Genomic DNA, 227092 nt, shown 5'->3' with positions numbered 1-227092 from the left:
GCCGCGTCGCGTGGAACGACACACGGGCGCTCGCCGATCCGGCGGCGGTGCGGCTCGCGCTCGTGCTGACCGCGCTCGCGATCGCCTTCTTCGCGATCGGCGACCTCGCGACCCGTGCCCGTGTGCGCGCCCCGCGTCCCGAGGCGCGCGCGTCGATCCGCCGGGTCGTGCACGGCATCGTCGTGGCGGCCCTCGTCGTCGTCGGCGTGAACGCGGTGAACGTGCTCGGGCTCAACAGCCTCTTCGCGAGCCGCAACGCCCGGGGTGACGCGCTCGACGCGGCGGGCGGCTCGCTCTCGGACGCCGGCGGGGTCGTCTACGCCCTCTACACGGTGCTCCCGGCGGGCCTCGCGATCGCGGCGGCGCTCCTCGGCGTGTATCGTCTGCAGCTCGCGTGGCGCGGTCTCGCGCACGTCCGCGTGAGCGAGATGGGCCTGCTCCTCGTCGGAGTCGTGGGCATCGCCCTCTTCGCCAACCCGTTCTCGCAGACGCGCTTCATCGCGCTGCTCGCCCTCGGATCGCTCGTGCTCGCCGCGGTGCGCCCGCGGTCGCCGCGCGCCGGCTTCGCGTTCCTCGCGCTGGGGATCGCGGCGACGCTGCTCATCTACCCGCTCGCGAACGTGTTCCGGCGCGGCACGCTCTCGTTCGGGAGCATCACGGCGAACACGTTCGTCTCGCCCGACTTCGACGGGTTCCAGCAGGTCGTGAACACGCTGTCGTACGTGCAGACGCACGGCTTCGCCGGAGGCCACCACCTCGTCTCGGCCGTCCTGTTCTTCGTGCCGCGCTCGGTGTGGGCCGACAAGGCCACGATCGCCTCGGCGGATGTCGCGAAGCACGCCGGCTACTCGTTCACGAACCTCTCGCTCCCGGTCCACGCCGAGCTCTATCTGCAGTTCGGCATCGCGGGCCTCATCGTCGGGATGCTGCTGCTGGGCGTGCTCGCCGCACGGGTCGACTCGGCGTGGCTCCACGCGCCGCTGTCGAAGTGGGCCATGCTCGCGCCGCTCGTGTCGATGGCGATGTTCGGGATCCTCCGCGGGCCGCTCGGCGCGCAGGTGCCGGCGTACCTGCCCGCGATCCTCATCCTGCTCGTCGCGATCCGCTCGAGCCCCCGCACGCGGGCCCTTCCCGATGCCACGGAGCAGCACTCGTACGATCTGCAGCCGGTGGGTGCCCGATGAGCGCGCCGGTCGATGTCGTCGTCACGTGGGTGGACGACACGGATGCCGCGTGGCGCGCGCTGCGCGACCAACACCTCGTGCGCTCAGGCGCCGACCCGTCGGACGTCGCCACGCCCGATCGCTTCCGGGACTGGGACCTGCTGCGCTTCTGGTTCCGCGGCATCGCGGCGAACTGCCCGTGGGTCGGGACGGTGCACCTGGTGACGCAGTCCCCGCCGCCGGAGTGGCTCGACACGGAGCATCCGCGTCTTCGCGTCGTGCGGCACGAGGACTTCATTCCGTCCGAGTACCTCCCGACGTTCAACTCGCGCACGATCGAGCTCAACCTGCACCGCATCGAGGGGCTGTCCGATCGGTTCGTCTCGTTCAACGACGACATGTTCGTGCTGCGCCCGCTCGACGAGACGCACTTCTTCCGCGGCGACCTGCCCGTCGGCTTCGGCGTCATGAACGCGATCTCGCTGGGCGACAACGTCTCGCACGCGATGCTCAACGACGTCCACCTGCTCAACGGCCGGTTCTCGAAGCGCAGGGTGATCGCCCGGTCTCCCCTGCGGTGGTTCAGTCCGCGCTACGGGCGCGGACTCCTGCAGAACCTGGCCCTCGCGCCCTGGCCGCGGTTCACCGGTTTCCTCAACCACCACCTGCCGCTGCCGCTGCGGCGGGCGACCATGATGCGCGTATGGAGCGAGGCGGACGCGGCCCTGGCGCGCACGTGCCGGTCGACGTTCAAGAGCTTCGCCGACCTCAACGTGTTCCTCTTCGCGTGGTGGGCGCTGTGCGAGAACGCGTTCGCACCGGCGAGCCCGCGCCGCTACGGCACATTCATCCAGCTCTCCGACGCGTCGATCGACCGGGCGTGCGAGGTGGTCGCCGGTGCGCGCACTCCCATCGTGTGCCTCAACGACGGCCCGCTGGACTTCGAGACCACCCGAGCCCGCCTCGCAGCGGCGTTCACTTCGCTCCTGCCCGCCCCGTGCGAGTTCGAGCGTCAGGAGGAGGAATCATGACCGAGCGCATCCTGATCACCGGCGGTGCCGGGTTCATCGGAAGCAGGCTCGCCGCGCGCCTCGCGGGCGAGGAACACGGGGTGCGCGTGCTCGACTCCCTGACCGAGCAGGTGCACGGTCGGCGTCCCGTGCACCTGCCCCTCCCGTCCACGGTCGAATTCGTGCGCGGCGACGTCCTGTCGCGCAGCACGCTGAGAGCGGCGCTCGCCGACGTCACGGTGGTCGTGCACCTCGCGGCCGACACCGGAACGGGCCAGTCGATGTACGAGATCGACCGATACGTGCAGACGAACGCCGGCGGCACGGGGCGCCTTCTCGACGTGCTCGCGAACGAGCGGCACTCCGTGCGGCGACTCGTCGTCGCGTCGTCGCGCGCCGTCTACGGCGAGGGGGCCTACCGCACGTCCGACGGCCGTGTCGTCTACCCCGGGCCGCGCAGCGAGGCCGACCTGGTGCGCGGCGACTTCGAGGTGCGCATGCCGGGCGAGACCGAGCTCGTGCCTGCGCCGACGCCCGAGTCCGCGCCACTTCAGCCGTCGAGCGTGTACGGGATCACGAAGCACATGCAGGAGGCGCTCGTGCTCACGGCGGCTCCGGCGGTGGGCATCGAGGCGGTCGCGCTGCGGTACCAGAACGTGTTCGGTCCGGGTCAGTCGCTCACGAACCCGTACACGGGGATCCTCTCGATCTTCTCAGGCATCCTGCGGCGGGGCGGCGAGGTCAACGTCTTCGAGGACGGGCGCGAGAGCCGCGACTTCGTGTTCGTGGACGACGTCGTCGAGGCGACGCGACTGGGGGCCCTGCATCCGGATGCCTCGGGTGTCTACAACGTCGGCTCGGGCACCTCCACGACCGTCGTCGACGTCGTCGTGGCCCTTGCCGCCGCGTTCGGCGCCGAGCCGCGCATGCGGGTGTCGGGCAGCTTCCGGGCGGGCGACATCCGCCACAGCATCGCCGACACGACGCGCCTGCGCGCACTCGGCTGGGCGGCCGCGACGAGCTTCGCGGAGGGCCTGCGGCAGTTCGCGGCCTGGGTCGAGGAGCAGCCGGCGGATGCCGCGGGCTACGAGCGCTCGCTCGCCGAGCTGTCGTCGCGCAGCCTGTTCAAGTGACGAGCGCCTCGCCGCGGGCCGCCGCGGCCAGGAGCGCGAGGACGTCCGGCGTGTACGTCGCGGCGATCTGGCGGTCGTTGCCGCCGCCCTCGTTCGTGCGGTAGAGCCCCGTCGGGCGCGTGCCGGGCACGCCCAGGAACTCGAGTGGCCGTGGTCGCACCTGCACGATCGCCCGGCCCGACCGCACCGCGAGGAAGTGGAGCCACACGTCGTCGGCGCGCGGTGCCCGCTCGACGAAGCCCGTCCCCGCCTCGCGGATCACGTGCGCGAACGTGCGCGGGTACAGCACGCCCGACACGCCCGTCGCGAAGTGGAGCGGTGACGGTGTCGTGCGCCGGCACCGCTTCCACGAGGTGTAGGGGCGGATGCGGGGTGCCTCCCCCATGTCGTCGACGCCGAGGACGTGGGCGCGGAAGCACACGATGGCCTCCGGCATCCGCTCGCCCGCGTCTCGCAGCTCGGCGAGCCACCCGCGCGGATAGAAGACGTCGTCGTCGGCCGTCACGAAGTCGCGGTCGGGCTCCGACTCGACGAGCGGCCAGTACTTCGTGTGCGGGCCGAGGTCGACCGCCTCGCGCACCTCGAGTCCTCGCGCGACGAGACGTCGCAGTGTCGGCGGACGCGGGCGCGCGTGGTCGTCCGGCCCGAGCCACAGGATGAGTCGGCTCGGGCGCACGGCTCCACGGCCGATCGACTCGAGCGCGAGGTGCACGATGTCGAGCCGCGGTCCGTGGGTCGTGAGCGACACGATCGGGCCATCCCCCGTGACGGGAGCCTTCGACACGCGATTGCGCATGTCGAAGCGCACACGCAGCGCGCGGCGCGCGACGCCGTTCCACACACGCCGGGGGATGCTCGTCACGCCCTGCCTCCTGCGCGTGGAAGGAGTGCGGAGACCGCCCGGAGGTCCGCGAACCGGAACGCGTAGAACGACGCCACCGGAATCCCCGACGTGCGGCGGAGGAGGACGAGGTTGAGGTTGCTCGACACGAGGTTGCCGATGAGCGTCGCGACGGCGGCGCCGACCGCGCCCCACACCGGCACGAGCACGAGGAACACCGCGACGTTCACGACGCACGCGATCACGAGGCTGATGCTGCGCAGGCCGGGCCGCCCGCGCGCCGACAGCCCGGTGCCCGCGATCGACCCGGGGTTTCCGAGCACGACGGCGGCGAGGAGCACGAGGAGCGGCACGAGCGCCCCGCGGAAGTCGTCGCCGAACAGCACCGGCAGCCACAGCCACGCCGTCGCCGCGATCGCGAGCGCGACGGCGCCGGTCGCGATGGTCGACATCCGCGATGCGCGCGCGAGGAGCTCGTCGTCGCCCTTCGCGGCGTCGTGTGTGAACACGACGTCCCGCACGGCTGCGTTCACGATGAGCGGCGCCTCGCTGATCGTGACCGCCACCGCGTAGAGCCCGAGCTCGTAGGCGCCGCCCACGGGCACGAACAGGAGCTGGTCGATCCGGATGAGGAGGATGCCCGCGACCGCGCCGATCCATGAGCGCAGGCCGTACCGGAGGAGGTCGGCGGTGCGGGCCGATGCCTCGTCGGCGGCGTCCGCATCGGCTCGGGCGGTCGCCTCACCCGGTCGCAGGCCGAGGTACACGAGCCCGCCCACCACCGGCGCGAAGGCGACGACGATCACGGCCGCCGCGACCGTGAGGGTGCCGGTCGCGAAGAGCACGACGATCGCGATGACCTTGACGGATGCGGCGACCACCCGCTCCGTCGCGATGAGCCGCCAGCGTCCGAGGCCGGCGGCTCCCGCCTGCACGACCGCGACGAGCACCGTCGGCACGATCGCGAGCGCTCCGACGACCATGTAGCCCGCGAGGGTCTCGTCCCCCGCGCTCAGGAGCGTCGCCGCCTGGACGGCGACGACGACCGCGACGAGGCCCGCGAGCAGGGTGAGCACGGCGCCGCGGCGAAGCGCGACGCCGATCAGGCGCGGAGAGCGCGCAACGACGTAGGTGACGGCCGTGGGGATCCCCAGGGGCGCGATCGTGACGGCGAGCAGGAGCGGCGCCGTCGCGGCAGCGAGTTCGCCGCGCCCCGAGACGCCCAGCCCCACCGCGAGCAGCGGTGCAGTCGCGAGCGCGGCGACAGGGGGGAACGCGCGCCCGACGAACATCGTGACGACGCCCCGGCGCAGCGTCTGCGCGGACCCGCGTCCGTCGTGCCGCATGCCCATCCGACTCCCCAGCCGCCACCGCCCGCCGATGGTGGCTGCAAGCCTACGTCGAGGAATTCAGTTTTGCGACAGCCGACGTCAAGGTAAAGTGTGGGCTACTGGGGGCACAGACAATGGGGCTGCGACACGTTGGGGTCGGCCCTCGCGTGCGGTCGAAGGGGATGACCGGGGCGTGGGTCGTCATCGTGGTGCTCGCTGCCGCCGTCATCGCCGGCGCCGCGTGGATCGGCATCCGCGCCGCGCTCGCGCACGGCCACCTCCGGGCGGTGCAGGCGACCGCGCAGGACATGCGGAGTCTGCTCGACGATCCGACCGCGATGGCGAGCACGCTCGCCGAGGCCGCAGACCACACCGCCGCCGCGCGCGCCCTGACCTCCGACCCGATCTGGCGTGCCGCCGAGGGCATCCCGTGGCTCGGCGCGCAACTGGGGGCCGTGGGCGTGCTCACGGGCGCGGTGGACGACGCCGTCGGCGACGCCCTCACTCCGCTGGCCCTGTCGGTGTCGCAACTCGACCTCACGGCCCTCCGCCCGCAGAGCGGACGCATCGACCCGGCACCGCTCGCGGGGCTCGGCGCCGACGCCGGACGGGCCGCCGAACGCCTCCAGGCGGCCCTCGCGACGGTCTCGCAGATCGATCGCGGCGCGCTCATCGGGCCGGTGCGCGACGCCGTCGACCAGGTCGCGGACCTGCTCGCCACCGCGCACGGCGGCGCGGATGCGTTCGCGCGGGCGGGCGACCTCCTCCCGTCGATGCTGGGCGCCGAAGGACCCCGCGACTACCTGCTCCTCTTCCAGAACAACGCCGAATGGCGCTCGCTCGGCGGCATCCCGGGTGCGATGGCGCTCGTGCACGTCGAGGACGGCCGTGTCGAGCTCGTGAGGCAGGAGTCGACGGCCGACTACCGCCGCTACCGCGAGTCGGTGCTCGATCTCGGGCCCGAGGTCCACGGCATCTACGGTGCGAACCCCGGCCGGTGGATCCAGAACATCACGCAGGTGCCCGACTTCGCGGTGTCGGCGTCGCTCGCGCAGGAGATGTGGGCGCGCGAGCACGACGGGCAGCGTGTGGACGGCGTCATCTCGTTCGACCCCGTCGCGCTCTCGTACCTCCTGAAGGCCACGGGCCCCATCACGACGCCCGCAGGAGACCGGCTCACGGCTTCCGACGTCGTCAAGACGCTCCTGCGCGACTCGTACCTGCGGTTCGACCGGCCCGCCGACCAGGACGCGTTCTTCGCGGGTGCGGCCGAAGCGGTCTTCTCGGCCGTCACCGCGGGCCGGCTCGACACCGCGCGCCTCGTCTCGGCGCTCGGCCGCGCCGCCGACGAGCGGCGCCTGCTCGTGTGGAGTGCGCATCCCGACGACCAGGCGATCATCGACGGCACCGCCCTCGCCGGACGATTGCCCGGCAGCGACGATCAGACCGCACGCTTCGGCGTGTACCTCAATGACGGCACCGGCTCCAAGATGGACTTCTATCAAGCGGCGACCCCGTCCGTCCGATGGGTCTCGTGCGAGAGCGGGCCGGACGGAGTCACAGGGGTCGCCGAGGTCTCGGTCACGATCGAGAACAACGCACCCGCGGATGCCGCGGACCTCCCGCGGTACGTGACGTCCGGAGGCGAGTACGGCCTCGAGCCGGGCACGGTGCGCACGGTCGCCTACATCTACCTTCCGCCGGGCTTCGATCTCGTCGACGCGTCTGTGACAGGCGATGTCGGCTTCGGCGGCGGTGTGCACGACGGACGCCGTGTCGTGAGCGTGAGCGTGGACGTGGAGCCCGGGGCATCCGCGACCCTCACGCTCGCCGCGCGTCCCAGCGAACCGTCCGCTCCGCGGCTCGCGCTCGTGTCGACGCCGACCATCGGCGGAGCTTCTGGGCAGGAGGCGACATGCAGGACCTGAATCCATTGACGGAGGCCCCCGCGACGTGGCGGGGGCACGGGGTGGAGATGTGGAACAATTCGGGCTGGGTGCACGAGAATCCGGGCAGGGCGCACGTAGGGGAGGTGCCGGTGAACATCGGCGCGAAGGGGGCGACGGCGGTCGTCATCGAGGACGATGACGTCGTCCGGGAGCTGCTGCTCGACATCTTCGAGTCGGCGGGCTTCCGTGCCTTCGGCGCCTCCAACACCGTCGAGGGCGTCGATGCCGTCGTCGAGCACGACCCCCTCATCACCACCGTCGACATCAACATGCCCGGCATCGACGGCCTCGAAGCGACCCGCCGCGTGCGCGACCGCAGCGCCACCCACATCATCGTCGTCTCGGCGCTGACCGATGAGGCCGATGCCGTGCTGGCACTGTCCGCGGGCGCGGACGACTTCGTCCCGAAGCCCTTCCGGCCGCGCGAGTTCCGCGCGCGCATCGAGGCGGTGCTGCGACGGGCGAAGTCCGACACGCCCGCCGAGGCGGCGCCGGTTCCCGAGAACGGGTCGACCGGCCCGGAGCCGGTGGCCCTCGTGTACGACGACCTCGTGGTCGACCGCTCGACCCGCATCGCGGCACGCGACGGGGTCGACGTCGGGCTGACCCGCACCGAGTTCGACCTGCTCGCGGCCCTCATGGAGACAGGACAGCGGGTCCGCACGAAGGAAGAGCTCGCCCTGGCTGTGCGCAGCCAGCGCGGCGCCTCCGACGCCGAGGTCACGGACGTCGAGATGAGGACGATCGAGACCCACATCGCGAAGCTGCGACGCAAGCTCGACGAGGATCCCACCGACCCCCGCTACATCGAGACGGTGCGAGGCGTCGGCTACCGACTCACGGGAACCGCGACGAGGCGATGACCCCGTCCGGTCGAGGAGCCGCCGTGTCGACCGGTGTCATCCCGCTGATCGACCGCGGCTCCGAAGTCAGGGGAACCGACGCCGACATCCGCAACGTGTGGATGTGGCAGCTGCTCTTCGCCGCCGTCGTCGCGATCATCGTCGCCGTCGGGTACGTCCTGGACCCGGCGGTGCTCCGCATCGCGCCGCTCGTGATCGGCGTGGGCGGCGTCTTCGCCACGACCATCGCCGCGCTCGTCATACCGTGGCGACGCCTGCCCGAGGGCTCCGCCGTGTGGCTGCCGTACCTCGACATCCTGTGGGTCGGCCTGCTGACCTTCAGCACCGAGCTGCGGCTCTCGCACCTGTGGGTCTTCCCCGTGACGTGGCTCGCGTCGCAGTTCCCGCTCTCGCGCCTCGTGGCGGCCCTCGCCGTCGTCGCGGTCATCACCCTCATCGAGGTGCTCGCCAACGAGCCGTCGCCCGCGAGCGCGCTGCGCGTCATCATCGCGGTCCTCGCGCTCGCCTTCGTCGGCATCGCGATCCACGCCACGGCGCGCCAGGGGCGCGCCTTCCGCACCCTCCTGACGCGGCAGTCGCAGCGCATCCGCCATTCGCTCGACACGGTCTCGACCGAGAGGCGCCGCATCAGCGACATGCTCGACGCCATCCATATCGGGCTCGCGCGCGTGAGCTCGTCCGGCGAGCTCCTGTCGACGAACGCGGCGTACCGCTCGCTGTACGCGATCGACGAGTCCGACCCCACCCAGCCTGCCCACTCCGTCGAGTACGACGGCCTGCGCGGCAATGCGCTCCGCGCCGGAGAGCGCACGTTCGACCGCGCGATGCGTGGCGAGGAGTTCGAGGACGAGCGCGTGTGGCTGTACGACTCGGACGGGAGGTGGCACGCGCTGTCGATCACGACGCGGCACCAGACTCCCCGGCCCGGCGAAGAGGACAGCACGATGATCATCGCCGAGGACATCACCGAGCTGATCGCCGCCGACAAGCGACGCCAGGCGCTCGCGGCGCAGGTGTCGCACGAGCTGCGCAACCCGCTCACGGCGATCCTCGGGCACACCGATCGTCTGCTGGAGAGCGACCGGATCGACGATCGCGAGCGCAAGCGGCTGCTCATCATCGAGGAGTCGACCGAGCGGATGATCCAGCTCGTCTCGACGATCCTCTCCGCTCGACCGGACGCGACGACGCGCGCCGACCGGGATCCGCGAGCCGTCTCCGACCTGCGGGCAGTCGTCGAGGCATCCGTGGAATCGTTCGCGGTGACCGCGAACGACCACCGTGTGCGGCTGACCCTCGAACCGGGCGAGCCCCTCATGATCTGGGGCGACGCGTTCCGCCTGCGCCAGCTCGCCGACAACCTCGTGGGCAACGCGCTCAAGTACACGCGCCCGGGCGGGTCGGTCGACGTCAGCGTCCGCCGGGACGGATCGATGGTCGAGCTCGTCGTCGCCGATACGGGCATCGGCATCGCCGAGAGCGACCTGCCCCGCATCTTCGAGCCCTACTTCCGGTCCGAGACCGCCGTCGAGAGCGGCATCCCGGGGACGGGGCTCGGGCTCGGGATCGTCCGCACGATCGTCGAAGCACACGGAGGGACGATCCACATCGACAGCGCACTGGGCGTCGGCACGACCGTGACGACCCGGATACCGGCGGAGGCGACATGACGACAGCGACCGTGGACGGCTCGGTGCTCACAGCCGTCCTGGCCACCCTGACCACGATCCTCATGGTGGGCCTGGGGTTCCTCTATCGACCGTCGCCGGCGACTCTGCTGTGGTCCATCATGTTCCTGGTGCTCATGTTCGCCAGCTACGGCGTGCTCATCGCCGAGGCGAACCGGATGCCGATCCTCGGCGAGCTCTCCGAGGGCATGATGATGAGCGCCCCCGCGTTCGTGTGGTCGGGCCTGCGCGCCGCTCGCGGCGTGCGGCCGCATGGGTGGAGCGGCCCGCTCGTCGCGACGTTCTCGGCGGCCGTGCTCATGGTGAGCGTCGGACACCCGCCTCACTCGCTCGTGTACTCCGTCGCCTACTTCATCGGCGCGATCTGGGCGGGACTCACGGTCATCGAGCTCATCCGCCGGCACGAGCGCGACATGGGCCGCCTCCTGCCGCTGCTGGTCGTCTCGGGTCTCCTCCCGATCATCGGCACCGCGAGCATCGTGGCGGCCGTCGTCGGCTTCCTGTCGGGTAACGAGCAGCATGTGCTGCCCGACCTCAAGTCGATCGGCGTCGTCGCCTACCTCACGTGTGCGCTCATCACGCTGCTCGCGATCGCGCGCAATCCTGACGAGTCCCGCGGCCGTTCGGGGGCCGGTGAGGCGTTCTGGGACACGGCGCGCGACCGTCTCACGCGCGCCGAAGCCGCCGGCGAGACGTCATGGTGCCTCGTCGCGCTGTCTCTGGACGACACCGACGCCCTGCGCGCCGCGGGCGGCGACGACGCGTTCCGTCGCATCGTCGCGCGCCTCGGCTCCGATGTACGCGCGGCGTTCCCGGCCGAGGCCGACATCTTCGGGGACGGCAGCGGCGGCTTCCTCGTGCTCGTGGCACGGCCCGACTCGGCGCTGCGCGACTGCATCCGCGACCTGCTCGATCGCGTCTCCACGGTGCGCGCCGATCAGCCCCTCGCCGTCGAGTTCTCCGCGAGCGTCGGATCCGCGTGCGCGCGTACGCACGGCTACGACCTCGACACCCTCATCGCCGCCGCGCACTCGGCGATGGACAAGGCCCGCGCCGAGGGCGGTCATCAGTGGGCGCGGGCGGGCGCGGTGTGACGTTGCGGATATCGGTCATCGGATGCGGCTACCTCGGCGCCGTGCACTCGGCGGCGCTCGCGTCGATGGGGCACGAGGTCGTCGGCGTGGACATCGACGGCGAACGCATCGCCGCGCTGTCGCAGGGCGTCGCGCCCTTCTTCGAGCCGCGCCTGGAGGAGCTGCTGCGCGAGGGCCTCGACGCCGGCAGGCTGCGCTTCACGACCGACATCGCCGACGTCGCGGGCGCCACGGTGCACTTCGTTTGCGTGGGAACGCCCGAGCGGAAGACGGGTCGCGCGGCCGACCTGACGTTCGTCGAGCAGGCGATCGACGAGCTCGCGCCGCATCTCGAGCGCGGGCAGGTCGTCGCGGCGAAGTCCACGGTCCCCGTCGGCACGGCTGAGCGCCTCTCACCGCGCGTCGAGGCGCGCGGTGCGGCGCTCGTGTGGAATCCTGAGTTCCTGCGCGAGGGGTGGGCGGTACGCGACAGCATCGAACCCGACCGCATCGTCGTCGGAGTCGCCGGCACGCCGGCGGGCGAGGCAGCAGCCGCCGTGCTGCGCGAGGTGTATCGCGACACCGTCGCATCCGGGACCCCGTTCCTCGTCACCGACTGGGCGACCGCGGAGCTCGTCAAAGTCGCCGCCAACGCGTACCTCGCGACGAAGATCTCGTTCATCAACGCGATGGCCGAGATCGCAGAGGTGACGGGCGCCGACGTCACGCTGCTCGCCGACGCGCTCGGCCACGACGGGCGGATCGGGCGCCGCTACCTCGGCTCGGGCATCGGCTTCGGCGGCGGATGCCTCCCGAAGGACATCCGCGCGTTCGTCGCACGCGCGGAGGAGCTGGGGCGCGGGGAGTCCGTGGCGTTCCTGCGCGAGGTGGAGGCGGTCAACCTGCGCCGCCGCGAGCGGGCCGTGCAGCTCACCGTCGACGCCCTCGGCGGACAGGTGTTCGAGAAGCGGATCACGGTGCTCGGCGCGGCATTCAAGCCGCACAGCGACGACATCCGCGACTCCCCGGCGCTCGAGGTCGCGGTGCGGCTCAAGGGCCTCGGCGCCGCCGTCACGGTGACCGATCCCGCGGCCCTCGACAACGCGCGCCTCCGCTACCCGCAACTGCGCTACGTCGACGATCGCGACGAGGCGCTGCGTGGGGCGGACGCCGTGGTCGTCGTCACGGAGTGGGACGAATACCGGCGCCGCCTCACGCCCGAGCACGCGGCGAGCCTCACCGCGGGGCGCGTCATCGTCGACGGGCGCAACTGCCTCGACGCCGCCGCGTGGCGGGCGGCGGGCTGGACCTACCGCGGCATGGGCCGCCCCTGACGGCCCGCCGTCGCGGGCGTGTCGACGCCCGCCGATAGGGTGTGCGCATGGCGCCGCCCCCCGTCTCGACATCGCTCGAGCGCACGTATCGATACCTCCGCATCGGCGTCGCCGGCGCGGTGGTCGTCATCTTCACGGCGGTCGGGGTGGCCGCGGCATCCGTCGGGTGGCTCACATCCGTGAGCGACTATTACTACACGTCTGCGCGAGACGCCTTCGTCGGCGCGCTCGTCGCGGTGGCGCTCGCCCTCGTGGCGCTCTCGGGGCGCGGAGCGGAGCGCTTCCTGCTCGACGCTGCGGCCGTGTTCGCGCCGCTCATCGCGGTGGTGCCGACGACGGTGGTGCCCGGGTCGATCCCGGGTGTGGAGGTCGCGTGCGACGGTCGCTGCTTCCCGAGCGGATACGAGGCGGATGCCGCGACCGGCGTCACGACGTATCTCATCGTCGGCGCGCTCACGGTGCTCGTCGCGCTGCTGCTGGTCGCGCTCAGGCAGACGTCGCTCGCGAGCATCGCGGCGTCGCTCGTCTTCACCGTCGCGGTGCTCGTCGCGGTCGCGCTCACGTGGTCGTTCGCGCGCGGGCTGTTCCTCGACCAGGGCCACTTCATCGTGACGGTCGCCTTCTTCGGACTGTTCGCCGCCGTGACGATCCGCAACGCGTTCCCGCGGCGCGAGGCACCGCCGCCTCCTGTCTTCCGCGTGATCTACACCGCGATCGCGGTCGGGCTGGCACTGCTTCTCGTGCTCTACGTCGTGCTGCTCCCGCAGGCCGACGCGACCGGTGTGCCGGTCGTGCTGATCACCGAGGCCGCCGCGTTGGTGCTGTTCTTCGCGTTCTGGGTGGTGCAAGGGATCGAGAAGTGGCGCGATCCGGATCCGAGACTCGCCGTGGCCGCGCAGACGGAGCGCGCGCGCACACCGTGAGCACTCGCGCCCGACGCCGGCGTCGAGGGGTCCACACCGGCATCTCCAAGAGGGCGAGCGTACCGCGCGGCGCAACGCATGAGGCCGCGACGCGACCGGCGTCGCCGCTGCGGTCCTGGCGCAGCTCCGTGAACTCCGGCTGAGCAGCGACCGCGTCGTCTTCCAGAGCGGCGGGCGACTCGGACGGATGCCCGAGGAGGCATCGGTCCAGGCTCCGCGAGAGGTTGTAGATCGAGACGAGCACAAGGGTGAACATGATCGCCTCGAGGGCTGCGAGGTTGATGATCCCGACGACCATCGCGGCGATCCCGACCGCCAGGACGACGGCCGAGACATCCGCGACACGTCGAACGGCGACCGAGACGCCCTTCAGAGACCAGCGCGAGGCGCCGAGCACGACCGCGAACGAGATGAGCATGCCGTTCGCGCCGCGCTCGTGCAGGAACTCGCTCACCGACAGCGGGATCATGCCGGCGACCGACATGCTGATGCCGAGCCCCGCCACCGCGGCCGGCAGGACGGTCACGGCGTTCGCCCGGCGGACCACGCCGAGACCGACCGCGAACCGCAGCTGAGCGCGCAACGGCTGAGCCCCCAGCGCGATCACGCCGCCGACGACCGTGAGCGTCGCATTGAAGGTGTTGCCCGAGAAGTCGTCGAACATGCCGAGCCTGCTGAAGTGCAGATGCCACCACAGCGGGTCGGTCGTCGTCGCCGCCGCGAGCCCGATGCCAAGCAGAAGGATCGCCGCGGCGATCACGATCGGTGGAACGGGCAGGCCGGTGTATTCGCCTGTCCCGCGCGCACGAGAAACCGGGAAACGTACAGCGTTGAGGATCGTCGGATGCAGAGTCATCGAGCTGCAGGCGTGCTGAGGTCGTTCGCCCCCTCCCCCCGGCGATGGCGCCGGCGAACTCGACGAACGGACGCCGGATGGTCACCCCCCAAAACCAGCGGAGCCGTCATTGATTGGGCACCATGCTACGAGACAAACGCTGATGATCACCCATTCGCGCGCATAAGACGTACGACGCGCCGTATGAAGGTGCTTCTTGAGACTGCGTTGAGCCCGTCTTCAGCGCACGACGGCGGTGACCGTCGCGAGGCGCGCGAGCACCTCCTGGCTGATCGATCCGAGCAGGAACCGAGCGAGCGCACCCCGGCCGTGCGTGCCGATCACGGCGAGCCGCGCGGTGGCCGCGATCTCGTTGATGATGAGCGACGGATACCCGCGTTCGACGCGCGTCACGATCTCCAGATCGGGGTAGTCCTGGCGCGTTCCCGCGAGCGACAGCGCGAGCGATTCCTCCGCGAGCAGCCGCATGTTCTCGAGGTACTCCTCGGGGTACCAGCCGAGGTTGCGAGGTGCCTCGAGCGGGGTCCACACCGTGACCGCGATGAGCGGCTCGCGCAGGCGATCGGCCTCGGCGGCTGCGAACCGGACCGCGGCCTCGGATGCCTCGGAGCCGTCGACGCCCACGACGACGCCCGAGCGCCCCTCGAAGTCGAGGTCGGGCACGACGACCACGGGACACTTGGCACCGGCGGCGATCCGCAGTCCGTGCGCGCCGCGTGCGGGACCCGTGCCCGGCCCTTTGTAGTCGCTGCCGATCACGAGGAGATTCGCATCGGCGGATGCCTCGATGAGCCACGCGACCGGATTGCCCCGGCCGACCCGCGTGGTGACCTGCACGCCGCGCTCCGCGACGCGGGCCGCCTCCTCGGCGAGGAGCGTGCGGGTCTGCTCGACGGCATCGTTGAGCACGGACTCCTCGCCCACCGCGCCGATCGCTCCGCCCACGACCGCGACGAGCTCGACCGTCTGGCCGCGCTCGGCGGCACGCGCCATCGCCCAGTCGACGGCTCGTCGGGCGGCGGGTGCCGCGGTGACTCCAACGATGATGGTGCTGCTCATGAGGCATCCCTTCGCCGGGCTGTGACTCCAGCCTACCGATGGGAGGTCACGCCGCGCCGCGCGCCGCGTCGGCCGACAGCTCGGCCGTCACGAGGATCGGCAGGTGGTCGCTCAGGCCCTGGGGAAGCGTGCGGACGCGCTCGATCGTGAAGCCGACCGAGGTCGCGAAGTCGTAGTGCCCGCGGAAGAAGCGGTACCGCGTGTACGTGCGCGCGTCGCTCAACGACAGCTCGTAGCCCTGCTCACGCACCTTCTGCCCGAGGTTCTCCTTGAACACGGGGTAGTTGAAGTCGCCGACCATGAGGGCCGGAAGACCTTCACCGAGCTGCTCGAGCGCCGTCAGCGCCGTGCGGATCTGGTGCCGCCGCAACGAGTTGAGCGCCGTCAGCGGCGCGGCGTGGAACGAGGCGACGATGAACTCGCGGCCGTCGTCGATGTCGTGCAGCCGCACGCCGAGCATCCGCTCCTCCGCCGGCTTGAGCACGCGGTCGTGCAGAGACTTCTTGAGCGCGAGGGAGCGGACCTCGATCGCACGGAAGGTGTTCTCGCGGTAATAGACGGCGAGGCCGAGGCGGTTGCGCTGCGTCGCCTGCGCGAGCCGCAGCCCCTCGATCATGTCGGGCATGTCGCGCGTGTCGACCTCCTGAAGGCACAGCACGTCGGCGCCGTGCCGATCCACGAGCCCCGCGAGCTCACGGGCGGCGCGGTGCTTGCGCAGGTTGTAGGAGATGACCCTCATGCCGTTCACAGCCTATGCCGTGGGGCTGAACCGATCCTGATCGCGAGGCGATTCGGCCCGCGGAGCCGGTGTGCCGGCCGCGTGTAGCATCGGAGTGCCTCACCATCACATCGAGAACCGCAGCTGGGGTCGGATCTCGACGCATGGCGGGCCTTGAGGAAGGACTGCATGAACGCCCCGGCCGACGAACTCCGTACTGCCGTCATCATCGAGGACGACCCGGAGATCCGCCGCATCCTCTCCCAGGTGCTCGAGGCCGCCGGCTTCGCGACCGTGTCCGCGGAGAACGGGCTCGACGGCGTTCGCGCCGTCGCCGCGCACCAGCCGCTCCTGACGACACTCGACGTGTCGATGCCCGGCATCGACGGTTTCGAGGCCGCGCGGCGGATCCGTGCCCAGTCCGACACGTACATCATCATGCTCACCGCACTCTCCGATGAGGCCGACGTCGTGGCCGGACTCGGAGCCGGAGCCGACGACTATCTGCTCAAGCCCTTCCGCCCGCGCGAGCTGCGCGCGCGCATCGACGCGGCCCTGCGCCGGACGGGCGTGAGGCCGCTGCAGGGCGGAGCGGTGTCTCCGGCGCCCACCAGTGGCACGGGACCTTCATCCGCGGCCGGCCGACCCGGGGCCGCGAGGGCTCCGGTCGCGCCGGCGGGCGCGGCATCCGGCCCCTCCCCCACGCGACCAGGAGATGCCGACGACGAGTGGCTCGTGCACCGCGACATCCGGCTCCACCCCGAACAGCGCGTCGTGAAGCGCGATGGTGAGGAGCTCGATCTCACACGCACCGAGTTCGACCTTCTCGCGACGCTGCTCGAGTCCAAGCGCCGCGTGCGCAGCAAGGCCGACCTCACGCTCGTCCTGCGCGGCGAGTCCTTCGCGAGCGGGTACTACGTGGGCGAGGCCGACAGGCGCGCGGTGGAGGCGCACATGACGAATCTGCGTCGCAAGCTCGGCGACAGCGCCTCCAGCCCGCGCTACATCGAGACGGTGCGCGGCGTCGGCTACCGACTCACGTCGGAATCGTAGGCGGCGCGACCCGCGCGGGGGCTGTGGGGCGGAGGCATCCGCTTCCCCACCGGATGCCTCCGCCTTTCCCCAGATCCAGGACCCCAGCTCCTGGTTTTCTCTTCTTTCCCCGCTCCAGGACCCCCAGGTCCCGGTTTCCCTCCCCCGGTCGCGGGCTCCCATACCCGCTCACGGGGTTCCGACGTGCTCGGGTGACACGTCAGAGCCTCTGCACACAAGCATGCTCCCGACACCTCACGGGTCGGTTCGTCTTCCGCCAACGTCGCCGCAAGGTTCTCGCAAGAGACCCTCAACGGCTGCGCGAGACGTGCCCGTAGAATCGACCGCATGGCTACCGGGGGGAGGGCCGGACCGCGGTGGACCGTGGGCGCGCCCGACGCGAGAACGCGCTCCATCTGGCTGACCCAGCTCGTGCTGGCGGCCAGCGTGGTGGTCATCTGCGTGCTCGTGCTCGCCTTGCAGCCCGACGTGTTCACGCGGTGGAGCTTCACGACGGGGGCCTTCACGATCGTCGTCGTGACGGTGGCGACGCTCGCCGTCCCGTGGACGCGCCTCCCCCACCTCGCCGTCCTGGCCGTGCCGTTCATCGACGCCGTCGCGATCGCCCTCATGGCGAACAAGACCGAGCAGCGCTTCGCGTTCCTGTGGCTCTTCCCGGTCATGTGGGTCGCCATGCATTTCGCGGCGGTGTGGCTCGCGGGCCTGCTGGCGATGATCGGCATGCTGGTGCTCCTCGAGGCGGCGCTGAACCCGAGCGTCAACGCGGCGCTGCGCATCTTCGTCGTGATGCTCTCGCTCACCTTCATCGGAATCACGGCGCACCTCGCTCTGCGCCGCACCAGAGCGCTGCGGCGCCTCCTGCGGCGTCAGGCGCGCAGGCTCACGAACAGCCTGGAGCGCCATTCCGGGCAGGAGAGGCGCACCGTCGAGATCCTCAACGGCATCGACACGGGCATCGTGCGTCTGTCCGCCGGCGGCCGCGTCCTCACGGTGAACGACGCCTACGCGCGCCTGTACGGCCTCGATCCCCTCGATCCCAGTCTCCCGGCGCGCTCGGTCGAATACACGAGTCTGCGGGGAATGCCCGTGCCGCTCTCGGAGCGGCCCTTCAACCGCGCCGCGCGAGGCGAGACCTTCACGGGTGCCTCGGTCTGGCTGTTCACACGCGAGGGCGAGTGGCGGGCACTGTCGATCAGCGCGAAGCGCCTGAGCGGCACCGACGACGAGGAGGAGGGCATCCTCCTGCTCGTCCACGACGTGACCGCCCTCACCCAGGCGCAGCTCGAGCGCGAGCAGCTCGCCGCGATGGCGTCGCATGAGCTGAAGCATCCGCTCACCGTCATGATCGGCAACGCCGAGCTCGCCCTCGAGATGGACGAGCTCACGCCCCGCACCCGCGAGAGGTTCGAGTCGATCCTGGCCGCGAGCGAGCGCATGTTCGAGATGACGAACAGCCTGCTCACCACGACGAGCCCCGGCTTCGCCGACGAGGAGTCCTTGGACGACATCGACCTGAGGCAGATCGTGATCGAGTCCGTCGGCTCGTTCCGCCCGACCGCCGCCGCGCACGACGTCGAGATCGACCTGCGGCTCGACGTGCCGCTGCCCGTCACCGCCGACGGGTTCCGCATGCGCCAGGTCATCGACAACCTCGTGAGCAACGCCATCAAGTACACGCCCGAACAGGGCCGGGTTCGCATCGTGGGCGTCGCCGACGGGTCGGATGTCACGGTGACCGTCTCCGACAACGGGATCGGCATCTCGGCCGAGGACCTGCCGAAGATCGCGACACCGTACTTCCGCGCCGAAGAAGCCAAGCAGACCGCGAGCGGCACCGGTCTCGGCCTCGGCATCACGTCGGCGATCGTCTCCGCGCACGGCGGCACACTCGACATCCAGAGCGAGAAGGGTGTCGGGACGACCGTCGCCCTCCGGCTGCCGCGCTCCGTCGGCGCGACGCCGAGAGTCGACGAGGAGGCACGATCGTGAACGACATGCTCAGCGGAGCGGGCTTCGAGCTCGGCATCGCCCAAGCCGCGATCACCACGCTCGCGACGGCGCTGGCGATCGGCATCGCCTTCCTCACACGGCCCGGGCGCGACACGTTCTACTGGACCGTCGCGTTCGTCCTCGGAATGCTCGCGACGTACGGCGTCATCGCCGGCGAGCTGAACGATGCCGAACCGCTGCGGCGGGCATCGCTGGGGGCGCTCATGGGCGCGCCGGCGTTCCTGTGGTCGGGATTCCGTGCTCTGTGGGGGCTGCGTCCGCACGCGTGGGCGGGCGCGGTCGTCGCGGTCGGCTCCGCCGCGACCCTCGTCGCCGTCGGCGACTCCGGCTGGTACGGTCTCGCCTATCGCGCGGTCTTCCTCGCCGCAGCCCTCTTCGCGGGCGCGCTCGTGCTCGACTGGGGCCGCTCGGCGCAGCGCCGCCGCGATCGGCTCCTGCTCCCCCTCGTCATCGTGTCGATCGCGTTCGTCGTCACCGGTGCGACGGCGTTCGCGGCGGGGCTGCTCTTCGCACCGTCGGGCGGCGACGACTTCGCGCTGCTGCGCCTGTTCTCGTCGCTCGGGATGCTCGTGTACGTCGCGTGCGCTCTCGTCGCGGTGCTCGGGGTGACGCTGCGCAACAGCGCGCTCACACGGTCCGCCGTCGCGTCCAGCGGCTGGCAGCGCTTCATCCAGACGGCGTCCGAGCGACTCGGGCGCGCACGTCGCACGCACGCGCCGTGGTCGCTCGTGCAGCTGCGCATCGACGACGCCGCCGACATCGCCGAGACGGCGGGAGCGACCGCCCTCGCCGAGCTTTCGGCGCGGTTCATGGAGGAGGTGCACGAGGTCTTCCCCGCCGAGTCCGACATCGGCTCGCCCGAGCCGGGGACGGTCGTCGTGCTCGTCCCGCGCGCCGACGCGGTCGTGCGCGACCACCTGCGCACCACCCTCGACCGTGTGTCGCACATCGACGTGCACGGCGCTCTTCCGATCCGCCCCACCGCGAGCGCGGGCTGGGCTCCGGTCTCGGTGGTCGGATACGACCTCGACGCGCTGCTGCTCACGGCGGGTGCGGCCGCGTCGCTCGCGAGCGAAAAGGGCGGGGACCGGTGGGAGCGCGTCGGAGCGGACACCGTGGAGCGGCTCCTGAGCGAGCTGGGGCGGCGCTGAGCGCCTCGGTCGCCCCTTACTCCTGATCGCGCCGTGCGCGCGTCCGCTCCGCCCGGGCCGCGAGCTGGTCGTCGGCCGGGTACCCGACCTCGGTCAGAGTGAGCCCCCGGGCGGCGAGCACGGTGAAGTCGCTCGTCCGCTCCCCCTCGTCGCGGATCGACGCGAGGTCTTCGACGTCGAGCCTCCCCTGACCGACGGCGACGCATCCGCCGACCAGCGCCCGCACCATGCTGTGGCAGAACGCGTCCGCCTTCACGTTCGCGACGAGCACGCCGGCCGCGTCTCGATGCCAGTCGAATTCCAGCAGCGTGCGGATCGTCGTCGCCTCCTCGCGCGGCTTGCAATACGCGGCGAAGTCGTGGAGTCCGATGAGCGAACGGGCGGCGGCGTCCATCGCCTCGACGTCGAGTTCCGAGCGCACCGTCGTCGTGCGGTGCCGTTCGAGGGGGTCGTAGCCGGTCGTCTGATCCGCGATGCGGTACGAGTACCGCCGCCACACGGCCGAGAAGCGCGCGTCGAACCCCTCGGGCGCGATCGTCGTGCGGTGGACGGTCACGTCGGAGTACGCGCCGAGCACACCGCGGATGCGCCCCGCGAGGACCGCCACCGGATCACCTGCGCCGCGGCGGCCCGAACGTGACAGGAGCCGGTGCTCCTGCTCCTCGTCGAGGTCGAGGTGCGCCACCTGACCTGTCGCGTGCACCCCGGCATCCGTCCGCCCCGCAACGACGAGCCGGGGCTGACCGCCCAGCACGCGCGCGATCGCGTCCTCGAGCGTGCCCTGCACCGTCCGCAGGCCGGGCTGGCGCGCCCACCCCCGGAAGTGCGTGCCGTCGTAGGCGAGATCGAGCCGGATGCGCACCGCACCAGCCTAGGCGCACACGCCCGGGTCACCCCAGAACACGACGCGCGAGCGGCAGCCTCTCGCCGACGGCCTGCATCGCCGTCCGCGCCTGCTGCACGCGGTTCTCGCTCTCGCGCACGAACTCGCGCGCGACCACCGGATGCGTGCGCACGATGTCGTCGAGCACCTGAACCGGCAGCACGACGACGTCGACCTCACTCGCAGCGACCGCGCGCGAGATCGTCTGCGTGCGCGAGAGCGCGGTGATGCCGATGGGGTCGCCCGGCCCGAGCTGCGCGACCTGCACGAAGCCGTGCTCCTCGGTCGGGATGCCGAGCGTGACGGTGCCCTCGAGGATGAAGCGCGTCTCGGTCGGGATCATGCCGGGGCGGAGGATCGACTCGCCCGAGCAGTACCGCTCGAGCCGCGCGCGGCCGGCCAGCGCATCCGTCTCGCCCGGTTTGAGACTCAGGGCCGGCGCGATCCGGCGCAGCGCGTCCTGCAGGCGGCCGGGCGTGTGCCACACATCGGTGATGTCGCCGTCGAGGTGCAGGCCGGCCCGGCGAGCGGCGTACCAGACGCGCGTGTTGAACGTGTTGAGCACCGCGAACCGGTCGCCGGGGCTGCGCAGCGGGATGCCGACCTCGTAGCGCGCACCGGGCAGCGCCGCCGCGTACGGCTCTCCGTCCTCCGACACGAGCGGGATGTCGCGCGCCACCTGCACGAGAAGCTCCCGCACGCGACCGGGTGGGTCGTCCGTCGAGAAGAGCAGCTCGGTCGACGCCTCGTACGGCGACGGGCTCCGCGAGAGATTCACGAACGACGTGCCGGCGAGCTCGGACGTCGGGATCACGAGGATCCCGTTCGCGGTGTCCAGGTGCACGGCGCGCCAGTTCACCTCGATGATCTGGCCACGGTCGTCGCCCACCTCGATCCAGTCGCCCAGCTCGAACGGCGACTCGAAGATGAGGAACAGACCCGACACCACCGAGCCGACGGCGTGCTGGAGCGCGAGGCCGACCACGATCGATGTCACGCCGAGCGCGGCGAACACGCCCGCGACATCCGCGTTCCACACCCACCAGAACACCGCGGCGATGCCGAGCACGATGAGCACGAAGCGGATGAGGTCGCTGAAGATCTTCGGGAAGCGGTCGCGCCACGATCCCTTCTCCGCCCTGTGGAACACGAGGTGGTTGATCGCGTTGATCGTCACGACGATCACCAGCAGCCCGAAGATCGTCCAGATGACGCGCGGCCACGTGCCCTCGCCCTCCCACGCGCCGGGCTGGCTGATGAGCACGAGCACGCCCGCGACCGGCACGAGGTAGTTGCGCACCATGAGCACGATGGGTGCGGCACGGCTGTTGCGGCGCGCGAGCGCGTTGTGGATCTCCGTCAGCAGGATGAGCGCGAGCGGCAGCCCCACCGACACGATGACGGCGGGCCAGAACCAGGGCTGCGATGCGATGCCGGCCACGGATGCCTCACCTCACCGCCGCCGACGAGGCGGTCTCGATGCGCCACACGCGCTGCGTGCCGGTCTGCGTCTCGATCTCGCCCGCCGGCTCCAGCGCGATCGCGTCGGGGAGCCGGTCCGCGACGCGCTGCGTGACGTAGATGCCGGGCTCGGATGAGTCGCCCTGCACGCGGAATGCGAGGTTCACCGCGTCGCCCCACATGTCGTACGCGACGCGCGCTCGCCCGATGAGGCCGCTCGTGACCTTGCCGGAGTCGAGGCCCGCGCGCAGCCGCAGGTCGACGCCCTGCTGCGCCGAGTACCGCTCGAGGATCGCGTCGAGCTCGAGCGCGAACTCGACGGCCCGGCGCGCGTTGTCGACGCGCGGGTTCACGAGGCCGCAGCTCGCGAGGTAGCTCTGCCGCGTCGTGCGTACGCGCTCGATGCCGTGCCGCTCGGCGGCGTCGTCGAACGAGCGGATGAGATCGTTGAGGCGCGCGACCGCCTCCTCGGACGACATCGACAGCGAGAGCTCGTCGAACCCCACGATGTCGGCGAAGACGACCGTGACGTCCTCGCTGTCCTGCGTGATCGCCTCGTCGCCCAGCTTGTAGCGATTGGCCATGCCCTCGGGCATGAACGACAGGATGAGCTCCTCGTTCGCGCGTTCCTGCTCCTCGATGAGATGCGACTTGACCTGCAGGCTGCGGCTCATGTTGTTGAAGGCGTCGGCGACGTCGGCGAGCTCGTCGCTGGAACCCGCGTCGACCTGCACGCCCTCGTCGCCCGCGGCGATGCGCTGCGCGGCCACCTTGAGGCGCCGCAGCGGCCGCACGAACACCTGCGCGAGCACGAGTGAGAGCAGGCAGACGAAGATGATCATGCCCGCGGTCGACAGGATGAGGTTCCGCGTGAAGTCCTCGACGGGAACCATCGCCTCCTGCGCGGACTGCTGCGCGACGATCGCCCAGTTGAGTCCGTCGACCCCGAGCGGGGCGTACGCGGTGAGACTCTCGCGGCCCAGGTAGTCACGCTCCAACAGCGTCCCGCGGTCGCCCGCGAACGCGCGCGTGACGGCGTCGCCGGAGATCTGCTGCTGGAGGAGCGTATTGCCGTTCCGCACGCTGAGCGCGGCCGCGGCGGGTGAGAGCCCCGCCGCGACGGCGAGTGACTCGTACTCGCCGGGGTCGTCCTGCAGCTGGCGCGAGATCGAGCGCATGAGCCCGTCGCGTCCGACGAGGTACGTCTCGCCCGTCTGGCCGAGGCCGTTGACGGCGAACTCGCCGTCGACCGTCATGACGCTGTTGACGCGCTCGATCGGAAGCTCGATCGCGAGCGCGCCGATGACCTCGCCGCCGTCGGCGATCGGCGTCACCGCCCATCCGGCGGGGTTGCCGAGGCTCGGGCTGTACGCCGCGAAGTCCGCGATGACCACGTCGCCCACGATGTTGCGCGTCATGACCTCGCGGTACGCGTCGGCGAGGTTCGAGAGCCGGTACGGCCCCGTGAGTAGGTTCGTGCCGAGATCGACGCCCTTGAACGCGGTGTAGATGACGTTGCCCTCGGTGTCGAGCATGAGGACGTCCTCGAAGTCCTGCAGATCCGTCATCTCGCGGTAATAGTCGTGGTACCGCGCGTGCGCCGCCGACCACGCGCTCCCGTCGCCCGCGTCGTCCGTGCGGACAGCGTCTTCCCAACTGTCGTACGGGATGACGTAGTGGTACTGCAGGTACCGTTGCGCCTCACTGCGCGGCGCGAACGCGGAGCCGTCGACCTCTTCGCCGGTCGCGTCGGCGAGGGCGGTCGCGAACGTGTCTCGGTAGTACGAATCGAGCTCCGCGGATGCCTCGGATTCGAGCCGCTGCTGCTCGAGCTCGGCGAACGCGTCGGTGAACGCGCGCGCCGCCTGGCGGCTCGTCTCGTTCAGCGCGCCGAGCCGCACGGTGTTCTCGATCGATCCGAAGAGCTGCGCGACCTCGCGGCTGCGGTTCTCGCGGATCTCGACGAGCTTCTCGTACGCGATCGTGCGAAGCGCCTCGGTGCCGTTGACGTAGCCGATGACCCCCACCACGATGCTCGACAGCACGCTCACCGACAGGAGCATGATCAGCAGCAGCGAGTAGATGGACAGGCCGGCGCGCCTCCTCACCCGCGGCGTGCCCACCCATTCGGCACCCGCGGCGCTCCGACCCGGCTCCGCCATAGTCCGCTCTTCCTCACCGCGCGTCCCGTGCCCGGGTCACCGCGAGAAAACCCCCAGTACCCCGGCAGATTCCGAGGTGCGCCCATGTTACGACGCACGCTCCCCTCCGAGGTAGAGGCGTGTCCGGCGGGGGTGATACCGCGCGGCTCGCGCCGCCCGGAATGACGGGCCCGCACGCACACCCCGTTTACACTGGAGTGATCCCCCGGGTCTGAGTCATGAATACGAGTGCGCGCATCACTTCACGAGCCCGGTACGCCGGGCTCGATGGCTTGCGCGCCGTCGCGGTGGGCCTCGTCCTCGCCTATCACCTGTTCCCCGCCTGGTGGCTGCAGGGCGGCTTCATCGGCGTCGACGTCTTCTTCGTGATCAGCGGATTCCTCATCACGAGCCTCCTGTTGCGCGAGCGCGCGCGGGCCGGCCGCATCCGGCTCGTCGAGTTCTGGCGGCGGCGGGCACGGCGCCTCCTGCCTGCGCTCGCCCTCGTGCTGCTCGTGTGCTCGTCGGTCGCGTGGCTGATCGGCGGCGATGTGCTCGTGCGCCTCGGCGCCCAGATCGTCGGCGCGGCGACCTTCAGCTACAACTGGGTCTCGATCGCCGCCGACGCGAGCTACTTCTCGGCGGCGAACCCCGAGCTGTTCCGAAACGTCTGGTCGCTCGCGATCGAAGAGCAGTTCTACGTGCTGTGGCCGCTCGTGCTGCCGCTGGCACTGCTCATCCCGTGGGCCTGGGCGCGCTCGGCGGCGGCGGTGCTGGTGGCGGCCGCCTCCGCCGGATGGATGGCGGTGGTCGTCGCAAGCGGCGGCGACCTCACTCGCGCGTACTTCGGGCTCGACACGCACGCGTTCGGCATCCTGCTGGGCATCGCGCTCGCGTTCGCGCTCGAGCGCCTGCTCGCCGCACCGCCCGCGTGGACGCTGCGACGCGGTTGGCGCGTGTCGGGAGCCGTCGTGGGAGTCGCGGCCATCGCCGGCCTCGTCGTCGTGGCGGCGATCCCCGCGAGCGACTCGACGGCGACGTTCCCGGGCGCCCTCGCGGCGGCGAGCGTGCTGTCGGCGATCGCGATCACCGCGGCGGTGTGGCCGGGGTCGGTGTTCGGCCCGCGGCTGGACACGCAGCCGCTGCGGTGGGTCGGCGACCGCTCGTACGGCCTCTACCTGTGGCACTGGCCGATCATCGTGCTCCTGCTCGCGGCGACGTCGGGCGGCGGGACGGGGGCGGGCGTCCCGGTCTGGATGGGCGTCTTCGCGCTCGTGCTCACCCTCGTGGCGGCCGAGGCGTCGTACCGCTGGGTGGAGCAGCCGATCCGACGTCTCGGATTCCGCGGGTCGCTCGCGGCGCTCAGCCGTCACCTCACGGCATCGCCCGCCACGCGCTGGCGCGCGATCGGGTCGGTGGCCGCGGCCGTCGTCGTCACGTTCGGGGCATCCGCCGCGGTCGCGGCGGCGCCCGAGGTCACGTCGGGGCAGGCGGCCGTCGAGGCGGGGCTCGAAGCGCTGCACCGCGAGAAGGTGCGCTCGCCGTCGCCCACGCCTTCCCCCACGAGCACGGCCGTCGAGGGCGAAGCCGCCGGCTCGGCATCCGACCGTCCTCGCCCCGGCTCGATGCCGTCGCCGTCGCCGACGCCCGTGACGGGCGCCGAGATCACGGCGGTCGGCGACTCCGTGATGCTCGCTTCGGCGCCCGGACTGCTCGAGCGCTTCCCCGGCATCGACGTCGATGCGAGCGTCTCGCGGTCGATGTGGGCCGCCCCGGGCATCCTGCAGCAGCTGGCGGATGCCGGCCGCCTCCGCCCGTACGTCGTGGTGGCGCTCGGCACGAACGGTCCCGTCGACGCCGGCTCGCTCGAAGAGGTCGCGCGCATCACCGGCCCCGACCGGACGCTCGTGCTCGTGAACGCCTACGCGCCGCGCGACTGGATCCCGGGCGTCAACGCCGACCTCGCGGCCTTCGTGCGGTCGCATCCGGGCACCGTCCTCGCGGACTGGTCGGGCGCGATCGCGCCGCGCACCGACCTGCTCGCCGGAGACCACGTGCATCCGGGCGCCGAAGGCGGGCGCGTGTTCGCCGACACGGTCGCGGCCGCCGTGGAGCGCGCCGAGCACATGCGCGCGCTGAAGCAGTACGAAGTGGAACGACGCGCGTACCTGCGCCTGCACCACGCGGCGGGTCGCACGTTCGAGTGACGCGCGTCGCGTGGCCGGCCGGCGCGGACGCTCAGTACCGCCGGACGAGGGCGACGCTGCGCTCAGTCGCCTCGAAGCCCAGCCGCCCGTAGAGGTTGTTCGCGCCGGTCGGACTCTCGGTGTCGACGTCGAGCACGGCCTTCTCGAGCCCGGCGTCGCGAGCCGCGAGCAGCAGCGCGACGATGACGGCGGGGGCGAGCCGCCTCCCCCGGCGGTCGCGCGTCACCCCGATGAGGTCGATGTACACACTCGAGTAGCCCTGCGTGGCCCAGTCCTCCTCGTTGACCGATCCGAGCGCCAACGCGACGACACGGTCGCCCTCGACGGCCACACGGCTCAGATCCGGGCGCAGGAACGGACCCTCGACGAACGTGTCCCACCGCTCAGGAGGCGTCTCGAGGCTGCCCCAGTGGTCGCGGAAAGCGTCGTTGCGCGCGAGGCGCGTCGCCTCCTTCAGCGCCGGCTCATAGGCGCGCACGACGGCGTCTCCGGATGCCTCGACCTCGGGGATCTCGATCGACAGGTCGCGCACCATCGTCGTGAACCACCGCTCCGCGACCAGGCCGCGCCGCGTGGCGAGGTGCTGCGCGCCGACGTCGCCCTCGTCGGCGTAGACGAAGATCGCGGCAGGCAGCGCGAGATCGAGCTCGGCGAGCGCCTCGAGCGCACGCTCGTGCTCCCACCGCATGACCTCCCGGCCGATCCCGCGTCCGCGCGCCTCCGGATGCACGCGCCCGCTCAGATACATGTGCACCTGCGCGTCGCGAGACGGATGCACCATCACCGCCGCCGACGCGATCAGGCGCCCCGCGGCGTCGAACCCGACGAGCGTGTTGCGCTCCGGGTCGGTCCACGAGACCGTGAAGCTCTCCTCGATCTCCTCGCGCGGGGTGGTCCAGCTGGGGTGGTCGACGAGATCGGACGCACGGAAGAGCTCCGTGAGGGCGTCCACATCGTCGATCGTCGACGGGCGCCACTCGGCGATCCCGGGATGCGCCGGCGGCACGGGCGCGGCGATCGGACCCAGGCGCTGCGAGAGCGGAGCGAGCGGTGCGGTGGGCGTCGTGTCGTCGGTCACCCACCCACTTTACGCGGCGGCTCAGCGGCGGCTGAGCGCGCTGGGCGCTGCTGCGACGCGCGCAGGTCCCGGAGACGACGAGACCCGCGGCCCCGAAGGGCGCGCGGGTCTCGTGCGTTGCTGTGGCAGATGCCTCAGGCCTTCTCGGCCTCCTCGGCCTCGGCTGCGGGAGCCTCGTCGTCGACGACGGCGTCCTCGGCAGCGGCCTCGGCGGCGGCGCCCTCATCGGGCGACTCGGCGCCGGCCTCGGCGGCCTCGTCCTCAGCCGGGGTCTCCTCGGCGGGGGTCTCCTCGGCGGGAGCCTCCTCGTTCGCGGGGGCCTTCTCGGCGGGGGCGGTCGACTTCTTGGTCGACTTCGCCTTCGGCGTCACCGGCTCGAGCACGAGCTCGATCTGGGCCATGGGGGCGTTGTCGCCCTTGCGGTTGCCGAGCTTGGTGATGCGCGTGTAGCCGCCGTCACGGTCCGCCACGAGCGGAGCGATCTCGGTGAACAGCACGTGCACGACTTCCTTGTCGCCGATGACCGACAGCACACGGCGGCGCGCGTGCAGGTCGCCGCGCTTCGCGAACGTGATGAGGCGCTCGGCGAGCGGACGCAGGCGCTTGGCCTTCGTCTCGGTCGTCTTGATCGACTTGTGCGTGAACAGCGCGGCGGCGAGGTTCGCAAGCAGCAGGCGCTCGTGGGCGGGGCCGCCTCCGAGGCGGGGACCCTTGGTGGGCTTGGGCATTTCTCAGTTACTCCAGGATGAGGTTTCGGTCAGGGGATTCGGATGCTCCGACTCGCTGCTGCGGGCGACGCATCCGCATCGGCTCAGACGGTCTCGTCGTCGTAGCCGCCGTAGAAGTGAGCACCGTCGAACCCGGGGACCGAGTCCTTGAGCGACAGGCCCAGCGACGTGAGCTTGTCGCGCACCTCGTCGACCGACTTCTGACCGAAGTTGCGGATGTTCATGAGCTGCGTCTCCGAGAGAGCCACGAGCTCGCTGACCGTGTTGATGCCCTCGCGCTTCAGGCAGTTGTACGAGCGGACCGACAGGTCGAGGTCCTCGATCGGCATCGAGAGCTCGTTCGAGAGGACGGTCTCGACCGGCGCCGGGCCGATCTCGATGCCCTCGGCCTCGACGTTGAGCTCGCGCGCCAGGCCGAACAGCTCGGTGAGCGTGCGACCGGCCGACGCGACGGCGTCGCGCGGGGCGATCGAGGGCTTGGTCTCGACGTCCAGCACGAGCTTGTCGAAGTCGGTGCGCTCGCCGGCACGCGTCGCGTCGACGCGGTAGCTGACCTTGAGCACCGGCGAGTAGATCGAATCGACCGGGATCTGGCCGGCCTCGGCGTACTCGTTGCGGTTCTGCGTGGCCGAGACGTAGCCGCGGCCGCGCTCGATCGTGAGCTCGAGCTCGAACTTCGCGGTGTCGTTCAGGGTCGCGATGACGAGCTCGGGGTTGTGCACCTCGACGCCCGCGGGAGCCGAGATGTCGGCCGCGGTGACCTCACCGGCGCCCGTCTTGCGCAGGTAAGCGGTGATGGGCTCGTCGCGCTCGCTCGAGACGACGAGCTGCTTGATGTTGAGGATGATCTCGGTGACATCCTCCTTGACACCCGGAATGGTGCTGAACTCGTGGAGGACGCCGTCGATGCGGATGCTCGTGACGGCCGCGCCGGGGATCGACGAGAGGAGGCTGCGACGCAGCGCGTTGCCGATCGTGTAGCCGAAGCCGGGCTCGAGCGGCTCGATGACGAAGCGGCTGCGGAACTCCCCGATCTTCTCCTCGGTCAGAGTGGGACGCTGTGCGATGAGCACTATGGGTTCCTTTCGATCACGTGCCCGCTATATGACACGTGCGGTGGATGGGTATTGAGTTGTCCTCGGGGCATCCGTGAAATTCGGATGCCGAAGCGTGCGGTAGCACCCCCACGGTCCCCGAGCTTGTCGAGGGTCGACCTCCGACAGCTCAGGGACCGGGAGTGAACTCAGACGCGGCGGCGCTTGGGGGGACGGCAGCCGTTGTGCGCCTGCGGCGTCACGTCCTGGATCGAGCCCACCTCGAGGCCGGCGGCCTGCAACGAGCGGATCGCCGTCTCGCGGCCCGAGCCCGGGCCCTTCACGAACACGTCGACCTTCTTGACGCCGTGCTCCTGCGCCTGGCGGGCGGCCGACTCCGCGGCCATGCCGGCGGCGTACGGCGTCGACTTGCGCGAGCCCTTGAAGCCCACGCCACCCGACGACGCCCAGCTGATGACGGCGCCCGACGGGTCGGTGATCGAGACGATCGTGTTGTTGAACGTCGACTTGATGTGGGCGTGGCCCAGCGCGATGTTCTTCTTCTCCTTGCGGCGCGGCTTGCGCGCGGCGGACTTGGCCTGTGCCATTGCTTTGCTCTCCTAAACCTTCGGGCCCGCGGTTACTTGCGGCCGGCCTTCTTCTTGCCGGCGACCGTGCGCTTCGGGCCCTTGCGGGTGCGCGCGTTCGTCTTGGTGCGCTGACCGCGCACGGGGAGGCCGCGGCGGTGGCGGAGGCCCTCGTACGAGCCGATCTCGACCTTGCGGCGGATGTCTGCGGCAACCTCGCGGCGTAGGTCACCCTCCACCTTGTAGTTGGCGTCGATGTAGTCGCGAAGGGCGACGAGCTGGTCGTCGTGAAGGTCCTTCACGCGGATGTTCTCATCGATGCCCGTCGCCTTGAGGATCTCGTTCGAGCGGGTACGGCCGATGCCGTAGATGTAGGTCAGGGCGATGACCACGCGCTTGTCGCGCGGGATGTCGACGCCGGCGAGACGTGCCATGCGGCTCTCCTAGGAGTGTCGTGGAGGTGTGGAGCAGGATCGGTGCCCGGGCCTCCGCCCCGAGGTGTCCCCTCCGAAGAGGTTCTGATCCTGCCGGTTGTTCGTATTGAGTTGTGTCGACGGATGCCTCGACCGAGGCATCCGGAAGCCTTATCAGCCCTGGCGCTGCTTGTGACGCGGGTTCGACTTGCAGATGACCATCACGCGACCGTGGCGGCGGATGACCTTGCAGTGGTCGCAGATGGGCTTGACGGAGGGGTTGACCTTCATGGGATTACCTATTCGCTGTCTTCGTACCCAGGGCACACGGGTGCCCCGGGCCGTTACTTCTCGACCGGCCTAGCGGTAGCGGTAGACGATGCGGCCGCGGGTGAGGTCGTAGGGGCTGAGCTCCACGACGACGCGGTCCTCCGGGATGATGCGGATGTAGTTCTGCCGCATCTTTCCGGAGATCGTGGCGAGCACCTTGTGTCCGTTGGTCAGCTCGACGCGGAACATCGCGTTGGGAAGAGCCTCAGACACCGTGCCCTCGATCTCGATGACACCGTCTTTCTTGGCCATAGCCTCGCTTACGCTTGTGCAGACCGGTCGGTCTGCGGTGGATGGGATCGGTGCGATGACACGCCAATAAGGGCGCAACGCACCAAGGGTCAATCATACGCGATCCCGGACGCACCGGCAACTTCGCAGACGCGGCATGCGGCCCCGTCGGGGGGCCTGCGTAGAGGTTTCACTCGAAGAGCGAACGCAGCTCGGCCGGAGGCGGCAGCTCAGAGTTCGCGATGACCTCGCCGTTGACCGCGACCGTCGGCGTCCCGATGCCTGCGGCGCCGGGCTGCACTGGCGTCTGCTCGGTCATGGCCGACACGAAGCCCTCGTAGCGGCCGTCGTTCACGCATGAATCGATGCCGCTCACGCCCACGCTCGACGCGATCGCGAGGATCTGCGCGTTCGTCAGGCCCGGAGTCTGCTCCGCGGGCTGGTTCTCGAACATCGCCTGCATGAACGGGACGGATGCGTCGGCATCCGCCTCCGCGACGCAGTACATCGCGTTCGCGGCGCGCGTCGAGAACTCGGTGCCCTGCGAGTAGCGGTCGAGGATCGAGATCGGGTGGATGTTCAGCGTGATCGTCCCGTCGTCGACGAGCTCCTGGATCGCGGGACCGTACACCTGCTCGAACTGGTTGCAGATCGGGCACATGAAGTCGATGTAGGTGTCGAGCGTGTCTTCGCCGTCGCCCACGGCGATCGCGCCCGTCTCGGCGCTGATGTTCAGCGCATCCGGCGCGTCGCCCGCGTTCGTCGACGGGTTGTTCAGCCACACGACGAGCACCGCGACCACGATGAGGGCGACGACGACGGCGACGCTCACCCAGATCGCGAACCAGTTGACCTTGCGTGCCTGCGCCATGTGTGCCTCCGAGAAACGTGTGGGATCCGGACCGTGCCCGCACTAGGCGATCGGAACCGGGGTGACGCCGAACGGCGCGAGCCCGGCAGCGCCGCCGTCGGGAGCCGTGAGCACCCAGATGCCGCCATCGTGCACGGCGACGCTGTGCTCCCAGTGTGAGCCGGGCGAGCCGTCGACGGTCGAGACGGTCCAGTCGTCGTCCTCGACGAACGTCGTGTGGTCGCCCGCGACGACCATCGGCTCGATCGCGAGCGCGAGGCCGGGACGGATCTCGGGTCCTGGGTCGGCGACGCGGTAGTTGAAGACCGACGGCGATTCGTGCATCTTGCGCCCGATGCCGTGACCGACGTACTCGCGGAGGATGCCGTAGCCACCGTCCGGAGCGTTCGCCTCGATGTAGTCCTGCACGGCCGCGCCGATCTCGGCGAGGTGCTTCGCCGTCGCGAGCGACGCGATGCCCGCCCACAGCGACCCCTCCGTCACCTCGGACAGCCGTTCGCGTTCCGCGACGACATCGGGCCGCGACGGATCCGGCACGATGACCGTGATCGCCGAGTCCCCGTTCCAGCCCTTGTACTCCGCGCCGGCGTCGATCGAGACGATGTCGCCGGGCTCGAGCACGCGGTCGCCCGGGATGCCGTGGACGACCTGCTCGTTGACCGATGCGCAGATCGTGTGACGATAGCCGCGAACCAGCTGGAAGTTCGAGCGCGCCCCGCGACCCGTGATGACGCGCGACGCCGCCGCGTCGAGCTCGAGGGTCGTGACGCCCGGACGGATCAGCTCCCGCACCGCCGCGAGCGCCTCCGCCGTGATCAGCCCAGGCTCGATCATCGCCCGCAGCTGGGCGGGCGACTTGTAGATGGAGCGGCGCAACGACACGTCAGGCGGCGGCCGTGCGGATGAGGCCGCGCGCTTCGAGCGCGCCGATGATGCGGGCGGTCACCTCGTCGAGGGTCCCCGTGCCGTCGATCTCGTCGACAATTCCGCGCGTGCGGTATACGCCGAGGATCGGGGCGGTCTCGCGCTCGTAGATCGCGAGACGGTTCGCGATGACCTCTTCGGTGTCGTCGGTGCGGCCCTGTTCCTTCGCGCGCCGCGTGAGGCGAGCGATGCTCTCCTCTCGCGGCACGCTGAGCTCGATGACGGCGTCGAGGGTCTCGCCGCGTCCTTCGAGGAAGGCGTCGAGGTCGCGCACCTGCGCGATGTTGCGCGGATACCCGTCGAGCAGGAAGCCGCCCGCGGCGTCCTCCTGCTCGAGGCGCTCGCGCACGACCTGGCTCGTCAGCTCGTCGGAGACGAGCTCGCCTGCCTCGATGACGGCCTTCACCTGACGGCCCAGCTCGGAGCCGGCGGCGACGGCGCCGCGGAAGACGTCGCCCGTCGAGATCGCCGGGATGCCGAACGCCTCCGCGATGCGGGCGCCCTGCGTGCCCTTGCCGGACCCCTGGGGGCCGACGATGAGCAGGCGGGTCGCCCGGCGCGCCTCGGACTCGTGGGACTGTGCGGTCATCAGCGGAGAAGCCCTTCGTAGTGGCGCTGCTGCAGCTGCGCGTCGATCTGCTTCACGGTCTCGAGACCGACACCGACGATGATGAGGATCGAAGCGCCGCCGAACGGGAAGTTCTGGTTCGCACCCACGGTCGCGAGGGCCACCAGCGGGAGCAGCGCGATGAGACCGAGGTAGATCGAGCCGGGCAGCGTGATGCGCGTCAGCACGTAGTCGAGATACTCGGCGGTCGGCCGGCCGGCACGGATGCCGGGGATGAAGCCGCCGTACTTCTTCATGTTGTCGGCCACCTCGACGGGGTTGAACGTGATGGCGACGTAGAAGTACGTGAACCCGACGATGAGCAGGAAGTACAGCACCATGTAGATCGGGTGGTCGCCTCGCGTGAGGTAGTTCGTGATCCACACGACCCACCCGGGAGCCTGCTCGCCCGGCTGCGGCTGGTTGAACTGCGCGATGAGCGCTGGGATGTACAGCAGCGATGAGGCGAAGATGACCGGCACGACGCCCGCCATGTTGACCTTGATCGGGATGTACGTGTTCGTGCCGCCGTACGTGCGACGACCCACCATGCGCTTGGCGTACTGCACCGGAATGCGGCGCTGCGACTGCTCGACGAACACGACGAGCGCGACGACCGCGATTCCGACGGCGAGCACGAGGAGGAAGACCTCGAAGCCGCGCGACTGCCAGATCGCCCACATCGAAGCGGGGAACGCCGCGGCGATCGAGGTGAAGATGAGCAGCGACATGCCGTTTCCGATGCCGCGCTCGGTGACGAGCTCGGCGAACCACATGATGAGGCCGGTGCCGGCGGTCATCGTGATGATCATGAGCAGCTGCGCCCACCACGCGACGTTCGTCAGGAGCTGCTCGCACTCGGGGACGCCGGTGACCCCGAAGAGCTGGCCGCTGCGCGCGACGGTGACCAGCGTCGCCGACTGCAGGAGCGCGAGGGCGATCGTCAGGTAGCGCGTGTACTGCGTCAGCCTGGCCTGGCCGGACTGACCCTCCTTGTAGAGGGCCTCGAAGTGCGGGATGACCACGCGGAGCAGCTGCACGATGATCGTCGCGGTGATGTACGGCATGACGCCGAGCGCGAAGATCGACAGCTGCAGGAGCGCACCGCCGGAGAAGAGGTTGACGAGCGACAGGAGCCCCTCGGTGCCCGCGCTCTGCCTGAGACACGACTGCACGTTCGGGAAGTCGACGAACGGTGCCGGCACGTGCGCGCCGAACCGGTACAGGGCGATGATCGCCAGGGTGAATGCGATCTTCCGGCGAAGGTCGGGTGTACGGAAGACCCGCGCGATGGCGCTGAACAAGAGGCTGCCTCCAGAGGGGATGCCGGCGCGCGCGGCGACGCGCCAACGTCCAGGGTAACCCAGTGGGGGCCGGAGCAAGCTCCGGCCCCCACTGCGTGCGTTACTTGACGGTTCCGCCCGCGGCGACGATCTTCTGCTCGGCGGAGCCCGAGACCTTGTCGACCGACACCTCGAGCTTCACCGAGATGTCGCCGGTGCCGAGCACCTTGACCTTCTCGTTCTTGCGAACCGCACCCTTGGCGACGAGGTCGCTGACGGTGACCTGTCCACCCTCGGGGTACAGCTCGGCGAGCTTGTCGAGGTTGACCACCTGGTACTCCACGCGGAACGGGTTCTTGAACCCGCGCAGCTTCGGAGTGCGCATGTGCAGCGGCATCTGGCCGCCCTCGAAGCCCTGACGGACCTGGTAGCGGGCCTTCGTGCCCTTCGTGCCGCGACCGGCGGTCTTGCCCTTCGAGCCCTCACCGCGACCCACGCGGGTCTTCGGGGTGTTGGCGCCGGGGACCGGCCGCAGGTGGTGCACCTTCAGGACGCCGGGGCGCGAGGGCGCGGCATCCGTCTTCTTGTCCGCCTTCTTGGCGTCGGCCTTCTTGGCCGGAGCCTTCTTGGCAGGAGCCTTCTCGGCGGCCGGCTTGGCGTCGGCCGAGGCCTTCGCGGGAGCCTTCTTCGCAGGCGCCTTCTTGGCGGGAGCCTTGGCCTCCGCCTCGGCGGCCTCGTTCTTCTCGGCCTTGTCAGCCATCAGTCGATCTCCTCAACCTTCACGAGGTGGGCGACGGTCTTGACGTAGCCGCGCGTCTGCGCGTCGTCGGGACGGACGACCGAGTCGCCGATCCGCTTGAGACCGAGCGAACGCAGCGTGTCGCGCTGGTTCTGCTTCTCGCTCACCTTGGACTTGATCTGCGTGACCTTGAGACGCGCAGCCATCAGGCACCTACCTTCGATGCGGCAGCGGCCGCGGCCTCTGCCTCAGCACGGACGAGACGGGCCGGCGCGACCTGGTCGAAGTCGAGGCCACGGCGCGCGGCGACCGCACGGGGCTCCTCGAGCTGCTTCAGGGCGTCCACCGTCGCGTGCACGATGTTGATCGTGTTCGACGAGCCCAGCGACTTCGACAGCACGTCGTGGATGCCGGCGCACTCGAGCACCGCACGCACCGGACCACCGGCGATGACACCGGTACCCGCGGCGGCGGGACGAAGCAGCACGACACCGGCAGCGGCCTCACCCTGCACGGGGTGCGGGATGGTCGAGCCGGAGCGCGGCACGCGGAAGAAGTTGCGCTTGGCCTCCTCGACGCCCTTCGAGATCGCCAGCGGCACCTCGCGAGCCTTGCCGTAGCCGACGCCCACGACGCCGTTGCCGTCACCCACGACCACGAGGGCCGTGAAGCTGAAGCGACGACCGCCCTTGACGACCTTCGACACGCGGTTGATCGTGACGACGCGCTCCAGGAACTGACTCTGGTCGCGATCGCGTCCGCCGCGGTCGCGGTTGGGGTTGCGCTCGCGACCGCCTCGGCGGGCCTCGCGGGGCTCGCGCTCGGTGGCAGCCTCGGCCGGAGCCTCAGCGGCAGCCTGCTCGGTCACGTTGTTCTCCTTGTTCTCACTCACAGGTTCAGCCCCCCTTCGCGGGCGCCTTCGGCGATCGCCGCGACACGGCCCGCGTAACGGTTGCCGCCCCGGTCGAACACGACGTCGGACACGCCGATGGCCTTCGCGCGCTCGGCGACCAGCTCGCCGACCTTGCGGGCCTTCGCAGTCTTGTCACCGTCGAACGAGCGCAGGTCGGTCTCGAGGGTCGAGGCCGAGGCGACCGTGTGGCCCTTGCTGTCGTCGACGAGCTGCACGAAGACGTGACGCGACGAGCGGGTGACCACCAGGCGCGGACGCTCGGCGGTGCCGACGACCTTCTTGCGAAGGCGTGCGTGGCGACGCGCGCGGGCGTCGGACTTCGACTTCACAGCCATGGTTACTTACCAGCCTTTCCGGCCTTACGACGGACGACCTCGCCCGCGTAACGCACACCCTTGCCCTTGTACGGCTCGGGCTTGCGGATCTTGCGGATGTTCGCGGCCGCCTCTCCGACGGCCTGCTTGTCGATGCCGCTCACCGTGAGCTTGTTGTTGCCCTCGACGGTGAACGTGATCCCGGCGGGCGGCTCCACGAGCACAGGGTGCGAGAAGCCGAGCGCGAACTCGACCGAGCTGCCCTTCTGCTGGACGCGGTAGCCCGTGCCGACGACCTCGAGGCCCTTCGAGTAGCCCTGGGTGACACCGATGATGTTGTTGTTGATGAGCGTGCGGGTCAGGCCGTGCAGCGAACGCGACTCGCGCTCGTCGTCCGGACGGGTGACGAGCACCTGGTTGTCCTCGACCTTGACCTCGATCGGGCTCGCCACGGTGAGCGTGAGCTCGCCCTTGGGGCCCTTGACAGCGACCTCCTGGCCGTCGACCGTGACGGTCACGCCGGCGGGGATGTCGATGGGAAGACGTCCGATTCGCGACATGTCAGATCACCACACGTAGGCGAGGACTTCCCCACCTACGCCCTTCTGCTCGGCCTGGCGGTCCGTCAGAAGACCGGAGGAGGTGGACAGGATGGCGACGCCCAGGCCGCCGAGGACCTTGGGGATCTCGTTCGACTTCGCGTAGACGCGGAGGCCGGGCTTCGAGACGCGCTTGATGCCGGCGATCGAACGCTCACGGTTGGGGCCGTACTTGAGCGTCATCGTGAGGGTCTGGCCGACGCGGGCGTCCGAGACGGACCAGTCGGCGATGTAGCCCTCCTGCTTGAGGATCTCGGCGATATGGGTCTTGAGCTTCGAGCTCGGAAGCGACACGGAGTCGTGGTGCGCCGAGTTCGCGTTGCGCAGACGGGTCAGCATATCTGCGACCGGGTCTGTCATCGTCATTTCTTGATTCCTTTGTTCATGAGGTTTCGACTGCCGTTACACGACAGCCGACCTTCTATGACTGTGCTGTTCAGTTGTGCGTCGGCCGTTCGACCGGCTCAGAACCGTGGCGGGCCATCGGTCGCCGAGCCTGTCGAGCGTCAGGCCTGAGCGTCGTCCGCCTTGAACGGGAAGCCCAGGTGACGAAGGAGCGCGCGGCCCTCCTCGTCGGTCTTCGCCGTCGTGACGACCGTGATGTCGAAGCCGCGGACGCGGTCGATCTTGTCCTGATTGATCTCGTGGAACACGGATTGCTCCTGGAGACCGAACGTGTAGTTGCCGTGACCGTCGAACTGCTTGGGCGACAGACCGCGGAAGTCGCGGATGCGGGGCAGCGCGAGGTTGACCAGGCGGTCGACGAACTCCCACGCGCGGTCGCCACGGAGGGTGACGTGCGCGCCGATGGGCTGTCCTTCACGCAGCTTGAACTGCGCGATCGACTTGCGGGCCTTGGTCACGACCGGCTTCTGGCCGGTGATCTTGGTGAGGTCGTCGACCGCGCCCTCGATCACCTTGCTGTCGCGAGCTGCCTCGCCGACACCGGTGTTCACCACGACCTTGACCAGGCCGGGGATCTGCATGACGTTCTTGTAGCCGAACTCGTCCTGCAGGGCCTTCTTGATCTCGGTGTTGTACTTCTGCTTCAGGCGGGGCTGGATCTTGCCAGCCTCCACGGCAGTGGCGGTGCTCATATCAGAGGTCCTTGCCTGACTTCTTCGCGTAGCGCACGCGGACGGTGCGCTTCACGCCGTCCTTGACCTGCTCCTCGACACGGTGGCCGACACGGGTCGGCTTCTTGGTCGAGGGGTCGACGAGCGCGACGTTGGAGATGTGGATCGGGGCTTCCATCGTTTCGATGCCGCCCGTCTTGGTGCCGCGCTGGGACTGGCCCACGCGGTTGTGCTTGGTGACGTAGTTCACGCCCTCGACGATCACGCGGTTCTGGTCGGGAAGGACCTCGAGGACCTTGCCCTGCTTGCCGCGGTCGCCGCCCTTGTCCTGCTTCTTGCCAGTGATGACCTGGACGAGGTCACCCTTCTTGATCTTGGCCATTCGGTCAGATCACCTCCGGGGCGAGCGAGACGATCTTCATGAACTTCTTGTCGCGAAGCTCACGGCCGACCGGACCGAAGATGCGGGTGCCGCGCGGCTCCCCGTCGTTCTTCAGGATCACGGCGGCGTTCTCGTCGAACTTGATGTACGAGCCGTCGGAACGGCGGGTCTGCTTGACCGTGCGCACCACGACCGCCTTGACGACATCGCCCTTCTTGACGTTGCCGCCGGGGATGGCGTCCTTCACCGTGGCGACGATGACGTCGCCCAGGCCCGCGTAGCGGCGGTTGGAGCCGCCGAGCACGCGGATGGTGAGCAGCTCCTTGGCGCCCGTGTTGTCGGCGACCTTGAGTCGCGATTCGTTCTGGATCACTTGGCCTTCTCCAGGATCTCCACCAGACGCCAGCGCTTGGTGGCGCTCAGCGGGCGGGTCTCGTTGATGAGGACGAGGTCGCCGATGCCGGCGGAGTTGTTCTCGTCGTGAGCCTTGACCTTCGACGTGCGACGGATGACCTTGCCGTAGAGGGGGTGCTTCACGCGGTCCTCGACCTCGACGACGATCGTCTTGTCCATCTTGTCGCTGACGACGTAGCCGCGACGGGCCTTGCGGTAGCCGCGAGCGCTCGCGTCACGCACGTCGTGCTCGGCGTGCTGCACGTCGGCCGCAGCCTTCTTCGTGGTGGCCATCACTCAGCCTCTTCCTTCTCGGCCTTGTCGGCATCCGCCTTCTTGGCCTTGCTCTTCTTGGCCTTCGTCGCCGTCTCGAGCGGCGCGGGCGTGGCACGGATGCCGAGCTCGCGCTCGCGGATGACGGTGTAGATCCGCGCGATGTCGCGCTTGACCGCACGGATGCGGCCGTGGCTCTCGAGCTGGCCGGTGGCCGACTGGAAGCGCAGGTTGAACAGCTCTTCCTTGGCCTTGCGCAGCTCCTCGACGAGGCGCTGGTCTTCGAACGTGTCGAGCTCGCTCGTCGCGAGCGTCTTGGTGCCGATCGCCATTACGCGTCGCCCTCCTCGCGCTTGATGATGCGTGCCTTCAGGGGCAGCTTGTGGATGGCACGGGTCAGCGCCTCACGAGCGAGCTGCTCGTTCACGCCCGCGACCTCGAAGAGGACGCGACCCGGCTTGACGTTTGCGACCCACCACTCCGGCGAGCCCTTGCCCGAGCCCATGCGGGTCTCGGCGGGCTTCTTGGTGAGCGGACGGTCGGGGTAGATGTTGATCCACACCTTGCCGCCGCGCTTGATGTGACGGGTCATCGCGATACGAGCCGACTCGATCTGACGGTTCGTCACATAAGCGGGCGAAAGGGCCTGGATGCCGAACTCGCCGAAGGTCACCTTCGTGCCGCCGGTCGCCTGACCGGAGCGCTTCGGGTGGTGCTGCTTGCGGTACTTGACTTTGCGGGGGATGAGCATTACGCCGACGCTCCTTCTGCGACAGGGGCCTCGTTGCGCGGGCCGCGACGCGGACGGTCGCCACGCTCACGGGACGGCTTCTGGGCCGCCTGCTCGCGCGCGAGTTCCTTGTTGGTGAGGTCACCCTTGTAGATCCAGACCTTCACGCCGATGCGGCCGAAGGTGGTCTTGGCCTCGTAGAACCCGTAGTCGATGTTCGCGCGCAGCGTGTGCAGCGGCACACGACCCTCGCGGTAGAACTCCGAGCGGCTCATCTCGGCGCCGCCGAGGCGGCCGGAGACCTGGATGCGGACGCCCTTGGCGCCGGCGCGCTGCGCGCCCTGCAGGCCCTTGCGCATCGCGCGGCGGAACGCCACACGAGCCGAGAGCTGCTCGGCGATGCCCTGCGCGACGAGCTGGGCGTCGGCCTCGGGGTTCTTGACCTCGAGGATGTTCAGCTGGATCTGCTTGCCGGTGAGCTTCTCGAGGTCGGCGCGGATGCGCTCGGCCTCGGCGCCGCGGCGGCCGATCACGATGCCCGGGCGAGCCGTGTGGATGTCGACGCGGACGCGGTCACGCGTGCGCTCGATCTCGATGCGGCTGACGCCCGCGCGGTCGAGGTTCGACTGCAGGAGCTTGCGGATCTTGATGTCCTCGGCGACGTAGTCGGCGTAACGCTGGCCGGGCTTGGTCGAGTCCGAGAACCAACGCGACACGTGGTCCGTCGTGATGCCGAGGCGGAAGCCGTACGGGTTTACCTTCTGTCCCATTACTTGCTCGCCTTCTTCGTCTTGGTGCCGGCACCGGTCTCAGCGACCTCGGGGGTCGAGAGCACGACGGTGATGTGGCTCGTGCGCTTCTTGATCTGGAACGCACGACCCTGCGCGCGGGGCTGGAAACGCTTGAGCGTCGTGCCCTCGTCGACGTACGCGTTCTTCACGTACAGGTCCTGCTCGTCCAGGAACTCGCCGTCCTTGTCGGCCTTCACGCGCGCGTTGGCGATCGCCGCCGCCACGAGCTTGTAGATCGGCTCGCTCGCGCCCTGCGGCGCGAACTTCAGGATGGCGAGGGCCTCCTCGGCCTGCTTGCCCTTGATGAGAGCGACGACACGACGAGCCTTCTGAGGGGTCACGCGGATGTGTCGCACGCGTGCGATGGACTCCACCATTTCTCTCTCCTCTTGCGCCCCCGCGTCAGCGGCGGCGGCCCTTCTTGTCGTCCTTCTCGTGGCCGCGGAAGGTGCGGGTGGGCGCGAACTCGCCCAGCTTGTGACCGACCATGGTCTCGGTCACGAACACGGGGATGTGCTTGCGACCGTCGTGCACGGCGATCGTGTGGCCGAGCATGGCCGGGACGATCATCGAGCGACGGGACCAGGTCTTGATGACGTTCTTGGTGCCGGCTTCGTTCTGCGAGACGACCTTGCGAAGCAGGTGCTCGTCGACGAAGGGGCCCTTCTTAAGGCTGCGAGGCATCTTCCTCTACTCCTACTTGCGCTTCTTGCCGGCGGTGCGACGGCGGACGATGTACTTGTCGCTTTCCTTGTTGGCGTGCCGGGTGCGTCCCTCCGGCTGGCCCCAAGGAGTGACCGGGTGGCGTCCACCGGACGTCTTGCCCTCACCACCACCGTGCGGGTGGTCGACCGGGTTCATCGCGACACCGCGGACGGTCGGGCGAACGCCCTTCCAGCGCTTGCGGCCGGCCTTGCCCCAGTTGATGTTCGACTGCTCGGCGTTGCCGACCTCGCCGATCGTCGCGCGGCAGCGCGCGTCGACGTTGCGGATCTCGCCCGAGGGGAGACGCAGCTGGGCGTACGGGCCGTCCTTCGCCACGAGGCGCACCGAGGCGCCGGCCGAGCGCGCGAGCTTCGCGCCGCCGCCGGGGCGGAGCTCGATCGCGTGCACGACGGTACCGGTCGGGATGTTGCGCAGCGGCAGGTTGTTGCCCGGCTTGATGTCGGCGCTCGGGCCCGACTCGACGATGTCGCCCTGCTTCAGCTTCTCAGGCGCGAGGATGTAGCGCTTCTCGCCGTCGAAGTAGTGCAGCAGCGCGATGCGCGCGGTGCGGTTGGGGTCGTACTCGATGTGCGCGACGCGGGCGTTGATGCCGTCCTTGTCGTTGCGACGGAAGTCGATCACGCGGTACTGGCGCTTGTGACCGCCGCCGATGTGGCGGGTCGTGATGCGGCCCTGGTTGTTGCGGCCGCCCGTCTTCGAGAGCGGGCGAAGCAGCGACTTCTCAGGGGTCGATCGCGTGATCTCAGCGAAGTCCGCCACCGACGAGCCGCGGCGACCGGGGGTCGTGGGCTTGTACTTGCGAATAGCCATGTGTCTTCAGTCCTCTATCCCGACCGTCAGCCGACTGCCGTGAAGATGTCGATGGTGCCCGACTTGAGCGTGACGATGGCGCGCTTGGTGTCCTTGCGCTTGCCCACGCCGAAGCGGGTGCGACGGGCCTTGCCGACGCGGTTGATCGTGTTGACCGCGGCCACCTTGACGCCGAAGATCTTCTCGATCGCGAGCTTGATCTCCGTCTTCGAGGCGCGCGGGTCCACGAGGAACGTGTACTTGCCCTCGTCGATGAGCCCGTAGCTCTTCTCGGAGACGACCGGCTTGAGGATGATGTCGCGCGGGTCCTTGTTGGCGGCGATGTTCGTCATGCCGAGACCTCCTCGGTGGCGCCGGTCTTCGCCGCGACGAAGGCGTCGAAGGCGGCCTTGGTGAAGACGATGTCGTCCGAGACGACGACGTCGTAGGCGTTGAGCTGGTCGAACGGCAGCACGTGGACGTACGCGAGGTTGCGCACGCTCAGGATGCTGAGCTCGTCGTCGCGGTCGATGACGACCAGGACGTTCTTGGTCGCGCCGAGGCTCGACAGCACGGCCGCAGCGGCCTTCGTCGAGGGCGCGCCCTCGATGCCGAACGAGTCGACGATGTGCAGACGCTCACCGCGAGCGCGGTCGCTGAGCGCGCCGAGCAAGGCCGCCGCGATCATCTTCTTGGGCGTGCGCTGCGAGTAGTCGCGCGGCTTCGGCCCGTGGACGATGCCACCGCCGGTCATCTGCGGCGCGCGGATCGAGCCCTGGCGGGCGTTGCCCGTGCCCTTCTGCTTGAAGGGCTTGCGGCCGGCGCCCGAGACCTCACCACGACGCTTGGTCGAGTGGGTGCCCTGGCGGGCAGCGGCGAGCTGCGCGACGACGACCTGGTGGATGAGCGGGATGTTCGTCTTGACGTCGAACAGAGCGGCGGGCAGCTCGACCGAGCCGGCCTTCTTGCCGTCTGCCTTCACGACGTCGAGCGCGAGAGTCGAGTCAGCCATGAGATCAGGCACCCTTCACTGCGTTGCGGACGTAGACGATGCGACCGCGCGCGCCGGGGACGGCGCCCTTGACGAGCAGCAGACCCTTCTCGGCGTCGACGGCGTGCACCGTGAGGTTGAGGACGGTCACGCGCTCGCCACCCATACGGCCGGCCATGCGCATGCCCTTGAACACGCGGCTCGGGGTCGACGAGGCGCCGATCGAGCCGGGCTTGCGGTGGTTGCGGTGCGCACCGTGCGAGGCCGAGACGCCCTTGAAGTTGTGGCGCTTCATGACACCCGCGGTGCCCTTGCCCTTGCTGGTGCCGACGACGTCGACCAGCTGGCCCGCCTCGAAGGTGCCGTCGACCGTGAGCTCCTGACCGAGTGAGTAATCAGCAGCGTCCGCGGTGCGGATCTCGGCGAGGTGGCGGCGCGGGGTCACACCGGCGGCCTCGAAGTGGGCCGTGAGCGGCTTGTTGACCTTGCGGGGGTCGATCTGCCCGTAGGCGATCTGAACGGCGCTGTAGCCGTCCTTCTCAGGGGTGCGAACCTGGGTGACCACGTTCGGCGCGATCTCGATGACCGTGACGGGCACGAGCTTGCCGTTCGCGTCCCAGACCTGGGTCATGCCGAGCTTCGTGCCGAGCAGGCCCTTGGAAACCTTTTCGTTGATGTGTGCCATGGTCGTCGTCCTCAGAGCTTGATCTCGATGTTGACGTCGGCCGGCAGGTCAAGGCGCATCAGCGAGTCGACGGCCTTGGGCGTCGGGTCGATGATGTCGATCAGACGCTTGTGGGTGCGCATCTCGAAGTGCTCGCGGCTGTCCTTGTACTTGTGGGGAGATCGGATGACGCACACGACGTTCTTCTCGGTCGGAAGGGGCACGGGGCCCACGACGGTCGCGCCCGCACGGGTCACGGTGTCGACGATCTTGCGCGCCGACGAGTCGAGACCGGCGTGGTCGTACGACTTCAGGCGAATGCGGATCTTCTGTCCCGCCATTGTCTGCTCACTCTCTTTCCGCGTCTTACCCTTGTGGCATTGGACGCACGGTGGCGCTCGCGCGCCTGGCACTTCTCACCCGCATGGACGGGTGCTGCGCACCACTGTTCTGCTGTCAAGCCGGCGCCGAGGCATCCGGCCCGCCGCTCGCCGCACGCACACGTGCGGCCCGGGCTTTCCGGATGATCCGGCACCCGAGCCTTTTCGAGGACGGTTTCTTGTTCTGCTGCCCGCGGCCTAGGACCCTGCGCGTTCGCGCCGCCTATGCACTGCCCTGGCAGTGATCCGGTGCGCGCCGAAAGCGCGCCGGAATGTGGAACCTCAATAGTCTACGGGTCGCCCGGGCGTGTCGCAAACCCGGGCGTGTCGCGCACCCGCTTGCTCGGCACCTTCCCAGGAGAGACGGCTCCCCGGCACGCGGAAGGGCCCGGAGGATCGCTCCCCCGGGCCCTCGCGAACGCGGAGAGCTACTCGTTGCCGATCGCCTTGTCGATGTTGTCGCGGACGCCGTCCACGTGCTGATCGACGCTGTCGGGTGCGACCTTCTTGACGAAGTCGGCGGCGGCGTCGAGGACTTTGTCGCTCACGTCCTCCGCCTGTTCGGACTTGATCGCGTCATTGATCTTGTCCTTGTTCTGCTCCAGGAACTCCTTGCCCTGGTTGACGAGGTCGTCGATGCCCATGTGTCGGCTCCTTCTGCGCCCCGGCGGGGCGGCACGGTGCCATTGTCTCGCGAAGGGCAGGGCCCGGAAAGGGCACACGGATGCCGCGGCATCCGCATCCGCCGCAGACGCGAGAAGCCCCCGGGATCCCTCCCGGGGGCTTCTCGTCAGTGAGTCTCGGTGCGCCTACGGGCGCGAGCTCACTTGAGGATCTTCGTGACCGTACCGGCGCCGACCGTGCGACCGCCCTCGCGGATCGCGAAGCCGAGGCCCTCCTCCATGGCGATCGGCTGGATGAGCTCGACCTTCATGTCGGTGGTGTCGCCGGGCATGACCATCTCGGTGCCCTCAGGCAGCGTGATGACGCCGGTGACGTCGGTGGTGCGGAAGTAGAACTGCGGACGGTAGTTCGTGAAGAACGGGTTGTGACGGCCACCCTCGTCCTTGGACAGGATGTACGCCGTGCCCTCGAACTCCGTGTGCGGGGTCACCGAGCCGGGCTTGGCGACGACCTGGCCGCGCTCGACCTCGTCACGCTTGGTGCCGCGGAGGAGCAGACCACAGTTCTCGCCGGCCCACGCCTCGTCGAGCTGCTTGTGGAACATCTCGATGCCGGTGACGATCGTCTTCTGCGTCGGGCGCAGACCCACGATCTCGACCTCGGAGTTGATCGCGAGCGTGCCGCGCTCGGCGCGGCCCGTGACGACCGTGCCACGGCCCGTGATGGTGAAGACGTCCTCGATCGGCATGAGGAACGGCTTGTCGCGGTCACGCACCGGGTCGGGGATCGACTCGTCGACGGCGTCCATCAGGTCGAGGACCGACTGCACCCACTTCTCGTCGCCCTCGAGAGCCTTCAGGCCCGAGACGCGGACGACCGGCGCGTTGTCGCCGTCGAAGCCCTGCGACGAGAGAAGCTCGCGGACCTCCAGCTCGACGAGCTCGAGGATCTCCTCGTCGTCGACCATGTCGGCCTTGTTGAGCGCGACGAGCAGGTAGGGCACGCCGACCTGCTTGGCGAGCAGCACGTGCTCACGGGTCTGAGCCATCGGGCCGTCGGTGGCGGCGACCACGAGGATCGCGCCGTCCATCTGGGCGGCACCGGTGATCATGTTCTTGATGTAGTCCGCGTGGCCCGGGGCGTCGACGTGCGCGTAGTGACGCTTCGGGGTCTCGTACTCGACGTGCGAGATGTTGATGGTGATACCGCGCTGGCGCTCCTCAGGAGCCGAGTCGATCGACGCGAAGTCGCGCGGAACGTTGACGTTCGACGGGTACTTGTCGGCGAGCACCTTCGAGATCGCCGCGGTGAGCGTCGTCTTGCCGTGGTCGACGTGACCGATCGTTCCGATGTTCACGTGCGGCTTGGTCCGCTCGAACTTGGCCTTAGCCACTGGGTCCTCCTCAGGACGGTCATGTAGAGGTTCCGGGCACTGGTTTGCGACCGGTCGTCTACGGGGATTTCTCTAGCTTAGTAGAGGGGTTTCTGTGAAGTTGTGGGGTTCGGATGCCCCGGCCGCCCTCGACGAGCGCGGGAAGCCGAGGCATCCGCAGAGGTCATTCGCCCTTGTTCTTCTGGACGATCTCCTCGGCGACGTTCTTGGGAACCTCGGCGTAGCTGTCGAACACCATCGAGTAGACGGCGCGACCCGAGGTCTTCGAACGCAGGTCGCCGATGTAGCCGAACATCTCCGACAGCGGCACGAGCGCGCGCACCACCTTGACGCCGGTGACGTCCTCCATCGACTGGATCTGGCCACGACGCGAGTTCAGGTCGCCGATGACGTCGCCCATGTACTCCTCGGGCGTACGCACCTCGACGGCCATGACCGGCTCGAGCAGCACGGGGCTCGCCTTGCGGGCGGCCTCCTTGAAGCCCATCGAAGCGGCGATCTTGAACGCCATCTCGGACGAGTCGACGTCGTGCGCCTGGCCGTCCATGAGGGTCGCCTTGACGCCCACCATGGGGTAGCCGGCGAGCACGCCGACGTTCATCGCGTCCTGGAAGCCGGCGTCGACCGACGGGATGTACTCGCGCGGAACGCGGCCACCGGTGACCTCGTTCACGAACTCGTACGTCTTGTCGCCCGACACCTCGAGCGGCTCCAGCTTGAACTGGATCTTCGCGAACTGGCCCGAGCCACCCGTCTGCTTCTTGTGGGTGTAGTCGTGGCGCTCGACGGTCTTGCGGATCGTCTCGCGGTACGCGACCTGGGGCTTGCCCACGTTGGCCTCGACCTTGAACTCCCGCTTCATGCGGTCGACCATGATGTCGAGGTGCAGCTCGCCCATGCCCTTGATGACGGTCTGGCCGGTCTCGGCGTTCTGCTCGACGCGGAACGTCGGGTCCTCCTCAGCGAGCTTCTGGATCGCGAGACCCAGCTTCTCCTGGTCGGCCTTGGTCTTGGGCTCGATGGCGACCTCGAGCACGGGCTCGGCGAACGTCATCGACTCGAGGACGACGGGCTTGTCGGCGTCCGACAGGGTGTCGCCGGTCGTGGTGTCCTTGAGGCCGATCACCGCGTAGATGTGGCCCGCGGTCACCGAGTCGACCGGGTTCTCCTTGTTGGCGTGCATCTGGAAGATCTTGCCGATGCGCTCCTTCTTGCCCTTGGTCGAGTTGATGACCTGAGCACCGGATGCGAGGTGGCCCGAGTACACGCGGATGTAGGTGAGACGACCGAAGAACGGGTGCGTCACGACCTTGAACGCGAGCGCGGCGAACGGCTCGTCGCGGTCGGCGTGACGCTCGATGATGTTCTCTTCGTTCTTCGGGTCGTGCGCCTCGATCGACGGCACGTCGAGCGGCGACGGCAGGTAGTCCACGACCGCGTCGAGCATCGGCTGCACGCCGCGGTTCTTGAACGCCGAGCCGCAGAGGACCGGGTACAGCTCGCCGGCGACGGTGAGCTTGCGGATCGCACCCTTGATCTCGGCGACCGTGAGCTCCTCACCGCCGAAGTACTTCTCGAGGAGCGCGTCGTCCGACTCGGCGACGGTCTCGAGGAGCTTCTCGCGGTACTCGGCAGCCTTGTCGGCGAGGTCGGCGGGGATCTCCTGGACCTCGTACTTGGCGCCCATCGTGACGTCGCCCTTCGCGTCGCCCGGCCAGACCAGGGCGCGCATCTCGACGAGGTCGATGACGCCGACGAAGTCGCTCTCGACGCCGATCGGCAGCTGGAGCACGAGCGGCTTCGCCTTCAGGCGCGACACGATCGTGTCGACCGTGAAGTAGAAGTCCGCGCCGAGCTTGTCCATCTTGTTGACGAAGCAGATGCGGGGCACGTTGTACTTGTCGGCCTGGCGCCACACCGTCTCGGACTGGGGCTCGACGCCCTCCTTGCCGTCGAAGACGGCGACCGCGCCGTCGAGGACGCGGAGCGAGCGCTCCACCTCGACCGTGAAGTCGACGTGACCGGGCGTGTCGATGATGTTGATCTGGTGGTCGTTCCAGAAGCACGTGACGGCGGCCGACGTGATCGTGATGCCGCGCTCCTGCTCCTGCTCCATCCAGTCGGTCGTCGCCGCACCGTCGTGCGTCTCGCCGATCTTGTGGTTGACGCCCGTGTAGAAGAGGATGCGCTCGGTCGTCGTCGTCTTGCCGGCATCGATGTGCGCCATGATGCCGATGTTGCGGACCTTGGTGAGGTCGGTGAGCACTTCTTGTGCCACGGGGTCTTTTCCTTTTCTGTCCATGTGGATGCGGGGGGGCCGGCCCTTCGACGGGCTCAGGAGCCCGGCCCCCGCATCTCGGAAGCTGTTACCAGCGGTAGTGTGCGAAGGCGCGGTTCGACTCGGCCATCTTGTGGGTGTCTTCGCGGCGCTTGACCGCGGCACCCAGGCCGTTCGACGCGTCCAGGATCTCGTTCTGGAGGCGCTCGGTCATCGTCTTCTCACGACGACCCTTCGCGTAACTCACGAGCCAGCGCAGCGCGAGCGTGTTGGCGCGGTGAGGCTTGACCTCGACCGGCACCTGGTAGGTCGAACCGCCGACGCGGCGGCTCTTGACCTCGAGCGTGGGGCGGACGTTGTCGAGCGCCTTCTTGAGCGTCGCGACGGCGTCCTGGCCGCTCTTGGCCTCGACGCCGCGGAGGGCGCCGTAGACGATCGACTCGGCGAGCGACTTCTTGCCGTCGACGAGGATCTTGTTGACGAGCTGGCTGACGACGGGCGCGCCGTAGACCGGGTCGTTGACGACGGGGCGACGGGGCGCGGGTCCTTTGCGAGGCATGTTCCTTAACCCTTCTTCGCGCCGTAGCGGCTACGGGCCTGCTTGCGGTTCTTCACGGCCTGCGTGTCGAGCGCGCCGCGGACGATCTTGTAGCGGACGCCGGGGAGGTCCTTCACACGGCCGCCGCGGACGAGCACGAGCGAGTGCTCCTGCAGGTTGTGGCCCTCGCCGGGGATGTAAGCCGTGACCTCGGTGCCGTTGCGGAGCTTGACACGGGCGACCTTGCGCATCGCCGAGTTCGGCTTCTTGGGCGTGGTCGTGTAGACGCGGGTGCAGACGCCTGCCTGCTGCGGGTTCGCCTTGAGCGCGGGAGCCTTGGTCTTGGCAGGCTTCGAGGTGCGCCCCTTGCGAACCAACTGCTGAATGGTTGGCACGTTCTCTCTTCTCTGGTTGTGCTGCACGGTGACAGCGGTCGTGTTCTCCTCCCGCGGGACGGATCCTGCGGGTCTCACGTGGATCCACCGGCACGCCAGAGCCTGGCGCAGCGTTCGTTGGTGGATATGCCGTGGGGGTGGCCTGTTCGCAGACCGATCCCTGAGATGTCGTCACCCGGTCGTCCGGTGCCTAGGCACGGCGGACGGCGCGCGTGAGCGCACACCCGATCCATGATACGCCGGAATCACGAGGGCGGCAAACGCGCGAGCCCGCTGGGCGGATGCGGCCCAGGAGGTCAGCCCGTCATCACGAGGACGACGATCGCGACGGCCGCCAGGAGGGTCGTCACGGATGCCGCGGCCACGACCACGACGACGCGGCGACGCGCGTGCGCTCGCAGCCTCGCCTCGGCGACGGCGGTGTCGGCCGGGGTCTGCGGCGGGTGTTCGGCCGGCGGTCGGCGCGGCACCACGACCGGGGCCGCCGCGCGGACGGGGTAGACGGCGTCGGGACCGGGGTGCGGCATCCGCGCGGGCCTTCCCACCACCTCGGGGATCGGAACCGGCTCGGGAACCGACTCGCCTCGTGCCCGACGCCGCGACTCGCGATGCGCGATGACCGTCGAGCCCTCCGTCGGCTCCGCCTGCTCGACCGGCTCGTCGAGGGCGGTGTCCTCGGCGGAGCGGCGGCGGCGCGGCCCGGGCCTGCTCCGGTCGACCACGACCGTCTCATCGACCGTGTCGCGCTCGACTCCCCCGCCCGGTTCTTCCCCGTTCGGATCCCGCCCGGCGGGCGGGCCCCCGGTCGAGTCCGTCACCCGTCGGTCCGGACGAGCCTCAGGTCGGCGTCGCCGAGCAGGATCCGCGTGCCCGCGATCGACTCGACTCCCGGCACCACGTCGATCTCGGCCCCGGCTTCGGTCACGAGCACGACGCCGTTCGTCGAGTCGAGGTCGACGATGATCCACTCTTCGTCGCGCAGCTCGAGCCGCGCGTGGGTCTTCGAGACCGTCGGCTCGTCGATCGGGACGAGCTGGGCGTCGGGGAACTGCGGATCGCTCGAGGGCCGACGGCCGAGGAGGACGACATCGGAGGTGAGCGGCACCGAGCGCCCTGCCGGCATCTGCAGCGTCCACGTCGTGCGGCGTCGGCGCGCCACGATCGTCTCTTCGATCGGCTCCTCGGGGATCTCGGCCTCCGGGTGCTGCGCCGACACCGACGAGCGCGCCGCGCGGGGAGCGCCGGCATCCGGCGCGCCGGCGATCGCCGACACCTCGCCCGACTCGCCGAAGGCGTCGTCGTCGGTCGGTGCCCACGGGTCGCGCGTGGGCACCTCGGGCGCCCGCGGCACGCGCGTGACCGGCGGCGCGGTCGGCGGAGGCGCGGGCGACGCGGCGCTCACGCCGGGGATCGCGGAGATGGGTCCGGGAGCGCCGGAGACGCCGCCCGTCACCTCGCCCGTCACACCGAGCGAAGGTTCGTAGTCGAACATCGCCCACAGATCCTCATCCGACCCCGGGACCGGAGCCGAGCGCGCCGAGCGGCGCAGGCCCGCGCCCGCCTCGACCGGATCGGTGCGTGCGGGGCGATGCTCGGAGTCGAACGTGCGGAACGAGCCCTCGGACGAGGTGGTCGCGGGGTGCGGGACGGCGGACCGCGGCGCCGCGTCGTCGAGGGACGAGCCCGCTGCCGGAACGGCGTCCGCAGCCGGGGCGGCGGGAGCAGGGGGCGCGGGAGGAACGGCCGGCGCGGGGGGCACGGCGGGAGCGGACGAGGCGGCCGGCGCCGTGGTGGTGGGCTGCCACGGTCCGTGCACCTGCGCGGCCTCCGCCGCGGAGGCGCGGGGCACGGGCGGGATGGGGTTCTGCGAGCGCGTCGCCGCCGGACGCGACCCCGCGATCTCGGGGTCGACGACGGTCGGCGGGAGCGGCGGCGCCGGGCGCACCCAGCTCGGCTCGGACGACTCCGCGGCCGGATCGCCCGAGCGCGAGCGCATCGGTCCAGGCGCCGCGTACGTGTGACGGGTCGGCCCGGTGGGCCCCACCGCGCCGCCCGGTCCGGTCGCGGCGCCGGCCGGGAACACGGGGGACAGAGCGCGCGTGTCGTCGAGGGGCCGACGCGCGACCCACCGGTCCGGACCGAATCCCAGCACGGTCGCCCACACCGGGAAGAGCAGTGCCGCGAGCACCGTCATGCCGGGTCCCTTGCCGAACGCGACGTTCACGTGGTGGCATGCGATCACGATGAGGACCCACGCCGCGAGCGTGCCCACGACAGGCACGAACACGACGAGGAAGAGCCACCCCGACAGCCCGCCCAGCCACAGCAGCGTCATGCCGCTGTAGACGGGCACCCACGCCTTCCAGGGCTCCTCCCCCGACTTCCGGAAGACGGCGGCGAGCGCGATCGCGGTCCACACGTACAGGGCTATGGCCAGGACCACCGCGACGGATCCCATTGCGAAGGCGAGGCCTGAGGTGTCGGTCATGACGTGGTGCGCACGGCGCTCGGCCGGCGCGTCCCCCTCTCGACGGTGTGCGGACGTCGCCCGTGCGCGGGCGACGCCTGTCTGACGAACGATTTCAAAGATACGGTCGCGGCGAGCCGACGCCACACGCTTTGACCTTCGGTGAAGGCGCGGCGCTCCTCGTCGACGATGCTCCAGAACGCCGCGACGTCCTCGTCGCCGAGCGTCCCGCGTGAGAACACCGCCCGGTCGGCGGCGGCCGCGAGCTCGGCACCGCGCGGAGTCGCGAAGCGCTCGGCGAGCTCGGCGCGGGTCTCGGATGCCGGCGCGGCGCGGCCGGCGTCGACCGCGGCATCCGTGTATTCGTCCCAGCCGGCCGCGAAGCGGGCGGCCGCGTCGCCGCGGGTGCGGCGACTGTGGCGACGAGACGCCTTCGCGGCGGCGACCACGACGAACGGGCCTGCGATGAGCGCGATCCCGGCGAGGACGAGCCCCGCGACGCGCAGCGCGGGCCACAGCCACGAGAGGTCGATCCCCGCGGCGGCCGGGTCGCCCGGCGGCGCGGTCTCGTCCTCCTGGAACGGCTCGGGCGGCACGACCTCCTCGACCGAGTCCGGGCGCACGTCGGTGGGCAGCTGGGGGTCGCGCTGCCGCGTGAACTCCAGGCTGGGCGAGTTCTCGTGCTGCGGGGTGGCCGCGACCGGAACCCACTGCCCTTCGGCCGACTGCACCTCGACCCACGCCGACAGGTCGCGGGCACGGCACACCCCGGCGTCGCACGTGCGCAGGTCGGGGTCGGAGGCGGACAGGTACGCGCCGACGACGACGCGCGCGGGGAACCCGAGCTCCTGCGCGATGAGGGCGATCGCGACGGCGAACTGCTCGTCGTCGCCCACAGCGGCGACGAAGTCCTCAGGAGCGACCGCGCGCTCGTCGGCCTCGCGTTCGAGCAGGCGGCGGAAGAGTGAGTCGATGCGCGCGATCGAGTGCCCGGATGCGCTCGCCTGGAACGTGTAGTCGCCGAGCTCGAGCACCCACGTGGGCGGGTCCTCCTCGTCGATGTCGAGCGCGTGGCTGAGGAAGCCGCGGTCGCGCAGCAGCCCGGCGAGTCCCGCCAGGGCGGCTCCTCCGGAGCCCTGCCGATGGTTCTCCACCCAGTCACGCAGCGTCTCGGGCGGCTCGACGCGAGCACGCGATCCTCCGGGCGCGGCGATCGACGAGAGGTCGACCGGCTCGGGCTCGACCGCGGTGAGGACGTACCTGTCGCCGGTGCGCAGGCCGCCGCCCGCGGTCTGGACTCCGGCGGCGGCTGTCGGGTTGTAGTAGAAGCCGTCCGCGAGCGCCGCCGAGCGCTCGCCCGTGAACGTCGCCCGCTCGACCTGCCCGACCGTCGGCATCCAGATGTCGTCGAGCCCGTCGATCGTGATGACCACCTCGACCGGCTGGCCCTCGCCCGCATCGAGCGCCGACGGCACGCGCACGAAGCGTCCGGCGACCGCCTCGTTGCCGGCACCGGTGCGGTACACCGCCCCGTCGTACGCGTCGAGCGTCGCGAGACGCACGCGCTCGGGGAGCGGTCCGTCGGAGTCGACCGTGAAGAGGACCTCGTCGGCGCGGTCGGGGTCGAAGAGCGCGCGGTAGGACGCGAGGGGACTGACTGCCTCGGCGAGGTCGAGGTCGGGCCCGACCGCCGATCGGAGCACCTCTCGCGGGGCATCCGCCGCGACCGCCGGAACGACCGCCGTGACGCCGACGACCGCGACCGCCACCATGCCGGCGCCGAGCGCGATGCGGCGACGGTCGGCGGCAGACGGCTTCCGCGGGATGCGCACGCCGCTCGATGCGGCGGCACGACGCAGCGCCCGGATGCGTTCGTCGCCCGTGCGCCACGCGAGCCACACGAGACACGCGAGGAGACCCGCGATGCCGAGCGCCGTCTCGACGGGCGCCTGCAGCCGCACCGGGCCGAGCACGAGCGGCTCGCTCACCGACGTCCGCCCGAAGAAGAGGCCGAACGAGAGCATCCCGATGCCGATCGGCACCGCGGCGTACGCGACGCGCGAGTCGCGCCACGACAGCAGCAGCATCGCGCATGTCCCCACGAGGAAGACGATGAGCGCGGGCACCAGCAGATTGCGGTACGACCCCACCGGAAGATCGACCGTGACGAGATCCTTCCATGCGAGCACCGCACCGCTCGCGACCTCGCCCAGCCCCCGCGCGACCTCGAGCGGCGCTCCGAGCCGCGAGGGCACCGCGAGCGGGACGCCCAGCACGAGGACGGCTGCGGCGACCGCGCCGGCGGTCGCCCAACCGCTCCAGCGGCGCACCCACGAGACCACGGCGATCGCGGCGGCGACGGCGACGGCGACGACGACGAGGAGGATGTACGACGACGAACGGTAGATCGGCCAGGCCGCGAAAGCCGCGAGCGCCGCGATCACGGGGGTGAACAGCGACCCCGCCACGACGCGCGCCGTGAAGAGCCGCCGGTTCGGGCGACGACGTCGTGACGCGCCGGTGCCGCGACGCGCGACGAGCTGCTCGGTCATGACGTCGCCCCCTGGAGCAGGAGCCCGGTGAGGTCGTCGAGCGTGCCCACGGTGAGGACCGTGAGGCCGGGGAGGGCTCGCGTGCGCGGGTGGGCGCGCTCGTCGCAGATGACGGCGACCACCGTGGTCTCCGCGCCGAATCCGAGCGCGGCCTGACGCAGGCGAGTGAGCGGCACGGTCGAGCCGACCACGACGAACGCGATCGAGAGGTGGTCGCTCGACTCCGCCGCGAGTCGCCCCACCTCGGCGACGGGCATCGTGCTCTCGAGCATCTCCACACCGCTGAACGCGTCGAGGAGCGTGCGGCTCGACGTCGCGGGAAGACGCCGGATCGCGCGCAGGCGCCCCCGCACGACGCGCGGGATCTCGGTGCCCACGACGACCTCGACCTCGCGCACGTCGTGCACCGCCCGCAGTCCCAGCGATGCGGCGCAGCTCACGGCGAGCTCGTACTCGTCCTCGTCCGCGAACTCGCCGATCGACGACGCCAGCACGACGGCCATGCGCGATCGGCGCGACTCCTCGTACTGGCGCACCATGAGCTGACCGGTCTTCGCCGTCGACTTCCAGTGGATCTGGCGGCGTGCGTCGCCCGGGGCGTACTCGCGGATCGCGTGGAACGACATGTCGGCGTCGACGAGGCGGCGCGTCGGGCTTCCTTCGAGGTCGCGCACGAGTCCTGTGCTCGTCGACGGGATTCCGACGGTTCGCGGATGCACGTGCAGCACGTGCACGTCCTGGAACGCGTGCTCGCGGCGCAGGAGGCCGAGAGGATCGCTGCGGACCGTCGTCGCGGGGCCGACGTCGTAGACACCGCGGCGCAGGCTCGGGATGTCGAGCGGCTGCGACACGAAATGGCCCGGGCGCAGCAGCGGGACGCCGAACTCCACGAGCCCGTTCCCCACGGGGATGTCGATGCGGCCCGGCAGCGCGAGGCGCGCCCCCGCATTGCGCACGACGACCTCGCCCACGACGCCCTCGCCCGCCACGATCCGCTCTCGCGCGAGCTGCAGGTCGACGTCGTAGAGCCGCGTGCCGAACAGGAACGGCACCGTCATGACGAGCAGCACCACGGCGACCGCGCCGGCGACGATCCACTCGACCCACCCGAACACGAGCCCGAGCACGAGCCCCACCGTCGCCGCGGCGATCACGAGTGCGCCGGCCGGTCGCACCGTGCGCGCCGCCCACGTCCATGCCCGCGCGACCGCCGCGCCGGCGACCCGCATGCCCTCTGAGAACCGCACGACGGCGCGCACGAGCCGGCCGCCTCGACGCGTGGTCGAGGTCACCTGGGTCGTGCGGTCGGAGGTATCGGTCTCGAGGGAGGTCCGGGTCTGCCGCGGGTCGGTCAGCGTCATACGGCCTCTCTGCGGCTGGGCGGCGACACGTCGAGCAGCACCTGGCCGACGACCGCCTCCTGCGTCACGCCGTCGAACTCGGCCTCGGGGTGCAGGATCAGTCGGTGCGACAGGACCGGCACCGCCAGCGCCTTGACGTCGTCGGGCGTCGCGTAGGTGCGTCCCTGCGAAGCCGCGCGCGTGCGCGTCGCACGCGTGAGGGCGAGGGCGCCGCGGATGCTGACCCCCAGCCGCACCTCGTCCGCCGAGCGCGATGCATCGACGAGCCGCGCGATGTAGTCCAGCACGAGCGCGTCGATGTAGACGTCGCGCGCGAGGTCGGCCATGCCCACCAGGGCCTGAGGCGTGATGATGGGGTCGAGCTCGGCGGTCGCGACGGCGGCGCCGTCGAGGATGCGGACGGTCGCCGCGTGGTCGGGGTATCCGAGCGACGCGCGCATCATGAAGCGGTCGAGCTGCGCTTCGGGGAGCCGGTACGTGCCGGCCTGCTCGACCGGGTTCTGCGTCGCGAGCACGAGGAAGGGCACGCCCACCTGCCGCGAGACGCCGTCGATCGTCACGCGCCCCTCCTCCATCACCTCGAGGAGGGCGGCCTGGGTCTTGGGGCTCGCGCGGTTGATCTCGTCGGCGAGCACGATGTTCGCGAAGACCGGACCGGCGTGGAACTCGAACGCCCCGGACTTCTGGTCGTACACGGTGATGCCGGTGATGTCGCCGGGCAGCAGGTCGGGTGTGAACTGGATGCGCGTGTTCGTGCCCTGCACCGACTGGGCCATCGCGCGCGCGAGCGAGGTCTTCCCCGTGCCGGGCACGTCCTCGAGCAGCACATGACCTTCGCTGAGCATCGCGGTGAGCACGAGCTCGACCACGTGGCGCTTGCCGAGCACGGCGCGCTCCACGTTGTCGGCGATCTGGCCGAACGTCTGCGCGAACCAGGTCGCCTGCTCCTGCGTGATGGTCATGCGGGTCGTCCTCCGAGTGTCGGTCATGGCGCGGGCTCAGGGTCTTCGGGCGGAAGGTTGGGGTTGCACGCGGCCGAGAACGTGGTCGTGGCCGGCTGGAGCCCCCAGCCCTGCGCCGACCAGTCGACGCTCACGCCGATGCCCTCGACGCGCACCGCGCCGACGGGCACGGTCCAGTCTCCGGGCGTCGACGCGAGAGGCGCGCCCGCCGCGTCGAAGTATCTCAGTCCGGCGTTCGAGAACGCGATGGCCGCCTTGCCCGCGGGTGTCGAGGACGAGTCCCCTCGCGGCTGAAGCTGGCTGCCGCCCACGCACGAGTCGACCCACCACGTGGCCTGAAGCTGGAACGGCGCGCTGCCCGCGGCCGGCACCACCGTCGCCCACGGCGTCGCGGTCCCCCAGCGCTCGTGCACGTAGCGCACCTGCAGCCCGGGGTCCCGGTCGAACACGGCGGGCGGGATCCCCTGGTTGAACTCGACGCGGTTGCGGTTGGGAATGCGCTCGGGCGAGGTCGGCGTCGCGCGGATGACCCAGTCCGCACGGGTCGCACCCACGTTCGGGATGCCGTCGACGACGAATGTCCACCCGGTCGGAGCGGCACCGGACTGCACGGCACGCACCGACGCCGTCGTCAGCACCCGCCCGTACGACGTGTCGCCGAACCACGACTCGGCACACAGTGTGAAGGCGTACTCCTCGCCGTCGGGGAGGCCGCTGAACACCGCGCTCGCGCCGTCGGGCGTCGCGGTGCAGGGCTGGCCGTCTCGCACGATGCCGAACCGCAGCGTCGATCCGTCGCCGTTGAGCGTCGCGGAGCCGTTCGCCCTCACGATCGACGTGCCGTCGCCCGATGACTGCGACGTGAGCGTGAGGACCGGATCGCGCGGCGCGCCGATGCCGCTCGCCCACACCGTGACCGCCGACCCGGAGGTCGTGCCCCCGAGCCCGGGCGGCAGCTCGAAACGCGAGAAGGGCGTCACCGTGATGGGCGACGTCGAGTTGGACCCGACGCGGTAGGAGGGGATCTCGACGGTGGTCTGGCCGCGGCCCACGGGCACCCGCAGCAACTCGCCCGCGGGGCTCGCGACCTCGAGGCTCGCGGTCTGGCTCGCGTCGACGCCCTCGACCGTGAGCGCGACGACGCCGCCTTCGCCGCCCGTGACGACGGGCCTCGCGCTGACCGACGCGGGTGCGGGCGGCGCGTCGTAGGCCCATGCGGCGGTGCTGACGCGCGTGAGCGATTCGCCGACGGCGTTGACCGCGGATGCCTCGTACACCCGTCGCTCGCCGTTGGGCGCCGAGATCGATGGGCAGATCCCCTGCGCGTCGCACCGCGCGACGACCTCGCCCGCGTACCGGACGACGAAGCCCGACAGCGCCGGGTACGCGAGCGCGGACTCGCCCGGATCGACCCGCAGCGTGAGCGATCCGTTCGCGTACGCCGTCTGACGCAGGCTCGCGGGCGCCTTCGGGTAGCCGAGGAGGTCGAGCAGGAGCTTTCCGTCGCGCTCGGCGTTGGTGCGCCGGTTCTGGGCGTCCTTGACCGAGAACGCCGCGGTGCACGTCGCGCCCGGGGCATCCGCGGTCCACGAAGCCGTGACGGATGTCGCGGATGCCACCTGGAAGGTGACCCCGACGCACGCGCCCGTCGGCTTCACGTCGACGACCTGCAGCGGGGTGCGCGGCAGGGGGTTGACCTCGCCGGTGGCCCCGATGACCTCGATCGTGCACGAGGTGCCGGCCGCCTGGGTGCACTGCTGCGTCACGGATCCGCCGCGCGGCAGCGTCGAGGGCGCGGCGCCGACCCGCAGGATGAGCCGCACCGGCTCGACCCCCGCGTGGCTGGTGACCGACACGATCGAGGCCTCTTCGGTGCCCGGGACGGCCCGGTCGGCGCCGGTCACCGTGACGGTGGAGCCGTCGAGCGAGACGTCGAACGCCGCGCCCTGGTAATCGAGGGCGTACTCGATCCCGTCCCAGTCCGGACGCAGCTGCCATTCGGTCATGGCCTTCAGGTCGAAGGTCGCGGTCTCGCCGGGCCCGACCGTCATCGAGCCCGCCCGCAGCTCGGGCTGCGGGTCGAGCGGCTCGACGCGGATGGGCACCGACAGGTAGGTCCACTCGGTCTGCCCGGCCAGTCGCACGGGGATCTGGCACGCGTCGGCCCACGGCGCCCCCGCGCCGGCGTCGTACCGCACGGTCGTGCCCGTCTCGCGAACGCATGCCGCGCCTTGACGGGCGCCGGATGCCTTGACCCCGTCGCCGACCTCGACGGCCGCGCCGCGCGGGCGGACGACGAGGTCGCTCATGTCGAAGGCCACCGACGCGAGCTCGCGCACGTTGCGCGCGCCCATCCCGGCGCGCAGCGCGAGCGCGAGGTCGCCTTCGCCCGGCACGCGCAGGAACCCGTACGTCGTCACCTCGCCCGACTGGCCCTCGCCGGTGACCGAGAAGGGGATCACGCGGGTCGTCTCGGGCAGCGGTCCGCGGATGCGGCGGGCCTGGGCGGTGACGTCGTCGGGGTCGCCCCACAGCGCGAGCTCGAGGTCGTCGACGTCTCCGGACGGCCACGACACCTTGCCGGTGAGCACGTCGACACCGCGCGGGAAGTCTTCGCGCGATTCTGCGGTGAGCACCGTGTCGGTGACGACCGGGAAGTCGGGGACGCTCTCGCGGACGGCCTTGACGACGATGAGGCCGCGGCCGGTGTTGCCCGACGACGAGACGACGTCGTAGAGGAACGCCATCGTGCCCGGCGTGTTGCCCGCCGAGATGACGACCGTCGTGTCGTCCACCTCGCGCAGACGCGACTCGAGCCGCTCGTATTCGGGGTTCTCGGCGCCGTCGTCGAGCGTGGGCGCGACATCGGGCCGGACGTCGGTGATCGCGAGCTCCCCCATGGTCGGATCGATGTCGTTCGACAGCGGACTCACCCGGATCGTGCTGCTCGCGCCCACCTGCACCTGCACGTAGTCGGTGAACGTGATCGGGCTCGGGTTCGCCTGGCTGTCGAGCACGCCGACGCGTGCGGTCGCCTCGCCCGTCTGCCCGAACGCGTCGACGACTCGGTAGCGGAAGGACACCTGACCGCTGAATCCCGCGACGCTCGTGTACACGAGCGACTCGCCGTCGGGCGAGATCGTGGCGACGCCGTACTCGGGCTGCTGCACGATCTGGTCGAGCCGCACGACATCGCCGTCGGGATCCATGCCGTAGCCGTCGAACTCGATGACCGTCGACTGGCCGCTCAGCACGCGCCCTTCGAGCGTGTGGGGCTGCGGGGCGCGGTTCTCGTCGTTGGGCAGCACGTCGATGCGCACGACCGCGGTGTCGGTGAGCGAGGGAGCTCCCGAGGTGTACACCGAGTACTCGACGCGATACTGGCCCGGCTCCTCGGGCGCGAGGTACCGCAGCGTGTCGCCCGCCGCGAACGCGAGGGCGTCGTCGGTCGACGACCTGATCGATGCGGGGTTGAGGATCGGTCGGCCCCCGGCGGGCGCGATGTCGTTGTCGAGCACCGGGATGTCGATCTGCGCGCCCGCCCGCACGACGAGCGAATCGTCGACCGCGATCGGCGCGAGCTCCGGTGCGAGGGGAAGCAGGTAGACGGTGGCCTCGCCCTGCACGCTCGCCCCTCGGTCGGCGGTGCCGTCGCTGACCGTGTATGTGATGGTGCCGAGGCGCCCGGCTTCGCTCGTCGCAGTCGTGCCCGACACGCGCAGGTAGTTCTGGCCGACGACGTCGACCGACAGAGACGCCCCCGGGTCTGCGGTGGCGACGACGTCGCTCAGCAGCAGCACGCGGCGCGTGGGGTTCTCGACCGCGACGAACACGTCGAGCGTCGCATCCTGCTGCGGATGCACGAACGCGACGACGGGCGCGGTCGCAAGCTGCGGGGGCGCGTCGGACGGGAGCACGGTGATGCGGGCCGTGCCGGTGTCGTCGTTCGTCCCGTCCGTCACGGTGAAGCCCACGCGGTAGGTGCCGGGTGCGCTCGCCGAGAAGTCGAACTCGGTCGAGCCGCGCGCGGCTGTCGCAATCGCGTCGGCGTCGTCCAGGACGCGGACGGATTCGAGCGACAGCGTCCCCGCGGTTCCGGTCACGTGCGGCGCGACGTCGACCGTGATCGCACCGTCGAGGGAGTCGATCACCGCGAACGACTGCACGTGGAGCTCGGGCTCGGGCGTGACCTCCACGACGAGCGTCTTGCTGGCGGTGCGACCCGTCGTGTCGGAGATCGTCACGTCGAGCTCGATCGTCTCGGCGCCGCCCGACCCGTCGTCGCTGTGCTGGTACACGACGTCGCCGTCGGGGGTCGCGGCGACCGATCCCGTGCCCGACAGGTTCCGCACGTCGAGCAGCAGCATCGGGTCGCCCTCGGGGTCGACCCAGCCTGGCAGCACGGGCACCGTGACGGTGCCGCCGCGCGCGACCTCCGGCTCGGGCCACTCCGCGAGGCATCCGTCGACTCCGCACCACACCGGCGCCGAATCGCCCGACGTGATCGTCAGCGTCACCACCGCCGGATCGGACGGGAGCCCGCCTTCGACGGTCCCGTCGGTGACGGCGTACGAGAAGGCCGCCGTCCCCGTCGCGCCCGGTTCGGTGCGCACGGTGATCCGCTGTCCGTCGTCGGTGATCGAGACCGTGCCGAATGCGGGATCGAGGCCCGCGACGGAAGCGGGATCGATGCTGACCACGTCGCCGTTCGGGTCGTGGTCGTTCAGCAGCACGGGCAGCGTCGTGAGGGCGCCCGCGCGTACGCCGAAGGCATCCGGCTCCGCCACCGGCGGTCGCGGGTCGATCACGACCGGGACCTCGACCTCGCTCTCGACGGCGTCGGGCTGGATCTCGTCGTCGAGACTCCAGTCCTGACTCGACTCGACGAGCCGCCCGTCGGGGATCGTCCACACCCACCCGGTGCGGGTCTCGTTGAGGATCATGCCGCCGCCGCCCTTGACGAACACCGGCCGCCGCTCGCCATCCAGCGACTGTCCGCCGTAGTCGAGCTGCTCGAACGCGCCCGTCTCGGAGCTCCACAGCGTGCCGGGGCCCTCGCCCTGCGGCAGCCACGCGGCGTACACGACGCCGTCGCGTGCGACGGGCCGCGCGGGTGTGCCGAGCCCCGCGCCGCCGGTGCCCGGCACCACGGTGGGCGCGGATCCGTCGACGGGCACGCGCACGAGCACGGCGTCGTCGGCGACGTACACCGCGTCACCACGCTCGTCGGCCGCGCTGATGACCGGTGCTCCCGACAGCGGGGCCTCGAACGCGTCCTCGACGCCACGCACCCACACGTCGCCGTCTTCGGCGTCCACGACGACCCAGCGGTTGCCCGCCGCCGAGATCATGGGCTCGGTCAGACCGTCGCCGTCGAGCTCGTCGCGACCGCGCACCTCCGACGCCGGGATGTCGTAGCGCAGCACCGCGCCGTCCGCCGACGAGTAGGAGTAGAGGCGCCCGCGCTCATCCACCGCGATCGCATCGGACGTGTACTGCGGCGCGTCCTCGTCGTCGGACGGATACGGCTCGAGCTCCTTCGGCTCGCCCGTCGACAGCCGCCCGACGTATACCGCTCCGGAGTCGGTCACGTACGCCACGAAGTCCCCCGCGGTGGCGACCTCGACCGTCCCCTGCGGGGTCGTCGGCGACGACCGCAGCACGTCCTCGCCGAGATCGGCGGGCAGCACGGGGTCGACCGGCGTGACCTTGCTGTAGCTGTCGGAGAAGATGTAGGCGCGGTCGCCCGACTGCACGACGTCGTTCGGGTTGCTGACGGCCCGCACCGTGTCGAGCTCGCGCACAGCGGTGTTCACGCGCGCATATCGACGACCGTCGGCGGTCTGCAGGGCCCAGACCGACGTGTCGACGGGAGGCGTCTCCTGCGCGTCGAGACCCGGCCACACGATGCCGATGCCCACGACGAGCGCGGCGACGGCCGTCGTCGACGCGAGCCCGATCGCGGTGCTCCGGCGCATCACGAGCCTCCGGTCAGCAGGAAGTAGACGACGGAGGCGGATACGGCGACCGCTGCCGCCGCGACGCCGACGACGATCCATACGGCGGTGCGGCGCGACACGGCGGCCGAGGCCGCCGGAGCGGCGAAGTCGGTCTCCTCGTCTCGCGCGAGGGCCGCGACGCCGACCGCGACGGGCTGCTTGCGGGCGCTCTCGTGCTCGACCTTGCTGCGCACGGGGCCGCGGGGGGTGGCATCCGTGAAGTCGACCTCGTCGGAGACGGGCGTCCACTCGTCGGAGGGCACCTCGAGCGGCGTCGGCGTGAGGCCCATCGACGCCTGCACGCGGCGCAGGGCCTCGGCGAAGACGAGGGCCGACGGATGCCGCTGCCGCGGGTCGCGCGACATCGCGGTCGCGAGCACCTCCTGCAGCGCGGGGGGCACGTCGGCGCGCGTGATCGGCATGTAGGTGGCCTTCGCGATGCGGCGGCGCAGCTGCTCCTTGCTGTTCTGGCCGCGCTCGCGCCGCTCGAAGGGGCTGTGGCCGGCCAGCAGCGAGTACACGGTCGCACCGAGGCTCCACACCTCGCTCGGGATCGAGCCCGCCGTCTGCTCGGCGATCACCTCGGGCGCGCTCCACGGGATCGACATCGCGAGCACCTCGTCGGCGGTCTGCCGCGCGAGCGACGACGAGATGCCGAAATCGGCGAGCACGGGGGCGCCGAAGGTCGTGACGAGGATGTTGCTCGGCTTGACGTCGCGGTGGACGAGCCCCGCGCGGTGCGCGGACTCGAGCGCGCACGCCATCTTCACGCCGACGCGCAGCACCTCGTCGACCGGGATCCGCTCGATGCGGTACCGCTGCGCGAGGGAGCCGGGGCAGTACTCCATGACGATGTACGGGCGGCCGTCGGCCGAGATCCCGGCCTGGTAGACCGTGACGATCGACGGGTGCGCCGACAGGTGCGCGAGCACATCGGCCTCGGCGTTGAACATGCGGAGCAGGTCGGGGTCGCGCACGTCGCTGGGGAGCACCTTGACCGCGACATCGCGGCGCGGCATGTCCTGCTCGTAGAGGAAGACATCGGCGAAGCCACCCGATCCGAGCGGTCGGATGTAGGACAGCCCCGGCAGAATGGGCGGCGCTGAGGGGAGTCTGGTCGCCACGATCCTCCCTGCTGGACGGAGCCGAGGGTCCCCAACGCCCCTCGTTCGCGCATCCGCTTCGGCCCCGTCATGCTAACAAAGGCCCATGAGAGAGCCGCCTTTATCCACAGCCCTCCCCCGGTCCGGATGCGGCTTCGTCGGGTTCTAGTCCTGCGACCCGTCGAGCGGGTCGAACGGCACGTCGAGCGACTGGGTCAGCTCCTGCAGCATCGCCTCGATCTGCGGCTCGACGTACTGGGCGATCGCGGCCTGGATCCGCAGGCGGTGATGCAGCAGGATCGCGCACACCTCGCGGCCGATCATGTTCGCGTAGTCGTCGGCGAGCCCGACCTCCTGGCGCAGGGCGGCCTTGGCCTCTTCGCTGAGCGGCGGCAGGGCCGGCACGTCGGCATCCGCCTCTTCGGCGAGTCCCGCGATCGTGAAGAGGAACGGCGCCCCGGGAACAGGGTCGGGGTCGAGCGGCAGCCCCTCGAACTCGGGGTCGAGACCCTCCGTGGGACGGTAGCTGCGGGCGCGGTTGCGCGCGGCCTGCTGGTCGAGCTCTGCCTGGAGCATCGGGAGGTTGCGTGCCGTGTACTCGGCGACCGCCTGATCGACGATCGTCTTGATGCGCGTCGAGAGCCCGTGCTGCACGCCGTGCGGCACATCGGTGCCGAGCCCGGCGGCCGACAGCACGGGAGACCCGAAGCAGCGCCGACACGGCGCCACGCGACCGCGGTGCGTCGCGGGCTCCCAGCGCGGCAGCCACTTGAGCCAGGCGTCGACAGCCTGGCTCACGCGGGTCTCGAGCGACCGCTCCATCCTCCTACGGTAGCCCGACCGCGCCGGATCGCGCGCACGAAGATTCCGAGGTCACTCGGCGTTTCCCCTCATTCGCCCTCGTCGTCCTCCCACGGCCAGCGCGGTCGGTGCGCGCGGGTGCGCGTGAGGGCGACGCCGCCCCACGCCGAGACCGCCGCGGCAGCGAGCACGACGACGCCGAACCAGCTCGTGGCGATGCGCCCGGCGACCGACCCCGCGACCGCGAGGTCTGCGCCCGCGAACAGGCAGCCGAACCACGCGCCCGCGACGTAGGCCAGCGCCGTCGCGAGCGCGATCCACGCGGCGCTCCAGTACGACGGAGGAACGGCGCGCAGGGCGAGGGCGAGCCCGGCGGCGAAGACGATCGTCGCGAGCCCGGTGCTCGCGATGGCCGGCCACGGGCCGAGACCGGATGCCGCGACCACATCTTCGTCGAGGAGGAGCGTCGCCATGCCGAGGCCCGCGATCTCGAGCGCGATGAACGCGACCGTCGCGAACGCGAGCGCGTACGACTTGCGGATGGGGCCGCCCTGGGGCGGAGGCTGCGGCGGTCCCTGCTCACCGTCCATCACGGACGGACGATCGTCGGACCCGCCTCGAGCGTGCGCTCGTACTCGTACATCGCGGCGTCGTTCAGCTCGGTCACGCGCTTGCCGCGCGCGGCGGCCCACGCGCCGAACCAGATCGTGAGCTCACGGCCGAAGACGAAGGCGGCGATCGCGAGCGGCGCGAGCAGCTGGCTCTCGACGAGCTGGGCTCCTTCGCTCGCCGTCAGCATCCAGAACGGTGCCTGGAAGAGCTGCCCGAGCAGGTGTCCGCCGTAGGCAGCGAAGCCGACGAGGATGCCCCAGATGACCCAGGCGCCCCAACGTCCGCGGTTGATGATCGCGCCGAGCAGCCAGAAGGCGATGAAGAACACGACCACCGGCACCCACATCGCCCACGTGCCGAGCGCCTCGAGCGCGGTCTCGGCGACGTTGTCGATCGTCACGTCGCCCGCGAGCGCGCCGAACCCGAGCCACGCTCCGAGATACAGCACGGCGAACGCGAGCGCGGCGAGCAGGCCGATCGCGCCGGCGGCGGCGCGGTTCCCCCGCGCGCGCGGCGGCTCGGGGGCCTGCACGAAGATCGGCTGCGGAGAAGCGGCAGCGGCTCCGGCGGCTGCCCCCGTCGTCATGACGGGCTCGCTCGAGGTCACGACGGGAGAGTCGGCCGAGCGCGCGTACTCGTCGTAGGCGGTGGTGGGGGCATCGTGCATCGTGGCGTCTCCGGCATCGGAAGTCGTCGTGTCGTAGGCGGTCGTGGCGTCGGCATCCGCGGCGGCCGACCCGGTCACCGGCTCCTGCTCGGCGACCACCGGCTCCTGCTCGACCACCACCGGCTCCCGCTCGACGGCGGGCTCCTGCTCGACCATCACGGGCTCGGCGCCCGTCGGCGAGGGCTCAGCGGGCGCGGGCTCCCCCACCGCTTCGCGTCCGGCGGCGTCGGCCTCGGCCAAGCTCTCGTTCACGCTGCCGAGAACGCCATCGACGTCACGCGGCTCCTCGGCGGGCTCGCCGGGACGGTTCGTGGGGTCACTCATGCGGGATCGACTCCTCACGCGGGGCGGTTCCCCGCAGGGCGAGGGTAGCGCCCCGCCTCCGCGTGGCCACGGAGGCGTGCCGAGAACACGCGGCGTTTCCCGCCGGCCCCTCGCCTCGTTCGCGGATCGCCCGGGCGTCGCGCGTCGTCGGCGCGCTGCGCGGATATCGTGACCGCATGTCGCATCGACGTGGCCCGGCGGCGGCGGCCGCGGCATCCGTCCTGCTCGCCTTCGCGCTCACCGGCTGTGCGCCCGACGACGCGGCCGCGCCGACGCCGTCCGCCGACGCGCACGGGACGTCGTCACCGACGGCGACCGGATCCCCCGCGCCGACCCCCACCTCGACCGCCGCGATCCCCGAGCTCCCGGACGACTGTCGCACCATCCTGAGCTCGTCGGTGCTCGACCAGCTGCAGGGCGTGCCGCTCAACGACGAGGCCTTCGGGCCGTCGGGGCCGCAGCCGGACGGCAGCCTCATCTGCGTGTGGGCCGACCCCGGCGCCGACACCACGAGTCTCGTCACGACGATCCGGTACATGTCGCGCGGACCTGCGCTCGATCTGCTGAACGAGCTCGCCGACGACGAGGACTTCACGTGCTACACACCCGACCTCGGCACGCGCTGCGAGAAGACGTGGCAGAACGAGCAGTACCCCGTCACCGACGGTCGCACGCTGTTCTGGCGAGACGACATCCTCATCGACACGCGGTACTCGAACCTGGCCCCGTCCGGCTACACCGACTCGATCATCGCCGCGCTCTGGGGGTGATGCGCATCACCCCCAAACGTGCGCGGTAAGACGGTCGGCGAACCCGGGAGGATGCCATCCGCGTTCGGCGATCGAAAGCCACACGCCGTCGCGCAGCACCTGCTGCACGAGGTTGTCGCCCGACGGCTGCCGGCAGATGAGGGCGCCGCCCGCGACCTTGCGGCATAGGAAGCCCTCGGCACGCAGCGACGCCTCGGCGATGGGCGCCGTCTCGTCCGGAATCCGCGCGAGCGATGTGACGAGCTGGCGCCCGTCGGTGCCGCGCCACACGCACGTCACGAGCACCGTCGGGGTGAGCGCCTCGACGAGCGTCGGCGGCATCGTGTCGGGCACGGCGATCGACTGCGCGAGAAGCGCGTCACGGGACCACACGAGCTCGATCCACAGGTCGTCCGGGAAGAGGTCCCGGCAGTCGGGGCGCTCCGCCATCGCGATGGGCGTCGGCGTTTCGCCCGGATCCTTCGGCGTCGTCGCCGCGCGAAGCACCTCGCCCGCCCACGCGACACTGAGCGGAACCATCGGCATCGCGAAATAGGCGAGCGCGACCACGATCGCGGCGCACAGCAACCCTGCCGGCACCGCGATCCACAGATTCCGACCGCCGGTCCGCGCCATGGATTCCTCCGAGACCTCCACGGTAGGCCGCGATGACGGATGCCCCGGCACGGCGCGCAGGAGTCCCGCAGGCTCGCGCGCCCGGGCCCGCGCAGGATACCTCGCGGTTCTCGCAGAAGCGACCCCTTCTGTGCGGTCCGCTGCTCCGGGAGACGGTAGTCGGCCACGGCGGAGCCCACGGAGCCGACCAGCTCCCGGGACCCCCATCCGCCGAAGAGAGTGGAGGACCAGATGTCTGCATACGAAGCGGGCTCATCGACCGGAACGGAATCCAAGAGGGACGAGCTCAAGGAGCGGGCGACCGCTGCCGTCGGCGAAGTCGACGCCGGCGCGAAGCATGTCGCCGGTGTCGCCGGAGACGAGCTCGGCAACGTCGCGCACAAAGCCAAGACGGCCGCGCGGGGCTTCTTCGACGAGACGCGTCACCAGCTGACCGAGCAGGCGTCTCATCAGCAGCGGCGCGCCTCCGGATCCCTGCGCACGACGGGCGATCAGCTCGTCGGGATGGCGCAATCCGCCGAATCGGACGGCGTCGCGACGGGGATCATCCGAACGATCGGGGAGAGGACGCGCGACGCGGCGTCGTGGCTCGACCAGCGCGAGCCGGCCGACCTCGTCCACGAGGTGCGCAGCTTCGCGCGGCGCCACACCGGCGCGTTCCTGCTCATCGCCGTGGGCGTCGGCGTCGTCGCCGGAAGGCTCACGCGCGCCCTCATGTCGAACGGCGACGGGTCGTCGAACGGTTCGTCTCAGCGGTCCACGGGCGCCGGGGGCGGCGGATCCGCCGGATATCCCCTCGCGACGGACGCGACCGGTGAGACGCCGATCGCGGATGCACTCGCGGCCGAGACCGGCGGAGCACCCGGCGTCGACGCAGGCACGCGGCCGCAGGGACTCGTGAACGAAGGCGAGTACGCCCACGACGAGTGGTCGCCGAGCGGCGAGGCGCGACGATGACCGACATGCCCACGCCATCCCAGGAGAAGGCGGCGAACACGTCGCTCGGAGAGCTCGTCGGCGAGGTCACGCGCGACATGTCCGTGCTGATGCGCCAGGAGCTCGAGCTCGCAAAGGCCGAGCTCGCCGAATCGGCGAAACGCGCGGGAATCGGCTCCGGCCTCATGGCGGCGGCAGCCTACGGAGCGGCGATGACGCTCCTGTTCCTGTCGCTCGCGCTGTGGGCGGCGCTGGCCGAAGTGATCGACGACGGGTGGGCGGCCGTCATCGTCGCCGTCATCTGGGCGGCGATCGCCGCCGTGCTGTACGCGGTCGGCATGAGCCGGCTGCGCTCGGTGCGCGGCGCCCCGCGCACCGTCGAGACGGTCAAAGAGATCCCGGACGCGCTCAAGAGGAACGAGGAGAACAGATCATGAGCACCCCCAGCACTTCCACCAACCCCGACCAGCTCCGCGCCGACATCGAGGTGACCCGCGAAGAGCTCGGACGCGACGTCGACGCCTTGGCGGACAAGGTCATGCCGGGCAAGATCGTCGAACGCCAGAAGTCGCGCATGCGGCGCGCGTTCGAAGACGTCAAGCACCGCGTCATGGGCGTGGCCGAGGACGTCGGCCACGCGACATCCGATGCCGCAGGAAGCGCGGCGGAGGGCGTGCGCGAACTGCCCAAGCGCGCCGCCGGCGCGGCGCAGGGGGCGCCCATCGCGGTGGGCCTCGTCGCGCTCGGCCTCGGCTGGCTCGCGGCGTCGCTCGCCCCGCCGTCCCAGGCGGAGCGCCGCATGGCCCGCTCGCTGCGCGCATCCGCACAGCCGATCGTCGACTCGGCGACGGATGCCGCGAAGCAGGTCGCATCGGAGCTCAAGGAGCCCGCGCGCGACGCCTTCGAGCAGGTGAGATCCGAAGCCGTCGACGCCGCCGAGCATGTCAAGGAGGAGGCGCGCGACACGACGGAGCACGTCAAGGAGAGCGTCTCGCCGGAACAGCAGCGTTTCTGAGGCAGCGGCTGCGGCATCCGCCCGCATGAGTGGAGGAAGGCCCCCGGCATCGCGCCGGGGGCCTTCCTCTGTGAGACGTTCGCGGGTCAGTTGTAATTGCCCGAGAAGTCGTCCGTCGAGAAGCTGTCGAAGTCGACGTAGCTCAGGTCGGCGTCGCTGAACGCGCCGTCCGAGGCGAAGATGCGGTTGGGGTACCGCTCGCTCTTGGCCTCCTCCGTCGCCTCCACGATGACGTTGCGGTACTTCGCAAGTCCCGTGCCGGCGGGGATGAGCTTTCCGATGATGACGTTCTCCTTGAGGCCGACGAGCGGGTCGCTCTTGCCTTCCATGGCCGCCTGCGTGAGGACGCGGGTGGTCTCCTGGAAGGACGCGGCCGACAGCCACGACTCCGTCGCGAGCGACGCCTTCGTGATGCCCATCAGCTCCGGACGACCCGACGCGGGGCGCTTGCCCTCCGCCACGGCCTCGCGGTTGATCTGCTGGTAGCGCTTGAAGTCCACCAGCTCACCGGGAAGCAGGCTCGTGTCGCCGTGATCGACGACCGTGACCTTGCGCAGCATCTGGCGCACGATGACCTCGATGTGCTTGTCGTGGATCGGCACACCCTGCGAGCGGTACACGCCCTGGACGCCGTTGACGAGGTACTTCTGCACCTCGCGGGCACCCTGCACGCGCATGACCTCCTTGGGGTCGAGCGTGCCGACCTGCAGCGGCTGGCCGACCGTGACGTGCTGGCCGTCCTCGACCAGCAGCGTCGCGCGCTTGAGCACCGGGTAGACGTGCGGCTCGTCGCCGTTGTCGGGCGTCAGGATGACCTTCTTCGAGCGGTCGGTCTCCTCGATCGTGATGCGGCCGTCGGCCTCGGCGATCGGCGACGCGCCCTTCGGGGTGCGGGCCTCGAAGAGCTCCTGCACGCGCGGCAGACCCTGGGTGATGTCGTCCGCCGACGCCGAACCACCGGTGTGGAACGTACGCATCGTCAGCTGCGTGCCGGGCTCGCCGATCGACTGGGCCGCGATGATGCCCACGGCCTCGCCGATGTCGACCATCTTGCCGGTCGCGAGCGAGCGACCGTAGCAGCGGGCGCAGACGCCGACAGCCGAGTCGCATGTGAGCACCGAACGGACCTTGATGGTCTCGATGCCCGCCTCGACGAGGCGGTCGATGAGCTGGTCGCCGACGTCCTGGCCGGCCTCCGCGAGCACCGTGCCCTGGGCGTCGACCACGTCGGCGGCGAGCGTGCGGGCGAACACCGAGTTCTCGACGTTCGGGTCCTTCACGAGCGTGCCGTCGAACGACGGTGCGGCGATCGGGAGCTCGAGGCCCTTCGTCGTGCCGCAGTCGTCCTCGCGGATGATGACATCCTGCGAGACGTCCACGAGACGACGCGTGAGGTAACCCGAGTCGGCCGTACGGAGGGCCGTGTCGGCCAGACCCTTGCGGGCACCGTGCGTCGCGATGAAGTACTCCGCCACCGACAGACCCTCGCGGTACGAGGAGATGATCGGACGCGGGATGATCTCACCCTTCGGGTTGTTCACGAGACCGCGCATACCCGCGATGTTGCGGATCTGCAGCCAGTTGCCTCGAGCGCCCGACGACACCATGCGGTTGATGGTGTTGTCGGCCGGGAAGTTCTCGCGCATCGCCTTCTGGACCTCGTCGGTCGCCTCGGTCCAGATCTTGATGAGCTCCTGACGACGCTCGGCGTCGGTCGTGAGACCCTTCTCGAACTGAGCCTGGACCTTCGCAGCCTGCTTCTCGTACTGCGCGACGATCTCCTGCTTGTTCGGCGGCGTGAGGATGTCGCTGAGCGCGACCGTCACACCCGAACGCGTGGCCCAGTAGAAGCCGGCGTCCTTGATGCGGTCGAGCGTCGCGGCGACCTCCACCTTCGGGTACTCCTCGGCGAGCTTGTTGACGATCTGCGACAGCTTGCCCTTGTCGGCCTGCTCGCGAACGAACGGGTAGCCCTTGGGGAGCGTGTCGTTGAAGATCGCCTGGCCCAGCGAGGCGTCCACGAGACCGTGGCGCTCGTAGCCCTTGGGGGCCTCGCCCTCGAGGAACGTGAGACCCGGGATGCGGATGCGGACCTTGGCCTGCAGGTCGAGGGTGCCCTCGTCGCGCGCCAGGATCGCCTCGGCGACCGAGCCGAACACGCGGCCCTCGCCGACAGCACCCTCCTTGATCGTCGTCAGGTGGTGCAGACCGATGATCATGTCCTGCGAGGGCAGGGTCACCGGGCGGCCGTCCGACGGCTTGAGGATGTTGTTCGACGCCAGCATCAGGATGCGGGCCTCGGCCTGCGCCTCGACCGACAGCGGCAGGTGCACGGCCATCTGGTCACCGTCGAAGTCCGCGTTGAACGCGGCGCACACGAGCGGGTGCAGCTGGATGGCCTTGCCCTCGACGAGCTGCGGCTCGAAGGCCTGGATGCCGAGGCGGTGCAGCGTGGGCGCACGGTTGAGGAGCACGGGGCGCTCGCGGATGATCTCCTCGAGCACGTCCCACACCTCGGGGCGCGTGCGCTCGACGGCGCGCTTGGCCGCCTTGATGTTCTGCGAGTGACCGAGGTCGATCAGGCGCTTGATGACGAACGGCTTGAACAGCTCGAGCGCCATCTGCTTCGGCAGACCGCACTGGTGCAGCTTGAGCTGCGGACCCACGACGATGACCGAACGGCCCGAGTAGTCCACGCGCTTGCCGAGCAGGTTCTGGCGGAACCGGCCCTGCTTGCCCTTGAGCATGTCGGACAGCGACTTGAGCGCACGGTTGCCCGTGCCCGTGACGGGACGGCCGCGGCGGCCGTTGTCGAACAGCGCGTCGACGGCCTCCTGCAGCATCCGCTTCTCGTTGTTGACGATGATCTCGGGCGCACCGAGGTCGATCAGGCGACGGAGGCGGTTGTTGCGGTTGATGACGCGGCGGTACAGGTCGTTCAGGTCGCTCGTGGCGAAGCGACCGCCGTCGAGCTGGACCATCGGACGCAGCTCCGGCGGGATCACCGGCACGACGTCGAGGACCATCGCGGCCGGGCTCATGCCCGTCGCGAGGAACGAGTTGACCACCTTGAGGCGCTTGATCGCGCGGATCTTGCGCTGGCCCTTGCCCTCGGCGATCTGCTGGTGCAGGCTTTCGGCCTCGCCCTGCAGGTCGAACGACTCGAGGCGACGCTTGATCGCCTCGGCGCCCATGTACGCCTCGAAGTACTGGCCGAACCGGTCCTGCAGCTCGTGGAAGATCTCGTCTTCGCCCTTGAGCTGGCCGACCTCGAGCGTGCGGAAGTCCTCCCACACGCGCTCGAGCTTGGCGATCTGGTCGTCCGCGCTCTTGCGGTACTGCGCCATGTCCTTCTCGGCGGCGTCCTTGGCCTTCTTCTTCTGGTCGGCCTTGGCGCCCTCCTCCTCGAGTGCGGCGAGCTCCTCCTCCAGCTTCTGGAGGCGGTTCGCGATCTTGGCGTCACGGCGGTCGCCGAGCGTCTTGATCTCGAGGCGGATGTTGCTCTCCTGCGTCGCGAGGTCGCGGTGGCGCGCCTCCTCGTCGACGGAGATCACCATGTAGGCGGCGAAGTAGATGACCTTCTCGAGGTCCTTCGGCGCCATGTCGAGCAGGTACCCGAGGCGCGACGGGACGCCCTTGAAGTACCAGATGTGGGTGACGGGCGCGGCGAGCTCGATGTGGCCCATGCGCTCGCGGCGGACGGAGGACTTGGTGACCTCCACGCCGCAGCGCTCGCACACGATGCCCTTGAAGCGGACGCGCTTGTACTTGCCGCACGCACACTCCCAGTCACGGGAGGGTCCGAAGATCTGCTCGCCGAAGAGGCCGTCCTTCTCCGGCTTCAGCGTGCGGTAGTTGATGGTCTCGGGCTTCTTGACCTCACCATACGACCAGCGACGGATGTCGTCGGCGGTGGCCAGGCCGATGCGAAGCTCATCGAAAGTTGTTGCGTCGAGCACTGATTCTCCTGTGTCGGAATTCTTGGGACTCGGTCCCTGAGCTAGTCGAAGGGTCCTGGCCTGGTTCAGATCTCGTCGATCGACGAGGACTCGAACCGGGTGGAGATGTTGATGCCGAGCTCTTCGGCCGCACGGAAGGCGTCGTCGTCGGTGTCGCGGAGGTTGACCGCCGTGCCGTCTGCCGAGAGGACCTCGACGTTCAGGCAGAGCGACTGCATCTCCTTCATGAGCACCTTGAACGACTCGGGGATGCCGGGCTCCTGGATGTTCTCGCCCTTGACGATGGCCTCGTACACCTTGACGCGGCCGAGGATGTCGTCGGACTTGATCGTGAGGAGCTCCTGGAGCGCGTACGCCGCGCCGTAGGCCTCGAGCGCCCACACCTCCATCTCACCGAAGCGCTGACCGCCGAACTGCGCCTTACCACCCAGCGGCTGCTGCGTGATCATCGAGTACGGGCCCGTCGATCGCGCGTGGATCTTGTCGTCCACGAGGTGGTGCAGCTTCAGGATGTACATGTAGCCGACCGAGATCGGAGCCGGGAACGGCTCGCCCGAGCGACCGTCGAACAGGACGGTCTTGCCCGACGAGTCGATGAGACGCTCGCCGTCGCGCGTCGGCAGCGTCGAGTCGAGCAGCCCGACGATCTCGTCCTCGGACGCGCCGTCGAACACGGGGGTCGCGACCTTCGTGCCCGGGGCTGCCTCGCGGGCGGCCTCGGGAAGGCGCATGGCCCACTCGGGCTCGCCCTCGATCTTCCAGCCCTGCTTCGCGATCCACCCGAGGTGGGTCTCGAGCACCTGGCCGAAGTTCATGCGGCCCGGGATGCCCAGCGGGTTCAGGATCACGTCGACCGGCGTGCCGTCCGCGAGGAACGGCATGTCCTCGACGGGGAGGATCTTCGCGATGACGCCCTTGTTGCCGTGGCGGCCCGCGAGCTTGTCGCCCTCGGTGATCTTGCGCTTCTGGGCGATGTAGACCACGACGCGGCGGTTGACGCCCGAGCCGAGCTCGTCGTCGCCCTCCTCGGCGTTGAACTCCTTGACCGCGATGATCGTGCCGGCCTCGCCGTGCGGGACCTTGAGCGACGTGTCGCGCACCTCGCGGCTCTTCTCGTTGAAGATCGCGCGGAGCAGGCGCTCCTCGGCCGAGAGCTCCGTCTCGCCCTTCGGCGTGACCTTGCCGACGAGGATGTCGCCGGGACGCACCTCGGCGCCGATGCGGATGATGCCGCGCTCGTCGAGGTCCTTCAGCAGGTCGGGGCTCACGTTCGGCAGGTCGCGCGTGATCTCCTCCTTGCCGAGCTTCGTGTCGCGGGCGTCCACCTCGTACTCCTCGATGTGGATCGAGGAGAGGGTGTCGTCCTTCACGAGGTTCTGGCTGAGGATGATCGCGTCCTCGAAGTTGTGGCCCTCCCACGTCATGAACGCGACGAGGAGGTTCTTGCCGAGCGCGAGCTCGCCGTTCTCCGTCGCCGGGCCGTCGGCGATGACCTCGCCGGCCTCGACGCGGTCGCCGGCCGAGACGACGACGCGCTGGTTGTACGACGTGCCCTGGTTGGAGCGGTCGAACTTGCGCAGGTAGTAGTCCTGCGTGCCGCCCTCGTCGAGCTGGACCGTCACGACGTCGGCCGAGACCTCGACCACGACGCCCGGACGCTCCGCGATGACGACGTCACCCGCGTCGATCGCCGCGTAGCCCTCCATGCCGGTGCCCACGAGCGGGGCCTCCGAGCGCAGGAGCGGCACAGCCTGACGCTGCATGTTCGCGCCCATGAGCGCGCGGTTCGCGTCGTCGTGCTCGAGGAACGGGATGAGCGAGGTCGCCACCGACACCATCTGGCGCGGCGAGACGTCCATGTAGCCGATCTCCTCGGCCGGGAACAGGTCGACCTCGCCGCCCTTCTTGCGGGCGAGCACGCGGTCGTCGGCGAAGTGGCCGTCGGGCTTCAGTCGCGCGTTGGCCTGGGCGACGATGTAGTCGTCCTCCTCCGACGCGGTGAGGTAGTCGATCTGGTCGGTGACCTTGCCGTTCACGACCTTGCGGTACGGCGTCTCGATGAAGCCGAAGGCGTTGATGCGCGCGAACGACGCGAGCGAGCCGATGAGGCCGATGTTCGGGCCTTCCGGCGTCTCGATCGGGCACATGCGGCCGTAGTGCGACGGGTGGACGTCACGGACCTCGACGCCGGCGCGCTCACGCGACAGACCGCCGGGGCCCAGCGCCGACAGGCGGCGCTTGTGGGTCAGGCCCGCGAGCGGGTTGTTCTGATCCATGAACTGCGACAGCTGCGACGTGCCGAAGAACTCCTTGATCGCGGCCACGACCGGGCGCACGTTGATCAGGGTCTGCGGCGTGATCGCCTCGATGTCCTGCGTGGTCATGCGCTCGCGGACGACGCGCTCCATGCGCGACAGACCGGTGCGGACCTGGTTCTGGATGAGCTCGCCGACCGCGCGGATGCGGCGGTTGCCGAAGTTGTCGATGTCGTCGACGTCGAGGCGGATCTCGGTGAGCTTGCCGTTGCGGTAGCCCTCGAACGTCTCGTCGCCGCGGTGCAGGCGGACGAGGTACTTGATGGTCGCGACGATGTCCTCGACCGTCAGCACCGACTCCGTCAGGTCGGCGCGCAGGCCGAGCTTCTGGTTGATCTTGTAGCGACCCACCTTCGCGAGGTCGTAGCGCTTCGGGTTGAAGTAGAAGTTGTCCAGCAGCGCACGCGCGGCCTCGGCGGCGACCTGCTCGCCCGGACGCAGCTTGCGGTAGATGTCGCGGAGCGCGTCCTCCTTGGTGAGGATCGTGTCCTTCGAGAGGGTCTCCTCGATCGACTCGAAGCCCGCGAACTCCTCCAGGATCTGCTCACTGGTGAGTCCCAGCGCCTTGAGGAAGACGGTCACGGACTGCTTGCGCTTGCGGTCGATGCGGACGCCGACCTGATCGCGCTTGTCGACCTCGAACTCGAGCCACGCGCCGCGGCTCGGGATGATGCGCGCCGAGACGATGTCCTTGTCGGACGTCTTGTCGGGCGTCTTGTCGAAGTACACACCCGGCGAGCGCACGAGCTGCGAGACGACGACGCGCTCGGTGCCGTTGATGATGAACGTGCCCTTGTCGGTCTGGAGCGGGAAGTCGCCCATGAAGACCGTCTGGGTCTTGATCTCACCGGTCTGGTGGTTCATGAACTCGGCCTCGACGTACAGAGGCGCGGCGTAGGTCTTGCCGCGCTCCTTGCACTCCTCGATGGAGTACTTCTCGGGCTCGAGGTAGGGGTTGGTGAACGAGAGCTGCATCGTCTCGCTCAGGTCTTCGATCGGCGAGATCTCCTCGAAGATCTCCTCGAGACCGGAGACCTCGGGGACGTCGGTGCGACCGGCGGCCTTGGCTTCGGCGACGCGCGCCTTCCATGCGTCGTTGCCGACGAGCCAGTCGAAGGACTCGGTCTGCAGGGCGAGCAGGTCAGGGACCGTCAGCGTGTCGGAGATCTTGGCGAACGAGAGGCGGGATGCTCCGCGGCCGTTCTTGGGGGTGGTGGTGGGGTTGGATGCGTTGCGCGCAGCAGCCAAGGGGATTACCTCCGTGGGCCCGGGCGAGGGCTCGTTTCCTTGTCGTGAGTGAAGTGCTCCGGTCCCCGAAGCCCGCGCGACGCACTCTCGCGCGGGAACAGCATTCGCGCAAGGGGCGCACAGGCACAGCCGACCACCATATGAGGGCAGGGGGAATCCAAGAGCGCAACTACCCACTATACACGGCTGGGCGCGCCGTGTCCACTCGCATTCTTGAAAAGTTCCGGATGCTGCGGTATAAGCGCCGCGAGGGCATCCGCCATTCCCATCGATCGGCACTCGAGCGCCGCGACAGCGGCGACGCATTCGCACGAATGATGGCGCGGCGGCCCGTCCAGGGGGATGATGTGCACATGACTGGGGTGGAGCACCCCGTGATCCGCACGCCCGACCAGCGGATCCGGGTGTTCGTTAGTTCTACGTTGCGTGAGCTCGCGGGGGAGCGTCGCGCGGTGCGCGAGGCGGTCGAGCGGATGCGCCTGGCGCCGGTGATGTTCGAGCTGGGGGCGCGGCCGCATCCGCCGCGCAGCCTGTATCGCTCGTACCTCGAGCAGAGCGACGTGTTCGTCGGGATCTACGGGGCCGGTTACGGCTGGGTGGCGCCGGGTGAGGAGGTGTCGGGACTCGAGGACGAGTACAACCTCGCGCCGCGCTCGATGCCGAAGCTCATCTACATCAAGGACGTGCCGGCGCGCGACGAGAAGCTGAAGGAGCTCATCGCGCGCATCCAGGCCGACGACACCGCCGCGTATCTGCACTTCGAGACGGCTGAGGAGCTCGGCGAGCGCGTCGCCGCGGACCTCGCGACGCTCCTCGCGGAACGGTTCGACGAGTCGAGGCCGGATGCCGCGGCATCCGCCGAGCCGGACCTGGCCGCGCGCGTGCCCGCGCCGTACACGACGACGATCGGGCGCGACGGCGAGCTCGCCGAGCTGCGCGCTCTCCTCGCCGGCGGCGAGCACCGCGTCGTGAGCCTCATCGGACCGGGCGGCATCGGCAAGAGCCGGCTCGCGATCGTGGCGGCGCACGCGAACGCCGACCTCTTCCCCGACGGCGTGCACTTCGTCCCGTTGGAGGGGGTGCTCGAAGCGGGGCTGCTGCTGCCGACGATCGCGTACGTGCTCGGCATCCGCGACACCGGCGCAGACTCGCTCGAAGAGCGCATCGCGCAGTCCCTCGACGACCGCCGGGTGCTCATCGTGCTCGACAACTTCGAGCAGATCGTCGACGAGGCGCCCGTGCTCGTGCGGCTCTACACGCTCGCGCCGAACGCGTGCTTCCTCGTGACGAGCCGCACGATCCTGCGCATCCGCGGCGAGCGGGTGTTCGACGTCGACACGCTGGGGCTGCCGCCGGTCGACGCTCCGGCCACCCTCGCGCAGGCGCAGGCCTCGGCCGCGTGCGTGCTGTTCGCCGAGCGCGCGGCGGCCGTGAAACCCGAGTTCGAGCTCACCGAGGCGAACGCGGCGGATGTCATCGAGATCTGCCGTCGCCTCGACGGCCTGCCGCTCGCGATCGAACTCGCCGCCGCGAAGGTGCGGCTGCTTCCGCCCGCCGACATCGCGACGCGCCTCGGGCGCGCACTCCCCCTCCTGTCGGCGCCCGTGCGCGACCTCCCCGACCGCCATCGCACGATGCGCGCGACGATCGACTGGAGCGTCGGCCTGCTCGCCGAGGACCAGCGCGAGATGCTCGAGGACCTCGGCGTCTTCGCGGCGCGCTTCACGCTCGACGCGGTCGAGGCCGTCGGCGCGTCGAGGCCGTGGGGCGACCACGCGATCGAGACGCTCGCCGCGCTCATCGACGCGAGCCTCGTGCGCCAGATGGACCAGGACGGCCGATCCGTGTTCTCGCTGCTGGCGATCGTGCGCGAGTACGCGCTGGAGGCGCTCGAGAAGCGCGGCGACGCGGACGAGCTGAAGATCGCGCACGCCGAGCACTACCTGGGCCTCGTCAAGCGAATCGCGCCGGGGCTGCGCGGCCCGGGGCAGATCGAGGCGGTCACCGAGCTCGGTCTCGAAGTGCCCAACCTCCGCGCAGCGGCGCGCCACCTCGTGCAGACCGGACGCCTCGAGGAGGCCGCCGACTTCGCGTGGTCGCTCATCGTCTACTGGTGGATCTCGGGCTACTTCGCCGACGTGCGGGTGTGGATGCTCGAGCTGCTCGCCTCGGGCCGGCCGATGTCGGATCGGGCACGTGCGATCGCGGCCTTCTTCACGACGTGGGCCGAGATGTGGCAGCAGCCGTCCGTCGAGGTCGTCTCGACGCTCGGTGAGAGCGCTCGCCTGTTCGCCGAGAGCGGCGACGACCACGCCGCCGCGATGGTGCAGACCGCTCGCGCGACGACGCGCCTGCAGTTCCCCGACCTGGATCCGCAGGTCGCGCGTGCCGAGCTCGACGACGCCGTCGTGCGGCTGCGAACGTTCGGCGACCGCTGGTCGGAGTCGCTCGCCGAGGTCGCGCTCGGCCAGCTCGGCGTCGTGTGCCAGGACATCGCCGCCGCCACAGAGCACTTCGATCGCTCCGTGCGGATCGCCGAAGACGCGGATGACGCGTTCACACGCATCGTCGCGGGCAACAACCGCGCCCGGTTCCGCTTCCTCATCGGGATGCGCGACGAGTGCGAGGAGGAGTTCCTCCTCACGCTGCGGCTGTCGATCCAGCTGCGCTTCGTCGACGGCGCGACGTACGGCATCGAGGGCATGTGCGCGCTCGCCGCGGCGCGCGGCGAGGCGTGGCGTGCGGGCGCGCTCGCGGGAGCCGCCGCGACGATCCGTCAGACGACGGGCATCTTCGACATCGAGGAGTTCGCGGTGCATCGCGAGCCGCTCGCGGCGATCCGCGCCGCCGACCCGGACGCGGTCGCGGCCGGCGAGCGCGCGGGGCGCGACATGAGCCTGGCCGAGGCGATCGCGCTCGCGCTCCCCGACGCCGACGCCGAGACACGGCGATCGGCCGCCGCGTGGTGACCGGCGAGCGCGAGCACCCGCGCATCCGCACGCCCGATCAGAAGATCCGCGTCTTCGTCAGCTCGACGCTGCGCGAGCTCGCAGATGAGCGGCGCGCGGCGCGTGCGGCGATCGAGCGGATGCGCCTGGCGCCCGTCATGTTCGAGCTGGGGGCGCGACCGCATCCGCCGCGCAGCCTCTACCGCTCCTATCTCGCGCAGAGCGACATCTTCATCGGCATCTATGGCGACAGCTATGGCTGGGTCGCACCCGACGAGACGGTTTCGGGGCTCGAGGACGAGTACGACCTCGCGCCGAAGAACATGCCCAAGCTCATCTACGTCCGTGCGTCGGAGGGCCGCGACGCGCGGCTCGAGGAGCTGATCGCCCGCATCCGCGAGGACGACACCGCCGCATACCTGCCGTTCCGGAACGCCGCGGAGCTCGAGGACCAGATCGCGAACGACCTCGCGATCCTCCTCGCCGAGCGCTTCGACGAATCGCGTTCCGAGCCCGAGCACGCGGCGCCGGATGCCTCGGCGCTCGCATCCCGCGTGCCGGTGCCGTACACGACGACGATCGGCCGCGAGCGCGACATCGGCGAAGTGCGCGAGCTGCTCGCGCGCGGCACCGATCGCGTCGTGAGCCTCATCGGGCCGGGAGGCATCGGAAAGAGCCGGCTCGCGATCGAGGTCGCGCGTGCGACCGAGGACCTCTTCCCCGACGGCGTCTACTTCGTGCCGCTGGAGGGCGTGCTGGAGTCGGCGCTGCTGCTTCCGACGATCGGGTACATCCTCGGCATCCGCGACAACGGCGAGGCGTCCCTCGAGGAGCGCATCTCGCGCGCGCTCGACGGCCGCAAGGTGCTGCTCGTGCTCGACAACTTCGAGCAGATCATCGATGCCGCCCCCGTGCTCGTGCGGCTGTACACGGTCGCGCCGCTGGCCAGCTTCCTCGTGACGAGCCGCACCATCCTGCGCATCCGCGGCGAGCGCGTATACGAGGTGCAGGGCCTGCGGACGCCCCACGAAGGCCGATCGGCGAGCCTCGATCCGTCGACGCGCACGAGTGCCGTCGCCCTGTTCGTCGACCGCGCGCAGGCCGTGAAGCCGGGCTTCGAGATCACGCCGGACAACGCGGCGGACGTCGCCGACATCTGCCGGCGCCTCGAAGGGCTGCCGCTGGCGATCGAGCTCGCCGCGGCGAAGATGCGCCTGCTGACGCCGCACGGCATCGCGGAGCGCCTGGAACAGCGCCTGCCCCTCCTCACGGCGGGCGTTCGGGACATGCCCGAGCGGCACCAGACGATGCGTGCGACGATCGAGTGGAGCGTGAGCCTGCTGCCCGACCGCGACCGGGAGCTGCTCGAGGACCTCGGCGTCTTCGCGCGGGTGTTCTCGCTCGAGGCGGTCGAGGCGCTCGGCGTGGGACGCTCATGGGACGGCGACGCGATCGACGGCATCGCGTCGCTCGTCGACGCGTCGCTCGTGAAGCAGACCGAGGTCGGCGGGCGGGCCGCGCTGTCGCTGCTCGCGATCGTGCGCGAGTACGCGCTCGGTCGGCTCAAGGAGCGAGGCGAAGCCGACCGCATGCGCGCGGCCCACGCCGACTACTACAGCGCGTTCGTCAAGCGCCTCGCCCCCGGCCTGCGCGGGGCGGACCAGGCGGATGCCGTCGCGCAGCTCGGCCTCGAGCTGCCGAACCTGCGGGCCGCGGTGCGCCACCTCGTCTACACCGACCGCCTCGACGACGCGGGCGACTTCGCGTGGTGCCTCCTCATCTACTGGTGGATCGCCGGCTTCTTCGGCGAGGTGCGCGTGTGGATGCTCGAGCTGCTCGACAAGCCGCAGCCCATCTCCAAGCACACGCGCGCGGTCGCATGGTTCTTCGCGCTGTGGGGCGAGATGTGGCAGCGCCCGAGCGAGCAGGTGGTCGCCGGTCTCGGCGAATGCGTGCGCCTGTTCACCGAGGCAGGCGATGCGGATGCCGCGGCGATGGCCCTCGCGGCGCGCGGCACGGCGCGCGTGCAGCTGTCCGACATCGACGTCGAACGCGCCGAGGCCGAGCTGCTCGAGGCGGTGCGGCGACTGCACGAGCTCGGGAACGGCTGGGCTGAGGCGATCTCGGAGGTCTCGCTCGGGCGCCTGTGCTGGAGGCGCGGTGCGATCGACGAGGCGCTCGCGCACTTCGATCGCGCGAGCGAGGTCGCGCGCGCGGGCGGCGACCTGTTCACGACCTCGGTCGCAGGCAACCTGCGCGCGCGGCTGAACTTCGTGCGGGGCGAGATCGACCTCGCCGAGCCGGAGTTCCTCGAGACCCTCCTGCTGTCGCTGCGGCTGCACTACGACGAGGGCGTCGCCTACGGGCTCGAAGGCGTGTGCGCGGTGGCGGCCGCGCGCGGCGACGCGTGGCGCGCGGCGGCCCTCGCGGTGGCGGCGAGCTCGGTGCGGCACCGGATCGGCGTGTTCGACGTCGAGGCGTTCACGGTGCACACGCCGCACCTCGAGATCCTGCGCGGCCGCGACCCCGAGGCGGTCGCGCGCGGCGAGGCGGCGGGCGAGGAGATGTCGCTCGCCGAGGCGGTGCTGCTCGCGCTCCCCGACGAGGAGCACGACGAGGTGGACGAGATCCTGCAGCACTGGTGATCCCTGCGGCGCGACTGCCGCCGAGATTGCGGGAATCACCGGCGGATGCCGCGGAGCGCCGCCGTTCGTGCGATCTCGACCCCGGTCGGCGGGCTCAGGCGGGAGGCCGGGCGTGGCGGAAGCGCAGCCGCGTGCCGGGCCGCGCCTGCCCGAGGAGGTCGAGCGCGGCATCCGTCGCGACCGCGATCACGGGATAGCCGCCCGTCACGGGGCCGTCCGCGAGGAGGATCGTCGGGCGGCCGCTCGGCGGCACCTGGAGGGCACCCGGCACCATGCCCTCGCTCGGCAGCTCGCCGTCGCGTCTGCGCGTGAGCTCGGGGCCGTCCAGCCGCATGCCGACGCGGTCGGCGGCGCCCGTCACGGTCCAGGTCTCGTCGAACAGGAGGCTCAGCGCGGACGGCGCGAACCAGTCGGCACGGGGTCCCGGCGCGAGCTCGATCTCGAGCTCGTCGTCGTGCGGGGCTCCCCACGGCGCGGGCGGTGCGACGGGGATCGGTCCCGCGACGTCGTCGCCCACGGCGATGGCCGAGCCCGCGACCAGCGGCGCCGGGCCGATTCCCGCGAGGCGATCCGTCGCGCGTGCTCCGAGCACGACCGGCGCGTCCACTCCCCCGCGCACCGCGACGTACCCCCGCGCGCCGTGCGCGAACCAGTCGAGGTGCAGCTCCTCGCCCGCTCGCCACACGTGCGCCGTGTACGGGTCGGCCTCGTGGCCGCCGAGCCGTATGGGCCCCCACGCACCGGTGACGGCGACCCACACGTCGCGCTCCGCGACGGCACGGAAGCCGCCCATCGTCACCTCGATGCCGGCGGCGTCGTCGCGGTTGCCCACGAGCCGGTTCGCGACGCCGAGCGCCGTGCGGTCGAGGGCGCCCGAGCGTGAGACGCCGAGCGACGCGGCGCCCTCGCGCCCGCGGTCCTGGATCGTCGCGAGCAGCCCGGGTTCGATGACCCGGATGCCCCGGATCTCGGCATCCGCCGCACGCGGCACAGCCGACGACGCCGCGACCGCCGAGGCCCGCTCGACCGGGCGGAACCGCACATGAGAGCCCGGCCGGAGCAGCGCGGGGGATGCGGCATCCGGCGACCACAGCGGTGCCGACGTCGTGCCGATGAGCCGCCAGCCGCCCGGACTCTCGCGCGGATACGTGCCGGAGAACACCCCCGCGAGGCCGACCGCTCCGGCAGGCACGCGCGTGCGAGGCGACGCGAGGCGTGGGACGTCGAACGTCCAGTCGCGGCTCACGAGGTAGGCGAAGCCGGGGGCGAAGCCCGTGAAGGCGACGGTCCACTCGGCGGCGGCGTGCCGGCGCACGAGCTCGTCAGCGCCCACGCCGAGCAGGTGCGCGGTCTCGGCGAGGTCCTCTCCGTCGTACACGACGTCGAGCTGGATGAGCGAGACGGATGCCGCGACCGCGGGTGCGGCATCCGTCTCGGCGCCCGCGACCCACGCCTGCGCCGCGCCCACCGACAGCACCGCAGGATCCACGCGAACGAGCACCGTCCGCGCACCGGGCACGAGGTCGACGACGCCTTCGGGCCGCGACGCCTCGAGCCGGTCGCGCAGTTCGAGCACCTCGTCGAGGGAGGCGACCTCGACGAGGAGCGCGCGGTCTCCCATCGGCAGGATCCGGACTGCGGATTCCTCGCGGCCGAGCGTCACCACGGCGCCCGCACCTCGACCCCGGCCTCGTCGAGCGCCGCCCGCACGGTGCGTGCCATCGCGATCGAGCCGGGCGAGTCGCCGTGCACGCACAGCGATGCGGCGCCCACCGCGACGACCTCTCCGTCGACGGATTCGACGACGCGCTCGCGTGCGAGGAGCACCGCTCGCTCGGCGACGGCTTCGGGATCGGTGAGCAGCGCCCCGGGCTCACCGCGCGGCACGAGCGTGCCGTCTGCGCGGTAGCCGCGGTCGAGGAACGCCTCCTGCACGAACGGCAGACCACGCTCGGCCGCTGTCGCGGCGCCCGCTCCCCCGAGCCCGAGGAGCGGGATCGCACGCCCGAGCCGCTCAGACAGCGCAGCGACCGCATCGGCGACCGCTTCCGCCTGCTCGCGGTCGGCGACGATGCGGTTGTAGAGCGCGCCGTGCGGCTTGACGAACCGGATGTCGGCGCCCGCCGCCGACAGCGCCTCCAGCTGGTCGGCGATCACGAGGGTGAGCGCTTCGCGCCCGATGTCGATGCCCACGCGGCCGAAGCCCGCGCGATCGGGGTACGACGGGTGGGCGCCGACGGCGACGCCGAGCCGCACCGCGCGCGCCGCCGAGACGCGCATCGTCTCCTCGTCGCCCGCGTGTCCGCCGCACGCGATGCTCGCGCTCGAGATGACGGCGAACATGGCCTCGTCGTCGGCGGTGGGAACCCCGCCGACCGTCTCGCCGAGGTCGGCGTTGAGGTCGATCGACGTCATTCCTCCACGGTATCGCCGCGCGGCCCGCGGGAGTCCGGCCCGCGCCCCGACGTTTCCACGGCGTGCTCGACGATGAGCGATGCGGCGGGCTGCGCGGTGCGGATCATCGCCTCGTGACCGCGGTCGGGGACCTCGCGAAGCACGCCGCGGGGCACGAGCCGCGCGACCTCGCGGGCCCAATCGCGCGGGCTCACCCTGTCGACCTCGCCCCGCACCACGAGCGTGTCGGCGTCGAGCAGAGGGAGCACGTCCTCGATGCGGTGGTCGACCATGCGGCGCAGAGTCTTGGCGTACCAGATCGGCCCGGCCTTCACGTAGTGGATCGCCCCGAGGGCGAGCACCTTGGGACTCTCGATCGCGATGTCCTGCAGCAGCCGCAGACCCTGGACGACCGCACTCCGCTCCGCCGGGTTGACGGTCGGCGACACGAGCACGGCGCGACCGCGAAGGTGCGGATGCCGCACGAGCGTCTCGGCCACGACCTGCGCCCCCATCGAATGCCCCACGAGCACCGCATCGCGCACGCCGAGCTCGTCGAGCAGCGCCGCGACGACGTCTCCGCATGCGGGCATGTCGAGCGGCCGGCGAGGCTTCGGCGAGTCGCCGAAGCCGGGGAGGTCGAGCGCGATCACGTCGCCCTCGCGGCTCAGCTCTTCGACGAGATCCCCGAACACGCCGCGGCCCATCCCGATGCCGTGCACGAGTACGAACACCGGCCCGTCCGTGCGGCCGGACCGCGTGTAGACGATGACGTCATCGCCTCGCTGGAAGGTGTACACGGGAAGGTCGGCCATGCCAGCACGCTAGACCAGGCGCCCACGCCCACGGGTAGCGTTGACATATGGCGCGGGCTCGGGTCGAGGCATCCGGACCTTCGGCGCGCCTGTCGGACGGATCCATCGCGAGCATCGTCCGATCGGGGTTCGTGAACGGGTGGGAGCTCGAGGTCGCCGGCACCCCGCAGTCGCACGTCGACCTCGACGATCCGACGCACCTGCACTTCGAATACGTCGCGCGCATGGGCGCCGTGATCGACAGACTGCGGATGCCCGGACAACCGCTCACCGCCGTGCACCTCGGCGCCGGCGCCCTCACGCTCCCGCGGTACATCGAGGCGACGCGGCCGGGTTCGCGGCAGCAGGTCATCGAGCTCGAGCCCGAGCTCGTGAACCTCGTGCGGGAGCATCTCCCGTTCCCGCGCGGTGCGTCGATCCGCGTGCGCATCGGCGACGCGCGCGAAGGCCTCGCCCGTCTGCCCGCGGGGCTCGAGGGCAACGTCGATCTGCTCGTGTCGGACGTGTACTCCGGCTCGCAGACGCCCGCGCACCTCACGACGATCGAGTTCTACACGGCCGCGATGCGGCTCCTCGCGCCGGACGGCGTGCTGCTCGTGAACGTCGCCGACGGCAAGGGCCTCGCCTTCGCGCGGCGCCAGGTCGCGACCGTGCGCGCGGTCCTTCCCGAGGTCATCGTGCTCGCCGAGGTTCAGACGCTCAAGGGGCGCCGGTTCGGCAACCTCGTGATCGCCGCGTCGCCCGTGCCGCTCCCGACCGAATGGCTTCCGCGGCTCATGGCCGCCGGTCCCCACCCGGCGAAGGTCGCGCAGGGCGCCGAGCTCGACGAGTTCGTGCGCGGAGCGCGGGTCGCGACGGACGCCGACGCGACGCCGTCGCCCCGACCCGCGGCATCCGTCTTCGAACGCTGACGCCACGCCCGACAAGTCGCATTCCTCGGCGTGCCCGCACGGGCGCCGCACGAGCGCGGGGCACACTGGAGTGGCGAACGACGAGCGGAAGGGAGTCGACGGTGAGCTACATCCACGGGTACGACCCCGACACGCTGCGCGAGAAGATCGATCCGCGCCAGTGCAAGGAGCGCCTGGACGAGATCGGCGAACAGCGCAGCCTGCCGGCACTGCTCGAGCGGGTGTGGCTTCTGAAGGTGCTCGGTCGACTCGAGGACGCCCTCGTCATCTCGGAGCAGTCGGTACGCGTCGCGCGCATGGCGGGCACCCGCAAGGATCTTCTTCGCGCCCGGATCCTCCATGCGAGCGTGCAGCAGTACCGCGGAGCGTTCGCCGCCGCCGAGCAGGAGCTCACGATGTGCGCCGAAGAGGCCGAGGGCCAGGGGTGGTCGGCGATCGCGGCGTTCGCCTACCAGCACCGCGGCAAGACCCATTACGACGCGGGCGACTTCGACCAGGCGCGCGACGACTTCAAGCGCGCGCTGTTCCTGCGTCAGGAGTCCGGCGCCCCGGACGACCAGCTCGAGTCCATGCTCCTCGCGATCGAAGCCGCCGACCGGCGTCGCGCCGACGCGGCGCTCGCGGGATGACGCCGCGGGCCACGGCGAGTGTCGTAGGTACGTTCTAATCTCGCCGCCATGTCGGAACTCCATCGAGTGCGCCACTGGGCCGAGGCGCTCATCGCCCTGCACCTCGACGACACATGGTCGTTCGCGTTCGACAACGCCAAGCGCCGAGCGGGTCTGTGCGACTACACGCGCAAGCGCATCAGCGTCTCGCGCTACCTTGCGGCGCGCTACGACGACGACGCGAACCACCAGACGCTCCTCCACGAGGTGGCGCACGCGCTCGCGGGTCCGTCCGCAGGGCACGGCCCGACATGGAAGCGCATCGCACGCGAGATCGGCTACGTCGGCGGCACGACGCACCACGGCGAGACGGCGACCGAGCTCGCCCCGTGGGTCGGCGTATGCCCCGCCGGCCACATCGCCCACCGGCACCGCCGCCCGACGCGGGCGACCTCGTGCGCGCAGTGCGCTCCCCGCTACGACGAACGCTTCGCGTTCACGTGGACGCGCCGCGAGATCACGCCGGCCGCACGACTCGCGGCACTGACCCCGCGCTGACGTCGAGCGCGCGGAACGCTCCGTCGACGAGCACCGGCGCCGTCGCATCCGCGTCGATCTCCGCCGCCGCGAGCACCTCGTCGCGCGCGTCGCGCTCGAGCAGCTCCTGGCCCGAGCCGCTCGCGGTGAGGAGGTGACGCACGGCTCGGCGGAGTCCGCGGAACGCCTCGCACGCTGCGGCCGCCTCGGGCGATGTGTGATCGATGCCGAGCGACGCAAGCGCGTCGACGACCGCTCCCGCTCCGAGCTGATCCTCGACCGCGACGCGCACCGGAGCACCCTGCTCGCGACCGTTCAGCTCGCCCGCCGCGATGACCGCGACGCTCGTGCGAGCTGCTCGTGCGGTCTGCTCGGCGAGAACGGCGGATGCCACGGCCGACGCATTGCGCAGGCATCCGGCCATGACCGTCGCTCCCGCCTCGGCGGCCGCGGCCGCGATCGCGGCGCCGTTGATCGACACCGCGTGCGCGGACTCGTCGAGCGGCGCCGACCGGCCCGCGGCCACCTCGCGCGAGACGGTCGACGAGAAGCGCAGCACGTCGACGACCACGACGATGTCGGAGGGGGCGAGCCGGCGCAGGCCGTCGGCGCCCCACTCGAGGCGCACCTGGTAGCGGGACTGGTCGAACGGGGGCACGTCCTCAGCCTACGGGCCGCCACGGCCCGCCCCTTGCGTCACACGAGGATCGGGAACGTCACGAGGATCACGATGCCGACGATCGCGACGGCGATCCCCAGCCCGAGCAGGAACCACCCGCTCCAGTGCATGCGGCTGCGCTCCGACACGGCGACGAAGAAGAGCACGAGCGCGAACAGCACCGTGAGGATCGCATAGTCGTCACCCCGCTGGTTGCTCTCGAGGGCTTTCGCGAGCAGCGCGTCGGCGCGATCGGACGCGCGCTGGGCCTCGACGGCGCCCTCCGGCACATAGGACGGCTCTTTGAAGGGCGACCGCGCAGACTCGCCGCCCTGCTGCCAGTCCTCGAACGCGATCGCGAACTCGGGAGTGAACCGCGCCTCGACGTACTCGGCGAGCGCGGTGTCGCCGGTCGCCCGCGCCTGCACCCACAGCTCGTAGATCGACAGGTCGACGGCCCGGTTGTCGCGGGCGGTGCTCGCGGCATCCGCTGCCTCGATACGGGCCCCGGATGCCTGACTGAACTCGATCGACATCATGCCGCCCCACTTCGACGACTCGAACCCGCACCACGCGGTGAGGATCGCGGTCACCGAGAGCACGACGACGGCGAGCACCTCGCGCACGCTCTCCGCACGCTCCCGCCCGTCTCGTGCGGGAGTGACGTGGTCGGAGGGCGCGTCGGTCACGTCGAATCAGGCTTCGGCGGCACGGCGTACGCGATGTGCACGCGGTCGATGCGTCCGTCGAACGCGAACGGCATGCGGTCGACGTACGCGCGCGAGACGGCACCTCCGTAGGCGCGACCGATGTCGAGGCAGTCGTTCGCCGAGAACAGCAGCGCCGCGCTCACCGGCACCGTCCCCGAGGCGAGCTCGGCGCCGTCGACCCGCAGCACGACGCGCAGGGGCCCGCCGGGCCGGGGTTCGACAGAACTCGTCTCGATCTCGATGGTGTGATCGCCGGCGGCGAGCGGTTCCGGGGACGCGATGATCGTGCGCTGGACGAGGAAGAGGTTGTACTCGTACGTGAGCACACCGTCCATCACGAAGCACGTCAGCCCGCCGCCGGCGCCCCCGAGCTTGTAGAGCACGCCGTTGGCGCGATCGCCCACGTTCACCTCGATCGTGACGAGGTTCGGCCGGTTGCCGAGCGCCGGTGCGCAGAACTCGGGAACACGGGTGGTGTCGCCCGACATCACCCACTCCTCGTACGGCGGCGCGATGCGCAGCTCCGGATGCAGCGGAGCGATCCACAGACCCCCGCCGATGGGCAGCACCTTGTTCTTGGCGGCCTCGATGGCGAACAGCTCCTTGAGGGCCGCGAGCTTCTTCGGATGCTGATCGGCGACGTCGCGCGCCTGGCTCCAGTCCTCGTCGAGGTTGTACAGCTCCCAGCGGTCGTCGTCCGGAGTCCAGGTCGCCATCCCCGGCGGAACGCCCGGCACCCACGGCAGGCGCGGACCGGTGGTGGACGCCATCCAGCCGTCCTCGAAGATGGCGCGGCTGGCCATCACCTCGAAGTACTGCACGCGGTGTCGGCCCTCGGCGGCTCTGTCGTCGATCGAGTACGCGAAGCTCGTGCCGTCGATGGGGTCCTGGTGGATGCCGTTGACCTCTTCGGGAGCCGAGATGCCGAGGATCTCGTACAGCGTCGGCGCGACGTCGATGACGTGGTGGAACTGCGTGCGCGGCTCCGGATCGTGGGCGATGCGGCCAGGCCATCGGATGAACATCGGGTTGCGCGTGCCGCCGAGGTGCGAGGCCATGAGCTTCATGCCCTGATAAGGCGTCGAGCCCGCCCACGCCCACGCGGCGTGGTACTGGTTGTCGGTCGCCGGCGTCCCCAGCGCGTCGAGGCCGCCGAGCTCGTCGAGGGCGGCGATGTGCTGGTCGATCGTGGTCGGGATCATGTTCTGTGCGAGCAGCTCGCTGATCGTGCCGTTCTGCCCCTCGCCCGACGAGCCGTTGTCGCCCCATATGTAGATGACGATCGTGTTGTCGCGGTAGCCGAGGCGCTCGAGCTCGTCGACGACGCGTCCTGCCTGCACGTCGGCGTGCTCGCCGAACCCCGCGCACACCTCCATGAGTCGCGCCTGGAACGGCTTCTGATGATCGGGGATGTCGTCCCAGCCCTGCAGCGACTCCGGCCGCGGCGTCAGCTCGGCGTCCTCCGGCACCCACCCGGCGGCCTTCGCGCCTGCGAGCGCCTCCTCGCGGTAGACGTCCCACCCGCTGTCGAACATGCCCTTGTACTTGTCGGACCATTCCTTGTGCACGTGGTGCGGGCCGTGGATCGCTCCGGTCGCCCAGTACATGAAGAACGGCTTGTCGGGTGAGAGCGCCTTGTGATCGCGCAGCCACGCGATCGCGTCGTCGGCGATGTCCTCGCTGAGGTGGTAGCCCTCCTCGGCCGTCTTCGGCGGGAGGACGCTGGTGGTGTTGCGCACAAGGTTGGGCTCGTACTGCGACGCCTCTCCGGCGAGGAAGCCGTAGAAGTACTCGAAGCCGTTGCCGGTCGGCCAGTTGTCGTACGGCCCGGCCTTCGTCGTCTCCTCGGCGGGGGTGTTGTGCCACTTGCCCCATGCCGCGGTGGCATACCCGTAGTTGCGCAGCACCTCGGCGATCGTCGCGCTGCTCTTCGGGATATGCCCCGAATAGCCGTCCCAGTCGTTCGCGAGCTCCGCGATCTGCCCGGCGCCGACACGGTGGTGGTTGCGGCCCGTCAACAGCGACGCGCGCGTGGGCGAGCACATCGACGTGGTGTGGAAGCGGTTGTACCCGATCCCCTCCGACCGGATCCGCTCGAGTGTCGGAGTGTTCACCTTGCCGCCGAGCGGCGCCGGCAGGGCGGGACCGGCGTCGTCGATCAGCACGATCAGGACGTTCGGCGCGCCCTCGCCGAGATGCCTCTCGGGCGGCAGCGGCGAGTACGTCGACTCCGCGAGCGTGCGGCCGGCGTAGCTGCCGGACGGCTTGGGCGGGAAGGGAAGCGTCCGCGCCGGGGGCAGCGGGGTGCCGATGACACTCTTCTTGTCGTTCACGACGTCTCCTCACGCCGCTCGCTCACGCGAGCAGCTTCGCCTTGGCCGCTTGGAACTCCGCGTCGCTGAGGACGCCCTGCGCTCTGAGGTCCGCGAGGCGCTGGAGCTCGCCGACCATGTCCGTCGCGGCCGGCGCGGCCGGTGGGGTGGGCCCGGGCGGTGCGGGCGGTGGGGCGGATGCCATCATGGCCGCCTCCTGCTGCACCTCGTACTGGTGCTCGGCGTCTCTCTCCTCGGCCCGCTCGTACTGGCGGCGGGCGACGTGCCCGCTCACGGCAGTCGCGGTTCCCGCGATGACGGCAGTCCGCGCGGCCATGCCGAGGAGCCCCGGCCGCCCCATTCTGCGCAGCATGTCAGCTCACTCCCTGTGCTCCGGCCGCCGCCAGGGCGACCTCGTTGACGACGGGCGCCGGGATGCGGACCGAATCGACCACGTAGCCGCCAGCCCGCATCACGCGCGAGGCGAGCTGCGTCGCGTACAGCAGCTCCACGACGAGAAGCACGGCAGAGGTCCCCGGTGCGAGCAGCTCCCCCAGCTCGGTGACGTCCTCGTGCGAGGCGAGCCCCGCTGCGACGAGGTCCACCGCACCGTTCCGGATGCCGCTCTCGTCGACCTCCCGGTAGGTGACTTCGCCGTCGGCGGAGCGCGAGACATGGACCAGGTCGATCACACGGATCGTGCCGGCCTCGGCGAGTTCCGCGAGCGCGTCGAAGACACCCGGGTCCGGCTCATCGCCCTCGAAAGCCGCGAGTATCAGCTCCACGGGTCCGTACTCGAGGTCGTCCATGCTCCATCACCTCTTCGCCTCGGGCTTGCGCCGGCCTCGCGGGTCGCCGGAGGGGCGCCCCATTCCGCGAGGCTAGAAGCGGTGTTTTCGACAGGCATCACGCAGATCGCATGAACCGGATGAGGGCCCGAAGGGATTGACTTGTCGCCAGGCGACCAACCCTGAAACGCGGGAGCGTGGACCGTGGACCACCTCGACCACCTGCGCCGACTCAGCATCGACGGAGACGAGCACCCGGGCGAACATCCCGATGCGACCGTCGATCTGGACGCCAAGACGCGATCGCTCGTTCGCATCGGAGCGCTCGTCGCGGTGTCGGCATCCGCCGCGTCGATGCGCAAAGAGGTCGACGACGCCGTGAGCTCGGGCGCACGGCCCGCTGAGATCGCGGGCGTGCTCGACGCGATCATGCCCCATGTCGGACGGCCTCGCGTGGTCAAGGCGGCACCGAAGGTGCTCCTCGCGCTCGGCGTGGAGCTCGACCTGCTCACCGACGAGTCCTGACCCCGCGACCAGGTTCAGCCGCCGAGCAGCCCCATCTCGATCGCGCGCTCGACCGCGGCACCGCGAGTCGTCACCCCGAGCTTGCGGTAGATCGATCCGACCTCCGAGCTGACGGTGTTGCGCGATATGAAGAGGCGCTGTCCGATCTCGGCGATCGTCAGATGCGTCTGGAGGTAGGGCAGCAGGCGCAGCTCCGCGGGCGTGAGCGGGATGCTGGCACGGCTCATCGCGGCGTCATCGAGCCGCGACCGGAAGCGCGCGATCTCGTCCGCCAAGGTCCCCATGTCGGGGTAGCGGGCGAGGAGGTCGTCGATCTCGCGGAGCATGTGCCTGGCCGCGGTGCGATCGCCGAGGCCCACCAGGACGCCGGCGATCTGCAGGCGCGTGCGCATCGCGAGGAACGGAAGGACGTGGGTGCAGTGCACGCGCGCTCGCATCGCGCGCACGAGGAACCGATCGGTCGCCGCCGCGTCGCCGCGGCGCTGGGCCAGCCGAGCGCTCACCGCGAGCGCGAGCGCCGTCGTCGGGTACCCCTCCATGTGGTTGTCGTCGACGGCGCGCACGGCCGCGTGCGCATGGGCGTCGGCGGCGGACCAGTCGCCGTCGTCCATCGAGAGGATCGCGAGCTCCGCCTCGCTGAGGAGGACCGAGTCCGCGTTGCCCGCCTGCGCTCCACTCTCCGACGCCTCGACGAAGGCATCGCGTGCACCCGCCCTGTCCCCCGCGAGCAGCAAGCCCGACCCGAGCAGGTGCAGCGCCTGGTCGCGCCACGGACTCCACGCGGGCTCGTAGGCGGCCGCCAGCCGCGCATCCGCCAGCGCGCTCTCCCACCCCTGAGCGCACATCGCGGCGCGCACCATCGCTCGAGCGGACTCGAACGCGGCCCGATCCTCTTCGGGCGCTCCCTCGAGATCGAAGCGGTCGAGGGCCGCCGCCCATCGCTCCGACGCCGGCGACTTGCCCTGCAGGATCGCCGCCCACGCCGCGATGACCGCGAGCGCGGGCGACGCCTCGATGACCGCGTCGCCGAGCCCGTCGAGCCACCTCTCGACGACGGCGACCTCGCCGCGCTGGTACGTCGGCAGGGCCAGCTCCGCGACGAGCTCGCCCGCGCGCTCCACCTCGCCCGCGGCGAGCAGGTGCTCGACCGCGGGGTCGAGCATGCGCTCGCCCTCGAGCCATTCCGCCGCCCGCACGTGCAGGCCGCTGACGATGCCGTGCTCCCGAAGGCGCAGATCGGCGAGCAGGAACTCCCGGAACAGCGCGTGATAGCGGAACCACAGCTCGCGCCGGTCGAGCGGGATAAGAAAGAGGTTGAGCGCCTCGATGCGACGCAGCAGCTCGCCGGAGTCGTCCCGGTCGAGCATCGCGTCGCACAGCTCGGCCGAAAGCTCGTCGAGCACCGCGGTGCGACGCAGGAAGTCCTGCAGCTCGGGCGGGAGCCCGGCGAGGCACTCGTGATAGAGATACTCCGCGACGAAGCGCTCGTCCCCGCCGACGGTGAGGACGTCTGCGCCCGCCTTCACCGCGAGCGCGTACAGGACGAGTCCGGTCGGCCACCCCTCGCACCGTTCGACCGCGACGCCTACGCCGTCGTCGTCGACCTCGACGTCGTGCTCGGCGAAGATCACGCGGGCCGCGTCGCCATCCAGCCGGAGCTCGTCCGTTCCGATCTCGAGAGTGGGGACGTCGATGCGCAAGCGGGCGAAGTACGGCTGCTCCGCCCTGCTCGCGAGGACCACCTGCGATCCGCTCGGCACGCCGGCGAGGACCACTTCGAGCGCGTCGTGGCACTCGTCCGACGCCGCCGAGTGGATGTCGTCGATGACGAGCAGGAACGGTTCGGACGCGCGTGAGAGAGCCGCGGCGAGCATCGGCGCGGAGCGACCGAGGACGGTTGTCGCGAGGCCCCGCATCTCGGAGGCGACGATCCCCGCCGACGGCGAGAACTCCGCGGATGCCGTCGCGAGCAGCGTCAGGAGGGCTGCCGGGTCGTCGTCGAAGCGGTCGATCGTCGCCCACGCGATCATCCGGTCGTCGACGGCCGCCCACTCCGACAGGAGGGTGGACTTGCCGAAGCCGGCCGGCGCGGTCACCCCGACGACGCGCGCATCGCTCGCGCGGGCGCGCTCGATGAGCGCGCGACGACTGACGGCACCCCTTCGGACCGGCCTGATCGCGAGCTTTCCTTCGAGGAGGGTCCCGCTGAGGCTTCTCGACTCCCGATCCGCCTCTCGGGTGGGCTCGGCCACGCCTGCATCCTAGAGCCGCTCCGGGCAGCCCTCAATCGGTCGGTGCGCGACGACCGGGCATCGACGATCTGCGAGAGACTGGACGCGTGCGCGTACTGCAGAAGCTCGTGATCGACATCGACGCGGATGCCGCGTGGCGGGCCCTGCACTCGCCCCGCGCGGTGGCCGAGCTCTACGGCCCGCTCATGATGCTCGAGCCGCTCGAGCCCGATGGCCTGCCCACGAGCTGGGAGCCGGGCGGCGACGTCGGCGTGCAGCTGCGCCTCGGCGGGATCGTTCCGATGGGCAGGCAGCTCATCCACGTCAGCGACCGCGTCGTCGCCGATCCGGCCCCGGGATCGGGCGGCGGCCCCGTGCGGATCTTCCGCGACAGCGGGATCCCGGTGTCGGGGCCCCTCGCTGGGCTCGACGTGTGGGACCACCAGATCGCCGTCTCCCCCGCCCCCGGAGACCCGTCGAAGACTCTGTGGCGCGACCGGCTCGTCATCGGAGGGCCGACCGCCGTCCTGCTGTGGCCCGTGCTGTGGACGATGTGGGAGTGGCGCGCGGCGCGGCTGCGCGCGCTCGCACCGTCGTGGGCGCACGACTTCGCGCCCGACGAGACGCCCGATCAGCCCGAATAGACGGATGCCCCGGCCGAAGCCCGAGGCCGGGGCATCCGTCTCCCTCGCTTACTCCGCGAGCGCCTCGACCGGCGCGACGCGGGTCGCGAGCCGCGTGGGAACGACCGCGGCCACGAGGGTGAGCACGATCGTCCCGACGACGATCGTGAGGACCGGCCACAGCGGTATGGCCGGAGCCACGAAGTTGGCGATGCGCGGAACGTCCGGGTCGACCGGAACCGAGCCGAGCAGCGACTGCGCACCGGCCCAGCCGTAGACGATCCCGAGCACGAGCCCCGTCACGAGAGCGGTGATCGTGAGGTGGGCGGCCTCGAGCAGCACGACGCGGCGCACCTGGCCGTTCGAGAGCCCGAGCGCGCGCAGGAGGCCGAGTTCGCGTCGGCGCTGCACGATGCCGAGGGTCAGCAGGTTCACGAGGCCGACCGCGGCGATGACCGCCGACACCGCGACGATCGCCATCATCACCGCGGCGAACGAGTCGATGATCGTCGTCATCTCGGAGGGCAGCTCGCCGCCCGCGGACTTCGTGAGGACCGCCTTCACGCTCTCGAGCGCCACCGCGAACATCGTCACGAGGGTCACGCCCATGACCACGCCGATCGCCATGCGGCTCGAGCGCTCGGGGTAGCGCAGCGCGTTTTCGGCTGCGAGGCGCGCGACCGCGGTGCGGCCGAACGCGCGGCCGACCAGCCGCAGCGCCGGCGGCATCACGAGCGTCGCGCCGAGCGCGATGCCGGTGAACGACAGGATCCCGCCGACGAACGCGATGAGGATGCCGAAGATCGACACGAGGCCCGCCGCGATGCCGAGCGCGAGCAGCCCGCCCCCGATGATCACGAGCACGAGCGCGACGACGTTGCGCCCGCTGCGCTTCGCGATGCGCTCGTGCGTCGCCTCGACCGACCCTCCGAGCGCCTGCAGCGGCGTCACCGTGAGCACACGACGCGAGCCGGCCCACGCGGCGGCCCACGTCGTGAGGGCGACGACAGCCGCGGGCACGAGGAGCACCGCCTGGACGACGTTGTACTCGACGCCCGACAGCCCGAGGAGCTGCGTCATGATCGCGACGCCGGCCGCCGACAGCGCGGTGCCGGCCACGAGTCCCGCGAACGCTCCGATGATCCCCACCACGAGCCCCTGGCGCGCGATCTCGGCGCGCTGCGAGCGTGCCGACGCGCCGATGAGGCGCAGCAGCGCGATGCGTCGCGTGCGGCCGGCCACGACGGTCGAGAAGGTGTTCGCCGTGACGATCGACGCGACGTAGACCGCGACCGCGACGAGCAGCACCGCGAGCATCGCGATGACGGCCGCGAGCGTGCCGCTGCCGCCGATGTACGGGTCCGCCTGCAGCATCGCGCCGATGAAGCCCGTCGCCGAGATGAGCACGACGCCGAACGCCGTGGAGATCGCCGACACGAGGATGCTCGCACCCATGCCGCGGTCGCGCAGCCACGAGAGCGACCCGGATGCCGCGGCCTGCGGCATCCGCTGCGCGACGTCGGCGGTGGCGACGGCGGTCACGCGCCCACCTCCTCGACGAGCGGCGCCGAAGCGGTCGTGCCGAGCTCGGACGCGAGCATGTAGGCCGAGATCTCCTCGGCCGTCTGACGCGGCTTGTCGGCGACGATGCGCCCGTCGCCGAGGAACAGCACACGATCGGCGTGCGCCGCCGCGACCGGGTCGTGCGTCACCATCGCGATCGACTGGCCGTGCTCGCGGCTCGCCTGCGCGAGGAGCGCGAGCACCTCGCGCCCCGAGCGCGAGTCGAGGTTGCCGGTCGGCTCGTCGGCGAACACGAGGTCGGGCGCGGTCGCGAGGGCCCGCGCGATCGCGACGCGCTGCTGCTGGCCGCCGCTCATCTCGTGCGGGCGGTGGTTCAGCCGCGGGCGCAGCCCGAGCGAGTCGATGAGCCCGTCGATGCGCGCCCGCTCGAGCGCCGACGGCGTGCGGCCGTCGAGGTCGAACGGCAGCAGGATGTTGCCCAGGGCGTCGAGCGTCGGCACGAGGTTGAACGACTGGAACACGAACCCGACGCGCCGGCGGCGGAGGATCGTGAGCTCGAGGTCGGAGAGGCCGGTGATGTCGGTGTCGCCGATCCACGCGCGACCGCTCGTCGGGGCGTCGAGGCCCGCCATGAGGTGCATGAGGGTGGACTTTCCCGAACCGGACGGACCCATGATGGCGGTGAACTCGCCGCGACGGATGCCGACGCTCACGTCGTCCAGGGCGCGCACCGCGCCCGCGCCCGAGCCGTAGGTCTTGGTGACGTTCTGCACCCGGGCGGCGAGGCCCAGGTCTGTCGAGGTGATGTGCATGTCTGCGACGCTACGGATGCCGGTGGGGCGGCCGCGTCGGCCCGGAGAGGCATCCGCGTACATCGGAAGGATGATCTCTGATCCACCCGGACGCTGAGCGAGCGCGCAGCGAGGCGAAGCGCTACGCGAGCCCGTGCTCGTACGCGAAGACGACGAGCTGCACACGGTCGCGCAGTCCGAGCTTCGTGAGGATGCGGCTGATGTGCGTCTTGACCGTCGCCTCCGACAGGAACTCGCGTGCCGCGATCTCGGCGTTCGACAGCCCCCGCGCCGCGAGCGCGAAGATCTCGCGCTCGCGCTCGGTGAGGTCGGTGTACTCCCGCGGGGGCGCGCTCTGCGCGGGTGCCGAGAAGTGCGCGAAGAGCTCGCGCGTGGCCGACGCGGCGATGACCGCCGACCCCGAGTGCACGGTGCGGATCGCCGCGAGCAGGAACTCCGGTTCGGCGTCCTTGAGGAGGAACCCGCTCGCCCCCTCGCGGATCGCGCGCGCGGCCGCTTCGTCGAGGTCGAACGTCGTGAGCATCACGATGCGCGGCGGGTCGGGGTCGCGCAGCAGCTCGGCGGTGGCCGCGAGGCCGTCCATGACCGGCATCCGGATGTCCATCAGCACGACGTCGGGTCGTGTCGCCCGCACGACCGAGAGCGCCTCGCGCCCGTCGGACGCCTCGCCCACGATCTCGAGGTCGGGCTGCGAGTCGATGAGCATGCGGATGCCGGCGCGGAACAGCGCCTGGTCGTCGACGAGCACCACCCGGATCGTGTTCTCGGCGCTCACGTCGCACCTCCGATCGGCAGCCGCGCGCGCACGACGAAGGCGCCGGCCTCCTCGCCCGCTTCGAGGCTTCCGCCGACGAGCTGCGCACGCTCCCGCATGCCGATGAGCCCATGGCGTCCGCCCGGCGGCGCGTCGGCCGGGACGGTCGCGGCGAGGGGGTTGCGCACGGCGAGGTCGACACGATCCGGATGCCACGACAGCCGCACGTCGACGGGCCCCGTGCCGTGGCGGAGGGCGTTCGTGAGCGCCTCCTGCAGGATGCGGTACACCGCGAGCTGAAGCGCCGCGGGCGGTGCGGCCACGGGCGCGGGATCGACGTCGACGCGCAGCTCGAGGCCCGCCGCGCGCACCTGCGCGTAGAGCTCCTCGAGGTCGGCGAGCGTCGGCTGCGGTCCGTCCGCCTGCGAGTGACGCAGCTGCGTGAGCAGCAGTCGCACGTCGGCGAGGGCCGAGCGCGCGGTGGTGGAGATCGTGCCGAGGGCGGCGGTCGCGGCATCCGGATCGGCCTTCGCGGCGTATCGAGCGCCGTCGGCCTGTGCGATCACGACCGCGAGCGAGTGCGCGACGACGTCGTGCATGTCGCGCGCGATGCGCACGCGCTCCTGCTCCGCGATGGCGTCCGCCTCCGCCCGCTGCTGCGCGAGTCGGTTCTCTCGCGCGCGGATCGCGGTTCGCACGAGCGCGCCGGCGGTCCACGAGAGCATGAGCGCGAACGTGGCGGCGATGTACACGGCGATCGCGACGCTGATGGTCTCCCAGCTGAATCCGCCGCTGCCCGGGCCCGCGTAGAGGTACACGGTCGCCACGAGCGCGCCGCCGAGCGCCGACGCGAGACCGAGCCAGAAGACGCGGTCGGAGCCGTACGCCGCCGCCGCGTACAGCACCGCGAAGACGGCGAAGTCGACGAAGCCCGGGGCCCCGCCCGACCCCATCTGCACGATCGCGGCGGCCCACGCGACGCCGAGCGCGAGCGCGGGCGAGAGGCGTCGCACCGCGAGAGCCGCGGCGAACAGCACGACCACGATCCCGCCCACGACGAGCGACAGCGCGCCGCCCGGCAGCGGCGCGCCCGAGGCGCGCATCGACGAGATCTCGAAGGGCAGCGCGAGCGAGAGGAAGACCAGCGCGATCGCGACGTCGACGATGAGCTGGTACGTCTTCAGCGGGCGGAGCACCATCTCACGCTACGTGAGGCCGCGTGTCGCGGCATCCGCCTCGAGATGTATCCGCACGCGGTCCGGTGCACCTCTTGTCCCGCGACGATGCAGGCTCTACGGTCCACACAAGCGGAGAGAGGAAACACGATGACGACGGTACGTGCGGCGATCTCGCAGACGACCTGGACGGGCGACAAGGAGTCGATGCTCGACAAGCACGAGGGGTTCGCTCGCGACGCCGCGGCGCAGGGGGCTGCGGTCGTGTGCTTCCAGGAGCTGTTCTACGGCCCCTACTTCGGCATCACGCAGGACAAGAAGTACTACCGCTTCGCCGAGCCCGCCGACGGGCCGATCGTGCAGCGGTTCGCTTCCGTCGCGAAGGAGCTCGGGGTCGTCATGGTGCTGCCGATCTACGAGGAGGCGCAGACCGGCGTGTACTACAACACGTCCGTGCTCGTCGATGCCGACGGCGCGATCCTCGGGAAGTACCGCAAGAACCACCTGCCGCACCTCGAGAAGTTCTGGGAGAAGTTCTACTTCCGGCCCGGCAACCTCGGATACCCCGTGTTCGACACCGCCGTCGGCAAGGTCGGGATGTACATCTGCTACGACCGGCACTTCCCCGAAGGGTGGCGCGCGCTCGGCCTCAACGGCGCGCACATCGTGTTCAACCCGAACGCGACCAAGCCCGGACTCTCGAACCGCCTGTGGGAGGTCGAGGGGCCCGCCGCCGCGGTCGCGAACGGCTACTTCGTGCTGCAGCCGAACCGCGTCGGCCGCGAGGACAACGAGTACGGCGACGACGCCGTCGACTTCTACGGCACGAGCCAGGTCATCGACCCGCGCGGCGACTTCGTCGGTGAGCGCGGCTCGAGCGAGCACGAAGAGCTCCTCGTGCGCGATCTGGACATGGACATGGTCCAGGAGATGCGAGACGACTGGCAGTTCTATCGCGACCGCCGCCCCGACACCTACGGCGAGCTCGTCGCCCCATGACATCACCACCGAACGCGGGCCGGATGCTCGTCCCCGCAGCCTGCACCCGCCTCCGCGACAAGCGGAGCGGTGTCAGGGTCGCGGACGCTGGCATCGGGTTCGGCGGGAGCCGACCGAAGGCCGGCGGGGAATGCGTCCGCGACCCTGACACCGCGCAGCAGACGCAACCGACCTAGGAGGAGGACCCACATGCCCACAACACTCATCAAAGGCGGCACCGTCGTCTCCGCCACGGGCCGCAGCGAAGCGGACGTGCTCATCGACGGCGAGACCGTCGCGGCGGTGCTCGCGCCGGGCTCGCAGCTTCTGGGGACGGATGTCGCGGCATCCGTCGACACCGTCGTCGACGCGACCGGCAAGTACGTGATCCCGGGCGGAATCGACGCTCACACGCACATGGAGCTGCCGTTCGGCGGCACCAACGCGTCCGACACGTTCGAGACGGGGACGCGGGCGGCCGCGTGGGGGGGAACGACGACGATCATCGACTTCGCGGTGCAGCGCTACGGCGAACGCGTCGAGGACGGCCTGGCCGCATGGCACGAGAAGGCGCGCGGCAACTGCGCGATCGACTACGGATTCCACCAGATCATCGGCGGGGTGGACGAGGATTCGCTGCGCGCGATGGACTCGCTCATCGACGAGGGTGTCACGAGCTTCAAGCTGTTCATGGCGTATCCGGGCGTCTTCTATTCGGATGACGCGCAGGTGCTCAAGGCGATGCAGAAGTCCGCCGAGACCGGTCTGCTCACGATGATGCACGCCGAGAACGGTCCCGCGATCGACGTGCTCGCGGAGCAGCTCGCCGAGGCGGGCAAGAAGGCGCCGTACTACCACGGCATCGCACGCGCGTGGCAGATGGAGGAGGAGGCGACGCATCGCGCGATCATGCTCGCGAACCTCACGGGCGCGCCGCTGTACGTCGTGCACGTGTCGGCGAAGCAGGCGGTCGAGCAGCTCGCATGGGCGCGCGACCAGGGGCAGAACGTGTTCGGCGAGACCTGTCCGCAATACCTGTACCTGTCGCTCGAGGAGCAGCTCGGCGCGTTCAGCGACGAATGGGGCCAGTTCGAGGGCGCGAAGTGGGTCTGCTCGACGCCGCTGCGCAGCCGCGCCGAGGGCCACCAGGACCACATGTGGCAGGCACTGCGCACGAACGACCTCCAGATGGTCTCCACCGACCACTGCCCGTTCTGCATGAAGGATCAGAAGGAGCTCGGCAAGGACGACTTCCGCGCGATCCCGAACGGCATCGGCGGGGTCGAGCACCGCATGGACCTCATGTACCAGGGCGTCGTCACCGGCAGGATCACGCTCGAGCGCTGGGTCGAGCTCACCTCGACGACACCGGCCCGCATGTTCGGCCTCCACGGCAGGAAGGGCGTCATCCAGCCCGGCGCCGACGCCGACGTCGTCGTGTACGACCCGAACGGCCACACGTCGATCGGGTACGGCAAGACCCACCACATGAACATGGACCACTCCGCGTGGGAGGGCTTCGAGATCGACGGGCACGTCGACACGGTGCTCTCACGCGGCAAGGTCATCGTCGACGGCGGCGAGTATCTCGGACGCGCCGGCGACGGGCAGTTCCTCAAGCGCGGCCTGAGCCAGTACCTGACATGAGCAGCCGGTCGCTGAGCGGCGGAACGGAAGGAGTTCGCTGATGGACTTCGGAGTCGTCCTGCAGACGAACCCGCCCGCGGCGCGCACGGTGCAGTTGGCCAAGCTCGCCGAGGCGCACGGGTTCTCGCACGTGTGGACGTTCGACTCGCACCTGCTGTGGGAGGAGCCGTACGTCATCCACTCGGCGATCCTCGCCGAGACCAACCGCGTCACGGTGGGGCCGTTCGTGACGAACCCCGCGACGCGGGACTGGACGGTGACGGCATCCGTGTTCGCCACCCTCAATGAGATGTACGGCAATCGCACGATCTGCGGCATCGGCCGCGGCGACTCGGCCGTGCGCGTGACGAACGGCAAGCCGACGTCGATGGCCGAGCTGCGCGAATCGATCCACGTGATCCGCGAGCTCGCGAACTCGCGGTCGGTCGAGTACAACGGCGCAACGCTGCAGTTCCCGTGGAGTCGCGGCTCGAAGCTCGAGGTGTGGGTCGCGGCATACGGGCCGATGGCGCTCAAAGCCGCCGGCGAAGCGGGCGACGGCTACATCCTGCAGCTGGCCGACGTCGACATCGCCGCGTGGATGATCAAGACGGTGAAGGATGCCGCCGCGAACGCGGGCCGCGACCCCGACTCGCTCGCCTTCTGCGTCGCCGCGCCGATGTACATCGGCGACGATCTCGCCCACCAGCGCGAGCAGTGCCGGTGGTTCGGGGGGATGGTCGGCAACCACGTCGCCGACATCGTCGCGAAGTACGGCCATCACGGGATCATCCCCGATGCCCTCACCGAGTACATCGATGGCCGCAAGGGCTACGACTACAACACGCACGGGCGCGCTGAGAACGACCACGTCGACTTCGTACCCGACGAGATCGTCGACCGCTTCTGCATCCTCGGCACGGCGGACGAGCACATCGCGAAGCTCAAGGCCCTGTCCGAGCTCGGCGTCACGCAGTTCGCCGGCTACCTGCAGCACGACAACAAAGAGGAGACGCTGCGGGTCTACGGCGAGACGGTGATCCCGGCGCTCACGGAGCACGTGCGGGCCAAGAAGTGACGGAGTACCGGTCGATCGGCGGATGAGAACGGCCTCGACAGGTGCGGGGACCGGCGGGAGGATCGAGACATGAGCACCGAATCCGACACCGCCGTCGACCTGGATGCCGAGGCCCGCCGCATCGACCGCGAGCACGTGTTCCACTCGTGGTCCGCGCAGGCGCATCTCGACCTGCCCGTCATCGCGGGAGGTCAGGGCACGACGGTGTGGGACCACGCAGGCAACCGGATGCTCGACTTCGCGAGTCAGCTCGTGAACGTGAACATCGGGCACCAGCATCCGGCCGTCGTGAAGGCCATCCAGGAGCAGGCGGGCCGGCTCGCGACCATCGGCCCCGCCACGTCGAACCTCACGCGCGGGCGCGCGGCCGAGCGCATCCTCGCGAAGGCCCCCGAAGGCTTCGAGAAGGTCTTCTTCACGAACGGCGGGGCGGATGCCGTCGAGAACGCCATCCGCATGGCGCGGCTGCACACAGGCCGCGACACGGTGCTGTCGACCTACCGCTCGTACCACGGCAACACGGGTGCCGCGATCGTCGCGACGGGCGATTGGCGACGGATGCCGAATCAGTACGCGCGCGGGCACGTGCACTTCTTCGGGCCGTACCTCTACCGCTCGGAGTTCTGGGCGACGACGCCGGAGGAGGAGTCGGAGCGCGCGCTCCACCACCTCGAACGGGTCATCCAGTCCGAGGGACCCCAGACGATCGCCGCCCTGCTGCTCGAATCGGTGCCGGGCACGGCGGGGATCCTCGTGCCGCCGCCCGGGTATCTCGCCGGGGTGCGGGCGCTCGCCGACAAGTACGACATCGTGCTCATCCTCGATGAGGTGATGGCGGGCTTCGGCCGTACGGGCAGGTGGTTCGCCTTCCAGGGGTACGACGTCGTCCCCGACCTCATCACGTTCGCGAAGGGCGTCAACTCCGGATACGTGCCGGTGGGCGGCGTCATCATCTCGGAGCCCATCGCGAAGACGTTCGACGAGCGCGTGTTCCCCGGCGGGCTCACGTACTCGGGGCATCCGCTCGCCGCCGCCTCCATCATCGGCGCCCTCGACGCGATGGAGAGCGAGGGCATCGTCGACAACGCGCGCCGCGTCGGCGCCGACGCGATCGGCCCGGGCCTTCGGGAGCTGCAGGCGAAGCATCCGCTGATCGGCGAGGTGCGCGGCGAGGGGGTCTTCTGGGCGATGGAGCTCGTGCGCGATCGTGAGACGCGCGAACCTGTCGGCGCCGACGTCATCGGACGGCTCAAGAAGGAGCTCGTCGCGAGGGGACTGCTCCCCTTCGCCGCCGAGAACCGCATCCACGTGGTCCCGCCCTGCGTCGTGACCCCCGAAGAGGTCGCCCAGGCGATGTCGATCTACGATGAGGCTCTGGGCGTCGTCGAAGCGGACGAGCTCTGAAGTCCCCACGAGGGCAGTTTCAAGGAGGAGACCATGACCGACACCACGACTCTGGAGCGGACCGCCGAGTCCGCGACCACGATCCTCGACCACTGGGTCGGGGGGTCCACCTGGACCGGTGAGTCCGAGCGTACGGGGCCCGTGTTCAACCCGGCGCAGGGCCGCGTGCAGAAGGAGGTGCGCCTCGCCTCGTCCGCCGACGTCGATGCGGCTGTCGCCGTCGCCACCGGCGCGTGGACCCAGTGGCGCGACACCTCGATCGCGAAGCGCCAGGCGGTCATGTTCCAGTTCCGCGAGCTGCTCAACGCCCGCAAGAACGAGCTCGCCGAGATCCTCACCGCGGAGCACGGCAAGGTGCTCTCCGATGCGCTCGGAGAGATCGCGCGCGGCATGGAGGTCGTCGAGTTCGCGTGCGGCCTCGGCCACCTCACGAAGGGCGCGTACTCCGAGAACGTCTCGACGGGCATCGACGTCTACACCCTGCGCCAGCCGCTCGGCGTCGTGGGCATCATCAGCCCCTTCAACTTCCCGGCCATGGTGCCGCTGTGGTTCTTCTCGATCGCGCTCGCGGCGGGCAACGCCGTCGTGTTGAAGCCCTCTGAGAAGGACCCGACCGCCGCGAACTGGATGGCCGCTCTCCTCAAGGAGGCGGGGCTCCCCGACGGCGTGCTCAACGTCGTGCACGGAGACAAGGAGGCCGTGGACCGCCTGCTCGAGCATCCCGACGTGAAGGCGATATCGTTCGTCGGCTCGACGCCTATCGCGAAGTACGTGTACGAGAACGCGACGCGCAACGGCAAGCGCGTGCAGGCGCTCGGCGGCGCGAAGAACCACATGCTCGTGCTGCCGGACGCAGACCTCGACCTCGCCGCCGACGCGGCCGTCAACGCGGGCTTCGGCTCGGCCGGCGAGCGCTGCATGGCGATCTCGGTCGTGCTCGCGGTCGACACGATCGCCGACGAGCTCGTCGAGAAGATCTCGCAGCGCATGGCGACGCTCAAGATCGGCGACGGCATGCGCTCGTGCGACATGGGTCCGCTCATCACCGGCCAGCACCGCGACAAGGTCGCGTCGTACATCGACGTGGCGAAGCAGGACGGCGCATCCGTCGTCGTCGACGGCCGCGGCGTCGACGTCGACGGCGACCCCGACGGCTTCTGGCTGGGCCCGACCCTCATCGACAAGGTGCCCACGGAATCGTCGGTGTACAGGGACGAGATCTTCGGCCCCGTGCTGTCGGTCGTGCGGGTCGAGGGCTACGAGGACGGCCTCGACATCATCAACTCGAGCCCGTACGGCAACGGCACGGCGATCTTCACGAACGACGGCGGCGCGGCACGCCGCTTCCAGCGCGAGGCGACCGTCGGCATGATCGGCATCAACGTGCCGATCCCCGTGCCGGTCGCGTACCACTCGTTCGGCGGCTGGAAGGCTTCGCTCTTCGGCGACGCGAAGGCGTACGGCCCCCACGGGTTCGAGTTCTTCACGGCCGAGAAGGCCGTCACGTCGCGCTGGCTGGACCCGTCGCACGGCGGCCTGAACCTGGGCTTCCCGCAGCACGACTGACAGCGAGGACGATGTGCCGGATGCCGCGGCCGCGCGCGCCGCGTCGCACGCGGCATCCGGGACATTCGTCCTGCCCGATCGAGGATCGACGGCTCTGCCGCCTCGCCTGAGCCGGCCGTAGCGTCGAGCGCATGTTCACTCGTCGCCGAATCATCCGTCTGCTGACCATCCCCGCCGCGGCGGTCGCGGCCCTCATCGTGTGGCTCATCGAGGTGCCCGTGCTGGGCATCGAGCTCGAAGCCATGACCGGCGCGGGCTCCCCCATGACGGTCGGCGCCGTCGTGGCCGCGGGCGTCGCCGGCTTCGCGGCGGTCCCCGCGTGGCTCGTGCTCGCGGCGTTCGAGAAGTGGACGCGGCATCCGGGGCGCTGGTTCGTCATCACGGCCGCCGCGTTCCTCGTCGTCTCGCTCGCCGGTCCCCTCGGCGGCACGTCGCCGGCCGCGGTCGCCGGCCTCGCCGCCCTGCACATCGTCACCGCGGTCACGATCACGGGCGGGCTGCTCGGTTCGCGGACCGTAGGCCCCGTTGGCGACGTGGGCGCCGCGGGCGACGCCGCCGCGACTCCGGCCGAGGGCGCGGTAGCCTACGGCGACGGGAGGTGATCGCGATCGGCGCAGGCGCGGACGACTTCCGACTGCGGGCGTTCCGCTGGATGGCGCGGCACCGCTGGGGGTGGATCGTCTCGATCTGGACGCCCGTGCTCATGATCGGGCCGCTCATCGCGACGGTCCAGGATCCGTCTCCCGTGGGCATCATCGCGCTCGTCGCGATCCCCGCGCTGTTCGCCGGCTTCGTGTGGCTCGCGATCGAGACGTCGGCGTGGACGCTGCGCGTCATCCGTCCCGTGACCCTCACCGCCCTCGTCGGCGCGTGCGCGGCGGTGGTACCGGCGGAGGGCGACGGCTGGATCTCGGCGTGGGGCTTCACAGGCGTCGCGGCCGCGATCGGCTTCCCCGCGCTCGGCAGCGCCATCACGCTCGTCTCCGCGGCGGTCGTCGCGGGTGTGACGACCGCGCTGGCGGCGTCGCATGCGATCGTGGCGGCGAGCGCGACGGTGCTGTTCACCGGCGTGGGTGCGTTCGTCATCCAGCAGCTCGCCGTGAGCAACGCCGAGCTCGAGCGAACACGGCGACTGCTCGCGCGCTCCGCCGTCGAGGAGGAGCGCCTGCGCTTCGCGCGGGACCTGCACGACGTGGCGGGCCACACGCTGTCGGTCATCGTCGTGAAAGCCGAGACGGCCAGACGACTGGCGCCGACGGACCCGGATGCCGCAGCCGAGCACGCCGCCGACATCGAGCGCCTCGGGCGCGACGCTCTGCGGGAGCTGCGCACGGCGGTCGCAGGCTACCGGCGGTCGTCGCTCGACGCCGAGCTCGAGAGGGCCCGCACGTCGCTCGCATCGCGGGGCGTGGACCTCGCCGTGCGCAAGGACGCCGGCGGCCTGGACGCCGAGATCGACGCGCTGTTCGGGTCGGTCGTGCTCGAGGCGTCGACGAACCTCCTGCGTCACGCGCAGCGCGCGACGGTGTGCCGCGTGACCGTGGTGGCGGAGCCGTCTCGGGCCTCGATCGAGGTCGAGGACGACGGTGTGGCACCCGCGCCCGTGCGGGAGGGCACAGGCCTCACCGGCTTGCGCGAGCGCGTGCGGCGGCTCGGCGGCGACCTCGTCGTCGAGGCGGACGGCGGCTTCCGCGTGCGAGCGGAGGTGCCCGCGTGAGGGTCCTCATCGCCGAGGACCAGGCGTTGCTGCGCACCGCCCTCGCGACGCTCCTCGAGCTCGAGGGCGACATCGAGATCGTCGCGCAGGTCGAGCGCGGCGACGACATCCTGCCGACGGCGGAACGCACGCGACCCGACATGGCGCTCCTCGACATCGAGCTGCCCGGCCGGAGCGGGCTCGACGTCATCCCCGATCTGCGGCGCGCAGCGCCCGATTGCCATGTCGTCGTGCTCACGACGTTCGCGCGGCCGGGCTACCTCCAGCGCGCGCTGCAACTCGGTGCTCGCGGCTTCCTGCTCAAAGACGCCCCCGCGACGCACCTCGCCGCGCAGCTGCGGTCCGTCGCCGCGGGCTCGATCGTCGTGGACCCGGACTTCGCGACGACCGCGCTGCGCGCCGAGCCGAACCCGCTCACCGAGCGCGAACGCGAAGTGCTGCGCGCGTGCGAGGGCGGGGCGTCGATCGCGTCCATCGCGTCGCTGCTGCACCTGTCGCGAAGCACGGTGCGCAACCACCTCTCCGCCGCGATCGGCAAGACCGGCACAGCGAACCGGATCGAGGCCGCCGTGCTCGCGCGCGAGCGGGGGTGGCTGTGAGGCGCCGAGTCGGCCCTTCGTCTCGTCGCTGCGCTCCTCGCTCAGGGTCCTGGTGCCTCACCGCGGTCGCTGAGCGAGCGGCTGCCTCACCCCGGTCGCTGGGCGAGCGCAGCGAGACGAAGCGCCGCACCGCGCCGGCGGCGCACCGCCCTCCGGCGCGTAGACCGTGACGGCGCGCGGCACGACGACGCAGCGCAGTCGGAAGCCGCCCTCGGTCTGCTCCTCCAGCTCCCCGTCGTGCACGAAGACCGACGGGCGTCCCGGCTCTGTGCGCACCGTCATGGCGAACTCGGGCACGACGAGCCGCTCGACATCTGATCGGGGCGGCATGAGTTTCAGCGCGCGCAGGACGGCGGCGGTGCGCTTGCCGAAGGCGAGCGACGCGACCGCCCGCATCCGTGTTCCCCGTGCGTGGTGGATGCGCACGTCGAGCGTCGGGTCGTCCAGATCCTCGCGCTGCATCGTCGCGACCCGCTTCGGGTCGCTCCGCCCCGCACCGACGAACACCGACCACACGCGCGCCCGACGGCCCTCTCGCACGATCGTGAGCGGCTCCGCACTGCGCAGGGCGACCCACGCCGCCACGATGCCGCCGAGCCACTTGCCGAGGTGTGCGCGCCGGCGGTCGCGCTCGTCGATGAGCTCGGGATACGCGCCGATCGAGACGGCGTTGAGCGCGAGAATCGGGGGTGCCTCATCGGCGGTGACCTCGACCGCGCTCACTTCGACGGTCGATACTCTCTCGAGCGCGTCGATCGCGGTCGCGACGTCGACGATCCCCGCGGAGCGCGCGAAGTGGTTGAACGTGCCGCCGGGCATCGCGAGGAGCGGGCGGTCGTGCTTGCGCGCGAGCTCCGCCATGCGCGACACGGATCCGTCGCCGCCGTACACGCCGAGGACCGCGGGCGGCGCATCCGCCCTCATCGCCTCGTCGACGATCTCCGCCATGTCGTCTCCCTCGCCGAGCTCGCGCACGTCGGCGTCGGCGAGCCGCTCGGCGATGAGCTCACCGGGATCGGCGCGGATGACCGCTGTGCCGGATTGTGTGTTGCGCACGATCAGCACCGCGCGGCCGCGAGCAACGGCGGACGGCTCCGGAACGGCAGCGGCCATGAGGCGAGGCTACCGGCCGCTCACGCGGGCAGGATCGGGCGGTTCTCGAAGAAGGTCTGCAGGACGACGGTCGTGCGCGTGTTGACGGAGGCGGCCTGCCGGATCTCGCGGATGAGCCCCTCGAGGTGCCGCGGCGTGGCGACCCGCACGAACAGGATGTAGCTCGCATCGCCCGCGATCGAGTGGCAGGCCTCGATCTCGGGGAGGTGCTCGAGCAGCTCCGGCGCGTTGTCGGGCTGGGCGGGGTCGAGCGGCGTGATCTCGATGAACGCCGACAGCGGCTTGCCGACCGCCTCGGCGTCGACGACAGCCCGGTATCCGGCGATGACGCCGTTGCCCTCGAGCCGCTTCAGTCGGGCCTGCACAGCCGACACCGACAGGCCGACGCGCTCGGAGAGCTGGGCCAGTGTCGCGCGCGCGTCGCGAGACACCTCGGTGATGATCGCCAGATCGACAGGGTCGTCCACGCATGGAAGAATACCGGTTGAGTCCAGCACTCGCCGGAATTCTTACGTCAACGTGTCCTCAGGATCGGAGGTTCCCAGTGTCAACGACAGCGCACAACGCGAAGTCCATCATCGGAGAGCCCGAGGTCGTCGAGGACGCGGCAGGTGTCGAGCGGTCCGCCGCCTGGCTGCGCCTGAAGGACGCGGCCACCGCGTTGCAGGGAATCCAGGCGCAGGACGGCTCCGTCCCGAACGAGTCCGACCACGCCGAGGCACGCACGTTCGTCGAGACGATCGTCGAGGCGATCCGCGAACTCGCCCCGCGCTTCCCCCACGACGCCGAGTATCTCGCCGCGTCGATGCACGACTTCGAGCGGTGGGCCGACAGCGGGTTCGGTGTGCCCGACTTCTACGACTCCCTCGTGGCCTTCCAGCCTCAGCGACACCGGGTCGACGGCATCCGCCATCTCGTCGTGTTCCCGATGTACACCCAGAACGGGTCGCGCAACCGGTACGTCGAGGCCGTCCTCGTCGAGGTGATCTGGCCCGACTTCATCGCGGAGCTCGAGGCCGGCGACTACGGCAACAAGCTGTTCGTTTCGCTGCGGCTCATCGACTTCACGCCGGGCTACGACACGAACTCGGCCGTGCTCTTCCCCGAGACGGTCGCGATGCGCGAGATCCCGACGTTCACGTGGGGCGCGATCTTCCAAGATCGCGAGGCCGCCCGCTACCGCCGCGTCGTCCGCGCGGCCGCCGAGATCACGAAGCTCGACCTGCCCGCCGAGGCCGCGCGCATGCTCGACGACCAGACGCTCGCCGAGAAGACGTTCGTGATGTGGGACATCATCCACGACCGCACGCACATGCGGGGGGACCTGCCGTTCGACCCGTTCATGATCAAGCAGCGGATGCCGTACTTCCTGTACTCGCTCGAAGAGCTGCGCTGCGACCTGACGGCGTTCCGCGAATGCGTCGCGATCGAGAAGCGCCTCTCGACGAGCGACGACCTCACGCCGACCGAGGCGGAGATGCTCGAGCACGCGAAGCTCGTGCAGTACGCGGTCATCTTCGACCGCATCTTCCGGTTCGCGATCACCGGTTCGCGCGTGCGGAATTACGACGGTCTCGGTGGCCAGCTGCTGTTCGCCTGGCTGCACCAGCGCCGCGTGCTGCACTGGACCGACACGGCGCTCGCGTTCGACTGGGACGAGGTCCCCGCGGCCGTCGTAGCCCTCGGCGACGAGATCGACGAGCTGTACTGGCGCTCGATCGACCGCCCCAAGACGGCGCACTGGCTGGCGGCCTACGACCTGGTGCGGTCGGTGCTCGAGCCGAACCCCGCATCGCAATGGGCGCGCGGGCTGCCCGACGAGATCCTCGCCGGCCCGCCGAAGGGCTACACCGACGCGGTGCTCGACGACGAGTTCCCCCTTTCGATGTTCTACGAGGCGCTCGAGAAGAAGATGCGCCCCGTGATCGAGTCGACGTCGGGCATCAGGGGAACCGATGCCTGACACCGGGCGACTGGTGCTCATCGCCGGGGCGACGAGTGCCAGCGGTCTCGCGGCCGCCCGCGCCGTGACGGGGGCGGGTGCGCGGGCGGTCGCGGTCGGCCGCGATGCCGAGAAGCTCGCGCGGCTCGCCGACGCGGTTCCCGGCGTGCGCACCGAGGTGTGCGATCTGACGGATGCCGCGGCCGTCCAGTCCCTCGCCGAGCGCGTGCACGAGGCCGAAGGTCGAATCGACGGCCTGTTCCACCTCGTCGGCGGATGGCGCGGCGGCGGCGGTCTCGCGGGGCAGACCGAGGAGGACTACCGATTCCTCGAGGCATCGTTCACGGCGCTTCGGCACGTGACCCGCGCGTTCGACGACGACCTGCGGGCGTCCGACGCGGGACGCCTCGCGATCGTGTCGTCGACCGCGGTCGCCCGGCCCCTCGCCGGCGGCGCGAACTACGCGGCGGTCAAGGCCGCGAGCGAGGCGTGGACACGTGCCGTCGCGCACGGATTCGCGAAGGCGGCTCGTGATGCCGAGGAGCCGTTGCGTGCAGCGGCCGTGATCTTCCGTGTGAAAGCGCTCGACGGGCTCGAAGACACGGTCGCCGATGCCTTCGTGAAGCTGTGGGACGCCGAGGCGTCGTCGATCAACGACACGGTCATCACGCTGCCGCAGGGCTGAGCGCTGCGCCACGCGGCCTTTCCGCGCTCGACGGCATCCTGGCCGGGCTACGCGCGGCGCTGACCGTCGACCACGCCTCCGATGACGTCCTTCGTCGAGGGCGGACCCACGTCGATCGGCGCGGCGGGAGTGCCGTTGGGCGAGGCATCCGCTTCGCTCTCGGTTGCGGGGTGACCCTCGTCGCCCCCGCCGCCGTCGGATGGCACACTCGTCTCGGCATCGCCGCCGCCCTCTTTCTCCGCCTCGCTCTCAGCGACGCCCTGCTGGTACTCCTCGGAGAGGATGCGGTACGAGGGTGTGAGGAACGCGAGGATCCCGACGGCCACGAGGATGAGCCCCGCGAACAGGAAGACGAGCGCGATGCCGCGGGCCTCGCCCTCACCGAGGATCCAGCCCCACGTCGCACGACCGCTGTCGGAGTCCATGTACGGGATGATGAGGAACTCCGCGATCGGTGCGATGAGGAACGCCGTGATGGGCGCCGTGGCTGACTCGATCGCGGCCGCGAAGCCGAACACCCGGCCCTGCCGACGGAACGGGACGACCTTCTGGATGACGGTCTGCTCGGCCGCCTCGGCAGCCGGGATGATCGCCATGTAGATGTAGATGCCCACGATGTACAGCCACGACCACTCCCGGATCGTGAAGAGCGCGCCGAGCACGCCCATCGTGATGACGACGAGCAGCAGCGTGCGGATCGGGTTCTTGCCCAGACCCCACTTGGCGACGACGAGACCGCCCACGATGAAGCCCGTCGCGGTGATGCCGAGGACGACGCCCCACCACTGCACCGTGAACAGCGTCAGGCCGTACGGGTCCATGAGGGCGATGTACGCGCCGCCGATGAAGTTGTTGAAGATCGAGAACAGGATCAGGGCGAACAGCCCCTTGACCGCGCGGACCGCACGGATGCTGCCGCGGAAGTCGAACGCCTTGGCGCGGTTCTCGCTGGGATCGGGCTGCTCTTCGGGGATGCGGAACGTCAGCAGGTGCAGGAACGCGATCGCCGTGGCCACGAGCGCGATGACGAGCGTCCCGCCCATGCCGAGAAAGCCCACGGAGAGCCCGGAGAACACGCTCGTCACGACGAACGCGACGCCCTGGACGGTGCCGACCATGCCGTTCGCGTTCGCGTGGCGCTCGACGGGCACGAGCAGCGTCACCGTCGTCGAGAGCGCGATGTTGCGCAGGTTCTCGATCACCGCGCCGAACAGGATGATGCCTGTGAACAGCCAGAACCACGGACCGGTGATGTCGACGAGCACCGACTCGGGCTGGGCGAGGTACAGCGCGCCGGCCACGAGGAACGACGCGAGCGTGACGAGGCTCGAGAGGATCATGACGCGCTGCTTGCGGTGGCGGTCGACGAGCGTGCCGAACACCATCGAGAACACCGCCACGAGCAGCATGTAGCTGCCGCCGACGATGCCGGTGGCGAGCACCGACCTCGTCTCGAGGTACACCCAGAACGTCAGCGCGAACCACAGGAAGCTCGTCGTGACGTTCGCCGCGGCGGTGTTGACGAGCACTTGGAAGAACGTGCGCATGCCGTTCGGCGGCGGCACGATCGTTCGCTGTAGACCGGTGGAGAGGCCGGGGGTCTCGGAAGACATGGCGACGAACCTACGCCGCACCTCCGACAGAGGAAACCCCGAGCCCTGCGTCGACTAGATTGGGACCCCGTGACTCCGATCCACGACCCGAGCATCCGCGGCTTCGCCTCCGACAACTACTCCGGCATCCACCCCGAGGTGCTCGCGGCGATCGCCGCCGCGAACGACGGCCATCAGGTCGCGTACGGCGAAGACGTCTACACGGAGCGCCTGCAGGAGGTGTTCGCACACCACTTCGGCGAGGGCGTCGAGGCGTTCCCGGTCTTCAACGGCACGGGCGCCAACGTCACGGGGCTCCAGTCGATGCTCCCGCGGTGGGGCGCGGTCGTGGCGGCCTCGACGGCGCACATCAACGTCGACGAGGGCGGTGCGCCCGAGCGGGTCGCGGGCATCAAGATCCTCAACGTCCCGACCGAGGACGGCAAGCTCACACCGGAGCTCATCGACCGCGAGGCGTGGGGCTGGGGCGACGAGCATCGCGCGCAGCCGCTCGTCGTCTCGATCACGCAGTCGACCGAGCTGGGCACGCTCTACACGCCCGACGAGATCCGCGCGATCGCCGACCACATCCACCCGCTCGGCATGCACCTCCACGTCGACGGCGCGCGCATCGCGAACGCGGCGGCGTCCCTCGACCTCCCGCTGCGCGCGTTCACGCGCGACGTCGGCGTCGACGTCCTGAGCTTCGGCGGCACCAAGAACGGCGCGATGGGCGCCGAGGCGATCGTCGTGCTGAACCCCGAGGCATCCGCCGGCCTCACCTACCTGCGCAAGCTCAACATGCAGCTCTCGTCGAAGATGCGCTTCGTCTCGGCGCAGCTCATCGCACTGCTCGAGGGCGACCTGTGGCTGCGCAACGCCCGTCACTCCAACGCGATGGCGCAGCGCCTGCGCGCCGGCATCGAGGCCGGCCTCGCCGACGGATCGATCCGCGGCGTCGGCTTCACGCAGAAGACGCAGGCCAACGGGGTGTTCGCGACGCTGCCCGACGGGGTCGCCGACCGCCTGCGCGAGTCCTTCCGGTTCTACGACTGGGACGCGTCGCGCAACGAAGTGCGCTGGATGTGCTCGTTCGACACGACCGAGGACGACATCGACGCGTTCCTCGCCGCGATCGCGCGCGAGACCGCGTCGGCGGCCTGAGTCCGTAGGACGACGGATGCCGCGGCCCTCTGGGCGCGCGGCATCCGGTTCGTCCGCTCGAGTGTCGGTCAGGCCGCCGTCTCGTCGCGGTCGCCTTCGTCGGCCTCGCCGGCCTCGTGGTGGTCGTCGGGCTGCTCGCCGTCGGCGGGCTCGTCCTCAGGGTGCACGAGCTGCGCGACCTCGGCGACCTCGACCTCGGACTGCTCCTCGGAGCCCTCCGCGACCTCGCCCTCGGGGTCCTGCTCCTCGGCGGCGGGATCGTCGGCGGACTGCTCCTCGGTCGCGTCGTCCTGCGGCGCGTCGCCCTCGGGCTCGCCGTCGACCGGGGACTCGTCCTGAGGCGCCTCCGCGTGCTCCTCCGCCGCCGCCTCGCCGACGGTCGGCTCCGCCTCGCTCGATCCGTCGTCGGGCTGCCCGAGGTCGCCGAACTCGGCGATGTCGGCGTCGCCGATCGGCATGTCGGGACGGATGAGCTCCTTGACCTCGGCCATGAAGCTCATGAGCTGGTGCTGCTGCCAGCGGAGCTGGCGCGTGCGGTCCTCGGCGTCGCGCAGCACGGCCTGGGAGTGCGCCGTCACGGTCTCGATGATGCGCTCGGCCTTGGCGCGCGCACGGTCGAGCACCTCTCGGGCGCGCAGGTTCGCGTCGGCCTCGAGCTGCTGGGCCTGGGCGCGCATGAGCCGGTCGAAGTCGTCGGCCTTGGCTGCGACGCGCTGCGCGTGCTCGAGCGAAGCGGCCACCTGCTCGTTCGCGTCCTGCGTGATGCGCTCGGCGTGGGCGACGGCCTGGTTGTGGAGCATGAGGAACTCCTGCTGTGCGTCGTCCTGGCGCCGCGTGAGCGACTCCTCGAACTCGAGCGCGCGCATCCGGAGCTCGCGCACCGCCTCCTCGGCCTCGGCGCGCATCTGCGACGTCTCGCGCGCGACCATCGAGCGCAGCGCGGCCGCGCCCTTCTCGGCCTCGCTGCGGATCGCCGCGGCCTCCTGCTCGGCCTGCGACACCTTCTCGGCCGCGTGCGCCGCCTCGCGCTCGAGGCGCGCCTGGTGCGCCATGAGCTCGGTCTCGATGCGCAGTCGCGCCTGCTGGGCGTCGCTCTCGGCCTGCGCACGGATGCCGTCGGCCTCGGCCTGCACTTCGCGACGGCGGTTGACGACCTCCTCGCGCGCGGCCTCGAGCAGGCGGTCGGCCTGGACGCTCGCGTTGCGGATGATCTGGCTGGCCTGCTCCTCGGCGACGCGCAGGATCTCTTCGAACTGCGGGCGGTCGGTCCCCTGGCCGTGCTCGACGAGCTCCTCGGTGAGCGTCGCGACGCGCTGCTCCGCCTTCGCGGCACGGGCGTTCGCGGCGGTGAGCTCGGCCTCGAGGCGCTGGATCGTCTCGCGCGTCTCGTTCGTCGCGCTCGCGACCTCGGTCTGCAGGCGCTGCTCGGCCCTCGCCGCCCGCGCGTTCGCAGCGGTGAGAGCGGCCTTCATCTTCTCGAGCGCGTCGCGCGCGCGATCCTCGGCCTCTTCGAGACGCGCCTCGTACTCCGCCTCGAGCTTCTCGACGGCCTCGCGACTCTGCGAGTTCGCCGCCTCGGTCACCCGGCGGTAGCGCTCCTCGAGGAACGCGATCTCATCGCCTCCGGCGCGAAGACGCGCCGTGAGCCGGGCGATCGCGGCATCGACCTCGTCCTTGTCGTAGCCTCGGAACACCGTCGTGAACGACGTTCCCGTGGCGGGCACGGTGTCACCGCCGATGAGCTCGTCGAACGGGCTCGCCTCGTCGTCGCCTGCCTCGCGGCCCGGCACCTGCTGATCCGACATGTGACTCTCGCTTCTGTTCTGCTGTGGGGGGGGATGAGCGGCGCGCGCCGAGCACGGACGCGCCCACCGCTCGTGGCGCCCAGTGGGTGACGGTGGCCGCGAGCGCGGCGGGAGGCGTCGCGTGGACGTGCGACGACACCGGGTTCGGCGCGGTGTGCGCCTCGGGTTTGTGGGGAATCATACCCGTCGCGGCGATGCGGTCCAGACCCCTCGGGGAAGGATGACGTCGGCCATCGCCGCGCGGCGGTCGCGGCATCCGCCTCTCGTCGTCAGCGGAGCGCGCCGACGCTCGCCAGAGCGAGCCTCACCAACGTGCCCCTACCGCCCTCCATCTCGGCGGCGAGAGCGTCGGACGACGCCTCTTCGGGGGTCAGCCACGTGACCTCGAGGGCGTCCTGGCGCGGCTCGCACGTGCCCGTGACGGGCACCACGAACGCGAGCGACACGGCGTGCTGCCGGTCGTCGTGGAAGGGGCTCACGCCGGGCAGCGGGAAGTACTCGGCGACGGTGAACGGAACCGGCTGCGGGGGCAGCAGCGGGAAGGCCATCGGGCCGAGGTCGTTCTCGAGGTGGCGGAAGAGCGCGTCGCGGATCGTCTCGCCGTAGCGGACGCGCCCCGAGACGATCGTGCGCACGATCTCGCCGACGGGCGTCGCCCGCAGGAGGATGCCGACCTCGACGACCTGCCCCATGCCGTCCGTGCGCACGGGGACGGCTTCGACGTACAGCATCGGAAGCCGCCGACGGGCCTCGGCGAGCTCGATCTCGCTCAGCCACGCCGGGTTCGAGACGTTCCCCTTGGGCGGTCCGAACGGGTCTTCGCCCGCGGGCTCGGGGTCGGGGGTTCGCACGGCCATGTCTCCTGTATACCCCTTCGCCCCTCGCATCGCCCGTCGCGCGAACGGTCGCCGTGTCGACGCCCGGTGGCAGGATGAGGGGCATGCCGGAGTCGCTCATCCTCGACGCAGATGCGGCGCTGTGGTCCGTCGAGCCCGCCGACGTGGCGGGCCGGCACCTGCTGCTGCTCCTCCACGGGTACGGGGCCGACGAGCACGACCTCTACGGGCTTCGCGAGTACCTGCCCGACACGCTCGCCGTCGTCAGCCTCGCCGCACCCCTCACCCCGCCGTGGCCCATGCCGGGGCGGTCGTGGTATCCGATCGACGGACTCGACGGACGCGACCCGTCGCACGTGACGGCCGCGGCCCAGGCGGTGATCGAGTGGGTCGACGCGCATGCGCCGGGCGCGGCATCCGTCGGTCTCCTCGGCTTCTCGCAGGGCGGTGCGGTGTCGCTCCAGGCCCTGCGCCTCGACCCGCGGCGCTTCGCGTACGCGGTGAACCTCAGCGGCTATGCGGCGCCGGGCGACCTGCCGCACGACGCCGAGCTCGCCGAGATCAGACCGCCCGTGTTCTGGGGACGCGGCACGCACGATGACGTGATCCCGGCGGCGCTCGTCGAGCACACGACGCAGTGGCTCCCCGATCACGTCGACCTGAGCGGGCGCGTCTACCCCGGCCTGACCCACAGCGTGTCGGAGCAGGAGCTGGCCGACGTGCGGGTCTTCATCGAGAAGAGACTGGCGGATGCGGCCGCCCCTTCCGCTCCCGCAGGACCGCCCGCTCCCGGAGGACCGGCGTCTCGCTGAGGCCCGGGCGGCCGCGGCTGATGTCACGCCGCGGGCAGCTGTGCTTCGAGCTCGGCGACCGCTTCGGCGGCGCAAAGCCCCGTCGCCGGGAGCGCGGCCGTCGCCGAGCCCGCCGCAACCGCAGTGCGGAACGCCTCGCGCGGCGTGCGCCCTTCGGCGAGGCGCAGCACGAACGCGCCGAGGAAGCTGTCTCCCGCCCCCACCGTGCTCTGCACGGCGACCTTCGGTGAGGGCAGACGCCACGTGTCGTCGGCGGTCACGAGCACGGCGCCCGCGCCGCCGAGCGTCAGCGCGACGATCTCGGTGCGCCCGTCGGCGATGAGCGTGCGCGCCGCCGCCTCCAGCTGCGCGTCGTCCTCTACGGGTGCGCCCACGAGCTCGGCGAGCTCGTGACGGCTGGGCTTCACGAGGAAGACCCTCTCGTCGAGCGCCGCGTTCAGCGCGGCATCCGATGCGTCGACGATGCACCGCGATCCGCGGTCGCGCGCGATGCGGGCAAGTCGCCCGTAGAAGTCGACGGGGACGCCGGGCGGGAGGCTGCCGCTCGCGACGAGGTACCCGCCGACGGGCAGGTCGTCGACGACCGCGGACAGGAATGCGCGCCACTCGGGCTCCGACAGGTGCGGCCCCTGCAGGACGAAGCGGAACTGCTCGCCCGTCGAGGTCTCGTCCACCGTGAAGCTCTCGCGCGTGCTGCCCTTGATGCGGACGACGCGCCCCATGATCCCCTCTCGTTCGAGGAGCTCGCGGTACGCATGGCCCGTCGGTCCGCCCGCGGTGTAGAGGGCCGTGGAGCGCCCGCCGAGGTTGCGCACGACGCGCGACACGTTGATGCCGCCGCCGCCCGGATCCAGGCGCGTCGGCCCGCAGCGCAGCTTCTCCTCGGGGATGACCCGCGGGATGGACGTGCTCACGTCCAGCGCCGGGTTGGGTGTCACCGTCAGGATCGGATCGTGGGCTCGCACGGGGTCGGCCATGCGCTCATGCTAGGACGGGGCGCACGCGACTCACAGACCATCGGACGCGGATGTCCGCTATGCTGGCCCGCGTCCTTGTCCCGAGTGTGAGGAAAAGACAGTGACAGAGATCGTCGCGACCGCGCAGTGATTCCGCGCTGATCCGTCGATCCTTCGACACGCAGCCTTCGGCTGCTGTTCAGGAACCGGATGGCAACTCCGCAGCCATCCTGACGTGTCGGCGCCGCTGAAAAGCCGCACCGCGCTGACCGTCGATCTCCCGCCCTCCGCCGGGCTTCTGCATGCCCGGCATCCGTGGGCCCTCATGGACTCCGACGTCAGCGCCTGACTGACGAAGGAGACCTCATGTCCACCAACACCCTCACACCCTCTGTCGTGCTCGACCGCGTGTCGTTCACGTGGCCCGACGGCACGGCCGCACTCACCGATGTCTCGGGAGCGTTCGGCTCTCGGCGGACGGGCCTGGTCGGCCGCAACGGCGCCGGCAAGTCCACGCTGCTCCGGCTCATCGCCGGCGAGATCGCGCCCACCTCGGGTCGAATCGAGTCGGGGGCGGATGCCGCCTACCTGCCGCAGCGCCTGACGCTCGACGTCGATCGACCGGTGTTCGACGTGCTCGGAATCGGCGATGCGCTGCGCGCGCTGCGCGCGATCGAGTCCGGAGACGCCGACCCGCGCCACTTCGACACGGTCGGAACCGACTGGGACATCGAGGCGCGGGCGCACGCGGCCCTCGCCGAGGCGGGGCTCGCGCCCGAGATGCTCGACCGTCGTGTCGGCGAACTGTCGGGCGGCGAGGCCGTGCTCACGGCGATCGCGGGCATCCGCGTGCGGTCTGCCGGCGAACGCGCACCCATCGCGCTGCTCGACGAGCCGACGAACAACCTCGACCGCAACGCGCGCGCACGTCTGTACGACATGGTGCGCTCGTGGCGGGGCACGCTGATCGTGGTGAGTCACGACGTCGCGCTGCTCGACCTCATGGACGAGACCGCGGAGCTCTACGCGAACGAGCTCTCGGTGTTCGGCGGCCCGTACTCCGAATGGAGAGCGTGGCTCGAGACCGAGCAGGACGCCGCCCGCCAGGCCGAGCGCGCCGCCGCCCAGGCGCTGCGGCGCGAGAAGCGTCAGCGCATCGAGGCCGAGACCACGATCTCCCGCCGCAGGCAGATGGGTCAGAAGGCGTATGACGAGAAGCGCGTGCCGAAGATCGTCATGAACGCCCGCAAGCGCGCCGCCCAGGTATCGGCGGGCCGGCTCCGCGGCGAGAAGGCCGATCGCGAGGCGACCGCCCGTGAGGCGCTCGACGCCGCCGAGCGTCGCGTGCGCGACGACGCGATCGTCAAGATCGACCTGCCCGACCCGGGAGTGCCCTCGGGTCGCCGCATCGCGACGATCAGCGACGCCCACCATTCCTGGATCGTCCAGGGGCCGGAGCGCGTCGCGCTGATCGGGCCGAACGGCGTCGGCAAGACGACTCTGCTGGAGCGTCTGGTCGGCAGCGCGGTGAATCCGCCGGGCTCGATCGGCTCGGCGGGGGCTGTGGGACGGGCTGGGGGCCGTTTCGGCCCGGCGCTTTCACGCGCGGTCGCTCACACCGACCGCATCGGCTACCTGCCGCAGCGCATCGACGGGCTCGACGACGGGGCATCCGTGCTCGAGAACGTCGCGGCCGTCGCGCAGAGCATCGGCACGGTCGAGTTGCGCAACCGCCTCGCGCGGTTCCTCATCAGGGGCGCCACGGTCGAGAGGCCGGTCGGCACGCTGTCGGGCGGCGAGCGGTTCCGCGTCGCTCTGGCCCGGCTGCTGCTGGCCGACCCGCCTCCGCAGCTGCTCGTGCTCGACGAGCCGACGAACAACCTCGACCTCGACACGGTCGACCAGCTCGTCGGCGCGCTGGCCTCCTATCGCGGAGCCGTCCTCGTGGTGAGCCACGACGATGTGTTCCTCGAACGGCTCGGGGTCGATCTCGTGCTCGAGCTCGACGCCGACGGGATGCTCACCGAGAGGTGACACAGCGCGGCATCCGGATCCGTGCGATCCGGATGCCGCGTCGTCGAGCCTCAGCCGAACGGATGCGTCTCGAGGATCGTCACCGTGAGCGATGCGCCCGAGGGCGCCGTGTAGGTGACCGTGTCGCCGACGTGCCGGCCGCTGATCGCGGCGCCGAGCGGGGACGTGGGCGAGTAGACGTCGAGATCCACTCCGCGGTCGTTGCGCACGAGCTCGCGGCTGCCGAGCAGGAACTTCTCGACCGACCCGTCCGACTCGAAGCGGACCGACACGATCATGCCGGGCTCGACCAGCCCGTCGTCGGGCTTGGGGCCGACCTCGGCGCGGCGGATGAGCTCGCGCAGCTCGATGACGCGGGCCTGGTCGGCGTCGGGCTGCGCGACGAGCTCGGCGAGCTCCTCTTCGAGCGACGCCAGCGTCGCGGGGGTCATCCAGACGGGTTCCGTCACGTTGCTCATCGTCGACTCCTCCTCCTTGGCCGGAAGCGGCAAAGAACCTCCTAGCCTAGTCCCACTCCGTGAGAAAGGCCAGCGCAGCCGTGCGGTCTACTTCTCCGGCACGGGGTCGTCTCCGCGCGACCACGCGATCGCGATGAGCCGCCGCAGGACGTCGACGTCGACGTCGTCGAGCTTCTTGACGTACACGCACCCGGCGCCCTCGGTGTAGGTCCCGAGCTTCGGCAGCAGAGCGGCGCCCTCGGGCAGATCCTTGAGCCCGTACAGCGACAGCTGCGCCTTGCGCGGCGAGAACGCCGCCTTCGGCCAGTCGCCGCGCGTACGCGGGTCGGTAGGCGACACGTAGCGGTAGGTGCCGTACCCCACCATCGACGGACCCCACATCACGGGGTCCTCGCCCGTCACCTCGCGAAAAATAGCGGCGAGCGCCAGCCCGTCCTCTCGCCGCTTCGCGGGGGTCACTCCTTCGAGGAACTCGCGGACGTCGGCATCCGTGGGCTTGGTCTTGATCTCGGCCATGCCCCATTGTCGGCCCGGCGGGGCCGGGATGGCCAGAACCGGATGCCGCGGCGCGGCGCGGCCGCGCCCTGGGATCCCGCTGGGCATCGCGCAACCCCTGCCCCGATGTCGCCGGGGGCGACGAAGATGGATGCGTGGGCGACGTGCTCGAACGGTTCGGTCCTGCCACGCAGGACTGGTTCCGCGGCGCCTTCGCGCGGCCCACCGACGCCCAGGTGGGCGCGTGGAAGGCGATCTCGGCCGGCAAGCACGCGCTCGTCGTCGCACCGACCGGGTCGGGCAAGACGCTCTCGGCATTCCTGTGGGCGATCGACCGCATCTTCCACGAGAAGCAGGCGACGCCCGCGCACGAGCCCAAGGGCCGGGGGCGCGTCCGCAGCACGGATCCGGCCACGCGGGTCCTGTACATCTCCCCGCTCAAGGCCCTGGGCGTCGACGTCGAGCGCAACCTGCGCTCCCCTCTCGTCGGCATCGGCCAATCGGCGCGGCGCTTGGGGATCGCCGTGCCGGATGTCTCGGTCGGCGTGCGCTCGGGCGACACGACGTCGAGCGACCGGCGCAAGCTCGTCGCGGATCCGCCCGACATCCTCATCACGACGCCCGAGTCGCTGTACCTCATGCTCACGAGCCAGGCGGGCGACACCCTGCGCGGCGTTCACACGGTCATCGTCGACGAGGTGCACGCGGTCGCAGCCACCAAGCGCGGCGCGCACCTCGCGGTCAGCCTCGAGCGGCTCGACGACCTGCGGCGCGGGTTCGCCGAGTCGGCGGGGCTCGCGGACTTCGCACCCGTGCAGCGCATCGGGCTCTCGGCGACGGTCCGCCCCATCGACGAGGTCGCGCGGTTCCTGGGTGGGGCGCAGCCGGTCGAGATCGTCGCGCCGCGCGCGACGAAGGCGTTCGACCTGCGGGTCGTCGTGCCGATCGACGATCTGAGCAACCCGCCGCCTCCGCCGGGTGTCGATGCGGATGCGTGGGCGCCGGCCGGGTCGGATGGCGACGGTGCCCCACCCCCGGACGCCGAGCGAGCACGCGAAGAGCCCGAGACCAAGTCGAGCGACCCCGAGCCCGAGGACTGGTTCTCGGACGGGTCCTCCTCGCGCGCGCCTTCGGCGACCGAGATCACGGGCTCCGTGTGGCCGCATGTCGAAGAGGCGATCGTCGACCGCATCCTGCAGCATCGGTCCACGATCGTGTTCGCGAACTCGCGACGCCTCGCGGAGCGGTTGACGGGACGCCTCAACGAGATCTACGCGGAGCGCCTCGGCCTCTCTTCTGCGGGCTCAGGGACCGAGTCGAGGCAGCCTCCGCCCGCCGCCATGATGGCGCAGGCCGGTGCGACCGCCGGCGCACCTCCCGTACTCGCGAAGGCGCACCACGGATCGGTGTCGAAGGAGCAGCGGGCGATCGTCGAGGACGAGCTCAAGTCCGGAGTGCTCAAGTGCGTCGTCGCCACGAGCAGCCTCGAGCTCGGCATCGACATGGGCGCGGTCGACCTCGTGATCCAGGTCGAGGCGCCGCCGTCGGCGGCATCCGGTCTGCAGCGAGTGGGCCGAGCCGGCCATCAGGTCGGCGAGGTGAGTCGCGCCGCGCTCTTCCCGAAGCACCGCGGAGACGTGCTCCACACCGCGATCGTCACCGAGCGCATGCTCGCGGGGCAGATCGAGGCGATCGCGGTTCCGCAGAACCCGCTCGACATCCTCGCGCAGCAGACGGTCGCCGCATCCGCCGTCGCGCCGCTCGACGTCGAGGGCTGGTACGAGACGGTGAAGCGCAGCGCGCCGTTCCGCACGCTGCCGCGGTCGGCGTACGAGGCCACGCTCGACCTGCTCGCGGGGCGCTTCCCGTCGGATGAGTTCGCAGAGCTCCGCCCCCGCGTCGTGTGGGATCGCGACCAGGGCGTGCTCCTCGGCCGGCCCGGTGCGCAGCGGATCGCAGTGACGAGCGGCGGCACGATCCCCGACCGCGGTCTGTTCGGCGTGTACGTCGCCGGCGAGAGCCGCAACGCGCGCGTCGGCGAGCTCGACGAGGAGATGGTGTACGAGTCGCGCGTCAACGACGTGTTCACGCTCGGCACGACGAGCTGGCGCATCGTCGAGATCACGCACGATCGGGTGAACGTCGTGCCCGCGTTCGGCCAGCCGGGCAAGGTGCCGTTCTGGCACGGCGACGGCATCGGACGCCCCGCGGAGCTGGGCGAGGCACTCGGGAAGTTCTCGCGCGAAGTGTCGTCGGCGCCTCCCGAGAAGGCGATCGAACGGCTGCGCGAGTCCGGCCTCGACGAGAACGCGATCAGCAACCTCCTCTCCTACCTCGCCGAGCAGCGCGAGGCGACGGGCACTCTCCCGACCGACCGCACCCTGACGATCGAGCGCGGCCGCGACGAGGTCGGCGACTGGCGCGTGATCCTGCATTCCCCGTACGGCATGCAGGTCCATGCCCCCTGGGCACTCGCCGTCAACGCGCGGATCCGCGAGCGGCTCGGAGTCGAAGGATCCGCGGTCGCGAGCGACGACGGCATCATCGCGAGGGTTCCGGATGCCACGGCCGAACCGCCCGGCGCCGAGCTGTTCGTCTTCGAACCCGACGAGCTCGAGCAGATCGTCACCGACGAGGTCGGCGGTTCGGCGCTGTTCGCCTCGAGGTTCCGCGAGTGCGCCGCGCGGGCGCTGCTGCTCCCCCGCACGAACCCCAACCGCCGCAGTCCGCTGTGGCAGCAGCGGCAGCGCTCTGCTCAGCTGCTCGAGGTCGCGCGGCGGTATCCGACGTTCCCGATCATCCTCGAGACCCTGCGTGAGGTGCTGCAGGACGTCTACGACGTGCCGTCGCTGCTGCGCATCGCGCGCGAGATCGGGGACCGGCGCATCCGGCTCATCGAGGTGACGACGGCGCAGCCGTCGCCGTACGCGCGCGATCTGCTCTTCGGGTACGTCGGCGCGTTCATGTACGAGGGCGATTCGCCGCTCGCGGAACGGCGGGCCGCGGCGCTCTCGGTCGATCCGGCCCTGCTGAGCGAGCTGCTCGGCAAGGTCGAGATGCGCGAGCTGCTCGACCCCGACGTGATCGCCCAGTTCGAGCGCGAGGCTCAGCGTCTTGCGCCGGATCGGCGCGTGCGCGGCGTCGAGGGCGTCGCCGACCTGCTGCGGATGCTGGGGCCGCTGGACGCGGCCGAGGTGGCCGCGCGACTGCAGGCGGAGTCTCCCGACGGGGAGTTCGCGGAACGGGGAGAGACTGACCTCCGCGCGGAAGGATCGCCTGACGGGCAGCCGGACGTCGGCGAGGAGACGGACCTCGATTCGTCGCCCGCGGCTGCTCGATCGGCGACGGAAGCACCGTCGGCGACGGAGGCCGAGGCATCCGCCCACCTCGACGCCCTCGTGCAGAGCAAGCGTGCGATCGCCGTCACGATCGCCGGCGTCCACCGGTATGCGGCGATCGAAGACGCGGGGCGCCTGCGCGACGCGCTCGGCGCCGCGCTGCCGGTCGGCGTGCCCACCGCGTTCGTCGAACCGGTCGCCGATCCGCTGGGCGACCTCGTCGCACGCTTCGCGCGCACGCACGGCCCGTTCACGGCGACCGCCGTCGCGGACCGCCTGGGGATCGGGGTCGCGGTCGCGCGGCAGACGCTCCAGCGGCTCGAGTCGCAGGGGCGCATCGCGAGCGGTTTCTTCCTGCCCGAGCCGACGACGGCCCCCTCGCAGGACGGCACCGCCGATGAGACGGAGTGGTGCGACTCCGAGGTGCTTCGCCGCCTGCGCATGCGTTCGCTCGCGGCGATCCGGGGCAGCGTCGAGCCCGTGCCGCCCGACGCGTTCGCGCGGTTCCTGCCGGTGTGGCAGCACGTGACGCGTCCCCTCGAGGGCATCGACGGCGTGGCCGCGGTCATCGAGCAGCTCGCGGGAGTGCCGATCCCGGCGAGCGCGTGGGAGTCTCTCATCCTCCCGTCGCGCGTCTCCGACTACTCCCCCGCGTACCTCGACGAGCTCACGGCGAGCGGCGAGGTCATCTGGTCGGGTCACGGTGCCCTGCCCGGACGGGACGGCTGGATCGCGCTGCACCCCGCCGACGCCGTCACTCTCACGATCGCGCCGCCCGACGACGAGCTCGCCCCCGCGGCGGGAAGCCTCGAGGAGCGCATCATCGAGGTGCTGAGCGCGGGCGGCGCATACTTCGCCGCGCAGCTCCGACAGCTGGCGGATGCCGAGAACGAGCAGTCCGTCGTCGAGGCGCTGTGGAGCCTCACGTGGTCGGGTCGCGTCACGAACGACACGTTCGCGCCGGTCCGCACGCTCATCGGCCAGGGCTCGCAGGCCCACCGGGTCTCGCGACGCACACCGCGCGGGCGCATGTATCGCGGCGCGACGCTCGCCCGAGTGAGCGCGAGCACGCCGCCGCGACCGCCGTCGATCGGCGGGCGCTGGTCGCTGCTCCCCGATGCCGAGCCGGATGCCGCGCTCCGCGCGACCGCCGCCGGGAGCCTGCTCCTCGACCGGTACGGCGTCGTCACGCGCGGGTCCGTCCAGTCGGAGGGCATCCCGGGCGGCTTCGCGCAGGTGTACCGCGTGCTCGCCGGCTTCGAGGAGGCGGGGCATTGCCGCCGCGGGTACCTCATCGAGAAGCTCGGGGCGGCGCAGTTCGCGGCATCCGCCACCATCGACCGCCTCCGTGAGTTCGCGGCGGTTCCCGACCCGCCTCCCCTCGACGCGATCACCCTGGCGGCCACCGACCCCGCCAACCCGTACGGCGCGGCGCTCCCCTGGCCGGCGCTCGAAGGCGTGTCGCACCGCCCCGGGCGGAAGGCGGGCGGCCTCGTCGTGCTCGTCGACGGCGTCCTCACGCTCTACCTCGAACGCGGCGGCAAGTCCGCGCTGGCGTTCACCGACGACGAGGCGCGGCTGCAGGCGGCGGCGAAGAGCCTCGCCGACACCGCGCGACGCCGCGGGCTCGACACCCTCACGATCGAGCAGGTCAACGGCGCGTTCGTCTACGGCACGGCCGTCGGCCGCGCGCTGCGCGACGCGGGGTTCGTCGAATCGCCGCGCGGACTCACGCTGCGACGCGAAAGGGCGTCGGCGATGACCGGAGTGCGGACGGGTGCCTGAGGGCGACACCGTCCATCGCACCGCGCGGCGCCTCGACGACGCCCTCGCGGGCGGCACCGTGACCCGGTTCGAGCTGCGCGTACCGCGCGTCGCGGCCGCCGACCTGCGCGGCGAGACGGTCCATGACGTGGTCGCGCGCGGCAAGCACCTGCTGCACCGAATCGGGGAGTGGACGCTGCACACGCACCTCAAGATGGAGGGCGAGTGGCACGTGTACCGCCCAGGCGAACGATGGCGGAAGCCCGCGTTCAAGGCACGCGCCGTCGTCTCCGCCGAAGGACCCCGCGGCGGCGCCGAGACCGTGGGATTCGACCTGGCCGAGATCGCGCTCGTGCCGACAGCCGAAGAGGAGACCCTCGTCGGCCACCTCGGCCCCGACCCGCTCTCCGCCGACTGGGACCCCGCCGAAGCCGCGCGGCGCATCGCCGCCGATGCGCGCGCGATGCACGTCGCCCTGCAAGACCAGCGCAACGTCGCCGGATTCGGCAACGAGTACGTCAACGAGATCCTCTTCGTGCGCGGCATCCGCCCCGACACACCGGCGAACGAGACGGATGCCGCAGCCGCGGTGGACCTCGGGGCCCGCATGATCCGCGCGAATCGCGACCGCCGCGATCGCACGTTCACCGGCGACACGCGCCCCGGTCGCACGACGTGGGTGTACGGCCGCGACGGACGCCCGTGCCGCCGTTGCGGGACCCTCATCCGCCGCGGCTCGCTCGGCGCGGATCCCACTCGCGAGCGCAACGTCTTCTGGTGCCCGCGCTGCCAACCGTAAGACCCGGATCAGCGCGGAAATCTGCGCATCGAATCGTTGCGAGGGAATGAATCCGGCCGGCGTTCCGTTATCTCCCACGTGGCATCGAATGGTGCCGCAGGAGGGGAATGTGGGCAAGAACTACGTCGACATCGAGAACGACCGCGGTGAGGTCCTGCGGTATCGCAAGCATGTCAACGGTCGTGGCTTGATCGCGAACGGAGCCAAGGTGCACCCGAGCGCCGTGGTCGAGGCCGGAGCGTACGTCGAGCCCGGTGTGCACATCGCCGCCGGGGCGCACGTCGGACGCGGGGCCTGGGTCGAGATGGATGCCGTCATCGGCCCCGACGCGCAGATCGCCCCCCACGCGCACATCGGTCCCGGTGCCGCTATCGGCGCCGGCGCGAAGATCGGTGTCCGCACTCACGTCGGAAGCGGCGCACGCGTCGCCGTCGGTTCACTCATCGGCGACGACGAGACGATCGCCGACGGCGAGAGGGTCGCCACCGACCGTCGCGGTCTGCGACTGGCCGCCTGACGTCCGCCGCTTCGTCTCACTTCGCTCGCTCAGCGACCGGCCCGGGAGGGCCGAATGCTGGGCGGGCCTTTCGTCGTGCCTGCGGCTCGCTCGCCGATCCCCCGCGCGTCACGCGAACAGGATCAGCACGAATCCGATGAGCGGCAGCGTGCCCTGGACGAGTGCCGCCCGCATGTATTTCGCCCCCGTCGTGACGAGCACCAGCGCGGCCGCGGCCATCGAGCCGAGGCTGAACAGCACGAGCGTGCGACCGGCGATGCCGGCGACGGTGCCGGCGTCTCCGGTCCAGAACAGCACGATGCCGATGATCGCGCCGATCGCGAGGAACAGGTTGTAGAAGCCCTGGTTGTACGCCATCGGCTTGGTCGCGTCCGCCGTCGCCTGGTCGGGTACGCCGAAACGCTTCCAGATGCGGGGTTGCGTCCACTGCACGCTCTCCATCAGGAAGATGTACACGTGCAGGAGAGCCGCGAGCGTGGCGAACGCCGTGGCGAGGATCGGCACCATGAGCGAACGATACCGCCCGGGCTACGCTGGCGACATGGCGAAGGGCGGCGGCTCCGGCGCGCGCGGGCGCGGTTCGAGGCGAGGGCGGCGGCCGCCGGCGGCCCGATCCGGCGCGAAAGGCAAGCCACCCGTGAAAGCGTCGGGACGGAACCGGCCGAAGGCCGCACCAGAGCCCCCCGATGAGCCGATCCGGCCCGGCCGTTTCACGCTCGGCGCGATCCCCGGCGCGACTCCGGGCAAGTGGATCGCGATCTGGCGCGAGCGCATGCCCGACGTTCCGCTGGAACTGCGGCAGCTACCGTTCGCGACGCAGCGCGAGGAGCTGCTGGCGCCGCGAGACGCCGACACGGGTGAACCGCCCGTCGACGCCGCCCTCGTGCGCCTCCCGATCGATCGCGAGGGGCTTCACGTCATCCGGCTGTACGACGAAGTCCCGGTCGTCGTCGTCCCGAAGGACTCGCACCTGACCGCCGCCGATGAACTCGGGCTCGACGACCTCGCGGGTGAGGTCGTGATCGTTCCGCGCGACGACGTCCTCGGCGTCGAGGTGCCGGATGCCGTTGCGCCGTCGTTCGAACCCCCGGACGACACCGCGCAGGCGATCGCGACCGTCGCGGCGGGCGTCGGCGTCGTCATCGTGCCGATGTCGCTCGCGCGCCTGCACCACCGTCGCGACGTCGAGCACCGCCCGCTTCGCGACGGACCGACGTCGACCGTGGCCCTCGCGTGGCCGGCCGACAGGACGACCCCGCTCGTCGACACGTTCGTCGGGATCGTGCGCGGCCGCACGGCGAACTCGTCGCGCTGACGCGCGGGTCGCGCTGACGGGCACCGGTCGCGCAAGGAATGCGCGGAGAAGGGGGGCGCCGCCGTCTGACCCCTGCGGCACCCCCCTCGGATCGGCGCCCTCGCGACCGAGTGCCATGGCATTCCCGAACCCGGCACCCCCAGTCGATCGCAACGCATCCCCAGACGGAGCCTGGCCGAGGCTCCATGCAAAGCGTCGTTCCACGATGTCGGAGCGCTTCCCCGGCCGCTTGATACATCGAGACCGGAAATCTTCTCAGAATCCCGCACCGTGGGCTTGGAACGGCGCGACGAGACCGGTGCGGGCGGATGCCTCGGCGAGCGCCACGGCCGGCGGCACTCCCGCCGCGAGCCCCTCGTGCATCGCGCCGAGCAGCTCGCACGCGACGTCGTCGGCGACCACCACCGGAGCGGCGATGACGCAGCGCGTGCCGGCGTGCAGCCAGATGCGCGTCATGCCGATCGCCTCCTCGCCCCATCGGACGGACGATCGGCCCACCTCGCACGCCGACAGGACGACCGTGTCGGGAATCCGCGGGATGAGGTCGATGTCGTAGCCGAAGAGCGTCCCGTCGGCGAGTTCGAGACCCGAGAACATCGGGTTGTCCACGGCGTGGTGACCGTGGGCGGCGATGTGCAGCACGTCGACGTGCGCGGCGAGGTCGGTGACGGACGCGGCGTCTGCGTCGCTTCCGCGCAGGAGCCTCGCACTCGGCCAGGCGCGGGCGGCCGCATCCGTCTCCTCGTCGCCGCGTGCGACGCGCGGACCGACGACGAAGCCCGCCGACTCCGGTGCGCCCGCGGGCGCGGCGCGCCATCTCACCCAGAAGGACGCGGAGGGCGCGAGCGTGATCGCGCGGCCCGTCGAATCGGGGAGCATCATCCACGGGATTCCCGCGAGCACGCCGGGTGTCGTGATGACGACGCGATCGACATCGCCCGCGGCGCGGAGCGTGGGCGCGAGCAGCAGGCTCGACAGGCGGGCGAGGCGACCGTCGAGCGCCTCACGCACGACTCCCGCCAGAGGCCCGACGATGAGTGATGCGGACATGTCGAGGTCGGCGCGTAGACCCTTCAAGGCGGCGCGCACGCCCTCCCAGTCGAGGGGCACGATCGCTCGGGACGCTTCCGTCGCGACGACACCGCTCAACCCCCGTCCGTCGAACACGAACGAGATCACGGCCTCGCGCGGCGTCAGGACGCCCTGAACATCGTCGAGCCCGACGCGTCGGGGGCCACCTCCGACCCGCGACCACTGACGCTCGCGGATGCTGTCGCGAAGCTGCGCCGCTCTTCCCTCACCGAGCCAGTCGCCGTCGGACTGCTCCGCGCGCAGCACTCGCAGCTCCGCCAGCTCGGCCGCGAGCTCGGGGTCGTGCGGCGGGCGCACGGGGAGGATCGCCTGCGTGACGTGCCGAGCCCGCTCCGACCATTCGAACACGGTCTCGGGCCGACCCGACCGTACCGCCGAGGCGAGGCCGACCGACAGCGGCCCGTTGCCCTGCAGCGAGCTCGACGCCGTGAGCTCGAGGCTCCCACCGGATCGTTCAGCGCCTTCGAGGCGTTCGATCGCGCGCGCTGCGTACCGCCGCGCTTCCGCTTCGCGACCGAGTCGGCTCGCGCGCTCCGCCCGCACCTCGTCGGCGAGCAGGGCCGCCTCGAGCGACGCGGTGCGCGGCAGGCGCGGTGCCTGGATCGATCGCGGATCGGCTCCCGTGCGCAGCCGCGCGAGCAGGTGCGTGAGTCGGAGGACGATCGCGTCGTTGCGGTGGCCGAGCTGTTCGAGCGCGGCCGCGAGCTTCTCCACGTCGGATGCCGAGGGCAGCCGGCCCGGCCGTTGCGCGGCGACCCCTGCACGATCGATCGTCTGCACCGCGAGCCGCGCGCGAAGTCCGATCGCGGCGGCCCGGGTCGCCCACCCGTCCGCGCCGAGCGCCCGGAAGCGCCTGCGAGCCGCCGCGCTCACGCGCGCGGCGCGGGCCGGCGAATGCGAGAGGAGCGAACGCGCGAGCTGGTATTCGGCTTCGGCGCGATCCTGCGTGACGCCGAGGCGGCCGAACTCCTGCGCGACCTTCTCCAGGAGGCGCTCCGCTTCGGTCGTGAGCCCCGCTTCGCGCAGCACCTCGGCCCGATCCAACTCGATGATCGCGGCGGACATCTCCGACACGTCGCCGAGCGCCCCCCGCACGCTCTGCATGATCTTGAGGGCGGTCACGAGGTCGCCGGCGAGCATGCGGAGGTATCCGCGGTTGTGCGCCGCCTGATCGGCGTCGAACGCGAGGCCGGCCTCGCGATAGATCCGCTCGGCCTCGAGCACGTCGCTCTCGGCCGCGTCGAGGTCGCCCCGCGTCATCTCGACGATGCTGCGGTTCATGCGCATGTTCGCGGCGCGCACGGGACTGTCGGCGAGCCCCTCGATCGCCTTCGAGAGCCAGCGCACGGCGCTCTCATGCCGGCCGCGGTGCATGTCGATCGTGCCGAGCTGCCCGTGCAGGATCGCGATCGACTCGGCCGACAGGCCCGGGAGCGCCAGCGCGTCGAGGCAGACCCGCTCGCCCTCCTCCGCGCTCGAATGCTGGGCGATCAGGTACCCGGTCGTCCCGGCGATCCGCGCGCGCAGATCGTTGTCACCGAGCGCTTCCGCGCGCACCGCCGCCTCGGCCAGCACGGCGCGCGCGTCGTCGTGGCGCCCCATGTTCGCGAGGTCGACCCCGCGCTGGTAGAGACTCTCGGCGTCGGTGGGCACCCTGCAATGATGGCGGGGTCGCCGCCCGACGGGCTACTCGGCTACTCGATGACCGACCGGTCGAGCTTCTCGACGAACTTCAGCGCGGCCTTCGTCGCAGCATCCGTCACGTCGACGCCGCCCGCCGTGCCGCCCATGAGCACCGGCGAGAGTTCACGCGCGATGAGCCCCGCGACGTACGGCGCCGCGAACGACGTCCCGCTCCAGATGGCGAACCCGCCCGTGAAGTCGTCGGGATCGATCGTCTCGCGTCGGCGCCCGTACAGGTCGAGTCGCGACCCTGGCTGTACGCCGCCCTGGATCTCCTGCGGGAGGGTGCTCAGCACCGACGTGCCCGGCGCGAACGCCGTCACCCATTCGCCGATGTTGCTGTAGAGCGCGACGGACGACAGATTGGGATTGAGTGCGCCGATCGCGACATGCGGCGCGAGCTTTCCCGCCTCGGGGAGGGTGATGTCGGGATCGCCCCAGTTGTAGAGCGCCGCCGGGAAGGTGGGCCGGTCGGTCGCGTCGTTGCCGGCCGAGCACACGACCGCGCACCCGAGGCCGCGCAGCTCCGCGAGGATCTCGTAGAGCCTCGTGCTGAACGCACCGTCCTCGGGCGTCTCGTGGTAGTAGCCGAGCGACAGGTTGAGCACGTCGACGTGCTGCACGCCGTTGTCGCCGTCCTCCTTCATCCAGTCGATCAGCTCTTCGAGTGCCCGGATGAGCTCCGACTCGAGGACCGTGCCGTTGCTGTCGGCCACCCGGATCGTCACGAGGTCTGCCTCGGGCGCGACCTGGCGGACGATCCCCGCGACGAACGTGCCGTGGCCGGATGCCCCGTCGATGAAGCCGTCCCGCGGCCCGCTGAGATCGCCGTGGATCTCCGGGTTCGTCGACTCGTCGTCGATCCCGATGACCCCCTCGCTCGCGGCGGAGGACACGCGGCGCCGCACGATGTCGCGCTCGGGCGGGGGATTCGTCTCGTCGCGACGCGGAGGCAGCCACTCGTGCTCGCCGCATCCGGTGTCGACGATCGCGACCACGGGCCGCCGGCCGCCGTCTTCGAGCTCGAGGACGCGCGTCGGCGCGGGGCCGACGTACGAGGCCATCTCGAGGCCGCCCGACCCGGGGAAGGCGTAGCCCTCCAGCCCCGCGGGGTTGGTCTTCGAGAACGGGTTGGTCCTCGAGAACGGGTTGGTCTTCGAGAACGGGTTCGTCTTCGAGAACGGATTCGTCTTCGAGAACGGATTCGTCTTCGAGAAGGGATTCACGCCCGCGGGGTCGACCGTGAGCACGTGATCGAGCCCGACGCGCCGGAGCGGGTCGTCCTTCTTCGGGACATACCCGTCCTTGCGGCGCGCACGGCGCGCGCGCTCCTTGGGTGCGGCCGACCGCGCGGCATCGAGCGCTCGGTCGCGCCGGTCGCGCCCGTTCGTCGCGAGCAGCCGCGCACGCTGGAGCAGCCGCCACGCGTCGATCGGCGGCACCGGCTCGTCATCGCGGTCCTCGCGCGGTGACTGGAAGATCACGGCGCGCGACAGCGGCTCGCGCGCCTTCCGCTGCCCTGGCACGGGTTCGACGTTCACATCCCACCCGAGCGCGGCACCCGCCTCGCGCAGAAGCCGCTCCGGCTCCTCCTTCTCGCCGGAGATGAGCAGGTAGCCCGGCGCGTACACCGAGCCGAAGGCGCGGACCCCCGGTACGGGCTCGAGCATCGGGTCGAGCGGCACTCCCCTCGGCTCGTCGGCGGCCTCCCGCTCGCGCCACGTGCGTACCGGCTTCTCAGGCATGGTGTCGTTCCCCAATCGTCGTGTCTTCCCCTGACGCGCGGCCACGCGTCATCCGCGAGGCCGCGCCCATTGTGCCCACGGGTACCGGGAGGGCGGAAGAGCGGTGCTGATACATGCGCCCCGTCGGTCACGCATCGGGTGTCGCGATCCGGTCGAGTTCCACGCCGGTGAGGTCGGGGTGGCGACTCCTCGCCCGGCGCAGCAGACGTGCGGCGTCGACGTGAGCCGCCTCCGGCTGCACCCCGCGAACCACGATGCGGACGACGTGCGGGCGAACCGGATGCACCCCGCCCCGTGCGCGCGTCTCGCGTTCCACCTCGGCCGGGTCGACCGGCCTGCCGCCGAGGCTCTCCGGCACGACCTCCCACTCGAGCTCGTCGGCCGCCTCCCGCAGCGCCTCGATGATCGCCTCGAACCGGTCGGGCCGCGTCACGAGCAGCCGTGTTCTCACATACTCCGCGTCGACCAAACCGTCACACCTCGAACTGAGGCGTCTGGAAGTCCTTCATGCCCTCGTCGGAGCGCACCACGAGTCGCAGGCGCGACACCCCCGGCGTCACGCTCTCGAAGGCGAAGCGCCCGTGCTCGCCGGCATCCGCCGACCACTCCTGCGCCTCCTGGGTGAGCCGGATCGCGAGGGCGTCGGCATCCGTCCACCCGTCGACGCGCCGCAGGCCCTCCTCGGTCGCCGTCACGTGCAGCAGGACGCTCGTGGTGCCGTCGCTGAACTGCAGCGTCGCGGTGTCGCTCTCGCCTCGCACCGCGGCCGTCTCCGACTCGACCAGCGTCAGCAGGGCGTACTCGCGCGACAGGTCCTCGACGGCGACGGCGGCCACCATCCGATCGACGAGGTCGACCGGCACGGGGTCGACCGCACTCCACATCGCGCGCATTCGCGCGAAAAGCGCCGCGTCCGCGGCGAAGTCTTCATCGTGCATCTCGGTCCTCTCCCCAACCGTCGCTCAGCAGAAGCGTTCGGAGCTTGCCGAGGCATCGCTGGCGCGTCGGGCCGATCGATCCGATCGGCATCGACATGTCCTGGGCGATCCGCGCGTAGTCGGGGCGTTCCTCGAACGCCACGATGCGCAGCAGTCGCTGACAGCGCTCGTCGAGCTGCGCGACGGCCCGCCACAGCCGGTGACTCTCGTCGTCGGCCGCAGCGACATCCTCGGCGGAATCGTGGACGGGCAGGAGCGGCTCGAGGTTCTCGGCCTCGGTCGCGTCGGCGCGCCGGTGCTGCTTTCCGACACGCCACGCCTCACGCCGCGCCGTCGTGGTGAGCCATCCCGACACCGCGAGCGGATCGGCGATGGACTCGTGCCGACGTACGAGCGTCAGCCACGTCGTCTGGACGACGTCCTCCGCGAGCGACCGATCGAGCCCGTACGCCCGCACGACGTGCCACAGCAGCGGCGTGAGGAGGCGTACGAGGTCGTCCATGGCTCGCGCGTCGCCATCGCGCCAGGCGACGAAAAGCGCGGCGGCGCGCTGCCAGCGCGCCGGTTCGGCGGCATCCGAGGATGCCGCCGCCTCAGCGTGGGTCATAGCGCCCATTGTGTCCACACCCGACGGGAGCGCGATAGTCCGCGGCTGATACACGGACCCACGCGGTTTCACAGGCGATCCTCGGTCGCGCCCGTCCTCGCCCGCACCTAGAATCGCGCCATGGCCGCCCCCGTCCTGTACGTCTGCGTGCGCCCGCAGCAGGGCGCGGCGGAAGCAGAGTACGAATCGTTCCGGCAGGCGATGCGCCTGGAGCCGTCCGAGCTCGACCGACTCGACCTCGTGCACGAGCCGCTTCCGCCCGACGCCGCGGAGCGCTGGCGGGGATTCGTCGTCGGCGGGAGCCCGTTCAACGTGTCCGACCCCGAGTCGACGAAGACGGATGCGCAGCGCCGCCTCGAAGCCGATCTCGAGCGCATCGCCGGGTGGGCGGCCGCGGGCGGCGATGAGGGCGTCTCCGCGTTCTTCACGTGCTACGGCATCGGAATCGTGACCCGGATGCTCGGCGGCGAAGTCAGCCGCGCGTTCCCCGAAGACACCGGCCCGACCGTCGTCAACCTCACCGCCGACGGGCGCCGCGATCCGCTCTTCGGCGACCTGGCGCACCGGTTCACGGCGCTCACGGCGCACAAGGAGGGAACGGGACGACTGCCCGAGGGCGCGGTTCTGCTGGCCACGAACATCGGATGCCCCGTCCAGGCCTACCGCGTCGGCGACCGCCTGTGGGCGACCCAGTTCCACCCGGAGCCGACGACGCACGCGTTCACCGAGCGCATGGCTGTATACCGCGACGACGGATACTTCGCGGCGGACGACTACGACGTCATCGCGAGCCGCGTGCTCGCGGCATCCGTCACGGAGCCGGGCCGCGCGCTGCGGGCCTTCGCGCGCCGTTTCGCACCTGCGGCCCCGGTTTCGTAGCGTCTGTCAACCCCGGTGTCCGGCGGAGGTCGGCGGCATAGCGTCGGAGCATGACCATGCGTGAATCCGTGCTCTCAGACCGGCGCACGACCGGTACGGCGGGCGACGTCCTCCGTCAGGTCGCCGTCATCTCCGCCTTGTGCTTCATGCTGATCGCCTCCGTCGTCAACAGCGGCGTGTTCGGCGGACCATCCGTCGACGAGCTGCAGGACGGCGCACTGAGCGCCGAGGGCTCGTACCTCGCCCCGGCCGGTCCCGCGTTCTCGATCTGGTCCGTGATCTACGTCGGCCTCGCCGCGTACACGATCTGGCAGGCGCTGCCGTCGCAGCGGGCGAACCCGCGCCAGCGCGCGCTCGGCTGGCTCATCGCGGGCTCGATGGTGCTGAACGGGCTGTGGCTCGTGGTCGCGCGATTCGGATCGCTCGTGGGCACGGTGCTCGCGATCGTCGGGTTGCTCATCGTGCTCGCGATCTGGTTCCAGCGGGCGGTCGCGACACCTGCCGACGGGTGGCTCGATGCGCTCCTCATCGACGGCGTCTCGGGGCTGCACTTCGGCTGGGTGACGGTCGCGACGGTGGCGAACACCGCCGCGTGGCTCACGCAGATCGGGCCGCCCGAGTGGGAGCTCGCGGCGGACGTGTGGGGCATCATCGTGCTGGCGCTCGTCGGGATCATCGCGCTCGGCATCGCCGGTGCGGGCGGCTGGCGCGTCGCGCCCCCGCTCGCGATCGCGTGGGGTCTGTCGTGGATCGCGGTGGGCCGGCTCACGGGCGAGCCGCACAGCGCCCCGATCGGGATCACCGCGGTGATCGTCGCAGCGGTCGTGCTCATCGTCTCGCTCGCCGGCGCGGCTTTCATGCGAGCCGCGGACGTCCGCAACGCGGGCGCCTGACGCCCGGGTCACGCTCCTTCGGGCGGATGCCGCAGCAGCTCGATGCGCTCATCGAGATACGCCGCCAGGGGCTGCGGTGCGGCGGCGGCGCTCCAGCGCACCATGGGCTCGCCCGCGACGAGTGACAGCGGGCCTGATGCCTCGCCCCGCTCGACCGCGTCGAGGTCGAGCTCGCTCCACCCGACGTGCACGGTCGCACCCTCGGCGTATCCGCCGCGGTGGGCCGCCTCCGCCAGCTCGGCGCGACGTCGCTGGTTCTCGGCTGTGTAGCCGCGTCGCGCGGGGACGCGGGACCGCACGACCTCGCCCGTCGCGAGCACCGCGTCGGGGGTGAGCAGCAGCACCCCGAGGTGCCACGCCTCACCGTGCGGGACGATCCGCGGAGCCCTCGCGATGCCGAAGAGCCGTCGCGGCTGCACGATCGCGCCCACAGCCTCGCGCGGAGCGTCGGCCAGCCGGGAGCGCGCGTCGTCGAGGAGCTCGCGCACACGGGTCACGCATTCAGGCTACGGGCGCCGGTGAGGCGGATGCGGCATCCGCCCCGCCCTTCGCGCATCACGCGCGGTCGTCCTGCAGCGCGTCGGGCTCTTCGACCGTGCGGCCGCGCAGCGTCATGGCGACAAGCGGGAAGACGAGCACCGACAGCATGCCGCCCGCGACGAGCACGGCCTGCACGGCGGGGCTGATGATCTCCTCGTCGACGCCGATCGCCGTAACGGCCACGATGATCGGAAGCCCGGTCGCGCCGAGGAGGCCGATCGCGGCGCGGTCGCGCACGTGCGATCCCTCCGGCGCGGCGAGCGTCGATGGGAGCCCCCGCACGACGAGCAGGGCGACCATGACGAGCGGCACGTACAGGAACAGCACCGGACGGTCCAGGAGGGACTGCAGGTCGAACGTGATGCCCGTGTACACGAAGAACAGCGGGATGAGGAATCCGAAGGCGACGCCCTCGACCTTGCTCTCGACCGCCCGGCGCTCGGGCTCGGATGCGTCGCGCATGAGCAGGCGCCAGATGACGCCTGCCGTGAACGCGCCGAGGAGCATGTCGAGGTCGAGCGCGAGGCTCAGCGCGACGAGCGCGCCGATGATGAGCAGCACGACCCGGATCGCGAACTGCCCGGACGTGTGCAGCGTCGCGTTCACGAACCGGTGCATCGCGCCGCGCGGGATGCGGAACGCGAGCCAGATGCCGGTCGCGGCGACCGCCGCGAAGAGGGCGAGCACGATCGTCGCGGGTCCCGGATCGCGGCTTCCGAGGAACACGGAGATCGCGATGAGCGGCGCGAACTCGCCGACCGCGCCGATCACCGAGACCGCGCGGCCGAACGGCGTGCGCAGCTCGGACGCGTCGCGCAGGATGGGCACGATCGTGCCCAGCGCCGTCGAGCACAGGGCGATGCCGACCACGATCGCGGCCTCGGTGGGGAAGAACGCAAACCCCAGGCCGAGTCCGAGCACGAGACTGATGAGCCACCCGCCGACCGCCCGGCGGCCGACACGACCACGGAACGCGGTGAAGTCGATCTCGGTGCCCGCGACGAAGAACAGCATCGCGAGGCCGAGGTTCGCGAAGATCTCGACGATGTCGGACGGAGCACCCCACCCCAGCACCGCCGGCCCGACGATGATGCCGAGCACGAGCTCGAACACGACCACGGGCACGCGCACCCACCGACCCAGCGCTCGCGCGAGCAACGGTGCGAGCACGGCGAGCAGTGGGATTAGGATGACCGCGGTCTCCAGCCACACGCGATCAGCGTAGCTTGAGCCCCGGTCTTGAGCTCGTCGCCAGGCTCGCTCCTCGGTGGGCGACGCTTCGACAGGCTCAGCGACGGAGGGACAGGCTCAGCGATCGGAGGGACAGGCTCAGCGACCGGAGGTTGACGCGGGCCGTGTCCGCGCCGGCTGCCTAGAGCTCGTCGAGTGCGCGCGTCGCGCGCTCCGAGGCCTCGACCGCCGCGCGCACGCGCGAGGCCGCAGCGCGATGCTCCTCGTCGAGCGCGTCGAGCTGATCGCTCGCGGTGCGCTCCTCGTCTTCGAGGCGTTCCAGGTCGCGGCGCAGATCGTCGATGCGCTCGCGCACGTGATCGAGGCGCTCCTGCGTCTTGGCGCGGCGAGCCTCGATCTGCGCGAACGCGCGCTCGGCCTCGTTGACGGCGCGCTCCGCCTCTCGCGCGGCCTTCTCGGCGGCCTTGCGCGCACGGCGCTCGGCGAGGTCGTCGCGCGGCGGCGGTGCGATCGCACCCGGCACGGATCCGCCGACGGCATCCGCAAGCCCGCCGGGCTCGAAGCCTCCTGCCTCGAGCGGCTTGACGAGGCGTCCCGTCATGACGGCCGCTGCGGCATCCGCGTCCATCACCGCGGCGTTGATCGTCTTCTCGACGTCTTCGCGCGCGGCGGCGCTGATCGTGACGCCGGCGTCCTTCGCGAGGCTCACGGCCTGCGCGGCGAGGGCCGACACGAGCTGCCGCCGCTGCTTGCCCAGGCGCGCGAGCTCGGCGGCGTCGAGGTCCTCCTGCGCTTCGCGCAGCGCCGCCGCGAGATCGAGCGCATCGGCGAGCTGCCCGTCGCGCGCGAGCAGGTCCACAGCCCACGCGGCGACGGTCGGCTTGGGGAGCTTCTTGATGCGTGCCGCGAGGGAACGTTCGGATGCCCCGGCCCGCGCGTTCCTCGCCGCCGTGAACTGGTCGGGCGGCAGCGCATAGAGTTCGGCGGCGACGGCGTCGAGCTCGTCGTCGCCGTCGCGGGCGGTATCGGTCGGCATCCGCCCATTCTTACGGGGCGGGCGCGGGATGAGCACCCCCGTGGAGCGGTGTCGCGAGCGCAGGACATGGTGCGGGCGCAGCATGCTGGGCCCGCGATCGTCCTGCGCCGGGCACGTCTCCTGCGGCGGGAACCCCCTCGGCGCGGACCCCGCGGCGACCTACGCCGAGAGCACCCGCGCCGCCTGACGCGCTGCGCCGAGCGCGACGTACTCCCCCGGCGCGGGCACCTCGACCGGGATCCCCAGCACGAGCGGCGCGATCTCGCGCACGGCCTCGGACTGGGCCCCACCGCCGATGAGGAGGGCCCGCTCGAGCGGGACACCGAGACCCCGCAGGGCGTCGAGCCCTGCCGCCAGGCCCGACAGCATGCCCTCGACGGCGGCGCGGGCGAGGTTCTCACGCGTCGTCGACGCCAGCGTCATTCCGGTGAGGGAGGCGGTGGCATCCGGAAGGTTGGGCGTGCGCTCGCCCTCGAAGTACGGCACCAGCGTGAGCCCGCCGGCGCCCGGCTCGGCGGTGAGCGCCAGGCGCGACAACTCCGCGTGGTCGACGCCCAACAGGCGCGCGATCGCGTCGAGCACGCGCGCGGCGTTGAGGGTCGCCACGAGCGGGAGGAACCTTCCGTCGGCGTCGGCGAAGCCCGCGACCGTGCCCGACGGGTCGACGACGCGCTTCTCGCTGACCGCGAAGACCGTTCCACTCGTGCCGATCGACACGACAACGTCACCGGGACCTGCACCGAGCCCGAGAGCGGCGCCGGCGTTGTCGCCGGCACCCGGCCCGACGCGGCGGCCCGCCGCATCCGTCACCCACTCGACGGGGCCGAGCACATGCGGCAGCACCGCGTCGTGACCCAACGCCGCGATGAGGAGGTCGCGGTCGTAACCCTCCGATCCGTCGGGCGCCTCGCCCCAGTAGCCCGTGCCCGACGCGTCGGACCGGTCGGTCACAAGCTCATCGAGCACCGGCCCGCGCTCGGACTCGCCCGCGGGGCCGAAGCCGCGAAGTCGCCACGTCAGCCAGTCGTGCGGGAGCGCGACGGCCGCGACGCGCGCTGCGTTCTCGGGCTCGTGGTCGCGCAGCCACCGCAGCTTCGTGATCGTGAACGACGCGACGGGCACCAGGCCCGTGCGCTGCGCGAGGTCGTCGGCGCCGAACTCCGCGATGAGGTCGGCCGCCGCGCCCGCCGAGCGCGTGTCGTTCCACAGCAGCGCGTCGCGGATGACGCGCCCGTCGGCGTCGAGCGCGACCATGCCGTGCTGCTGTCCGCCGATCGACCACGCCTCGACGTCGTCGAGACCGCCCGCCGCGGCGATCGCGTCCTGCAGCGCGGTCCACCACGCCGCCGGGTCGACCGACGTGCCGTCCGGGTGCGCCGCGCGGCCCTGCCGCACGACCTCGCCCGTCGCCGCATCCGTGATCACGACCTTGCACGACTGGGTGGACGAGTCGACTCCCATCACGAGCGCCATCGCTGTTCCCCTCTCAGAGTCCGTATGCCCCATAGTCGGACATCTCCGCCGGCCGCGCAGTCACGCGGTCGACGGAGATGTCCGTGTGAGGCGGGTTCAGCCGCGCGCGCCGAGCAGGTGCTCGGTCGCCAGCTGCTGCACGCGCACGAAGCCGAAGCCCTTGCCGTCGAAGTAGGCGCCGGGGTCGAAGTCCTCGAACGCCGAGCGGTCGGCCACGAGGTCGGCGGCGGTCTCGCCCTCGTTCAGCGTGGGCTCGGAGAGCTCGGGCACGCGGGCCGCGGCGAGCGCCTCCTGCACCTCGGGGTCGGCGCGGAAGGCCTTCGCGCGCTCCTTGAGCAGGAGGTACGTGCGCATGTTGGCCTTGGCCGACTCCCACACGCCCTCCTCGTCCTCGGTGCGCGACGGCTTGTAGTCGAAGTGACGCGGACCGTCGTACGTCGGGCCGCCGTTGGGGCCGCCGTTCTCGAGCAGGTCGACGAGCGCGAACGCGTTGTGCAGGTCGCCGTGGCCGAACACGAGGTCCTGGTCGTACTTGATGCCGCGCTGGCCGTTGAGGTCGATGTGGAACAGCTTGCCGTGCCACAGTGCCTGCGCGATTCCGGCCTGGAAGTTCAGGCCCGCCATCTGCTCGTGACCGACCTCGGGGTTCAGGCCCACCAGCTCGGGGTGCTCGAGCTCGCTGATGAACGCGAGCGCGTGACCGACGGTCGGCAGCAGGATGTCGCCGCGAGGCTCGTTCGGCTTCGGCTCGATCGCGAAGCGGATGTCGTAGCCCTTGTCGAGCACGTACTGGCCGAGGAAATCGAACGCCTCCTTGTAGCGGTCGAGGGCGACGCGGATGTCCTTCACCGAGTCGTACTCCGCACCCTCGCGACCGCCCCACGCGACGTAGGTCTTGGCGCCGAGCTCGGCGGCGAGGTCGAGGTTGCGCATCAGCTTGCGCAGCGCGAAGCGGCGGACGCCGCGGTCGTTCGAGGTGAGGCCGCCGTCCTTGAAGACGGGGTGGCTGAAGAGGTTCGTCGTCGCCATCGGGACGATGAGGCCGGTGTCGGCGAGGGCGCCCTTGAGGCGGTCGATCTGCTTCTGACGCTCGGCGTCGGTGGAGCCGAACGCGAACAGGTCGTCGTCGTGGAAGGTGAGTCCGTAGGCGCCGAGTTCGGCGAGCTTCTCGACGACGTGCACGACGTCGAGAGGCTTGCGGGTGGGGCCGCCGAACGGGTCGTTGCCGGCGTACCCGACGGTCCAGAGTCCGAACGAGAACTTGTCCTCGCGAGTGGGGGTGGGCATGTCGCTCCTTTGCGCGGCGCGGGTAATTGTTGCGGCTAACAACCTATATCAATCCGGATGCCGCGTCCACTCCGAATCCGCGCCGCTATGCGCCTTCGAGGGGCGAGCTCCGATGAGCACCGGCGACCAGGCGCGCGGGCATCGCCGGCGGCGGGGACGACGCGAATGCGGCATCCGTCCCACTCCCCGCGAAAGTATCGACACGTTTGCCGAAAGTCGGGCAGAATCGAAGGTGATGCGCGCACCCTCGCGCGCGGAGACCCTTCGCACAGAATAGAGCCCATGGCAGAGAAGCAGCGCGTCACCCTCGCCGCGATCGCCGCAGAGGCGGGGGTCTCGCTCGCGACGATGTCGAAGGTCCTCAACGGGCGCACCGATGTCGCGCCGGCGACCCGCGCGCGACTCGAGGAGCATCTCGCCCGCCACGGCTACACGCGGCGCAAGGTGAGTCGGCGCAGCGAGTTCGTCGAGCTGGTGTTCCACGAACTCGAGAGCAGCTGGTCGATGGAGGTCATCGAGGGCGTTGAAGACGTCGCGCACGCAGCCGGACTCTCGGTCGTGCTGACGGTGAGCGGCGACCGGCACTCGCCCGACCCGCACTGGATCGACGGCGTGCTCCGGCGGCGTCCGGCCGGCGTCGTGCTCGTCTTCTCCGAAATCTCGGGACCGCAGCGCGAGAAGCTGCATTCGCGCGGTGTGCCGTTCGTGATCGTCGACCCCGCCGGAGACCCGTCGCCCGACGTCCCGTCGGTCGGCTCGGCGAACTGGACCGGCGGGCTCATGGCGACCCGCCATCTCATCGAGCTCGGCCACAAGCGCATCGCGGCGATCACCGGCCCCGAAGACATGATGTGCTCGCTCGCGCGCATCGACGGCTACCGCTCGGCGATGAACGCCGCGGGGCTCGACATCCACCCCGAGTGGATCCGCTTCGGCGACTTCCACCCCGGAGGCGGCGAGCGCCACGCCCGCGAGCTGCTCGCGATGCCGGACGCGCCCACCGCGATCTTCGCGGGCAGCGACCTGCAGGCTCTCGGCGCGATCGCCGCGGCGACGGACGCGGGGCTCCGCGTTCCCGACGATCTCTCCGTCGTCGGATACGACGACATCGCGCTCGCACGCTGGATGAGTCCACAGCTCACGACCATCCACCAGCCGTTGCGGCGCATGGGCGAGGAGGCGACGCGTCTCGTGCTGCGGCTCTCGGAGGGCGCGAGCGTCGAGACGCTGCGCATGGACCTCGCCACGCACCTCGTCGTGCGCGGGAGCACGGCTGCGCCCCCTTCCGGTCGGTGACGCCCTTCGTCTCGTCGCTGCGCTCCGCGCTCAGGACCGGAGGTTGCGCCGCTGCGCTCCGCGCTCGGGGGCGGGGTCCGGCCACCCGGTCGCTGAGCGAGCCGGAAGCGAGACGAAGCGCACCCCTCGGTTCTGCTCCGACGACGACCACGAACGAAACTTGCGCCCGAGTTTCGTAACGGTTGCGTATCGGTGCCTCCGGCATCCGCGAGCTGTCCAATAGTTTTCGAGAACGACAAATCCCCTCGTTCGCGACCGCCCCCGTCGGCGCGAAGAAGGAATGCGACGGATCCCCCGCGGGGGCCTCGCGGGCGCAGGTCCGCGGCGGCCCCCGCATTCTCGTGTGCGACTTACTACGCTGGCGCGAGGGCCTGCCGCCCGGGCGCCTTCACGACGGACCGCAACCCATGATCATCCGCCTTCTGCTGTGCGCCTACCTGGTCGCCCTCGGCTGGGTCGTCTTCGCGCCCGCGTCGGATGCGTCGCAGGTGACCGGGATCGTCGCGACTCTCGCCCGCTTCGTGGCCGACGGCGGTCTGCTGAGCTTCGCCCACGCGTACGCGGTGCTCGAGTTCCTCGCGAACGTCGTGCTCTTCGTCCCGTTCGGAGTGCTCTGGCCGTTCGCCGTGCCGCGGCTGCGGCCCATCGCCGTCATCTCCCTGGGCCTCGCGACATCGGCAGGGATCGAGCTCGTGCAGCTCCTGCTGCCGTCGCGGGTCCCCGCGGTGTCCGACGTGATCGCGAACACGCTGGGAACCGCGCTCGGAGTGGGTGTCGCGGCACTCGTGACCGCACACCGCGGCGCTCGCACCACTCGTCGCCCGGGGAACTCCACCGCTCCCACGTAGAGAGGGGCGCGAGCGGTTGACCGCTCGCGCCCCTGCGCTCCCCGCTGCGGTCGGTCAGGCGTCGGGCACCACCGTGACCGTCGCGTGCAGGGCGCGGGTGTGGTCGACGACCCGGGTCTCGCCGACGACGCGCACGGTGCGCGATGCGACGAGCTCCGAGCTCGACCGTCCGAACGACAGCACGAGCTCGCCCGGTTCGACGATGCGGCGTCCGTCGACGCCGGTGAAGGAGGTGAGGTCGGCGGGAACGTCGAACGACACGCGCACGCGCTCACCGGCGGCGAGCGGCACGCGAGCATATGCGATGAGCCGCTGGACCGGCCGCACAACGGACGCCACGGGGTCGTGCAGGTAGAGCTGCACGACTTCGACGCCGTCGCGGTCGCCCGCGTTGCCCACGTGGATCGACACCGTCACGGAGCCGTCGACGGGAAGGTCTGCGGCGGATGCCGCGGCATCCGACCACACGAACGGGGAGTAGCCCAGGCCGTGGCCGAACGCGAAGGCCGGCGACGGGTCGATGTTCGACACACCGGTCTTGCGCGCAAGCGTCGCGGCGAGATAGGTCGACGGCTGGGCACCCGGATCGGCCGGGATGCTCACCGGCAGGCGTCCGCTCGGGTTCACGCGCCCCGAGAGCACTCCCGCGATGGCGGGCGTGCCCTCTTCGCCGGCGAAGAACGCCGCCACGATGGCGGCCGCGCGGTCGACGGCGGAGCCGAGCGCGTAAGGCCGGCCTGAGAGCAGCGTGGCGATCGTGGGTGTACCCGTGCCGATGACGGCCTCGAGCAGGTCCTGCTGCGCTCCGGGGAGGCTCAGATCGGCGGCGTCGCAGCCCTCGCCGCTCGTGCCCCGGCCGAACAGCCCGGCCCGGTCGCCGAGGGCGACGATCGCGACGTCCGCGGCACGCACGGCGTCGAGCGCCTCGTCGAAGTCGCGCTCGCCGCCGTCGACGCTCGTGCCCTGCACGTACGTGATCTCGGCGTCGGGGAACTCCGCGCGCAGCGACTCGAGCAGCGTCGGAAGCTCGATCCCGTCGCCGAACTCGGGGTGGTGGATGCCCACGTGCAGCGGGAACGAGTAGCAGCCGAGCACGGCGTACGGGTCATCGCCGTTCGGGCCGACGAGCGCGATCCGCTTCGGAGAGCGCAGCGGCAGCGTCCCGTCGTTGCGCAAGAGCACGATCGCGCGTTCGGCGAGCTCGCGCGCGAGCTCGCGGTTCTCGGCGGGGTCGAGGTCGACCGAGCCGCGCACCTCGTCGGCGGTCGCACCTTCCCGCCCCTGGAGCACGGGCGGGACGTACCCCGACTCGCCGTCGAGCAGCCCGAGCTCGATCTTCTGTGCCAGCACGCGACGCAGAGCACGGTCGATGAGCGCCTCCGGCACGACGCCGTCGCGCACGGCGGCGACGAGATCCGGCCCGAAGGTCTTCCGACCGGGGAGCTCGACATCGATCCCGGCCTTCAGCGCCTGGTGCGCCGCGTCGGTCCAGTCCGCGGCGGTGCCGTGCTGGGTCACGAGGAACGCGATCGCGAAGTAGTCCGCGACGACGGTGCCCTCGAAGCCCCACGTGTCGCGCAGCAGACCCGTGAGCAGCGACTCGTCCGCCGCCGACGGCACGCCGTCGATGTCGGTGTACGAGTTCATGACGCTGCGGACGCCGCTCTCGCGGATCGCCATCTCGAACGGCGGCAGGATCACATCGGCGAGCTCGCGGCGGCCCATGGACACCGGCGCGAGGTTGCGGCCCGCCTTCGAGGCCGAGTAGCCCGCGAAGTGCTTGAGCGTCGCGACGACACCCGCCGACTCGAGCCCCCTGATGTAGGCGGTCGCGGTGGTTCCGACGAGGTACGGGTCCTCGCCGATCGTCTCCTCGACGCGGCCCCAGCGCGCATCGCGCACGACGTCGAGCACGGGGGCGAGTCCCTGGTGGACGCCCATCTTGCGCATGTCGGCGCCGATCCGCGCGCCCATGCGCTCGACGAGGTCGGGCGACCAGGTGGCGCCCCACGACAGCGGCACGGGGTAGGCGGTCGCGCCCCATGCGGCGAAGCCCGCCAGGCACTCCTCGTGCGCGAGGGCGGGAATGCCCAGGCGAGACTCCGACACGATGCGCTGCTGCGTGCGCAGGAGCGACACGGCACCGGCCGCCGGATCGACCGGGACGGTGCCGTACGTGCGCGTGAGCTGCCCGAGACCGAGCGGCGCGATGTCGGCGAGGTCGACGTCCTCCGTCATCTCGTTCTGGTTGGGCGCGACCTCCGCCCCGTCGTTCGACGCGGCGATCCAGATGCCGTACAGCTGGGCGATCTTCTCTTCGAGGGTCAGCTCGGTGACGAGCGCGTCGACACGCCGGTCGACGGGCAGCGCGGCGTCACGCCACGCGTCGGTCGCAGCCTCGGTCGAGGCATCCGTCGTCATCCCTTCACCGCCCCCTGGAGACCGCCGACGATGCGCTTCTCGGCGAGGGTGAAGAACAGGATCGCCGGAAGCATCGCGAGCGAGGTGTACGCGAGCACGCCCGTCGTGTCCTGTCCGTATGCCGTCGAGAAGAACTGCACGCCGAGTGGCAGCGTGTACTCCTCAGGACGCGCGCCGCCGGCCTGCAGCACGAACAGCGGCAGGAGGTACGCGTTCCAGCTGCCGACGAACGCGAGCACGCCGACCGTCATGAGGCCGGGCATCGACAGCGGCAGCATGATGCGCCAGAAGAACCCGATGCGCGACGTGCCGTCGACGACGGCCGCGTCTTCGAGCTCGCCCGGGATGGCGCGCAGGAAGGGCACGAGGATGATGATCGTCGTCGGCAGCGCGAACGCGACCTGCGGGATGATGAGGCCCCACCACGTCCCGAAGAGGTTCAGCTGCCGCAGCAGGACGGTCAGCGGCAGGATCGAGATCGTGAGCGGGAACAGCAGCCCGGTCGTGAACAGCGCGTAGAGGAAGTTGCGCCCGCGGAAGTCGTACCGCGCGATCACGAACGCCGCCATGACGCCCAGGAGCATGACGCCGAGCGTCGTGCCGAGCGCGGTCACGGTGCTCGCGAGCACCTGGTTCCAGAAGCGCGGGTCGCTCAGGATGCGCGCATAGTTGTCGATCACCCACGGATCCGGGAGTCCCGCCGGGTCGGCGAAGAAGTCGGGGTTCGTGCGGAAGCCGGCGATCGTGACGTACAGCACGGGGCCGATCGCGATCGCGGCGACCACGAGCGCCACGACGTAGACGACGGGCTGGCTCCAGTCGATGCCGCGCTTGCCGGCGCGGTGCTCGAGTGCGGCGGTCATGTCAGCGCACCCCCGTCGTGAGGGCGCCCTGCAGGTCGCGACGCAGCGCGAAGCGCTGGTAGATCAGGGCGACGACGAGCGAGATGAGGAAGAGCACGACCGCGACGGCGCTGCCGTAGCCGATCTGGGTCACGTTGAGGCCGTATTCGACCATGTACACCGCCATCGTGGAAGAAGCATGAAGGGGTCCGCCGCCCGTGACGATCCACACGAGGTCGAACAGCTGCAAGGAGCCGATGATCGACAGGAACGCCCAGATGCGGATGGTGGGCCCGAGGAGCGGCACCGTGATGTGCCACTGGGTCTTCCACCAGCCGGCGCCGTCGAGCGCTGCGGCTTCGTAGAGGTCCTCGGGGATGCCCGCGAGTCCGGCGAGCATGAGGATGATCGCGAGGCCGAGGTACTTCCACGTGAGGATGCCGAACATCGTCCACATGACGATGTTGGGGTCGGCGAGCCAGGCGGGCGGGTTCTCGATGCCGATCATCCGCAGCCACGTGTCGATGGGCCCGTACCGCGCCGGCGGCACGGACTGGAGCATGATCTGCCACGCGAGACCGGCGGTCACCTCGCTGAGCACGTAGGGCACGAAGATGAGCGCGCGCAGCAGCCCGCGGAAGCGCAGGCGCCGGTTCATCAGGAGCGCGACGAGGATCGCGAGGGGTCCCTGGATCAGCAGGGACAGGAAGAGGATGAAGAAGTTGTTGCCGACCGAGCGGTGGAACACCGGGTCGGTCAGGACCCGGGCGTAGTTGTCGAAGCCGATGAAGCGTTCGAGGGGTCCGAGCCCGTTCCAATTGAAGAAGCTGTAGTAGGCCGCCAGGACGACGGGGAGGAGGACGAACAGGAGGTAGACGAGAACCGCCGGTCCTGCGAACAGGGTGACCTCGCCCCACTGGCGCCTGCGGGCGCGCGCGGAGCGCTTCCTGGTCCCGACGGGGGCCGGGCCCGCGTCAAGCGCGGGCCCGGCCTCGTTGATTGCGGTCATGAGGTGCGGTGTCGCCTTACTACAGGGTCGCGGCCGCGTCGTTCATCGCCTGAGGAACGTCCTCGGGCGAGCCGTTGCCGAACATCAGGTTGACGATGGCGTCGTTCATCGCCTTGCCGATGACGGGACCGTACTGCGTGTCGAGCCACGTCACCACGAGCTCGGCGTTGACCGTGCCCTCGGCGATCTGCTTGAGCACCGGGTCGGTGATGCCGGCCTCGGCACCCGCGACCGTCGGGATCTCACCGGTCTCGGCGAAGCGGGTCTGCACGTCGACGCTCGAGATGTACTCGAGGAGCTTGAGGGTCTCCTCCGGCGCGTCGACGTAGACGCCCCACGCGTCACCCGAGCCGAGCGCGGCGCCGGGGGCACCGGCAGCACCCTCGATGTCGGGCACGGGCATCCAGGCGAGCCACTCGGGCGCGGGCGGGTTGTCGGCCGGGGCACCGGGGACGAGCTTCGCGACCTCGCCGCGGTGCCACGTTCCCATGAGCTCCATCGCCGTCGACTGGGCCGCGAGCAGGCCGGCCGAGCTGTTCGGCACGCTCTGCGCCGGGGTGCTGGTCGGGTTCTGCTGGAACGGAAGGTCGCCGTCGAACTCGTCCATCCAGGCCTTGAGGTTCTCGCCCGCCTCGACGAAGCACGGGTCGTCGAAGGTCAGGGTGTCGGCCGCCTCCTTGAGCGCGTCCTCGGAGCACGTCTTGATCGCGAACTGGTACCACCAGTGCGCGGCCGGCCAGCCGTCGCCCGCGCCGACGCCGATCGGCGCGACGCCCAGGTCGGCGAGCTTGTTGATCGCCTCGCTGAACTCGGTGAACGTGGTCGGCGTCTCGGTGATGCCAGCCTGCTCGAAGAGGTCGGCGTTGTACCAGATGCCCTCGATGCCGAAGCGGTAGGGGATGCCGTACTGCTTGCCGTCGACGTTCCAGCCGGTGCCGGCGCCGCCGATCGATTCGATGACGTCCGTCAGACCGCTGAGGTCCTTGAGGTAGCCCGCCTCGACCTGCGACTTGATCTCGCCCTCGGCCCAGACCATGAACAGGTCGGGAGCGGCGTCGCCGCCCGCCTGCAGCGCGTTGGGGATGAGGGTGCGCTGGAGCTCCTCGTTCTGGAACGCCTGGACGTCCACCTTGACTCCGGGGTTGTCGGCCTCGAACTCCGCCGCGACCTCTTCCCAGAAGGACTTCAGCGGCTCACCCGTGCCGTTGTGCCACCACGTGATGGTGACCTCGTCGCCGTTGCCGTCGTTGTCGGTGCCTCCGCCGCCGGCCGCACAGCCGGCGAGGGCGCCGATCGCCAGGCCGGTCGCGGCGACGCCTGCGGCGATCCGCAACGTGCTGCGTGTGTTCATCTTCGAACCTCTCGAAAGTTTCGACGGTGATGTCGAAAGTGATCTGGACGGCTCAAGGATAGGAGTCGGCGGATTTCGAGTCAAGCCCAACATATTCGGCGGTTGGAGGCGTCCGATCGCATCGAGCGCCCCTACAGTGGTCAGGTGGCCGACCGCTCAGGCACCGTCGAAGGGGTGCGACGTGCGAATCTCGCACGCGTGCTGCAGTTCGCCCACTTCGAGCGCGCGCTCTCGCGGTCGCGGCTGACCGCCCTCACGGGGCTCAACCGGTCGACCGTGGCCGACCTCGTCGCCGAGCTCACGTCGCTCGGCCTCACGGTCGAGCGCGCGCCCGACCCGTCCCGCCGGGTGGGTCGCCCGTCTCCCGTGGTCGCCCCCGACCCACGGGTCATCGCGATCGCAGCGAACCCCGAGGTGGACGCACTCACGATGGCCGCCGTCGGCCTCGACGGCGGCATCCCGGCACGGCGCCGCATCGATGTCGACCATCTGATGTCGCCCGAAGAGGCCGCCCGCCTCATCGCCGAGGTCACCGACGAATGGCGCGGCACGACCCTGCGCGACGCGCGCATCGTCGCCGCGGGCGTCGCGGTTCCCGGACTCGTGCGCGCCGCCGACGGCCTCGTGCGCATCGCGCCGCACCTCGACTGGCGCGACGCGCCGGTCCGCACGCTCGTCGAGGAGGCGACCGGGCTGCCGACCGCGGTCGGGAACGACGCCTCGCTCGGCGCGATCGCCGAACACCTGTTCGGAGCGGGTCGCGGCATCGACGATCTCGTCTACCTCAACGGCGGCGCGAGCGGCATCGGCGGCGGGCTCATCGTGCACGGCATCCCCGTGGGCGGCACTGCGGGCTACGCGGGTGAGTTCGGACAGAACCGGCCAGGCATCCTCTCCCCCGCAGACCGGCGCGCGGCCGACGGCGTCCTCGAAGACGAGGTGAGCCGAGCACGCCTGCTGGCCGCCGTGGGTCTCTCCGCCGCCGACGAGCCGACGCTCGCCGCCGCCATCTTCGCGTCGGAAGCATCGGACGTCGCCGCGGAGCTCTCGCGTCAGCGACGCATCCTCGCGACCGCGCTCGCGAACGCCGTCAACGTGCTCAATCCGGCGGTCGTGGTGCTCGGCGGCTTCCTCGCGACGATCGCAGAGAGCGACCCGGCGGCGCTGGACGAATCCGTGCGTGCGCAGTGCATGCCGGCATCCGCTGAAGACCTCGAGATCCGCACGGCGGTTCTCGCCGAGGACCGCCTGCTGATCGGGGCCGCCGAGGCGGCGTTCGGCGACCTCCTGCGCGATCCCATGGCGGGCGACGCCGCGGGCGGTCAGGTTCGTGCGGCGACGGCGTCCTGACCGGGATTCACGCACTCGCGACCGCGTCCACACTGTGGACACGACGTGACGCGGATGCTCACCAGGTGAGATCTTTCGTCTGTTCTGGCTTTCGCCGCCTAGGGTGAACGAATGGGCACGATCTACTACGGCGGAGCCGGCACCCCGATCCACATCGAAGACCGCGCCCTCGCGCACTTGAAGGTGGTCATCGCGACGAAGCTGCGCCGGAACGAGAGCTTCACCGTGTCGTGGCGCCACCCCGAGGGCGAGCCGCGGGGTCGTACGACGCTCTGGCTGCACCCCTCGATTCCGCTGCGCTTCGTCTTCGACGACCCCGAGCCCGCTCAGCTCAGCCGCGAGTGGATCGAGGACCTCGCGAACTCGGCCAACTCGTCGGGCGGCATCATGCTCGTGGCCGAGCACTTCGACACGGCCGCCGCGCCCGGCGACGGGCCCGCGGCGGCCGGCGACGCCAGCGACTCGCCCGCGCCCGCTGTGAAGGCCGGCAAGTCGCGCAGTCTCGCCTGACGGCTCCGCGCGGACGGGGCCGGGTCAGCCCTCTTCGACGATCGGCTCGTCGGCGGGCTCCGGCACGATCGTGAGCCCGTTGGGGCCGCTCGCGGCCTGCATGAGCTCTTCGACCCACATGCGGTTGATGCGCGGCTGACGGCCGCCGTAGAAGTGGAACTGCATGGGCACGGACGGGTGCATCCAGAAGCTGCGACGACCGCTGCCGTCGCCCATGTCGACATCGAACATGAACGCCTCGGAGCGGCGCAGCTTGTTCATCACGACGATGCGCAGATGTGCGAGGGTGCGATCCTCGATCTCTACCGAGTTGCCCGACGCGTCATAGATGAACCTGCCCATGCCAGGAGCATAGGCGGCGCAAGGCGCACAAGCGAACCGCGACGCCCGGAGCGACCGGGTGTGCCGCGCCGGGCGTCGTCGTCGCCGTCAGGCTTCGTCAGCCGGTGCGACGGGGCGTCCGAGCGACAGCATGAGGCGATTCGCCCAGTTGAAGAACGCCGCCCCGTGGATCACGTCCGAGATCTCGAGGTCGCCCAGACCCGCTTCGCGCAGGCGCGCGACGTGATGCGGTCCGAAGGCGATCGGCGTCGCGGTGAGGGCGGCCGCGGCATCCGTGATCGCGTTCCAGCGCTCGCCGAGGTCGGCTCCCACGCCCTCGGACAGCAGCGTGTCGACGAGCTCCGGCTGCTTCGAGAAATGCGCCGCGAACCTCGCGTGCACAGACGCGCAGAAGACGCAGCCGTTGACGCGCGACGCCGCCGCGGCCGCGAGCTCTCGCTCCGCACGCGGAAGACCCTCGGCGGTGTTGTAGAAGATGTCCTTGTCGACGAGCGTGCGCGCCCGCAGGATCTCGGGATCGCGCGCGAGCAGGCGGAAGTAGTCGCTCGACGCCCGTGCGCGGTCGACGAGTCCGTCGTAGTGACGGTCGGTGAGCTCGTCGACGGGCAGCGGCTCGAGCCACGGCAGCCAGCCCACCTCGCCGCGCGTGAACGCATGCGGATGCGGCTCGTCGTACACGAACGTCTGGACCTGGGTGGCGAACGTCTCGCTCATGCGCCGACCTCCTCGAGCACGCGGAGTCCCGCGACGACGCGCTGCTGGAACGCGAGGAACGCGACCAGCTGCGACAGGGTGACGATCCCCGACACGGTCCACCCCGCGTCGAGCAGGCTCTGCAGCGCGGCATCCGCCGCTTCGCGCGGCCGGTAGACGAGCAGATGGGCGTGCTCGAGCGCCGCCGCGAGGCGGTCGCCGAGCAGGCCTCGTGCGTCGTCGGGAACCGAGAACCGCAGCCCGTCGGTGCTCTCGGCGGCGAGGCCCGCTTCGCGGTACCGGCCGAACGGACCGGATGTGCCGGCCCGGTCCGCGAGGGAGGCGATGACGGATGCCGCACCGGCGTCCGCCTCCGCCGCGAGTCGCGCGTAGTGGTCGGCCGTGGCATCCGCCCCGGTCAGCCGCGTCGCGAACGCCGCGATGAGCAGGCGCTCGGTCAGCGAGACGTCGGAGTCGTCGACGGGGTCGAAGAGCGCGTCGTAGCTGGCCTGCAGCTGTTCGCGCGTGACGGGACGGATGCTGCGGACGGCGGTGACGACGCCGTCGGACGCAGCGCCCGTGAGGGTGTCGACGACGTCGACGGTGGGGGCGGTCATGCGGTCTCCTTTCCGAGGGATCCTTCGAGGGCGGATGCCAGGCTCCGGTCGCTCGTCGCCCAGCCGAGCTTCGGGGCGACCTCGGTCGCGAACAGCTCGATCGAGCGCAGGACGAAGTCGTGCGGCGCGTCGACCGAGTGCACCTGGAACGCGATCTCATCGGCGCGCGCGAGCGTCTCGTCGGCGGCGAGCGACGCGACGACCTCGTCGGGCGTTCCGAGATGGGTGTCGAGGGCGACGATGAGCTCGTCGAGCGAGTCGCCGGGGATCGTCTGCCCCGCCCGGCGGAAGCCTTCGGCCGCGCGGCGCAGGCCGACCTCGGCGAAGCGGAGGGCGTCGGCGCGGTCGTCGGCGACGAACACGGTGCGCGATGCGGTGACGCGGGGCGCGACGCCCGCCGGAAGGGCCTCGAGGTACGCGTCGATGATCGGCTGCTGGATCGCGGCGAGCGACGCGTGCGGGTCGTCGGCGGGGCGCGGCTGCGTGCGCGAGAGGAGCAGGCCGTGCCCGTGGACGCCCGCGCGCGTGCCGCCCGCGGCCGAGAAGGTCGCCTGCCACACGCGGCCGCCGAGGGTGCCGGCATCCGGATACAGCGTGTTGCCCCCGCCGACGTCCTGACCCTCGAGTGCGGCGAGGAGCTTGCGGAGCTTCTCGTCGTAGACGGTCGCCTTGTCGGAGACGTGCTGGCCGAACGGAATGAACGACGACGGCGTGCCGCCGCTGCCGAGGCCGAGGTCGATGCGGCCGCCCGACAGGAGGTCGGCGACGACCGCGTCCTCCGCGACGCGGACCGGATCTTCGAGCGGCAGCGTCACGACACCCGTGCCGAGCCGGATCTCGCTCGTGGCCGCCGCCGCGTGCGCGAGGAACACGAAGGGCGACGGCAGGCCGCCCTCCGCGGCACGGAAGTGGTGCTGCGCGACCCACGCGCGCTGGATGCCGAAGCGCTCCGCGTGCCGGATCTGGTCGGTCGCGAGGCGGTAGCGCTCGGCAGGCGGCGCGTCGTCGAGGAGTCTCGTGAAGAAGGCGAGAGTGGGGGCGGTGGTCATGCCGCGACCTCCGTTCGTCCGGGCACGGCTGCAAGCAGCTCGCGCGTGTAGTCATGGGTGGGGTTCGAGAAGAGATCCTCGGTCGCGCCCTGCTCGACCACGCGGCCGCGCCGCATGACCGACACGGTGTGGCTGATGCGCCGGACGACCGCGAGATCGTGCGAGATGAACAGGTACGTGAGTCCGAGCTCCTGCTGCAGCGACTCGAGCAGCTCGAGGATGCGCGCCTGCACCGTGACATCGAGCGCCGAAACCGCCTCGTCGAGCACGACGACATCGGGGCGGATCGCGAGCGCCCGCGCGATCGCGACGCGTTGACGCTGACCGCCGGAGAGCTCTCGCGGCGTGCGGTCGAGCACGTCACGGGGGAGCGCCACGCGGTCGATGAGCTCGGCCGCACGCGCGGCGCGGTCGGCGCGGCGACCCTCGCGGAAGTTGTGCAGCGGCTCCGCGACGATCTGCGCGATGCTCTGGCGCGGGTCGAGCGACGAGAAGGGGTTCTGGTAGACGAGCTGGATGCGACGGCGCAGCTCCCTCACCTCGGAGCGCGAGAGCCCGGCGACGTCGGTGCCGTCGAGGTCGATGGTGCCGGCATCCGGATGCAGGAATCGCGTGACGAGCCGCGCGGTCGTCGTCTTTCCCGACCCTGATTCGCCCACGAGCGCATGGGTGGTGCCACGACGTACGCGGAACGACACGTCGTCGACGGCGCGGAACGGCTCGCGCCCCCGAACGGCGAACTCCTTCACGAGCCCGGTGGCTGTGATCGCGTACGGGTTCTCGGCCGCAGCGGCAGACGCATCCCGCAGGAAGAGCGGCGCGGGCGCGCGGCGGAATCCGGTCGCGAGCGCGGGGGCGTCGGCGAGCAGCTGCCGCGTGTACGCATCGCGCGGACCGTCGAGGATGTCGGCCGCCGGCCCCTCCTCGACGACGCGACCGTCCTTCAGCACGACGATCCGCTGCGCGCGATCGGCGGCCACCCCGAGGTCGTGCGTCACGAGCAGCACGGATGTGCCCTCTTCGCGGCGCAGGTCGTCGATGAGATCGAGGATGCGCCGCTGCACGGTCGCGTCGAGTGCGCTCGTGGGCTCGTCCGCGATGATGAGGCGCGGGCGCAGCGCGATCGCCGTCGCGATGAGCACGCGCTGACGCATTCCGCCGGAGAGTTCGTGCGGGTACTGCCGCGACCGCAGCTCGGGGTCGTCGAGCCCCACGCGCTCGAGCAGCTCGAGCACGCGCGCCTTCACGACGCGCGCGTCGCGCTCCCCGTGCACGCGGAGGATCTCGCCGACCTGCACGCCGATCGGCCGGACGGGGTCGAGAGATGCGACGGGGTCCTGCGGCACGAGTCCGACGCTCACGCCGCGCACGGCCCGCAGGCGGCGCGACGACCACCCCGCGATGTCGACGCCGCCCAGGCGCACGGCGCCGCCGTCGACGCGACCGCCTTCGGGGAGCAAGCCGATCAGCGCGTGCGCGGTGGTGGACTTGCCCGATCCGGACTCGCCCACGAGCGCCACGACCTCGCCCTCGGCGACGTCGAAACCCACGCCGTGCACGACTTCGCGGCGACCGGCACGGCCTGCGTACGAGACGCGCAGGCCCTCGACGCTGAGCACGGTCACCGCGAGCTCCTTCCGAGCGACTGGCTGATGCGGTTGGCGCTGAGCACGACGACGAGCACGACGAGGCCCGGCAGCGTCGTGAGCCACCATGCGGTCGCGACGTAGTTGCGGCCCTCCGCGATGAGCAGGCCCCACTCGGGCGTCGGCGGCGGTGCGCCGTAGCCGAGGAACCCGAGCGTCGAGATCGCGAGGATCGCCGTGCCGAACTGGAGCGCCGCGAGGCCGATCACCGCGGTCAGCGAGTTCGGCAGCACATGGCGGCGCAGCACCGAGAAGAAGGTGCCGCCGCTGCCGAACGCCGCCTCGACGTAGTCGCTGCGCCGCACGCGCACGACCTCGGAGCGCGACAGCCTCGCGAACGACGCGACGCTCACCACCCCGACCGCGATGGCGGCGTTCACCGTGCCGAAGCCGAGCAGGATGATCACCGACAGCATGAGCAGCAGGCCGGGGATCGACAGCAGCACGTCGACGATCCGCATGAGGATGTCGTCGACGAGTCCTCCCACCGACCCGGCGACGACACCGATGATCGTGCCCGCGGCGAGGCCGACGGTCACCGCGATGAGCGCCCCCGACAGGGAGTGCACCGCGCCGTAGACGACACGCGCGTACAGGTCGCGGCCGATCGCATCCGTGCCGAACCAGTGCTCGAGGCTCGGCGGCTGGAGCTTCTCGGCGGGCACACCGTCGATCGGGTCGTATCCGGTGAACGCCCACGGAACGAGCGCCCACAGCACGGCGATCACGACGACCGCGACGGCGAGGACGAGGGTCCACGAAGGGCGTCGGCCTCGCGCGAAGAGGCGTGCGATCGACGAGCGCCGACGGGGGCGGCCGGGCTCGGCCGCGGCATCCGCCTCGATCGGATCGGTGACGACGCCGGATGCCTCGTCGCGGGCCGCCTTGCGGACAGCGTCGACATCGGGGGGAAGGACGGGAGCGGTCATGCGGATGCCTCCACCGGCGTCGGGGCGGACTCGGGGGCTGCCGTTGCGGTCGCGCGGCGCGAGCCCGACCGAAGTCTCGGGTCGAGCACGGGGTAGAGCAGGTCGACCGCGAGGTTCACGACGATGAACGTGAACGCCGCGAGCACGACGATGCCCTGCAGCACGGGGATGTCCTGGTTGGCGACGGCCTGCTCGGTGACCCGTCCGATCCCGGATCGACCGAACACCGTCTCGGTCACGACCGCGCCGCCGACGAGCTCGCCGAACAGCACGCCCGCGATCGTGAGCGTCGGAAGGATCGCGTTGCGCGCGACCGATGTCCACAGCACACGCGACTCCGATGCGCCCTTCGCGCGGATGACGGTCACGAACGGCTGGAGGCGCACCTCGTCGATGGACCGGATGAGGATCTGCGCGAGCGGCGCCGAGATGGGCACCGCGAGCGTGAGCACCGGCAGGATCAAGCCGACGACGGGGTCGGCACCCACGATCGGCACCCACCCGAGGCCGAACGAGAACACCTGGATGAGGAGGATGCCGAGCCAGAACACCGGGATCGAGACGAACACGCCGGGGATCGCCTGCAGCCCGCGGCGCAGCCACCCGAACGGAGAGAGGGTGGAGAGGAACGCGATCGCCACCGCGAGGATCGCCGCCACGACGAATCCGATGCCGGCGAGCGCGATCGTCGACGGCAGTGCCTCGCCGATCAGCTCGAGCACGCCGGTGCCGTACTGCGTCGAGTACCCGAACTCCCCGCGCAGATAGCCGGCGAGCGTCGTGAGGTACTGCTGCCACCACGGTGCGTCCACGCCGTAGTTGATCCGGATCTGCTGGATCTGCTCCGCCGTCAGCCCGAGCTCGGGGTTGTCGTAGCGGATGAGGATCGCATCCCCGGGCATCAGCTGCAGAAGGAGGAAGGTGACCGTGTAGGCCGCGATCAGGACGATCGCGGCCTGCCCGGCCCGTCTCAGCGCATAGCGCATCGGCTCAGCTCCTGTGACCTACTCGTCGAGCCACACGTCGTAGAACAGCGGGCGGCCGACCGACTCGAACTCGACGCCGTGCACGTACGGAGCCGTGCCGTACACCTGCGGCTCCTCGAACAGCGGGATCACGTACGCCTGCTCGGCGAGGTAGTCCTGCACCGCCTGCGACGCCTCGACGCGTTCGGCGGGATCGGGCTCCGAGGCCACGACCTCCAGCAGCCGGTCGAGCTCGGCGTCGTCCGACAGGAGCGTGTCGCGGTTCTGCGTGTGGTACTGGCTCTTGATGACGTCGAGGTCCGCGCGCCCGACCATCGAGTGGTACAGCGGAGTCTTGAGCGGGTCCTGGATGTCTTCGGCATAGGTGCCGGCGTCCGCCGACTTCACGTTCAGCTCGACGCCGATCTTCTTCAGCTGCTGCGCGATGAGCTCGAGCGTCTGCTTCGACAGGGGCTGCGGCTTCGCCTCGTAGACCGTGAGCGACAGTCGCTGACCGTCCTTCTCACGGATGCCGTCCGAGCCCGGCTCCCACCCGGCTTCGTCGAGCAGCTCCTGCGCCTTCTCGGGGTCGTACTCGTAGAACGACGACTCGTCCTTGTAGCCGAGGGCCGTCGAGCTGAGCGCCGACGTCGCCTTCGGGTAGTTCGCGGTGAAGATCGTGTCGACGACCTCCTGCGCGTCGACCCCCGCGACGAGCGCCTGGCGCACGCGGATGTCGCTCAGCAGCGGGTTCGTGAACCGCAGGCCGATCGAGTTGTTGACGCCGCGCGTCTGCGGGGCGTGCAGCTCGAAGCCGGCCGACTCGACCCGGGCCTCATCGAACGCCTGCACGTAGCGGATGTAGTCTGCCTGGCCCGCGAGGAGCGACCCGATGCGCACCGAGTCCTCGGGCGCCACGATCAGGTGGATCCCGTCGAGGTACGCACGGCCCTGGTGCTCGAAGCTCGGCGGAGCCCAGTCGTAATCCTCGCGCGCCTCGAACGTGAGCTCGGTGCCGAGCTTCTCGTCGGTGATCACGAACGGCCCCGAGCCGACGATCTCCGTCGCGTTGCCCGCGCCGAACTCCTCGAGCGACCGGTCGAGCGTGTCGGGCGACAGCAGCCCCGAGTTGATCGTCGACGTCGCCTGGAGGAAGCCGGGCGACGGCGCGGAGAAGCGGAACGTCACCGTGTCGTCGTCGACGACCTCGCTCGACTCGTAGTTGTTGATCGCCTCGGAGATCGTCAGCCCGAGGTCGGGGTTCCCCAGCCCGTAGGTGTCGAAGTTCTTCGCGACGGCGGCCGCGTCGATGGGCGTGCCGTCCGAGAACGTCGCGTCGTCGCGCAGCTCGAACGTGTACTCGGTCGCGTTCTCGTTCACGGTCCACTCGGTCGCGATCCACGGCTCGATCTCGAGCGTCTCCGGGTTCTGCCACGTCAGGCGCGCCGTGATGTTGTTCACGATGCCGCCGTTCGGGTAGAACCCGGCCTGCGGCGGGTACAGGTTCGTGTAGGTCTGGTGCTCGAGGTAGGTCAGGGTGCCGCCGGTGACCGGGTCGCCGGCGGGCTCACCCGAGCCGCTCGGCGCGCTGCTCGACGCGCACGACGCGAGAGTGGCCGCGGTGGCGATCGCGGCGAGTGCAGCGACGGCGCGAACTGCGGGACGGGACATGTCGGGTCTCCTGGAGTCGGGGGGATGGTTCGGAAAGCTGGCGGCCACGCTACGCATGTCGCGGCGGGTGCCGCAGAGTGTGACGAAACGGCCCGTCACCGCTCGCAAGACGCGTTCACACAGGGTCACAGTGGGTAACACGGATGCCGCTGCGCGGGGTGCCGGACGCTGAGCGGGCGAAGCGAGACGACGCATCCCAGACGCCGTTCGTCTCGTCGCTGCTCCTCGCTCAGGGGCCGGTGGAGGAAGCGGATGCCGCCACAGGCGCATGCAGGAGCCGCGGCGCACTCAACCCGAGCCGTTCGCGCAGCGTGTCACCCTCGCGACCGAGCAGACCGCGGCGCCGCAGCTCGGGCACGGCGAGCGCGGTGAACGCCTCGAACTGATCCGGCTGGAACGCCGACAGCACGTTGAAGCCGTCCGCCGCGTGCTCGTCGCACCAGCGCTCGAAGTGGTCCGCGACCGTCGACGCATCACCCACGACGAACGCGGCCGGAACGGCGTGCGCCGCGATGAGGTGCCGCCATGTCACCGGAGCCTCTCCCCCGACACGGCGACCCGTCCGCTGCTCGACGAGCGCGAGGGTCCGCGCAGCGGCCTCGCCGAACCGCGCAGCGGTGACAGCGTCCACCGGCTCGTCGACGCCCGCCCGACGGGACGGGTCGTCCGCGGCGACGCCGGCCGCGTCGAGGAAGGCCGCGAGCGAGCGATTCGCCGGAAATCCCGGCCGCCCGACGTGCGCAGACTCGCCGTCGTCGATCGGCACGAGCACCAGCAGGCGATCGACGATCGTGCGGGCCGCGGCATCCGTCTCCGCGACCACCGGAAGCACCGGTGCGATCACCTTGATGGCGTCGGGCGAACGTCCGGCAGCCGACGCGGCCGCCCGCAGCGAGGCCCGCGCCTCGCGCGCGGCGTGGAGGTCGGGTGAGGCGATGAGCGCGAGGTCGGCCTCGGTCGCCGCGAGCGCACGCGAACGGTCGGATGTGCCCGCGTGGACGATCGGCGGATGCACCTGCGGCGGCCGCGCGACGTTGAGCGGACCCTCGACGCGCACGTGATCGCCGCGGAACTCCGGCGCGCGCAGTCCGTCTTCGTCGATCAGCGTGCCGGTGAGGCGATCGGCGATCCACGCGCCGTCGTCCCACGATTCCCACAGCAGGCGCAGCGCGCGTACGAACTCCTCGGCACGGTCGTACCGTGTCGCGTTGTCGGCATGCGCGTCGCGACCGTGGTTCGCCGCCGCGCGCGGCTCGGCCCCCGTCACGAGGTTCACGCCGGCCCGGCCGCCCGTGAGCAGGTCGAGCGACGCGGTCGCACGGGCCGTGGCATACGGATCCGCGTACGTCGTGTTGACCGTCGCGATGAGCCCGATGCGCTCGGTGATGCCCGCGAGGTAGAGCACCGCGCTCACGGGATCGATGCGTGCGAGCAGGTACGGGTCGCGGAACTCGAGGTCGGGGCCCGTCGCCAGCCAGTCGCCGAAGAAGAGATAGTCGAGCCCCGCGTCCTCGCCGAGCTGCGCGATGCGGCGGAGGATCGCGGCATCCGTCTGCGGGTCGGCGTGCGCGCCCGGGTGCCGCCAGCCCGACGGATACGCGCCGAGCGTGCGCACCATGGCGCCGATGATGAGCGGCCCGGTCATGACGGCACCACCTCGGCCGCGGGTGTGCTTCCGACGGCGACGAGCCTGCCGCGCGTGTTCGACCACTGGCTCCACGAGCCCGGATACACGGTCACCTCGACGCCGGCGACGGCGCCCGCGAGCGCGGTGTGGGTCGCGGCGATCCCCGAGCCGCAGTAGGCGGCGACCGGCACGCCCTCGGTCGCGCCGACGGATGCGAAGGCCGCGCGCAGCTCGTCGGGCGACCGGAACCTCCCGCCGTGCACGTGGACTGTCGTCGGCAGGTTGACCGCTCCCGGGATGTGACCGCCGACCGGGTCGATCGGCTCGGTGTCTCCCCGGTAGCGCTCGGGCGCGCGCACATCGAGGAGCGTTCCGCGCCACGGCCAGTCCTCGACGTCGTCGATGTCGGCGACCGCGCCGGGATCGAGGTCGTCGAGCTGGATCGTGCCGCGGCGCGGCTGCACATCTCCGGTCTCGAGCGGCAGCCCCTCGGCGATCCACCCGCGCAGACCGCCGTCGAGCACGCGGACGGAGGGCACTCCCGAGTGGGTGAGCAGCCACCACGCGCGCGCCGCTGCGACGGCGTGCAGGTCGTCGTACACGACGACGGGGTCGCCCGCCCGCAGGCCCCAGCGACGTGCCGCCTCCTCCAGCACGGCGCGAGGCGGGACCGGATGCCTTCCCTCACGCGGGTCGCCGCGCAGGGCCAGCTCGTGCTCGAGGTCGACGTAGACCGCTCCCGGAAGGTGCCCGTCCAGATAGGCGGGGCGCCCCTCGGGCTCGTCCAGGCGCCAGCGGACGTCGAGCAGACGCACATTCGGATCGCGAAGGAGCAGCTCGTGAAGCTCAGCGGGGGAGATGAGCGGGGCCATGTCGTCATGGTCACCCGGGCCGCGAGGGCGCGGCTCCATATGACGACACACGATGCAACATGACGACATGAGAGAGGATGGCCGGATGACTCGAACGCACGTGCTCACCGGTGCCGGCTCGGGAATCGGCGAGGCCATCGCCCGCCGCCTCGCCGACCGCGGCGACCGGCTCATCCTCGTCGCGCGCGACACCGACCGCGCCGCGCAGCTCGCCGAGAGGTTCGACGGCGCCGCGACGATCGCAGCGGACCTGCGGCATCCGGATTCCCTCGCCGAAGCGATCGCGGCCGCCGATCTGCCGAATCGCATCGACACGGTCGTCCACGCCGCCGGCATCGTCGAGCTCGGAACCGTCGCGGACCTGACGGTCGCGTCGTGGACGGAGCAGCTCACGGTGAACCTCATCGCCCCCGCCGAGCTCACGCGACTCCTGCTCCCCGGCCTGCGGGCCGCGCGCGGGCAGATCGTGTTCGTGAACTCGGGGGCAGGACTGTCCGCGCATCCGGAATGGGCGGCGTACGGCGCGTCGAAGCACGGTCTGAAGGCCCTCGCGGATGCGGTGCGCGGCGAGGAGGCGCCGTACGGCATCCGCGTCACGACCGTCTATCCCGGCCGCACCTCGACACCCATGCAGGAGCGCGTCCACGAACAGGAGGGGCGCGAGTACGATCCGAGCGCCTTCATCGATCCCGACTCGGTCGCCACGACCGTGCTGACCGTGCTCGACCTGCCGCGCGACGCCGTCATCAGCGACGTGACGGTCCGCCCCGGGCCCCGCTGACCCCCGCCGACGTCACGGGCGCTTTCCACCGAGCGACACGCGCGGTTGCCGCCCGTCGCGGTCGCCTCGATCCTGGAACGCACGCCACCACGGCACCGCCCACGAGGACCGTCCGACAGAGGAGTCGCCGATGACCCAGCCCGCCTCGCCCGCCCGTCCTGAGTCGCTTCCCGAGACGATGAAGGCCGCCGTCCTGCGCGACGACCGGCCCGCGCTCGAGGTGATCGAGATCCCGGTGCCGCGGCCGCGGCGCGGCGAGGCGCTTGTGAAGGTGCGCGCGTGCGGGGTGTGCCACACCGACCTGCACGTCATCAAGAGCGAGGTCGCGTTCCCGCGTCCGGCGGTGCTCGGCCACGAGATCAGCGGGACGATCGTCGAGCTCGGCGACGGAGCGACGGATGCCGCGTTCGACGTGGGCGATGACGTGGTCGGCGCCTTCATCATGCCGTGCACCGAGTGCGACGCGTGCCGCCGCGGGCGCGACGACCTGTGTGCGGACTTCTTCGGGCAGAACCGCCTGCGCGGGACGCTGTACGACGGCGAGAGCCGTCTGTCGCTGGCCGACGGGTCGTTCCTCGCGATGTACTCGATGGGCGGACTGGCCGAGTACGCCGTCGTGCCGCTGTCGGCGCTCACCCGTCTGCCCGACGCCCTCGACCCCGTGACCGCCGCCGTGCTCGGGTGCGCCGCCTTCACGGCGTACGGAGCGGTGCATCGCGCGGGGCACGTCGAGCGGGGCGAGTCGGTCGCGGTGGTCGCGGTCGGCGGAGTCGGCAGCGGCGTGGTGCAGGTCGCCCGCGCCGCGGGCGCCGACCCGATCATCGCGATCGACGTGTCGGAGGAGAAGCTCGAGGCCGCGCGCGCACTGGGCGCGACCCACATCGTGAACTCGAGGGAGACGGATGCCGCCACCGCCGTCCGCGAGCTCACGGGCGGGCGCGGGGTCGACGTCGCGTTCGAAGCACTCGGACACCCGGCGACGTTCGCGCAGGCGGTGCGCACGCTCGCCGACGGCGGCCGCATGGTCGCGATCGGGATCGGGGCGGGGAATGCCGCGGCAGAGGTCGAGATCACGCCGCTCGTACGCCGCGGCTACACGATCACGGGCTCGTTCGGCGCGCGCACGCGCGAGGACCTTCCCGCCGTCGTCGAGCTCGCCCGTCGCGGGGAGTTCGACACGGTCGACCTCGTCACGCGCCGGTACGGCCTCGACGACGCGGATGCCGCCTACCGGGCGCTCTCGCGCGGCGAGATCACCGGGCGCGCGGTCATCGTGATGTCGTAGGAGCCGGCTGAGACGAATCGCCGGGCGGCGCGTCGGGATCCGCGGGGATCCGGATGCCGCAGCCGGAGAGGACCGTGGCCGCGATCAGCATCGTGACCGCGGCCACGGTCCGTTCGGTGCGCGGCGATCCGCCGTCGTGCACCGAGCGGCCCCCCGGCCGTTCATGCGTCCCCCCGCTCAGGTCGCGCTGTAGCGCTCCATCCAGTCGCGGAGAGCAGCCTCTTCGAAGAGGTCGGCCTCATCGAGGAGGCCTCCGTCATCGAGGACGATCGTCTGTTCGGCGCTCTCGTCGTCGCCGTCCGAGGCGTCCGAGCGGCGTTCTTCGTGCGGCACCGTCAGGCTGTCCACTCGACACCACCTCTCCTTCTGAACCGATCGTCGCCCACAGCGGGAGATATCCCGCGGGGGTTGACTCCGGGGGCACGGCGGGCTACACGTGCCGCGGCGGCGACGGATGCCACGTGCTCGGGCTACCGTGGCGACGTGGACACCGCCAGGCAGCACGCCCCGACCGACGCGCCGGTGACGCTCGGCGCCGGCGTCGTGCGCCGGTCGGCACGCCTCGCGGACGGGCGGGAGCTCCTCTACTACGACGATCCCGGGACGACCCTCGGCCCCGAGCGGGCCGTCGATGCGCGCGTGCTCGAGGCTCGGCCACAGACCGCGACGATGCGCCTCGACGTGCTCACGGGCGACTGGATCACGGTCGCCGCGGCGCGTCAGCACCGCGTGATGCTCCCGGGCGCCGACGCCGATCCGCTCGCCCCGCAGTCGCCCGACAATCCGTCCGAGGTGCCTTCGCGGTACGACGTCGCAGTGTTCGAGAACCGCGCTCCCGCCTTCGGTCCCGCGCTGCGCGAGCCGGTCGAGGGGACCCCGCCCGCGGACGACCCGCCTACGGGCCTGGAGGATCTCGACGAACTGGGGCTCGGGCGGACGCGCACGTCGGTCGGGCGCTGCGAGGTCGTGTGCTTCAGCCCGGAGCACGAGGGGTCGTTCGGGACGCAGACGGTCACCCGCGCGCGCACCGTGATCGAGGCGTGGGCCGACCGCACGGCGGCGCTGTCGGCGCTGCCCGGCGTCGAGCAGGTGTTCCCGTTCGAGAACCGCGGCGAGGCGATCGGGGTGACGCTGCCGCATCCGCACGGTCAGATCTACGCGTATCCGTACATCACGCCCCGCACGACCCGGCTGCTCGAGCGCATCGCGCACGCCGGCCGCGACCTCTTCGCGCGCGTGCTCGCGTTCGAACAGGCGTCGGAGCGAGTGGTCCTCCGGGGCGAGCACTGGACGGCGTTCGTGCCGTTCGCCGCGCACTGGCCGATCGAGGTGCACCTCATGCCGCACCGGCACGCCGCCGATCTCACCGAGTTGGCCGACGACGAGCGCGACGAGCTCGCGCCCCTCTATCTGCGGCTGCTGCGCGGCGTGGACGCCCTGTACGGCACGCCCACGCCGTACATCGCGGCGTGGCACCAGGCGCCCGTCCACGTGGGGCGCGACGTCGTGCGCCTGCGACTCGAGCTGACCAGCCCGCGCCGCGCGGCCGACAAGCTCAAGTACCTCGCCGGCTCGGAGTCGGCGATGTGGGCATGGACCGTCGAGGTCCCGCCCGAGGAGGCCGCCGTACGCCTGCGCGAAGCCGTCGAAGGAGTGATCCTGTGACCCTCCCTCAAGCGGCGCGCGACGCACGCGACCTGTTCGCCGCGACGATCGGCGGCGAACCGGCGGGAGTGTGGTCGGCGCCGGGGCGCGTGAACCTCATCGGCGAGCACACCGACTACAACGACGGGTTCGTGCTGCCGTTCGCGATCGACCGACGCACGTACGCCGCCGCGACCCGCAGCGCGGAACCGCGCATCCGCGTCGCGTCGACCCTCGAAGCCGAAACGGTCGAGGTTCGGCTCGACGAGCTCGCCCTCGTGTTCCCCGATCGCCGCGAGGCAGTGCCGGAGTGGGCACGCTACCCGCTGGGCGTCGCGTGGGCGCTGCTGCCCGAGCGCGACGGTGACCTGCCGGGAGTGGATCTCGCCATCGCGTCTGACGTTCCCGTGGGAGCGGGGCTCTCGTCATCGGCCGCGCTGGAGTGCGCCGTCGCGGCGGCGCTCGACGAGATGTGGCGCCTCGGCCACGACCGCGTCGCGCTCGCCCGGGCCGGCCGCCTCGCCGAGAACGAGGCGGTCGGAGCGCCCACCGGGATCATGGACCAGATGGCGGCGATGCTCGGCCGTGCCGATTCCGCGGTGTTCCTCGACTGCCGCTCGCTCGAAGCCGAGGCGGTCGACCTCGGCTTCCGCGAGCAGGGGCTCGAGGTGCTCGTCATCGACACCGGCGTGACCCACGCGCACGCCACGGGCGGCTATCGCGAGCGCCGGGCGACCTGCGAGCACGGAGCCGCCGTCATGGGCGTGACCGCGCTGCGGGACCTTTCGGGCGACGACCTCACGCGCGCCGCCGCGACCCTCGACGACGTCTCCCTCCGCCGCGTCCGCCACGTCGTGACCGAGAACCGGCGCGTGCTCGACACGGTCGAGGCGCTGCGCACTCACGGCCCGGGCGCGATCGGCGACCTGCTGCTCGCGAGCCACGCCTCGATGCGCGACGACTTCGAGATCTCGATCCCCGAACTCGACACCGCGGTCGAGACCGCCGTCGCCGCGGGCGCGATCGGCGCGCGCATGACGGGGGGCGGCTTCGGCGGAGCCGCGATCGCCCTCGTGCCGAGCGAGAGCTCGAAAGACGTGACGGATGCCGTGACCGCCGCGTTCGCGGCATCCGGTTTCGCAGCACCGCGGTGCTTCACCGTGACGCCCTCCGACGGCGCGCGCCGCGAAGGGTGACCGCCCGGCTCGGGTCAGAAGCCCTGCGCGAGGCGGTAGTACGCCTGGTTCCAGCGCAGCTCCTGCTGGAACCCGCGGACCGTCGTCGAGTCGTCGATCACGAGCAGCTCGGTCTTCGCGATGTCGGCGAAGTCGCGGAACACGTCGATCCCCACCGCGGTCGTCATGACGGTGTGGTGCGCGGCACCCGCCGCGAGCCAGCACGCGGCCGACGTCGCGAAGTCGGGGGCGGGCTTCCACACCGCACGCCCGACGGGGAGCTTCGGCAGATCGGGTGCTTCGACGTTCTCGACGACGTTCGCGACGAGGCGGAACCGGTCTCGCATGTCGCTCATCGCGACCACGAGCGCAGGTCCCGGGTCGGCGGTGAACACGAGGCGGACCGGATCCTCCTTGCCGCCGATCCCGAGCGGGTGGATCTCGAGCCGCGGCTTCTTCGTCGTGAGGGACGGCGACACCTCGAGCATGTGCGCGCCGAGGATCTTCTCGTCGCCCGCGACGAGGTCGTACGTGTAGTCCTCCATGAGCGACGCGCCGCCCGGCAGCCCCGCGCCCATGACGCTCGCGATCCGCACGAGGATCGCCGTCTTCCAGTCGCCCTCGGCGCCGAATCCGTAGCCCTCGGCCATGAGCCGCTGCACGGCGAGCCCCGGTAGCTGCTTGAGGGCGCCGAGGTCCTCGAACGACGTCGTGAAGGCGCCGAATCCGCCTCCCTCCAGGAACGAGCGCAGGCCGACCTCGATCGCCGCGCCGTCGCGCAGAGATTCGTGACGGTCGCCGCCGGGGAGCAGCTCCGGCACGACGTCGTACGAGTCGACGTACTCCTCGACGAGTGCGTCGATCTCGGCATCCGTCGCCTGTGCGACCGCGTCGGCGAGCTCGTTGACGCCCCACGTGTTCACCTGCACGCCGAACCGCAGCTCTGCCTCGGTCTTGTCGCCCTCGGTGACCGCGACGTAGCGCATGTTGTCGCCGAACCGCGCGAGCTTGAGCGAGCGGGCGGCCGCCCATCCCGCGGCAGCGCGCTGCCAGTCCTCGACCTGCCGCAGCACGTCGGGGTTCGAGACGTGCCCGACGACCGTCTTGCGCGCGACGCCGAGACGCGTCTGGATGTAGGCGAACTCCCGGTCGCCGTGCGCAGCCTGGTTGAGGTTCATGAAGTCGAAGTCGATGTCGGCCCACGGCAGCTCCACGTTCGCCTGCGTGTGCAGGTGCAGCAGCGGCTTCTGCAGCGCGTCGAGTCCGGCGATCCACATCTTCGCGGGGCTGAAGGTGTGCATCCACGCGATCACGCCGATCACGTCGTCGCGCGCGTTCGCATCGAGTGCGAGGCGACGGATGCCGTCGGGATCGGTCAGGACCGGCTTCCACACGACCTTCACGGGCAGACCCGCGAGGCCCTCCGCGACGCTCCGCGACTGGTCGGCGACCTGACGCAGCGTCTCCTCTCCGTAGAGGGTCTGGCTGCCGGTCGCGAACCAGACTTCGTACCCGTCGAGCGAGGTGGAGAGCGTCATCCGTGGTGTCCTTTCGAATCGATCTTCAGCGTCCGTTGGCCGGCAGGGCGCGGACGGCGGCGGCCTCGACCTCGAGCCCCGCACGGTACGCGTCGAGGTACGCGGCGAACCCCTCGACGTCTGCCGGATCGGGGTCGGCGGTCTCGAAGGTCGCGTCCGCGAACACACGTTCGTCGAGGAACGACGCGAGACCGGATGCCTCACCGGCCCCCTCGCCTGCGGCCCGTGCGTACGCCGCGAGCACCGCCATCCCCCACGCCCCGCCCTCCGACGCGGAGGGGGCCAGGGCGACCGGCGCGTCGAGTGCGGCGGCGAGGAACCGCTGGGCGACGCCGGCCGTGCGGAAGATGCCTCCGTGCGCGAGCATGCGGTCGAGCCCGACGCCTTCGGACTCGAGCACGCGCATGCCGAGCGCGAGCGTGCCGAACACGCCGTACAGGTGCGCGCGCATGAGGTTCGCGAGGGTGAGCCGGCTGTCGGGGGTGCGCACGACGAGCGGGCGGCCCTCGGCGAGGCCGACGACCGGCTCTCCCGCGACCTGGTTGTACGCCAGCACGCCGCCCGCGTCGGCGTCGCCCTCGAGCGCCTCGCGGAACAGCGTCTCGAACACCTCGTCGTCGCTCAGCTCGTGCCCCGCCGCGGCCGCGAAGCGCCCGAACACGCGCGCCCACGCGGCGAGCTCGCTCGCGCCGTTGTTGCAATGCACCATCGCGACGGGGTCGCCCGCCGGCGTCGTCACGACATCGAGCTCGTGGTGGATGCGCTCGAGCGGCCGCTCGAGCACCACCATCGCGAAGATGCTCGTTCCCGCGCTCACGTTGCCGGTGCGCGGCGCGACGGCGTTGGTCGCGACCATCCCGGTCCCGGCATCCCCTTCGGGCGGGCAGAACCGGATGCCGGCGCGCAATGCGCCCGTCGGATCGAGCAGCGCGGCGCCCTCGGCCGTGAGCTCGCCCGCGGACTGACCCGCGGTGAGCACGTGCGGCAGCAGTTCGCGCAGCGGGGCGGCGAGCGCGCTGGCCGACGCGAGCGCGTCGAACTGCGCGACCATGACCTCGTCGTAGTCGACCGTCTCGGCGTCGATCGGCAGCATCCCCGACGCGTCGCCGACCCCGAGCACGCGCCGGCCCGTGAGCTTCCAGTGCACGTACCCGGCGAGGGTCGTGAGGAACCGGATGCGCGGAACGTGCGGCTCCTCGTCGAGCACCGCCTGGTACAGGTGCGCGATCGACCACCGCAGCGGGATGTTCACGCCGAAGAGGTCCGTGAGCGCCTCGGCGGCCGCCCCCGTATTGGTGTTGCGCCACGTGCGGAACGGCACGAGCAGCTCGCCCTCCGCGTCGAACGCGAGATAGCCGTGCATCATCGCCGAGACGCCGACCGCGCCATAGGTCTCGGGAACGACGTCGTACCGCCGCCGCACGTCTGTCACGAGATCGGCATACGCCGCGCGCAGCCCCGACCAGACGGCGTCGAGCGAGTACGTCCACAGGCCGTCGACGAGCTCGTTCTCCCACTCGTGGCTGCCGACGGCGAGCACGTGGGACGGATCTTCGCCGACGAGGCACGCCTTGATGCGCGTCGACCCGAGCTCGATTCCGAGCGACGTGCGGCCTTCGAGGATCGCGCGGGTCGCCGCATCCGTCGACTCGTCCGTCGCTGTCATCGGCGATCGTCCTCCTTCTGGCCGTACACGTTCTGGTACCGGTCGTAGAGCCGGTCGATGATGTCGGGCGGCAGCGGGATCACGGGTCCCGCCTCACGCGCGAAGTGGACGGTGCGCGCCACGTCCTCGACCATGACGGCGGCCTTCACCGCGTCCTTGGCGGTGACCCCGATCGTGAACGGGCCGTGGTTCTGCATGAGCACGGCACGCGAGCGATGCCCACTGAGCGTCTCCACGATGCCGCGGCCGATCGAGTCGTCGCCGATGATCGCGAGGGGGCCCACCGGGATGGGACCTCCGAACTCGTCGGCCATCGCGGTGAGGACGCACGGGATCTCCTCGCCGCGAGCCGCCCACGCCGTCGCGAACGTCGAGTGGGTGTGGACGACCCCGCCGACCTCGGGCATATGCCGATAGACGTATGCATGGGCCGCCGTGTCGCTCGATGGGCTGCGCTCGCTGCCCAGGGAGCCTGGGACGACGTTGCCGTCGAGATCGCACAGGATCATGTTCTCGGGGGCGAGCTCGTCGTACGAGACGCCCGAGGGCTTGATCACGAAAAGGTCCGCTCCGGGGACGCGACCCGACACGTTGCCGCCCGTCCAGACGACCAGGCCGTACCGCACGAGCTCGGCGTGGAGACGGGCGACGTCGGCGCGCGTGCGCGCTATCGCATCGGTCTCGACCGGCGTGCTCGGACTTGGGTTGCTCCCCGCGGGCATGCGCTCCTCCACGCGTTACATCGTTGTAAGGGTGATGTTACCGATAACAGGCGGGTCGGGCGACCGACGGGCGCTCCCCGCCCGACCTCATGTCGTGAGATCGTTCACGGTGAGACCCGCCTCCGACACGCGAGATCGCGGTCTGTTACGGAAATGTTATCGCTCACACATTGCCGGAACCAGAAATGTGAGGGCTAACATTTGGCGAACGGGCCGCAACCCAAGCGTCAGCGCCCGCACCACGATCCGGCATCGACGCCGGACCAAGACGAGGAGGTTTTGGAAGTGAAGAAGAAGTTCCTCGGCGCCGTCGCGATCATCGGCGCCCTCGCGATCGCAGCCACGGGCTGCGCCAGCTCATCCGGTGGAGACGCCGGCGCCGGCGACGCCGCCGGCGACGAGACGATCACGGTCGGCTTCGCCCAGACGGGCTCCGAGTCGGGTTGGCGTTCGGCCAACACCGAGTCGATGAAGGCGGCGTTCTCGCAGGAGAACGGGTTCGACCTCGTCTTCAACGCCGCCGACAACGACCCCGCGGCGCAGATCGCGGCCGTGCGCGACTTCATCAACCAGGGCGTCGACGCGATCGTGATCGCGCCGATCGTCGAGGACGGCTGGGACGACGTGCTCCAGGAGGCGGCGGACGCCGGCATCCCCGTCATCCTCGAGGACCGCACGGTCACCGCCTCGGAGGACCTCTACGCGACGTGGGTCGGCCTCGACTTCAAGCGCGAGGGCGAGATCGCCGGTGAATGGGCCGCCGAGAACTTCGGCGACACACCCACCAAGATGGTCGTGCTCGAGGGCACGACCGGCTCCGCGCCCGCCAATGACCGCGCCGAAGGGTTCGATGCGGCGATCGAGGGCACGCAGATCGAGAAGATCGACTCCCAGACGGGCGACTTCACCCGCGACGGCGGCAAGACCGTCATGGAGGGCTTCATCCAGAAGTACGGCATCGACGGCATCGACCTGCTCTACGCGCACAACGACGACATGGCACTCGGCGCCATCGAGGCGATCGAGGCCGCGGGCGGCGTTCCCGGCGAGGACATCGCGATCATCTCGATCGACGCGGTCCACGACGGAATGCAGGCGCTCGTCGACGGCAAGATCAACTTCATCGTCGAGTGCAACCCGCTGCTGGGCGAGCAGGCGGCCGAACTCGTGAAGAAGGTGCTCAACGGCGAGAGCGTCGACAAGGCGTACTACGTCGAGGACCAGAGCTTCACGCAGGAGCAGGCAGCCGAGGTCATCGACTCGCGCGCCTACTGATCCGGAAACGAGCACGACGCGACACGCGGCCGGGGGTCATCCGAGCACTCCCCCGGCCGTGTGTCCACAATGAGGGCGGAAAGGCCACCACACATGCCAGCGGACGTCGAAGTCCCTCCGGTCGTCGAGATGACCGGCATCACCATTCGCTTTCCCGGTGTGCTCGCGCTCGACGGTGTGGACTTCGCGCTGCGCCCCGGCGAGGTCCACTCGCTCATGGGCGAGAACGGCGCGGGCAAGTCGACGCTCATCAAGGCGCTCACCGGCGTCTACCCCATCGACGCCGGTGAGATCACCGTCGCGGGGCGCCGCAGCGTCTTCGCGACGACGGCCGACGCGCAGCGGGCCGGCATCTCCACCGTCTATCAAGAGGTCAACCTCTGTCCGAACCTCTCGGTCGGGGAGAACATCATGCTGGGCCACGAGCCTCGCAGCGCGGGCGGCATCGACTGGAAGGCGACCCACAGCGAGGCGGCCGCGCACCTCGAGAGCCTCGGACTCCAGCTCGACACGCGCTCGCAGCTGTCGACGCATTCGATCGCCATCCAGCAGCTCGTCGCGATCAGCCGTGCGATCGTCCTCGATGCGAAGGTGCTCGTGCTCGACGAGCCCACGTCGAGCCTCGACCGCGGCGAGGTGGAGCGACTCTTCGCGGTCATCCGCGACCTGCGCGGGAAGGGCGTCGCGATCCTGTTCGTGAGCCACTTCCTCGACCAGGTGTTCGAGATCTCCGACCGCATCACCGTGCTCCGCAACGGACGGCTCGTGGGCGAGTACGCGGCCTCGGAGCTCACGCGCGCGCAGCTCGTCTCGAAGATGATCGGCCGCGAGCTCGATGAGCTGGCGGCGCTGTCGTCGGTCGCCGATCGCACCATCGACCGCACGAGGACCCCGGTTCTGCGGGCCACCGGAGTAGGCCGCCGCGGCACGCTCGAGCCGGTCGACATCGACGCGTACGAAGGCGAGGTCGTCGGCATCGCGGGGCTTCTCGGATCGGGACGCACCGAGCTCGTGCGGCTCCTCTACGGCGCGGATCGCGCCGACACGGGCGCGATCCAGGTCAACGGCAAGCCCGCGCGCATCCACACGCCGCGGCACGCGATCGATCACCGCATCGCGTTCTCGTCGGAAGACCGCCGCGCGGAGGGGATCATCCCCGACCTGACCGTCGCCGAGAACATCGTGCTGGGCGTGCAGGCGAAGCGGGGCGCCGTCCGTCGGCTGCGAAAGGGCGAGGCGGATGCGATCGTCGCCGAGCTCATCCAGGCGCTCGGGGTGCGACCGGCCGACCCGACGATGCTCGCGGGGAACCTCTCAGGCGGGAACCAGCAGAAGGTGCTGCTCGCGCGCTGGCTCGCGACCGCGCCCGAACTGCTCGTGCTCGACGAGCCGACGCGCGGGATCGACGTCGGCGCGAAGGCCGACATCCAGCGCAAGGTCGCCGAGCTGAGCGACAAGGGGCTCAGCGTCATCTTCATCTCGTCGGAGCTCGAGGAGGTGCTCCGGCTCGCCCAGCGCGTCGTCGTCATGCGGGATCGTCGGAAGATCGGCGACCTCGACTCGAGCGAGATCGACCTCGACGGGCTCATCGACTTCATCGCACACAACGGGAGCGAGACAGCGGCATGAGAAGAGTCATCCGTCATCGCCTGTTCTGGCCCATCGTCGCGCTGCTCGTGCTGATCGCGATCAACACGATCGCGCGGCCGCAGTTCATCGGCATCACGGTGCGCGACGGCCAGCTGTACGGGGCGCTCATCGACATCCTGCGCAACAGCGCGCCGCTCATGCTCGTCGCGCTCGGCATGACGATCGTCATCGCGACAAGAGGCATCGACCTGTCGGTCGGCGCGGTCATGGCCGTCTCGGGTGCGGTCGCGCTCACGATCATCGACGCCTCGTCCGATCCGACCGGCGTCGGCACGGTCGCCGTGGCCGTGCTCGCCGCGCTCGGCGTCTCGCTCGCTCTCGGCATGTGGAACGGCCTGCTCGTCTCGGTCGTCGGGATCCAGCCGATCATCGCGACGCTCGTGCTGATGCTCGCGGGCCGCGGGGTCGCCCTCCTCATCACCGACGGCTTCATCACGACCGTCAACAGCCCGCCCTACTCGTTCATCGCGACCGGCTACCTCATCGGGCTGCCCGTCGCGTTCCTCATCTCACTCACCGCGATCATCGTGATCGCCCTGTTCGAGCGGCGCACCGCGCTGGGCGTGCTCACCGAGGCCGTCGGCATCAACCCCGAGGCGAGCCGCCTCGCGGGCGTGCGCGCGAGGGGCATCGTGTTCACGGCGTACGCCGTCACGGGTCTGCTCGCGGGCATCGCCGGCATCATCTACAGCGCGAACATCCGCGCAGCCGACGCGAATGCGACCGGCCTGTTCATCGAGCTCTACGCGATCCTCGCGGTCGTCCTCGGGGGCACGTCCCTCATGGGCGGCAAGTTCACGATCGCCGGCACCGTCGTCGGCGTCCTCACGATCCAGACCCTCGAATCCACGATCCTCTTCCTCGGCGTCCCGTCGGCGCAGAGCCCGGTGTTCTTCGCGATCGTCGTCATCGTCGTCGTCATCGTGCAGTCGCCACGGCTGCACGCGTGGGCGCGAAGCGCCGTCCGGGCGAGAGCGCGAGGCGCGGCATCCGATTCCTCGATCGACAAGGCGAAGGTGGCCTCATGACCGCGATCGACACCCGCCCCAAGCCGGCCGAGACGTTCGCGTCGCGGTACTCGACCTTCCTGCGCCGCCACGCGTCGCTCATGCCGACTCTGTCGGCCGTCGTGATCCTCATCGCGCTGCTCATCGGCGCGCGCGTGCGGTTCGCGAACTTCCTCTCACCCGGCAACCTGTCGGCGCTGCTGCTCGACAACGCGTACCTCATCGTGCTCGCGGTGGGGCTCACGCTCGTCATCATCACGGGCGGCATCGACCTGTCGGTCGGATCCGTCATGGCGTTCACCGGCATCCTGTGCGCGAGCCTTCTCGCACAGGGCCTCCCCGCCTTCCTCGTGGTCCCGATCATGCTCGCCGGAGGCGCCCTCATCGGGCTGCTCATAGGCGTGCTCGTGCAGTACTTCAACGTGCAGCCGTTCATCGCGTCACTCGCGGGACTCTTCCTCGCACGCGGGCTCGCCTTCGTCGTGAGCCTCTCGTCGATCCGTGTCGAGGATCCCGCGATCCTGTGGCTGCAGCGCACGCGGTGGTCGGTGGGCGGGTGGTACATCACGCCGACCGGCATCATCGCGCTGCTCGTCGTCGCCATCGCGTTCTTCGTCATGCACTGGACCCGATTCGGACGCACGGTCTACGCGATCGGCGGGAGCGAGCAGTCCGCGCGGCTCATGGGTCTCGACGTCGCGCGCACGAAGATCCTCGTGTACGTCATCAGCGGCGTGTGCGGCGGTCTCGCGGGTCTGCTGCTGACCGCCTACTCGGGGGCGGGGTATCCGCGCAACGGCATCGGCACGGAGCTCGACGCGATCGCGGCGGTCGTCATCGGCGGCACACTGCTCACGGGCGGCACCGGGTACGTGCTCGGGTCTCTCATCGGGGTGCTCGTCTACGGCACGATCAAGAAGCTCATCTCGTTCATGGGCGCCGAGCAGTCCTGGATGCAGATCATCATCGGTGCGCTTCTGCTGGTCTTCATCGTCGTGCAGCGGCTCATCGTCGCGAGGTCGCAGCGACGCGGCAGATGACAGCCCCGCGCGCCACCTGGACGGCGCACGTCCGACGGGATAATGGCGGAATGGAGGAAAGGCGCCCGCTGCTCGAGCTGACGGGCGCCACCGTGCGGTTCGGCGCCGACACGGCGATCGACGCGGTCGACTTCCGCCTGTTCCCCGGCGAGGTGCACTCGCTCATGGGCGAGAACGGCGCAGGAAAGTCGACGCTCATCAAGGCCATCACCGGTGCGCTGCCCCTCGACGAGGGGGAGCTCACACTCGACGGCGAGCACGTGCGCTTCTCGTCGCCGCAGGACGCCCAGCGTGCCGGGATCAGCACGGTCTACCAGGAGATCGACCTGCTCCCGAACGTGTCGGTCGCCGAGAACATCGCGCTCGGGCGCGAGCCGCGGCGTCTCGGTGTGATCGACTGGCGCACCATGAGGTCGGAGGCGCGAGCCGTGCTCGCCGACCTCGGGCTCGAGATCGACCCGGCGTCGCTCCTCGGCACGCACTCGCTCGCCGTGCAGCAGCTCGTCGCGATCGCACGGGCGATCTCGACCGACGTCAAGGTGCTCGTCCTCGATGAGCCGACGTCGAGCCTCGACGTCGACGAGGTCGCGGAGCTCTTCCGCGTCGTGCGCGACCTCACGCGACGGGGCGTCGCGGTGCTGTTCGTGTCGCACTTCATCGATCAGGTGTACGAGCTGTGCGACCGCGTGACCGTCCTGCGCGACGGGCGCCTCGTGGGCGAGTACCTCACCAACGAACTGCTGCGCATCGAGCTCGTGCAGGCGATGCTCGGGCGCACCGCGGCCTCCCTCGACGCCAAGACCCGCGCCGAGGTCGACCCGAAGACGCCCCGCGAGCCCTACCTCAGCGCCCGCGGGGTCACCGTGGGCAACGGCATCCGCGACGCCGACGTCGACATGGTCGAAGGCGAGGTCCTCGGGGTGGCCGGCCTCCTCGGCTCGGGCCGCACCGAGCTCGCGCGCGCGATCACGGGCGCCGACCGCGTGAGCGCCGGGATCATCCGCATCGCCGGGCGCGAGCAGCCCGGGCTGCATCCGCGACGGGCGATGAACCTCGGCGTCGTCTACTCGTCGGAGAACCGCCGCACCGAGGGGATCATCGCCGACCTCAGCGTGCTCGACAACATCACGCTCGCGCTGCAGGCCGAGGAGGGCGTGTTCCGGCGCATCCGTCCCGATCGCCGACGCGAGCTCGCGATGAGCTGGGTCGAGGCGCTCGACATCCGCCCGCCCGATCTCGACCGACCGGCCGGGACCCTGTCGGGCGGGAACCAGCAGAAGCTGCTCCTGGCGCGACTGCTCGCGCTGTCGCCGCGCGTGCTCGTGCTCGACGAGCCGACGCGCGGGATCGACGTCGGCGCCAAGGTCGAGGTGCAGAACCTCGTCGGCGAGCTCGCCGACAACGGGCTCTCCGTCATGTTCATCTCGGCCGAGCTCGAGGAGGTGCTGCGCGTCGGCAATCGCGTGTCGATCCTGCGCGACGGCCGGATCGTCGACACGCTCCCCTCGAGCATGCTCACCGTCGACTCCCTCCTCGCCCTCGTGGCCCGGCCCGAGGAGATCGATGGCTGACACGCGCACGACCTCCGAAGACGGCTCGACGCGGGCCGCCAACATCTTCGACGTCGCCCGGCTGGCAGGCGTCTCGCACCAGACCGTGTCGCGCGTCATCAACGACCTGCCGAATGTGCGACCCGCGACCCGTGCGCGAGTCGAGCAGGCGATCGCCCAGCTGCGGTACAGTCCGTCGCCGGCCGCGCGCGCCCTCGTCACGCGTCGCACGCGCACGATCGGCCTCGTCACTCCGGGCATCTCCGATTACGGTCCGACGTCGGTCGCGCTGAACTTCAACTACGCCGCACGCGAGTCCCGCTACAGCGTCGACACGGTGAGCGCACCGCCGGATGACCCGAAGGCGTGGCGCTCCGCGATCGAAGGGCTCCTGCGGCAGCGCGTCGACGCGATCGTGCTGGTGGTCGTCCACGTCGCGGTGCTGGAGCTCGTCCGCTCGCTCGACCTCAGTATCCCCGTCGTCGCGTGTGCGTCGACCGCGCGTCGGAGCCCGCTCATCGTGTCGATCGACCAGTACCGCGGCGCCCGCGCCGCGGTGCGCCACCTCGCCGAGCTCGGTCACACGCGCATCCTGCACCTCGCGGGACCCGCAACGGCGCCGGATGCGATCGAACGCGCGCGCGGCTGGAGCGACGAGCTCGCGGCCCACCGGCTCGAGCTCACTGAGCCGGCGTACGGCGACTGGTCCGCCGCGAGCGGTCACCGCCTGGCATCCGCGTGGGACATCGGGCCGGGCGCCTCGATCTTCGTGGCGAACGATCAGATGGCGATCGGCGTGCTCTCGGCGCTCCGCGAGCGCGGACTGCGCGTTCCCGAGGACGTGAGCGTCGTCGGCTTCGACGACATCCCCGAGGCCGGCTACCTCTACCCGCCCCTCACCACGGTGCGCCAGGACTTCGCGGCGCTCGGCGAGCTCATGATGCAGAAGGTGCTCCTCGCGGCCGAAGAGCCCGACACGACGACCGAGGCGACGCCAATCCCGACGCACCTCATCGCGCGGCACTCGACCGCGGCGCCGGAGCATCCGTGAGGCGCGATCCGGGAATGTGCGCGGCTCCACGGCGATTGACTCCGGCATGACGACCGTCGGAATCATCGGAGCAGGACACATCGGATCGACTCTCGCCCGCGGGCTCGTCGAGCGCGGGTACGACGTCGTGGTCGCGAACTCGCGCGGGCCCGAGACGCTCGCGAGCCTCGTGACCGAGCTCGGCCCGCGGGCCCGGGCGGGAACGGCGACGGATGCCGCGACCGCCGCCGACTGGGCGATCGTGACCGTCCCGCTGAAGGCGTACCGCGCCATCCCCGTCGAGCCGCTCGCGGGCAAGATCGTGCTGGACACGAACAATTACTACTGGGAGCGCGACGGTCACATCGCCGAGCTCGACGAGAAGAAGGCGACCACGAGCGGCCTTCTGCAGGAGCACCTGCGCGGCGCGAAGGTCGCGAAGGCGTTCAACTCGATCCGTTCGACCGAGATCCTCACGGCGGGGTCGCCCGCCGGCACCCCGAACCGCCGGGCGCTGCCGACCGCGAGCGACTTCGACGACGCGATCGAGCTCGTGACGAAGATCTACGACGAGTTCGGGTTCGACACCGTCGTGGTCGGTCCGCTTTCGGAGAGTTGGCGCGTCGAACGCGACCAGCCCGCGTACGTGGTGCCCCAGACGGCCGACGAGTTGCGCGCGAACCTCGCCCGCGCCACGCGCTGACGGCCGAGATCAGGACATCTGGCGGGCGCAGGAGGATCCCCGGCCGGATCACCTGTCTTCGCCAGATGTCCTGATTCCGCACAGATGGGGGGCGTGGCGCCGACACCGGCGGCGTAGCGCAACGCGGTGGGGCGTGAGGCGGGATCGGATGCGGCGGCCCGCACCCATGGCGCGACGAGGGCGAGCCGCATGACGACGTACCCCGCCATCTGGACGACGGTCGTCATCCGTCGATTCGCGGCGCATGAACCTCACGGCGTCCCGGCCCCGTCGCCCGGCGGCTCGGCGACGTCGAGCACCGCTTCGGCGAACGCGTGCGGCGCCTCGGCGGGGAGGTGGTGCCCCGCGCCCTCGACCTGTCGGTGCTCGCGCGGCCCGGTGAAGAAGCGCGCATGCTGTGAGCCGTCGGTCGCCGGGAAGTTGCCGTCCGCGGTGCCGTCGAGCGTGATCGTCGGCACCGCGATGGGCGGAAGGTCCGCGAGCCGCTGCTCGAGCTCCGCGAACGCCGGCGCCCCGGAGGCGAGGCCGAGGCGGTGGCGGTACGAATGGATCACGACGTCGACGTAGTCGGGGTTCGCGAAGGCCTCGGCGGTGCGATCGAGATCTTCGTCGCGAAAGCGCCACTCCGGCGAGTTGCGTCTCCAGATCACCTCGGCGATACCACGGGCATCACGGGAGAGCCCGGCGCGGCCGCGCTCGGTCGCGAAGTACCAGAAGTACCAGAAGCCCGCTTCGAGCTCGGGCGCGAGCGGCGTCGCCGAAGCGGCGATGTCTTGGATGAGGTATCCGTTCACCGACACCAGTCCCGAGATCCGCTCGGGCCACAGCGCCGCGACGACGCAGGCCGCCCGCGCTCCCCAGTCGTACCCCGCGAGGATCGGCTGCTCGAGCGCGAGCGCGTCGAGGAACGCGAGGAGGTCCGCCCCGAGCGCGGCCTGCTGTCCCGAGCGCGGCGTGTCCGCGCGGAGGAACCGCGTTGCGCCGTGACCACGCAAGGAGGGCACGAGCACGCGGAAGCCGGCCTCCACGAGCAGCGGCACCACGTCGTCGTAGGTGTGGACGTCATACGGGAACCCGTGCAGCAGCACGACGGGCTCCGCGTGCGGGTCTCCATGGTCGCGGTAGGCGACCGACAGCTCGCCGGCGGTCACGCTCCGCGGCGGCTGAATGAGCGGGGTGGTCATGAGTGGTCCTCTCGCTCGGTCCGGTCTTGGACAAGGCGCATGCGGTGAAGGCGGTGTCCCGGGGGCCGGACCGTACCCCGGGACACCGCCGGGCCTGGGGCTACGCCGCGCTCGCAGAGACGCTCTCGACGTACGCGCGGCCCGCGGCGGCGATCGTGGCCACGACCGCATCGGGCTGCGACACGCTCAGCGCATGCGACGCGCCGGCGATCTCCGTGGTGCCCTGCGATCCGGCGCGCTGCGCCCCGGTGCGGAACACCGCGACCGGGATGTTGCGGTCCTGATCCCCGAACACGTGCCACGACGGGATGCGCTTCCACCCGGGCTCGCCCGGCAGCCCTTCCGCCAGCGCCGCCTGCGTGACCGGACGCTGCGTGGCAGCCATGAGCGCCGCGACGGATTCCGGCACGTCCGCGCAGAACTGCGCGTGGAAGGCCTCGGGGCGGATGACGAGCTCGGGGCCGCCGTCTGCCACGGGGTACGCCGCGACCGCGTCGCCGAGCGTGCTGCCCGGGGCGCTCGTCGACAGCGTGAACGCGCTCTCGCCGGTGTCGGGTGCGAACGCCGAGACGTAGACGAGACCGACGACCTGCTCGTTGCCGGAGGACGCCTCCGTGATGACGAGTCCGCCGTACGAGTGGCCGACGAGCACGACCGGTCCGTCGATCGACGCGATCACGTCGCGCACGTACTGCGCATCGCCCGAGAGGCTGCGCAGCGGGTTCGCGACGGCGACCGCGCGGACGCCCTTGGCCTGGAGCCGCTCGATGACGCCGTTCCACGACGCCGACTCGGCGAAGGCGCCGTGGACGAGCACGATGGTGGGCTTGCTTTCGGACATGGTTCTCTTCTCTCTGTGTGATGGGGATGGGATGAGTCGGGTCACGCGGGGACGATCACGCGTGCGAACGCCTTTCGCAGGACGTGGATCGCCTGCTCGATCGCCGCGGTCGTCGCCGCAGACGTGCGCAGCGGGTTGAGCATCATGAAGTCGTGGATCGTGCCGTCGTAGCGCACGAGCGTCGTGCGCACGCCGGCTTCGATGAGGTGGCGCCCGTACTGCTCGCCCTCGTCGCGCAGCACGTCGTTCTCATCGACGATGAGCAGCGTCTCGGGAAGCCCCCTGAGCTCGTCGATCGGGGCACGCAGGGGCGACGCCGTCTGGTCGCGGCGGGCCGTGGTATCCGGCAGGTAGTTGTCCCAGAACCACGCCATCGCGTCGGCACGCAGGTGATAGCCCGCGGCGAACTCGCGGTAGCTCGCGGTGTCCATCGCCGCATCCGTCACCGGGTAGTACAGCGACTGGTGCACGAACGACACGTCGCCGCGCTTCTTCGCCAGGAGCGCGACGACGGCGGCCATGTTGCCCCCGACCGAGTCGCCGGCGATCGCGAGTCGTGACGCGTCGAGCCCCTTCGTCTCGCCGTCGGTCGTGACCCAGCGGGCTGCCGCGTACGCCTGCTCGATCGCGACCGGATGCCGCGCCTCCGGCGATCTCGTGTACTCGACGAACACGACGGCGGCGTCGGCTCCGACAGCGAGCTCGCGCACCAGTCGGTCGTGCGTGCCGGCGTTGCCGAGCACCCAGCCCCCGCCGTGCACGTACAGCACGACCGGCAGGGCTCCCGCCGAGCCGACGGGCTTGACGATGCGGACGGGCACGTCGCCGATTTCGGCGGGCACCGTGATCCACTCCTCGTCGACGCCGGGCTTGTCGACGGGACCCGCCTGGACCTCATCGAGCAGCGCGCGGGCGCCGTCGACGCCCCGCTCCACGAGCGACGGCGGCTGCGCGGCGGCGTCGGCGAACGCGCGCGCCTCGGGTTGGAGAGTGTGTTCGGGCATGTCGATTCCCTTTCTGGAGTGCAGCTCGCTGCGGTCCGGCGTTCACCAGAGACGACCGCACGGATGCTGTGCGTGTGACCGGTGCGGCCGATGTCGGCCCTCACCGCGCGTCGTCGTCACGAAACGGTCCGCTGTCTTGTCAGCCCTGCATGAGCCGGTGCGCTCCCCGCCACCGGACCGGACCGAGCAAGGAGAAGATCATGAAGATCACCGTCATCGGAGGGACCGGCCTCATCGGGTCGCGCATCGTGACGCAGCTGCGCGGAGGCGGACTGGAGGTCGTGCCGGCGGCACGTGCGACCGGCGTGAACTCGTACACGGGCGAAGGCCTCGAAGAGGCCCTCGACGGGGCGGACGTCGTCGTGGACGTGTCCAACTCGTCATACACCGACGAGGCCGCCGCGCGGGAGTTCTTCTACGCGTCGACGCTGAACCTGCTCACCTACGGCGCCGCCGCGGGTGTGGGCCACCACCTCGCCCTCTCGGTCGTCGGCACGGACCGGCTCGCGCGGGCGGAGGGCGGCTACTTCCAGGCGAAGGACGCGCAGGAGAGGCTCATCGTGGAGTCAGGGCGGCCGTACTCGCTCGTGCGCGCGACGCAGTTCTTCGAGTTCATCCGCAGCATCACCGACAACGCGAGCCGAGGCGGCATCATCCGGCTCGCCGACACGCGCATCCAGCCGATGGCCGCCGACGACGTCGCGGCCGCCGTCGCGGAGGTCGCGCTCGGGTCACCGGTGTACGGGACGGTCGAGTACGGCGGCCCCGAGATCTTCGACCTCGCCGATCTCGCGCGACGCGAACTGCGGTTCCGGCACGACGAACGCGAGGTCGTCGCCGATGCCCTGGGGACCTACTTCGGAGCGTGGCTCGGGCCCGACGATCTGCTGCCGGACGCCGACGCGCGCATCGCCCGGATGCGCTTCGCCGATTGGCAGATCGGCTCGAATACTATTTCCCCTCTTTCTATTAGCTAGCACACGATGTAATCTGCTCGCATGAACACCGGACCGGGGGGCGCCGCCCAGATCGACGCCGATGCCCTGGGGCTGTTCGAGCACGCACGCGGTCGCCTCTTCGGCATCGCGTACCGCATGCTCGGCAGCGCCGCCGACGCGGAGGACGTCGTGCAGGAGACGTGGTTGCGCTGGCAGCAGTGCGACCGCGCCGCCGTGCGCGAGCCCGAAGCATTCCTCGCCACGACCGCGACCCGGATCGCGATCAACGTCCTCCACAGCGCGCGCGTGCGCCGCGAGACCTACATCGGGCCATGGCTGCCCAGTCCCGTCGACACCGCCCACGACCCGACGCTCGGCGCGGAGCGCGGCGAAGCCCTGCGCCTCGCGACGCTCCTGCTCATGGAGCGCCTGGGGCCCACGGAGCGGGCCGCCTACGTGCTGCGCGAAGCGTTCGACTATCCGTACGCCCGTATCGCCGAGATCGTCGACACGACCGAGGTCGCCGCCCGGCAGCTCGTGAGCCGCGCCCGCAAGCACCTCGCGGCCGGCGGCGGGCGGGCGGTCGCGGCATCCGCTCATCGCCGGTTCTTCGAAGCGTTCCTGCGCGCCGCACGCGGCGGAGACGCGGAATCGCTCGAGGTCCTTCTCGCAGAGGACGCGGTGAGCTACACCGACGGCGGCGGCGTCGTGCGCCGCACGGCGCGCCGGCCGATTCTCGGCAGGGAGAAGCTCGTGCGATTCCTCCTCGGGGTCTCGCACTGGTTCTGGGGCGATGTCTCGATCGAGATGATCCAGGTGAACGGCCTCGCGGCCGCGCTGCTCCGACGCGCTGATCGCATCTTCGCCGTGCTGACGGTGACGATCGAGGCGAACGCCGTCAGTCAGATCATGTGGATGATGAATCCGGCGAAGCTCGCCGAAGTGGTGAGTGCCCACGAGCACCGCCGAGATGCAGTACCTAGCGCGCTAGTGAATAGCGCACTCGTCACTTCCTGATACCGTTGGAAGGGTGACGGATGCCAAGACCGAAGCCCCACCCGCCGTGCCCCTCGCCGACATGGTGTGCTTCAACCTGCACGCCGCCTACCGGGCCGTGACGGCGGTCTACCGCCCACTGCTCGAACCGCTCGGAGTGACGTACCCGCAGTACCTCGTTCTCGCGATGCTGTGGGAGTACGGCGACCTCACGGTCGGCGACCTCGTCGCACGCCTGCAGTCCGACTACGGCACGATCACACCGCTGGTCAAGCGAATGGAGAAGCTGGGGCTCGTCGCCCGCACGCGCAACCCGCGCGACGAGCGCTCCGTCACGGTGTCGCTCACGCCCGACGGCGATGCGCTCCGCGTCCACGCGCCCGGCATCTACCAGGTCATCACCGAGACCTTCGGCTTCACTCCCGAGAGGGCGGATGCGGCCCTCGAGGTCCTTCGGTCGATCTCGGCGCGCGTCGACGCGACAGACGACTGACCGCCCCCTCGGAGCGCCGTGTCACAGATCGGCGCTCCACCCGGTCAACGCTGTCGAGCGGGGCTTCGGGTCGACGCATCCGTCTGCCCTGGCTCAGGAAGGCGGCACCCATGCCCGAGTACGTCACGATGGGCGAGGGATGAGACCGTGGCGCCGGACGCCGTGGCCCCGTCGCACCGGACGAGAGCACATACGCACGAGGCGGATGCGCGCCACCGTGCGCACCGCGCAGGAGGCGTGGCAGTGCGGTGACGCCGTCGCGCTCGCGCGGTCGCTCACCCGCGACGCACTGGTGCTCGTCGACGCGGGCGACCGCATCGCGGCGCCGGTGCGCAGGGCGACCGGAGCCGCCGTCGTCGCAGCGGCGATGGTCGCGCTGACCGAGGCTCTGCCTGTCAGCTCGATCGTCGAAGCCGACGTGAACGGCGCACCCGGGCTCATGCTCCTCCACGAGAAGCGGGTCGTCGGGGTCGTCGGATTCGACATGCGCGGCCGCGCCGTCTCGCACGTATGGATGGTCGTCAACCCCGCGAAGCTCACGCACTGGAACGGATGAGGGCGAAGCGGTCACACGCGCGGCATCCGGTCTGTCTTAGCTTTCGGGCGCACACGGCTCCCCCACGGAGAAGGGCACGAACATGGCAACGATCGTCGTCATCGGCGGAACCGGGCTCATCGGCTCGAAGGTCGTCGCGAAACTGCAGCGGCACGGACACGATGCCGTCGCCGCCGCCCCGAACACAGGCGTCGACACCATCACCGGCGAAGGCGTCGCCGAAGCGCTCGCCGGCGCGGACGTCGTCGTCGACGTGTCGAACTCGCCGTCGTTCGAGGAGAGCGCGGTGCTCGAGTTCTTCACGACCTCCACCAGGAATCTCATCGCCGCCGAGGAGGAGGCGGGGGTCGGGCACCACGTCGCGCTCACGATCGTCGGCACCAACCGTCCGCAGCACATCCCGTACTTCCGCGCGAAGGTCGCGCAGGAGAACCTCATCCGCGAGTCGGGCTTGCCCTACTCGCTCGTGCACGCGACGCAGTTCTTCGAGTTCGTCGGAAGCATCGCCGACATCTCGACCGACGGCGACACCGTGCGGCTGCCCGGAGCCCTCGTGCAGCCCATCGCCGCAGAAGACGTCGCGACCGCGATCGCCCGCACCGCGGTCGGCGAGCCGGTGAACGGCGACATCGAGATCGCCGGCCCCGAGCAGTTCGGCATGGACGAGTGGGTGCGGCGAGGCCTCGCGTTCCGCCGCGACCCGCGCACGGTCGTGCGCGACGACGGCGCGCCGTACTACGGCGCCACGGTCGACGAGCGCACGCTCGTGCCGGTGGACGGCGCGCAGCTGTTCCAGACGCGTCTCGACGAGTGGCTGCCGGCGAACCCTCCGCGCGCGTGATCCGCGCACAGGGCGAGTCGCCACGACGAGCTGCCCTGCACAGCACTTCGTGGCGACTCGCCGTGGGCGGTCGAGGTCAGGCCGCGACCGCGACCTGTGATCGGATGTCGATGGGCTCGCGCAGCTCTTGCTCGCTCGCCCACTCGATCATCATTCCGCCCGAGCCGGCGGCGGCGTTGGCGAGGGTGCGGAGGCAGTCGGGGTCGAGCGTCTCGGGCTCGGCGCTCGCGAAGACGAACCGGAGCGGGATGGCGGGCTGCATCCAGACGCTGGTGCGCCCGGCGGGGCCGTCATCGGGGTGCTTCCACGTCATCGTGAAGCTCTCGTTGCGACGAAGCTTCGTCGTCGCGACGACCTTGACGTGAGCGAGGATGCGGTCCGGCATCTCGATCGGCTGCGCCTCGGCTCCGTAGTAGAGCAGTCCCATCGATCGTTCCTTTCGGGTACTGGGTTGGTGGGTGGTGCTGGATCTCGGTGTCGTTGTCGCGGATGCGTGCGCTCACGCGGCGTTGTCGCAGTGACGACTCAGCCGCCGGCGGTGCCGCCAGTCCGCCATGAGGTCGGCGAAGCCGCCTCGCCCGATCGGACGCGGCTGCGGCACGAGTGCGACGCCGAGCGCGTGGGGGAAGACGGGGATCACCTCGGCCCCATCCGCCACGCGCTCTCGGGTGTGCTTGTTCATCGTCATGTCCGCGCCCTTTCTGTTCGCTAGTAAATTACTAGCCAGGCAACTAACCATTTGTCAATCCCAGTAAATAAGTATCTCGGCAAGTGTGCAATCTATTGGACGTCTCGCCGCCGAACCCATATGATGGGTGAGCGCGTCCCGAGCACCCAGCCGAGTCGTGGAGGAGCAAGTCGGAGAATTCCCATGCCGCAGACCGTCGTACGCCATGAGAGCGAGCACCTCTACGCGGAGCGCCCCCCAAAGAGTCCAGAGGGCCGGGCGCTCGCCGAAGCGGTGCTGCATCTGCGTCGCGCCGAGCGCGTGCAGGCCGACCGTGCGCTCGCGGTGTCGGGGCTGTCGAACCTCGACCTCACCGCGCTCCGCTACCTCGTGCAGGGCTACCGAGACGGGCGCGACCTCAGCCCGAAAGACCTCATCGTGATGCTCGACACGTCGAGCGCGACCGTCACGAACGTCGTCGACCGCCTCGTCCAGCGCGAGTACGTCACGCGTGTGCAGCACCCGCACGACCGCCGCGCACACTACCTCGTGCCGACCGAGGCGGCGATCCACTGCGTCGACGACGCCTTCGGCGCGCACCACTCGACGCTCGTCTCGGTGATCGACGGACTCTCACCCGACGTCGCCAAGACCACGGCATCCGTCATCTCGCAGATCGCCGAGGCCCTCGACCAGCTCGCGGCGGCTCAGCTGCGCCCGCAGGCCGACACGCCCACCGCGTGAGGCTCGCCCCGCCGAGGCTGTAGAAGCGGCACTCCCCCGGCCCTAATGTGGGCACAGGACGCACCACGGGGAGTGCCGATGACCACGAAAGACCACACCCACGCCCGCGAGACCGGCAGCCTTACCGCGCTGCAGCAGAAGGCTCGCGACCACCTCTGGATGCACTTCTCGCGGCAGTCGACGATGGACTCGGGCGTGCCCGTCATCGTCCGCGGCGAGGGCCATCACATCTGGGACGAGTCGGGAAAGCGCTACTTCGACGGGCTCGCCGGACTCTTCGTCGTCAACGCAGGACACGGCCGGCGGCGGCTCGCGCATGCGGCGGCCAAGCAGGCGGGAGAACTCGCGTTCTTCCCGATCTGGTCGTACGCGCATCCGGCGGCGATCGAGCTCGCGGCGCGCCTCGCCGACTACGCACCGGGCGACCTCAATCGCGTGTTCTTCTCGACAGGCGGCGGTGAAGCCGTCGAGACGGCGTTCAAGCTCGCGAAGCACTACTGGAAGCTGCGCGGCAAGCCCACCAAGCACAAGGTGATCTCGCGCGCGGTCGCCTACCACGGCACTCCGCAGGGCGCGCTCGCGATCACGGGCCTGCCCGCGCTCAAAGAGATGTTCGAGCCGGTCACGCCCGGCGGCTTCCGCGTGCCGAACACCAACTTCTACCGCGCCGCCGACGTCGGAGCGCCCGCCGACGATCTCGAGAAGTTCGGACGCTGGGCTGCCGACCGCATCGAGGAGATGATCCTCTTCGAAGGACCCGACACGGTGGCCGCCGTGTTCCTCGAGCCCGTGCAGAACGCGGGCGGGTGCTTCCCGCCGCCTCCCGGCTACTTCCAGCGCGTGCGCGAGATCTGCGACGCGCACGACGTTCTGCTGGTGAGCGACGAGGTCATCTGCGCCTTCGGGCGCATCGGGCACATGTTCGCGTGCGATGCGTACGGGTACGTCCCCGACATGATCACGTGCGCGAAGGCCATGACGAGCGGATACGCACCGCTCGGCGCGACCATCCTGAGCGAACGCGTGTACGAGCCGTTCGGCACGGGCGACACGAGCTTCCCGCACGGCTACACGTTCGCGGGGCATCCGGTCTCGGCCGCCGTCGCCCTCGAGAACCTCGACATCTTCGAAGAGGAGAAGCTCAACGAGCGCGTCCGCGAGAACTCACCGCTGTTCCGCTCCGCCCTCGAGCGCCTGCTCGACCTGCCGATCGTGGGCGACGTACGCGGCGACGGCTATTTCTTCGGCATCGAGCTCGTGAAGGACAAGTCCACGCGCGAGACGTTCAACGAGGAGGAGTCGGAGCGCCTCCTGCGCGGCTTCCTGTCGAAGGAGCTCTTCGAGGCGGGTCTGTACTGCCGCGCCGACGACCGCGGCGACCCTGTCATCCAGCTCGCGCCGCCGCTCACGATCGGCCCGGCGGAGTTCGACGAGATCGAGGGCATCCTGCGCGACGTCCTCACGAGGGCGGGTCAGCTGCTCTGACACCGTCGCCGTGGACGAACCGGATGCCGCCACCGGCGTCCGAGGTCCGCGCTACGTTCTGCGCCATGGCGGAGAGGGTCGAGCTGTGGTGGGCGCGCCGCCAGTTCTCGCGCGGCGCCGAGGTGCCCTACGCCGTGGGCACGTACCGCGAGGCATGGGCGTCCTTCCCGATGCTCGTGCGCCAGTACCATCCCGAGCTCAACGCGGGGATCGTGCTGTCGCAGATCCCGCCGGCGGCCGACGTGCTTCTGCTGTGGCAGTGCGAGGCCGGGCACCTGTTCGCGGCGACGCCCACCGAGCAGCGCAACCGCCCGGGTCAGAAGCGCAGGCGGTCGGCGTGGTGTCCCGAGTGCTCGCTGCAGGCTGCGCCACCGCGCATCCGCCGACCCGACGATCCGCCGGCCCCGGTCCCACGGCCCCGGGCGAAGCCGCGGCGACGCGTCTGCGACAAGACGCCCGATCTGCCCGTGGGCGAGGCGTTCACGAGCGAGTGCGCGCCGGCACCGGCATCCGCCGTCGAGGCCACGCTTCGCGCCGACCTGTTCGCCCGGCTCCCGCTCACGCAGGGGCTCAACGCCGTGCGCGTGAGCCGGCCGTTCTTCGACCATCTCGAGGTGTGGCCCGATATCGTGCTGGCGGAGCTGCGCGTCGCGATCGAGTACGACAGCCCGGGCCGGTTCGGCCTCGAGCACGTCGGGCCTCGCGAGGAGTCCGATCGCCGCAAGGACCGCCTGCTGCGCAGCGCGGGGTGGGAGGTCGTGCGGATCCGCACGGGCAGACTCGAGAAGCTCGGCCCGCACGACCTCCAGTTGTCGAGCCTCGGCCGCAAAGGCGTCGATCGGATCGTGGACGCCCTTCGCGGCATCCGCGGTCCGATCATGGTCGACGCCTATCTCACCTGATGCGGCGGCGGTAGATCGCCATCGACGCGATGTACGCGACGGCGAGGATCCCGACGAGCCAGGCCATCGCGATCCAGATCTCACCGCCGACCGGCTGACCGGCGAACAGCGCCCGCATCGTGTCGACGATCGAGGTCACGGGCTGGTTCTCGGCGAACCACTGCACGGGGCCCGGCATCGACTCGGTCGGCACGAACGCCGAGCTGATGAACGGCAGGAAGATCAGCGGGTACGAGAACGCGCTCGCCCCGTCGACCGTCTTCGCCGTGAGCCCGGGGATCACGGCGAGCCACGTGAGCGCGAGCGTGAACAGCACGAGCATGCCCGCCACGGCGAGCCACCCGCCGACGCCTGCTCCCGTGCGGAAGCCCATGAGCAGCGCGACGCCGACGACGATCGCGAGCGAGACGACGATCGACACGAGCGACGTGAGCACGTGTGCCCACAGCACCCCGGACCGGGAGATCGGCAGCGACTGGAACCGTTCGAAGATCCCGCCTTTCATGTCGAGGAAGAGCCGGTACGCCGTGTAGGCGATGCCCGACGCGATCGTGATGAGGAGGATTCCGGGCAGCATGTAGTCGATGTACGACCCCTTCGAGGCACCCGTGTCGATCGCCCCGCCGAAGACGTAGACGAACAGCAGCATGATGGCGATCGGCGTGACCGCCGTCGTGATGATGGTGTCGGGGCTGCGCAGGATGTGGCGCAGCGACCGGCCGGTGAGCACCGCGGTGTCGCCGATGGCGTGGGCGGTCATGATTCCTTCCTTCCTGAGTCCTCCTCACCCGTGAGGGCGAAGAAGACGTCTTCGAGGCTCGGCTGCTTCTCGACGTATTCGACCTTCGCCGCGGGCAGGAGCCGCTTGAGCTCGTCGAGGGTGCCGTTCACGATGATCCGACCTTCGTGGAGGATCGCGATGCGGTCGGCGAGCTGCTCGGCCTCTTCGAGGTACTGCGTCGTCAACAGCACGGTCGTGCCGCCGCGCGCGAGCTCGCGCACCGCCTGCCACACCTCGAGGCGCGCTTCAGGGTCGAGGCCCGTGGTCGGCTCGTCGAGGAAGATGACGGACGGCTCGCCGATGAGGCTCATCGCGATGTCGAGCCGGCGCCGCATGCCACCCGAGTAGGTCGCGGCCTTGCGGCCGCCGGCCTCGGTCAGCGAGAAGCGCTCGAGCAGGGCATCCGCGACCCCTCCCGGATCGGCGACATGGCGAAGCCGCGCGACGAGCACGAGGTTCTCGCGTCCCGTCAGCACTTCGTCGACGGCGGCGAACTGTCCCGTGAGGCTGATCGCACCGCGCACCTCGGCCGGACGGTCGGCGGTGTCGAAACCGCCGACCGTCGCGCTGCCCGAGTCCGCTTTCGCGAGCGTGGAGAGGATGCGGATGGTCGTGGTCTTGCCTGCTCCGTTGGAGCCGAGCAGCGCGAAGATCTCGCCCCGCTCGACCTCGAAGTCCACGCCGCGCAGAACCTCGACGTCGTCGTAGGACTTCCGCAGGCCCTGGACGCGGATGGCTGGGGCTTCCGTGATCGTCGCGGTCATGATCCCTGCTCCTTCACCGCGTCGTCGATCGCCTTCGTCAGGCGGACGCGCTCCTTGTCGATCCACCGCCGGCCCGTGTACGACTGGGCGAAGGTCTCGGCGAAGTCGACCGGATCGTCGCCGACGATGTCGCGCACCGCGGTGCCGTCAGCCGCGGCGCGCTCCCACAGGTCGGCGAGGTCGCCGAACATCGTGACGAGCGTGTCGCCGTCGACCATTCCGCCGTAGTACAGGAAGTACCGGTGGAGGGCCTTCGCGGCCGTGCGATACGGGGCGGGCAGGGCTTCGATGCGAGCGAGGCTCTGCTTGTACTGCTTCTTCTGCTCGAGCGACCCCGTGAGCGCCTCGATCCATTTGGCGGCCATGTCACTCTCCTTCCTTGCGGAGCTTTTCCAGTCGGTCTGCGAGGAAGCTCCACGTCCTCCAGAACTCTTCGAGGTACTCGTGACCCCGGGCGTTGACGGAGTACACCTTGCGCGGCGGGCCCTTCTCGGACGGCACCTTCTCGACGTCGACGAGCCCGCGCTGCTCGATGCGCACGAGCAGGGCGTAGATGGTGCCCTCGGCGATGTCGGTGAACCCCTGCTCCCGCAGCCACGCGGTGATCTCGTAGCCGTACGCGGGCCGCGAGGCCAGCACCGCGAGCACGATGCCCTCGAGAATGCCCTTCAGCATCTCGGTCGCCTGCTTGCTCATCGCACCCTCCGTCGGTACTCAGTAACACTTGGTACCGGTAGATAGTAACACTGAATACCGCCGCGTCTCTTCCCGATTCCGGAAAGATCGACGGATGCGGCGCCGCGCGCCGGGCGCGACGAAGGGCCGTCGAGCTGGATCGCTCGACGGCTCGTGCGGGGAGTCAGGCCGGCGCGCTCACCGAGGCGGCGACGACCGTGTCAGTCGAGGGGAGATCTTCTCAGTCGAAGGGGGGGTCGTGCGGCCGCCGCGGTCGGGCTCCTGATCGCCGGGGATCGGGATCACCGCGATCGGCACGCCGGCCGTGATCAGCAGGAGGGCGTCACGGCGGAGCCCTTCGCCGTCGTTCACGCGCAGCCAGTGGGCACCGCGCTTCACGCCCTCCGCGATCTCGTCGAGGATCTCCTGCGGGTCGCGGCCGCCGACGCTGTAGAGCTGCCCGCCGTAGACGATGTCAATGCGCTTCATCGGTCAGCATCCGCTCATCCGCCGACTCCGCCGGCTCGGGGACGACATACAGCCCCGACGGCGAGTTCGCCGTGTAGCTGAGCGCGTCGATCCACGCGCGGTTGAGCGCGGGCTTGCGGCTTCCGTAGAACTTGTAGACGAGGGAGGCCTGCGGATGGATCCAGATCGTGGTGCGCCCGTCGCCGATGCTCGGATCGTCGCGCCACGTGAAGTGGAAGCCCTCGCCGCGCCGCAGCTTGCTGCCGATGACGAGCTGCAGGTGCGCGAGCACGCGGTCCTCGAAGTCGACCTTGATCGACCCCTCGTAGATGAACTTGCCCATACCGGTGCTCCTCCTCGGCGGCCGTCCTTCAACGGTCCGCGCTCGCGCACGCCGACACCACGCCCTTGACACTCCCGGGGCCCGGGGCTACGGCGGAGGCATCCGGCTCTGGTCAGAGGTCTTCGGGCGCGAGATCGCCCTGACCCTCCTCGCCCAGCTCCGCCACGAGCGGGTCGTCGCCCTGCGTGTCGGGCTGATCGCCGAACGCCTCCTCGGTCTGGGCGTAGCCGCCCTCGCCGGCACCGCGGCCGTCCGTGTAGCGACCGGTCTCGCGGTCCACCTCGTCACTCGACGCGGCCAGCTCGTCCTGGAACTCGCCTCCCGCCAGCGTGTCGGGCTCGTCGGCGCCTTCGCCGCCGGCACCCAGGTCCTCTTCGCGCTCGTCCATGTCACGCTCCTTTCGCGTCACTCGCACCGTCTCACGCGGCGCGCGAGTCGACGGGGGGCTTGACACGGCGAGACGGATGCCGCGCCTACCCCGGCGCGTGCACGTGGCCCTGCGTGAAGGTGTCGTCAGGCTCGTGGTCGGCGGGTTCCGGAACGACGTGGAGTCCACCCGGCGAGTTGGCCTCGTGCATGAGGACCTCGAGCCACAGGCGGTTGAGCGACGGCGCCCTGCTGCCGTAGTAGCGGAAGATGAGCGACGCGTGGGGATGGACCCAGATCGTGGTCCGGCCGCTCCCGAGGCTCGGATCCTCGCGCCAGCTGAAGAAGAACGCCTCCGAACGGCGCAGCTTCGTTCCGATGACCGTCTGGAGGTGGAGAAGGAGGCGGTCGTCGAAGTCGACCTTGACGGTCGTCTCGTAGGTGAACTTGCCCATGGCGGGCTCCTCCGGCGACCGGCGAGGGGTTTGCGGTCGCCTGCTCCCATCGTGGCCCCGATCGGCGTCGCTGTGGGATGGATCGCACGCTTTTCTCACGCGATGCATGGCGCGCACAATGGTGCGTATGGCTGCTGTGCCCGCCACGATGCGCGCGTGGGTCGTCGCGCGGCCGGGCCCGATGGAGTCCGACCCGCTCGACTGGGTCGAGCTGCCCGTCCCGCGTCCGCGTGACGACGAGCTGCTGGTGCGCGTGACGGCGTGCGGGGTGTGCCGCACCGACCTGCACGTGAGCGAGGGAGATCTTCCCGTGCACAAGCCCCGAGTGGTGCCCGGTCACGAAGTCGTCGGCGAAGTGATCGACGCGGGCGACGCGGTGGCGGGCTTCCGCGAAGGCGACCGCGTCGGGATCGCGTGGCTGCGGCGGACGTGCGGCGTGTGCCGGTTCTGCCGGTCGGGCCGGGAGAACCTGTGCCCCTCGTCGGAGTACACCGGGTGGGATGCGGACGGCGGCTATGCCGAGTACGCGACCGCGCCGGCCGCCTATGCGTACCGCTTGCCGGATGCCGACGACGTGTCGATCGCGCCGCTGCTGTGCGCGGGCATCATCGGATACCGCGCCCTGCTGCGCGCGGAGCTCCCGGCGGGCGGGCGGCTCGGGCTCTACGGCTTCGGCGGCAGCGCGCACCTGTGTGCGCAGGTCGCGCTCGCCGAGGGCGCCCGGGTGCACGTCATGACGCGCGACGCCGCCTCGCGGGCGCTCGCGCTCAAGCTCGGCGCGGCGTCGGCCCAGGGCTTCTTCGATCCTCCACCCGAGCCGCTCGACAGCGCGATCCTCTTCGCGCCCGTCGGCGACGTCGTGCCCCATGCTCTCCGGGCACTCGACCGCGGCGGAACGGCCGCGGTCGCCGGCATCCACCTCACCGACATCCCCTCGCTCGTATATGAAGACGAGCTCTTCTACGAGAAGCAGCTGCGCAGCGTCACCTCGAACACACGGGCCGACGGGCGCGCGTTCCTCGAACGCGTCGCACGGTACGGGGTAACGGCGACCGTGCATCCGTACCCTCTGTCGCACGCAGCGCAGGCGCTCAGAGACCTCAAGGGCGGGCGGTTCGACGGCGCCGCAGTGCTCGTGCCCGACGGCTGAGCTGCGCCGAGCTCCGCGGGAGAAGGTCCCGAGTCACTCTCATCATGCTCGTCGCGGGTCCGCGGCTCTGACGTTCGGGCTCCGGCTCGTGATCGTCGTGCTCGGGGTGTTGGATCAGCGGCGGCCGGCCGGCGCCCGCTGAACCCGGCGAACGCTACGGGGACAGGGACGAGGTCCGCGACTCGATCCCCTCGAGGACGCGCACGGCCTCACCCGTGCCGTCCTCGTTCGAGAGCGCGTCGGCGATGCGCGCCGCGCTCTCCCGGTAGTCCTCGTTCGTCGCGAGGTCGCCGAGAGCCGCGGCGAGCTCGTCGGCCGAGAGGCGGCGCAGCCGCAGCGGCTCGGGACCCGCGCCCAGGTCGCGCACGCGGTCGCCCCAGAAGGGCTGATCGACCAGCACAGGGCAGATGAGCGTCGGCCGTCCGGCGCGCAACCCCGCGGCCGTGGTGCCAGCTCCTCCGTGATGCACGACCGCCGCCACACGCGGGAAGAGCCAGTCATGCGGCACCTCTTCTACGACGTGGACATCGTCGTCCGCCGGCATCCGCACCGCACCCCAGCCCTTCGATACGACGGCCCGGATGCCCGCCCGGCGCACCGCTTCGAGGATGATCTCCCCGCGACGCTCCGCGTCTCGCGCGAAGCCCATGCTCCCGAACCCGATGTAGACGACGGGTCCTCGTTGCGCGAGGAATGCGGCGAGCTCGGCCGGCGGAGTCCACTCCCGCAACGGCGGGCGCCACCAGTAACCCGCGATGTGCGCGGAGTCGGGGTAGTCGGCCGGTCGCGGCACGACGTGCCGGCTGAAAGCGTAGAGCACCGGCATCCGCTCGCCGTCCGGCGTGTGCAGATAGTCGCTGAACCTGCTCGTGCGCCGGAGTCCGAGCATGTCGGTGCGGAAGCGATTCACCATGCCTCCGTACGCGAGACCTGCGGAGCGGTTGAACGCGTACGTCGCGCGGTTCAGCCGCCGGCCCAGCGGGCGCGACACGACGGGAATCGGGAACGCCGAGGTGGGGGTGAGGAACGGGAGAGGGAGCGACGCGACGGCGGGAACCCCGAGACGCTCGGCGATGTGCGGCCCGCCGAGGGTCTTCGGGTGCGCCACCACGACGGTCGGCTCGAACCGCTGCGCGATCGCCCACTGCTCGCCGAGCGACACGCGCATAGCCGCCGACATGCGGCGGGCCAGCGACAGAGCCTCACGGGGCCCGGTCGACTCGCCCATGCCGGCACGCATGACGTCGTCCATCTCGGTCGCCATCGGCTCGAATCGCACCGCGTCGGGGACGGTGTCGCGGTACGCCTCGGGAGCGCCGAGCGCGACGTCATGCCCCTCGGCGGCGAGCCGCTCGGCGAGGGCGGCGAACGGCGCGATGTCGCCGCGGGTCCCGACCGTCAGGATGAGGACGCGCATCGCCGGTGCCTCAGCAGAGCTCTCGCGCTGCGGCGGCGTGGATGGACGAGTCCACGATGTCGGTCCACCCGAGTGCGACGTCGCCGGCGACGCCGGCCGGAGTCGCGATCGCCTGCGTGACGCGCCGTTCGAGCGTGTCGGCGTCCTCGCATCCGGTGACGTCCAGCAGCACGACCTCGACGTATCGCCCCCTCGCGCGCTCGAGCTCCGCGTGCAGGCGAGCGGCCGCGCGGGCGGCCGTCGCGAGGCATCCGCCCGCCGGAACGACCCCGCCGTGCGAATACGCGACGAAGACGTGCGCGAGCTGCGGATGCGCCGCCGCCACCGCGGCCACGTCACGGCAGTGAGCGACCAGCCGCTTCTGCGCGTCGCGCTTCGACGTCGCGTCCCGCAGGTCGGCACCCCACACCACCGCGCGCGGCGGCTCGAGGCCCGAGGCCTGCGTTGCGGCGAGCTGCTGCAGCACCGGCAGCAGATCGCCCCGGACGATGAGCTGTGCACCCATGGCCTGCCTTTCGGTCACATGTTCACGAACGTGCCGACCAGACTTCCCGGCTCACCATCGCCCCGGTTGGGACTGCTTCACGATACGCCCGCTGGAGGACATGCGAGGCGAACACGCGGGCGCGCCCGGGACCCCGATCAGCGGTCGAGCTGCAGGCGCCGCCACACGACGACCGTCGCGACCGCAGCGACGGCACCCACGCCCGCCGTGAGCGTCAACTGACCGGCCGACACGGACGCCCCGCCCGGCATCGCCCATAGGGCCGGCGCGGCGAAGGGCATCCAGCCGCCGGAACCCGAGAGCACACCGACCTGCGTCACCACCAAAAGCCCGACTGCTGAGCCGACCGCCGCGAGGAGGGATCCCGTGATCGAGGCCACCCACACGACAGGGAGGACGGCGATCGCGGTGAGCACGACGAGGATGGGGATGCGTGCGAGCGCCGCCCACTCGCCGGGTGTCGGCACACCGAGTCCGAGCACCGAGCCCGCGATGAGGAGCAGGGCGAGGATCAGGACGGCGGCGGCGAGATTCCACAACCCGAGCACGGCGATCTTCGCGATCGCGATGCGCCCTCGCGACACCGGAAGCGCGAAGAGACGGGAGACGGTGCGATCGGCGAACTCGCGGGCGAAGATCCACGCGGCGACGACCCCGCTCGCCACGAACCCGCCCGCGCCGGTGATCTGCGCCGCGGCCGACACCAGCCCCGCCCAATCGACGGTGACTGAGGACCCGAGCTTCGCGATGAGCTGCGTGTCGCCCGAGCGCGCGATGGTGATGATCACTGAGCACAGAGTCGTCACCCCGCCCACGTACGCGACGATCGTGATGATCCCCACGAGCGAGCGCACGGTCTTGCCGGCCTCACATCGGATGGCGGCGATCATGACGCCCCCAGCGCGATGTCGTCGCGGCGCACCCGGTCGAACAGCGCACGCTCGAGGTCGCCGGATCCCGGCTCCAGCTCACCGATCAGCCGGCCCCTGTTCATGACGACGATGCGGTCTGCGATGCGCGCGACCTCATCGAGATGATGACTGCTCACGAGGACCGCGGCTCCTTCTGCCTTGCGCTCGACGATGCGATCCCGGAGCAGCAGGATCCCGGAGGGATCGAGTGCATTGCCCGGCTCGTCCAGCACGAGGACGCCGGGTCCGTGCTGCAACGCCATCGCCAGCGCCGCCCGCTGCCCGTTTCCGAGCGACAGCTGCGAGGCCCGCCGGTCGGCGAACCGCTCGAGCACGAGGTCGGCGATCGACGATTCGACCACGGATGCCGCGACTCCGCGCATCCGCGCAGCCAGCAGCAGGTTCTGACGCACGGTGAGCTCCCCGTAGAGCGCGGGTCCGTCCACGAGGTGGCCGACATCGCGCCAGGCCGCGGCTGCAAGCCTCTCGACGGGCACTCCCCCGATCTCCACCGTGCCGGAGTCGGGCCGCAGCATCCCGAGAGCCAGCTTGAGCAGCGTCGTCTTGCCTGCTCCGTTCAGCCCGACGAGGGCCACGACCTCACCCGACCCCACCGTGAGGGTCAGATCCTGCACACCGGGGTCCGTCCGGAAGCGGCGCGACACGGCCCGCAGGGAGAGCGAGCCCATCATCGTCCGCCCAGCACGTCGAGGGCGTCGCGGATCGCGGCGCCGAGGTCACCCGCCTGCGACGACGCCCACAGCAGAAGGGCTTCGTTGAGACCGGCCACGACGGACGCGGCGATGACGGATGCCTCGTGCGGCGCGATTCCGCGCCCTTCGAGCGCCTCGCGGATGGCGCTGACAGTCGCGGCGCTCCCGTCGGCGAGGGCGGACCGCAGGGACGGCGTCGACGCGACGACAGCCAGCCGCTCGCGAACGGCCGCGGCATCCGGCTGTTCCACGGCCCGCCACGCGTCGGCGATCCCTCGCACCGTCGCCTGCCACGGTCCTTCGTCCGCCGGACGGCGGGCGATCGCCTCGGCGATGAGCGGGTCGTACGGATCGTCGACGAGCACAGCGGCCTTCGTCGGGAAATGCCGGAAGAACGTCATCTCGCTGACTCCGGCGCGCGCGGCGATCTCGGCCGCGGTCGTCGCATCGAACCCCTTCGCCGCCGACAGCTCGAGCGCGGCGGCGAGGAGTCGACGGCGGGTGTCGGCCTTGCTCATCCACAGGATGTTAGTCACTAACATTCTGTAGCGGCAAGTCGGTGTGCGAGCGGCTCCTCAGGCGACAGCAGTTATCCTTACCCGTCGGGCGAGCGACCCGGCGACGACGCCGTTCGTCGTTCCGCCCCGACTTTCAGCGAACGGATGCCCCGACCATGACCGTCCCCTCGTTCGACGCCGGACGCCTCGACCGCGACACGTGCGCGGCGCTCGACGCGGCCGATCCGCTGGCACCCTTCCGCGAGCGCTTCGCCCTGCCCGAGGGCGTGGTCTATCTCGACGGCAACTCGCTCGGAGCGCTCCCGCGCGACACCGCGGCACACGTGCAGCGGGTGATCTCCGAGGAGTGGGGATCCGGCCTCATCCGCAGCTGGAATGACGCCGGATGGTTCGACAAGCCGCGCACGGTGGGCGACATGATCGCCCCGCTCATCGGCGCCGCGCCGGGCGAGGTGGTGATCGGCGACACGACGTCGGCCAGTCTCTTCCAGACGACGGTCGCCGCGGCCCGCATGCGCCCTGATCGGCACGCGATCGTGTCGGAACGGGGGAACTTCCCCACCGACCTCTACGTGCTCGAGAGCGTGCAGGCCCTGCTCGGAGGTGACACCCCGCTCGAACGCAGGCTCATCGCCGACGACGGCCCCACGCTCGACGACGTGCTCGACGACGATGTCGCGGTCGTCGTGCTCACGCACGTCGACTACCGCACGGGCCGCATGTACGACATGGCCGATGTCACGCGGCGCGTCCACGACGCGGGTGCGGTCATGGTGTGGGATCTGTGCCACAGTGCGGGCGCGGTGCCTGTGAACCTCAACGAGGCGGATGCCGACTTCGCAGTCGGCTGCACCTACAAGTACCTCAACGGCGGCCCCGGCGCCCCCTCGTTCCTGTGGGCGGCCGGGAGGCACCACGCCGCCGCCCGCCCGGCGCTCACCGGGTGGAACGGTCACGCCCGACCCTTCGACTTCGCCGTCGATTACGCGCCGGCACCGGGGATCACGCGATTCCGGGTGGGAACGCCGCAGGTGCTCGCGATCTCGGCGCTGGAGGCGAGCCTGCGCCTTTGGGCCGAGGTCGACATGGCGCGGGTGCGCGAGAAGAGCCTGCGGCTCACGGCGCTCTTCATGGCACTCGTCGACGAGCGCCTCGCGCGATGGGGGCTCGAGGTCGTCACACCGCGCGAGCCGTTGAGGCGCGGCAGCCAGGTGTCGGTGCGGTTCGCCGACGGCTACGCGGTCATGCAGGCACTCACCGAGCGCGGCGTCATCGGGGACTTCCGCGCACCCGATCTCATGCGGTTCGGCTTCGCTCCGCTGTACGTCTCGCACGTCGATGTGTGGAACGCCGTCGCAGCGCTCGAAGACATCCTCGGGACCGAGGTCTGGCGCGAGCCCAGGTTCGCACGCCGCGCCGCCGTCACGTGACGGCGCGGCCGCAGCGGCGGCGATCAGGCAGCCGAGGCGTCCGCGACGACCTGTGCGCGCAGGGGCAGGAGCGCCCCGGCGACGGTCTGGATGGTCTCGTCGTCGACGCCCGCTTCTGCGAGTGCGGTGGCGGCGTGCTGGATGACCCGGTCGAAGTCGGCGTCGGTGATGCCGCGGCCGGCGTGCGCCGCGTCGATGTCACGACCTCGGTACCCGTCGGGACCGCCGGTGGCGACGGCGAGGAACAGCGCCATGTGGCGCTTCTGCTCGACCATGTCGGTGCCGGCGAAGAACGGTGCGAGGGTCTCATCGCCGATGATGTGCCGGTACAGGTTGTCGACGACGGCGGCGATGCCGTCGCCCGCGCCGAGGCGTTCGTACAGTGTGGTCGATGCGCTCGTGTCGGTCATGGGTGCTCCGATCGTGGTGGGGTGGGGGGATGCCGGCACGGGGGCGCCGGTGGGTCGGGGTCAGAGTCCCTGTCGGCCATCGCCGTTCGGGCTGGGACTGCTCACGAAGGAGGAGCGCCGGTTGGACGGCGGCGGCACCGTCTCCTCGCGCGCACCGCCGGTGCCGAGGCGTCCGAGCTCTCGTTCGATCGACTCGAGCAGCGAGTGCACCTGTGCCGTCGCCATGCGCGCGAATTGGCGGGCCCTGACGACCTCGTCCGCCGATGCCGGGCCGGCGGCGAGCAGGTCGTCGGTCGCGAAGGCTGGCGCCGGCGGCTGGTCGAACGTCCACACCGAGGGCGTTGCGGGCGCTCCGGCCGGTGCGCCGGAATCGACAGCCGTCGCTTCGGCGGAGGGGCGCACGCCCGACTCGCGCTCGATCGAGTGTGCGACCTGCTGGGCGCGCTCGACGATCTCGCGGTATTGGTTCCGGGCGGTCTCGATGAGGTCCTTCGAGTACGATTCGGCCTCGGCGACCGCGTCGTCGGCGATGCGCTGCGCCTGGCTCAGCAGCAGCACCGCGCGACTCGAGATCTCGTTGTCTTCGGAGCTGAGGCTCGCGGTGAGCGCCTCGTTCTCGCGACGGGCGACCTCCAGGGCGTCGGCGGCGGCGGCCAGCAGCGAATGGACTTCTGCCCGGCTGTATCCGTCGGTCTCGCGAGAGAAGGATGCACCGCGCAGCAGTTCCGGGGTGATCGGCGCGGATTGGGTCCCGGTCATGATCATGTTGCCCTCTCCTAGATGCCCATCCCGACGCGCGGCTGGGCGAGTTCTCGGGAGCCTGCCTGACTGCCCGATTCGCTGACGTCCTGGCTGTAGGGGTCTTCGTACTTCTCACTGCGGATGCGGTCGGGCTCGAGCCCCGCGGAGCGGAGCGCCGCCGCCGTGTGCTCGACCATGCGCGGCGAGCCGCACACCAGCGCGGTGCGGCCGTGCCACGGCCCGTCCGCCGCCGCGACGTCGCCGACCAGCCCGCGGCGTCCGGGGAAGGACGGATCGTCGGACACCACGAACTCCGTCTCGAGCCACGGCGCGCCGTGAAGGCGCTCGAGCTCGGGCTTGGCGTAGAACCCCCACGGATGCCGCACCCCGTGGTACAGCGCGACGTGCGGGCCGATTCCCGTGGTTCGGTGTCGCTCCGCGATCTGATCGAGGATCGCCAGCATCGGGGCCATGCCGGTGCCGCCCGCGACGAACAGCAGGTCGGGCCACTCGCGATCCGGTGGGAGCGTCAGCCGCTCGCCGATGGGCGGGCCGAGCCGCACACGATCACCGGGCTTGACGTCTCGCAGCAGCGCACCGCTGACCTGGCCGCCCGCGACGAGCTGCACGTGGAAGTCCATCGTGCGGTCGGCGCGCGGAGCGTGCGCCGGCGAGTAGTACCTCCACTGCCGGGGCCGCTGCGGGATCTCGAGAGTGACCGACTGGCCGGGTCGGTACTCGTAGTCGTCGTCGACGCGGATCGTCACCGTGCCGATGTCCATTCCGCGACGCTCTGTCGCGACCACCTCGGCCCCCCACGTCGCGGGCTGCGACTCGGCCGCCTCGGCGGCGGTGATCATCGTGGTCGCGATCAGGCCGTACGCCTCGGCCCAGTCCGATGCGAGCTCGGGCGTCCACGCGCTCCCGAGGAAGTGCTTGAGCGTCGCGAGAAGCGACGCCCCCACCGCCGGATAGTGGTCCGCGAGCGCGCCGAACTTGCGGTGATCGCGGCCGAGGTCTTCGATGTACCCGACCACCTCCGGGAGGTTGTCGACGTTGCTGACCATGCGGCCGAGGGCTCTGACCAGCCGGTCGCGCTGCGTCGCCATCGTGACGGGGAACATGTCGCGCACCTCGGGGTGCGCGAGGAAGAGGTGCGCATAGAAGAACCCGGGCACTGCGTCCCCGTGCGCCGAGACTTGAGCCCAGGTTCGCTTGAGCGCATCGATATCCACGCGCGAGGTATCCAATCCGTCGGGGGCCGGGTTGATAACGGCCGACGCTAACGGGTTCCCGCAGCGGGTTACAAACCGATAACGGCGTGTCCCCGCCATTTCTCATGCGCCTCTCATCGAGCGCGCACGAGGTGGGCGGGACTCACGAAACGCGGAGCTCCTCAGGCTCGACGACGACGTCGACCAGGGCTCCGTTGCGCCACACGGTCATCTCCATGCGCCGCCCGATCGCGGCCTCGACCATGCGCCGCTGAAGGGCCGTGGGATCCGCGATCGCGGCGCCGTCGAGCGACAGCACGATGTCGCCCGCGCGCGCTCCTGCCAGCGCCGCCGGGCTTCCCGGCACGACCGACACGACCTGCATGCCGACCTTCGCCCCCGCCTTCGCCGCGACGTCCGGTCCGAGCGGAACCGTGGCGCCCGCGATGCCGAGCCACGCACGTCGCACGCGGCCGTTCGTGCGCAGCGCCTGGATGATCTCGCGCGTCGTCGCATTGATGGGCACCGCGAGCCCGAGCCCGATGCCGGCGACCGCCGTGTTCACGCCCACCATGCGCCCCGCGCTGTCGGCGAGCACGCCTCCGCTGTTGCCGGGGTTCAGTGCGGCATCCGTCTGGATCACCTCGTCGATCACGCGCCCGGCGCGGGTCGGCAGCGAACGCCCGAGTGCCGAGACGATGCCTGCCGTCACGCTGCCGGAGAGCCCTCGCGGATTTCCGAGCGCGACCACGAGCTGGCCGACGCCGAGGGTCGACGCGTCGCCCAGCCGCACCGGCGGCGGGGTCTCGCCCTCTGCACGGAGCACCGCAAGGTCCGACAGCGGGTCGGCGCCGATGACGGATGCGGGCACGACCGCGCCGTCCGGGAACGCGAGCTCCACGCGGCTCGCGCCGTCCACGACGTGCGCGCTCGTGAGCAGGTTCCCGTCGTCGTTGATCACCGACGCGCTTCCCGCTCCCATGCCCTGCCGCGTGCGCACGCTCACCGCCGCGAGCGAGGGCAGCACCGTCTGCGCGACGCGCATCACGGTCGACGAGTACGCGTCGAGAGCCTCTCGATCGTCCACGTGAACAAGTGTCGACCTGACCCGGCGGCCGCGGCCCGAGTTCGCGCACGGCGGAAACACGTTCGGGCGTCGAGCGCAATGGGGTTCCCAGGGCGCGGCCGGCGACGGACGCTGTACCCGGCAGCAACGGTCTCGAAGAACGGAGCCACCATGGCCGGATACAGAGTCGGATACTTCGTCGGCAGCCTCTCGTCGACCTCCATCAACCGGATCCTGGCGAAGGCGCTCATCCGCCTCGCGCCGCACGATCTCGCGTTCACGGAGATCCCCATCGGCGATCTGCCGCTGTACAGCCAGGACTACGACGACAGCTACCCGCCGGAGGCGACGGCGCTCAAGGACGCGATCGCGGCGTCCGACGCGGTGCTGTTCGTCACGCCGGAGTACAACCGGTCGATTCCCGGGGCGCTCAAGAACGCGATCGACTGGGCCTCGCGCCCGTGGGGACAGAACTCGTTCGACCACATCCCGGCCGCCGTCATCGGCGCCTCGATCGGCCAGATCGGGACGGCGGTCGCGCAGCAGAGCCTGCGGGCGGTCCTGAGCTTCTGCAACGCGCGGCAGATGACGGCGCCCGAGGCGTACATCCACTTCACGCCCGAGGTCTTCGCGCCCGACGGCGAGGTGCTCGCCGAGGACACCGCCGCGTTCCTGCGCGACTTCATGGCGGAGTTCCGCGATTACATCGAGCGCGTGCTCACCGTTCTGCCGCGCTCGGCGTAGCCGGCCCGGCCCCGGCCCGTCAGCGGGAACGCGATCACGCGTGGCACGAGAGGGACTGGCGTCCGTTGTACTCGTACATGTCCTCCCACGCGGCGGCGAAGTCGGCCTCGCCTCCGTCGAGCTCAGCCATCGCGCGGTGCAGGTTGCCGACGATGCGCTCCTGCTCGATGAGCCGGCCGAACTCACCGAGGTCGAGCGAGCGAGCCGCCTCGAGCGGGGTGAGGCCGCGAGCGCGGGCATCCTCGGCGGCGGCGATGAGGAAGCGCAGGTAGGCGGCGACGGGCTCGAAGAGCTCAGGACCGCCCACCTCGCCGTGACCGGGCACGACGGTGACGGGGTCGAGCGCCGCCATCTGCTCCAGCGCGCCCAACCAGCCCGCGGGCGAGCCCGACAGGGCGAACGGCGTGCCGCCGTTGAACACGAGGTCGCCCGTGAAGAGCACGCGCTGCTCGGGCAGCCACACGTACGAGTCGCCGGGAGTGTGCGCGCGGATGCCCGGGTGCCGCACCTCGATCCGGAGGCCCGCGGGGTCGAGCGTGACACCGTCGTCGAACACGAGCGTCGGCACGCGCGGGCGGGCGTCGCCCTGCTCGAACGGCTCGAAGATGTGCGGCGCGAGTCGGTGCGGGCGCTGCAGATCGTCGCCGACCGAGCGGTGCGCGATGACCTCGGCCTCCGGCACGAGCGACGCGCCGTTGCAGTGGTCGGGGTGCGAGTGCGTGAACACGACGCGTCGCGGCTCGCGTCGGGTCACGTCCGCGACCGCGTCGAGATAAGCGCGAGTGCGGCGCTCGGTCGACGTCAGGTCGACGCTCGTGACGACGTCGCCGGCGATCACGCCCATGTTGTTGACCATCCAGCCGCCGTCGGGCTGCACGTACGCCCAGACTCCGTCGGCGATCTCCTCCAGGCGCGGCTCGTCGTTCGTCAAGATCCACTCCCCTCGCCGGCGGCTCCGTCCCGGTGGCGGTTGCGCGGACGCGGACGTGCCCGAAGCACCTCGGGCGCCGGTACGGGCGCGCCCACCGTGTTCACGAGCTCGCCGATCCCCTCGATCACGAGCCGCACCTCATCGCCCTCGGTGAGTGGCGGCGGGGTGAGCCCGCGGTTGCGGCCCCACAACTCGCCGAGGCATCCGCCGTTGCCCACCGTTCCCGAGCCGAGCACGTCGCCCGGCACGACGCGCGAGTTGCGCGACGCGTACGCGACGAGCTCGGGGAACGGCCATCCCGCATTCGACAGCAGGTCCTCGCCGATGCGCTCGCCGTTGATCCACGCCTCGGCGCGCACCGCGAGGAAGCCGTCTTCGTCGAGGTACGGCTCGAGCTCGTCGGCCGTGACGATCCACGGCCCGAGCGTCATCCCGAAGTCCTTGCCCTTCGCCGGGCCGAGGCGCACCTTCATCTCGCGCGCCTGCAGGTCGCGCGCGGACCAGTCGTTCATGATCGTGTAGCCGAAGATGGCGGATGCCGCCTCCGACGCCGTGAGGTTCGACTCGCCGACGCCCGGCGCCGCGCCGATGACCATCGCGAGCTCGAGCTCGAAGTCGAGCCGCTCCGTCACGGGAGGCCGCACGACCTCGCCCGGACCCGAGATCGTGTGCGGATTCGTGAAGTAGAACGTCGGGGCTTCGTACCACTCGGGCGCCACATTGCTCTTGCCCTCGACCCCGGCGCTCACGCCCTCGACGTGCTCCTCGAACGCGACGAAGTCGCGGACCGCGGCGGGCAAGACCGGCGCGAGCAGTCGCACGTCGGCCAGCGGAGTGCCCGGGGCATCGGTCACCCGCTCGTGCAGTGCCGCCGTCTCGGCCAGTCCACGCGCGAGCACGTCGGCCACGGTCAGGCCGTCGGGGAACGGCACGACGCGATCGTCGATGATGAAGCCTTCTCCCACCGCTCCGCGGGGGCCCGGGTCTGTCCAGCGTGCGATCCTCATGCCCGCACCCTCGTCTCGAGAAGCGCGTCGGCGTTGGCGCCGAGCACGCGATCGGTCGTCGCGTCGTCGAGGCCTGCTGCGCGCACGAACGCCGCGGGATCCTCGAGACCCATGTCGAACGGGTAGTCGCTGCCGAGCACGACCTGCGACGCGCCGGCGACCTCGATGAGGTGCCGCAGCGCGCCCGCGTCGTGCACGACCGTGTCGAACCACAGCCGCTTCAAGTACGACGACGGCTCGTGCTCGCAGCCGCGCGCCTCGGGCCGCACACGCCACGCGTGGTCGCTGCGGCCGATCGCTGTGGGCAGGTAGCCGCCTCCGTGCGCGGCGACGATCTTGAGCGTCGGATGCCGGTCGAGCACGCCCGCGAAGATGAGGTGCGACAGCGCGACCGCGTTCTCGACCGGCTGCCCGACGGTGTTCGCGAGGTAGAACCGGTCGAGGCGCTCGTCGAGCGAGCACCCGAACGGATGCAGGAACACGACCGCGCCGAGTTCCGCGACCCGTGCCCACATCGGCTCGAGCCGCGGGTCCGACAGCTCGACGTCGCCGGCGAACGAGGAGATCTCGATGCCGGCGAGCCCACGACCGAGGATCGCGTCGTCGACGCACTCGACGATGCGGGACGGATGCTGCAGCGGCACAACCCCGAGACCCGTGAGCCGATCGGGCGCCTGCGCCACGTGCTCGGCCACGAGACGGTTCGCCTCCTGCGCGATCCACACCGCGAGGCCCTCCGGCGCCCACGGGTAGAAGTGGTTCGGCGACACGCTCACCCACTGCCGGTCCACGCCCTGAGCATCCATGTCGGCGAGGCGCACGGTGAGGTCGGTGAGCTTCGGGATGCGCGCGCCGACCATCGCGCCCGAGATGCGCTGGCTCTCGGGACCGTGGCGCTTGAGCTCGAGCGCGGCCGCCTGCGCGACCCCCTCGGGCGCGCGCCGTTCGACCTCGGCGTGCAGCGCGGGCAGCAGCAGGTGCGCGTGGACGTCGACAACCGTCATGCGGGCTGCGCCATCTGCTGGGCGATGCCGAAGATGAGGCCGCCGGCGTCGGCGTCGCGGTCTCCGTCGATCTGCCACTGCGCGAGCTGGACGGATGCCTCGACCACCGCCTTGGCGCGCGGCAGACGCCGCGCGTGGAACGCGTCCCACAGCTCTTGGTCGACGGCGTCGCGCGTCGTGAGCAGCTCGGTGAGCACGAGCGCGTCCTCGAGGCCCTGCGCCGCACCCTGCGCGATCGTCGGAGGGCACGAGTGGGCGGCGTCGCCGATGATGACGACGCGGCCGCGGTTCCAGGGCGCCTCGACGATGTGCTTCGTGAACCACGTGTAGTTCGCGTGCGCGCCCTTCTCGAGGTCGGCGCGGATCGCGTTCCACGGACCGTCGTACGCGCGCGACTCCTCGAGCATGATGCGCGTCGCCTCCTCGTCGGAGACACCGAAGCGGTCCTGAGCCTTCTCGACGAGGAACGCGTACATCGTGCCCTCACCCGTCGGGGTGTAGCCGGCGATGTAGACGGGCCCGCCGTAGTACAGCTCCGTGCGCTGCACCTCGGCCGGACGCGACACGAACGCACGCCAGATGCCCATCCCGTTCGGCTCGGGCTTCGTATCGACGCCGAGCGCGTCGCGCACGGTCGAGTTGAGGCCGTCCGCCCCGATGAGCAGGTCGTACACACCCGCGGGCTCATCGTTGACCGAGACCTCGACCGCGGCATCCGCCGTCTCGGCGAAGCCGGTCACCTTCGCTCCGAACCGGACGTTCGCGCCCGCGCGCTGCGCATGGTCGAGCAGGATCTCGGCGAGCGCGGGGCGGGGCATGCCCATCGCCGCCGGGTAGTCGGGGCCGCCGGTCTTGACGTCCGGCAGCTCGGCCACGATCGGCGCGCCCGGGCCGGGCGCGCGCAGGTTGAGCCCCTCGAACGCGAAGCCCGCCGCGCGGATGTCGTCCCATGCGCCGAGCGCGTCGAACACGCGCAGGGCGTTGCCCTGCAGCGAGATGCCGGAGCCGAGCGCCGTCAACTCGGGCTTGGCCTCGAACACGTCGACCTCGACGCCCGCCTTCGCGAGCTGGATCGCCGCGGCCAGGCCCACGGCGCCGGCTCCGGCGATGGCGACCTTGTTCACTGCGGTCATTTCTCAGAACCTCCCTGTTCTGGTGTCGTTTCGTCTCGTCGTCGCGCCCCGTGGCGCGCAGGTCACTCCCTCTCGGCGACGCAGCGCACGACCTGCGTGCCGAGCCCTTCGATCGTGCCCGTCATGACATCGCCGTCGCGAAGGAACCTCTTCCAATGCTGTCCGTTGCCCGCGGGCGAGCCCGTCAGCAGCAGGTCGCCCGGCAGCAGCGGCATGTTCTGCGACGCCCCCGAGATGAGCGCGGGGATGTCGAAGAGGAGATCGCTCGTCGACGCGTCCTGCATGACCTCGCCGTTGAGCTCGAGGCGCACCTCGAGGTCCGAGCCGTCGACGAACGGCGCCGGCACGAGGAACGGACCCGTCGGCAGGAAGCCGGGGGCGTTCTTCGCGCGATACCAGTCCGTGCCGATCTCTTTCATGTCCTTGCGGAACACGAGGTCGCGCGTCGTGATGTCGTTGACGATCGTGTAGCCGGCGACGTGGTCGAGCGCCTCCTCGCGCGAGACGCGGAACGCCTCGCGCCCGACCACGACGGCGAGCTCGAGTTCCCAGTCGTGCACGTCGCTGTACGCGGGCAGCACGAGCGGCACGTCGTCGCCGACGACGCACGCGGGCAGCCCGATGAAGAAGTACGGCTCGCCGTTCGCCTTGCGGTCGTCCATGAGCTTCGCCGCGAACTCGCGCGCTTCCTCCGGCGTCCGGTCGGAGTCCTGCGTGAGCCCGGCGACGACGAGCTCGATCACGTGCTGGCGGTAGTTCGCGCCCGTCTGCAGCACCTGTCTCGGCTCGACGGGAGCGGTGAGCGTGACGTCGGCGAGCGGATGCCAGTCGCCGTCGCGCTCGGCGAGCGACGCGAGACGATCCCAGTCGGGCGCCGCGAGGAAGTCGTTGAGCGTCGGCGCGCCGAGCTCGTCGGGGGTGAGCGCGCGCACGCGCTCACCCGTCGCGAGCCCGAGGCGGATCGCTTCGCCGTCGCGGAAGCGGACGAGGGCGAAGGGTGCGGGTGTCGTGGTCGCCATGTGTCCGGGTCTCAGCCCTGTCCGTGCTTGGCGTGCGGGTTGAGCAGCGCCGCGCGGATCTCGTCGGGCACGCCCTCCTCCGTCGCACTCGGGCCGTCGGCCGCGGGGAACGACTCCGTCATCGACATCGGCATCGCTCCGTTGCGGTACATGTTGTTCGATCCCTGCGACGGCCGCCACGTGTTGGCCTCCCAGTCGGGGACGTAGTTGCGGTAGCCGCCTGTGTTGAGCTCGATGCGCAGGCTCGATGGCTCACGGTAGTAGAGGAAGTTCTGCTCGCCGATGCCGTGGATGGACGGGCCGTACTCGATCGCGATGCCGTTCTCCATGAGGGTGTCGGCGGCGATCAGCAGCTCCTCGCGCGTGTCGACCCAGAACGCGTAGTGGTTGATGCGTCCGGCGCGGGTCGAGCCGTCGCGGACGACGCCGAGGTCGTGCGACTTCTCGTTCGTGGTGAGCACCGAGAAGACGGAGATCGGAGCCTCGTCCAGGACCGTCCGGGCCATGAAGCGGAAGCCGAGCACGTCGACGTACCACTTGACGAACTCGTCGACGTCGCTCGCGGCGACCGTGACGTGGTCGAGCTGGCGCGGAGCGCCGGCGACCTTCGACCGCTTCTCGGGACGGTCGGGGAAGATCGAGGCCTCCGCTCCGCCCGCCTGGTGACGCGTGACATCCCAGTGCAGGGTCATCGAGTGGCCGAAGGGACCCGTGAACCGGTACGCGCGGCCGATCTTGTGCACGTCGTCGAGCCATTCGCCCTGGACGCCGGCGGCCTCGATGCGCTTCGCCGCCTCATCGAGCGCCTCGGCGCTCGTCGTGCGCCAGGCCATCGTGTGCAGCGATGGCTCATCGCCCGGCACGATGACGAGCGAGTACGCGTAGTAGTCGCCCCAGCAGCGCATGTACACCGTGCCGTCGACGCGGTCCGCGACCGTGAGGCCCACCTGCTCCTCGTAGAACTTCACCGACGCCTCGACGTCCGGAGACGTGACGGCGATGTAAGAGAGGTGCGAGAGCAGCTTGATCATCTTCGATCCCTTCCATCAAGCGTTCGGGTGTGATCCCTGCGTCCAGCCTCCGACGTCCGTCCACATCAGGGAAGCCGAATTCAACGATGTGGACCATCATCGGTGTTTATATGCTGGGACGACCCGAACCGTCCGCGAAGGGAGGCGCAGCGAAGTGTCGGACCACCCTCCGCTGTCCCGCCTCGACCTCAACCTGCTCGTCGCCCTGGATGCGCTGCTCACCGAACGCAGCGTGACCCGCGCGGCGCAGCGACTGCACTTGAGCCAGCCTGCGCTCAGCGCGTCGCTCGCCCGCCTGCGGACGCACTTCGGAGACGCGATCCTCGCGCGCCGCGGCAACGCGTACGAGCTGACGCCGCTCGCGATCCGGCTCACCGAGTACACCTCCGCAGCACTCGAGGCGGCGCGCCGGGTGTTCGACGCACAGGCCGACTGGTCGCCCGAGGACTCCACGCGCGAGTTCTCGATCTACGGCTCGGACTACAGCTTCGCCACGATCGGCCGCGCCGCCTCCCGCCTCGCCGCGGAGCGGGCTCCGGGCGTGCGCTTCCGGTTCATGCTGCACAGCCCCGCGATCATCGACGACATCGATACGCGGCTGCGGTACGTCGACGGCCTCCTCATCCCCCACGGTTTCCTCACGGACCTGCCCTTCGTCGATCTGCGCAGCGATGATTGGCTCATCGTCGCGTCGGCCGACAACGAGCGCGCGGCGGACGGCGTGACGATGGAGCTCATCGCAGACTCGCCGTGGGTGTTCACCTACCAGTCGCGCACGGCCTTCACGTCGGCGAGCCGCCAGTTGCAGCACCTCGGTATCGAACCCCGCATCTCGGCGGTCGTGGAGAGCTTCCTCACGCTCCCGCTCTTCGTCGCGGGAACGGATCGGCTGGGCCTCGTCCAGGCGGGTCTCGCGCCGATCATCGAGGCGTCCGGCGACGTCGTGCTGCACGAGCCGCCGTTCGACGCCACCCCCGTCAAGAACGCGCTGTGGTGGCATCCGGTCCACGACCGCGACCCCGAGCACGAATGGATGCGCGCCCTGTTCGCCGAGGCCGCGCACGGCGAGGCATCCGCATGACCCCTCGTGAATCCGTCGACCTGCCCGGCTTCGAGCACAGGAATCCGATTCCCGCCGCGAGCCGGAAGGGACCCTTCGTGTTCTCCGGCGCATTGACGGGCCGCGACCCCGAGACGGGCGAACTGCCGGAGACGCTCGACGATCAGGTCGCGAACGTCTTCCGCCACGTGCGCGCGCTCATGGCCGAGGTCGGCGGCACGACCGACGACATCATGAAGATGACCGTGTGGCTCGTGGACCACCGCAACCGGGCCTCGCTCAACCGCGAGTGGGTCGAGCTGTTCCCCGATCCGTCGTCGCGCCCCGCCCGTCACGTCGTGAAGGCCGAGCTCGACGCGGGCGTCCTCGTGCAGGCCGACGTCACCGCGATCCTCGGCGATTGACGCCGAGCATCCCGGCGGGGCATCCGGCGGGGACGCGGTTCGCACCCGTACCTGGGCCGCGGGAACGAATCTGTGTAATCTATATCACTATGACAACGGCGTCTTTCCCTGAGATCCAGCAGCGCGAGTTCAGAACGGTGCTCGGGCACTTCCCGACGGGCGTTTGCGTCGTCACCGCGATGGAAGGCGACGAGCCGATCGGCATGGTCGTCGGATCCTTCACCTCGGTGTCGCTCGATCCCCCGCTCGTGGCGTTCCTCGCCGATCGGTCCTCCTCGACCTTCCCCCGCATCCGCGAGGCGACCTCGTTCTGCGTCAACGTGCTCGCGGCAGATCAGGAGTCGCTCTGCCGGGCGTTCGCGACGCGTGGAGCCGATAGGTTCTCCGGCACCTCCTGGCGCCCCGCCCCGTCGGGCGCGCCGATCCTCGAGAACGTCGTCGCATGGATCGACTGCGTGCCGGACGTGATCCACGAGGCGGGTGATCACTACATCTACATCGGGCGCGTGACCGACCTCGCGGTCGAGAACCCGACACTCCCGCTGCTCTTCTTCCAGGGCGGGTACGGGGCGTTCTCGCTCGGCTCCCTCGTCATGGGCGCTCAGTCGGCGCTGGCCGAGCACCTCGTGCTCGCCGATCGCGCGCGCGACGAGATGACGGCGCTCGCGAAGCGCAGCGGCATCGAGGTCCTCGCCCTCGTCCCGAGCGCCGAGAGCTTCATCCTCGTGGCATCCGCCTCGCCGAGCGGCGCGACGGCGCCGCTGCGGATCGGCACCGCCCTCCCGTTCGCGCCGCCCGCGGGCCGCGTGTTCGTCGCGTGGGCCGGACGGGAGTGCATCGACGCGTGGTACGCCCGCAGCCCCGTGCCGCTCACGGATGCCGAGCGCGCGAGGCTCGACATCGAGGTCGACGCGGTACGACGGCACGGCTGGACCCCCGCGTTCTACTCCGACCGGATGGAGGACCTGTGGGAGACGCTCAGCCAGATCGGCAGGGTCGGCCAGACTCCGATGCTCGTGCGGCACGCAGCCGAGCTCGTCGCTTCGCTCGAGCGGCACAGCACGCCGGAGGACGTCGATGAGGCGACCGCCGGCTCCGTCCAGTCCGTGATGGCACCGGTGTTCGACGCCCGCGCCCAGGCCGTGCTCATGCTGTCGATCTCCGGCATCCCACGCAGCTCTTCGCTCGAGCGCGTCGAAGCCCTCCGCGATGACCTGCTCGCGGTGTGCGCCCGCGTCACCGATTCGATCGGCGGCCGTCTGCCGCCGGAGCTCGCGCGCACGCACTGATCCTGGGGCGAGCCGCGACGGGTGGCGGGCCGAATCTGCGCTACGCCGCCACGGCCGGTGCGTCGGATGCCGCGAACGACCGCAGCCGCCGCAAGTCGATCGCCACTTCAATGTCGTCGCCGGGCTCGAGCCCGCGCGCCCGGTCGTCGAAGACCCGCGCGTGGAGGCGCTGGCCGTTGACGTCGACGACGACGTCCGAGTGACGCCCGCCGTACTCCGCGGTGACGAGCCGGCCATGCAGGACGAGCTCGCCCTGCCCCGCCGCCCTGCTTTCGCGCAGCACCTGGACGTCCTCGGGTAGCACGCACGAGACCGCACCCTCGGCGCCCGCTACTCCGAGGACGTCGACGGATGCCTCGGCCCCCGACTCCGAACGCCACACCATGCCGTCGCGCGTCCATTCGATGCGGTTCGAAAGCCCGATGAACGAGGCGACGTACTCCGTCGCGGGCCGCTGAAACAGGTGCTCCGGCGTAGCGATCTGCTCGATCCGGCCGTCCCGCATGATCGCGATACGGTCTCCGAGCGCGAGCGCCTCGTCCTGGTCGTGGGTGACGAGCACCGCGGTGAAGCCGAGCTCCTGGTGGAGCTCCTTGATCTCGGTGCGGACCTGGTGCCGCAGCTTCGCGTCGAGGTTGCTGAGCGGCTCGTCCATCAGCACGAGAGCCGGCTGCGCGACGAGCCCGCGCGAGCGCGACACGCTGCTGCTGCCCGCCGCTGAGCTGACCGGGATAGCGATCGGCGAGTTCCGTGCACCGCACGAGCTCGAGCGCCTTGTCCGGCCAGTGCTCGCGCAGCCCTTGGCGCACGCGGCGCACCTTGAGCGGGTACGCGACGTTCTGGCGCACAGTCATGTGCGGCCACAGCGCGTACGACTGGAAGACCATGCCCACGTCCCGCTTGTGCGTCGGCACGTTGACGCGCGCAGCGCCGTCGAAGATGGTCTGCTCGCCGAACCGGAGCGTTCCACCGTCGGGCGTCTCGAGGCCCGCGATGCAACGGAGTGTCGTGGTCTTGCCGCATCCGCTCGGCCCGAGGAGGACGAGGAACTCGCCGTCGTCGATCACGAGGTCAAGCCCCTCGACCACGACATTCCCGCCGTACTCCTTGGTCAGGCCGTCGATCGTCACACTCGCCATTGCCGCACCCCTCTCAGAGCCTGTCGAGCACGGTGCGCCCGCCGACGCTCACGGCGATGATCAAGCCCACCGCCGTCACGGCGGACATGATGATGCTCATCACGGCGACCATGGGATAGGTCGCGTACACCCACTGCTGGTAGAGCAGCGTGCCCAGCACCTGCGTGGTCGTGGAGCGCACGAACAACGAGGCCGCGAACTCGTGCGTGAGGATCACGAACATCAGCACGCTCGCGCCCGCAAGCGAGCCGCGCATCATCGGCACGAGCACTGTGACGTGAGCACGTAGCGGGCTCGCGCCCGCGGCCCGGGCGGCATCCTCGAAAGCAGAACCGAGCGCCAGGCGCGCAGTCAGCTGCATGCGGACCGAGAACGGCAGCACGAGCACGATGTACACGAGCACGATGAGGATCGGGTTGCCGTAGAGCAGGAACGGGTTGCCGAGGTACGTGTAGAGGAACGACACGCCGAAGACCACGGCCGGGATGCCGAGCGGGATCTGCACGAGCACGTCGACGATCGCACGCACCACGCCGCTTCCCCGCCTCCGGTACAGCAGCTCGGCCACGAGGTACCCGAGCGGAAGCGCGATCGCCATCGCGACGAGCGACGTCCAGATGCTCGTCCACAGGGCATCCGTGATCGCCGTCGTCTCGAACGCCTTCACGTAGTTGTCGAACGTCAGGGTCGCGAAGTCGACCATGCCGGTCCAATAAACTTGCAGCGACACGAAGATGATCGCCGCGAACGGCAGGACGAGCGTGAAGATCCCGTACGTCGCGATTACCGGAACGGCGAGCCGTGAGGGCTTGATCGGACGAGAGGCTCCCTTCAGCCCGACGCTGACGAACCGGAAGTCCCTTCTCAGCAGCAGCCGCTGGGCGATGATGAAGACCACGCCCGCGATCAGCAGCGGCGACGCGACGGCGGCGGCCACCGGGAAGTCGGTGGGGTCCTGACCGCCGAACCGGTACACCTCCGTCGCGAGCACGCGGATGCCGTCGCGCACGCCGAGGAACTGCGGTGCGGTGAGCTGTCCGAGACCGAGCAGCAGGGCGAACGCCGTCGAGTAGACGAGCGCCGGCCGCAACGACGGGATCACGACCGAGAAGAACGCGCGCATCGGCGACGCCCCCGCGACGGAGGCGGACTCGATCGTCTCGAAGTTGAGCTGCCGCAGGCTCGACTGGACGAAGAGGAAAATGAGCGGCACCATCTGCAGGCCGGTCACGAAGATGATGCCGGGGACGGTGTAGATGTTCAGCGGACCGCTCGGCATGCCGACCGCGGGGACCTCGACATCGACGAACGGCAGCGCCCGCAGGAAGATGTTGATGTACCCGACGGTCGGCGAGAGAAGGAACGCCCATCCGACGACGACGGCGACGGCAGGCAGCACGACGGGCAGGACGGGGACGACGGCGAGCCACGCCGCGCGCCGCGGCAGGCGCTGCGCGAACCACGCGAGTGCGGTTCCGAGCACCACCGAGATGATGAGGGAGCCCACGCCCAGGAGGGCTGTCGTCACCAGAGTGGTCCCGATACCGGGCACCTCGAGGGCCTCTTGATAGGCGCGACCGCCATCCTCGAGAGCGAGGATCTGGATCTGGGCGAGCGGGAAGACGACGAGGTACACGAGGACCAGGAGCAGCCCGACGCCGAGGCCGTGCCTGCGAACCCACAGTCCGAACGTGGGACGCCGATCGCCTTCGTCCGGCATCTGCCCTCCGCCCTGTTGCGAATCCGTCGAAGTGTTAATAGTTAGCAATGATTGCATGTTTAGAACGCCTCTGCTACTCGGTCAGTGCGGCGCGGATGCGTCGTGGAAGCCGACGATCGCGCGAGGGTCGAGGCGCACGTCGATGAGGAGCGGCCGGGCGCGGTCCGTCATCGCCGCCTCCACCGCCGGGAGGTCGTCCATCGACGTCACCGTCACGGCGTCGAACCCTAGGGCCCGTGCCATGTCGCCGAAATCGGGCCAGTCGAACGTCGTCAGGTCGAGCGCCAGCTGCGCGTCCGCGCTGTCCGACGCCAGATAGAGGTGGTACTCGGAGCTGTAGGAGCGATCGTTCATCACGACGACGATGAGATCGAGCGAGTTCCGCACGGCGGTGTGCAGCTCGTAGTGCGACATCATGAATGCGCCGTCGCCGATGACGAGGACCGTGGGCGCCGCCGGTCGCGCGACGGCGACCCCGATCGACGCGCCCAGCGCAAGGCCGATCGACCCGAAGCCGCCGATCGGCGCGAGCCAGTGCCGCGGATCCTCGACCGTCAGGTGCTGCATGGGCGCGATGACGTAGCGTCCGCCGTCGGTGACGACGTTCGCGGCATCCGGCTTCGCCTCTTCGAGCCAGCGCGTGAACGCGTGGAGCTCGACCGTCCCCGGAGAGGTCGGAGAAGGGGCGGATGCGGCGGGGGCGGACCACTGCTCCCGACGCGGCGCACCGCGCCGGTCCAGCTCGGCATCGACGGCGACGGCGACGTCTCGGGCGTCGCCGATGACAGCGAGGGTCGCGGGGTACGTGAGACCGATGTGCTCGCGCTCGCGATCGACTTGGATGACCGCCTTGCCCTCGAGGAGGGCGCCATGGTCGCCCGTCCACTCGTTGAGGCCGGCTCCGAACGCGATGATCAGGTCGGCGTCGCGGATCACCGACTTCGCGTGCGGCGAGGAGAACCCGCCGAACGTCCCGATGCTCGCCGGCGAGCCCGAGAAGAAGCTCTTCGCCTTCATCGTCGTGGCGACGGGTGCACCGAGCCGCTCGGCGAGGCGATCGAGCTCGCCGCGCGCGCCCGCCAGATAGGCGCCCCACCCCGCCAGGACGAGCGGCCTCTCCGAGTGCTCGATGAGCGTGGCTGCGGCGTCGATCTCGGCGGGCACGAGAGCGGGTGCGACCGGTTCCTCCGCCGTGAGGTCGGGCGCGGCATCGGGGGCGTCGGACATCGCGATCGACACCGGGAGGTCGAGGACGACCGGCCGCTGCTCGGCGAACGCGAGTCGCACCGCACGGGCCAGGTCCTCGACGGCCGTCTCCGGGCTGCGCACCTCGAGGTACGCGGCTCCCGTCGGCGCGACGACGGATGCCTGGTCGATGCCCTGCACGTTCCCGTGCATCTCGAACCGGTCATCGGCGATGACGAGCAGAGGGCTGTGATTCCGCGCCGCCTCGACGAGGGCGGTGAACGCGTTGGTGAGGGCGGGGCCGGCACCGACGGCGGCGACGCCGAGGCGACCGGTTGAATGCTGGTATCCGAGGGCTCCCAGCACGGCGCCGTCCTCGCGGACCATCCGGATGCAGCGGCCGCCGTGGCGGTTCACGAGGTCGTCGACGATCATCATCGTCCCCGCACCGAGGAGTCCGAATACGGTCGTGACCCCGTGGTCGACGGCGAGGGAGCGGGCGAGTGCTGAGAAGACCTTCATGGAATCCTCCTTCGATGGGGGGTCGGGTTCAGGGTTCGGTGTCGATCTGCCGGTAGACGGCCTCGCAGAACGCGATCACGTCTCGGCGCCGGAAGTGGCCAAGGCGTCCACCGTCGACTCCCGTCGAGACGAACGGCGAGGTCGCCGTCTCGAACTGCGCCATGAGCACGAGCTGGAGGTCGTTCTCGGGGTCGATGAGCCACCACGTCCCGAAGCCGCCCGACCAGCCGTACGACCCTCGTCCGGGTCGGAATCGCGTGGGCAGCGACTCCGGCTCGAGCAGCACGGCCACGCCGTAACCGAAGCCGTGGGTCGCGAAGTACTCGTCCGCGCCGAGCGCCGGCAGCGCGCGCTGCGCGGGGGTGAGGCGGTTCGTCGCGATCGCCGCGACGGACTCCGGCGAGAGCAGCCGCACGCCGTCGATCGCCCCGCTGCCGCGCAGCATGCCGAGGAAGCGCAGATAGTCGCCGACCGTCGAGTACAGCCCGCCGCCCCCCGACTCGAACACAGGGGGTTCCGAGACGACGACGCTCACGTCGACCGGGCCATCCGGGGTCGCGCGGTACATGCGCGCGAGCCGCGGCAGGTCTTGCGGGCGCACCCGGAATCCCGTGTCGCGCATTCCCAGTGGTCCGAAGACCCTCTCCGCCATGACCTCGCCGAGCCCTCTTCCGAGCGCTCGCCGGATGAGCACGCCGAGGATGTCCGTCGAGAGCCCGTACTGGAATCTCGCACCGGGATCGAACGACTGCGGTATCCGCCGCAACCGACCGACCCACTCGTCCGGATCGTGCGGACCGCCCAGCGGCGGGCCGAGTTCGCTCTCCATGCGACGACGCACCTCACCGGTCGCGTCGTGCGCGTAGGGGATGCCGGAGCGCTGGGTGAGCAGGTCCTCCACCGTGATCTCGCGGTGGGCGGCGCGGGTGGCCTCCGCGTCGACGGCGAGCACCTGTCGGCGGGTGAGCTCGGGGATCCACTCCGCGATCGGCGCGTTCAGGCTGAGCCGACCCTCCTCGATGAGCTGGAGCGCGACCACCGTCGTCACCGGCTTGGTCATCGAGGCGATCTGGAAGATGGCCGACTCGTCGATCGGCGCGCCGTCGGTGGTGCGGGTGCCGAGCACGACCGTGGCCGGCGCCGCTCCGCGATGCGAAACGGCGGCGACCGCGCCGATCGGAACGCGCGCGTCCGCATACACGCGCGCCAGCGCGTCGCGCACGACGGTGATGTCGAGTTCGCGGCTCATGTCGCGGCCGACCTGCTTCCGGCTCCCGTGTGCACGTGCGTCACCCACCACTCGCATGGGGGTGGAGCGGAGCGTCCATCTCGTGGATCACGGGCAGGACCTCTTGAGCGAAGAGGCGCACACTCGCCTCAACCTCGGGCAGAGGCATCTCCCCGAAGTACGGATTGATCGTGATCTCGGAGAACGAGCACACCTTCTGAAGCCCGCGTATGCGTTCGATGATCGTCTCGGGTGAGCCGATGAGGAGGTTCGACTCGTCGTAGCGACGCGACTGGCCCATGGTCGCCGCGGTGGCGGCACCGCGCCCCTCGGCATACGCTTCGTACCCCTTGACGCCTTCGAAGTTCGACGGGTCGTCGAAGCCGTAGTGGAGCCGCACGTCACGGTTGGCGTGCTCGATGTAGTCGGCCGCGCGCTGCGCCTCTTCGTCCGACGCCGCGCAGTAGGCGAACAGCACGTTCTTCGGCTGGACGGGTTCCATTCCCGCCGCTCGACGGATCTCGTTGACCCGCCGCACCTCCTGCGCCGCCACGTCGAGCGGCTTGTTGCCGACGAAGAGCGGCGTGAGCCCCGCGCGCGCGTTCTTCTCGAGCGACGGGCCGGTGGACGACGCCCCGTGCAGCCGGGTCGCGAGATCGGGGCTCATCGGCCGCGGGCGGATCGACATCTCGGGGATCGTGAAGATCTCGCCCTCGTACGAGAAGCGCTCCTGGGTGAGCGCGAGCGTCAGGATCTCGATCGTCTCGTCGAGTCGCTCCCGGCTCTCGTCCCGCGGCACGCCGAGCGCGTCGAACTCCGTCTTCGCCACGCCGCGCCCCAGGCCGATGACCTCGTAGCGCCCGCCCGAGAGGTTGTCGAGGTACGCGATCTCGTGCGCGAGCTGCACCGGCTGCCACCACGGCGCGACGATGATCATGGTGCCGAAGCTGATCTGCTCCGTCCGGCCGGCGAAGTACGCGAGCACCTGCAGCGGGTTCGGGCACATCCCGTACGGACTGCCGAAGTGCTGGGGGAACCACAGCCCGTCGAATCCGAGCGGCTCGGCGAGGTCGCCGACCGCATGGATCTTCTCGAGGATCACCGAGTCGGCGATCGCCTGCGGCCGGCTCGTGTCGCGATCGTGGAACCGCATCATGTCGAACGAGTTGTGCGGGCCGAGTCCGAGATTGACCTTCATGCGTTCCCCTGTCAGTCGATGACGTCCGCCGGCCGCTTCTCGATGATGCGCGGCCTCACCTCTTCGGCGATCAGACGGAGGCTCTCGTTCCACCGCTCCGGCTCGTCGATGAAGTCGTAGCCGAGGACGAGCGCCGTGCCCCAGCCGCCCGAGGCCTCGATCATCGCGTTTAGCTTCTCCGCGACCGTCGCGGGGCTGCCGACGTACATGTGGCCGCGCGCGAGCTCGTCGATGGTGGCACCCGGATCCCACACCGGCTTCACCTTCGATCGTTGGGCACGCAGCTGCTCGTGGGGCACCATGTACTCCAGCCACGTGGTGGCGATGGGCCCGTTGCGCACGAGGTCCATCGCCTCGGCATCCGTGTCGGCCACAACGATCGTGAGGGTGACGCGGTGCTGGGAGTGATCCTCCGGAAGCTCGCGCCCGGCCTCGCGGGCCGCGTTGACGTAAGTCCTCCAGTGGTTGGCGATGACGTCGTCGCTCGCCCCGAACGACATCGGGGCGAACCCGCGCGCGCCCGCGAGCTTGATGGACGTCGAGCCCGGGCTCGCACCGCCGAGCGCGACTGTGAGCGAACCTCCGTACGGCCGCAGCGACCGCATCTCCTGCACTTCGCGCGGGACATCCGGCAGCGAGGACTTCCAGTGCGTCCCTTCGTGCTCGAACGGCTCGCCGGCCCAGACCTTCTCCATGACGTCGAGCGACTCGATCGTCATCGCGAGCTTGTCCGCCGCCGGATCGACGCCCTGGAGCATCCCGTCGAACGGGTTCAGTCCGGTGGCGAGCCCGAGGATGTAGCGGCCCTCGGCGATGTTGCTCAGCCACGCCGCCTGCGACGCGAGGTGTCCGGGGTGGTGGTACGGAGCCAGGTGGGCCGCCGGCCCGATCGTGACGCGCTCCGTCTCGAGCGCGGCGTACGCAAGCGCGAGCTCGGGATTCGGGATGCTCCCACGCGTTCGTGAAGTGCTCGCCGATCCACGCCTCGTCGAGGCCGGCGGCCTCGGCCTGCACAGCCTGCTCGACCGCCCAGCGGAAGGTCTCACGCGCCGACCGTTTCGGGTGGATGAACGGCGTCTGGAACAGTCCGAACTTCATCGTGCCTTCCTTGCTGTGCGCGCGGTCACGCGACGCCCGCCTCCGGCGAGACATCGATCCAGACCGACTTGGTCTCGGTGAAGTCGAGGACCGCGTCGAAGCCGTTCTCGCGGCCTATGCCGCTGTGCTTGTACCCGCCGAACGGGACATTGAACGAGAGTTTCCGGTAGGTGTTGACCCACACGCTCCCGGCACGCAGCGCGGCCGCCGTGCGGTGGGCGCGCTTGACGTCACGGGTCCACACACCCGCCGCGAGTCCGTAATGCGTGTCGTTCGCGAGCGCGATCGCGTCGTCATCCGCGTCGAACGGAATGACCGACAGCACCGGTCCGAAGATCTCGTCGCGCGCGATGTCCATGTCGTTGCGGACGTCCGTGAAGATCGTCGGCTCGATGAAGCACCCAGTCGCGGGCTCGGCCGGGCGCCGCCCGCCGACCACGAGCTGCGCCCCCTGGCGCACTCCACTCTCCACGTAGTGCTCGATCTTCTGCAGCTGCGCCTCGAACGCGATCGGCCCCATCTCGGTCGTATCGAGCAGCGGGTCTCCCAGGCGCATCGTCCGCGCGCGGTCGGCGAGTCGGGCGATGAGCTCGTCGTGCACCGAGCGGTGGACGAGCAGGCGCGAACCGGCGGTGCAGACCTGGCCGGATGCCGCGAAGATGCCGCCCACGATGCCCTCGACGGTCGTGTCGAGGTCGGCGTCGTCGAACACGATGCTCGGGGACTTGCCCCCGAGCTCGAGCGTCACAGGCGCGAGGTGTCCGGCGGCGGAACGCATGACCTCCATGCCCGTGGCGGTCGATCCGGTGAAGGCGATCTTCGCCACGCCTTCGTGGGCGCTGAGCGCCGCACCGACGTCGCCGAACCCGGTCACGACGTTGAAGACGCCGGCGGGGAACCCCGCCTGCTGCACGAGCTCGCCGAGCATGAGCGTCGTCACCGGCGTCTGCTCGGCGGGCTTGGCGACGAAGGTGCACCCCGCCGCGAGCGCCGGCGCGAGCTTGAAGGTCAGGACGAGCAGGGGGGCGTTCCACGGGAGGATCGCGCCCACCACGCCGATCGGCTCACGGCGCGTGTAGATGAGGAATGAGGGGTCCGCCGAGGGGATGACCGACCCCTGCACTTTGTCGGCCGCGCCCGCGAAGTACCGATACCAGTCCGGAAGCTGCGCGATCTGGGCGCGGTTCTCACGCAGGAGCCGGCCGTTGTCCTTCGACTCGGCGACCGCGAGCCCCTCGACGTTCTCCTCGATGAGATCGGCCAGCCGGTGGATGAGCTTGCCTCGTGCCGTCGGCGTGAGCCGGCCCCACTCGCCGTCGAGCGCCTCCTCGGCCGCACGCACCGCGCGATCCACGTCGTGTTCGGTCGCCAGCGGCACCTCCGCCCACACCTCACCTGTGAAGGGGTTGACACTCGGGAATGTCGCGCCGTCGAGGGCGTCGACCGAGCCGTCGCCGATGAGCATCTTGTGGCTGATGGGCATGCGGGAGTTCTCCGTTCCGCGCGTGCCCCGCCATCAGATGACGGGGCCACGCGCAGGTCGACTGCGGATCAGGCTCAGCGGAAGAGCTCGTTCCACTTGGCCGTGTACTCTTCCCACCACTCGAGGTCGAGAACTCGCTCGGAGTCGAGAAGCTGCACGTTCGACGAGGCGCCGATCGTGTCGGGCTGCACCGCGCTGAGCGGCGTGGCACCGCCGTGGGCGGTGGCGCGCTGACCCTCCTCCGATGCGAAGAAGTCGAGGAACACCTGCGCCGCGTTCGGGTTCTTGGCCGACTCGACCGCCATGAACACGTTCGGCACGCCCCAGACCGGGTCCGGCACAACGTACTCGATCGGCGCGCCCTCCTCCTTGCGCACCGACATGTCGGCGGCGGAGACGAACATGCCGATAGCGATCTCGCCGGCCAGCAGGCCCTCCTGCATCGCGAGCGCACTGGCATAGACGGTCGGCTTCTGCTTCGCGAGCTTCTCGAGGTAGCCGTCGCTCGTACTGTCTTCGAGGAACTGGTACCAGTCGGCGTGGATGGCGATGATCGCGGGGTCGACGACGCCGATCGCCCCGTCGCCGTACGCGGGGTCGAGGAGGTCTTCGTAGCTCTCGATCTCGCCGTTGAACAGCTGCGTGTTCCAGCCGACGACCAGGAGGCCGAGCGGCGAGAGGATCAGCTTGTCGTCACGGATCCAGTCGCTCTCAACCCACTCGGGGTCCTCGAACGAGGGCCCTTCGAGGTCGGTGAACCAGTCGCCCTCGGCGAGCTTCTCCTCGAGCCACGCGAAGTTCACGGACGTAACTACATCGGCGCCCTCGGCGCCCGTCGCGTGCTCTGCCTCGAGCGCCGCCGTCATGTCGGCGGTTCCGATAACGCGGACGTCGACCTTGATCTCTGGGTATTTCTCCTCGAACGCGGCCTTGAGCCCCTCGCGCGCTGTCTCCGGTGCAACGGTGTACCAGACGACCTTGCCCTCTTCCTTCGCCGCCTCGACGACGGCCTCCCACTCGGGGTCGACGGGACCGTCGCTCGGCGCCGAAGTCTGCGCTGCCCCGCCACTGGTGCTGGAGCAACCCGCGACGAGCGCGAGCGCCGCAACCATGCCCGCGATCCCCATCCACGTACGCCTGCGTGATCTCATGCTGTGATTCCTTTCCTGGACTGCATCGTCATGACCGGCCCCGTCGCCGATACCAAAGGTCTCCGTAATAATTGAAATACTAATAATCTATTGCGAATAAGGCAAGCATCCGATGCCGCGGCATCCGCTGCCCGCCGAGGGGTGGCGCCCCGGCGTGTTCCACCACTGACCGCGCACCGCGGCGTCCGCCGAACGACCCCTCCGGCCGCTGTCAGGGTCGCGGAGGGAGGTGTAGGTTCGCTAGCACCTCACGGGAGGAGGTCGCGGTGGTGGTCGACGATCCTGCCCTGGGGCTCGTCCTCGGCGGCGGTGGGGCCTTCGCTGCCGCCCACGTCGGCGCGTTGCAGGTGATGGCCGACCGCGGTCACGCTGGGAGCGGGCGGAATCGCGCGCTGCGGGTGAAAGCGGGCTCAGCCGACGGTCACGCGCCCGCTCGGGAGCTTCGCCCGTTCCAGAGGTACGGCGGATTGCCGCGCACGCCCGGCCTGGCGGTGAACAGTCGCCCCGACA

The 227092-nt window shown here is 70.7% G+C and carries 215 protein-coding genes and 1 pseudogene (2 of these 216 running past the window's edge); 72 read left to right on the top strand and 144 right to left on the bottom strand.

Annotated elements, in window-relative coordinates; translation table 11 throughout:
* The 3 genes in view from VNR19_RS05885 to VNR19_RS05875 are tightly spaced (each overlapping or abutting the next) and all read left to right on the top strand, a layout consistent with a single transcriptional unit that may run on beyond the window.
* A protein-coding gene (locus tag VNR19_RS05885; protein WP_325724821.1) for an O-antigen polymerase crosses the window boundary here: on the top strand, positions 1 to 1184 show its 3' portion. 235 nt of this gene lie to the left of the window's left edge; the window shows 1184 of its 1419 coding nt (coding positions 236-1419); its start codon lies off the left edge, out of view; it ends in the stop codon at positions 1182 to 1184.
* The gene (locus tag VNR19_RS05880) at positions 1181 to 2194 is read left to right on the top strand and encodes a Stealth CR1 domain-containing protein (RefSeq protein ID WP_325724819.1); all 1014 of its coding nucleotides are present in this window, start codon (positions 1181 to 1183) and stop codon (positions 2192 to 2194) included. Before VNR19_RS05885 ends, VNR19_RS05880 begins: the two co-directional genes overlap by 4 nt.
* On the top strand, positions 2191 to 3306 hold the full coding sequence (locus tag VNR19_RS05875; protein ID WP_325724817.1) for an NAD-dependent epimerase/dehydratase family protein: 1116 nt from the start codon (positions 2191 to 2193) through the stop codon (positions 3304 to 3306). Before VNR19_RS05880 ends, VNR19_RS05875 begins: the two co-directional genes overlap by 4 nt.
* On the opposite strand, the gene VNR19_RS05870 is transcribed toward VNR19_RS05875, so the two are convergent.
* Positions 3299 to 4168 (bottom strand): hypothetical protein, encoded by an 870-nt coding sequence (locus VNR19_RS05870; RefSeq protein WP_325724815.1) that lies wholly within the window; start codon positions 4166 to 4168, stop codon positions 3299 to 3301. The genes VNR19_RS05875 and VNR19_RS05870 overlap by 8 nt on opposite strands.
* On the bottom strand, positions 4165 to 5493 hold the full coding sequence (locus VNR19_RS05865; protein ID WP_325724813.1) for a lipopolysaccharide biosynthesis protein: 1329 nt from the start codon (positions 5491 to 5493) through the stop codon (positions 4165 to 4167). The genes VNR19_RS05870 and VNR19_RS05865 overlap by 4 nt, the downstream gene beginning before the upstream one ends.
* Positions 5494 to 5660: 167 nt before the next feature.
* Between VNR19_RS05865 and VNR19_RS05860 the strand changes: the two genes are divergently transcribed.
* Genes VNR19_RS05860 through VNR19_RS05835 form a run of 6 tightly spaced genes read left to right on the top strand, consistent with a single transcriptional unit; the run spans position 5661 to position 13308 of the window.
* A complete protein-coding gene (locus VNR19_RS05860; RefSeq protein ID WP_325724811.1) occupies positions 5661 to 7406 on the top strand; it encodes a DUF4012 domain-containing protein in 1746 nt (581 codons plus the stop codon).
* The gene (locus tag VNR19_RS05855; RefSeq protein WP_325724809.1) at positions 7394 to 8290 is read left to right on the top strand and encodes a response regulator transcription factor; all 897 of its coding nucleotides are present in this window, start codon (positions 7394 to 7396) and stop codon (positions 8288 to 8290) included. Before VNR19_RS05860 ends, VNR19_RS05855 begins: the two co-directional genes overlap by 13 nt.
* 23 nt (positions 8291 to 8313) lie before the next feature.
* On the top strand, positions 8314 to 9960 hold the full coding sequence (locus VNR19_RS05850; RefSeq protein ID WP_325724807.1) for a sensor histidine kinase: 1647 nt from the start codon (positions 8314 to 8316) through the stop codon (positions 9958 to 9960).
* Positions 9957 to 11072, top strand: a complete 1116-nt coding sequence (locus VNR19_RS05845) for a diguanylate cyclase domain-containing protein (protein ID WP_325724805.1) — start codon at positions 9957 to 9959, stop codon at positions 11070 to 11072. Before VNR19_RS05850 ends, VNR19_RS05845 begins: the two co-directional genes overlap by 4 nt.
* A 2-nt stretch (positions 11073 to 11074) precedes the next feature.
* Positions 11075 to 12385 (top strand): UDP-glucose dehydrogenase family protein, encoded by a 1311-nt coding sequence (locus VNR19_RS05840; RefSeq protein ID WP_325724803.1) that lies wholly within the window; start codon positions 11075 to 11077, stop codon positions 12383 to 12385.
* Between the two features lie 47 nt (positions 12386 to 12432).
* A complete protein-coding gene (locus VNR19_RS05835; protein ID WP_325724801.1) occupies positions 12433 to 13308 on the top strand; it encodes a hypothetical protein in 876 nt (291 codons plus the stop codon).
* 1075 nt (positions 13309 to 14383) lie between these two features.
* Here VNR19_RS05835 and VNR19_RS05830 read toward each other — a convergent pair.
* Together VNR19_RS05830 and VNR19_RS05825 are read right to left on the bottom strand one after the other, a co-directional pair.
* Positions 14384 to 15223: a universal stress protein gene (locus VNR19_RS05830; protein WP_325724799.1), complete on the bottom strand. Its 840-nt coding sequence runs from the start codon at positions 15221 to 15223 to the stop codon at positions 14384 to 14386.
* Between the two features lie 46 nt (positions 15224 to 15269).
* Positions 15270 to 15962, bottom strand: coding sequence for an endonuclease/exonuclease/phosphatase family protein (locus VNR19_RS05825; protein ID WP_325724797.1), 693 nt, complete (start codon positions 15960 to 15962; stop codon positions 15270 to 15272).
* Positions 15963 to 16130: 168 nt separating this feature from the next.
* Here VNR19_RS05825 and VNR19_RS05820 point away from each other — a divergent pair, with 168 nt between their 5' ends.
* The 3 genes from VNR19_RS05820 to VNR19_RS05810 all read left to right on the top strand — a co-directional run bounded on the left by VNR19_RS05820 (position 16131) and on the right by VNR19_RS05810 (position 20155).
* Positions 16131 to 16994, top strand: a complete 864-nt coding sequence (locus VNR19_RS05820) for a response regulator transcription factor (protein WP_325724795.1) — start codon at positions 16131 to 16133, stop codon at positions 16992 to 16994.
* 327 nt (positions 16995 to 17321) lie between these two features.
* On the top strand, positions 17322 to 18983 hold the full coding sequence (locus VNR19_RS05815; RefSeq protein ID WP_325724793.1) for a sensor histidine kinase: 1662 nt from the start codon (positions 17322 to 17324) through the stop codon (positions 18981 to 18983).
* A gap of 5 nt (positions 18984 to 18988) precedes the next feature.
* A complete protein-coding gene (locus VNR19_RS05810) occupies positions 18989 to 20155 on the top strand; it encodes a hypothetical protein (RefSeq protein ID WP_325724837.1) in 1167 nt (388 codons plus the stop codon).
* Between the two features lie 16 nt (positions 20156 to 20171).
* Here the strand turns inward: VNR19_RS05810 and truA are convergent, their stop codons facing one another.
* From truA to VNR19_RS05795, 3 genes are read right to left on the bottom strand one after another with little or no spacing between them, the layout of a single operon-like run.
* A complete protein-coding gene (truA, locus tag VNR19_RS05805; protein ID WP_325724791.1) occupies positions 20172 to 21017 on the bottom strand; it encodes a tRNA pseudouridine(38-40) synthase TruA in 846 nt (281 codons plus the stop codon).
* Between the two features lie 28 nt (positions 21018 to 21045).
* Positions 21046 to 22479, bottom strand: a complete 1434-nt coding sequence (locus VNR19_RS05800; protein ID WP_325724789.1) for a mechanosensitive ion channel domain-containing protein — start codon at positions 22477 to 22479, stop codon at positions 21046 to 21048.
* Positions 22480 to 22486: 7 nt separating this feature from the next.
* A complete protein-coding gene (locus VNR19_RS05795; RefSeq protein ID WP_325724787.1) occupies positions 22487 to 24661 on the bottom strand; it encodes an adenylate/guanylate cyclase domain-containing protein in 2175 nt (724 codons plus the stop codon).
* A gap of 218 nt (positions 24662 to 24879) precedes the next feature.
* Here VNR19_RS05795 and VNR19_RS05790 point away from each other — a divergent pair, with 218 nt between their 5' ends.
* Positions 24880 to 26847, top strand: coding sequence for an acyltransferase family protein (locus VNR19_RS05790; protein ID WP_325724785.1), 1968 nt, complete (start codon positions 24880 to 24882; stop codon positions 26845 to 26847).
* Between the two features lie 31 nt (positions 26848 to 26878).
* On the opposite strand, the gene VNR19_RS05785 is transcribed toward VNR19_RS05790, so the two are convergent.
* The 46 genes from VNR19_RS05785 to VNR19_RS05560 form a co-directional block, all read right to left on the bottom strand.
* The gene (locus tag VNR19_RS05785; RefSeq protein ID WP_325724783.1) at positions 26879 to 27925 is read right to left on the bottom strand and encodes a GNAT family N-acetyltransferase; all 1047 of its coding nucleotides are present in this window, start codon (positions 27923 to 27925) and stop codon (positions 26879 to 26881) included.
* 134 nt (positions 27926 to 28059) lie between these two features.
* Complete coding sequence (gene rplQ / locus VNR19_RS05780) at positions 28060 to 28653, bottom strand: 50S ribosomal protein L17 (protein WP_325724781.1); 594 nt, start codon at positions 28651 to 28653, stop codon at positions 28060 to 28062.
* Between the two features lie 83 nt (positions 28654 to 28736).
* On the bottom strand, positions 28737 to 29726 hold the full coding sequence (locus VNR19_RS05775; RefSeq protein ID WP_325033503.1) for a DNA-directed RNA polymerase subunit alpha: 990 nt from the start codon (positions 29724 to 29726) through the stop codon (positions 28737 to 28739).
* A gap of 170 nt (positions 29727 to 29896) precedes the next feature.
* Positions 29897 to 30295 (bottom strand): 30S ribosomal protein S11, encoded by a 399-nt coding sequence (gene rpsK / locus VNR19_RS05770; protein ID WP_179491846.1) that lies wholly within the window; start codon positions 30293 to 30295, stop codon positions 29897 to 29899.
* Between the two features lie 32 nt (positions 30296 to 30327).
* Complete coding sequence (gene rpsM, locus VNR19_RS05765) at positions 30328 to 30708, bottom strand: 30S ribosomal protein S13 (RefSeq protein ID WP_325724779.1); 381 nt, start codon at positions 30706 to 30708, stop codon at positions 30328 to 30330.
* 153 nt (positions 30709 to 30861) lie between these two features.
* Complete coding sequence (gene rpmJ, locus VNR19_RS05760; protein WP_005050492.1) at positions 30862 to 30978, bottom strand: 50S ribosomal protein L36; 117 nt, start codon at positions 30976 to 30978, stop codon at positions 30862 to 30864.
* Between the two features lie 69 nt (positions 30979 to 31047).
* Positions 31048 to 31269, bottom strand: coding sequence for a translation initiation factor IF-1 (infA, locus tag VNR19_RS05755; RefSeq protein WP_013583992.1), 222 nt, complete (start codon positions 31267 to 31269; stop codon positions 31048 to 31050).
* A gap of 169 nt (positions 31270 to 31438) precedes the next feature.
* Positions 31439 to 32119: a DsbA family protein gene (locus tag VNR19_RS05750; RefSeq protein ID WP_325724775.1), complete on the bottom strand. Its 681-nt coding sequence runs from the start codon at positions 32117 to 32119 to the stop codon at positions 31439 to 31441.
* 42 nt (positions 32120 to 32161) lie between these two features.
* On the bottom strand, positions 32162 to 33001 hold the full coding sequence (gene map / locus VNR19_RS05745) for a type I methionyl aminopeptidase (protein ID WP_325724773.1): 840 nt from the start codon (positions 32999 to 33001) through the stop codon (positions 32162 to 32164).
* A gap of 1 nt (position 33002) precedes the next feature.
* Entirely contained in the window at positions 33003 to 33632 is a 630-nt protein-coding gene (locus VNR19_RS05740) for an adenylate kinase (RefSeq protein WP_325724771.1), read from the bottom strand.
* Complete coding sequence (secY, locus tag VNR19_RS05735) at positions 33632 to 34954, bottom strand: preprotein translocase subunit SecY (protein WP_325724769.1); 1323 nt, start codon at positions 34952 to 34954, stop codon at positions 33632 to 33634. The genes VNR19_RS05740 and secY overlap by 1 nt, the downstream gene beginning before the upstream one ends.
* A 100-nt stretch (positions 34955 to 35054) precedes the next feature.
* The gene (gene rplO, locus VNR19_RS05730) at positions 35055 to 35693 is read right to left on the bottom strand and encodes a 50S ribosomal protein L15 (RefSeq protein ID WP_325724767.1); all 639 of its coding nucleotides are present in this window, start codon (positions 35691 to 35693) and stop codon (positions 35055 to 35057) included.
* A complete protein-coding gene (rpmD, locus tag VNR19_RS05725; RefSeq protein ID WP_060960260.1) occupies positions 35693 to 35878 on the bottom strand; it encodes a 50S ribosomal protein L30 in 186 nt (61 codons plus the stop codon). Before rpmD ends, rplO begins: the two co-directional genes overlap by 1 nt.
* Positions 35878 to 36564 (bottom strand): 30S ribosomal protein S5, encoded by a 687-nt coding sequence (gene rpsE, locus VNR19_RS05720; protein WP_325032393.1) that lies wholly within the window; start codon positions 36562 to 36564, stop codon positions 35878 to 35880. The genes rpmD and rpsE overlap by 1 nt, the downstream gene beginning before the upstream one ends.
* Positions 36561 to 36920, bottom strand: coding sequence for a 50S ribosomal protein L18 (gene rplR, locus VNR19_RS05715; RefSeq protein WP_325724764.1), 360 nt, complete (start codon positions 36918 to 36920; stop codon positions 36561 to 36563). Before rplR ends, rpsE begins: the two co-directional genes overlap by 4 nt.
* A gap of 2 nt (positions 36921 to 36922) precedes the next feature.
* Complete coding sequence (gene rplF, locus VNR19_RS05710; protein WP_325724762.1) at positions 36923 to 37459, bottom strand: 50S ribosomal protein L6; 537 nt, start codon at positions 37457 to 37459, stop codon at positions 36923 to 36925.
* Between the two features lie 6 nt (positions 37460 to 37465).
* Positions 37466 to 37864 (bottom strand): 30S ribosomal protein S8, encoded by a 399-nt coding sequence (gene rpsH / locus VNR19_RS05705; protein WP_325032390.1) that lies wholly within the window; start codon positions 37862 to 37864, stop codon positions 37466 to 37468.
* Positions 37865 to 38004: 140 nt separating this feature from the next.
* Positions 38005 to 38595 (bottom strand): 50S ribosomal protein L5, encoded by a 591-nt coding sequence (gene rplE / locus VNR19_RS05700; RefSeq protein ID WP_325032389.1) that lies wholly within the window; start codon positions 38593 to 38595, stop codon positions 38005 to 38007.
* A gap of 1 nt (position 38596) precedes the next feature.
* Positions 38597 to 38956 (bottom strand): 50S ribosomal protein L24, encoded by a 360-nt coding sequence (gene rplX / locus VNR19_RS05695; RefSeq protein ID WP_325724761.1) that lies wholly within the window; start codon positions 38954 to 38956, stop codon positions 38597 to 38599.
* A gap of 4 nt (positions 38957 to 38960) precedes the next feature.
* Positions 38961 to 39329, bottom strand: a complete 369-nt coding sequence (rplN, locus tag VNR19_RS05690) for a 50S ribosomal protein L14 (RefSeq protein ID WP_141881982.1) — start codon at positions 39327 to 39329, stop codon at positions 38961 to 38963.
* The gene (rpsQ, locus tag VNR19_RS05685; protein ID WP_325724759.1) at positions 39326 to 39643 is read right to left on the bottom strand and encodes a 30S ribosomal protein S17; all 318 of its coding nucleotides are present in this window, start codon (positions 39641 to 39643) and stop codon (positions 39326 to 39328) included. Before rpsQ ends, rplN begins: the two co-directional genes overlap by 4 nt.
* The gene (gene rpmC / locus VNR19_RS05680) at positions 39643 to 39954 is read right to left on the bottom strand and encodes a 50S ribosomal protein L29 (RefSeq protein ID WP_179491865.1); all 312 of its coding nucleotides are present in this window, start codon (positions 39952 to 39954) and stop codon (positions 39643 to 39645) included. Before rpmC ends, rpsQ begins: the two co-directional genes overlap by 1 nt.
* Positions 39954 to 40373: a 50S ribosomal protein L16 gene (gene rplP / locus VNR19_RS05675; protein WP_325724757.1), complete on the bottom strand. Its 420-nt coding sequence runs from the start codon at positions 40371 to 40373 to the stop codon at positions 39954 to 39956. Before rplP ends, rpmC begins: the two co-directional genes overlap by 1 nt.
* Positions 40373 to 41122 carry a 30S ribosomal protein S3 gene (rpsC, locus tag VNR19_RS05670; RefSeq protein ID WP_325724755.1) on the bottom strand — a complete coding sequence of 250 codons (750 nt, stop codon included), beginning with the start codon at positions 41120 to 41122 and terminating at the stop codon, positions 40373 to 40375. Before rpsC ends, rplP begins: the two co-directional genes overlap by 1 nt.
* Positions 41122 to 41520: a 50S ribosomal protein L22 gene (rplV, locus tag VNR19_RS05665; RefSeq protein ID WP_179491871.1), complete on the bottom strand. Its 399-nt coding sequence runs from the start codon at positions 41518 to 41520 to the stop codon at positions 41122 to 41124. Before rplV ends, rpsC begins: the two co-directional genes overlap by 1 nt.
* Positions 41521 to 41545: 25 nt before the next feature.
* Entirely contained in the window at positions 41546 to 41827 is a 282-nt protein-coding gene (gene rpsS, locus VNR19_RS05660) for a 30S ribosomal protein S19 (RefSeq protein WP_124291708.1), read from the bottom strand.
* A gap of 12 nt (positions 41828 to 41839) precedes the next feature.
* Positions 41840 to 42679: a 50S ribosomal protein L2 gene (gene rplB, locus VNR19_RS05655; RefSeq protein WP_325724752.1), complete on the bottom strand. Its 840-nt coding sequence runs from the start codon at positions 42677 to 42679 to the stop codon at positions 41840 to 41842.
* A 26-nt stretch (positions 42680 to 42705) separates the two neighbouring features.
* Positions 42706 to 43011 (bottom strand): 50S ribosomal protein L23, encoded by a 306-nt coding sequence (gene rplW, locus VNR19_RS05650; RefSeq protein ID WP_325032384.1) that lies wholly within the window; start codon positions 43009 to 43011, stop codon positions 42706 to 42708.
* Entirely contained in the window at positions 43008 to 43670 is a 663-nt protein-coding gene (gene rplD / locus VNR19_RS05645) for a 50S ribosomal protein L4 (protein ID WP_325032383.1), read from the bottom strand. Before rplD ends, rplW begins: the two co-directional genes overlap by 4 nt.
* 4 nt (positions 43671 to 43674) lie before the next feature.
* Positions 43675 to 44334 (bottom strand): 50S ribosomal protein L3, encoded by a 660-nt coding sequence (rplC, locus tag VNR19_RS05640; protein ID WP_325724749.1) that lies wholly within the window; start codon positions 44332 to 44334, stop codon positions 43675 to 43677.
* A gap of 11 nt (positions 44335 to 44345) precedes the next feature.
* Positions 44346 to 44654, bottom strand: coding sequence for a 30S ribosomal protein S10 (rpsJ, locus tag VNR19_RS05635; RefSeq protein WP_013584016.1), 309 nt, complete (start codon positions 44652 to 44654; stop codon positions 44346 to 44348).
* 467 nt (positions 44655 to 45121) lie between these two features.
* A complete protein-coding gene (locus tag VNR19_RS05630; RefSeq protein ID WP_325724747.1) occupies positions 45122 to 45337 on the bottom strand; it encodes an Rv0909 family putative TA system antitoxin in 216 nt (71 codons plus the stop codon).
* A 179-nt stretch (positions 45338 to 45516) separates the two neighbouring features.
* A complete protein-coding gene (tuf, locus tag VNR19_RS05625) occupies positions 45517 to 46710 on the bottom strand; it encodes an elongation factor Tu (RefSeq protein ID WP_325724745.1) in 1194 nt (397 codons plus the stop codon).
* Positions 46711 to 46873: 163 nt separating this feature from the next.
* On the bottom strand, positions 46874 to 48988 hold the full coding sequence (gene fusA / locus VNR19_RS05620) for an elongation factor G (RefSeq protein ID WP_325724744.1): 2115 nt from the start codon (positions 48986 to 48988) through the stop codon (positions 46874 to 46876).
* 88 nt (positions 48989 to 49076) lie between these two features.
* Positions 49077 to 49547 (bottom strand): 30S ribosomal protein S7, encoded by a 471-nt coding sequence (rpsG, locus tag VNR19_RS05615; protein WP_325032378.1) that lies wholly within the window; start codon positions 49545 to 49547, stop codon positions 49077 to 49079.
* 5 nt (positions 49548 to 49552) lie between these two features.
* Positions 49553 to 49921, bottom strand: a complete 369-nt coding sequence (rpsL, locus tag VNR19_RS05610; protein WP_325032377.1) for a 30S ribosomal protein S12 — start codon at positions 49919 to 49921, stop codon at positions 49553 to 49555.
* Positions 49922 to 50217: 296 nt separating this feature from the next.
* Positions 50218 to 50739 (bottom strand): hypothetical protein, encoded by a 522-nt coding sequence (locus tag VNR19_RS05605; RefSeq protein ID WP_325724742.1) that lies wholly within the window; start codon positions 50737 to 50739, stop codon positions 50218 to 50220.
* Positions 50736 to 52409, bottom strand: coding sequence for a DUF5684 domain-containing protein (locus VNR19_RS05600; RefSeq protein WP_325724740.1), 1674 nt, complete (start codon positions 52407 to 52409; stop codon positions 50736 to 50738). The genes VNR19_RS05605 and VNR19_RS05600 overlap by 4 nt, the downstream gene beginning before the upstream one ends.
* Complete coding sequence (locus VNR19_RS05595) at positions 52406 to 54940, bottom strand: transglutaminase-like domain-containing protein (RefSeq protein ID WP_325724738.1); 2535 nt, start codon at positions 54938 to 54940, stop codon at positions 52406 to 52408. The genes VNR19_RS05600 and VNR19_RS05595 overlap by 4 nt, the downstream gene beginning before the upstream one ends.
* Positions 54937 to 56301 (bottom strand): DUF58 domain-containing protein, encoded by a 1365-nt coding sequence (locus VNR19_RS05590; RefSeq protein WP_325724736.1) that lies wholly within the window; start codon positions 56299 to 56301, stop codon positions 54937 to 54939. The genes VNR19_RS05595 and VNR19_RS05590 overlap by 4 nt, the downstream gene beginning before the upstream one ends.
* A complete protein-coding gene (locus VNR19_RS05585) occupies positions 56298 to 57263 on the bottom strand; it encodes an AAA family ATPase (RefSeq protein ID WP_325724734.1) in 966 nt (321 codons plus the stop codon). The genes VNR19_RS05590 and VNR19_RS05585 overlap by 4 nt, the downstream gene beginning before the upstream one ends.
* Before the next feature lie 23 nt (positions 57264 to 57286).
* Complete coding sequence (locus tag VNR19_RS05580; protein ID WP_325724732.1) at positions 57287 to 63241, bottom strand: Ig-like domain-containing protein; 5955 nt, start codon at positions 63239 to 63241, stop codon at positions 57287 to 57289.
* A complete protein-coding gene (locus VNR19_RS05575) occupies positions 63241 to 64386 on the bottom strand; it encodes a serine/threonine-protein kinase (RefSeq protein ID WP_325724730.1) in 1146 nt (381 codons plus the stop codon). Before VNR19_RS05575 ends, VNR19_RS05580 begins: the two co-directional genes overlap by 1 nt.
* A 144-nt stretch (positions 64387 to 64530) precedes the next feature.
* Positions 64531 to 65187 carry a spermidine/putrescine ABC transporter substrate-binding protein gene (locus VNR19_RS05570; RefSeq protein WP_325724727.1) on the bottom strand — a complete coding sequence of 219 codons (657 nt, stop codon included), beginning with the start codon at positions 65185 to 65187 and terminating at the stop codon, positions 64531 to 64533.
* Positions 65188 to 65255: 68 nt separating this feature from the next.
* Complete coding sequence (locus VNR19_RS05565; RefSeq protein WP_325724725.1) at positions 65256 to 65756, bottom strand: DUF6121 family protein; 501 nt, start codon at positions 65754 to 65756, stop codon at positions 65256 to 65258.
* Positions 65756 to 66769: an ABC transporter gene (locus tag VNR19_RS05560; RefSeq protein WP_325724723.1), complete on the bottom strand. Its 1014-nt coding sequence runs from the start codon at positions 66767 to 66769 to the stop codon at positions 65756 to 65758. The genes VNR19_RS05565 and VNR19_RS05560 overlap by 1 nt, the downstream gene beginning before the upstream one ends.
* Before the next feature lie 176 nt (positions 66770 to 66945).
* On the opposite strand from VNR19_RS05560, the gene VNR19_RS05555 reads away from it, so the two are divergent.
* On the top strand, positions 66946 to 67539 hold the full coding sequence (locus tag VNR19_RS05555; protein WP_325724721.1) for a DUF3558 domain-containing protein: 594 nt from the start codon (positions 66946 to 66948) through the stop codon (positions 67537 to 67539).
* Between the two features lie 6 nt (positions 67540 to 67545).
* On the opposite strand, the gene VNR19_RS05550 is transcribed toward VNR19_RS05555, so the two are convergent.
* Positions 67546 to 68154 (bottom strand): hypothetical protein, encoded by a 609-nt coding sequence (locus VNR19_RS05550; RefSeq protein WP_325724719.1) that lies wholly within the window; start codon positions 68152 to 68154, stop codon positions 67546 to 67548.
* Positions 68155 to 68385: 231 nt separating this feature from the next.
* Here VNR19_RS05550 and VNR19_RS05545 point away from each other — a divergent pair, with 231 nt between their 5' ends.
* From VNR19_RS05545 to VNR19_RS05535, 3 genes are read left to right on the top strand one after another with little or no spacing between them, the layout of a single operon-like run.
* A complete protein-coding gene (locus tag VNR19_RS05545) occupies positions 68386 to 69111 on the top strand; it encodes a hypothetical protein (RefSeq protein WP_325724717.1) in 726 nt (241 codons plus the stop codon).
* Positions 69108 to 69527 (top strand): phage holin family protein, encoded by a 420-nt coding sequence (locus tag VNR19_RS05540; protein ID WP_325034474.1) that lies wholly within the window; start codon positions 69108 to 69110, stop codon positions 69525 to 69527. The genes VNR19_RS05545 and VNR19_RS05540 overlap by 4 nt, the downstream gene beginning before the upstream one ends.
* A complete protein-coding gene (locus tag VNR19_RS05535) occupies positions 69524 to 70105 on the top strand; it encodes a DUF3618 domain-containing protein (protein WP_325724715.1) in 582 nt (193 codons plus the stop codon). The genes VNR19_RS05540 and VNR19_RS05535 overlap by 4 nt, the downstream gene beginning before the upstream one ends.
* Before the next feature lie 86 nt (positions 70106 to 70191).
* Here VNR19_RS05535 and rpoC read toward each other — a convergent pair whose 3' ends face one another.
* Together rpoC and rpoB are read right to left on the bottom strand one after the other, a co-directional pair.
* Positions 70192 to 74064, bottom strand: a complete 3873-nt coding sequence (rpoC, locus tag VNR19_RS05530; protein WP_325724713.1) for a DNA-directed RNA polymerase subunit beta' — start codon at positions 74062 to 74064, stop codon at positions 70192 to 70194.
* A 65-nt stretch (positions 74065 to 74129) separates the two neighbouring features.
* The gene (rpoB, locus tag VNR19_RS05525; RefSeq protein WP_325724711.1) at positions 74130 to 77627 is read right to left on the bottom strand and encodes a DNA-directed RNA polymerase subunit beta; all 3498 of its coding nucleotides are present in this window, start codon (positions 77625 to 77627) and stop codon (positions 74130 to 74132) included.
* Positions 77628 to 77980: 353 nt separating this feature from the next.
* On the opposite strand from rpoB, the gene VNR19_RS05520 reads away from it, so the two are divergent.
* Positions 77981 to 80596 carry an ATP-binding protein gene (locus tag VNR19_RS05520; protein WP_325724709.1) on the top strand — a complete coding sequence of 872 codons (2616 nt, stop codon included), beginning with the start codon at positions 77981 to 77983 and terminating at the stop codon, positions 80594 to 80596.
* Positions 80590 to 83220 carry a DUF4062 domain-containing protein gene (locus VNR19_RS05515; RefSeq protein WP_325724707.1) on the top strand — a complete coding sequence of 877 codons (2631 nt, stop codon included), beginning with the start codon at positions 80590 to 80592 and terminating at the stop codon, positions 83218 to 83220. Before VNR19_RS05520 ends, VNR19_RS05515 begins: the two co-directional genes overlap by 7 nt.
* A 94-nt stretch (positions 83221 to 83314) precedes the next feature.
* Here the strand turns inward: VNR19_RS05515 and VNR19_RS05510 are convergent, their stop codons facing one another.
* Genes VNR19_RS05510 through VNR19_RS05500 form a run of 3 tightly spaced genes read right to left on the bottom strand, consistent with a single transcriptional unit; the run spans position 83315 to position 86429 of the window.
* Positions 83315 to 84886 (bottom strand): 5-oxoprolinase subunit B/C family protein, encoded by a 1572-nt coding sequence (locus tag VNR19_RS05510; RefSeq protein ID WP_325724705.1) that lies wholly within the window; start codon positions 84884 to 84886, stop codon positions 83315 to 83317.
* Entirely contained in the window at positions 84880 to 85635 is a 756-nt protein-coding gene (locus tag VNR19_RS05505) for a LamB/YcsF family protein (RefSeq protein ID WP_325724703.1), read from the bottom strand. Before VNR19_RS05505 ends, VNR19_RS05510 begins: the two co-directional genes overlap by 7 nt.
* Positions 85632 to 86429, bottom strand: a complete 798-nt coding sequence (locus tag VNR19_RS05500) for an alpha/beta fold hydrolase (RefSeq protein ID WP_325724701.1) — start codon at positions 86427 to 86429, stop codon at positions 85632 to 85634. Before VNR19_RS05500 ends, VNR19_RS05505 begins: the two co-directional genes overlap by 4 nt.
* Positions 86430 to 86476: 47 nt before the next feature.
* Between VNR19_RS05500 and VNR19_RS05495 the strand changes: the two genes are divergently transcribed.
* The 3 genes from VNR19_RS05495 (at position 86477) to VNR19_RS05485 (ending at position 88506) form a co-directional block, all read left to right on the top strand.
* Entirely contained in the window at positions 86477 to 87340 is an 864-nt protein-coding gene (locus VNR19_RS05495) for a spermidine synthase (RefSeq protein WP_325724699.1), read from the top strand.
* A 101-nt stretch (positions 87341 to 87441) separates the two neighbouring features.
* On the top strand, positions 87442 to 87969 hold the full coding sequence (locus VNR19_RS05490; protein WP_325724697.1) for a tetratricopeptide repeat protein: 528 nt from the start codon (positions 87442 to 87444) through the stop codon (positions 87967 to 87969).
* Between the two features lie 48 nt (positions 87970 to 88017).
* Positions 88018 to 88506 (top strand): SprT-like domain-containing protein, encoded by a 489-nt coding sequence (locus tag VNR19_RS05485; RefSeq protein WP_325724695.1) that lies wholly within the window; start codon positions 88018 to 88020, stop codon positions 88504 to 88506.
* Here the strand turns inward: VNR19_RS05485 and VNR19_RS05480 are convergent.
* Genes VNR19_RS05480 through VNR19_RS05460 form a run of 5 tightly spaced genes read right to left on the bottom strand, consistent with a single transcriptional unit; the run spans position 88466 to position 92974 of the window.
* Positions 88466 to 89143, bottom strand: a complete 678-nt coding sequence (locus VNR19_RS05480) for a 2-phosphosulfolactate phosphatase (protein WP_325724693.1) — start codon at positions 89141 to 89143, stop codon at positions 88466 to 88468. The two genes, VNR19_RS05485 and VNR19_RS05480, sit on opposite strands and share 41 nt — an antisense overlap.
* A gap of 38 nt (positions 89144 to 89181) precedes the next feature.
* Positions 89182 to 89832: a DUF308 domain-containing protein gene (locus tag VNR19_RS05475; protein ID WP_325724691.1), complete on the bottom strand. Its 651-nt coding sequence runs from the start codon at positions 89830 to 89832 to the stop codon at positions 89182 to 89184.
* Complete coding sequence (locus VNR19_RS05470) at positions 89829 to 92186, bottom strand: arylsulfatase (RefSeq protein WP_325724689.1); 2358 nt, start codon at positions 92184 to 92186, stop codon at positions 89829 to 89831. Before VNR19_RS05470 ends, VNR19_RS05475 begins: the two co-directional genes overlap by 4 nt.
* Before the next feature lie 22 nt (positions 92187 to 92208).
* A complete protein-coding gene (locus VNR19_RS05465) occupies positions 92209 to 92526 on the bottom strand; it encodes an SHOCT domain-containing protein (RefSeq protein ID WP_414684121.1) in 318 nt (105 codons plus the stop codon).
* Between the two features lie 13 nt (positions 92527 to 92539).
* Positions 92540 to 92974, bottom strand: coding sequence for a DUF6325 family protein (locus VNR19_RS05460; RefSeq protein ID WP_325724685.1), 435 nt, complete (start codon positions 92972 to 92974; stop codon positions 92540 to 92542).
* A 183-nt stretch (positions 92975 to 93157) separates the two neighbouring features.
* Between VNR19_RS05460 and VNR19_RS05455 the strand changes: the two genes are divergently transcribed.
* On the top strand, positions 93158 to 93478 hold the full coding sequence (locus VNR19_RS05455) for a carboxymuconolactone decarboxylase family protein (RefSeq protein WP_325724683.1): 321 nt from the start codon (positions 93158 to 93160) through the stop codon (positions 93476 to 93478).
* 14 nt (positions 93479 to 93492) lie between these two features.
* On the opposite strand, the gene VNR19_RS05450 is transcribed toward VNR19_RS05455, so the two are convergent.
* On the bottom strand, positions 93493 to 95730 hold the full coding sequence (locus tag VNR19_RS05450; RefSeq protein ID WP_325724681.1) for a helix-turn-helix transcriptional regulator: 2238 nt from the start codon (positions 95728 to 95730) through the stop codon (positions 93493 to 93495).
* 86 nt (positions 95731 to 95816) lie between these two features.
* Between VNR19_RS05450 and VNR19_RS05445 the strand changes: the two genes are divergently transcribed.
* Positions 95817 to 96353: a hypothetical protein gene (locus VNR19_RS05445; RefSeq protein ID WP_325724678.1), complete on the top strand. Its 537-nt coding sequence runs from the start codon at positions 95817 to 95819 to the stop codon at positions 96351 to 96353.
* A gap of 48 nt (positions 96354 to 96401) precedes the next feature.
* On the opposite strand, the gene VNR19_RS05440 is transcribed toward VNR19_RS05445, so the two are convergent.
* The 4 genes from VNR19_RS05440 to VNR19_RS05425 all read right to left on the bottom strand — a co-directional run bounded on the left by VNR19_RS05440 (position 96402) and on the right by VNR19_RS05425 (position 100618).
* On the bottom strand, positions 96402 to 97874 hold the full coding sequence (locus tag VNR19_RS05440) for an ABC transporter permease (RefSeq protein WP_325724676.1): 1473 nt from the start codon (positions 97872 to 97874) through the stop codon (positions 96402 to 96404).
* Positions 97871 to 98668, bottom strand: a complete 798-nt coding sequence (locus VNR19_RS05435) for an ABC transporter ATP-binding protein (protein WP_325724674.1) — start codon at positions 98666 to 98668, stop codon at positions 97871 to 97873. Before VNR19_RS05435 ends, VNR19_RS05440 begins: the two co-directional genes overlap by 4 nt.
* 121 nt (positions 98669 to 98789) lie before the next feature.
* Positions 98790 to 99443, bottom strand: coding sequence for a response regulator transcription factor (locus tag VNR19_RS05430; protein WP_325724672.1), 654 nt, complete (start codon positions 99441 to 99443; stop codon positions 98790 to 98792).
* Positions 99440 to 100618: a sensor histidine kinase gene (locus VNR19_RS05425; protein WP_325724670.1), complete on the bottom strand. Its 1179-nt coding sequence runs from the start codon at positions 100616 to 100618 to the stop codon at positions 99440 to 99442. Before VNR19_RS05425 ends, VNR19_RS05430 begins: the two co-directional genes overlap by 4 nt.
* A gap of 129 nt (positions 100619 to 100747) precedes the next feature.
* On the opposite strand from VNR19_RS05425, the gene VNR19_RS05420 reads away from it, so the two are divergent.
* The 8 genes from VNR19_RS05420 (at position 100748) to VNR19_RS05385 (ending at position 109565) form a co-directional block, all read left to right on the top strand.
* Complete coding sequence (locus VNR19_RS05420; protein ID WP_325724666.1) at positions 100748 to 101596, top strand: nitrilase-related carbon-nitrogen hydrolase; 849 nt, start codon at positions 100748 to 100750, stop codon at positions 101594 to 101596.
* 189 nt (positions 101597 to 101785) lie between these two features.
* Positions 101786 to 103222: a dihydropyrimidinase gene (gene hydA / locus VNR19_RS05415; RefSeq protein WP_325724664.1), complete on the top strand. Its 1437-nt coding sequence runs from the start codon at positions 101786 to 101788 to the stop codon at positions 103220 to 103222.
* 40 nt (positions 103223 to 103262) lie between these two features.
* Positions 103263 to 104279, top strand: coding sequence for a TIGR03842 family LLM class F420-dependent oxidoreductase (locus tag VNR19_RS05410; protein ID WP_325724662.1), 1017 nt, complete (start codon positions 103263 to 103265; stop codon positions 104277 to 104279).
* Positions 104280 to 104348: 69 nt separating this feature from the next.
* Positions 104349 to 105683 (top strand): aspartate aminotransferase family protein, encoded by a 1335-nt coding sequence (locus tag VNR19_RS05405; protein WP_325724660.1) that lies wholly within the window; start codon positions 104349 to 104351, stop codon positions 105681 to 105683.
* A 33-nt stretch (positions 105684 to 105716) separates the two neighbouring features.
* Complete coding sequence (locus tag VNR19_RS05400) at positions 105717 to 107249, top strand: CoA-acylating methylmalonate-semialdehyde dehydrogenase (RefSeq protein WP_325724658.1); 1533 nt, start codon at positions 105717 to 105719, stop codon at positions 107247 to 107249.
* A gap of 131 nt (positions 107250 to 107380) precedes the next feature.
* Positions 107381 to 107851 (top strand): DUF6069 family protein, encoded by a 471-nt coding sequence (locus tag VNR19_RS05395; protein ID WP_325724656.1) that lies wholly within the window; start codon positions 107381 to 107383, stop codon positions 107849 to 107851.
* Positions 107848 to 108966 carry a sensor histidine kinase gene (locus VNR19_RS05390; protein WP_325724654.1) on the top strand — a complete coding sequence of 373 codons (1119 nt, stop codon included), beginning with the start codon at positions 107848 to 107850 and terminating at the stop codon, positions 108964 to 108966. The genes VNR19_RS05395 and VNR19_RS05390 overlap by 4 nt, the downstream gene beginning before the upstream one ends.
* A complete protein-coding gene (locus VNR19_RS05385) occupies positions 108963 to 109565 on the top strand; it encodes a response regulator transcription factor (protein ID WP_325724652.1) in 603 nt (200 codons plus the stop codon). The genes VNR19_RS05390 and VNR19_RS05385 overlap by 4 nt, the downstream gene beginning before the upstream one ends.
* A 57-nt stretch (positions 109566 to 109622) precedes the next feature.
* Here the strand turns inward: VNR19_RS05385 and VNR19_RS05380 are convergent, their stop codons facing one another.
* Positions 109623 to 110678: a diacylglycerol/lipid kinase family protein gene (locus tag VNR19_RS05380; protein WP_325724650.1), complete on the bottom strand. Its 1056-nt coding sequence runs from the start codon at positions 110676 to 110678 to the stop codon at positions 109623 to 109625.
* 20 nt (positions 110679 to 110698) lie between these two features.
* Positions 110699 to 111145 (bottom strand): Lrp/AsnC family transcriptional regulator, encoded by a 447-nt coding sequence (locus tag VNR19_RS05375; protein WP_325724648.1) that lies wholly within the window; start codon positions 111143 to 111145, stop codon positions 110699 to 110701.
* A 77-nt stretch (positions 111146 to 111222) separates the two neighbouring features.
* Here VNR19_RS05375 and VNR19_RS05370 point away from each other — a divergent pair, with 77 nt between their 5' ends.
* Positions 111223 to 112641 carry a DUF6421 family protein gene (locus tag VNR19_RS05370; RefSeq protein ID WP_325724647.1) on the top strand — a complete coding sequence of 473 codons (1419 nt, stop codon included), beginning with the start codon at positions 111223 to 111225 and terminating at the stop codon, positions 112639 to 112641.
* The gene (locus VNR19_RS05365; protein ID WP_325724645.1) at positions 112634 to 113305 is read left to right on the top strand and encodes an SDR family NAD(P)-dependent oxidoreductase; all 672 of its coding nucleotides are present in this window, start codon (positions 112634 to 112636) and stop codon (positions 113303 to 113305) included. Before VNR19_RS05370 ends, VNR19_RS05365 begins: the two co-directional genes overlap by 8 nt.
* A gap of 47 nt (positions 113306 to 113352) precedes the next feature.
* Here the strand turns inward: VNR19_RS05365 and VNR19_RS05360 are convergent, their stop codons facing one another.
* Entirely contained in the window at positions 113353 to 114918 is a 1566-nt protein-coding gene (locus VNR19_RS05360) for an MFS transporter (protein ID WP_414684120.1), read from the bottom strand.
* Positions 114919 to 114987: 69 nt separating this feature from the next.
* On the opposite strand from VNR19_RS05360, the gene VNR19_RS05355 reads away from it, so the two are divergent.
* Complete coding sequence (locus tag VNR19_RS05355) at positions 114988 to 116061, top strand: threonine aldolase family protein (RefSeq protein ID WP_325724643.1); 1074 nt, start codon at positions 114988 to 114990, stop codon at positions 116059 to 116061.
* A gap of 68 nt (positions 116062 to 116129) precedes the next feature.
* Here the strand turns inward: VNR19_RS05355 and VNR19_RS05350 are convergent, their stop codons facing one another.
* Positions 116130 to 117866: a DivIVA domain-containing protein gene (locus tag VNR19_RS05350; protein ID WP_325724642.1), complete on the bottom strand. Its 1737-nt coding sequence runs from the start codon at positions 117864 to 117866 to the stop codon at positions 116130 to 116132.
* 269 nt (positions 117867 to 118135) lie between these two features.
* Positions 118136 to 118723, bottom strand: a complete 588-nt coding sequence (locus VNR19_RS05345; RefSeq protein WP_325724640.1) for an NUDIX hydrolase family protein — start codon at positions 118721 to 118723, stop codon at positions 118136 to 118138.
* 83 nt (positions 118724 to 118806) lie between these two features.
* Here VNR19_RS05345 and VNR19_RS05340 point away from each other — a divergent pair, with 83 nt between their 5' ends.
* Positions 118807 to 119514, top strand: coding sequence for an alpha/beta hydrolase (locus VNR19_RS05340; RefSeq protein WP_325724639.1), 708 nt, complete (start codon positions 118807 to 118809; stop codon positions 119512 to 119514).
* Between the two features lie 23 nt (positions 119515 to 119537).
* On the opposite strand, the gene VNR19_RS05335 is transcribed toward VNR19_RS05340, so the two are convergent.
* Positions 119538 to 120491, bottom strand: coding sequence for a 1-phosphofructokinase family hexose kinase (locus VNR19_RS05335; RefSeq protein ID WP_325724638.1), 954 nt, complete (start codon positions 120489 to 120491; stop codon positions 119538 to 119540).
* Positions 120492 to 120836: 345 nt separating this feature from the next.
* Between VNR19_RS05335 and VNR19_RS05330 the strand changes: the two genes are divergently transcribed.
* Positions 120837 to 122504: an ABC-F family ATP-binding cassette domain-containing protein gene (locus VNR19_RS05330; RefSeq protein WP_325724637.1), complete on the top strand. Its 1668-nt coding sequence runs from the start codon at positions 120837 to 120839 to the stop codon at positions 122502 to 122504.
* A 50-nt stretch (positions 122505 to 122554) separates the two neighbouring features.
* Here VNR19_RS05330 and VNR19_RS05325 read toward each other — a convergent pair whose 3' ends face one another.
* Together VNR19_RS05325 and VNR19_RS05320 are read right to left on the bottom strand one after the other, a co-directional pair.
* A complete protein-coding gene (locus tag VNR19_RS05325; RefSeq protein WP_325724635.1) occupies positions 122555 to 122962 on the bottom strand; it encodes a GreA/GreB family elongation factor in 408 nt (135 codons plus the stop codon).
* A gap of 87 nt (positions 122963 to 123049) precedes the next feature.
* Complete coding sequence (locus VNR19_RS05320) at positions 123050 to 123478, bottom strand: DUF1801 domain-containing protein (RefSeq protein WP_325724633.1); 429 nt, start codon at positions 123476 to 123478, stop codon at positions 123050 to 123052.
* A 134-nt stretch (positions 123479 to 123612) separates the two neighbouring features.
* Here VNR19_RS05320 and VNR19_RS05315 point away from each other — a divergent pair, with 134 nt between their 5' ends.
* The 3 genes from VNR19_RS05315 (at position 123613) to VNR19_RS05305 (ending at position 129875) form a co-directional block, all read left to right on the top strand.
* A complete protein-coding gene (locus VNR19_RS05315; RefSeq protein ID WP_325724631.1) occupies positions 123613 to 128580 on the top strand; it encodes an Lhr family ATP-dependent helicase in 4968 nt (1655 codons plus the stop codon).
* Positions 128573 to 129358, top strand: a complete 786-nt coding sequence (locus VNR19_RS05310) for a DNA-formamidopyrimidine glycosylase family protein (RefSeq protein WP_325724629.1) — start codon at positions 128573 to 128575, stop codon at positions 129356 to 129358. Before VNR19_RS05315 ends, VNR19_RS05310 begins: the two co-directional genes overlap by 8 nt.
* Positions 129359 to 129467: 109 nt before the next feature.
* On the top strand, positions 129468 to 129875 hold the full coding sequence (locus tag VNR19_RS05305) for a transferase (RefSeq protein ID WP_325724627.1): 408 nt from the start codon (positions 129468 to 129470) through the stop codon (positions 129873 to 129875).
* Positions 129876 to 129983: 108 nt separating this feature from the next.
* Here the strand turns inward: VNR19_RS05305 and VNR19_RS05300 are convergent, their stop codons facing one another.
* Positions 129984 to 130382 carry a DUF1304 domain-containing protein gene (locus tag VNR19_RS05300; protein ID WP_325724625.1) on the bottom strand — a complete coding sequence of 133 codons (399 nt, stop codon included), beginning with the start codon at positions 130380 to 130382 and terminating at the stop codon, positions 129984 to 129986.
* 130 nt (positions 130383 to 130512) lie between these two features.
* Between VNR19_RS05300 and VNR19_RS05295 the strand changes: the two genes are divergently transcribed.
* Positions 130513 to 131190 (top strand): LysR substrate-binding domain-containing protein, encoded by a 678-nt coding sequence (locus tag VNR19_RS05295; protein ID WP_325724623.1) that lies wholly within the window; start codon positions 130513 to 130515, stop codon positions 131188 to 131190.
* A 255-nt stretch (positions 131191 to 131445) separates the two neighbouring features.
* Here the strand turns inward: VNR19_RS05295 and VNR19_RS05290 are convergent, their stop codons facing one another.
* From VNR19_RS05290 to VNR19_RS05270, 5 genes are all read right to left on the bottom strand, one after another.
* Positions 131446 to 133935, bottom strand: a complete 2490-nt coding sequence (locus VNR19_RS05290) for a CHAT domain-containing protein (protein WP_325724621.1) — start codon at positions 133933 to 133935, stop codon at positions 131446 to 131448.
* A 41-nt stretch (positions 133936 to 133976) separates the two neighbouring features.
* Positions 133977 to 135710: a S8 family peptidase gene (locus tag VNR19_RS05285; RefSeq protein WP_325724620.1), complete on the bottom strand. Its 1734-nt coding sequence runs from the start codon at positions 135708 to 135710 to the stop codon at positions 133977 to 133979.
* 127 nt (positions 135711 to 135837) lie between these two features.
* Positions 135838 to 136161 carry a hypothetical protein gene (locus VNR19_RS05280; RefSeq protein ID WP_325724619.1) on the bottom strand — a complete coding sequence of 108 codons (324 nt, stop codon included), beginning with the start codon at positions 136159 to 136161 and terminating at the stop codon, positions 135838 to 135840.
* 22 nt (positions 136162 to 136183) lie between these two features.
* Positions 136184 to 136648, bottom strand: a complete 465-nt coding sequence (locus tag VNR19_RS05275) for a hypothetical protein (protein ID WP_325724617.1) — start codon at positions 136646 to 136648, stop codon at positions 136184 to 136186.
* Positions 136638 to 137255 (bottom strand): RNA polymerase sigma factor, encoded by a 618-nt coding sequence (locus VNR19_RS05270; protein ID WP_325724615.1) that lies wholly within the window; start codon positions 137253 to 137255, stop codon positions 136638 to 136640. Before VNR19_RS05270 ends, VNR19_RS05275 begins: the two co-directional genes overlap by 11 nt.
* A gap of 120 nt (positions 137256 to 137375) precedes the next feature.
* Here VNR19_RS05270 and VNR19_RS05265 point away from each other — a divergent pair, with 120 nt between their 5' ends.
* Positions 137376 to 138134, top strand: a complete 759-nt coding sequence (locus VNR19_RS05265; protein ID WP_325724613.1) for a glutamine amidotransferase-related protein — start codon at positions 137376 to 137378, stop codon at positions 138132 to 138134.
* A gap of 50 nt (positions 138135 to 138184) precedes the next feature.
* Positions 138185 to 139027: a TspO/MBR family protein gene (locus VNR19_RS05260; RefSeq protein ID WP_325724611.1), complete on the top strand. Its 843-nt coding sequence runs from the start codon at positions 138185 to 138187 to the stop codon at positions 139025 to 139027.
* Positions 139028 to 139035: 8 nt separating this feature from the next.
* Here the strand turns inward: VNR19_RS05260 and VNR19_RS05255 are convergent, their stop codons facing one another.
* The 5 genes from VNR19_RS05255 to xylA form a co-directional block, all read right to left on the bottom strand.
* Entirely contained in the window at positions 139036 to 139524 is a 489-nt protein-coding gene (locus VNR19_RS05255) for a glutaminase (RefSeq protein WP_325724609.1), read from the bottom strand.
* Positions 139525 to 139582: 58 nt separating this feature from the next.
* Positions 139583 to 140779 (bottom strand): cation:proton antiporter, encoded by a 1197-nt coding sequence (locus VNR19_RS05250; RefSeq protein WP_325724607.1) that lies wholly within the window; start codon positions 140777 to 140779, stop codon positions 139583 to 139585.
* Between the two features lie 160 nt (positions 140780 to 140939).
* On the bottom strand, positions 140940 to 141794 hold the full coding sequence (locus VNR19_RS05245; protein ID WP_325724605.1) for a transposase: 855 nt from the start codon (positions 141792 to 141794) through the stop codon (positions 140940 to 140942).
* A gap of 159 nt (positions 141795 to 141953) precedes the next feature.
* Entirely contained in the window at positions 141954 to 143267 is a 1314-nt protein-coding gene (locus VNR19_RS05240) for a xylulokinase (protein ID WP_325724603.1), read from the bottom strand.
* Between the two features lie 96 nt (positions 143268 to 143363).
* Positions 143364 to 144554, bottom strand: coding sequence for a xylose isomerase (gene xylA, locus VNR19_RS05235; RefSeq protein ID WP_325724602.1), 1191 nt, complete (start codon positions 144552 to 144554; stop codon positions 143364 to 143366).
* Between the two features lie 282 nt (positions 144555 to 144836).
* On the opposite strand from xylA, the gene VNR19_RS05230 reads away from it, so the two are divergent.
* Both VNR19_RS05230 and VNR19_RS05225 read left to right on the top strand, forming a co-directional pair.
* On the top strand, positions 144837 to 145850 hold the full coding sequence (locus tag VNR19_RS05230) for a LacI family DNA-binding transcriptional regulator (protein WP_325724600.1): 1014 nt from the start codon (positions 144837 to 144839) through the stop codon (positions 145848 to 145850).
* A gap of 407 nt (positions 145851 to 146257) precedes the next feature.
* Positions 146258 to 146698, top strand: a complete 441-nt coding sequence (locus tag VNR19_RS05225) for a VanZ family protein (RefSeq protein WP_325724598.1) — start codon at positions 146258 to 146260, stop codon at positions 146696 to 146698.
* A gap of 54 nt (positions 146699 to 146752) precedes the next feature.
* On the opposite strand, the gene VNR19_RS05220 is transcribed toward VNR19_RS05225, so the two are convergent.
* Genes VNR19_RS05220 through VNR19_RS05205 form a run of 4 tightly spaced genes read right to left on the bottom strand, consistent with a single transcriptional unit; the run spans position 146753 to position 152321 of the window.
* Positions 146753 to 149119: a beta-xylosidase/alpha-l-arabinosidase gene (locus VNR19_RS05220; protein WP_325724596.1), complete on the bottom strand. Its 2367-nt coding sequence runs from the start codon at positions 149117 to 149119 to the stop codon at positions 146753 to 146755.
* On the bottom strand, positions 149116 to 149982 hold the full coding sequence (locus tag VNR19_RS05215) for a carbohydrate ABC transporter permease (protein WP_325724594.1): 867 nt from the start codon (positions 149980 to 149982) through the stop codon (positions 149116 to 149118). The genes VNR19_RS05220 and VNR19_RS05215 overlap by 4 nt, the downstream gene beginning before the upstream one ends.
* A gap of 1 nt (position 149983) precedes the next feature.
* Complete coding sequence (locus tag VNR19_RS05210) at positions 149984 to 150970, bottom strand: carbohydrate ABC transporter permease (RefSeq protein ID WP_325724592.1); 987 nt, start codon at positions 150968 to 150970, stop codon at positions 149984 to 149986.
* A gap of 19 nt (positions 150971 to 150989) precedes the next feature.
* Positions 150990 to 152321, bottom strand: a complete 1332-nt coding sequence (locus VNR19_RS05205; RefSeq protein ID WP_325724590.1) for an extracellular solute-binding protein — start codon at positions 152319 to 152321, stop codon at positions 150990 to 150992.
* A 144-nt stretch (positions 152322 to 152465) separates the two neighbouring features.
* On the opposite strand from VNR19_RS05205, the gene VNR19_RS05200 reads away from it, so the two are divergent.
* Together VNR19_RS05200 and VNR19_RS05195 are read left to right on the top strand one after the other, a co-directional pair.
* Positions 152466 to 153671 carry an ROK family protein gene (locus VNR19_RS05200; protein ID WP_325724588.1) on the top strand — a complete coding sequence of 402 codons (1206 nt, stop codon included), beginning with the start codon at positions 152466 to 152468 and terminating at the stop codon, positions 153669 to 153671.
* Positions 153672 to 153782: 111 nt separating this feature from the next.
* The gene (locus VNR19_RS05195; RefSeq protein WP_325724586.1) at positions 153783 to 154181 is read left to right on the top strand and encodes a DUF7882 family protein; all 399 of its coding nucleotides are present in this window, start codon (positions 153783 to 153785) and stop codon (positions 154179 to 154181) included.
* A gap of 24 nt (positions 154182 to 154205) precedes the next feature.
* On the opposite strand, the gene VNR19_RS05190 is transcribed toward VNR19_RS05195, so the two are convergent.
* The 10 genes from VNR19_RS05190 to VNR19_RS05145 form a co-directional block, all read right to left on the bottom strand.
* Entirely contained in the window at positions 154206 to 154523 is a 318-nt protein-coding gene (locus VNR19_RS05190) for a DUF7882 family protein (RefSeq protein ID WP_325724584.1), read from the bottom strand.
* 87 nt (positions 154524 to 154610) lie between these two features.
* Positions 154611 to 155237, bottom strand: a complete 627-nt coding sequence (locus VNR19_RS05185; protein WP_325724582.1) for an alkylhydroperoxidase domain protein — start codon at positions 155235 to 155237, stop codon at positions 154611 to 154613.
* On the bottom strand, positions 155234 to 155833 hold the full coding sequence (locus tag VNR19_RS05180) for a CMD domain protein (RefSeq protein ID WP_325724580.1): 600 nt from the start codon (positions 155831 to 155833) through the stop codon (positions 155234 to 155236). The genes VNR19_RS05185 and VNR19_RS05180 overlap by 4 nt, the downstream gene beginning before the upstream one ends.
* Entirely contained in the window at positions 155830 to 156882 is a 1053-nt protein-coding gene (locus VNR19_RS05175) for a putative FMN-dependent luciferase-like monooxygenase (protein WP_325724578.1), read from the bottom strand. The genes VNR19_RS05180 and VNR19_RS05175 overlap by 4 nt, the downstream gene beginning before the upstream one ends.
* On the bottom strand, positions 156879 to 158507 hold the full coding sequence (locus tag VNR19_RS05170) for an ABC transporter ATP-binding protein (protein WP_325724576.1): 1629 nt from the start codon (positions 158505 to 158507) through the stop codon (positions 156879 to 156881). The genes VNR19_RS05175 and VNR19_RS05170 overlap by 4 nt, the downstream gene beginning before the upstream one ends.
* A complete protein-coding gene (locus tag VNR19_RS05165; protein WP_325724574.1) occupies positions 158504 to 159457 on the bottom strand; it encodes an ABC transporter permease in 954 nt (317 codons plus the stop codon). The genes VNR19_RS05170 and VNR19_RS05165 overlap by 4 nt, the downstream gene beginning before the upstream one ends.
* Positions 159454 to 160443: an ABC transporter permease gene (locus VNR19_RS05160; protein ID WP_325724572.1), complete on the bottom strand. Its 990-nt coding sequence runs from the start codon at positions 160441 to 160443 to the stop codon at positions 159454 to 159456. The genes VNR19_RS05165 and VNR19_RS05160 overlap by 4 nt, the downstream gene beginning before the upstream one ends.
* Before the next feature lie 18 nt (positions 160444 to 160461).
* On the bottom strand, positions 160462 to 162093 hold the full coding sequence (locus tag VNR19_RS05155) for a TIGR04028 family ABC transporter substrate-binding protein (RefSeq protein ID WP_325724569.1): 1632 nt from the start codon (positions 162091 to 162093) through the stop codon (positions 160462 to 160464).
* Between the two features lie 229 nt (positions 162094 to 162322).
* Positions 162323 to 163738 carry an NtaA/DmoA family FMN-dependent monooxygenase gene (locus tag VNR19_RS05150; protein WP_325724567.1) on the bottom strand — a complete coding sequence of 472 codons (1416 nt, stop codon included), beginning with the start codon at positions 163736 to 163738 and terminating at the stop codon, positions 162323 to 162325.
* The gene (locus VNR19_RS05145; RefSeq protein WP_325724565.1) at positions 163735 to 164592 is read right to left on the bottom strand and encodes a sulfurtransferase; all 858 of its coding nucleotides are present in this window, start codon (positions 164590 to 164592) and stop codon (positions 163735 to 163737) included. The genes VNR19_RS05150 and VNR19_RS05145 overlap by 4 nt, the downstream gene beginning before the upstream one ends.
* Before the next feature lie 85 nt (positions 164593 to 164677).
* Between VNR19_RS05145 and VNR19_RS05140 the strand changes: the two genes are divergently transcribed.
* Positions 164678 to 165373 carry an SDR family oxidoreductase gene (locus VNR19_RS05140; RefSeq protein WP_325724563.1) on the top strand — a complete coding sequence of 232 codons (696 nt, stop codon included), beginning with the start codon at positions 164678 to 164680 and terminating at the stop codon, positions 165371 to 165373.
* Positions 165374 to 165503: 130 nt separating this feature from the next.
* A complete protein-coding gene (locus VNR19_RS05135) occupies positions 165504 to 166658 on the top strand; it encodes a zinc-binding dehydrogenase (RefSeq protein WP_325724561.1) in 1155 nt (384 codons plus the stop codon).
* 177 nt (positions 166659 to 166835) lie between these two features.
* Here the strand turns inward: VNR19_RS05135 and VNR19_RS05130 are convergent, their stop codons facing one another.
* Complete coding sequence (locus tag VNR19_RS05130) at positions 166836 to 167006, bottom strand: hypothetical protein (protein WP_325724559.1); 171 nt, start codon at positions 167004 to 167006, stop codon at positions 166836 to 166838.
* Positions 167007 to 167141: 135 nt separating this feature from the next.
* On the opposite strand from VNR19_RS05130, the gene galT reads away from it, so the two are divergent.
* Together galT and galK are read left to right on the top strand one after the other, a co-directional pair.
* Entirely contained in the window at positions 167142 to 168323 is a 1182-nt protein-coding gene (gene galT, locus VNR19_RS05125) for a galactose-1-phosphate uridylyltransferase (protein ID WP_325724557.1), read from the top strand.
* On the top strand, positions 168320 to 169498 hold the full coding sequence (gene galK, locus VNR19_RS05120) for a galactokinase (protein WP_325724555.1): 1179 nt from the start codon (positions 168320 to 168322) through the stop codon (positions 169496 to 169498). Before galT ends, galK begins: the two co-directional genes overlap by 4 nt.
* Before the next feature lie 14 nt (positions 169499 to 169512).
* Here galK and araA read toward each other — a convergent pair whose 3' ends face one another.
* From araA to VNR19_RS05105, 3 genes are read right to left on the bottom strand one after another with little or no spacing between them, the layout of a single operon-like run.
* Positions 169513 to 171015 (bottom strand): L-arabinose isomerase, encoded by a 1503-nt coding sequence (araA, locus tag VNR19_RS05115; RefSeq protein ID WP_325724553.1) that lies wholly within the window; start codon positions 171013 to 171015, stop codon positions 169513 to 169515.
* Between the two features lie 25 nt (positions 171016 to 171040).
* Positions 171041 to 172681, bottom strand: a complete 1641-nt coding sequence (locus tag VNR19_RS05110) for a xylulokinase (RefSeq protein ID WP_325724551.1) — start codon at positions 172679 to 172681, stop codon at positions 171041 to 171043.
* Complete coding sequence (locus VNR19_RS05105) at positions 172678 to 173403, bottom strand: L-ribulose-5-phosphate 4-epimerase (RefSeq protein WP_325724833.1); 726 nt, start codon at positions 173401 to 173403, stop codon at positions 172678 to 172680. Before VNR19_RS05105 ends, VNR19_RS05110 begins: the two co-directional genes overlap by 4 nt.
* A 285-nt stretch (positions 173404 to 173688) precedes the next feature.
* Between VNR19_RS05105 and VNR19_RS05100 the strand changes: the two genes are divergently transcribed.
* From VNR19_RS05100 to VNR19_RS05070, 7 genes are all read left to right on the top strand, one after another.
* Entirely contained in the window at positions 173689 to 174678 is a 990-nt protein-coding gene (locus tag VNR19_RS05100) for an ABC transporter substrate-binding protein (RefSeq protein ID WP_325724549.1), read from the top strand.
* A gap of 93 nt (positions 174679 to 174771) precedes the next feature.
* On the top strand, positions 174772 to 176307 hold the full coding sequence (locus VNR19_RS05095; protein WP_325724546.1) for a sugar ABC transporter ATP-binding protein: 1536 nt from the start codon (positions 174772 to 174774) through the stop codon (positions 176305 to 176307).
* Positions 176304 to 177356: an ABC transporter permease gene (locus VNR19_RS05090; protein ID WP_325724544.1), complete on the top strand. Its 1053-nt coding sequence runs from the start codon at positions 176304 to 176306 to the stop codon at positions 177354 to 177356. Before VNR19_RS05095 ends, VNR19_RS05090 begins: the two co-directional genes overlap by 4 nt.
* Positions 177353 to 178375: an ABC transporter permease subunit gene (locus tag VNR19_RS05085; protein WP_325724542.1), complete on the top strand. Its 1023-nt coding sequence runs from the start codon at positions 177353 to 177355 to the stop codon at positions 178373 to 178375. The genes VNR19_RS05090 and VNR19_RS05085 overlap by 4 nt, the downstream gene beginning before the upstream one ends.
* 50 nt (positions 178376 to 178425) lie before the next feature.
* Complete coding sequence (locus tag VNR19_RS05080; RefSeq protein ID WP_325724540.1) at positions 178426 to 179946, top strand: sugar ABC transporter ATP-binding protein; 1521 nt, start codon at positions 178426 to 178428, stop codon at positions 179944 to 179946.
* Positions 179939 to 180976: a LacI family DNA-binding transcriptional regulator gene (locus VNR19_RS05075; RefSeq protein WP_325724538.1), complete on the top strand. Its 1038-nt coding sequence runs from the start codon at positions 179939 to 179941 to the stop codon at positions 180974 to 180976. Before VNR19_RS05080 ends, VNR19_RS05075 begins: the two co-directional genes overlap by 8 nt.
* Positions 180977 to 181022: 46 nt before the next feature.
* Positions 181023 to 181658: an NADPH-dependent F420 reductase gene (locus VNR19_RS05070; protein WP_325724536.1), complete on the top strand. Its 636-nt coding sequence runs from the start codon at positions 181023 to 181025 to the stop codon at positions 181656 to 181658.
* Positions 181659 to 181909: 251 nt separating this feature from the next.
* On the opposite strand, the gene VNR19_RS05065 is transcribed toward VNR19_RS05070, so the two are convergent.
* The 3 genes from VNR19_RS05065 to VNR19_RS05055 all read right to left on the bottom strand — a co-directional run bounded on the left by VNR19_RS05065 (position 181910) and on the right by VNR19_RS05055 (position 184687).
* Positions 181910 to 182842 (bottom strand): alpha/beta fold hydrolase, encoded by a 933-nt coding sequence (locus VNR19_RS05065; protein WP_325724534.1) that lies wholly within the window; start codon positions 182840 to 182842, stop codon positions 181910 to 181912.
* Positions 182843 to 182942: 100 nt separating this feature from the next.
* Entirely contained in the window at positions 182943 to 183683 is a 741-nt protein-coding gene (locus VNR19_RS05060; RefSeq protein WP_325724532.1) for an alpha/beta fold hydrolase, read from the bottom strand.
* Between the two features lie 41 nt (positions 183684 to 183724).
* A complete protein-coding gene (locus tag VNR19_RS05055; RefSeq protein ID WP_325724530.1) occupies positions 183725 to 184687 on the bottom strand; it encodes an alpha/beta hydrolase in 963 nt (320 codons plus the stop codon).
* Positions 184688 to 184887: 200 nt separating this feature from the next.
* Here VNR19_RS05055 and VNR19_RS05050 point away from each other — a divergent pair, with 200 nt between their 5' ends.
* The 5 genes from VNR19_RS05050 (at position 184888) to VNR19_RS05030 (ending at position 188511) form a co-directional block, all read left to right on the top strand.
* Positions 184888 to 185664 carry an SDR family oxidoreductase gene (locus tag VNR19_RS05050; RefSeq protein WP_325724528.1) on the top strand — a complete coding sequence of 259 codons (777 nt, stop codon included), beginning with the start codon at positions 184888 to 184890 and terminating at the stop codon, positions 185662 to 185664.
* Between the two features lie 21 nt (positions 185665 to 185685).
* A complete protein-coding gene (locus VNR19_RS05045; RefSeq protein ID WP_325724526.1) occupies positions 185686 to 186642 on the top strand; it encodes an RNA polymerase sigma-70 factor in 957 nt (318 codons plus the stop codon).
* A gap of 13 nt (positions 186643 to 186655) precedes the next feature.
* Positions 186656 to 187114, top strand: a complete 459-nt coding sequence (locus VNR19_RS05040) for a MarR family winged helix-turn-helix transcriptional regulator (protein WP_325724524.1) — start codon at positions 186656 to 186658, stop codon at positions 187112 to 187114.
* 205 nt (positions 187115 to 187319) lie between these two features.
* On the top strand, positions 187320 to 187670 hold the full coding sequence (locus tag VNR19_RS05035) for a sigma-70 family RNA polymerase sigma factor family protein (protein ID WP_325724522.1): 351 nt from the start codon (positions 187320 to 187322) through the stop codon (positions 187668 to 187670).
* Between the two features lie 82 nt (positions 187671 to 187752).
* The gene (locus VNR19_RS05030; RefSeq protein WP_325724520.1) at positions 187753 to 188511 is read left to right on the top strand and encodes an SDR family oxidoreductase; all 759 of its coding nucleotides are present in this window, start codon (positions 187753 to 187755) and stop codon (positions 188509 to 188511) included.
* Positions 188512 to 188587: 76 nt separating this feature from the next.
* On the opposite strand, the gene VNR19_RS05025 is transcribed toward VNR19_RS05030, so the two are convergent.
* Together VNR19_RS05025 and VNR19_RS05020 are read right to left on the bottom strand one after the other, a co-directional pair.
* Positions 188588 to 188938: a DUF7882 family protein gene (locus tag VNR19_RS05025; RefSeq protein WP_325724519.1), complete on the bottom strand. Its 351-nt coding sequence runs from the start codon at positions 188936 to 188938 to the stop codon at positions 188588 to 188590.
* A 72-nt stretch (positions 188939 to 189010) separates the two neighbouring features.
* A complete protein-coding gene (locus VNR19_RS05020; RefSeq protein WP_325724517.1) occupies positions 189011 to 189199 on the bottom strand; it encodes a hypothetical protein in 189 nt (62 codons plus the stop codon).
* 183 nt (positions 189200 to 189382) lie between these two features.
* Between VNR19_RS05020 and VNR19_RS05015 the strand changes: the two genes are divergently transcribed.
* The 3 genes from VNR19_RS05015 to VNR19_RS05005 all read left to right on the top strand — a co-directional run bounded on the left by VNR19_RS05015 (position 189383) and on the right by VNR19_RS05005 (position 192309).
* The gene (locus tag VNR19_RS05015; RefSeq protein ID WP_325724515.1) at positions 189383 to 189922 is read left to right on the top strand and encodes a MarR family winged helix-turn-helix transcriptional regulator; all 540 of its coding nucleotides are present in this window, start codon (positions 189383 to 189385) and stop codon (positions 189920 to 189922) included.
* A gap of 78 nt (positions 189923 to 190000) precedes the next feature.
* On the top strand, positions 190001 to 191407 hold the full coding sequence (locus tag VNR19_RS05010; protein ID WP_325724513.1) for an aspartate aminotransferase family protein: 1407 nt from the start codon (positions 190001 to 190003) through the stop codon (positions 191405 to 191407).
* Positions 191408 to 191472: 65 nt separating this feature from the next.
* Positions 191473 to 192309, top strand: coding sequence for a zinc-ribbon domain-containing protein (locus tag VNR19_RS05005; protein ID WP_325724511.1), 837 nt, complete (start codon positions 191473 to 191475; stop codon positions 192307 to 192309).
* Here the strand turns inward: VNR19_RS05005 and VNR19_RS05000 are convergent.
* The 8 genes from VNR19_RS05000 to VNR19_RS04965 all read right to left on the bottom strand — a co-directional run bounded on the left by VNR19_RS05000 (position 192302) and on the right by VNR19_RS04965 (position 196161).
* Positions 192302 to 193069 (bottom strand): ABC transporter permease, encoded by a 768-nt coding sequence (locus tag VNR19_RS05000; RefSeq protein ID WP_325724509.1) that lies wholly within the window; start codon positions 193067 to 193069, stop codon positions 192302 to 192304. The genes VNR19_RS05005 and VNR19_RS05000 overlap by 8 nt on opposite strands.
* Positions 193066 to 193854 carry an ABC transporter ATP-binding protein gene (locus tag VNR19_RS04995; RefSeq protein WP_325724508.1) on the bottom strand — a complete coding sequence of 263 codons (789 nt, stop codon included), beginning with the start codon at positions 193852 to 193854 and terminating at the stop codon, positions 193066 to 193068. Before VNR19_RS04995 ends, VNR19_RS05000 begins: the two co-directional genes overlap by 4 nt.
* On the bottom strand, positions 193851 to 194219 hold the full coding sequence (locus tag VNR19_RS04990; RefSeq protein ID WP_325724506.1) for a DUF1048 domain-containing protein: 369 nt from the start codon (positions 194217 to 194219) through the stop codon (positions 193851 to 193853). Before VNR19_RS04990 ends, VNR19_RS04995 begins: the two co-directional genes overlap by 4 nt.
* A gap of 1 nt (position 194220) precedes the next feature.
* The gene (locus VNR19_RS04985) at positions 194221 to 194550 is read right to left on the bottom strand and encodes a PadR family transcriptional regulator (protein ID WP_325724504.1); all 330 of its coding nucleotides are present in this window, start codon (positions 194548 to 194550) and stop codon (positions 194221 to 194223) included.
* Positions 194551 to 194727: 177 nt separating this feature from the next.
* Complete coding sequence (locus VNR19_RS04980; RefSeq protein ID WP_325724502.1) at positions 194728 to 195018, bottom strand: hypothetical protein; 291 nt, start codon at positions 195016 to 195018, stop codon at positions 194728 to 194730.
* The gene (locus VNR19_RS04975) at positions 195005 to 195340 is read right to left on the bottom strand and encodes a DUF7882 family protein (protein WP_325724501.1); all 336 of its coding nucleotides are present in this window, start codon (positions 195338 to 195340) and stop codon (positions 195005 to 195007) included. The genes VNR19_RS04980 and VNR19_RS04975 overlap by 14 nt, the downstream gene beginning before the upstream one ends.
* 112 nt (positions 195341 to 195452) lie before the next feature.
* The gene (locus tag VNR19_RS04970; protein WP_325724500.1) at positions 195453 to 195728 is read right to left on the bottom strand and encodes a hypothetical protein; all 276 of its coding nucleotides are present in this window, start codon (positions 195726 to 195728) and stop codon (positions 195453 to 195455) included.
* Between the two features lie 85 nt (positions 195729 to 195813).
* Entirely contained in the window at positions 195814 to 196161 is a 348-nt protein-coding gene (locus tag VNR19_RS04965) for a DUF7882 family protein (RefSeq protein ID WP_325724498.1), read from the bottom strand.
* Between the two features lie 127 nt (positions 196162 to 196288).
* Between VNR19_RS04965 and VNR19_RS04960 the strand changes: the two genes are divergently transcribed.
* Positions 196289 to 197311: a zinc-binding alcohol dehydrogenase family protein gene (locus VNR19_RS04960; RefSeq protein ID WP_349255613.1), complete on the top strand. Its 1023-nt coding sequence runs from the start codon at positions 196289 to 196291 to the stop codon at positions 197309 to 197311.
* A gap of 154 nt (positions 197312 to 197465) precedes the next feature.
* Here VNR19_RS04960 and VNR19_RS04955 read toward each other — a convergent pair whose 3' ends face one another.
* The 5 genes from VNR19_RS04955 to VNR19_RS04935 all read right to left on the bottom strand — a co-directional run bounded on the left by VNR19_RS04955 (position 197466) and on the right by VNR19_RS04935 (position 201375).
* Entirely contained in the window at positions 197466 to 198728 is a 1263-nt protein-coding gene (locus VNR19_RS04955) for a glycosyltransferase (RefSeq protein ID WP_325724496.1), read from the bottom strand.
* A 10-nt stretch (positions 198729 to 198738) separates the two neighbouring features.
* On the bottom strand, positions 198739 to 199233 hold the full coding sequence (locus VNR19_RS04950; protein ID WP_325724494.1) for a hypothetical protein: 495 nt from the start codon (positions 199231 to 199233) through the stop codon (positions 198739 to 198741).
* A 137-nt stretch (positions 199234 to 199370) separates the two neighbouring features.
* Entirely contained in the window at positions 199371 to 200123 is a 753-nt protein-coding gene (locus tag VNR19_RS04945; protein ID WP_325724492.1) for an ABC transporter permease, read from the bottom strand.
* Positions 200120 to 200833, bottom strand: a complete 714-nt coding sequence (locus tag VNR19_RS04940) for an ABC transporter ATP-binding protein (protein ID WP_325724490.1) — start codon at positions 200831 to 200833, stop codon at positions 200120 to 200122. The genes VNR19_RS04945 and VNR19_RS04940 overlap by 4 nt, the downstream gene beginning before the upstream one ends.
* Positions 200833 to 201375, bottom strand: a complete 543-nt coding sequence (locus VNR19_RS04935) for a TetR/AcrR family transcriptional regulator (protein ID WP_325724488.1) — start codon at positions 201373 to 201375, stop codon at positions 200833 to 200835. The genes VNR19_RS04940 and VNR19_RS04935 overlap by 1 nt, the downstream gene beginning before the upstream one ends.
* Before the next feature lie 155 nt (positions 201376 to 201530).
* Between VNR19_RS04935 and kynU the strand changes: the two genes are divergently transcribed.
* Entirely contained in the window at positions 201531 to 202805 is a 1275-nt protein-coding gene (gene kynU / locus VNR19_RS04930) for a kynureninase (protein WP_325724486.1), read from the top strand.
* 23 nt (positions 202806 to 202828) lie between these two features.
* Here kynU and VNR19_RS04925 read toward each other — a convergent pair whose 3' ends face one another.
* From VNR19_RS04925 to VNR19_RS04910, 4 genes are all read right to left on the bottom strand, one after another.
* Positions 202829 to 203215, bottom strand: coding sequence for a group I truncated hemoglobin (locus VNR19_RS04925; protein ID WP_325724484.1), 387 nt, complete (start codon positions 203213 to 203215; stop codon positions 202829 to 202831).
* A gap of 60 nt (positions 203216 to 203275) precedes the next feature.
* Complete coding sequence (locus tag VNR19_RS04920; protein ID WP_325724482.1) at positions 203276 to 203980, bottom strand: DivIVA domain-containing protein; 705 nt, start codon at positions 203978 to 203980, stop codon at positions 203276 to 203278.
* Positions 203981 to 203991: 11 nt separating this feature from the next.
* The gene (locus tag VNR19_RS04915; RefSeq protein ID WP_325724480.1) at positions 203992 to 205134 is read right to left on the bottom strand and encodes a globin domain-containing protein; all 1143 of its coding nucleotides are present in this window, start codon (positions 205132 to 205134) and stop codon (positions 203992 to 203994) included.
* A gap of 199 nt (positions 205135 to 205333) precedes the next feature.
* Positions 205334 to 206257, bottom strand: coding sequence for a S1C family serine protease (locus VNR19_RS04910; RefSeq protein WP_325724478.1), 924 nt, complete (start codon positions 206255 to 206257; stop codon positions 205334 to 205336).
* 150 nt (positions 206258 to 206407) lie between these two features.
* Between VNR19_RS04910 and VNR19_RS04905 the strand changes: the two genes are divergently transcribed.
* Positions 206408 to 206980: an NADPH-dependent FMN reductase gene (locus tag VNR19_RS04905; RefSeq protein ID WP_325724476.1), complete on the top strand. Its 573-nt coding sequence runs from the start codon at positions 206408 to 206410 to the stop codon at positions 206978 to 206980.
* Positions 206981 to 207014: 34 nt separating this feature from the next.
* Here the strand turns inward: VNR19_RS04905 and VNR19_RS04900 are convergent, their stop codons facing one another.
* The 6 genes from VNR19_RS04900 to VNR19_RS04875 all read right to left on the bottom strand — a co-directional run bounded on the left by VNR19_RS04900 (position 207015) and on the right by VNR19_RS04875 (position 213105).
* The gene (locus VNR19_RS04900) at positions 207015 to 207911 is read right to left on the bottom strand and encodes an MBL fold metallo-hydrolase (protein ID WP_325724474.1); all 897 of its coding nucleotides are present in this window, start codon (positions 207909 to 207911) and stop codon (positions 207015 to 207017) included.
* Positions 207908 to 208918 (bottom strand): fumarylacetoacetate hydrolase family protein, encoded by a 1011-nt coding sequence (locus VNR19_RS04895; RefSeq protein WP_325724472.1) that lies wholly within the window; start codon positions 208916 to 208918, stop codon positions 207908 to 207910. Before VNR19_RS04895 ends, VNR19_RS04900 begins: the two co-directional genes overlap by 4 nt.
* The gene (locus VNR19_RS04890; RefSeq protein WP_325724470.1) at positions 208915 to 209922 is read right to left on the bottom strand and encodes an amidohydrolase family protein; all 1008 of its coding nucleotides are present in this window, start codon (positions 209920 to 209922) and stop codon (positions 208915 to 208917) included. The genes VNR19_RS04895 and VNR19_RS04890 overlap by 4 nt, the downstream gene beginning before the upstream one ends.
* The gene (locus VNR19_RS04885; protein ID WP_325724469.1) at positions 209919 to 211055 is read right to left on the bottom strand and encodes an FAD-dependent monooxygenase; all 1137 of its coding nucleotides are present in this window, start codon (positions 211053 to 211055) and stop codon (positions 209919 to 209921) included. The genes VNR19_RS04890 and VNR19_RS04885 overlap by 4 nt, the downstream gene beginning before the upstream one ends.
* Positions 211056 to 211117: 62 nt before the next feature.
* Positions 211118 to 212074: a fumarylacetoacetate hydrolase family protein gene (locus VNR19_RS04880; RefSeq protein WP_325724467.1), complete on the bottom strand. Its 957-nt coding sequence runs from the start codon at positions 212072 to 212074 to the stop codon at positions 211118 to 211120.
* A gap of 11 nt (positions 212075 to 212085) precedes the next feature.
* Entirely contained in the window at positions 212086 to 213105 is a 1020-nt protein-coding gene (locus VNR19_RS04875) for a VOC family protein (RefSeq protein WP_325724465.1), read from the bottom strand.
* A gap of 154 nt (positions 213106 to 213259) precedes the next feature.
* Between VNR19_RS04875 and VNR19_RS04870 the strand changes: the two genes are divergently transcribed.
* From VNR19_RS04870 to VNR19_RS04860, 3 genes are all read left to right on the top strand, one after another.
* Positions 213260 to 214186, top strand: a complete 927-nt coding sequence (locus tag VNR19_RS04870) for a LysR family transcriptional regulator (RefSeq protein WP_325724463.1) — start codon at positions 213260 to 213262, stop codon at positions 214184 to 214186.
* Positions 214183 to 214569 (top strand): RidA family protein, encoded by a 387-nt coding sequence (locus tag VNR19_RS04865; protein ID WP_325724461.1) that lies wholly within the window; start codon positions 214183 to 214185, stop codon positions 214567 to 214569. Before VNR19_RS04870 ends, VNR19_RS04865 begins: the two co-directional genes overlap by 4 nt.
* Positions 214570 to 214658: 89 nt before the next feature.
* The gene (locus VNR19_RS04860; protein ID WP_325724459.1) at positions 214659 to 215858 is read left to right on the top strand and encodes a flavin reductase; all 1200 of its coding nucleotides are present in this window, start codon (positions 214659 to 214661) and stop codon (positions 215856 to 215858) included.
* A gap of 40 nt (positions 215859 to 215898) precedes the next feature.
* Here VNR19_RS04860 and VNR19_RS04855 read toward each other — a convergent pair whose 3' ends face one another.
* The 10 genes and pseudogenes from VNR19_RS04855 to VNR19_RS04815 form a co-directional block, all read right to left on the bottom strand.
* Positions 215899 to 216558 (bottom strand): ABC transporter ATP-binding protein, encoded by a 660-nt coding sequence (locus VNR19_RS04855; protein ID WP_325724457.1) that lies wholly within the window; start codon positions 216556 to 216558, stop codon positions 215899 to 215901.
* A 40-nt stretch (positions 216559 to 216598) separates the two neighbouring features.
* A pseudogene (locus VNR19_RS17285) lies at positions 216599 to 216997 on the bottom strand (ATP-binding cassette domain-containing protein); the annotation flags it as partial.
* Positions 216998 to 217010: 13 nt separating this feature from the next.
* Positions 217011 to 218717, bottom strand: coding sequence for an ABC transporter permease (locus VNR19_RS04850; RefSeq protein WP_325724455.1), 1707 nt, complete (start codon positions 218715 to 218717; stop codon positions 217011 to 217013).
* Positions 218718 to 218798: 81 nt separating this feature from the next.
* Positions 218799 to 220424: a thiamine pyrophosphate-binding protein gene (locus VNR19_RS04845; protein ID WP_325724453.1), complete on the bottom strand. Its 1626-nt coding sequence runs from the start codon at positions 220422 to 220424 to the stop codon at positions 218799 to 218801.
* Positions 220425 to 220452: 28 nt separating this feature from the next.
* Positions 220453 to 221673: a serine hydrolase domain-containing protein gene (locus VNR19_RS04840; RefSeq protein ID WP_325724451.1), complete on the bottom strand. Its 1221-nt coding sequence runs from the start codon at positions 221671 to 221673 to the stop codon at positions 220453 to 220455.
* Positions 221674 to 221713: 40 nt separating this feature from the next.
* Positions 221714 to 222850, bottom strand: a complete 1137-nt coding sequence (locus VNR19_RS04835; protein ID WP_325724449.1) for an LLM class flavin-dependent oxidoreductase — start codon at positions 222848 to 222850, stop codon at positions 221714 to 221716.
* Positions 222851 to 222861: 11 nt separating this feature from the next.
* Entirely contained in the window at positions 222862 to 223896 is a 1035-nt protein-coding gene (locus VNR19_RS04830; protein WP_325724448.1) for an LLM class flavin-dependent oxidoreductase, read from the bottom strand.
* Positions 223897 to 223973: 77 nt separating this feature from the next.
* Positions 223974 to 225431: an aldehyde dehydrogenase gene (locus VNR19_RS04825; RefSeq protein ID WP_325724446.1), complete on the bottom strand. Its 1458-nt coding sequence runs from the start codon at positions 225429 to 225431 to the stop codon at positions 223974 to 223976.
* Between the two features lie 74 nt (positions 225432 to 225505).
* Positions 225506 to 226582, bottom strand: a complete 1077-nt coding sequence (locus VNR19_RS04820) for an extracellular solute-binding protein (protein ID WP_325724444.1) — start codon at positions 226580 to 226582, stop codon at positions 225506 to 225508.
* A 421-nt stretch (positions 226583 to 227003) separates the two neighbouring features.
* Positions 227004 to 227092 carry the end of an SMP-30/gluconolactonase/LRE family protein gene (locus VNR19_RS04815; RefSeq protein ID WP_325724442.1) on the bottom strand. Its footprint extends 826 nt past the window's final position, so only the last 89 of its 915 coding nucleotides appear in the window; its start codon lies beyond the right edge, outside the window; it ends in the stop codon at positions 227004 to 227006.

This window comes from Microbacterium sp. (assembly GCF_035556355.1).
Taxonomy (GTDB): domain Bacteria; phylum Actinomycetota; class Actinomycetes; order Actinomycetales; family Microbacteriaceae; genus Microbacterium.
The sequence above is the reverse complement of the archived record's forward strand: the minus strand, read 5'-3'. Positions and strand labels throughout refer to the sequence as shown.

Bases quoted from the DNA above. Each gene is read 5' to 3' on its own strand.
- VNR19_RS05880 (WP_325724819.1), top strand. From the start codon at position 1,181: ATGAGCGCGCCGGTCGATGTCGTCGTCACGTGGGTGGACGACACGGAT.
- VNR19_RS05875 (WP_325724817.1), top strand. From the start codon at position 2,191: ATGACCGAGCGCATCCTGATCACCGGCGGTGCCGGGTTCATCGGAAGC.
- VNR19_RS05865 (WP_325724813.1), bottom strand. From the start codon at position 5,493: ATGCGGCACGACGGACGCGGGTCCGCGCAGACGCTGCGCCGGGGCGTC.
- VNR19_RS05860 (WP_325724811.1), top strand. From the start codon at position 5,661: ATGACCGGGGCGTGGGTCGTCATCGTGGTGCTCGCTGCCGCCGTCATC.
- VNR19_RS05855 (WP_325724809.1), top strand. From the start codon at position 7,394: ATGCAGGACCTGAATCCATTGACGGAGGCCCCCGCGACGTGGCGGGGG.
- VNR19_RS05845 (WP_325724805.1), top strand. From the start codon at position 9,957: ATGACGACAGCGACCGTGGACGGCTCGGTGCTCACAGCCGTCCTGGCC.
- VNR19_RS05835 (WP_325724801.1), top strand. From the start codon at position 12,433: ATGGCGCCGCCCCCCGTCTCGACATCGCTCGAGCGCACGTATCGATAC.
- VNR19_RS05830 (WP_325724799.1), bottom strand. From the start codon at position 15,223: ATGAGCAGCACCATCATCGTTGGAGTCACCGCGGCACCCGCCGCCCGA.
- VNR19_RS05825 (WP_325724797.1), bottom strand. From the start codon at position 15,962: ATGAGGGTCATCTCCTACAACCTGCGCAAGCACCGCGCCGCCCGTGAG.
- VNR19_RS05820 (WP_325724795.1), top strand. From the start codon at position 16,131: ATGAACGCCCCGGCCGACGAACTCCGTACTGCCGTCATCATCGAGGAC.
- VNR19_RS05815 (WP_325724793.1), top strand. From the start codon at position 17,322: ATGGCTACCGGGGGGAGGGCCGGACCGCGGTGGACCGTGGGCGCGCCC.
- VNR19_RS05810 (WP_325724837.1), top strand. From the start codon at position 18,989: ATGCTCAGCGGAGCGGGCTTCGAGCTCGGCATCGCCCAAGCCGCGATC.
- VNR19_RS05795 (WP_325724787.1), bottom strand. From the start codon at position 24,661: ATGGCGGAGCCGGGTCGGAGCGCCGCGGGTGCCGAATGGGTGGGCACG.
- VNR19_RS05790 (WP_325724785.1), top strand. From the start codon at position 24,880: ATGAATACGAGTGCGCGCATCACTTCACGAGCCCGGTACGCCGGGCTC.
- rplQ (WP_325724781.1), bottom strand. From the start codon at position 28,653: ATGCCCAAGCCCACCAAGGGTCCCCGCCTCGGAGGCGGCCCCGCCCAC.
- rpsK (WP_179491846.1), bottom strand. From the start codon at position 30,295: ATGGCACAGGCCAAGTCCGCCGCGCGCAAGCCGCGCCGCAAGGAGAAG.
- rpsM (WP_325724779.1), bottom strand. From the start codon at position 30,708: ATGGCACGTCTCGCCGGCGTCGACATCCCGCGCGACAAGCGCGTGGTC.
- rpmJ (WP_005050492.1), bottom strand. From the start codon at position 30,978: ATGAAGGTCAACCCCTCCGTCAAGCCCATCTGCGACCACTGCAAGGTC.
- infA (WP_013583992.1), bottom strand. From the start codon at position 31,269: ATGGCCAAGAAAGACGGTGTCATCGAGATCGAGGGCACGGTGTCTGAG.
- VNR19_RS05750 (WP_325724775.1), bottom strand. From the start codon at position 32,119: ATGGCGCAGGCACGCAAGGTCAACTGGTTCGCGATCTGGGTGAGCGTC.
- VNR19_RS05740 (WP_325724771.1), bottom strand. From the start codon at position 33,632: ATGACCGCACAGTCCCACGAGTCCGAGGCGCGCCGGGCGACCCGCCTG.
- rplO (WP_325724767.1), bottom strand. From the start codon at position 35,693: ATGGCTGACAAGGCCGAGAAGAACGAGGCCGCCGAGGCGGAGGCCAAG.
- rpmD (WP_060960260.1), bottom strand. From the start codon at position 35,878: ATGGCTGCGCGTCTCAAGGTCACGCAGATCAAGTCCAAGGTGAGCGAG.
- rplR (WP_325724764.1), bottom strand. From the start codon at position 36,920: ATGGCTGTGAAGTCGAAGTCCGACGCCCGCGCGCGTCGCCACGCACGC.
- rplF (WP_325724762.1), bottom strand. From the start codon at position 37,459: ATGTCGCGAATCGGACGTCTTCCCATCGACATCCCCGCCGGCGTGACC.
- rpsH (WP_325032390.1), bottom strand. From the start codon at position 37,864: ATGACGATGACAGACCCGGTCGCAGATATGCTGACCCGTCTGCGCAAC.
- rplE (WP_325032389.1), bottom strand. From the start codon at position 38,595: ATGAGCACCGCCACTGCCGTGGAGGCTGGCAAGATCCAGCCCCGCCTG.
- rplX (WP_325724761.1), bottom strand. From the start codon at position 38,956: ATGGCCAAGATCAAGAAGGGTGACCTCGTCCAGGTCATCACTGGCAAG.
- rpsQ (WP_325724759.1), bottom strand. From the start codon at position 39,643: ATGGCCACCACGAAGAAGGCTGCGGCCGACGTGCAGCACGCCGAGCAC.
- rpmC (WP_179491865.1), bottom strand. From the start codon at position 39,954: ATGGCGATCGGCACCAAGACGCTCGCGACGAGCGAGCTCGACACGTTC.
- rplP (WP_325724757.1), bottom strand. From the start codon at position 40,373: ATGCTCATCCCCCGCAAAGTCAAGTACCGCAAGCAGCACCACCCGAAG.
- rpsC (WP_325724755.1), bottom strand. From the start codon at position 41,122: ATGGGACAGAAGGTAAACCCGTACGGCTTCCGCCTCGGCATCACGACG.
- rplV (WP_179491871.1), bottom strand. From the start codon at position 41,520: ATGGTGGAGTCCATCGCACGCGTGCGACACATCCGCGTGACCCCTCAG.
- rpsS (WP_124291708.1), bottom strand. From the start codon at position 41,827: ATGCCTCGCAGCCTTAAGAAGGGCCCCTTCGTCGACGAGCACCTGCTT.
- rplB (WP_325724752.1), bottom strand. From the start codon at position 42,679: ATGGCTATTCGCAAGTACAAGCCCACGACCCCCGGTCGCCGCGGCTCG.
- rplW (WP_325032384.1), bottom strand. From the start codon at position 43,011: ATGACGAACATCGCCGCCAACAAGGACCCGCGCGACATCATCCTCAAG.
- rplD (WP_325032383.1), bottom strand. From the start codon at position 43,670: ATGGCTGACTCGACTCTCGCGCTCGACGTCGTGAAGGCAGACGGCAAG.
- rplC (WP_325724749.1), bottom strand. From the start codon at position 44,334: ATGGCACACATCAACGAAAAGGTTTCCAAGGGCCTGCTCGGCACGAAG.
- rpsJ (WP_013584016.1), bottom strand. From the start codon at position 44,654: ATGGCGGGACAGAAGATCCGCATTCGCCTGAAGTCGTACGACCACGCC.
- VNR19_RS05630 (WP_325724747.1), bottom strand. From the start codon at position 45,337: ATGGGCATCGACGACCTCGTCAACCAGGGCAAGGAGTTCCTGGAGCAG.
- rpsG (WP_325032378.1), bottom strand. From the start codon at position 49,547: ATGCCTCGCAAAGGACCCGCGCCCCGTCGCCCCGTCGTCAACGACCCG.
- VNR19_RS05600 (WP_325724740.1), bottom strand. From the start codon at position 52,409: ATGACCGACACCTCAGGCCTCGCCTTCGCAATGGGATCCGTCGCGGTG.
- VNR19_RS05595 (WP_325724738.1), bottom strand. From the start codon at position 54,940: ATGACCGAGCAGCTCGTCGCGCGTCGCGGCACCGGCGCGTCACGACGT.
- VNR19_RS05590 (WP_325724736.1), bottom strand. From the start codon at position 56,301: ATGACGCTGACCGACCCGCGGCAGACCCGGACCTCCCTCGAGACCGAT.
- VNR19_RS05585 (WP_325724734.1), bottom strand. From the start codon at position 57,263: ATGACCATCACGCAGGAGCAGGCGACCTGGTTCGCGCAGACGTTCGGC.
- VNR19_RS05580 (WP_325724732.1), bottom strand. From the start codon at position 63,241: ATGCGCCGGAGCACCGCGATCGGGCTCGCGTCGACGACGGCCGTCGCC.
- VNR19_RS05570 (WP_325724727.1), bottom strand. From the start codon at position 65,187: ATGGAGCGGTCGCTCGAGACCCGCGTGAGCCAGGCTGTCGACGCCTGG.
- VNR19_RS05565 (WP_325724725.1), bottom strand. From the start codon at position 65,756: ATGGACGGTGAGCAGGGACCGCCGCAGCCTCCGCCCCAGGGCGGCCCC.
- VNR19_RS05560 (WP_325724723.1), bottom strand. From the start codon at position 66,769: ATGAGTGACCCCACGAACCGTCCCGGCGAGCCCGCCGAGGAGCCGCGT.
- VNR19_RS05555 (WP_325724721.1), top strand. From the start codon at position 66,946: ATGTCGCATCGACGTGGCCCGGCGGCGGCGGCCGCGGCATCCGTCCTG.
- VNR19_RS05550 (WP_325724719.1), bottom strand. From the start codon at position 68,154: ATGGCGCGGACCGGCGGTCGGAATCTGTGGATCGCGGTGCCGGCAGGG.
- VNR19_RS05545 (WP_325724717.1), top strand. From the start codon at position 68,386: ATGTCTGCATACGAAGCGGGCTCATCGACCGGAACGGAATCCAAGAGG.
- VNR19_RS05540 (WP_325034474.1), top strand. From the start codon at position 69,108: ATGACCGACATGCCCACGCCATCCCAGGAGAAGGCGGCGAACACGTCG.
- VNR19_RS05535 (WP_325724715.1), top strand. From the start codon at position 69,524: ATGAGCACCCCCAGCACTTCCACCAACCCCGACCAGCTCCGCGCCGAC.
- VNR19_RS05520 (WP_325724709.1), top strand. From the start codon at position 77,981: ATGACTGGGGTGGAGCACCCCGTGATCCGCACGCCCGACCAGCGGATC.
- VNR19_RS05505 (WP_325724703.1), bottom strand. From the start codon at position 85,635: ATGACGTCGATCGACCTCAACGCCGACCTCGGCGAGACGGTCGGCGGG.
- VNR19_RS05500 (WP_325724701.1), bottom strand. From the start codon at position 86,429: ATGGCCGACCTTCCCGTGTACACCTTCCAGCGAGGCGATGACGTCATC.
- VNR19_RS05495 (WP_325724699.1), top strand. From the start codon at position 86,477: ATGGCGCGGGCTCGGGTCGAGGCATCCGGACCTTCGGCGCGCCTGTCG.
- VNR19_RS05485 (WP_325724695.1), top strand. From the start codon at position 88,018: ATGTCGGAACTCCATCGAGTGCGCCACTGGGCCGAGGCGCTCATCGCC.
- VNR19_RS05465 (WP_414684121.1), bottom strand. From the start codon at position 92,526: ATGGGGCGGCCGGGGCTCCTCGGCATGGCCGCGCGGACTGCCGTCATC.
- VNR19_RS05460 (WP_325724685.1), bottom strand. From the start codon at position 92,974: ATGGACGACCTCGAGTACGGACCCGTGGAGCTGATACTCGCGGCTTTC.
- VNR19_RS05435 (WP_325724674.1), bottom strand. From the start codon at position 98,668: ATGCACATCACCTCGACAGACCTGGGCCTCGCCGCCCGGGTGCAGAAC.
- VNR19_RS05420 (WP_325724666.1), top strand. From the start codon at position 100,748: ATGACGACGGTACGTGCGGCGATCTCGCAGACGACCTGGACGGGCGAC.
- hydA (WP_325724664.1), top strand. From the start codon at position 101,786: ATGCCCACAACACTCATCAAAGGCGGCACCGTCGTCTCCGCCACGGGC.
- VNR19_RS05410 (WP_325724662.1), top strand. From the start codon at position 103,263: ATGGACTTCGGAGTCGTCCTGCAGACGAACCCGCCCGCGGCGCGCACG.
- VNR19_RS05405 (WP_325724660.1), top strand. From the start codon at position 104,349: ATGAGCACCGAATCCGACACCGCCGTCGACCTGGATGCCGAGGCCCGC.
- VNR19_RS05400 (WP_325724658.1), top strand. From the start codon at position 105,717: ATGACCGACACCACGACTCTGGAGCGGACCGCCGAGTCCGCGACCACG.
- VNR19_RS05395 (WP_325724656.1), top strand. From the start codon at position 107,381: ATGTTCACTCGTCGCCGAATCATCCGTCTGCTGACCATCCCCGCCGCG.
- VNR19_RS05380 (WP_325724650.1), bottom strand. From the start codon at position 110,678: ATGGCCGCTGCCGTTCCGGAGCCGTCCGCCGTTGCTCGCGGCCGCGCG.
- VNR19_RS05365 (WP_325724645.1), top strand. From the start codon at position 112,634: ATGCCTGACACCGGGCGACTGGTGCTCATCGCCGGGGCGACGAGTGCC.
- VNR19_RS05360 (WP_414684120.1), bottom strand. From the start codon at position 114,918: ATGTCTTCCGAGACCCCCGGCCTCTCCACCGGTCTACAGCGAACGATC.
- VNR19_RS05350 (WP_325724642.1), bottom strand. From the start codon at position 117,866: ATGTCGGATCAGCAGGTGCCGGGCCGCGAGGCAGGCGACGACGAGGCG.
- VNR19_RS05345 (WP_325724640.1), bottom strand. From the start codon at position 118,723: ATGGCCGTGCGAACCCCCGACCCCGAGCCCGCGGGCGAAGACCCGTTC.
- VNR19_RS05340 (WP_325724639.1), top strand. From the start codon at position 118,807: ATGCCGGAGTCGCTCATCCTCGACGCAGATGCGGCGCTGTGGTCCGTC.
- VNR19_RS05335 (WP_325724638.1), bottom strand. From the start codon at position 120,491: ATGGCCGACCCCGTGCGAGCCCACGATCCGATCCTGACGGTGACACCC.
- VNR19_RS05330 (WP_325724637.1), top strand. From the start codon at position 120,837: ATGTCCACCAACACCCTCACACCCTCTGTCGTGCTCGACCGCGTGTCG.
- VNR19_RS05325 (WP_325724635.1), bottom strand. From the start codon at position 122,962: ATGAGCAACGTGACGGAACCCGTCTGGATGACCCCCGCGACGCTGGCG.
- VNR19_RS05320 (WP_325724633.1), bottom strand. From the start codon at position 123,478: ATGGCCGAGATCAAGACCAAGCCCACGGATGCCGACGTCCGCGAGTTC.
- VNR19_RS05300 (WP_325724625.1), bottom strand. From the start codon at position 130,382: ATGGTGCCGATCCTCGCCACGGCGTTCGCCACGCTCGCGGCTCTCCTG.
- VNR19_RS05285 (WP_325724620.1), bottom strand. From the start codon at position 135,710: ATGCCTGAGAAGCCGGTACGCACGTGGCGCGAGCGGGAGGCCGCCGAC.
- VNR19_RS05275 (WP_325724617.1), bottom strand. From the start codon at position 136,648: ATGCACGATGAAGACTTCGCCGCGGACGCGGCGCTTTTCGCGCGAATG.
- VNR19_RS05270 (WP_325724615.1), bottom strand. From the start codon at position 137,255: ATGACCCACGCTGAGGCGGCGGCATCCTCGGATGCCGCCGAACCGGCG.
- VNR19_RS05265 (WP_325724613.1), top strand. From the start codon at position 137,376: ATGGCCGCCCCCGTCCTGTACGTCTGCGTGCGCCCGCAGCAGGGCGCG.
- VNR19_RS05260 (WP_325724611.1), top strand. From the start codon at position 138,185: ATGACCATGCGTGAATCCGTGCTCTCAGACCGGCGCACGACCGGTACG.
- VNR19_RS05245 (WP_325724605.1), bottom strand. From the start codon at position 141,794: ATGCCGACCGATACCGCCCGCGACGGCGACGACGAGCTCGACGCCGTC.
- VNR19_RS05240 (WP_325724603.1), bottom strand. From the start codon at position 143,267: ATGGCGCTCGTGATGGGAGTCGACTCGTCCACCCAGTCGTGCAAGGTC.
- xylA (WP_325724602.1), bottom strand. From the start codon at position 144,554: ATGCCCACCCCCACTCGCGAGGACAAGTTCTCGTTCGGACTCTGGACC.
- VNR19_RS05230 (WP_325724600.1), top strand. From the start codon at position 144,837: ATGGCAGAGAAGCAGCGCGTCACCCTCGCCGCGATCGCCGCAGAGGCG.
- VNR19_RS05225 (WP_325724598.1), top strand. From the start codon at position 146,258: ATGATCATCCGCCTTCTGCTGTGCGCCTACCTGGTCGCCCTCGGCTGG.
- VNR19_RS05220 (WP_325724596.1), bottom strand. From the start codon at position 149,119: ATGACGACGGATGCCTCGACCGAGGCTGCGACCGACGCGTGGCGTGAC.
- VNR19_RS05215 (WP_325724594.1), bottom strand. From the start codon at position 149,982: ATGACCGCCGCACTCGAGCACCGCGCCGGCAAGCGCGGCATCGACTGG.
- VNR19_RS05210 (WP_325724592.1), bottom strand. From the start codon at position 150,970: ATGACCGCAATCAACGAGGCCGGGCCCGCGCTTGACGCGGGCCCGGCC.
- VNR19_RS05205 (WP_325724590.1), bottom strand. From the start codon at position 152,321: ATGAACACACGCAGCACGTTGCGGATCGCCGCAGGCGTCGCCGCGACC.
- VNR19_RS05195 (WP_325724586.1), top strand. From the start codon at position 153,783: ATGGGCACGATCTACTACGGCGGAGCCGGCACCCCGATCCACATCGAA.
- VNR19_RS05190 (WP_325724584.1), bottom strand. From the start codon at position 154,523: ATGGGCAGGTTCATCTATGACGCGTCGGGCAACTCGGTAGAGATCGAG.
- VNR19_RS05185 (WP_325724582.1), bottom strand. From the start codon at position 155,237: ATGAGCGAGACGTTCGCCACCCAGGTCCAGACGTTCGTGTACGACGAG.
- VNR19_RS05180 (WP_325724580.1), bottom strand. From the start codon at position 155,833: ATGACCGCCCCCACCGTCGACGTCGTCGACACCCTCACGGGCGCTGCG.
- VNR19_RS05175 (WP_325724578.1), bottom strand. From the start codon at position 156,882: ATGACCACCGCCCCCACTCTCGCCTTCTTCACGAGACTCCTCGACGAC.
- VNR19_RS05165 (WP_325724574.1), bottom strand. From the start codon at position 159,457: ATGACCGCTCCCGTCCTTCCCCCCGATGTCGACGCTGTCCGCAAGGCG.
- VNR19_RS05160 (WP_325724572.1), bottom strand. From the start codon at position 160,443: ATGCGCTATGCGCTGAGACGGGCCGGGCAGGCCGCGATCGTCCTGATC.
- VNR19_RS05155 (WP_325724569.1), bottom strand. From the start codon at position 162,093: ATGTCCCGTCCCGCAGTTCGCGCCGTCGCTGCACTCGCCGCGATCGCC.
- VNR19_RS05150 (WP_325724567.1), bottom strand. From the start codon at position 163,738: ATGACCGGGCCGCTCATCATCGGCGCCATGGTGCGCACGCTCGGCGCG.
- VNR19_RS05145 (WP_325724565.1), bottom strand. From the start codon at position 164,592: ATGGCCCCGCTCATCTCCCCCGCTGAGCTTCACGAGCTGCTCCTTCGC.
- VNR19_RS05140 (WP_325724563.1), top strand. From the start codon at position 164,678: ATGACTCGAACGCACGTGCTCACCGGTGCCGGCTCGGGAATCGGCGAG.
- VNR19_RS05135 (WP_325724561.1), top strand. From the start codon at position 165,504: ATGACCCAGCCCGCCTCGCCCGCCCGTCCTGAGTCGCTTCCCGAGACG.
- araA (WP_325724553.1), bottom strand. From the start codon at position 171,015: ATGACGCTCTCCACCTCGCTCGACGGGTACGAAGTCTGGTTCGCGACC.
- VNR19_RS05110 (WP_325724551.1), bottom strand. From the start codon at position 172,681: ATGACAGCGACGGACGAGTCGACGGATGCGGCGACCCGCGCGATCCTC.
- VNR19_RS05105 (WP_325724833.1), bottom strand. From the start codon at position 173,403: ATGCCCGCGGGGAGCAACCCAAGTCCGAGCACGCCGGTCGAGACCGAT.
- VNR19_RS05095 (WP_325724546.1), top strand. From the start codon at position 174,772: ATGCCAGCGGACGTCGAAGTCCCTCCGGTCGTCGAGATGACCGGCATC.
- VNR19_RS05090 (WP_325724544.1), top strand. From the start codon at position 176,304: ATGAGAAGAGTCATCCGTCATCGCCTGTTCTGGCCCATCGTCGCGCTG.
- VNR19_RS05085 (WP_325724542.1), top strand. From the start codon at position 177,353: ATGACCGCGATCGACACCCGCCCCAAGCCGGCCGAGACGTTCGCGTCG.
- VNR19_RS05080 (WP_325724540.1), top strand. From the start codon at position 178,426: ATGGAGGAAAGGCGCCCGCTGCTCGAGCTGACGGGCGCCACCGTGCGG.
- VNR19_RS05075 (WP_325724538.1), top strand. From the start codon at position 179,939: ATGGCTGACACGCGCACGACCTCCGAAGACGGCTCGACGCGGGCCGCC.
- VNR19_RS05070 (WP_325724536.1), top strand. From the start codon at position 181,023: ATGACGACCGTCGGAATCATCGGAGCAGGACACATCGGATCGACTCTC.
- VNR19_RS05065 (WP_325724534.1), bottom strand. From the start codon at position 182,842: ATGACCACCCCGCTCATTCAGCCGCCGCGGAGCGTGACCGCCGGCGAG.
- VNR19_RS05060 (WP_325724532.1), bottom strand. From the start codon at position 183,683: ATGTCCGAAAGCAAGCCCACCATCGTGCTCGTCCACGGCGCCTTCGCC.
- VNR19_RS05055 (WP_325724530.1), bottom strand. From the start codon at position 184,687: ATGCCCGAACACACTCTCCAACCCGAGGCGCGCGCGTTCGCCGACGCC.
- VNR19_RS05050 (WP_325724528.1), top strand. From the start codon at position 184,888: ATGAAGATCACCGTCATCGGAGGGACCGGCCTCATCGGGTCGCGCATC.
- VNR19_RS05045 (WP_325724526.1), top strand. From the start codon at position 185,686: ATGAACACCGGACCGGGGGGCGCCGCCCAGATCGACGCCGATGCCCTG.
- VNR19_RS05035 (WP_325724522.1), top strand. From the start codon at position 187,320: ATGCGCGCCACCGTGCGCACCGCGCAGGAGGCGTGGCAGTGCGGTGAC.
- VNR19_RS05030 (WP_325724520.1), top strand. From the start codon at position 187,753: ATGGCAACGATCGTCGTCATCGGCGGAACCGGGCTCATCGGCTCGAAG.
- VNR19_RS05025 (WP_325724519.1), bottom strand. From the start codon at position 188,938: ATGGGACTGCTCTACTACGGAGCCGAGGCGCAGCCGATCGAGATGCCG.
- VNR19_RS05020 (WP_325724517.1), bottom strand. From the start codon at position 189,199: ATGACGATGAACAAGCACACCCGAGAGCGCGTGGCGGATGGGGCCGAG.
- VNR19_RS05015 (WP_325724515.1), top strand. From the start codon at position 189,383: ATGCCGCAGACCGTCGTACGCCATGAGAGCGAGCACCTCTACGCGGAG.
- VNR19_RS05010 (WP_325724513.1), top strand. From the start codon at position 190,001: ATGACCACGAAAGACCACACCCACGCCCGCGAGACCGGCAGCCTTACC.
- VNR19_RS05005 (WP_325724511.1), top strand. From the start codon at position 191,473: ATGGCGGAGAGGGTCGAGCTGTGGTGGGCGCGCCGCCAGTTCTCGCGC.
- VNR19_RS05000 (WP_325724509.1), bottom strand. From the start codon at position 193,069: ATGACCGCCCACGCCATCGGCGACACCGCGGTGCTCACCGGCCGGTCG.
- VNR19_RS04995 (WP_325724508.1), bottom strand. From the start codon at position 193,854: ATGACCGCGACGATCACGGAAGCCCCAGCCATCCGCGTCCAGGGCCTG.
- VNR19_RS04990 (WP_325724506.1), bottom strand. From the start codon at position 194,219: ATGGCCGCCAAATGGATCGAGGCGCTCACGGGGTCGCTCGAGCAGAAG.
- VNR19_RS04985 (WP_325724504.1), bottom strand. From the start codon at position 194,550: ATGAGCAAGCAGGCGACCGAGATGCTGAAGGGCATTCTCGAGGGCATC.
- VNR19_RS04980 (WP_325724502.1), bottom strand. From the start codon at position 195,018: ATGAAGCGCATTGACATCGTCTACGGCGGGCAGCTCTACAGCGTCGGC.
- VNR19_RS04975 (WP_325724501.1), bottom strand. From the start codon at position 195,340: ATGGGCAAGTTCATCTACGAGGGGTCGATCAAGGTCGACTTCGAGGAC.
- VNR19_RS04970 (WP_325724500.1), bottom strand. From the start codon at position 195,728: ATGGACGAGCGCGAAGAGGACCTGGGTGCCGGCGGCGAAGGCGCCGAC.
- VNR19_RS04965 (WP_325724498.1), bottom strand. From the start codon at position 196,161: ATGGGCAAGTTCACCTACGAGACGACCGTCAAGGTCGACTTCGACGAC.
- VNR19_RS04960 (WP_349255613.1), top strand. From the start codon at position 196,289: ATGGCTGCTGTGCCCGCCACGATGCGCGCGTGGGTCGTCGCGCGGCCG.
- VNR19_RS04955 (WP_325724496.1), bottom strand. From the start codon at position 198,728: ATGCGCGTCCTCATCCTGACGGTCGGGACCCGCGGCGACATCGCGCCG.
- VNR19_RS04950 (WP_325724494.1), bottom strand. From the start codon at position 199,233: ATGGGTGCACAGCTCATCGTCCGGGGCGATCTGCTGCCGGTGCTGCAG.
- VNR19_RS04945 (WP_325724492.1), bottom strand. From the start codon at position 200,123: ATGATCGCCGCCATCCGATGTGAGGCCGGCAAGACCGTGCGCTCGCTC.
- VNR19_RS04940 (WP_325724490.1), bottom strand. From the start codon at position 200,833: ATGGGCTCGCTCTCCCTGCGGGCCGTGTCGCGCCGCTTCCGGACGGAC.
- VNR19_RS04935 (WP_325724488.1), bottom strand. From the start codon at position 201,375: ATGAGCAAGGCCGACACCCGCCGTCGACTCCTCGCCGCCGCGCTCGAG.
- kynU (WP_325724486.1), top strand. From the start codon at position 201,531: ATGACCGTCCCCTCGTTCGACGCCGGACGCCTCGACCGCGACACGTGC.
- VNR19_RS04925 (WP_325724484.1), bottom strand. From the start codon at position 203,215: ATGACCGACACGAGCGCATCGACCACACTGTACGAACGCCTCGGCGCG.
- VNR19_RS04920 (WP_325724482.1), bottom strand. From the start codon at position 203,980: ATGATCATGACCGGGACCCAATCCGCGCCGATCACCCCGGAACTGCTG.
- VNR19_RS04905 (WP_325724476.1), top strand. From the start codon at position 206,408: ATGGCCGGATACAGAGTCGGATACTTCGTCGGCAGCCTCTCGTCGACC.
- VNR19_RS04895 (WP_325724472.1), bottom strand. From the start codon at position 208,918: ATGAGGATCGCACGCTGGACAGACCCGGGCCCCCGCGGAGCGGTGGGA.
- VNR19_RS04890 (WP_325724470.1), bottom strand. From the start codon at position 209,922: ATGACGGTTGTCGACGTCCACGCGCACCTGCTGCTGCCCGCGCTGCAC.
- VNR19_RS04885 (WP_325724469.1), bottom strand. From the start codon at position 211,055: ATGACCGCAGTGAACAAGGTCGCCATCGCCGGAGCCGGCGCCGTGGGC.
- VNR19_RS04880 (WP_325724467.1), bottom strand. From the start codon at position 212,074: ATGGCGACCACGACACCCGCACCCTTCGCCCTCGTCCGCTTCCGCGAC.
- VNR19_RS04875 (WP_325724465.1), bottom strand. From the start codon at position 213,105: ATGATCAAGCTGCTCTCGCACCTCTCTTACATCGCCGTCACGTCTCCG.
- VNR19_RS04865 (WP_325724461.1), top strand. From the start codon at position 214,183: ATGACCCCTCGTGAATCCGTCGACCTGCCCGGCTTCGAGCACAGGAAT.
- VNR19_RS04860 (WP_325724459.1), top strand. From the start codon at position 214,659: ATGACAACGGCGTCTTTCCCTGAGATCCAGCAGCGCGAGTTCAGAACG.
- VNR19_RS04850 (WP_325724455.1), bottom strand. From the start codon at position 218,717: ATGCCGGACGAAGGCGATCGGCGTCCCACGTTCGGACTGTGGGTTCGC.
- VNR19_RS04845 (WP_325724453.1), bottom strand. From the start codon at position 220,424: ATGAAGGTCTTCTCAGCACTCGCCCGCTCCCTCGCCGTCGACCACGGG.
- VNR19_RS04840 (WP_325724451.1), bottom strand. From the start codon at position 221,673: ATGAGCCGCGAACTCGACATCACCGTCGTGCGCGACGCGCTGGCGCGC.
- VNR19_RS04835 (WP_325724449.1), bottom strand. From the start codon at position 222,850: ATGAAGGTCAATCTCGGACTCGGCCCGCACAACTCGTTCGACATGATG.
- VNR19_RS04825 (WP_325724446.1), bottom strand. From the start codon at position 225,431: ATGCCCATCAGCCACAAGATGCTCATCGGCGACGGCTCGGTCGACGCC.
- VNR19_RS04820 (WP_325724444.1), bottom strand. From the start codon at position 226,582: ATGAGATCACGCAGGCGTACGTGGATGGGGATCGCGGGCATGGTTGCG.